Genomic DNA, 230,686 nt, shown 5'->3' on the forward strand with positions numbered 1-230,686 from the left:
TATGCCAGGTGTGTTCCTGCTGGATGGTAGGCTGGACGAAGCACGGTTCACCCGTGCATGGCAGGCTTTAGTAGAGCGGCATGAAAGCTTGCGCACTTCTTTCGAAATTGTAGACGGGCAATTCGTGCAAAAGGTGCACCCGCACGTTCCAGTTGTTATCGAACCACTGCCAGATGCCGCGGATCAAATCGTCCAGACGGCGCGTTCGTTCATTCGACCTTTCGAGATTGGCAAGGCTCCGCTGCTTCGTGTAGGTCTCAGCCGGATCTCTGAGCATCGGCATCTGCTGCTGCTGGACATCCACCATATCGTATCGGACGGCGCGTCGATTCGAAATATCGCTGTGGAGTGGATTGCACTGTATGAAGGAACCACGCTGCCCGCGCTCCCTGTTCAATATAAGGACTATGCAGTGTGGCAGAGAGACCGCCTGGAAAGCGAAACGATGCGCAAGCAGGAGGTGTACTGGCTGAATCAATTGGCTGAGTATAATTCGGCAAAGGCGCTGCCCACCGATTACGCACGAACCGAATATATCAGCACGGAAGGCAGACGAATTGTTCGGTCAATGGATTCCCGCCCGCTCTACGATCTAATGCGTCATACGGGAACGACGCTCTATATGATACTTGCTGCGGCCTACCAGCTCACGCTTGCTGAGTATGCATCGCAGACGGATATCGCCATCGGCTCTCATGTGGCGGGGAGATCGCATCCGGATACAGAGGGACTGATAGGGATGTTCGTCAACACGGTTGTGATAAGGTCCCAAATTCGCGAGGAAATAACGATTGCCGAATATTTGGCCGGATATAAGCTCACGGTTATTGAAGCCTTCGAGCATCAGGAATATCCGTTTGATCGGTTAGCCGAGAAATTGCCGCTACCGCGCGACAGGACAAGGAATCCTGTCTTCGATGCCTTGTTTATTTTGCAAAATGTGAATATGAAACAGATCAACTCTGATGAAATTACCCTTACAGCGTATCCCTTTGACCATCCTTGTGCCAAATTCGATATCACGCTGGAGGCGCTGGAACTTCCTGACGCAATTGAATTCACGTTGGAATACCGCACCGCCTTGTTCACAGACCACACCATCGTGAACCTGTTCGACCGTTACCAAGAGATTCTGGCCATGATGGTCCAAGACTCGAACGCGAAACTCAGCGAATTGCTTCCGGGAATAGGCGCTAACGCAAATGCGTGCAGCCCGCTTGAGGATATTCAATTTCATTTTGAACTATAGGGAGAGACACTGAACATGAGTATTTATTTACCAAAAGAGGGGTCAACCCCATTTTCCTCGGAGCCCATGGCATTAAGCCGTACGATTCTATCGAATGAAGTGTATGGGATAGATTTGCCGGAACAACTCGTAAGTAGGCTCTTTGCAGTAAGCAGGGAATCGGATGCAGCTTTGTTCATGATGATGCTGGCTGGCACGATGTATCTTCAGACCAGGTATTCGGGAGAGCCTTCGGCGACCGCAGGAATACCGGAATTTACTTCTCCCGAGCAGATCCAGCGGTACAAGCAGCAGGCGATCCTGGTATCCGCAAGCTTGCAGGGAGAGGTGGCCTTCAAAGATTGGCTGCAGCTTGTCAGAGGACAGGCTGCTGAAGGGGCCGCTGCGCTGGCATTCACTCCCCAAGGCGAGACGCTGAAGCAGGCACTTGTATATATGAATACGCTGCATGGCGATAACGTAGGCGACTTCGCCTACTCCGACCTGGCATTCGGACTCTACCGTGATTCCGGCCGGCTTAAGCTGCGGATTCACTACAGTCAGGACGTATATGTGGAGCAGAGAATAGCTCAAATGGCCGAACATTGGCTGCTTTTCATGCAGCAGGCTCTACAAGAGCCGGGACGGTCCATGCGGGAATTCGATATCGTCACCGAAGACGCGAAGCTTCGTATGCTTGGGGCCTATAACGATACACGTCGGGATTTCAATGAGGAGGGGCTGCTTCATAAGTATCTGGAGCAGCAGGCCCTCCGGCATCCGGAGCGCACCGCTTTATACTACGGAGAAGAGAAGCTATCCTATGAATCTCTTAACCAAAAGGCGAACCAGTTGGCCAGACATTTGGTGGCATGCGGAGTGAAGCCTGATCAGCCTGTAGCCATTGTGACGCAGCGTTCCTTCAGGATGATCATTGGGATTATGGCAATCTTGAAAGCGGGCGGCGCCTATCTGCCGATCGACCCGGCGCATCCGAAGGAGCGTATCCGCCATCTGCTGGAAGACAGCGGTGCTGCATGGGTATTGGCGGCCCAGGATAGCCTGGAATCGATCAGCGGACTGTGCGCAGATCGAATCGTTCTCGATCTTGAAGACCCTGCGCTCTATCAAAATGATCATTCCGACTTGAATATTGAGGTGACTTCCGCCAACCTGGCTTACTTGATCTATACATCAGGATCTACAGGCAAGCCGAAAGGGGTTATGGTGGAGCATCGATCCGTTATCAATCGGCTGCAGTGGATGCAGAGACAATACCCGCTTAGCGAAGATGACGTGATTCTGCACAAGACGCCGATTACCTTCGACGTATCCGTGTGGGAGTTGTTCTGGTGGTGTATGGCTGGAGCCTCGGTCTGCCTGCTTGAACCGGGAGGGGAGAAGGACCCCGAGGAAATACTGCAGGCCATTGATGAATATCAGGTCACGACGATGCATTTCGTTCCGTCGATGCTGTCATTATTTCTGGATCATATGGAGCGAAGTGAACCCGTGCAGGCCGCCGCTTCACTTCGAAGAGTGTTCGCAAGCGGAGAAGCTCTGCAGGTTCAGCAGGTTCAGCGTTTTGAACGCCTTATACACCGCAGCTCCGGAGCAGATCTGGTTAATCTCTATGGTCCTACGGAAGCTACGGTTGATGTGTCGTACTTTGATTGCCTCAGCGCCCCTCTAACATCTACCGTGCCGATTGGACGTCCTATTGACAACATTCGCTTGTACGTCCTTGATGCGGATAACCGGCTGCAGCCTGAAGGTGTAATCGGGGAATTATGTATTTCCGGGGAAGGGGTAGCCCGTGGGTATTGGAACCAGCCGGAGCTGACCGGACAAAAGTTCGTACCGAACCCGTTTGAGCCTGGTAAGCTCATGTATCGTACAGGCGACCTGGCCTGCTGGCTGCCGGATGGCACCCTGGAATACGCAGGTCGTATCGACCATCAAGTGAAAATCAGAGGGCAGCGAATGGAATGTGGGGAGGTTGAGCATCATCTCCTGAACCACCCGGATATTCGGGAAGCGATTGTCACGGCACACCGGGATAACGCCGGGGACAGCTATCTATGTGCCTATGTCGTCAGCGATCAGGATATAACATCAGATCAAGTTCAGCTGTTCTTGTCTGATCAGCTCCCTGCATATATGATCCCTGCATTTACGGTTCGTCTGGAGCGCATCCCGCTTACACCAAATGGCAAAGCAGATCGCTCCGCTCTGCCTAAGCCGGACAAGGTTCAGCCGGCACATACAGAACATTCGATTCCTGCAGATGAGACAGAACGCACGATCGAGAGAATATGGTCATCTGAACTGGCGCTGGCTTCTTCAAGCGTAGAGGATTCCTTCTTCACGCTGGGCGGCGATTCCATCAAGGTGATCCGGTTGATTAGTCAAGTCAATCGGGAATTCCAGGTCCATGTGAAGTCGAGAGACTTCTATGCGGATCCGACGATACGCGGTTTGGCCCAGTTGGTGCGGAATGGACATGCAGCCCCTGGAGCGGAGGAGCGGCTGGCTGGAATGGCTTCTATCCAGCGTCTGCAAGCTTCGATTATCGCTGATCCTGTTCAAGCCAAAGCGCTTCCGAGAGATTGGACCGATCTATATCCATTAAGCAACATTCAGCAGAGTATGGTCTTTTACTCCAGAATGCGGCCGGACGAACCCATCTATCATGACCAATTTTGTTACCAGTTCTCCTCCCGATCCTTTGACCTGCAGCGATTTGGGCACGCGCTGGAAATGATGGTGAGCAAGCATGCCATCTTGCGGACGACCATTCATTTGTCTGCGTTCCCGGAAGCGGTGCAAATCGTGCATCAAGATATGGATCCAGAGCTTGTATATGAGGATATTTCCGCGAGCTCCAAGCAGGAGCAGGAGCGTTGTCTTCATGCTTATCTGGAGGAAGACTTGAAGCTCAAATATAAGTTTGAGAATGAGCGGCTGTGGCGTATCCATCTGTACCGCGTGGATGAATCCGATTATTGCTTGGTGATCTCATTCCATCATGCCATCCTGGACGGTTGGAGCGTTGCCTCTTTGATCGCCGAACTGGTAGATACGTATTCCCGCTTGACGGGAGGAGAAGCGGCGCTGCCGGAGCCTTTGCAGGCGAGTTACAAGGATTATGTCGCTATACAGATGAGCCGGGTCGCATCCGAGGAATCACGGGATTTTTGGAAGAACAGGCTGGCTGACTATTCACGCAACAAGCTTCCTTTCAATTTCACCTCCCGAAAAATGGGGGATGAAGCAGCCGGAAGACTCATCAGGGAACGTCTTGATTCATCCTTGCTGCAGGCGCTGGAGCTCAGGGCCAAGGAGCTGGGCTGCACGCTCATGGAAGTGTGCTTTGCCGCTCACTTATACCTGCTCAGCCTGTTATCGACAGAACAGGATATTATGACCGGCTTAGTGACGCATGACCGGCCGGATGTGATCGATAGCGAGAAGGTACTTGGATGCTTCTTGAATACAGTTCCTTTCAGAATGCAGGTTGATAAGAAGCTGGATAAGGGTGCATTTATCGCCCAAATTCACCGATTGCTAGGTGAAGCGAAGCCGCATGAAATGTTCTTGTCCGATATTGCCGCAGCGGTAGGAGAGAGCGGGCAGCGGGAGAATCCGTTCTTTGATACGCTGTTTAATTTCATCGATATGCATGTGCTTGAGAAGGTAGAAATTTCGGAGGATCGGCCTATTGGTCCAAGCAGTCAAGAGTTGAAGCTGAACGCCAATGAAATGACGAATACCTTATTCGATCTGGAAGTCTCCCGAACACTGCACCAACTGCATATTCAGCTTAAATATTCGCCGAATTATTTTCATGAGAATGAGATTCGTACAGCCTTTGAGATGTACGTAAAGATCCTGGAGAGATTTGCTGATCAGGGGGATACGATTCAGGCCGCGGACTGTCTTCTTGCCTCCCAAATCGACAAGACGGTTGTAGCTTTCAATCAGACACAAGCTGATTATCCTGAAGCCAAAACGCTGCATCAGTTGTTCACTGAGCAGGCAAAGCGCAGGCCAGACCATGTGGCGCTTCGATTCGAAGAGCAGCAGATGACTTACAGCGAGCTTGACCGGGCCTCGAATCGGATCGCGCGGCTGCTGCTGTCGAGTGGAGTCAAGTCCGGTGATCATGTGGGTCTGCTGGTGCGCCGCGGCTTCGGGATGGTCGTATCGATGCTGGGCATTCTCAAGTGCGGGGCGGCTTATGTTCCGATCGACCCTGAATTTCCGCAGAACCGGATCACTTACATTATCGAGAATGCGCACATCTCGGTCGTGCTCGCGGATCAGCCGCTTGAAGGCATCCAGCAGGTCCAGTGTATTATGCTGCAGGAGCTCGGTGAATCCGAAGAATTCTCCTCCGAAGCGATTGACATTACTCTGGACTCTTCCGAGCTCGCCTATATTATTTACACTTCGGGATCTACGGGGATGCCCAAAGGGGTCATGATTGAGCATCATGCCGCTGTGAATCTCATTCATTGGGTCAACGAGACTTTCCATGTCTCCGATCAGGACCGTCTGCTGTTTATCACTTCCATGTGCTTTGACCTGTCCGTCTATGATGTGTTCGGGATGCTTGCGGCTGGCGGACAGATTGTCATTGCGAAGAAGGAGCAGGTACAGAGTCCTGCTCAGCTCAGAAGGTTAATCGCCGAGGAGGGGATTACCTTCTGGGACTCTGTTCCGAGCACGATGAATCATCTGATCCAGCATGCGGAGCAAATGGACTCAGCGCTGCGAAGTGAGACGCTGCGGTTGGTCTTTATGAGCGGTGATTGGATTCCGGTTCAATTGCCGGAGCGGATTCGCGCTATTTTCCCAAATGCCCAAGTGATCAGCTTAGGCGGCGCCACGGAGGCGACGATATGGTCCAATTATTATCCCGTGGAGCACGTCAGCGCTTATCAAGCCAGCATTCCTTATGGCAGACCGTTAGCTAACAATTACTTCTATATGCTTGACGAGGATGGCAATCCGGTTCCGGAAGGTGTCGCGGGAGAATTGTACATTGGAGGCGTCGGAGTAGCTAGAGGTTACATGAATGATCCGCAGCGGACGGAGCGTTCCTTTGTGCCTGATCCATTCGTGCCTGATGGGACAGGGAGGATGTACAGAACCGGCGATCTGGGCCGGCTGCTGCCGGATGGGAACATGGGATTTTTGGGGAGAAAAGATTACCAGGTGAAGATTCGCGGCTATCGCGTCGAGCTCGGCGAAGTGGAGAGCCAATTGTGCAAATTGCCATCCATTCAGGAAGCCTGCGTTCTTGATTTCACGGATCAGGACGGGAACAAGTTCCTTTGCGCTTATTACGCTGCTGCGCAGGAAATTCCGGTTAGCGAGATCAAGAATCAGCTAGCGGAGGTACTTCCGGGCTACATGGTTCCAAGTATGTTCATGCAAATTCCGCAACTGCCTCTTACGCCTAACGGGAAAATCAACCGTAAAGGTCTTCCGGAACCGAAGGCGGTGTCCACGGTGAGCGAGCGAACTTATTTGCCTCCACGTCATGAACTGGATGAGAAATTACTTGCCATGTGGAAGTCGGTACTGAGTGTGGCGGATGTAGGGATTCAGGATAATTTCTTCGAGATTGGCGGGCATTCCCTGCTTGCGGTCAAGCTGGAGCTAGAGGTAGAGAAATACGCCAAAGCTCCGATGGATATGTTTGTATACAACTATCAGACAATTGAGGAGCAGGCGGATTTCCTGATTGCCAACGGGGGAGTGATCTAACGTGACCACATTCAAATTGTTCTGTTTTGCCCATGCCGGAGGATCGGCGGCCGGATACAGCAGGTGGCGCAGGCAGCTCGAGCCCTGGATTGAGCTGTGCCCTATCGAATTGAACGGACGCGGGGCGAAAGCGAATCTTCCGTTCTATGACAGTATCCACGAAGCTGTCACGGATCTATTCGAGCAGCTTCGGCAGCAGGCAGGCGATCATCCCTACGCTCTGCTCGGTCACAGCATGGGAACCCTGCTCGTGTATGAAATGTGTCTGCATATTCGCAAAATGGGGTTTCGTGACCCGGCCGCTGTATTCTTCTCCGGCCGGATTGCGCCTCATTTGAACGAAGGCGGTGAGGAACTGCACCAGCTTCCGGATGAGGCATTCACGGCGCAGATTAGACAGATGGGGCTCAGCAGCCCGGAATTATTTGATCATCCGGAACTGCTGAATTTCTTCCTTCCCATAGTTAGGTCGGATTACCGGCTCATTGAAACCTATGCATTTGCCGGTAATGAGCCGCCGCTGAACACTGAATTTTTTGTGTGGACAGGAAGAGAGGACCCTTGGACAAGAGAGAGCATCCATGAATGGAGCCCGCTCACGGCTAAGAGTTGTCAGTATCAAGAATTCGAAGGCGGTCACTTTTTTGTATATGAACAGACCCGAGAAATTATCGCTGCGCTCCATGATAGCTTAGGGCGTGTTAGAAACGGGATCGTAGTGTAACAAGCGTGTTTTTCGTTTGCAGACGAAGGAGGGGCCGATGAATAAGGTCTACGAAATCCAGAACGTTCGGAAGGTTTATAAGAAAGGGAAAAAAGTCGCCAATGAAGATATCACCTTTGATGTTCACGAAGGGGAGATTCTGGCGATACTCGGGCCCAATGGTGCAGGGAAATCGACTCTGATGAAACAGATGGTTGCACAATCGAAGCCGACTTCCGGCCATATTACCTTGTATGGGCGGGATGTCATTCGATATTCGAGTGAAGTTGCACAGCGAGTCGGTTATTATGCACAGGAAACCTGGCCGCTTGCCAACTTGACCGTGCAGGAGGCTATCTTCATTACAGCCAGACTAAGAGGAATCAACGGGATCGAGGCGGACCGCTTAACCAGACTGTGGATCGACAAATTCGATCTGCATAGTATTTCGGATAAAATGATCAAACGTATCTCGGGCGGCCAAAGAAGGCTTGCGGGACTTGCCGCGGTCATGGCCGGAGACCCTCCAGTCCTTATTCTGGATGAGCCGACGAATGAGCTCGATCCTGTGAAACGCAAGCTGGTATGGGATATGGTTCGCGAGAAAAACAGGGAACAAGGTACGACGGTGCTGCTGGTCACCCATAATGTGCTGGAAGCTGAGCAGGTAGTTGACCGTGTGGCAATTATTGACCACGGGAAATTGCAGGTCATCGATTCGATTACCAACCTGAAGAACCGGGTGGACCCGCGGCTAAAGGTAGAGTTCACTCTGCTTAGCGGTTACAGAGAACAGGCGGAACAGCTGTTAAGCCAGTGGGGGACAGTGGATACACTGAGCGAGAACCGGGTGCAAATGCTCGTGCAGCGAGATGAAGTCAGTCGTCTGGTGTCTAACATTACTGCGCATCTGGATCAGCTCTCCTGCGAAGCTTACAAAATTGTACCGCCCAGTCTGGAAGACGTATATATCAAGCTGGGAGGGGGAAATCGCGATGAGCATCAATAGTGAAGCCGCTATAGAGCCGCATGTGACTGCCGCAGCTGTAACAGCGCCTATGCCGCGGCCGGCAGCACGTAAAGGAATTCGGTCTTCATGTGCAGAGCTGTATTATCTGCTTAGAATTCAGTACGCCGAAGTTCGGGAGACCTGGATTTGGGTGATTGTCATGGCATCACTGTTCCCATTCTCGACCCTCTTGTTCATGAAATTTTTCCTCGAGTCCCCATCACCAGATGTGATGATGCGGATTGTCAGCGGAAATATTATATTTCCAATTATTATCATGAGTATAAATGGGCTGGGTAATCACATATCTTGGAGCAAGCAGCAGGGCCACTTTACCTTCTATGCCTCGCTGCCGATTTCCAAAATCAATTTTTTGCTGGCATTTATCATTCGCGGATTGCTGATGACACTGCCCTCTGTGATCATTATGACGGTTGTCGGACATTTCGTGTTTCATGTGGATATTCACTTGAATCTAGGACTCATTCCGATCGTACTGCTTGCGATCACGGGATCGGCGGGCTTTGGAACGCTCATCGGATTTCTTTCGCCGAATCAGGATATGACGACGATGATCACCAATTTGCTGATGGTATTTCTGAATTTTCTCACCCCTGTCATGATTGATATCCATCAGCTTCCTTCTGCACTGCAAGTTGTTTCTTATTTCTTTCCAACGACCTATGCTGCTGACGGTCTTAAGCAGCTGCTTCAGGGAATCTGGTCCACCTCTGTCACGATTGACATGTTGGCCTTGCTGGCATTTACCTGTCTGTCCGTATGGATTGTAGTCAAAAAAATGGATTGGAGACTCGAATAGCAGGCTAATGAATAGGAGGAAATTTTATGAAATTCATCTCAGCTTCCATATTGTCCATTGCGGTGCTGGTCGGTTGTACGGAAAATGCGGAGCAAGCCGCGCCCCCCGCAGCAACTCAAGCCGTCTCTAAAGCGGCGGTCTCTTCTACAATCATCGACACAGTAACCTTCTCAAGCCGCGCCTTACAACAGGAGATGAACGCGCAGATCTATTTACCGCCGGGATACAAAACGTCAGAACGCTATCCGGTTCTGTATATGCTGTATGGCTACGGAGGCAATGAAAGCTCATGGTTCTCTTATCTGGGCTTGAACAATGCAGCAGACCAACTGATTCAGGCAGGCACAATAAAGCCGGTGATCATTGTGAGTCCGGCTTATGGCAACAGCTTTGGCGTTAACACGAAGCCAGGGCAAGGGATCAACCCGGGCGGCGTGGATGAAGGCATGTACGAGGATTACTTGACGAAGGACCTCATTCATTATGTAGACCAGCATTATAGTACGGTTCCTTCAAAAAAAGGACGCTTTATCGGCGGAGCTTCAATGGGCGGCTACGCAGCGCTGTACTTGGCGTTTGGCCATCCGGATCTGTACAGTAAGGTCGGCGGGCACAGCGCCGCATTGTGGGACTACAGTCCGGCAGATCAGTTCACCGATCAGCGGGATTGGCTGTATGCTAACGAAAAGCTCAGACAGCAGAGGGATCCTCTCTTGCTTGCCGAAAGCAAGAAGTTGGCCGGGCTTAAGGTGTATTTGGATGCCGGTGAATCCGACCAGCTAACCGAAGAGGATCAAGCCTTGTACAGGATTCTCAAGTCCCGTAAGGTATCTGCCGAGTGGCATTCAAGTCCAGGGGGCCACGAGCTCAATTACTGGAAGAGCCAGCTGGACAATTATCTAAAGTTTTACGTCGGCAGCTAGAGAGTAAGTTAAATATTCCTGAATAATAACATGAAGTGGAGGCTGCCTAATGATCGCTTTGGATGTGGAAATTGTTCGGCAAGGTGTAAATTGTCTAGATGATGTGATTGCGACGGTGTGCAGCTGGCATAATCGCCGCTATGAGCTGATGTATGCACGCTCGTTAAACTTTCAATTCGAATCAGAGCCCGCTGACAAAGAGTACGGCGAACGAATTTTGGCTGAATATAGCAATGATTATTTACATTTACTCGAGAAGTATCATGGGTTTCACTGTGAAATTCATTTGAATCAGCCCATAAGTGAGGGGATTAGGATGATTACCGAGCAGCTCCAAGCCGGTAATCCACTGCTTATTTTACTCGATTGCTTTTGGATTCCTTGGGTTGATAAATTTCAGATCATGCATGACTTTGGTCATACCATGGTCGGTGTCGGCTTCGATACGGAAACCAATGAATTATTCGTGACAGATCCATTTTTCGAAAAGAAATCGGCTCGTATTTCATATGAGCAGCTAGAACATGGATATTACGGGTGTGTAACGGTTACACCGAGTAATAACCACCTTGCTACTTATGAAGAAATTTTGAAGGAGCTCAGCATGACTTTAGAGGAGTGGCTGCAAACGGGGGAAACTTCGCAGGCTATCGCCGCTTTTGCCCGTGAGACAGGCTCTGTTCCTTTTCAACCTGATGCCGAAGCGGAAGCCATTCTGTCTTCATCGCCCTTATTCATGAATCTGGGGAGAGTCTCGAGCGCAAGAAATAACTATGGCAAATTACTGAGTTATTTGCATGAATGCTATGGAGATGAGAGATTTGAAAAGGTGGAAGAGGAGTTAAAGGCTCTCTCATTCCAGTGGTCCTCCGTTCGAGGCTTTTTGATGAAGATGGCGATGGTCGACGATGCCTCCATGCATACTTACTTAAAGGAAAATACGGTCAAAAAACTGACCGATATTGCTAGTAAAGAATTAGAAGTTATGGAGCGGCTTATAACGTTGTATAGTATGCAGCCAGATCAAGCTAGTCTATTAGAAGCGGAAGCTTACAGCGCCGCGACTTTGGAGCTGGAAGAGGATACTATTGCGGTGAACCATCATGTGGATTTGAGCCGTTATCTCAACCATAGAGGATTCGGCAGTGAAGAGCATCCAGCCGACTTTGATTCGAGCGGGTATTATTTCCCTTCGTCATTGATCCCGCTGGAGACCACTCTTCACTTGGACGACATGTCTTTTAACATGAATGTAGCCCGTGGGCATAACGAATATGATAACATTTCCTGTTATGGTCAAGAAGTAGAACTGGAAGGGGAGAAAGCGGACTTCCTAACAATTCTTGGTTGTAGTGAAATGGGTAATTTTCTGGACCAGCTTACAGTGAAGTATCAAGATGGCTCGAAGGACACGCTGGTTTTCGGCTTTAGCGATTGGTGGAACTTTCATGCGGTCAATAACGAGCGAGTGGCCTGGAATGAACAGGTTGCCCACAACGAGCAGGGATGGATTAACCATAAAGTGCATCTATATGCCGCGAAGCTGAGGCTGAAGTCCGGCCGCCCGCTGGAGTCCCTGGTGCTTCCGATGATGCCCAATATTCATATATTTGCGATCTCTGTAGGAAGCCATTAGGACATATTACTAGCAGAGCGATTAACAAATGATCTAAGACCCGGATACCATGATGGAATGGTGTCCGGGTCTTATTTAATAACTATATGAAAAATGCCCGTTATATTGTGTGAGCAGAAGTAGATACGGTCATAAAGAAATTTGCTATAATAATTATAGTAAAATGGGTATGCGCTTACATAGGAATCCGCTTGATTTGAGGTAACCTACATTTCACGGAAGGAAGCGGTGTTGTGTTGGAGACGGAACGAATGCGTAACGATACCCTATCTGCCGGTCGTCGTCATTCCGTAGGTCTTAAAGGTGACGGTACGGTAACGGCAGTGGGTGATAATAGATACGGTCAATGCCAAGTAAGCGATTGGTGCCATATTGTTGCGGTTGCTGCTGGTAATGTTCATATGGCGACGAACACGGGTAATGCTCATACCGTTGGCCTTAAATCTGACGGTACGGTGGTGGCTGCGGGCTGGAACAGGCATAACCAATGCGATGTGGGTGACTGGCAAGATATTGTGGCTATTGCAGCAGGTTGGTGCCGTACCATCGGGGTTAAATCGGATGGCACGGTGGTGGCTGCGGGGCGAAATCATGAAGGGGAATGTGATGTAAGCGGCTGGCTGGATATTGCAGCTGTATCGGCGGGTGACTGGCATACAGTCGGTCTAAAATTAGACGGATCCGTAAGAGCAGTCGGGAACAATAAGTACCGCCAATGCATGGTAAGCGACTGGAGTGACATGACAGCTGTATCGGCGGGTTATCTACATACTGTTGGACTTAAAATGGATGGCAGGGTAACGGCTGCGGGCTCGAATAAGCATGACCAATGCGAGGTAAGCGATTGGCAAGATATTGTTGCAGTTGCAGCGGGTAGTTATCATACCGTGGGTCTTAAATCGGATGGTACGGTAGTAGCTGCGGGGATGAATAAGCATGGTCAATGCGATGTAAGCAGTTGGCATAACATTAGAGCTATTGCAGCGGGATGTGCCCATACTCTCGGACTTAAATCTGATGGTACGGTGGTAGCTGTAGGTGAGAATGATTATGGACAATGTGATGTAAGCGGATGGAGCAGCATCCTAAGTTAAGAATTAACATAGCGATAACATAAAAAAAATGTCGGTACGGTCGATAAAGGAAGTAACATGTTAAATTCGGTTTGTAATTTCACACGTTCATATATACGGGGGCATTGACAATATGCTAGGTTCAAAACTTCGTCTGCAAGCCAGACTTCCACTTGCTATACTGCTGCTGTTATTTAGCTTGCTAGGCGATTTCCTCTCCATGCCTATGCTATATGGAATGAGGTTCCACTTCTCAACCCTGTTTCTTATCTTGGCATTTATACTGATCGGAAGTCCGGCGGCGATCATTATGGCATTCATTACTGCCTGCAGTAATTATATATGGCTTCAAATGTCCGTATGGGATAGCCTAATCGTCTTCGCCGAAATCTTATTTTTGGCTTTGGTTTGCAGGATCCGTAAAGGTTCTGTATTCCTGTACGATCTGCTCTTCTGGTTCATAACCAGTGTTTTCTTGCTCATCTCAACACTGTATATGAACCTGTTCCCTTCACTTACACAGCTGCTGCTACTCCTTGCCAAATCAAGCGTGAATGGCTCCTCGAACGCTCTAATGGCGGAGGTGCTGACAACCTATCTACCTTTTATACGTCGTTTGAACATGAAGAAGCTGACCCGGAAAATATCTCTTCAGCAGATTCTCGTTCATCTATCTATCAGCGGCCTGATTCTTCCTTTTGTCTGCTTCATGATTATGACGGGAATCTCACAGAATCACGTTATTAATCAGCGTGCCCTGCAGCTGACCCAATCTGCGGCAACCAGTATCCAGGAGCAGATCAACAGCTGGAGCGAAGCGGACTATCGTGCACTGAAGCTGCGGGATGTTATCCAGCTGGGTCAAATGCAAAGGGTTGTTAACAATGCGGCTTCGGGAGGGACTCAAATCCTTATATCCAATGCGGCGGGTGAAGTACTGGCAAGCTCTTTGCATACGTCTTCTACCTCTTCATCGGGTGGTCTGCCTGAAGGCAGACTCTATCAATACAATTCCAACCTGTATTTATCACTGCCGGAAGGCCGACATTTTACAGAGCTGTCTGCATGGAGCGGCGGGGTATATTGGTATCGGATGGTTCTACATTCAAGTGTAGACTACAACATTAATATTAGTGTTCCGGCATCCCACTTTCTAAATGAGGTATACGGAATTTATGCGATAGAGTTTGGGCTGGTCATAGCGTTTATTTTGCTCGTTCTAATGGTTGTATACGGGCTCAGTAAGCTAATTGTCCAAATTCTGGTTAAACTCACGCAAGAAACGACAGGTCTGCCGGATAAAATAGCAGCTGATTTCGAAATGTCCAGAACCGAAAGTCATATTGTTGAGTTCGACAAGCTGAATTTGAACTTCCAGCAGATGGCTATCAGGCTTAAGGAAATGTTCACCGAAGCAACACGTATGAACCGGGTACTCACCGAGCAGGCGGAGCAGATCAGACAGTCTGAACAGGAATTCCAGCAGCTTGCCTTTACCGATGCCTTGACTAGAATTCCAAATCGACTTTATTTCCATAAGCAGCTTAAGCAGTTAATAGAGGAACGAACAGCAGCTGTTACAGTCATGTTCATGGACTTGAATAAATTCAAGTATATTAATGACACCTACGGACATGAGATAGGTGACAGGATGCTGCAGCATGCTGCCGGTTTATTGACCACTGCGGCAGGCACCGGTAGTGTATTCCGCCTTGGGGGAGACGAATTCGTGGTCGTTCTCCCGACAGCTGACCGAGCCCCTGTGATACAGACCGCAGAGCAGATTCTGGAGCTGTTCAAGACACCGCTGCAGATTGAGGGTCTTACGCTTCAGCCTCGAACAAGCATCGGTATTGCGTGCTACCCTAAGGACACGGTCAATCCGGACGAATTGTTAAAGCTTGCGGATCAGGCGATGTACCTGGCCAAACAGTCGGGTTCCCCGGTTGTCTGGTACAGCAATGAACAAGGAGATGCTTAAGTGTGATGAGACTCTGGAAGCTGACCATTATAATAATGCTCTTGATAACGACGGCATGCAGCAGTTATGTGACAGAGATGACACCAATCTCGCCCGGCACGGAAGCCATGAAGGAGGCTCAGCCTGATGCTGGGGCGAAGAATGAACTAGTAGTATGGAGCTTCTATGATACAGCGGAGACAGATCGGCTATTTATGCTCCTTCATCCTCAAATCAAGGTAAAAACCGTTCGTTTTAAATACGAAGAAATCGCAAATGCCTTTATCAAGGCCTATGGCACTCCTGAGTCGCCTGATGTGGTCTTTCTTGACAGTTCCATGACGGGTCAGCTGAATGGTCTGGATATTCTGAGCAACCTTAGGGAGCAGGGGGAACAGATCAAGGCGATTGAAAAGAAATTGCCGGTCGATATGCTTCCTCAGTATTCGAACGTGAAGCTGAACAAACTAATTACGCTGCCTATTGCCTTGCCGACTGCTTTCACCTATTATCGTTCTGATCTGCTTGAAGAGAATGGGTTCCCTGCAGATCCTGATAAACTGACTGAGTTTCTGAGCACCCCGCAGAATTGGATTGATATGGCCAAAAAGCTTAAGAATAAAGGGATCTACCTGTTCCAGCATTATACCGATCCTATTGATGTGGCGGCGATGTCCTCGAGTATTCTGAATCGCAATATGGAGTTCGCTTGGGACAGTAAGGTCTTTCAGGATGCAATCTATGTAGCTCGTGAGATTCGCCGAAATGGCCTAGCTCTTCGGAGCTCCATTTGGGATCCATCTGGTGAGCAGGCGCTACGCGATGGACAGCTTGCCATGTTATACGGAGGTCCTTGGATAACGGATTCGTTAAAAAGCTGGGCACCGGAGCAGGCTGGTTCATGGCGGGTATCTCAGCTGCCGCTTCATTTATATGGCTATCGGGATGGGGCGATGATTGGGGTTGCCAAAGACAGCCCGCATATATCGGAAGCTTGGAAGTACGTGCAAAATGTTGTATCGTTCACGAAGCCGGATGAAGGTTCAGGGCAGGTTAGTTACCTGGGTGGACAAGATACGTCGGCTATGGCTGTAAGTTATGCAGAGCATAATAAGGGGATATACCCGACACCGCTGGATGCGGAGTTGAAGGCTCTATGGGACAAAAATATTCCTGGGATTATTGAATCCGATCAGCCGATCGCCGATCAGCTTGCACTGCTAAAGGAGCAAATGGAGCAGGTTACAAAAGAGGAAAGATCCATTATCAAGGAGGCCATTCAATCGGAAGATTAGGCGTGACCTTTGCAAGATGGGGAATGATCTATAGACCTATGATCTATATGGGCAACCTTTGATTCGGTACTGATTACCGGAGAAAGGTTGCTTTTTTGCGTTTGTGTGCCCAAGCAGAAAACAATAAATTATATTTATCGATTAGCTTATAAAGTACACTCTTAAAGTAATATATACTAGTTATTAGTTGTTTTTACCTAAAATCAAGCGGGATTCATTGTTTGAATAGAGATGAAGACCTAATAATAGCATTTTTGTAAATATATGTTGACATGTAAACGCTTTATATTTATAGTGAATTGTAGTTTATCGATTAGTTAATTATGGCAGGTGAATTTGGTTTAAGATATTTTCAATATGAATTGAAAATATTTTAAATATACACTTAAGCACCAACACCTGGAATGCATGATACGAGATGAAGTAAATCGGTGCTTATGGCTGTAAATGAACTAAAAAGGAGGGAAATGAGATCAAATAATTTTGCAGCTAACTGTTAATTCCAGACTACTCAGCCACACAACCTTCTAGAGCGTATTTCATCCGTAACTCTCCCAAAATGTAATTCACCCCATCAACTTCCTTGTTCAATAACTCCATGAACTGTACTCGAAGACTCTCTTCTCATCTGTTGGTACATCAGAATAATGCAATCCGTATTAGTAGCCTTTTAAGAGTTGTTCACTTCTCAAATTACGGAGGTTAAATAATGAAGAGATTGTTGTCCTGCTTAGTTATACTGGGCCTATTCGTTAATTTGTTACCGCTTACAAACGTGAGTGCAGCAGCAAAAGTGAATGTCGCGCTTAACAAGACCGCCACAGCAAGCTCGGTGGAAGATTCATCGAAAACACCTTCAATGGCGTTTGATGGAAACTCTTCAACTAGGTGGTCATCCAGCTATTCCGATCAGCAGTGGATCAGCGTTGATCTGGGTGCTGTTGCAGATGTGAACGGCGTGAAGCTGAACTGGGAGACGGCTTATGCGAAATCCTACAAGATTGAGACTTCAAAGGATAACAATAATTGGACTACCGTGTATTCTACAACAACAGGTCAGGGGGGAATTAACGAAATTTCTTTTGCAGCCAGCAGTGCAAGATATGTGAGAATGTATGGGATTCAAAGAGCGACGAATTATGGGTTTTCTCTTTGGGACTTCGAGGTATATGCTGCTGACGGTAGCACGACGGATCCTGGCCAAACCGGAATTGTCTCTGGTGGAATTTACAAATTAACGGCACAACATAGCGGGAAAAACCTTGAGGTAGCTGGTGGTTCGACCGCAGATGGAGCCAATGTGCAGCAGTGGACGGATAACGGCAAACCTCAGCAGCAATGGAAGGCCATTGATGTTGGCGGTGGATATTATAAGCTGATCTCAGGGTCCAGCGGGAAAGCTTTGGATGTGGCTGGCAGTTCGACCGCAGACGGTGCCAATGTGCAGCAATGGGCAGACAATGGCCAGGCGAATCAAAAATGGAAGATCGTTGACGTTGGAGGCGGATACTACAAGCTGATTTCCGGATCAAGCGGCAAAGCCTTGGACGTGGCTGGTGGTTCAACGGCAGATGGAGCCAATGTACAGCAATGGACGGATAATGGAAATGCGCAGCAAAAGTGGAAGTTTACCCAAGTCACAACACAGCAGGATACCACAGCCCCTACAGTACCAACCAACCTCACGAGCACATCCAAGACAGACACAACCGTAACGCTCAACTGGACAGCATCAACGGACAATGTTGGCGTGACGGGATATGACATTTACAGAGGGACTACGCTCGTAGGAACAAGCACGACAACTAACTATACCGTTACAGGCTTGACTGCAGGAACAGCCTACAGCTTCACTGTGAAGGCCAAGGATGCAGCAGGTAATGTGTCTACAGCAAGCAGTGTGTTAAATGTTACTACTTCCAGCTCAACACAGCAGGATACGACAGCTCCTACAGCACCAACCAATCTCACAAGCACATCCAAGACAGACACAACCGTAACGCTCAACTGGACCGCATCAACGGATAATGTTGGCGTGACGGGATATGACATTTACAGAGGGACTACGCCCGTAGGGACAAGCACGACAACTAACTATACCGTTACAGGCTTGACTGCAGGAACAGCCTACAGCTTCACTGTGAAGGCCAAGGACGCAGCAGGTAATGTGTCTACAGCAAGCAGTGTGCTAAATGTTACTACGAATACAACTACTAACAACGCTGGATTCTACATTAATGGCACTACGCTTTATGATGCGAACGGTAATCCTTTTGTGATGAGAGGAATTAACCACGCTTACACTTGGTATAAAGGCCAAGAGGCTGTTGCAATACCTGCAATTGCCAAGACAGGTGCAAATACTGTAAGAATCGTGCTCTCCGACGGCCAACAGTGGACCAAGGACAGCTTGTCTACGTTACAAAGCCTGATCACCTTGTGTGAACAGAATAAACTGGTCGCTATTGTTGAGGTGCATGACGGTACGGGTTCGGATAGTGCTGCCGTACTCGATAATATTGCGAATTATTGGATTGAGATGAAGAGCGCCTTAATCGGGAAAGAGAAGACAGTAATCCTCAATATCGCAAATGAATGGTACGGTACATGGAATGGGGCAGACTGGGCTAAAGGATACACATCGGTGATTCCTAAGCTTCGGAACGCAGGGATTAAGAACACATTAATGGTTGACGGCGCTGGATGGGGACAATATCCGCAATCGATCTTTGATTATGGAACACAGGTATTTAATTCCGACCCTCTCAAGAACACAATGTTCTCCATCCATATGTACGAATATGCAGGTGCAAATGCTTCAACGGTAAAAAGCAACATTGACAATGTTCTGAACAAGAACTTGGCTCTTGTAATCGGTGAGTTCGGTATAAAACATACGAATGGCGATGTAGATGAGGCAACGATTATGAGCTATAGCCAGCAGAAGGGAGTAGGCTATCTCGGATGGTCCTGGAAAGGAAATGGCTCAGGACTTGAATATCTGGATATGGCTAACGACTGGGCTGGAACCAGCCTTACAGAGCAGGGGAATGCGATCATAAATGGTCCGAATGGGATCAAGGCAACTTCTAAGCTGAGCACCGTGTATAGTGGAAGTTCCGACAATCAAGCACCTTCTTCTCCTTCTAATCTTACGGGCACTTCACCCTCCTACTCTTCAGCGTCACTGACTTGGACACAATCTACCGACAATGTAGGGGTCGTAGGCTACAATGTGTACAAGGATGGAACTTTGGTAGATATCAGTACATCCACAAGCTTTACCGCAACTGGATTGAAAGCTAATACCACCTATGTATTTACCGTGAAAGCTATTGATGCTGCAGGCAATATTTCAGCTGCCAGTAATGCGGTAAGTGTTAAAACAAAGGATAGCAATGACACAACAGCTCCTACTGCACCATCAGGTCTGACAGCGGTAGCAGCTATTACAACAGCCAATCTTAAGTGGTCTGCATCGACAGATAATATCGGGGTTGCGGGATACAATGTATACAAGAATGGCGAAAAAATAGGTTCAAGCACTACGACTAGTTACACAGCAGCAAGCTTGGCAGGCAAAACTTCCTATACTTTCACAGTAAAAGCCGTAGATGATGCTGGAAATGAGTCGGCCGCAAGTAATGCCGTAACCGTGACTACAGGTGATCCGAGCAATATCCAGGTCATCGATCCAGGCATTATTGATGACTATACTACCTGGTATGTTGGCATCAACGGTGCCAATAAGCCAGCGACTCCAACAGTTGCTGCCCTTTCACCACTGGATAATGGAGGACTTAATATGACCTTCGATCTCAAACAAGAGAATTATCCTTCTTTCCAAGTCGATCCGGCAAAGGCAGCAGATTGGAGTTCTTATACGAATATGAACCTGATTGTAACGAATCCCAATGACGTTGAAGTGCAGCTTCAACCTATTGTGAAAGATGGGGATTGGGAGTGGACGGAGCTTGGTCAGTATATCAAAGTACCCGCGAAGACGACTATTAAGGCTTCTGTGCCTTTAACAGCATTGAAGAACAAAAATGTAAATCGAATTATTCTCAGAGTTCAGAGCGGAAGCGGGGGAGCGGCTGGAAGTCTTCAACTGCACACCATCAGTTTCGATTTGGCAGCCGATACCTACGCTGCTACAATTGCTGAGATGAACCGTCCCAAATCAGCTAGCTATTATCCATGGAGCTTTGTAGAGTCTTCCTTCACAGGGAATGTATCTAAAAGTCTGGATGGAGATACGCTCGTTGTGAATTATGCTTCTACGGTTAGCGATACAGTATCTGCAGGAATTGGTACTGAGACTAAGCCAGGACTTGGCACTGGAGATGATTGGTCCAAGTACGCGAGTGTCTCGTCCACTTTGACAAATACCGGCAGTACACCTATCCATGTATCATTGGTACTCAGAGTCGGCGGGGGCTGGCTTTGGGAGGAGACAGGAGGGAAGACCGCAACTGATGCTAAGGTTGAAAGGATTATCGCTCCAGGAGACTCTGTTGATGTAGTATATCCACTGAGTTCGCCAATTTGGAAATCCGCTAAGACAGCTTGGGCTAATAATGCCGCCATATCCGATTTATCTGATATTAGAGGCATCCTGTTCAAGGTATACGCGGGAGCAGGCGAGACGGTTAAGGCTGGAACTTTGAAAATAACGAACTTTCAACTGAATTTCTAAACTTTAGGCTAATGGCAAATTGAAGCTAAGAACGAGAAGCCCGGGAGACTCTCCCGGGCTTTTTGCTTGCCGACAGACATAAGTGTATCCGTAAAATGATTCAGCGAATAGTTCATCATAAGAAAACAAAACATTTCCGGATTAAAACCAAATTTCCGAAAGCAGATCAGTGAATTTCTCAAAGATATCCTAAACAAATGCGTATTGAATTCCATTTAGACACTGGCAGATTGCTTATAGAATCAAGTTAACACCTGATCAAATGGTGAAAACAAGGAGGGGTAGTCAAATGAAGAACATCTTTAAGTCTAGTGCCGTACTTCTGTTGACAGTAACAATGATTCTAATCTCAGCTTGCGGGAACACGGAGAGTCCGTCTAGCTCGGCTAATGCTACAGGGACTGACGGCTCAACGAAGACGGATAAGAAGATTACACTCGGCTTTGCTCAAGTTGGCGCAGAAAGCGGATGGAGAACGGCCAATACGAAATCCATTCAGGACTCAGCCAAGGCTGCAGGCATTGATCTTAAATTCTCGGATGCACAGCAAAAGCAAGAAAATCAAATTAAGGCAATCCGCAGCTTTATTGCCCAAAAGGTAGATGTCATCGCTTTCTCGCCAGTTGTTGAATCCGGTTGGGATACCGTGCTTAAGGAAGCAAAGGACGCCGGGATTCCTGTAATCCTAACTGACCGGGCGGTTGATTCCAGTGACACCTCTTTGTATAAATCTTTCCTAGGTTCGGACTTTGTAGAAGAGGGCCGCCGTGCAGGCAAATGGCTTCTGGAGGAAATGAAGGATCATCAGGGACCGGTAAATATCGTAGAACTGCAAGGTACAACGGGCTCCGCACCGGCTATTGATCGTAAGAAAGGGTTTGAGGAAATAATTAAGGACAACCCTAACCTGAAGATTATAAAGTCCCAAACAGGTGACTTCACCCGCGCTAAAGGCAAGGAAGTTATGGAAGCGTTTATCAAATCCGCCAAGGCGGAGAACACCAAGATGGATGTTCTGTATGCTCATAATGACGATATGGCGCTGGGTGCTATTCAAGCTTTAGAAGAGGCGGGGATCAAGCCTGGGAAAGACATTCTGATTATTTCGATGGACGGCATCAAGGATGCATTCCAGGCCATGAAGGACGGCAAGATTAACCTGATTGTAGAATGCAACCCTCTAATGGGACCGCAGCTGATGCAAATCGCACAGGACGTCGTAGCGGGTAAAGAGGTGCAAAAACGCATCCTGACAAATGAAGGCGTTTTCCCTCAAGACACAGCAGAGAAAGAACTGCCAAACCGTCAATATTAAAGCGGAATTTGAAATCTGGAATTTATTCATCAAGAAGCCGTCTACGGCTTCTCTTTCTTCTTCAAAGGTGACAGGAGGGTACCCGAATGGATGAGAAGAAACCTCGATTACTCATGAACCGGATAAGCAAGCATTTTCCCGGTGTAAAGGCACTAACCAACGTAAGCTTTCGTATGTTTCCAGGTGAGATTCATGCGCTGATGGGCCAAAATGGGGCTGGTAAATCCACACTGATCAAGGTGTTAACCGGTGTCTATTCGATCGATAGCGGCGAAATTCGGCTGGACGACAAGGAGATTAGAGCGCAAAACCCGCTCGAAGCGCAGGAGCTCGGGATCAGCACGGTGTATCAAGAGGTTAATCTATGTACGAACTTAACGGTATCGGAGAATATCTTCATTGGGCGGGAGCCGATGAAGAGGGGCAGGATCGATTGGAAGGAAATGCATGCTGAGGCCCAAGTGCTCTTGAAGCGGCTGAATGTAGATATTGATCCTACCAAACAGCTTGGGGAGTATTCGGTAGCGATTCAACAGATGGTAGCGATCGCAAGAGCATTAAATATATCAGCCAAAATCCTGATTCTCGATGAACCGACCTCCAGCCTTGATTCGAACGAGGTGAATGAGCTGTTCAAAGTCATGCGCAAATTGAAATCGGAAGGATTGGCCATATTGTTCGTGACTCACTTCCTTGATCAGGTGTATGAGATGAGCGACCGGATTACCATTTTACGTAATGGGGAATTTGTCGGGGAGTATAAGGCCGAGGCACTCTCCCGCATGGAACTGATATCGAAAATGATCGGCAAGGAGATGGACGAAATGGAGCAGGTGCAGGAGATGGTGGAATCCCATTCAAGCACTGGCCATCAATCCCCTTTCCTGGAGACCAAGCAGCTTGCCCGTAAGGGTTCTATTGAACGCTTTGATCTCAAATTGTACCCCGGAGAAATTCTGAGTCTTGCTGGCTTGTTGGGCTCAGGCCGGACCGAGATTGCCCGGATCTTGTTCGGGGCAGATCGTGCCGATCAGGGGGAGCTTAAGATCAAAGGCAGATCCGTGAACTTGAAATCACCGCGGATAGCGATAGACAACGGTATTGCATTCTGTCCGGAGAATCGTAAGAGTGAAGCCATTATTGACGAACTTACCATCCGTGAGAATATTATTCTGGCTATGCAAGCCTCGCTGGGGATATTCAAGTATTTGCCGAAGAAGAAGCAGACCGAATATGCAGATGAGTATATCAAGCTGCTGAATATCAAGGCTCCGGGTCCGGAGACACTGATCAAAAATTTAAGCGGCGGTAACCAGCAAAAGGTTATTCTAGGCAGATGGCTGCTTACCCAGCCGGACTTGCTGATTCTCGATGAGCCCACAAGAGGGATTGATGTTGGTGCTAAAGCGGAGATCATGAAGCAGATGGGCTTATTGTGCCGGAAGGGAATGTCGATTCTCTTTATCTCCTCTGAGCTTGAAGAGGTTGTACGTACCAGTCACCGAATCGCGATTCTTCGTGACCGTCATAAAATTGCTGAAATGGATAACCACAATGTCAGTCAACAGGATATCATGCAGGCTATTGCAGGAGGCGTCCCAAATGAAAAATAAGCTGTTCTGGCCTCTAGTTACTCTGGCCGTCTTGCTATTGGCCAATTTGATTCATAACCATGACTTTTTCTCCATCACTATCCAGGATGGTCATCTATTTGGCAGCTTGATCGATATTCTGAACCGTGCCGCCCCTCTTGTACTGATCTCGATCGGAATGACTTTTGTCATCGCAACAAAAGGGATTGATCTATCTGTAGGTTCGGTAGTCTCCATTACCGGAGCCATGGCCTGCTTGATCATTAGCAAGGGAGACGGATCGAGCACGAGTGTCTTGTTCACTGCTCTCGGTATCTCACTCCTGCTGGCTCTCGCCGCAGGTGCCTGGAACGGACTGCTTGTCAGTCTATTGGGCATACAGCCGATCGTTGCAACCTTAATTCTGATGGTAGCGGGACGCGGGGTAGCCCAGTTAATAACAGATGGCCAAATTTTGACGATCTCCTCGAAGCCTTATTCCTTCATAGGAGCTGGCTATTTGTTCGGATTGCCTTTCTCCATCTATATTATTGCTTTCTTCTTCATCATAGCATCCATATTGACGCGCAAGACGGCGGTAGGCCTGTTCATTGAATCGGTTGGAACGAATCCGACGGCAAGCCGTCTCGCCGGTATCCGCTCCGGGCTGATCATCTTCATCGTGTATCTGCTGTGTTCTTTTTTGAGCGGGATTTCGGGCTTTATATTGAGCTCCAACGTATCCAGTGCAGATGGCAACAATGCCGGGCTGTGGTATGAGCTTGATGCTATACTGGCTGTTGTCATTGGAGGGAATTCCCTGAACGGCGGCCGCTTTTATCTGTCGGGCACCATTGTTGGCGCACTGATCATTCAGACATTGACCACTTCAATATATTCAATGGGCGTTCCCCCGGAAGTGACGCTGGTTGTGAAATCCGTCGTGGTGTTAGTTGTCTGTCTAATTCAGTCTGAAGCCTTCGGAAGTGTATTCGCCGCAAGGCGCAGGAAGAGAGATCAAGCTGCCAAACAGGGGGTATCGGCATGAATTTATTTAAGCTGGATAGACGTTACTTTCCAATCTTGGTCACCGTTGGTTTATTCATTGTTATGTTTGCGGCAGGCTCTATGGAATATCGGGGCTTCTTCTCGCTCCAGGTGTTCTTGAATTTATTAATTGATAATGCCTTTCTGCTGATTACGGCGGTAGGCATGACCTTCGTCATTATTACGGGTGGTATTGATCTATCCGTGGGTTCCATGATCGCCTTCACGACGATGCTGTCGGCCACACTCGTCCAGAACCATCATTGGTCACCTTGGGTGGTTATTCCGTTCGTTCTGCTTGTCGGTAGTTTCTTCGGCTGGTCGATGGGCTGCTTGATTCAGTATTTTAAGCTTCAGCCGTTTATCGTTACGCTTGCCGGTATGTTCCTGGCCAGAGGGCTTTGCTACCTCATCAGTATCGAAAGCATAACTATTGATAACGAATGGTATGGTTATGTCTCACAGACTAAAGTCTATCTATTCGGCAAAAATTATATCTCCATCAGCGTCATTATTGCGCTGGTCGTTGTCGCAGCTGCTATTTACATCGCGCATTTCACCAAGTTCGGCCGCAATGTGTATGCACTCGGCGGCAGCGAGCAATCCTCCCTGCTGATGGGTCTTCCTGTTGCGAGAACCAAGGTGCTTGTGTACACACTGAGCGGCTTCTGCTCTTCGCTCGCCGGGGTTGTCTTCACATTCTATATGCTGTCCGGATACGGGCTTCATGCCGTGGGGATGGAGCTGGATACGATCGCTGCCGTTGTAATCGGTGGAACTCTGCTGACCGGAGGGACCGGTTACGTAGTCGGAACGATCTTTGGTGTCCTGATTCAGGGAATTATCCAAACTTTGATTATGTTCCAGGGTACACTTAGCTCCTGGTGGACCAAGATTGCCATTGGACTGTTATTGTTCCTGTTCATAGTGCTTCAGAAAGTGTTGATTTCACGCAAGAAGAAGAGCAGTGCGCAAGCTTAATCTCATGATCGCATGATTCTTTGATGACTACTTAAGGAGGCAGAGAAGGATGCACAATACAACTGAAATCGGCTGGGAAATCTCCAAGACCGCCAATAGATTCAAATCCTCTTGTGTTCTGAAATTCGGTAAAATCATCATTGATGCCAAAAGTATTCTGGGCGTATTTGTCACATTAACAGAGCACCATAACTATGAGCTGTATGTGATGGGTCCAGATGAAGACGAAGCAAAGAGGGCTTTGTCCGATTTGTTTGCCCGTTATGATCTGTCTTATATCATCAAATAACTAGTCTTATATGAACGACAAGACGCAGCCTAATACCTCCAGCCGGTGACACTTGCAGGTCATGTCACCGGACCGGATATTTGGCTTTAAATCGAATAAGGAGAGCTAAATTCTTCTTGTTGATTTTATGAAAGCGCTTTATAATTTAAAATGGAATAATATCCAATTTATTTGTAAAAATTTACGTGTTCCTGCAGCAATCCCTGTCGTGAATTCCAGCAGAAGCGAGGCTCTCACCGGTATGAAACTGTATAGTTGGATTACTTCTAGTCTGCGCGCGAAGATGTTAACGATGTTCGTCCTGCTGACGGCATTTCCATTGATTCTCGTTGGTATGATTACCTATCGCATGTCTTACGAGACCGTGTCGAAACATAGTGTTGCAGCGATACAGTTAACCGCAGAGCATTTGAAAAATGATATTGATAGCTTATTTTCAGATAATCGCAAGTTTCTCGATATTAGTAAGAACCCGAATGTTTTGAGATTTCTGCTCATACAGAATGAAACGTATCAGGAAGCAAAGGAAATTCTCAATACCTTTAGTCTGTACCGCGATACGTACAGGTTGTCCGACCGTATCAGCAATATGATGCTGTTTAATCTATACGGCAAGGGAATCAGTGAGAAAAAAGGCATCTTTGACCTCGATCAGGATCTATCCACTTATCCGGTATTTGTCGATCTTATGAAGCACCCGGACAAGGTCATGATCATTTCCCCCCTCTCTTCACAAAGACCGGACTATTTCGATCATTCCAGCGATGAAGGTCAGTTTGCTGTCTCCATTGTGTCCACAGTCAGACAGGAGATTACCGATGAAGTGATAGGATATATGGTCATCACGCTTGACGCGTCGGTGATCTCTAATTTTTGCAATAACATGCAAATTGGGCAGAATGGATACTTTTATGTAGTCAACGAGAAGGGTCAGCCCATTATCATGCCGGAGAGATCTGGCAGATTTGCTAACTTTGATGGTGCAGAGTCAAAGCTTCTGAATGGGGACTTGGGCAATTTCAATCGTTCTGTGAATGGGGTGGAACACTTTGTCGTCTATACCTCATCTGAACAGACGGGCTGGAAGATTGTTGGAGAAGTGCCGCTTAAGGAAGTGCTTCAGGATGCCGATCGTATTGAAAGATTGATTGGGGTAATTGTAATATTCACCATCATCTTCACGATATCGTTGTATTTCTTCATTTCATCTAAATTAATTCATCCGATCCGCTTTCTGAAGAAGAAAATGCGTCAGGCTGCCTCCGGTTATCTTGATGCCAAGGTACATCAGATGGGGAGAGATGAAATCGCCGATCTGGGCTTAAGCTTCAATACGATGCTGGACAAAATCAAGATCTTGATTGAGACAAGTATAAAAGAACAGGAGCTGATTAAAATCGCCGAGCTTCGCACTCTGCAGGCACAGATTAATCCACACTTTTTATATAACACGCTGGATTCGATCATTTGGTTGGCTGAGAACAGGAAGAGTGAAGAAGTGATCGAGATCGTACGCGCACTTACCACGTTCTTCCGAATCAGCCTCAGTAGAGGACGCGACTTGATTACAATCAGGGATGAAATCGAGCATATTGGCAACTACTTAATGATTCAGAAAATGCGCTACCGGGATATTCTCGATTATGAGATACAGATCGACGAGGACATCCTGGACTGCCAGATCCTGAAGATGACACTTCAACCTCTCGTGGAGAATGCTTTGTATCATGGGATAAAGAACAAAAGAGGCAAAGGCATGATTCGAATTAGCGGTTCTTTTGTATCCAATGAGACAATCCGGATCTACATTCACGATAATGGAGCGGGTATGACGCAGGAGAGACTGCAACAGCTGCAGGCTAGCCTGGAGCAGGAAGTTAAGGATGAGCCTAAGCAAGACGGTGGATTTGGATTCAGCAATGTACATCAAAGGCTGTGTCTTTATCACGGTGAGCTCTATGGACTTCAGCTGGAAAGCGAGTTGGGCATTGGCACCACGGTCACTGTGAATATACCTGTAAGGAGGGAATTTGATGAAAAAAGTTTTCCTGGTGGACGATGAAATCCTTGTCAGAGAAGGAATAAGAGACCGTATAGACTGGGAAAGCGAAGGTTTTGTATTCAGCGGGGATGCTCCCGACGGGGAATTGGCCTTACCCCTGATTGAACGAATTGCTCCGGATATTGTCGTGACGGATATTAGAATGCCCTTTATGGATGGTATACAGCTGAGCAAAATTGTGAAAGAACGGATGCCTGGCGTCAAAATTATTATTCTTAGCGGCCATGATGAATTTACATATGCGCGGGAAGCCTTGAGAATCGGCGTAGAGGAATATTGTCTGAAGCCGCTAAGTTCTACCGAGCTGCTCCATAGTCTGCATAAGGTATCAGATAAGATCGATAGCGAACGAAGAGAGAAGCGGAAGCTGGAAGAGCTTCAAGAGAGAGCCAGCGTCAACATGGATTTCATGCGGGAGCAAATGCTCATTGATCTGTGTACGGGTTCGATTCCGACAGCAGATGCAATTCAGAGGTCTGAGGAATTGGGGGTAGCTTTAATATCCGATTACTACCTTGTGGCCCTTGTGGAATTTGAAGCAAAGAACGGGGACGACGGCACCCCAATTATCAATATAGAAGACGACTCGCTATATCAAAGCCTTAGTTGCGGGTATTCGGATCATCTGCACGTAAAGCGGAATAAGAAACAGCATGCATGGCTTCTTAAAGGCAAAGATCCTAAACAGCTTGAAGAACTGGCCGAGAAGCTTGTCAAGGATATGAAGCAAATGGAGGAGAAGCTGAACTGTACAGTATATACAGGAATCGGCTCCGTGAAGAGCCGTGTTCAGGAGATCTCCATTTCGTTCTCGGAAGCTGATCAGAAGAAAAGCTACCAGTATTTTTTACGAAAACGGCCATTGATCGGAAAAGAATTGCAGGGAACTATAGCCTATAAGCGCAGCAAGCTGAATGACTTCCTTGAACAAGGGGACGTTTCCAGGATCGAAGCTTTTGTACTTAGCTATATCCAAGATGAGGGGAAAGATCACAATACCTTATACTCTCATTATCTCATCATGGATATGATCATATCTGCTACCCAATTCATTCATGAATCACGCGGGGATGTGGGTGCATTCATATTGGAGCTGGAATCGGTGGAGGAGCGACTGCAGGCGATCTTCAGTCTTGATGAACTGCGCAGCACGGCTTCCATTATTCTTGGGCTTGTGTTTCAGTATCGAGATCAGATTAAGAATAAATACAGCGATATCATAAGCAAAGCAAAGGAATATATTGATCGTCACTTTGATAATCCGGACATCTCCCTTCAAACTGTTGCCGCCTATGTCAATGTAAGTCCGAACCATTTTAGCAGCGTTTTCTCGAATGCTATTGGGCAGACTTTCATCGATTATTTAATTAAGACGAGAATTAAGAGAGCCATGAAGCTGCTGAAGACTACAAATGCCAAATCCTATGAAATCGCGGGCTTGGTGGGGTATAACGATCCGCATTATTTTAACTCCGTATTCAAAAAAATTACAGGCGTAACTACCAAGGTATACCGCAACCAGGAGAGTCAAATCTGCCTTTAGGAAGGATGTTGTAAGCATGCGCCCGGTTAATAGCCGAATAAGTTACTTCATCGTATTCATTATTCTCTGTTCTCTGGGTTTAACGTACTGCGACAATGCGGATGTCCCGGGCGCACAGCCTGTTCAGCAGATCTCCAAAATGCAAGCCGAGCCCACCGATCCAACTGCAAAGGTGCTGACCATAGCTATTATTTTTGCAACCGCAGATCCCGTGTATAAGCAGGTGACGAAAAGCGCGAAAGCTGCAGCAAGTAAGGCGGGGATTCAACTTATAGTGAAAGCGCCAAATGAAGCGAATCTGGAACAGCAGATCAGAATCATGGAGAATTTGATTAAACAGAAGGTGGACGGAATTGCGATCAGTCCGGTGGACTCTGAGGCCATGACACCTTACATTAACAAGGCCGTAGAGGCGGGGATCAAAGTTATCTGTTTCGATAATGATGCGCCGCACAGCAAGCGGCTAACCTATCTTGGAATTGACAATTATGATGCCGGAAGACGGATTGCCGAGTATGTGGATCACCTGCTTGCCGGTCAAGGTATGGTCATAGCAGAAACCGGAATGATCGGTTTCAATAACATTCGGCAGCGGGTTGCCGGGTTTAAAGATTATTTGGCCAATTCACCGGGAGTGCAATTGCTGGAACTCCGCACAGACGGGGACCATGCTGACAAGGCTACTTCCAATATAGAAGATATGATCGAAGATCATCCCCATTTCGATGTGTTTGTGGGTTTCGATTCCCAGGCTAGCTCCTCAGCCATTCTAGTATGGAAGGCCAAGGGATTACGTCAATTTGCGGTTACCTTTAATAATACGCCTTCTATACTAAGCAGTATCCGGAATGATCAAATCACCGCAACGATTGACCAATCGGAGGATAGCTGGGGATATCTTATTCTCCAGCAACTGACCGCGGCATGTTCGGGGCAACCTCTCCCAGATAACAACCGGTTAAATGTAAAGATCCTGAACAGAGACAATTGGAATACATCGGGAGAGATAAAATAATACGGAGCATGTCGGGAGGTGAGTAGAGAAGATGAGACGGATCATCGTGCTGGTTATCATCTTGATGTTCATTAGCGGGTGCCGCTCGGAACAGGGGGCTGAGGTAGCGACTCAAGAGGCGACGGTTCTGCCCGCACTAAATGAGCAGGAGACAATCGACCTTCCGCAGGATACAGGGCGTCCGCTAGTGATCGGCTTCTCACAAGTGGGTTCAGAGAGCGCATGGCGTGCCGCCAATACGAAGTCGATTAAGGAAGCAGCCAAGCAGGCGAATGTGGAATTGTTATTTGAAGATGCCCAGCAGAAGCAGGAGAATCAGATCCGGGCGATTCGTTCTTTTATCTCCCGTAAAGTGGACGTGATTGGCTTCTCCCCCGTTGTCGAGAGCGGCTGGGGTGAAGTTCTTAAGGAAGCGAAAGATGCGGGGATACCCGTCATTATTACAGACCGCTCCGTAGATGTTGCTGACTCTTCGCTCTACATCACTCTTATTGGCTCGAACTTCAAGGAGGAAGGCCGCAAGGCAGGCAAATACGTACTCGATAAGATGCGATTGGTTCGCGGGCCGATTCATATAGCTGAAATCCAGGGAACGCTGAATTCGGCACCCGCCATTGATCGGAAGAAAGGCTTTGAAGAATTGATACGGGGAAATCGTGCCATGAACATTGTCGCTTCAGACACCGGGGATTTCACTCGTGAATCCGGAAAGGCCATCATGACGAGGTATTTACAGAGATATGGAAGAGACATACAAGTGCTGTATTCTCACAATGATGACATGGCCTTTGGAGCTATTGAAGCTATTGAGGAAGCCGGCCTCAGACCAGGCAAGGACATAGTAATTGTATCCGTGGATGGCGGAAGGGAAGCTTTCCAAGCTATGCTCTTAGGGAAGTTAAACTGCACTGTGGAATGTAATCCGCTGTTAGGGCCCCAGTTGATTCAAGCAGCGAAGGAGGTCGTGGCAGGTCATACGCTTCCCAAACGGATTGTAACCCGAGAGGGTGTATTTACGAAGGGGACCGCTGCGAGGGAAATCGAAAAACGTAAATATTAGGAAGAAGCAAATTGGGGTTAACTAAGTTGATTAAAGAGCGTTAAACGGCCTTGGTCCTGCATTCAGGACCAAGGCTGTTTAGCTTTGTCTGCTTCCGCTTAAAGTGCCTTCTCCCAAGTACCTATCTCATTTTTATTAGATAACTAAGATCGTAAATAAACGCAATTTTCAGAGAAGATATTGCATCGTGATTTTCAAATTTCACTTCTATAATTAAGGCAAATCTGATGAATAGAGAGAGCAGATAACCTAGTCCAATAAGGAGAATGAACATGAGAAAAGGGAAAATCACGATGGTAATGTGTCTGATTGCACTGATCCTAATTACCTGGAATCCTGGTTCAGGATATGCGGAAGGGGAAATGGGCTTCACTCTAATTGGCAATTTAGAAAGCGCTTCCGTTGACAAACCGTTGGAGGTGGCAGTGAACGGAAGCAACTTGAAAGACCTTTATGCCTATGAAGCTTTAATTGCTTTTAACCCGGATATTGTTGAGCTAGATAAGGCGGAATCGAAATTGAAGGGATATTTCATACCCCCGCAGGTGAAGGAGGGGAAGGTGACCATAGCATTTACAAAAGTTGGGGAGGTGAAAGGAGAGACTGGTGACACGGCTCTAAGTACGATTACCTTCAAGGTAAAGGGTAAGGGAAATGCCAATATCAAGCTGGTATCTGTGAAGGCGCTAGATGCGAGACTCGCGGCAACTATCTACAACTACGGAACATTCTTCAACGATCTTGCAGGTTATGACTGGGCCAAAACGGAAATAGAAGCTCTTGCTTCTGTGGGAATTATTAAAGGTACGTCAGCTACTAGCTTCAGTCCTGGAGCTAATGTCAGCAGGGCTGATTTTGTAAGCTTGCTGGTCAGGGCATTACAACTTAGTGCAGAAGCAGACGGCAATTTCAAAGATGTGGGGCCGTCTGATTATTTCTACAAAGAGGTAGCAATAGCCAAAAAGCTTGGCATCGCTCAGGGTAATGGCGACAACCGGTTTGACCCTAAGAAAAGCATTTCCAGACAGGATATGATGGTGATCGCCGCCAGAGCCATGAAGATTGCCGGCAAAATGCTGGATGAATCAGATTCAGACTTAAGCCGCTTCAGTGACGCCAGTGAAGTAGCAGCTTATGCCGTGAACCCATTGGCTCAGCTGATCAAGAAGGAGATCCTTCTTGGCGATAATGGCAAGATCAATCCTAAAGATACCGCGGTAAGAGCTCAAGCGGCTGTTATTATATACAGAATTTTATACAAGTAGAGTCATGGTTGTGTCTTTGCTAGATGAGTAGTGAAGGGTGGTGATCTCTCAAGACGAGTCAAGTTCAACTATAAATTATTCTTGAAAGGTGGAGGTATTAATAGTGAAGAAGTGGAAAAAGCTTTTGACGATTTCGATGACGATGGCTTTAGTTCTTGCTTGTGCATTCACACCAGGTCCGCTTACAAATAAGGCAGATGCTGGAGCAGCTGAGCTCACTCCAGCACTGGCTAAAACGCCTGGCAAAGGCAACCCGCTGTTCACACAGAAGTTCGGTGCTGATCCCTATGCAATGGTCTATAATGGCAGAGTTTATGTGTACATGACCAATGATATATTTGAGTATAATGCTGACGGGACTATTAAGGATAACGGATATAGCAAAATCAACAAAATTACGGTTGTTTCGTCCGATGATATGGTGAACTGGACAGACCATGGAGAAATCCCTGTAGCCGGACCAAATGGCGCAGCGAAATGGGCAAACAATTCCTGGGCGCCGGCAGCTGCTCATAAAACGATAGATGGCAAGGAGAAATTCTTCCTATATTTTGCAGATAGTGCTAGCGGCATTGGCGTGCTTACGGCGGACAGCCCGATCGGGCCGTTTACGGATCCGATTGGAAAAGCTCTGGTTAGTAGAAATACTCCAGGAGTAGCCGATGTTACGTGGCTTTTTGACCCTGCTGTTCTGGTTGACGATGACGGAAGCGGCTATTTATATTTTGGCGGCGGTGTTCCGGCAGGTAAAGACGCTGATCCGGGTACAGCGCGTGTCGCAAAGCTTGGAGCGGATATGATTAGTCTCGATCTGGACGCTAGCGGCGGAAAGGCTAAGCCTATCAATCCACCATTCCTGTTCGAGGATTCAGGAATCAACAAATACAACGGGAAATACTATTATTCCTATTGTACGAACTTCTCTGGTCAGCATCCGGCCGACATACCTACTGGAACGATTGCCTACATGGTAAGCGACAACCCGATGGGTCCCTTCACCTATGTCAAGACCATCCTGCCTAACCCTGCTACTTTCTTCGGCGTTGGAGGCAATAACCACCATGCCATGTTCGAGTTCAATGGGGAATGGTATGTGACATACCACGCCCAGACCCTGGCAAAAGCCATGGCAGAGAGCGGAGCGGTTCCACAATTGAAAGGGCAGCCGCATGGCTACCGTAACGCACACATCAATAAAGTAAGCTTTGATGCAAGCGGAGTCATTCAGGATATTACGGGCGATTATGCTGGAATTACGCAGTTGAAGAACTTTAATCCCTATACGAGGGTTGAGGCGGAAACCATTGGCTGGAACGGAGGAATCAACACGGAAAGCAGTACTGAGCCGGGAGCTATGGTAAGCAGCTTAAATCTGAATCTCAGCAGCATTAATAATGGAGACTGGACAGCCGTATCCAAGGTTGACTTTGGCGATCCAGGCGCCGGAACGTTCTCTGCCAATGTGGCAAGCGGTTCAAGCGGCGGAAAGATAGAGCTTCATCTGGACAGCGCTGACGGAGCCTTAATAGGGACGCTTCCCATCTCCAATACTGGTGGAGACGATAGCTGGAAGCTGAAAACTACAAACATCTCCGGTGCTACTGGAGTCCATGACCTATACATGGTCTACAGAGGAGCATCAACTGGTAATCTCTTCAAGATGGATTATTGGCAGTTCGAGCCCAAGGGTGAGGCTCAAGAGCTCGCTGCAATTAACGCTTCTATCGATAAACAAAAGATTGATAAGGTGAGTGGAAGTAACACGGCCAACATCAAGGTTACGGCTATTTACGCGGATGGAACAAGCAAGGATGTTACGGATCAAGCCGTAGCAACACCAGCACAGAGCGGAATTGTCACTGTAGATAACGGGGTTGTCACCGGAGTGGGCTTCGGGACTACAAGCATTGACATTAGCTATGGGGGAAAGACAGATTCTCTGAATATTCTGGTAAAAGACTTGAACAGTGAACTAACGGTGAAGCAGCTCACCGTAGACACGCCTTCCGTTGCCCTTGATGCGGGGAAAACGGCAGCATTTAAGGTTACAGCGGAGTTTCTTGACGGACATACCGAAGATGTAACCAAAACAGCTACCTACAGCAATTCGAATCCGAATGTTGCTGAGGTAGTGAACGGTACGATAACTGCTAAAGCCAGTGGAACAACCAATGTAACGGTAAGTTTTAAGGGAGGCTCTGGTGACGCGGTAACTACGCAAATCACTGTAAAAGTTAATACCCCTGTCTCTGTAGCCATTGAAGCGGAGACCGCAGCAGAGAACACAAGCAGCGCCTACGTACGTGGAACCGCGAACGGCCATGTATGGTCACTTGTTGACGGAGAGAAGACGAAAGCGATGCAGTTCCTGCCGGATGACGGTACTGCCGTTACACCGGGTACGGATGCAGCGAGCCTTGCCGCCGGCTCCAGTCTGAATTACAAAATTAACTTTAAAACGGCAGGAGCTTACTATGTTTGGGTTCTGGCCAAAAGCCATAGCTTCCAAACGGATTCGGTTCACGTGGGATTGGATAGTCAGTATCAATTCACGTCCAACGGGATTGAGGGCGTCAGCGGCGGTCAGTTCAAATGGGTGAACCTCAGCAATGGCGGTCCGGCTGTGCCAGGAGGCGAACCATTAAATTTTACGGTGGGCGAACATGAACTGAACTTCTGGGGAAGAGAATCCGGACTTATCATAGACCGGATTTACTTAACCACCAGCAGCTCCACGACAGATCCAGTATGGCCGTCCGCTGAACCTAAAGGACCCGCGGCGGTGCTGTCAGCGGACAGCAGCGTGAAGCCTGGAGCCAGCTTTACGGTGAATGTCAACCTGAACAACCTGGAACAAAGTGTGTACGCCCAGGATCTGACCTTGTCTTATGATTCTAACGTATTTGACTATGTGAGCGCAGCAGGCGCGGACAACAACATCCAGATCGTCAAGGAGGATGTAGAGTCGGCCGGGAAGGTGAGGTTGATCACCGCGGATATCGGAGGGGTATCGGGAGCCAGCACGCCGGTATTAAAGCTGACATTCAAGGTCAAGGCTGGTGTACGGAATACGACCGGAACGATTGCAGTCACCGAGGCGAAGCTGGGCGTGGCTCCGGAGGGAACTGTCATTCAGGCGTCGGTTGACAGCAAGAGCATATCGGTAGGCGATATTGACCAACCGGTTGTAGACAAGACGGCACTGACAGCCGCGATAACCAATGCACAGAGCCTGTATGATGCAGCAGTTGTGGGCACATTGCCAGGTCAGTATCCGCAGAAGGCGAAGGATGCACTCGGTGTTGCTATCAATGCAGCCAAAGCCGTTCAGGGCAAAGGAAGCGCGGCGCAGTCTGAGGTGGATAGTGCCACAGCCGCACTAGGCAGTGCAGTAGATACCTTCAAGGCAGCGGTAATTAAGGAAGTATCCGCAGACCTGAACAAGGATGGAAGCATCAACGTAGGCGATCTTGCGATTGTGGCATACCACTATGGCAAGGATTCCGCCGGCGCAGACTGGGCAGCCGCCAAGATGGCGGATATGAATAGCGATAACAAGATTGATATCACAGATCTAGCGTATATCGCATCCAAGATAGTTGATAAGTGACCCGCAGTTACGCGTAAATATGGTAAAGCCCTATCCCCTAATGGGATAGGGCTTTTTATAAGTATGGACGGTAAGAAGCTGAAAATGCAGACCCTCGCAAACAGCCAGTTGTCTATTTTTTCCTCGTGAAAAAGGTAACAAATCTGGCCCTCTCTGTCGATATATATACTCTGTCGGTGTAAATACGAGAAGAGTTTTTGCTTTTACAAGTTCTAAAGGATGTCAATATTTTAACAGCGGGGGTCATGAGGGTGGCAATTAAACTTCGAACCAGACTATTACTCAGTTTTTTCTCCATAATCGTATTGTTCTTAATAACGGTAACGGTAACGACGATTATGAATCAACGTATCGGGGGACTTAATGATCAGATTTTCGAGTCCCAGAAACGTATGGAGGTCATTCAGCGCCTGAACCTGTTCGCCAGAACAGCTAATGATAATGGTGCGCATTACCTGCTTGCTCCTGATCATTTGATGGGCAGCTTCAAAAGCCGTTTCGATGAGACCGTAAAGTTTGTGGATCTGGAGCTGTCTGATCTTAAGGGAATGACCAAGGATCCGGAGAGCCTGAAGCAGATCGAACAATTCAGCACATTGTGGTCCCAGAACATCAAGTATAAGACTAAGCTTATGGATAAAAAAGCAGCCGGGGAAGCCTTGACAGCTCAAGAGAAGTATACGAAGGATTCCTTCGACCCGATTGCCTTTTCTCTTCTCTCCTTCATGAAGGATGAGCAGGCCAAGATTGAAACGTTCAAAAGTGATATTTCCAGCATGAACGAGCGGGTCAAGCTGGTTAACTACTCTCTGGTAGGCATAGCTATTCTGCTATCCGTCGGGATCGCTTTTCTCCTTTCACGTTACTTGATCAACCGTACCCGAAAGCTGATTCAATCTGCAGGTGCGGTAGCCGAGGGGAACCTTCAGGTAGAGTCTTTGAAATTCAAGGGCAAGGATGAACTCACCGAGCTGGCTTCGGCATTTAATGTCATGACGGAGTCGCTTCGTACGGTTATTGGAAGTGCAGAATCGGTGTCCCTGCAAGTCGCAGCCTCTTCAGCACAGCTGCAGGCCAGTGCCGAACAGACAAGCCATGCTACCTCGCATATCGCTTCGATTATGCAGGAAATTACGGAAGGTACAGACAATCAGTCCGGTCAGGTTGCCCAGAACCTGCGTACTATTACAAGTCTATCGGAGAAGGTTCATCATATTGCCAATAACGGACAAGCGGTCCTACAGACCGTGACCCATACATCGAACACGGCGATGCAAGGAAAGAACGATCTGATTAGTGTTGTTCAGCAGATTCGTATTATTGAGAGCAGCAATGGCAAGCTCTCCGAAGTTATTGCCGATCTGGAGCAGCAAGCCATCCAAATTGGCAAAGCTACGCAGCTTATCATGGATATTTCCACTCAGACGAATTTGCTGGCCTTGAATGCAGGTATTGAGGCGGCGAGAGCGGGTGAACAGGGCCGCGGATTCTCGGTTGTGGCCCAAGAAGTGCGTAAGCTTGCAGAGCAGTCTCGCGTCTCGGCCGATCAGATTCGCAGCCTCATTACAGGGATTCAGAATGAAGCGAGCATGGCGGCAGCTGAGATGGAGCAAGGAACCCTTGAAGTTCAGAAGGGCATCGAGCTTATTGAAGTCGCAGGTGAATCCTTTGAAGGAATTATGGAGCTTATTCGCCAGGTCGAACATGACGTGCAGGGGGTTACCGAATCCACCGCTGATATTATGACGGATACAGAGTCTGTTGTCTCCGGATTCTCCCTGATCTCACAGATCGCAGCTGAGAACTCGTCAGGTACACAGAGTGTTGCGGCATCTACAGAGGAACAGCTGGCCTCGATGGAGGAGATTTCTGCTTCGTCAAGCGCACTGGCAGACTCGGCGGATGAACTCAAGACGCTTATCGGCAAATTCCGATTATAATTCCTAAAGTTAAGGGTGATACAGCATGTTAAAACGAATTTTGGCTATTCTAATGGCTTCTTCCTTATTGGTGATCAGTGCTTGTTCCACTTCCTCAAGTACCGCACAGCCGGTAACTATCACTTTTGTAAGCACATATGACGGCAAGGAAGCCGAGTTCTTCAAGAGCCGTGTTAAAGATTTCGAGAAAGAGAATCCTGGCATCAAGGTGAAAGTAGTGGACGTTGCCTTTGGCTCGGCATCCAATTACGTCAAGACGGCGCTGCTGGGGGATCAGACACTTGACGGGTTCCGGTCTGACAACTCCTGGGTACCCGAGTTCGTGCAGCTCGGACTGCTGCAGCCTTTGGATTCCATGATTACTAAGGAGGATGAGGCTGATTTCAACCGGACGGCACTCGACTCCGTTAAAATTAACAATAAGCTGTATGGACTGCCGACGGTAATGGAGGCTCCTGCTTTACTGTATAACAAGCGGATTCTCAAGGAGCTTGGTTATTCCAATCCACCGCAGACGATGGATGAAATGATGTCCATTGCGAAGAAAGCGACCGAGACCCAGGGACATTATGGTATCTTTGTCTCGGATGACTCCTACTTTGCGCTGCCTTATATTTGGGCTTTTGGCGGAGAGACAATGACGGATGACCGCAAGGTCCATATCGCTTCCCCCGATTCGATTAAAGGGTTGGAGTTCATGCAGGAGCTCCGCCGTGCAGGGGTGACACAGCCTTATCCTGATTTTAGCGATAGCTATAACAATATGATGAACGATTTCAAAGAAGGCAGATCTGCCATGATTCTGAATGGTCCTTGGGCCGTAGGCGATCTTCTGAGTGGAAGTGAGTTCAAGGATCCGGGCAACCTGGGGATTGCGGCCGTGCCGAAAGGGCCAAAGGGACAAGGCTCTCCTGCCGGTGGCCACAGTCTGGTTATCTCCAAGTACAGCAAGCATCCACAGGAGACCTACAAGCTGATTCAATACCTGACCAGTTCCAAAGTTCAGGCCAAGCAGGTGAAGGAAGTCAAGACTCTGCCAAGCCGCATCAGCGTATACAAGGACCCAAGCTTTGCATCCGATCAGATTGTTCAAAGCTTCAAGCTGGTTCTTGATGCAGCCAAGCCGCGTCCGCGTATTCCAGAAGGGGCTGAAATGTTTGGCGATTTCACAGCCAATCTGGGACAAATGCTGATGGACAAAATGACACCGCAGCAAGCCGCGGCCAATATTGAAGTTGCATGGCGGGAGCTCCTTAAGCTGGATCGATGAGAGAAGGCCTTCTGCCAAGCGAATAGGATGAATAATATTTCATAGTGAAGCAGCCAGGATCCATTTGGGTCGGGCTGCTTTTTTTGTGAAAAAAAAGTTTCAGCAAGGTCGGCAACAAGCCGCAAAAAGGTACAAATTAATCAGTTTCAAAGGACTAAAGACTTACCTATTTACGATAAAATCTATGCTCATGTAAGTAGAGCGGACATAAAGTAGTTAGAAAGCCGCATTGACCGGAAAAAACTAGCAGAATATACTCGAGGAATAGGAAGATAATCCCTGGACTTAAGCTTAGAGGTATTATTGAAAACGCATACATAATTCAGGTTGATATATGAAAGGAGGTGAGAGCGGAGAGATTTTAACGCTGCCTTGTCTGGCGTCCTGAGGGATAGTGATTACGGCATCCATTTGTGGTAGCGCTTACTATCTTATTTTAGACATCGGGAGGAGGTAAATAATAATTTTATTTAGTCCACGATAAAATGCTGTCTTTTGCGCAAACGTTTGCTTTATTTATGCCAATATAATTTTAGATCGGGAGGTTGTTTATTTGATAAGGACAAGGTCCAATCGGTTTGTTGCTGTACTGCTGGTATTTGCCATTTTAGTTAGCTTGTTTGGTCTGACTGATCGAGCATTGGTCAGCACGACAAATGCTGCCGCTAGCATACAGAAGTTTGAGGGTGAGAGCGCCTCGCTGTCCGGGGGAGCAAAGGTAAATACCGATCATAAAGGCTATTCCGGAACTGGATTTGTTGACGGATATTTAGCGGTCGGCGCAGCGGCTACATTCAGCGTACCGACTTCAGTTACTGGCAATTATAATGCAACACTACATTATGCGAATGCAACGGGCAGCGCCAAGAAGGTCTCCATTTATGTAAATGGGGCATTGGTCAAGCAGACCACGCTGGCTAACCTGGCGAATTGGGACACTTGGGCAGACCAGACGGAGACACTCTCCCTGCCTCAAGGGAACAATACGATTACCTACAAATATAACTCCGGCGACAGCGGAAATATCAATATCGACTATATGTCAGTTGTATCGTCTGATACGACGGTTGATCCCGTCACGGATGGCTTAACCGTACATGTTAAGAAACCGGCAAATTGGAATTCAGCACTCCGCATCCATTATTGGAATCTGGCTCCCTCCTCTGTTCCAAACAGCGGGGCATGGCCGGGTATTCTGATGAAGTCCGACGGGAATGACTGGTACAGCTACACGATTGCCGGGGCGACAAGTGCAAGTCTGATCTTCAATGACAGCAATGGCAAGCAGACCGCGGATTTGTCCCGCAGCACCAAAGAAAGTTGGTATTACACGGACAACAAGTGGTACGATACCAATCCCGAAACTCCAAAAATTCCAGTAATTTCAGCTTCTCCTGCGCCAAAAACTTATGATACGGCCCAGACTGTAACTCTCTCCAGCACGAATTCGGACGACAAGATTTACTATACTACAGACGGCTCAGCCCCAACGGCTTCTTCGAAGCTGTATACTACCGGAATTAAGGTAGATGCTTCTATGACCATCAAGGCCATGGGTGTTAACTCAGCGGGTCAAGCTGGAAGCGCAGCCTCCTTCGCCTATGTTATTGACCAGAATACAGATACTCAGCCGCCTACAATTACGCCGAATCTGCCTGTGGGGAATTCGAGTACAGCAGTTACGGTATCTTTTATAGTAAAAGACAACAAATCTGCTGCCACAACAGCTTACTATACTGAAGATGGGTCGGAACCGACTACAAGCTCCAAGGTCTATATCACCGGAAATGCTTCGGCCGGTATGACCGGACCGGGTATTGTGGTCTCCAAGACAACCACATTGAAATTCTTGGTTGTTGACGGAGCTGGACTCAAGACCACCCAGAGCTTTGTCTATAACATCGGGAAAAGCGGAGATTTCCGTGAAGACAGCATCTACTTCGTTATTACTTCAAGGTTCTATGATGGCGATAAGAGCAACAATGTGCATGCATGGGATGACGCCAAGGCAGGCAATCCGGATTCAGATCCGGCCTGGCGCGGTGACTTTAAAGGATTGATCGACAAGCTTGATTATATCAAGGCCCTGGGCTTTAGTGCGGTGTGGATTACACCTGTAGTTCAAAATGCCAGCGGTTACGATTATCATGGCTATCATGCGATTAACTTTGCCAAAGTAGATCCGCGGTATGAATCTGCCGGAGCATCTTACCAGGATCTCATTAATGCGGCCCATGCCAAAGGGCTGAAGATCATTCAGGATATTGTGGTCAATCACACAGGGAACTTCGGGGAGGAGAACTTATTCCCGATGTTCAAGAAAGATCCGACCAAGCCGGATACTGTGAGTAACATGCTCAAGATTACTGACAAATTGCCTGCCAACTATGATTCCATGACACCGGATCAGCAGTATCAGGCAAGACTCGCGTTAATGAAGACAGAAGGAGTCAACAACAATATCTACCACACCGAGAAGAGCCTTTCCTGGGAATCTTACACGGTTCAGACAGGGCAAATTGCAGGCGATTGTGTGGACCTCAATACAGAGGAACCTGCGGTAGATCATTATCTGATTGATACGTACAACAAATATATTGATATGGGTGTAGATGCTTTCCGTATCGATACCGTGAAGCATGTGAACAGATATATTTTCAACAAGTATTTCGTACCGGCGTGGAAGCAGAGAGGCGGTTCGAATTTCTATCTCTTTGGCGAAGTGGCCACCCGGTATAGAGATGTCTGGAACAGCGGTATCCCGTCCATTTCCACCCCGTTCTATACCTGGAAAGAGTCGAAAGCCTACCCGGGTGACGGCAAGGATGATTACGCTTCCAATAAGGCTTCGGTTGAACAGAACTGGGCAGACAACTCTACCACGACAGGACAGCCTACTTCGAACAATGCACTGCTGAACGGGAATAGTTATCATGCGCCGGACTACTCGATGAAATCGGGTCTGGATGTCATCGACTTCCCTATGCACTGGGCATTTAAGACGGCACAGGAAGCATTCAGTATGCGGAGCGGAGACAAATTCTATAACGATGCGACCTGGAATGTAACGTATGTGGATTCCCATGACTATGCTCCTGACCAGGCCCCTGAGAATCAAAGATTCGCAGGCACACAAGACACATGGGCAGAGAATCTGGATCTCTTGTTCACTTTCCGCGGAATCCCGGCGATCTTCTATGGATCGGAAATCGAGTTCCAAAAGGGCAAGGTTATCGACCCAGGCCCGAATGCTCCACTTAGCACAACGGGAAGAGCTTATTTTGGAGATCATATTGAAGGCAGCGTAACAACCCAGGACTATGGTAAATACACGAATGCCACAGGTACACTGGCAGATTCCCTTAACTATCCTCTGGCGAAGCATATCCGTCAGCTGAATCTGATCCGCAGAGCCGTGCCTGCCCTGCAAAAAGGCCAATATTCAACTGAGAATGTAAGCGGGGATTTGGCATTCAAGAGAAGATATACAGATACGGCTAAAGGTATCGACAGCTTTGTACTGGTAACTATTTCGGGGAATGCAACCTTTACTGGAATCCCGAACGGAACCTATGTAGATGCAGTAACTGGCGACACCAAGAGTGTTACCAATGGAAGCATCACCTTGTCCTGCTCAGGCAAAGGAAATGCTAGAATCTACGTGCTGAATGGACCTGGTAAAATTGCAGAGTCCGGCAATACTTATCTGAAATAGTAAGATACACAATGGATTTATAAAGGCTGCTGATCTTCGATCAGCGGCCTTTTGGCCATTTAACACATAAATTTTGGTTATTGGTTAAAGCTATAGGAACTGAACTGATGACGGCATTTCGAGTCATAAGTTCAATCCCAGCAGCAAGTCAACATACAAAGGAGCGGAAGTAGGATGGAGAATAAATCACACAGCGGGAATTATAGAGGAACCACCAACATGCACGCGAAGAATCAGGATATGGGCTTTGTGAATGATACGTTAGAGAATGCCAAGAATACGACGCCAGTCAATATTATGAAGGATGACATTAACGAAGGGAACGAAGAGGAGCCGCTTGAGCTTAACGGGAAATAACCTGTTCTTTTCCGGAGTTTAGCTTGGTTCTATAAGGTTCGGCAGATCAGCCCGCCCTCCTAATTGGTCAGTGGACTTAAGCTTAGTTAGCGCAGCTCGGCTGTGTTGACTAAGCTTTTTGTTTATTTTGCCCGATAAATAACAGATTTATATAAACTTCATTAGGACAGCTGTCCTGTCCCTACGCTATTGACAGCGCTTTCTATTGTATTTATGATAGTATTCCAGCTACATTTCTTGAGAATAAAATAGGATCACGGCGTTAACTCATCATACCATTTTACACAATGAGAGGATGTTATCAGCTATGGCAGGTTTGCTTGGAAACAACGTGATTACCCAAATTGGAATCCTTGTGCATGATATTGACTCCGTAAGCCAGGCTTATGCTGATTTCTTCGGTGTACCCAAACCGGAGGCTATAATTACCGATACTGTTGAGGTAGCCCAGACGGAATATAACGGAAGGCCAAGCCCGGCTCGGGCCAAGCTGGCTTTTTTTGACATGGGTTCGCTGCAGGTGGAGCTGATCGAGCCGGATGAGCATCCAAGTACCTGGCGGGATTATTTGAACGAGCATGGTGAAGGACCTCACCACATTGCCTTTGTTATTGATGGAATGAAGGAGAAGATTACGCTTCTGGAAAGCAAGGGCTTCCCTCTCCAGCAGAAGGGGGAGTATACCGGCGGCCGATATGCATATATGGATACATTTAAGGAACTCAAAGTCCTTGTTGAATTACTGGAGAACGATAAAAAGTAACGGATACAGGGTTCCAGGGTTATTCGATATTGGAAGGAGCAACAATGATGAACCTGCTAATCACAGGCGGGGGCCGAGGCCTTGGCTATGAAATGGCCGCTGAAGCACTGGAGCGCGGGCATTCGGTGATCGCCGGAATGCGGTCTTCGGGTGAAGGGGGCGGTAAGCTCAGTGCACTTGAGGACAAGTATGGTCCCAGGCTTACCCTCGTGCCTCTGGATGTCACTTATGAAGAGGGGCTTGCATCGCTCGCAAGCCTCCTGACCCAGGAGGGTCGGAAGCTTGGCGCGATTGTTAATAACGCCGGTATCCTGACTGCCCGGAATACACCCATAGAGGAACTGGATATGCAGGAAGTGGCTCGGACGTTCGAGGTCAATTTATATGGGCCGATGCGGGTGGTGAAGCATTTTCTTCCGCTTCTCACAGAGCCGGATGCGTCAATCATTAATATCTCTTCGGAGGCAGGCAGTCTGTCGAATGCTTATCCGGGCGACTATCCTTATGCAATCTCCAAGAGTGCGCTGAATATGTTCACCGAGCAGCTGCGTAGTCTGCTTAAAGATCGGGACATTCAGGTGCTGAGTGTTCATCCCGGCTGGATGAAGACCGACATGGGAGGAGCGGATGCTCCAACAACGCCAAGGCAAAGTGCATCCGGCATACTCGATCTCATCGAGCGCAAGGTAGTTCCGAACGCAAAAATTAATTTTGTGGATTATAACGGCAGGGAAATGCCGATCTAAGAGTGATTTCAAGAACTAATCGAAGGTCTTACCCAAACCCCAAAAAGGTCTGCTTCTCTAGCAAACCTTTTTGGGGTTTTATACACACGCAGTTTGGAGTTATTCAAGTCTCAAGTCATAGAGATTGATCATTTCCACATATCGATCAATTCTAACCTTAAAATCCGGGGAAGGTGCTCATTGAATATTAGAGGTATCCTCGATTTTTCGAGTCTTTAGCTCCGACCGTAGAATCGTAAACTTGCTTGCGACCCTCAAATGGGCCTCCGTGAAGCTTTTGTTCCATTCTCTCTTTATGTTCTCGAATTGCCGAAAGTGATAACGGTTCAGATTTTCGCCAAAACCGAAAATATCAACGCCGAAGTCTTTTTTCACCCGTTCGATTACGGTTTTCACCTGTTCATTTACATGTTCAGATTCTTTTCGTTCGAGCTCCCGGTAACCGGCCGCCTTATCGATCGGTAATTCCGTATCGATTTGAGATAGGCGGCCTACTCCTTTAATGTTCAGCTTGATGTCCGGACGGCCTGCTCGAAAGGTTACGTTCATGGCGGCATGTATGGGCGTCATCCGTATCATGGCGTGGGCCCCTTTGGAACCCAGCGGAACCGCTACCGAAGTCGCTTTAAGTTTGTCTCGAACAAGATTCAGCACTCGCGTCTCGGACGTATTGAGAAAACCGATAAGCTTATCTTCACGGAAGACTGCGGCGCCTGCGCAATGCACGACTGCCTTGGGTAGTGTCGACTTGGAGCTGTCGCTGCTTGCACTCTCTTTCACCTTCCCCTGTACAGAGATTGCGCCAAGAACAGGTTCCCGTCCGTCCGCTAGAATCGCTTCCGTGTACTCGTCCAGCGTGCTCCTCGGGATGCCGCCCCAATTATCGTAAAAATGAGTGGCCTGCATCCGCAGCTTCCAGCTTGCGTACAGTCCGCTTGGATACGTAATCTTTAAAAAGTCCGAAGCAGGACTGTCCTTTGCCACCAATAGGAGCACGTCCTCTCGAACAAAGCGAGACCGTTGCAAGCCGTCAATAATCTCGTCAAGGCCTTTATGCGCGACGCCCTCATCCACGATAATTGTATGAATATGGGATAATATGATCGTTCTCTCTACCAGTTCATTCATACGCGCAGCGACGTCAGCAAGCGTCTTTCCCTCCAATGTGTAGAGCTGGGTAGAAGGGCCGCCGGTACCGCTCTGTACCCGTTGTGCCTCGGCTGGATTCAGCACTTCCAAGGTGAATTTATACCGGTCGCTTTCCCCGAGTTCAACGGCAACTCCAGTCAAGAGTGAGGACCGATTGATTTCGACCAGATCCCAGCACCCGCTTTGAAGCATACAAATGACAATGGCCGCTAGAAGCAGTAAACATTTGCGCTTCATTGCCCTTCATCCTTTCCACTGGCAGCGGGCATTCTTGACGACAAATAGGGTGTGCCAAACATGTCGATACGCGACAATTGGATGAGGAGAAAGGCGACCCCGACCAAAAGACCGAACAGTCCAAGCAGGGAACCGAGCAAGTTGAGTACATAACGCAGCAGCCGAACGCGGGCACCAAAGGTGTAAACAGGCGATACGAAGCCCGATATGACGGAAAGCGCAACAACAATAACGCTGATGTTTGATACGAATCCTGCCAACACGGCCGCTTGTCCAAGTACAAGCGCGCCAGCAATGGAAATGGACTGCCCAACGATTCGTGGCATTCGGGTCCCGGCTTCACGTACAATTTCAAACGCGAACTCCAATAAAAAAATCTCGAGGACGGCCGGAAAGGGAATACCTTCCCGCTGTGCGGCTATGCTCGTGAGCAATATCGTCGGAACAAGCTCCTGATGATAGCTCGTTATCGCCACATATAGCGCCGGCATGCAAAGCGAGATTAGAAAAGCAAAATAACGAAGATATCGGACAAAAACCCCAAAGATATACCACTGGTAATAATCTTCCGACGATTTGAAATAATCCCAAAACAGTGAAGGAACTATAATTACAAACGGACTTCCGTTGACAATGACGGCTGCCCGGTTCTGAATCAAGCTCTGGCAGACCGCGTCAGGTCGTTCGCTGCTAATCACTGTGGGAAACAGCAGAAACATCTTGGGCCGGAATAAGAACTCCAATCCGCTTGAATCATACAATTCCTTTAACCTGCACTCCCGCAGGCGCTCCCGGATTTTCTCTAGAACGGCAGGTGCGATATGGCCCTCGAGATAAGCAAGATGTACCGCCGTTCCGGTCTGCTCTCCGATTTCAAAATTTTCGAAACGAAGCTTATCATTCTGAAGTCTTCTCCGAATGAGACTAATATTGGTATCGGAGGATTCCGTAAAACCTTCTTTCGGTCCCTTGGCTACGCTCTGGGCAGTTGGTTCGGCGATGGCACGCGTGTCGAGCTTCTTGACATTGATCATTAAAATCTCTGTTAAGCCTGAAATAAACAGCCCGGCATAACCTTTCGATATAAGCCCGGCAAGTACATTTGGATCCTGTGTCGTCTCGGTGCTCATGCCCACAAAATATAACGCCCGAATACGGTCAAGCCAGTTCTCTTTGTCCGGTTTATCCGCCGGATTCTCGGCAAGTAATAGCGGTTTGACGACGGTTTCCGTTAGGAACGAGGGATTGGTCATGGAGGTCAAATACATTAAAACGCCACTTTCTCCATAAATCCGGATTGGAAAAGATGCCAAGTCAGACGAGTCACCGAACCGTCGCCGGATCTCGTCTTGTACAGAAGCAGGGTCTGTAACGACGATTCGCTTTTTGTTTTCTGTCGTTGTCATCGTACTTCTCCTCTCGAACGACGCATCCATATCAAAAGCAGAGTCGCTGCCGGAACTACGAGCTGCATCGGCATGTGTATCCAAAAAATGGCGTAGTTTAAACCTTCTTCTGCATGTTCAGCATAATTTTCCGTAACCAGGATGGAAAGGGCGCCAATAAGAAGAGCGCAGGGGATCATGAACGTAGAGCAGTTCCTTCCGAATACATATTCAGCTCCCTTCGTGCCTGCGTACATAAAAATAGCGCTTTTTACCAAAACGCCAAAGAAAATAATGAACGCTACGAGTGCGTCCATACGGGTGATGAAATCCGAAATATTGATTTGCCTCGCCGCATCAAGCAGGGCAAATGCCGAAAATGTAATGTTTTCCTTACCAAGTGTACAGATCTGCAGAAGGTTAGAGAACGTCAGCACGATACAAGCGCACACAATCCCAGCGACCCCTAGTTTCCGGAATTGACGCGGCTTCGCCAGATTTTTAATAAAAATAAGGAACACAATGACTTCTCCGTAAGGGAACCAAATGGAGCTTCGCCATGTTGCCCCAATAATCGGATGAATTCCTTTAGACAAAAATGGAAGGAGATGCTGTACATCAACGGAGCCGCTAAATATGAGCAGGATTGCCAACAACGCAAAGAATAGGACGATGCCCGTTGTAACCCGCATGGCCAAGCGGCTGATCGTCGTAAGGCCCCCTAGTGAAGCGTACGCAATTAGCAGTACAAACAGGAGAATGACCACTTCCTTTGGAGTGTTCAAGAGAAGTGTAGTCTTGATCAGTTCCAACATGTCGCGGACATTCCGTGACGCAATATATAAGAAATAAACGGCGTATCCTACAACAAGAACATGACCGGGGAACCGGCCCCAAGCTTTGTACAGTATTTCGTACAAATTCCCATAATTCCCTTTCGTCACCAAATAGGTATACAGTAAAAATAAAATGCTGGCTGGCAGAAGTGCGAAGAGATCGACAAGCCAGGAGTCCGGCACCAATCTTGGTGTACCGAAGATCAGCGAAGTCCCGAGTAGAAAGACGAAAATCAGGTTAAACGCTTGAAAGGGCTGAACGCGGGCTTGAGTCATGGCGTGCTGATCCTCCTCAAGTCCGAAAGCTTATTTTGCAGCCGTCTGAAGAGAGCGTGTGTCCTCATGTCAGTCCAAGCCGCCGTCAATAATGCCCCTGCAATGAACCAGACAGATGAAGGATGGGAAGGCGTGGCGAACATCTGAATGAGCGCCTGAAGGAACGGCTTTTGGTATACTAACGTGTCCATGAATGCCAACAAGAGCGTGCTTGCAACACTGAGTACAATTACACCAGCAGTAACCATCTATGTCTCTCCTTTCGTTAAATCCATGTTTTGTTAATGTGTTCATGTCGTCCCACTATTATGTAAGTGAGGAGCGAGATCGATCCTAGTAACCATGGCCTAGTTTTTTCATATATTTAAGACAACTAATCAATCAATAATTAGTACTTCGGCGAGCTAATGTACCAATGAGATCAAGAAAATGGATATCTCAATTGATGTATCGGTTTTATTAACAAGAAGCTAAAAAGGCCTGGTATGAAGAATTGTTGCTGAATAGCATGAGGATTTTTTAGGTTATTATCTGCTGGTCTGTGAAGGAGTGAAGAGGAATTATGAAAAGATTGTCGAATAATCACTAGAGATATTCTCTCAATATAACAAATGAACGGCTAAGGGTGGAAAATTACACCCTTTTTTTCTTTGAACATGCTAAACTTTAACTATTAATCTCAGTAATATTTAACTTTTAAGTTGTTTTGATAAATTAGCAAATAAAAGTGTCATAAAAAGAAGAAATTTGTCGATAGATATAGATAATAAGAGTGATGTGAGTGTAGAAAGGAACCTTCCAAAGATGATTGGATTTAGAAGATTAATGATTGTATACATACTCGTGATGAGTCTTTTATTGTTTTTCCTGAACGGAATCTACTATTACACCATGAGAAGCACGCTTCTTGACGGACAGAAGCAAAGCATTGAAATGATGACTTCCCACATTAAGTCCTCCCTGGAGATTACGCAGAAAGGGGAGATGCTGTTCGAAGAGGCTTTGGCGGATAAGCTGCGCCTGGCATCCATAGCGGCCCAGAATATGCTGCCTCACAAGCTTGATGAGGTTACCAACGAACAGCTCGTTCAAATTCGGGACAAGCTGGGTATTGAAGATTTGACCTTGTTCAAGTATTTGAGGAAAGAGAACAATTTCATCGGAATGAAGTCCAGTGATGTCAAGGAAATCGGGATGACTACAGAGACTTGGGGCGGTGGGAAATGGAATAAGGTATTTAAAGAGCTGATGGAGAAGCATAATGCCGAGCCAATTCCGAACTTCGGTGAGAACCTGCCCAGCTTCTGGGCCGGCCCGTTCGATACCTCGTCCTCTGACCCTACCAAGATCAGCAAGTGGGGATATTATAACGACGGGACCACGGATTATTTGATCGATCCTTACATTTCAGAGAGCATCATTAACCGGTTCAGAGACAAGGCCGGCGTGGAGTTCAACATTGAAGAACAGGAGAAGAGTAATCCGTTAATTCTTGAAATTGGCATCCTGAACGACAAGATTTTGCAGGGAGAATGGAAGACACCCAAGGACAAGCCTGAATGGCATTCCGAACGTAAGCTTCTCTACGGTAAATATAATTATACTTCAGCTGAGGATTCAGCATTGGCCAAGGAAGCCTTCTCCCAGATGGAAAAGGTGCACAAGGTGATGGAGATTAACGGAAGGAAGGTTCTAAGAACCTACTCTCCGATCAGTCTGGAGGATAATGTGAATAAAGGGTTCGACCGCATGCTGATCATCGTTACCTCCGATATGGATCAGATGACCTCGGATTTGATTCACAAAGAGGTGCGAATCTCGATTGTAGCCTTGATTATTCTGGCTATCGGGGCCCTCATGATTAGTGCTGTCGTAAGATATATTAAGAGACAGGGCAGAATTGTCAATGATGTACAGAGCATGTATCTTCAGAATATTGACAGCCTGTTCAAGACCATTAAGGAATACCGGCATGATTTCGTGAATCATATCTTTGCTCTGACGGGGCTTGCGAGAATCAAGAAATATGATGAGCTTGAAGAATACCTTCATAGTCTCTCCCATATTAACAAAACGTTCAACGAAATTGTTGATGTTCAGGTTCCCGCCTTTAACGGACTGATTCAAGCTAAAGCCGCGCAGGCACTGGAGCGGAAGATTCAGTTCGAGTACTATTTTACCGGGTTCGAGCTCCTCAATCTCGATATATTAAAAGTGACTAACCTGGTCCGTATCACCGGGAATCTGATCGATAATGCCTTCTATGCCGTGCAGGAGAAGGATGAAGATGACCGGAAAGTAGAGGTCATGGCCCGGGTGGAGCAGAAGAAGCTGACCATTCAAGTGCTCAATAACGGGGAGCCTATTCCAGAAGAGCTGAGAGACCGGATCTTTGAGCACGGATTCACGACAAAGCCGAAGACCCGAAACAGCGGCCTTGGTCTTGCGATTGTCAGAAAGCTGGTTGAGAGCTATAGTGGACGGATTGAGCTTAAGACCTCCAGCGAATACACCTGCTTCAAAATCGAAATCCCGCTCGGCCCCAAAGAGCTTCAGGGGAATGCTTGACGCAAGTAAGAGAGAAGGGGTCCCTAGCCGCCATTCATGGCGGCCAGGGACCCCTTTCTGTTCTATCTAAGAATCGTAGTTGCCTGATTACCGGCGTAATCCTCGATCACCAGCTTAAGTGAGCTGGTGGTGGAGTCAGGCGTAAAGGTAAGCGCACTGAGCTTCGTACGTCCCCGTAATATATAAGGGAACTTCTTAGTTACATAAGTGACTCCGAACTCTTTGGGCACATTATCCTCATATACATATAAATAATGCCAATCCTTCAAAGTTGGTAAGGCGAGCGTATACGTATTACCATTAACCGTCACATTCTCCTTGGCGTAAGGCTCAATGGAGTTGTCTGCGAGACGCCCGCTGTAGGTAGAGAGAGCTCCGCCTTCCGTGACGATATCCAGTGAGTAGCGGTCACCGTTCGTTGGAAGCCCGGTCAACACGGCAGAATCATCTTGAATCTGCGCTGTGAATGTCTTGGTGAACGGCGTATCTGTATACGCTGTCGTCAATTTGATGGTTACGGGACCTGCTGCCTGATCGGGATGAGTCCAAGTGACCTCAGCATTCCCGTTAGCTTGCGGCTGAACAGCTATATTCGTAACCGCACCATTCAGGTCATAGGTTAACGTGGCGGGTTCGCTTTCCGTTCCATCCGGTCCAACGGCGGTAAGGGACAGCTTGCCCGATTTCTTGCCCAGGGATTTGATATAATACACCGAATCATAGATTCCCCCAACATAGGAACCGTTCTCGTACAGATTGTACTGTTTCACTTTGGAATAATCCTCGATATTCCAGGCTACATCAAGCTCCCCGGTATTGGTGAGGCTCTTGGTCAGCCTAAAGCCTGTTGGCGCTGCCGGTTTAACAGCGGAACCGTCAGAGATCTTGATCTGACCGATGTTGATCTGGTAATCATTAATGGGTTTGTTCCCTTGGTCAACATATAGTCCTACTGCGGCAATAGTTCGGTTCTTGTAGGTTTTCAGATCCAGGGTACGGGTCACCCAGCCATCAGTCTGCTTGCCCGAGCCCGGAATCTTCACTTTGACTACTTTATCCGGGTGATCCTTGAATATGAGTCCTACACTGAGGTTCGACTTGTCACTTGCCGAGGGCTTGTTATAAGAGATGGACAGGGTCGAATTCTTTTGGACGTCCAATTCGGTCTTGTACAAGTGAAGGAAGTTATCCGCATCCAGCTTGCCATTTAGAACAAGTGAGCTGCCTCCATTGAAGCCGCCTACAGGCTGGTAAGTATAGCGCGTTCCCTTATTATAATTCGGTCCAAAGTCGAAATCGGCTGACAGCTTGCTGCCTTTGGATTCCATCCACCACTGCCAGGTCACAGGGATATCCTGAATATTGATATTGGACCATTCTTTCGGATTGGATACCTTTCCGTTCATATAATAGGCAAGGCCGTGTCCTGTATTGAAGCTGGTTGCAAAATTAGTGCCCTTGATAACCGAACGTTCAGCGATATAGGCAGCCATACCGTCCCAGTTCGCCCCGGAAGCTTTGACATCGGACAGATCCGCGGCCGCATTTCTTCTGGCATTTGAAGGATCCAGGTTCGGTCCGGACCACCATGCACGGTCGCGGACAAAGGTCATCCACTGATAATCGTCGTTCGCACGGCGGTTCGTATCAGCTCCACCGAGCTCTTCATCCAGCGCATTTTGGGTGAAGTCAGCTCCCAGTGTGGCGATGCTGTTCATTGGCTGACCCTGATCATCAAGATTCAGGCGCAGGTCATACTTCTGCTTCCATCTCCCGAAGTCGCCATTTCCTCCTTCAACACCCGCAAAGACGGTCTTCAGCGGGTCCAGCCCCAAGCTTTTTGCATGCTCACTGGAGCTCTTCAGCTTGTCTTTGTTCCACCAGTAGTTCAGGAAGATCGAATCCGAGACCTGGCCAAGCTCCTTGTCTTTCACAAAGGGACTGTTCTCCGCGTTGAACTCGTTCTGATAAGAAATCTGGCCGTTCGAATTCAAGGTGGAATCATACCACTGTACGTAAATCCCCTGATCTCTGAGGTACTTCATAAACTGCTTGTAGCGGGGGATATCCTCGGTGGCCACGCCTTTCGAAGCTTCCTCCTGATTGATGAAGTAACCGTCATAGCCATAGTACTTGGCCATCTCGATGAGTTTTTTGGCTACAGGAAAGTCTCCGTTCTCATCCTGAACCAGCATTTGCTTGTAGGTCTGCGGTCCACGGTCGTTATCCGAGAAGAAGATGCAGGCAATCGAGAGGACGCCGTTCTTGTGAGCTGCGTTCGTGTAGGCTGGGTTGGGAAGGTTCAAGATCCCGAACTCGAACCATTTCTCGGTCCAGTCCTTATTCGGATCATAGAGCTCTTCGGGAACCTCCGCCGTAGGCATGCCGTGCCAGGAGCCGTAATAATCCGTGTACTGCCAATAATTGAAGAGATACTGGCTGAATTCGTTCGTATAGGAGTAGCTGTCAAAGAAAGCATTGCCATAATCACCGCTGAGGGTGAAATTCTGCGTCTTGGGGCTCAGCTTGGGATAAGCTTGGGTGGCTGAAAAGGAGCCGATCCTTTTTTGCAGCGGAACTCGTGCCCGGAGCATATCCCCATAGACGTCACTTTCAGGGGTCCAATCGATAATATTAGAGCTGGTATAGCCATGCTGGTAGGGCTGATTCGGCCCCTTGGCACTTTCCCCCTGATAAGGGAGAGTGTCTCCAGCTTGGGCAATTGAGGCAAACGAAGAGATAAGCATAGCAGAAGTAAGAGCAATAGCTGTGGATTTGGATGAGATTACTTTACGTATAGTGCTTCGGTTCATAGTTTGTCCCCTTTCTAATCGCTTGAATTTGACCTTTCCCCTGAACCCCCTCCCGGGAATTGGAATCTGCCGGACAGCAGCTGCAGCCGAACAGTTAAGAATAAAGATAATTTATGAAAGCATTTTCAAATAGGGCGAAATTAAAGATATGCTGTTTAAACTATAGAAAAATCTTTCCATCTCCCACACAAGCCCTTGGGAAGGAGTACAATGATAGGTAGTTTTGATCCGGTCTCGGGGGGCATCAGCATGAGAATTGATAACGTTTACAGAGCCTATTTCAAAAATAATATGTTTATGAGAATGTTCCTGTTATTTTCATTTATCGCCATCCTCACCATCATTACTCTCTCTTATTTCATCTACGCCTCCATTGCCGAGGCTACCATCCGAAGAGAGCTGGACATCCAGAAGACCGCGATGGAGAGTGTGGATCGTTACATCCACCAGCGTCATCAGTCGGTTCAGGATCTGGTTAGGGACTTGTACGCGAATGAAGCCCTATCGGCAAATGTCTCCTTCTTCATGAACCATGCCTATGCGGAATATGTACAGCATCGGATGGACCAATTCTATGGGCAGAGCAACGATTATTCTACGGATGTGCTTAAGTATTTTCAGAGCTGGATTGATCAGAACGGGGATATCCGAAATGTGATGCTGTACAGCTCCAATCGGCAGTATCTGTCTACCTTCAACCAATACAAGCAGTTCAAGCAGCTGTCCGCCAATGTGGCACATTCCTATATCCCGGACGTCATGGCGCTCGAGAGCAAGAATATTTCTGCCCCGAATTCCTGGATCCGGAAGGCGGTTGACCAGATGGACCCTGCCTTGTACGCCATACGTGTTCCTATCAACAACAAGCAGTCATTAAAGAATGATGGTCAGCTGCTTGTATATTTAGATTCCCGGAGTATTGCAAATGCGACTTCCAGCGATATGAACAATCTGAAGGGGGAAATTGTGGTCCTGTCCTCGGAAGGAACGGTCTTGTTCGATTCAAAGGATCACTATTATGGCAAAAAATACCCATATCTGAATGAGAGCAAGACCGTATATGATGGTTCTGGATTGTTTAATATGGGCCAGCAGATGTATATCAACAAGCTGATCTCCACGGACGAGGGGTATGTCATTATTGGCGCAGCTCCAAGCGGGGAGATCGCAGAGTCGTACCGCGGAATCCGCAATACGATTATGACGATCTCAGCGGTCTGCATCCTGTTCGCTGTCTTGTTCCCGGCGCTTTTTGTCATTAACTTCGCCAAACGGACGAATCGTATAATCAAGTTCACCCGCAAAGTAAGAAGTGGTGATTTCGGCGCACGGATTCAGGATCAGCGGGACGATGAACTCGGTCAGATCTCCAGGAGCTTTAACGATATGCTGGATGAGCTGAATCAGTATATTGAGCGGGTCTACAAGGCGGAGATCAAGCAGAAGCAGACTGAGCTGGTCGCGCTGCAGGCGCGAATAAGTCCTCATTTTCTATACAATACGCTTGAGGTTATCCGCATGAGGGCCGTCTCTCAAGGAGCCAGAGATGTAGGAGAGATGATCTACAGTCTGTCGGTGCTGTTCAAGAGCCTTGTTCAGCAGAAGAAGAATTACACGATGAAGGATGAGCTTGAGGCCTGCCGGCTGTATCTGGAACTGTTCCGGATAAGGTACAAAGAGAAGTTCAATTACGTCATTACGGCCAGTCCCGAATTCATGAGCCGTGCCGCCATGAAGCTCTCGCTACAGCCAATAGTGGAGAACTATATTGTTCATGGACTGCGGACCGACCGTACCGATAATTTGTTGACCATTGAAGTAAGAGATCTGGGGGAAGCTCTCGAAGTTGAAGTGAAGGACAACGGGAAAGGGATCGACCCGCAGCGGCTAGGTGAAATTGTTGCGGAGCTGAATCTGCCGGAGGAGACGGGCCAGATGTTCGGACTGCGAAGTGTGCACAGCAGGCTGAGGTTTCTATACGGATCTGACTTTGGCATCCGGATCGATAGCAGGCCGGGTGAGGGAACAAGCATTAAGGTCCGCTATCCGAATCAGGAAGGAGCTGAGGAGTAAGTATGTATAAAGTATTCCTTGTGGATGATGAGCCTTTCATTCTGGAAGGACTGTACGACCTGCTTGATTGGTCGCTGTTCGGGTTGGAGATTGTCGGTCAGGCCGAGAACGGGCAAATGGCACTCGATGCTCTGGCAGACAAGCCGGTCGATGTGCTGATTACGGACATTTCCATGCCCGTAATGAACGGACTCAGCCTGATCCGGGAGGCAAGGAAGCTGCACCCCGACTTGAAGGTCATTATCCTCAGCGGCTTCAATGAATTTGATTATCTCAAGGAAGGCATGCAGCTCGGGATCGAGAACTATCTTCTCAAGCCGATTAACGTGGAGGAGCTGGAGTCCACGCTGCGGAATACCGTGACCAAGCTGGATAGTTCAAAGTCAGAGCAATTATATGACGATTACAGTGTACAGATCCTGAGGGACAATACACTCTATCGCTGGCTTACTAATCAGATTGCTGAATCTGAACTGGCTCAAAGAGCAGAGCTGTTAGGGATTTCACTCAGCCGGCCCTATTTCTGCACGGCGGTTATTCAGGCTGAAGAGGAGTCTTCTGATACCTTCCGGCAGGTTCAGCAGCACTTCCGTCATGAAGACCAGGTTACAGTGTTTCGGGATGTAGACGGTGATATTATCATTGCGGCTGCTCTTGCGAAGGAAGCCGAGGATAGGACGAGGCTGCTTCATCTGCTGAAGGAGCTTGCCGGCTGTCTACGGGATCAGGGAATGACACCGCGGATTGGTGTCAGCAGGGTAGGCAGGCTTTCCGATGAGGCGTCCATTTGCTACAGCGAGGCGAAGAAGTCGATGGAATACTTCATGATCTTCCCGGATCGTGATCTGATTGATTATGCCTCCCTGGAATCGGCAGAAGAGCGGACAGACTCCGGATTCCCCATTCACTGGAGAGACTATGCCAAGCTGATTATGGCAAGGGACCCCGGAACTTTAGCGGCCCGGATTAGGAGTGATTTCGAGCAGCTTCAGCTTCAAGGCGGCATTCAGCCCTTTGAGCTGCAGCATGCGGCTTTGGAGCTGATTATCCGGTTCAAGATGGAGCTTGAGGGCATCAAGCATACGGACGAGTCCGAGCTGTATCAGGAGGAGCTTCGCCGTGTGAGAGCGTGCAGTTCATTTGAAGAGCTGGTTCGTGCCTTGCAGGATGCCGCGCAGGTGACAATAAGTTCTCTTTTGCAGGATATGAAGAATCCGGTTGTGAATCAGGTGCTTGGATATATCGCGGTTCATTATGCGGATGAGCTGTCACTTAAGACCCTTGGAGCGCAGTATCATCTTCATCCTGTATATTTGGGACAGCTCTTTCATAAGGAAACCGGGGAGACTTTTGCGGAATATATCAATAGATATCGTATTGAAAGGGCCAAGGAGCAGCTGAAGAATACGAACCTCAAGGTACACGAAATCGCAAGAAACGTAGGGTACTGGGAGACGGGGTACTTTTACAAGCAGTTCCGCAAATTCGTCGGGATATCCCCCACCGATTACAAGGGGCTTAGTTAACTAACTGAAGCATTCCAGGCAGAAGGCCAGATGTTCCCCAAGAACGTGGACCTGCCGGGATGCTTTTTTATGGAATCGATGTAAGCGCATTACTTTCCTTTAATTTATATCTCAATATCTTAGGTTTATCTTCTTTTTGAAAATGCTTTCATTCAATAAGATGATTGTAGCTGATACGGGCTGGCCGATAAGGAACAAGAGACGTCAGCTCCGCTGTACCAGCGTCATTGTAAGCTTGGGGAGTCATAGTTGAATTCGAGGAGGATACGTTCATGAGCAAGATGAAGACAAGATTTTCTTTCGTTCTAGCCACGTTGTTGTCCCTTACGCTTGTTCTGAGTGCCTGTGGAGGCAGCAAGGAAAGTGCTGACGGAGGCGGTGCCAAAGAAGGCGATAAACCGGTTGAGCTAATCTGGTATACGATCGGGACTCCGCAGAAGGATGTTGACAAGGTCATGACCGAGGTCAGCAAATACACCAAAGAGAAGATCAACGCAACAATCAAGATGAAGATGATCGACTGGGGAGATTACTCCCAAAAAATGCAGGTAAACGTAGCATCCGGTGAACCGATGGATATTATATTCACTTCCTCCGGCGGCTTTGATTATGTACAGAATGCGAGAAAAGGCGCCTTTTACAAACTGGATGATCTGTTAGACAAATATGGTCAGGACCTGAAAAAGACGATTGACCCGGCTTTCCTCAGCGGCTCCAAGGTCGATGGCCATAACTACGGAATCCCGGCCAACAAAGAGCTTCCACAGCAGGAGGTATGGCGCTTCAACAAGAACCTCTTGGACAAGTATAAGCTGGATACCACCAATATCCGTTCCCTTGACAGCCTGGAGCCTCTCCTCAAGACGATCAAGGAGAAGGAGACTGGCGTAACGGCATTCGCCATGGATAAGAACTATGTCCCTTATGTTCCTTATGATTATATTATTCAGAATCTTCCGATGGCGGTGAAGCTGGATACCACGGACTACAAGATCGTGAATATTCTTGAGACGCCCGAGATGAAGGAAGCGCTGACTACCATGCACAAGTATTACAAAGCGGGGTATGTATCCCCTGAAGCTGCAACAACCGGATCGACCAGTGATTTGATGACTTCAGGCAACTGGTTCCTGGACCGTGCACAGACTCAGCCGCTAGCGGATAATCAGTGGTCGGCGAGTTATGGATATCCAGTAGTCTCAACTCCGGCCAGTGACGCGATTATTACGAACACCTCTGTACAAGGTTCGATTATGGCCATTTCAGCCAACTCTGAGCACCCTGAGAAAGCCATGGAATTCTTGAACCTGCTCAATACGGATCAGAAGCTTCGCAACATGGTCGATTCAGGCCTTGAAGGAACGCATTACAAGAAGGTGGATGACAAGCATATTGAGAATCTGCCGGAGTCCAAGAACTACGACATGCCTTCTTATTCCCTGGGCAATAACATGCTGCTCTATCTCAACCCGAATGACCCCGACAATAAGTGGGATGAGTTCAAGAAATTCAATGCAGCAGGCAAGAATTCTCCAATCCTGAGCTTTAACTTTGACGGAACCAAGGTGTCCTCCGAGCTTGCAGCCGTTCAGAACGTGAAGGAGCAGTTCTGGGCCGCACTGATGACCGGTACACTTGATCCGGAGACGAACCTTCCTAAAGCGATTGAGAAATTCAATCAGGCGGGTCTGGACAAAGTCATCGCAGAAGCGCAGAAGCAGCTGGATGCCTGGAGAGCCAGCGGCGGCAAGTAATTGTTAATACGATGATAACTTTAGTGAGGATCGGGCGGGTGACTAATTCGCCCGGTCCTTTTCAGTATAACTTCAAAGGAGGGATAACCTATGGTTCAGTTCTTCAGAAATCTGGCCAAAAACAAAGTCATGCTCTTCATGGTGCTGCCAGGCGCCATCTGGTTCTTCTTCTTCTCCTATCTGCCGCTGGTCGGTACGATTGCTGCCTTCAAGCAGTACCGGTTCAGCCGGGAAGGCTTCTGGGCCAGTCTTGCCAAGAGTGATTGGGTGGGCTGGGATAATTTCAAATTTCTGTTCAGCACGGATGATGCTTATGTAATTACACGGAATACGCTTATGTACAATATAGCTTTTATCCTTCTAGGGCTTGTTCTCTCTGTAGCGATGGCGATTCTTCTCTCGGAGCTGGTTAACAAGCGGCTGGCCAAAATCTATCAAACCGGTATGTTCCTGCCGTATTTCCTCTCCTGGGTTATTGTAGGCTACTTCGCTTTCAGCTTCTTGAGCCTGGATCGCGGGATGCTGAACCAGATTCTGGGGTGGTTCGGTATGGATCCAATCCAGTGGTACTCGGAATCCAAGTACTGGCCCTACATTCTGGTTATCGTTAACCTATGGAAGGCGATCGGCTACAGCAGTGTCGTGTATCTGGCTTCCATCATGGGAATCGATAAGTCGCTGTACGAAGCGGCCATGATCGATGGTGCAAGCAAGTGGCAGCAGATTCGCAGGATCACCATACCGATGCTGTCGCCCATTATTATCATCATGACGCTCCTGGCCGTCGGCCGTATCTTTTATGCCGATTTCGGCTTGTTCTATCAGGTGCCTAGAGACTCAGGTACGCTCTATTCGGTAACGAATGTCATTGATACTTACGTATATCGTGGCCTAAAGACTACCGGGGAGATCGGAATGAGCACCGCGGCCGGTCTGTATCAGTCCGTTGTCGGATTTGTTCTAGTTATCGTATCGAATTATATTGTCCGCAAGATGGATAAAGACAGTGCATTATTCTAGAACGCGTTACGAAAGGAGTGCCGAACCATGGCTGACATAGTATTTAGAAAAAAACGTGATTTCCACCATATCTCTCGCGGCTGGAACTGGGTTCTGAATTTGATAGCGGCTGTATTCGCTTTCCTGTGTGTATTCCCATTTCTGTTCGTGGTCATCATCTCCCTAACCGATGAGAAGACGCTTGCCCGCGATGGATACCGGCTGATTCCGGCCAAGTGGAGTCTTGAAGCCTACCGGTTCATCTTCCAGACCGGGGATACGCTGCTGCGTTCCTATGGAGTGACCATTCTTGTAACTGTTCTGGGGACGCTGATCAGTCTGATCCTGATCTCGCTCTATGCCTATGCCATCTCGAGAAAAAGCTTCCGTTACCGCAGATTCTTCTCCATCTTCGCCATTCTGACCATGCTGTTCAACGGCGGTATGATACCGACCTATATGGTTGTAACCCAGCTGCTCAGCATGAAGGATACGATCTGGGCCATGATTCTTCCGCTGGCTATGAATGCCTTCTATATCATGATTCTGCGCACGTTCTACAGCACCAGTGTACCGGATGCCATCATCGAGTCAGGCAAAATCGACGGTGCAGGCGACTTCTACATTTTTCTCAAAATTGTGCTACCTCTGTCTCTCCCGGGCCTCGCAACGATCGGCCTGTTCAGTACTTTGGGGTACTGGAATGATTGGTTCAATGCGCTTCTCTATATTGAGAATCCCAATCTTGTACCGCTGCAGTCCATGTTGATGCGGATTGAATCCAGCATCCAGTTCATTCAGCAGAACTCAGCCAACAGCTCGCTTAGTATGGCTGCGCTGCAGTCGATTCCGCAGGATACATCCCGGATGGCAATGGTAGTTCTAGCTACACTTCCGATTGTATTTGCTTATCCGTTCTTCCAGCGTTACTTCGTACAGGGCCTCACCGTAGGGGCGGTCAAGGAATAAAGAGAACATCATTCTATCGCGTGGGAGGACTCCAGGAGATGTTGACTTACCAAGATAAGAAATATCCGATTACAGAGCGGGTAGAGCATCTGCTCGGACTAATGACAACGGAAGAAAAGGTAGGCCAGCTGCTTCAGCCTTTCGGCTGGCACACCTATGAGAATAGAGATGGGAAGATCACGCTGAACGAGTCGTTCAAGCAGCAGGTTCAGCAGGGTGGAATCGGTTCGCTGTACGGAGTTCTTCGGGCTGACCCCTGGACCGGGGTCACGCTGGACAATGGACTGTCTGCCAGAGAGGGGGCAGAGGCTGTCAACCTTATCCAGCGCTTTGCCGTGGAGGAGTCCCGTCTGGGGATTCCCATTCTGATTGGCGAGGAATGCTCGCATGGACATATGGCGATCGATGGCACGGTGTTCCCGGTTCCCTTATCCGTAGGCAGTACCTGGAATGTGGATTTGTACCGGGAAATGTGCCGGGCAGTTGCAAGAGAAACCCGGGCGCAGGGAGGCGCTGTTACGTACTCGCCCGTGCTGGATGTGGTCCGGGATCCGCGCTGGGGAAGGACGGAGGAGTGCTTCGGAGAGGATCCCTTCCTGATCGGCGAGTATGCCGCTGCTTCGGTGCAGGGGCTTCAGGGTGAGGGACTGGAGTGTGAGGACAGTGTGGCTGCCACACTTAAGCATTTTGCAGGTTATGGCAGCTCGGAGGGCGGCCGAAATGCAGGTCCTGTACATATGGGCTGGCGAGAGCTGCTGGAGGTGGATCTATATCCGTTCAGGAAAGGCGTAGAGGCCGGCGCTGCTTCCATCATGCCGGCTTATAACGAGATTGACGGAGTCCCCTGTACCGTAAATACAGAGCTGCTGAACGGGATTCTTCGTCAGAATTGGGGATTTGACGGTCTGGTCATTACCGACTGCGGTGCGATCGATATGCTCGCAAGTGGACATGACGTGGCTGAAGATGGTCTTGATGCAGCGGCTCAAGCAATACGTGCTGGGATTGATATGGAGATGTCCGGCGAGATGTTCGGCAGTCATCTGGCCGATGCCGTTCACCAAGGCCATCTTGAGATGGACGTGCTGGATCTCGCGGTCCGCCGGGTGCTTACCCTGAAGTTCAAGCTCGGACTGTTCGAGAATCCCTATGTAGATCCGGAGCGGGCGGAGAAGGTGATCGGAAGCCCCGAGCATGTGAAGCTGGCCCGCCAGCTGGCTGCAGAAGGGGTCATCCTGCTGAAGAACGAAGCAGGAGCACTTCCGCTGTCCAAGGAAGCGGGAGGTATTGCGGTCATTGGGCCGAATGCGGATCAAGGCTATAACCAGCTTGGTGATTATACGTCTCCGCAGGAGAGAGCCAAGGTCATCACCGTGCTGCAGGGCATTCGCAGCAAGCTGAACGCTGAGCAGGACCGCGTGCTCTATGCTCCGGGATGCCGGATCCGAGGCGATGCCAAGGAAGGCTTCGAGCATGCCCTGAACTGTGCCGCTCAGGCCGATACCGTTATTATGGTGGTCGGTGGGTCGAGCGCCAGAGACTTTGGTGAGGGCACAATTGACCTGAAGACCGGGGCGTCCAAGGTATCCGGGAACGCTTGGAGCGATATGGACTGCGGGGAAGGGATCGACCGGATGACCCTTGGACTCTCAGGAGTACAGCTTGAATTGCTCAAGGAGATTCAGAAGCTTGGCAGACGGCTGATTGTCGTCTATATCAATGGCCGGCCGATTGTAGAGCCTTGGGTGGATGAGCATGCGGATGCTATCCTCGAGGCTTGGTATCCGGGGCAGGAAGGCGGACACGCGCTTGCGGACATCCTGTTCGGGGATGTTAACCCTTCCGGTCGCCTGACCATCTCGGTACCGAAGCATGCCGGGCAGCTTCCGGTCTACTATAATGGCAAGCGCACGCGCGGGAAGCGGTATCTGGAAGAGGATTCGAAGGCCCGTTATCCCTTTGGTTACGGATTGAGTTATACGACCTTCACATACGACGCTCTGAAGCTGAGTGCTGCACGAATCACAGCCGGGGAGTCCGTAACCGCCAGTGTAGAGGTTACAAATACGGGCAGCTGCGCCGGCTCTGAGGTGGTTCAGCTGTATATTACGGATGCCGTAAGCACGGTGACACGGCCAGCGAAGGAATTAAAGGGCTTTGCCAAGATTGCACTAGAGGCGGGCGAGACCAAGACGGTGTCTTTCAACATAGGAGCCGAGCAGCTCCAGTATATCGGCAGAGATTTGAAGCCGGTCGCAGAGCCTGGCCTGTTCCGGATCGGAGTAGGCAGGCACTCGGAGGATATCAAGTTCACGGATCTGATTCTGGAGGAGAGTAAGTGATGGAGCGCATTAGAAGATTTATTCGCGAATTGTCGGAGTCCCAGTGGCTGGAAGTTCAAGACATTCGCAGCTGGGATATAACCCGCTCGTACTATAAAGAGCCTGGTGTGTATGAGAATGCGGCTTCATATCCGGAAGGACAGCAGCTGCAGCCTTTTCCAAGCAAGCAGGGTACTACCTATTTCTTCAAGACGAGGCTGCATATTCCCGCACACTGGATGGCAGCCCCCTTCGGCCTAGTGTTCGAATCCGGCGGAGAGGGACTGCTGCGGGTGAATGGCAGGTCTTATCAGGGGCTGGACCGCAATCATACGTATGTAACGCTGGATCCGGCCGCAGTGGGAACTGCTCCGGAGCTTGAGATCGAGCTGTTCGATCCTGTTCCCGAGCCGGTGGATCCGCTGAATCGTCAGGCTGTCATTCAGCCGCCGATTACCTCGGTGACTAGTCTAATGGTACGCCCCAATCATCAGGTGCGCAGCCTTCTATATACCGTCACGGTGGTCAGGGATACGGCGACTCTCCTGCCGGAAGGAGATTTCAGGCGTACCCGTCTCGTTGAATTACTGTATCGTGCAATGGATCAATTCATGAATCTGGAACCTGGGGATGTTCATCAGGGGAAAGCCATGGCTACGATCGAAGAGGCCTTGAAGCGCGGGGTGAGAGAGGTTGGGGGCAATACTGAGGGGCTGGAGCATATGGTTGGCCAGTCGCATATTGATATCGCCTGGCTGTGGCCTGTCCGCGAGACGGTTCGGAAGACGAGCAGAACCTTCTCTACTGTAGACCGGCTGATGGAGGAATATTCGGATTATCGATACGCTCAGAGCCAGCCGCTTCTATTCGCCTTCTTGAAGCAGCACGATCCTGAACTGTATGGGCGGGTCAAGGCAAGAGTTGCCGAAGGGCGCTGGGAGCTGGTTGGCGGGATGTGGGTGGAGCCGGATCTGAATATCCCAAGCGGCGAATCCCTGATGCGGCAGATGTTATACGGCCAGCGGTTCTACCGCGAGGAGTTCGGCAGAACCTCCCGTATTGAGTGGCTGCCGGATACGTTCGGCTACTGCGCTTCACTTCCGCAGATTCTGAAGCACGGCGGAGTGGAGTATTTCATGACGACCAAGCTGGGCTGGAATGACACGAATGTATTTCCCCATGATTTGTTCCACTGGATCGGCATTGATGGCACTTCCATATTATCCTATTTGAATCACGGGGTTAATGAGCATACGCACCCTAAGGATATTCAGGAGCACTGGCAGTCTTATCGTCAGAAGGCAGCACATCCTGAGCAGATGCTCCTCTATGGACATGGGGACGGAGGCGGCGGAGTTACCCGGGAAATGCTGGAATATATCGACCGTGCCGATCTTATGGTAGGACAGCCCGCCAGCAGATACAGCACGGCCTCCGAATTCTTCGCCGGAATCAGTAAGGCACAGCCGAAGCTGCCCAAGTGGCATGGCGATTTATACCTGGAGCTTCATCGGGGCACATACACCACCCACGCGCGCAATAAGCTGAAGAACCGCAAAGCGGAGGTGCTGTACCGTGAAGCGGAGCTGTGGAATACGCTGGCACTGCCAGCCGCAGGCAAAGCCATGGACAAAGCAGTGGACAAATCCTCGGATAAATCCGCGAGCAAACCCATGGACAAGACTAATGAGGCTGAAATCCGTTCAGCCCTGCATGAAGGCTGGAAGCTGATACTGCTCAATCAGTTCCATGATATTATTCCAGGGTCCGCTATTACGGAAGCCTATGTAACCTCGGACAAGGAATATACGCAGATCTTTAAGAATGGGAATATGAGTCTAAGACGTAGTCTTGAGATTCTTGCCGATCAGATTAAGACGGATGAATATAGCGAAGGAACCCCGTATGTCCTGTTCAACAGTCTGGGCTGGAGCCGAAGTGCGGTGATTCACATTAGAACCGGGGCAGAGCAATCTCAGGCCCTAAGTGTCTGGGATTCGGAAGGCAGGACGCTTCAAATAGACAGGGAAGAAGACGGGGTATCGATTCTTATACCGGAAATTCCGGCTCTGGGTTATACGACCATTTGGCTGAGATCCGGCCCGGGAGAAGCCTCGGATGCAAGGAGCCCCGGTGAATGGAATCACGCCTGGGAGACTGGATTTTACAAGGTTCATTTCAATGAACGGGGCGAGATCGTAAGCTTGTATGATAAGGCCGCAGGGCGCGAGCTTGTGAAGCAGGGGGAGTGTGCGAACCGGTTCCATTTCTTCCATGATCGTCCCACTCTGTGGGATGCCTGGGATCTTGATGACCGTTATGAAGAGCAGGTGGCGGGTGAGGCGCGGCTCCTGGAGCCTCCAACTGTGCACCCTGGCCATGTTAGAGATGTGCTGAGGTTCCGCTGGCGGATTCATCAGTCAGAGATCAGACAGGACCTCATCTTCTATCATCATGATCGCCGAATTGACTTCAGGACCCAGGTAAGCTGGAATGAAGCGCATAAACTGCTTAAGGTAGGTTTTCCAGTTGATGTGGTTACGGATACAGCAACGTACGAAATTCCTTTCGGCGCCTTAGAGCGCCCCACACACCGGAACACCAGCTGGGAGCAGGCCCAATATGAGGTATGCGGCCACCGGTTCGCGGATGTCTCTGAGCATGGGTACGGCGTAAGTCTCTTGAATGACTGCAAGTACGGCTATGACATCCAGGGATCCACGATTCGATTGTCTCTGCTGCGCGCACCGAAGTGGCCGGATGCGGAGGCCGATCTGGGGGAGCATGAATTCACCTATTCCCTGTATCCGCATGAAGGTGACTGGCGGGCTGCGCATACGCTAAGACGGGCTGCTGAGCTGAATCATGAAGTGCCGGTACAGCAGACAATCAGCCATGCGGGTACGCTTCCAGCCGCTGGTTCTCTCATCGGACTAGAGAACAGGCATGTCGTTCTCGATACGGTGAAGCCTGCGGAGGACGGACAGGGGACCATTCTCAGATTGTATGAGTCTTCCGGTGGCCGTGAGAAGGTAAGGCTGAACTGGCCCTATGCGTACCAATCCGTATTTCTTACCAACGCGCTCGAAGATCCAGGGGATGAATTAATTCCGGAAAAGGGGCAGATCGAGCTATCCTTTGCTCCCTATGAAATCGTCACGATTCTTATTCAATAATCATCATTCGCTCAACATCTATATCATTACAGGGAGACACCCGTATTGGGTGTCTTTTTGTATTGTTAATCTTCACCTGGACCAAGTAGAGACATACAAAGGAATATAACCTGAGTCGTCGAATTTTAAATTGGTAGATAAAATAGGCTAACGCGATCTGGTACGTGGGTTAGCCGGATTGATGCATGCACATTCCAGTTCAATTTTATTAGAAATTTAATTCATTAACAGTGGGAGTGATCAGGGTGAAGCTGTTTTTTAGGTATAATTGGCAGGTAAGGGATGAATGGTTCGATTGGTGCGGACAAGTTGCCGCAGAGGAGCTTGTTCGTGAACGGACCGGTGGCGTGGGCAGTATTCTTCGTACCCTGCTGCACATTGTAGATGTCGAGCAGGCCTGGATCAGGGGCCTGATGGGAGCACCTGAATTCCATTACTATAATGAGGACTATCCTACCCTTGAGTCGGTAAGGGAGTTGTCTGACAAATGCAGACTGGAGATTAAAGATTACATTGAACATTGGTCGGAGGATGAGGAGAGACGTAAGCTGGACTCGTTTACCTATGGAGAGGTGATCCGTCATGTCATCGCCCATGAAATTCATCACATCGGCCAGCTGTCCATTTGGTCCAGAGAGCTGGGGCTTGCGCCTATCTCGGCTAATTTTATCAGAAGAGGTTTGGGGCAGGCAGAAGAGTGAAAATGCTCTCATCCGGAACAAAATTTAGTAATTCGCATAATTGCAAAGATGGTTAGCTGCTTAGGTCATATGTCCGGGGCCGTTAATTGGCTTGAAACTGACAGGGCTGTGAAATGCATCAAACCTCATAGACAGATTGAGCTTGGCGTACCTGTTGAACGCGGACAACGATCCTGCACAATGAGATCAGTTCTTTATTCATATAAAGGAGTGATGCAATCTCATGCCAGCTGTCCGAAATTATGTGAGAATGTTCTTAGTCGTCTGTCTTGGATTGGGTCTGACGCTGAGCGAACCCGTCACAGGTAACGCAGCAAGTACCCCCGTACTTGAGAAAGAGTGGACGGGGTTATATGGAGATCCCCAGAATTTCAATGAGCCCCGCGATGCGGAACCAACGAGAGATGGGGGGATGGTAATCCTGGCTGACAAGACCGGACGAGCGGACTATATTACGAAGCTGAATGTGATCAAGACTGATAAGAATGGAGCTGCGGAGTGGAGCAAGGAATTTTTTGATCAACAATACGACACAGATGCGCTTCATGGTTATACGATTGCACAGACCAGTGATGGCGGTTATATTATTGGGGCAGCTGTTAAGGATAACAGTGATGGGAGGCCCGTCTACCGTGCTTACCTTCTCAAGCTTTCCCCTTTAGGCACGAAGGAATGGGGCCGATTATACGCCATAGCTGTCGATAACCCGGTCAACAGCGTAAGGGAAACCGCGGATGGCGGTTTCATTGTGACCTCTTCGACTTATAACAGGTCAGATACGGCTCCAGCTTATATTCTTAAGACAGATCGAGATGGACAGAAAGAATGGGAGCACTCCTTTCAGAATTCCACCCAAAGCTTCGCTGATGGACAAGCGTTTCGGGATGCCATTCCGGCATCAGACGGCGGATATTGGGCCATCGGGGATACCCAAAGTATAAATGCATCCCTGAGCTATCCGCTGCTAGTGAAATATGACGCCACAGGTAAGGTGGTATTCAAACGAACTAAAGAAACAGCGGACTGGGGAAGATTAAGTTATAAGCAGGTCGAATCTGCGCCAGAAGGCGACGGGTATACGATGCTGAATGCCGAAGGCCTGTGGAAGGTTGGTAGTGAAGGGCAGACTCTATGGAGCAAGAGGCTCACAGATTCCTCGCCGGAGCTGTCCGGTACAAGTTATGACTATCTGAAGCCTGTGGATAATGGCTATTTAGTCCTCGGCAGCACTAGAGATCGTAGTGATCTTGTTACCGTGAAGGTCAATTTGAATGGAAATGTAACTACCACAACGCATCAAGAGATTCCGGAATCTGCTTCTACCGGCGTAATCCGAGCCTATCTGCCTGATGGAGGTCTCGCCTTATTGGGCAAGACTGAGAATGCGGAACAGTTGAAGCTTACCCGATTCAAGTCGGTAACACCTGACGAAGTACCCGGAGAGACGGGTGGGGTATACAAGCTTGACTCGGATGAGTATTCCTTAACCGTCAACCATACTATTGACTTGATCGCCCTGTTCAGGAAACCAGACGGAAGCATCATCCCTGTGACGGCAGAATCGAAATTATCTATAGAGCGCCCCGAAATTGCCTCCGTCGATAAGGATGGGAATATAACGGGCATTTCACCGGGCCTTACTCAAATTACCGCAGAATACCAAGGATATAAGGCTACCGCCACACTCCTTGTAGTCCGGCCATATGTACCGAATTAATGTCATGCACTGAGGAAGAAAGGTATCACGGTGTCTTGATTTCTATCCAAATAGCCCTGGCCTTCCAGGAAAGGAGAACCAGCATAACTTGAAACCTACATCCAAAACCGGATTCTCCATTGAAATCCTGTATATTCTGGGGATAGTCGCTATTTCGTTTGCGGCCATTTTCGTAAAATGGTCGCAGGCTGAAGTATCTGTTATTGCCATGTACCGTCTGTTCATCACAGACCTTTTGTTAATTCCATTATTATGGAAATACAGACTTGAAATCTCCAAGCTGACCCTAAGGCAGCTTGGACTGCTGTTCGTATCGGGAACAGCGCTGGGACTGCATTTTCTCCTGTGGATGGCCTCGCTTCGATATACGACAGTGGCCAGTTCAACAGTCATACTGACCTTAGAGCCGATTATCGTTATGCTCGGCTCTTTCTTCTTGTTCCGGCTGCGCGCAAATTGGGCAATGGGAATTGGCATGGGCGTGGCTCTTGCCGGGTCGCTGGCGATCAGCCTGGGGGATTTCACTTTATCCGGCTCTGCTCTAATGGGGGATATCCTGTCCTTCCTAAGTGTAATTGCGGTGTCTGCTCATCTTCTGATCGGTAAGAGGATGCGGGAGAGAACAAGTGCCTATGTCTATAATTTCGGCGTATTTGCTTTTGCAGGTGCATTTCTGGCTGTCTATAATCTGTTCAATCATATTCCATTCGGAGGTTATTCGGAGAGAGAGTGGGAATTGTTCCTGCTGCTAGCCTTGATCCCAACCTTGTTTGGCCATTATTTATTTAATTGGCTGCTGAGGTACATGAACGCTTCTGCCGTCTCCATGGCTGTGCTGGGTGAACCAGTAGTTGCTTCCATTCTGGCCTGGCAGCTGCTGAATGAGAGACTGACTGGGCTGCAGCTGGTGTCCGGGGTGTTCATTATTGCGGGGGTATGGGTGTTCATCCGTTACGGCCGGGAGGCCGACAGGGACTGAGGAGCTGCCCGGAGGCATACTCCTTAGCTTGATCTCTCAACAGAAACACGCATCTTATCGAAAAATTGAGTTAATGCGAGTGAGGCAGCCCCAATCACGGTCGCTCCCATATTCAGATGGGAGAATTCAATTTGCACTTTATCTTTATGATAAGGCAGTGCACGTCTTGCTACAGTCTCCCGGATTTCGTCCGCTATCCATGCTTCAGCCAAGGCAATCCGGTTCCCGATAATGATCAGCTCAGGATTAAATATATTAATAATGTTGGCTATCCCTATTCCAAGAAATCGGCCATTGTTCTTCAAGAGTAGACGTGCTTCTTCATTTCCGCTTTCCGCAAGCTGTACCAAGTGCTCCAGTCTTAGATCATCACCATCAAGAAGGTGGGCCTGGGCTGATGCTTTGAGGCTATCGGATTGACGCGCTTCTTCAAGAAGTGCGCGCTCGGATGCATACAGCTCCCAGCACCCATAATTACCGCAGCTGCACTGCTTGCCGTCCGCTTCAATGGTCGTATGTCCAGCTTCTCCAGAGTACCCGGAAGCACCTTTATAAATATCTTTATTAATCACGATCCCCGTGCCGATGCCATGGCTGACGCTAAGATAGATTAAATGGTCACGATCTGTCCCCGCTCCAAATGCCTTTTCACCCTGTGCACCCGCGTTAGCCTCGTTATCAATCACAACAGGGATCTGGAACTCCGCTCTAAGCTGATCTCCTAGAGTCACGTTATTCCAGTGCAGATTGGGGGCAAATAACACATTGCCGCTGTCATCAACGATACCGGGAACCCCAACCCCAATGCCCACAACCCCATAATGACTTTCAGGCGCTGATGCGATTAATTCTAGAATCATTCTGGAAAGGGAGGTATAGACCGACTTCGGTTCAATCGATTCAAGTATCGACTCAACCTGATGAACAATGCTCCCTTGAAGATCGGTAAGCACGGCAGAAGCCATATCAATTCGTAGATCCACCCCAATGGCATACCCGGCGCGCTGATTGAAGCTCAGCATGACGGGCTTTCTTCCGCCGCTTGACTTGCCTATTCCCATTTCTTCAACTAATCCGTTCTCGATAAGCTGGTTGACCAGATTGGAGACCGTGCCTTTGTTCAGCCCGGATTTAACGGATACGGCTGCGCGCGAGATGGGGGAATGAGTTCGTATTAGATCAAGTACGATAGAGCTGTTAATCTGTTTGACCAGGAACTGGTCGCCCGTAAGCTGCCGCATAATTGCACCTCAATATTTAAAAGTAGAAGTCACGTTAATTCATTCACTTTGTTAAGTGTAGAACGTAAATAAAAAATAATCAACAACTTAGTTTATGCAATAGACAAACTAAGTGTTGCGGTGTAAGATAGGGGCAGAACAACTATCCTACTGTCTGGGAGGGCATTTACATGAGTTATTTTTCAAATGTTAATGAAATCGCTTACGAAGGCGAATCATCCACTAATCCACTTGCTTTCAAGTACTACAATGCACAGGAAAAGGTTGGCGGCAAGACGATGGAAGAACACCTTCGCTTCGCAGTTGCCTATTGGCACACTTTCACAGCAGATGGTACGGACCCATTCGGCGTGGGTACTGCGGTACGCGGCTGGAATAAGTATACCGGTCTGGATTTGGCCAAAGCTCGTGTTGAGGCCTCTTTTGAATTTTACAGCAAGCTGAATGCGCCTTTCTTCTGCTTCCACGACCGGGATATTGCCCCAGAGGGTGAGACTCTTCAGGAGACGAACAAGAACCTGGATGTCATTGTAGATATGATAAAAGAATACATGAAGACCAGCGGCACCAAGCTGCTGTGGAATACCGCGAATATGTTCACGAATCCCCGCTTCACACATGGTGCGGGTACAACAAGCAATGCAGAGGTCTATGCCTATGCGGCAGCCCAAGTGAAGAAAGGCCTTGAAGTCGGCAAGGAGCTTGGCGCCGAGAACTATGTGTTCTGGGGCGGCCGTGAGGGTTATGAGACTCTACTCAATACGGATATGGAGTTTGAACTTGATAATCTTGCCCGTCTCTATCAAATGGCGATTGATTATGCCAAGGAGATTGGCTTTGACGCCCAGTTCCTGATAGAGCCCAAACCGAAAGAGCCGACCAAGCACCAATATGATTTCGATGCTGCTACTACACTTGCTTTCCTGCACAGATATGGTCTTAAGGATCACTTCAAGCTGAATTTGGAAGCTAACCATGCGACGCTTGCCGGTCACACCTTCGAGCACGAGCTTCGCGTTGCCCGAATCAATGGCGTGCTGGGTTCGCTGGATGCGAACCAGGGAGATATGCTGCTGGGCTGGGATACCGATGAATTCCCGCAGGATCTCTATACGACGACACTGACGATGTATGAAGTCCTGAAGAACGGTGGGATCGGCCGCGGTGGCGTGAACTTTGATGCGAAGGTTCGCCGCGGTTCCTTTGAACCGGAAGATTTGTTCTACGCTCACATTGCCGGTATGGACGCGTATGCCAAAGGCCTTAAAGTGGCAGCAAAAATGATCGAGGATCGTGTGTTTGAGAATGTGATTGAAGAGCGATATGCTACTTTTAAAGAAGGCATTGGACAAGAAATCGTATCCGGTAAGGCAACGCTCCAATCCCTGGAGGCCTATGCACTTCAGAACAATCCTGTTAACAACAAATCAGGACGTCTGGAACTAATTCGCTCTGTATTCAACCAATATATCCTGGGCGATCTGTAAATGATCTGTAATCGATCAGATCTGTTGGGTATACACCCCCGTCTGCGATAAGGAGAGTAGTCTATGAAATATGTAATCGGAATTGATCTGGGCACCAGCTCCGTCAAGGCTCTGCTGGTAGACCAGGAGGGCAGCATCCGAGGCGAAGCCTCGGAGCCCTATCCCTTGATTCATCTGAAGTCGGGCTATAGCGAGCAGGATCCCGAGCTGTGGGTAACTCAGACAGCCAAGGCGCTTAACCGACTCGTCTCCGAGACAAAGGTGCCGCGTGAAGATATTGAGGGAATCAGCTTCTCGGGACAGATGCATGGACTGGTCCTGCTGGATCAGGAGCATCATGTGCTCCGGCATGCCATTCTATGGAATGACACCCGGACGACGAAGCAGTGCCGTGACATTGAGCAGAAGCTGGGGGAGAACCTTCTCAAATATGCGAAGAATCCAGCCCTTGAAGGGTTCACGCTGCCCAAGCTGCTGTGGGTAAGGGAGCATGAGCCGGAAATCTACAGCCAGACTGCGGTCTTCCTGCTCCCCAAAGATTATCTTAGGTACCGGCTAACCGGAAGAATCTCTATGGAATATTCGGATGCGGCAGGCACACTCATGCTGGATGTGTCTTCCATACACTGGAGTAAGGAGATTCTGGAGGCGTTCGACATTCCGGAGCAGATGTGTCCTGAGCTTACAGGCTCAGACGCGATGGTGGGAACACTCCTTCCGGAGATGACTGGCATCACGGGGCTTGGTGAAGATGTTCAAGTATTTGCCGGAGGGGCTGATAATGCGTGCGGAGCTATCGGGGCAGGCATACTGCGTCCAGGTGAGACACTCTGCAGCATTGGAACGTCAGGTGTAATTCTCTCCTATGAGGAGAATCCAGCTGCCGATTATCAGGGCCGGCTGCATTTCTTCAATCATGGAAAGCCTGGTGCCTTCTACGCCATGGGTGTGACGCTTGCCGCAGGCAACAGCTTGACCTGGTTCAAGGATACGTTCGCAGAAAGTCTGTCCTTTGATGAGCTGCTTCGTAACCTGGACCAAATACCCGCTGGCGCAGGCGGGCTCATGTTCACGCCCTATCTGTCAGGTGAGCGGACGCCTCATGCCGATGCCGGGATCCGCGGAAGCTTTATAGGGATGGATGCCGGACACAGCCGGGATCACTTTGTGAGGGCGGTAGTGGAGGGCATCACATACTCGCTGGCCGAATCCATTCGCATTCTCAGGGATTCAGGTCAGCAGATTGGGTCCATTGTCTCGATTGGCGGCGGAGCAAGGAATGAGACCTGGCTGCAAATCCAAGCGGATGTCTTCGGTACGGAGATTGTACGCCTTGAAAGTGAGCAGGGGCCTGCTCTCGGCGCAGCTATGCTGGCTGCGTTCGGTCTGAAGTGGTACGAATCACTTGAAGACTGCGCTGCGGCTTGTATCCGGCATTCCAGAACCTATAAGCCGGATGCGGAGCGTGTTCAGGTCTATGCAGACCTGTTCGAGATTTATCAGCGCGTCTATGCTGATACGAAGCAGCTGAACAAGAGCCTGGAAGCCTACCGGGCATAGAGATTATTCCAGGAATATATCCAATCCTAATCCTATCCTTAATAGAGCCATATCATAAATCAGGGTCCACGAAGCCATTATTATGGCGATGTGGACCCTTTTGCATGCTGAGCTTATTGAACGATTTAACTGGGTGCCGCCTTCTTATCAAAGCATTGTTATCCTAAGCTAAGGGTCTGCCCAGTCTCCACAAGGGTCTTAATATTGCTGAGAATCATGGGCCAGGCATTTTGACTTCCTTGGTATGAAGGATCATCTGGGTGCCATTCATCATGAATTAAAGTCAACTTGGTCGTACCCCCAGCAGGTTCAAGCAGCCAGGAGATGCGTGATTCATGGTTCTCCGCATTCGGTTCCTTAAGATAAGAAGGTCCCACCTTGTGTGTGAACCGGAAGGCCTTCTGCGGCGTGAACTCCAGGATTCTGCCGAATACGTGAACCGTATTCTCTCCTTCTTGTCCTGGGCCAATATACTCCAGAAGATCCCCTTCCTTGAAGGTAGAGTGAATTACACTGCCATAGTAAATTTGCTGCACCTGGTGGGGGGCTACCAAAGCCTCCCATACCTTTTCCGGAGAACCCCCGATATAAAACTCGTATTTCAACTCCTGCATGTCAACTACCTCCATTTTTCGCAATGAGAATTAGATACATACACTACGTATCTTCGCCTAGTATACAGGGGGATTACTGCCAGCTGCTGTCAGTCATGTATAGGCTGATCATAATGATGGAGCATTCCGGTAAGGACCTCAATCATTCTTCGTTGAAGACTTTCCGGTTCAAGTATGCGGATCGCTCTGCCGTAGGATAATAAGAAATAAGGAGCAAAGGTCTGGATGGATTCCTCTGTCAGTCGGAACAGGATTTCCCCGTTCTCACTTTTGACAAGTGTATGGGAGAACAGCCAGTGTCTGCCCAGCTCATTCAGTGCTTGCTCCTGCCCGGTTATCCTTACATTTATCAAGTGAGGTTCTTCCTTCGAGCCGGGAAGCAGGGAAGTCATGAAGAACCGGCTGGCAGAGAAGGACTCCGGGTGAGCAAAAGTCTGCTCCGTCGCTGATATCGTCTGGATCCGGTCCACACGGAAGCTCCGGATTTTTGCGCGCTGGTGACAGTAGCCGACTATGTACCAGTTCCCTTTCCATTGAACGAGCCCATACGGATCGAGCAGACGCTCTGCAGCTGCCCCCTGATGACTCTTGGCATAAGTCATGATAAGGGTTAGACCTTCCGCTGCACATTGGCTTAGTAGTTGCAGAGTATCTTCGAACCTCTTGGATGAAGGAGTGATGACCCCGATCCGGTTCTCATGGAGCTGTACGTGCTGAAGCTGATCGGGACCGATATAGGTTTTGAGCTTGGAGATAGCCCGGTTAAGAGTATCTGCAAAGGGATATCCGGCATCCTGTGCGAATTGTGCAGCCTGCACGAGGCTTTTTTGCTCATCTGGATCGAATAGCAGCGGGGCAGACTGGAAATGCTCCATCAGGCGGTAACCGCCGCGATGACCGGTTTCCGCAATTATAGGCACTCCGCTGGCACATAGCGAATCGATATACCTGTATACTGAACGCACACTGATCTCCAGTTCCTCGGCGAGCTCGCGTGCTGTAGTTCTCTGCCGGGTCTGGAGAATCCATAATATAGACATCATGTAATCCGACTTAGCCATAGGGAATGCACCTTCTTTATTTGATCATGGGGGGTGTCATTGATCTTCCATCTCCCATATTCCACAGCCTGAAGGAGAAGTCCTTTGCGGATCAGGAATAATGGCTAAGGAGTGTTGGGGCATTCTGAGTGAAGGTCACCTGTGATGCAATGCACACGCTTACTTTTAGGGTATATAATATAATAGAACTGTAACTCCATAGATAGGGGGAGTAGATATGAAGGTCAGAGATTTCATGATTACAAATCCTGTGACTGTAAGCAGCACAACAACCCTGCGGGAACTGCTTCAAAGGCTGGTAGATAAGCGAATAGGCGGTGCTCCTGTCGTGAATGACAAGGGCAAGCTGCTTGGCATGATCAGTGACGGCGATGTAATTCGCTATCTTAAACCAAGCACGGGCAGGGTCTATGATTTCTTCAGTTATGTAATCCAGACGGAGACGGAATCCTTGGACAGCTCTGTAATGAATAAGCTTGAGACTTCTGTCGGCCACGTTATGGTCAGCAAAAATTTATATACTGTATCACCAGATGACCCTCTGGAAAGAGCCATTGAAATACTGGGCAAGCATCATTTCAAGAAAATTCCTGTCGTGGATGCCGAGGGAACCATCGTGGGTGTGATCAGCCGGGGAGATGTGATTCGCCAGCTGGTGAATTCATTTGTTCTTAACCCTGAATCGATATAACACACAATAGACCTAAACGCCGAACTGGCGCTTAGGTCTTTTTTGTATTTAATCTGTTGTACTTACGTAAGTTATCCGAGGTTAGCCAGACTCATCTAGCTCCGCTCCAAAATGGTGTTCAACGTCGTGCGGTCTAGGCCGCGTACGAGCTTGATTAACAGCTCTTTGGCTGCGGCATAATCGTCCGTGTGGAGAATGGAGGACGAAGTGTGAATATAGCGCGAACATACCCCAATGACTGTCGAGGGAACACCAATGCCGCTTAAATGTACCTGGCCAGCATCCGTACCGCCCGGAGATACGAAGTATTGGTACTTAATCTTGTGGGTGTCGGCTGTATCCTGTACATACTCAACCAAGCCCCGGTGTGTCAGCATAGTCGGGTCCAGAATCCGGAGCAGCGCCCCTTCACCTAATTGGCCGAACTGCCGTTTGTCTCCTGTCATATCATTCGCCGCGCTGGCATCAAGCCCAAAGAAGATGTCCGGCTGAATCAGATTCGCCGCGGTACGTGCACCTCGAAGCCCAAGCTCTTCCTGAACGGTGGCTCCGGCATACAGAGTATTTGGAAGCTTCTCTTGATGAAGAGCCTCCATCAGTTCGATGGCGAGACCCACACCATAGCGGTTATCCCAGGCTTTGGCCATAATTTTCTTCGGATTGGCCAGAGGAGTGAATTCACAGATCGGTACAATCTGCAGTCCCGGGCGAACCCCGAAGCTTTCCGCCTCTTCCTTGCTGTCTGCTCCAATGTCCAGATACATGGTTTTGAGGTCGACAGGCTTGCTTCTCAGCGCATCATCCAGCAGGTGAGTTGGAATCGAACCGACAACTCCGACTATACGTCTCTCGGGGGTAATAATTTGGAGACGCTGGGCAAGAACAGCTTGGCTCCACCATCCGCCGAGGGGCTGAAAGGAGACCATTCCATTGGCACTTATACCTGTAACCATAAAGCCGACTTCATCCATATGTCCCGCAACCATCACCTTAGGACCCTGTTCATCTCCCCGAAGGACACCGAATAAGCTTCCAAGGCGATCCTGTACAAATTCATCGGTATAGGCAGAGAGCCGCTCCTTCACGAAGCCGCGAAGCTCCCTCTCAAAGCCCGGTGCAGAAGGGAATTCGGTTAATGTCCGAAATAGCTCAAGTGTGTGTTCATTCATTATTATGTACTCCCCTTTCATTCAATATTTCCAGTATGAACTACGAGATGGGCCTTGTCGAGTTTGTCGAGTTCACGGGGTATACGTCATTAGACATGCACATAAGCCTGTCGCAGGCATACGATGTGGTAGGTCCTGCTTGGGGGGAATCTAATGACCACTTCACAGCTCAAAAAACTTCTAGTGATCTGCCTGCTGTTCATTTTGCTTGTTGTTGTGCTTTATTTTTTTGAGAGACAGTCCCGTCTGCTGCTGATGTACTAAACAGCCTCTTTCCGGAGGCTGTTTTTTCTTAAGATCAGCCTTTGGGATATGGATGATTTACCAATCATAACAATCTACACATCTACAGATAATGATGGGGACGAGATGCTGCGAACAACAAGGGATGAACAGGAGGGAGCAAAGTTGGCTGAGCAGACTCATAACGTAAATGACCCCTCATCCGCATCGGTTAAAGACTCGATGACCCCGGAAGAGTATAAGAAAATCGCCAAGAAGCATGAGCCTCCAAGGAAAATTGCAGCGAACTGTGTGAGGGCCTTCCTGGTCGGCGGATTGATATGTCTGATTGGACAAGGGGTAGAGCAGTTTTTCATTTCCGTATTTCATATGAATATAAGACAGGCCAGCAATCCGACCGTGGCTGTCATGATTCTGATCTCCGTCATCCTCACGAGTCTGGGGGTTTATGACAAAATCGCACAGTGGGCCGGAGCCGGGTCGGCTGTCCCCGTGACCGGATTTGCCAACTCGATGTCCTCTGCTGCTCTGGAGCATCGATCCGAGGGACTGGTGCTTGGCGTGGGCGCGAATATGTTCAAGCTGGCCGGCTCAGTCATCGTATTCGGGGTAGTAGCCGCCTTTGTGATTGGGCTGGTTCATGTCATTTTCGGGATTGATGGTGTGCATTGACAATTAATGAAGGAGAGGTAAGACGATGATATTTCTCTGGGCATTTATTATTGGAGGTTTATTTTGTGTAGTTGGACAGCTTATGTTCGACCTGTTCAAGCTTACACCAGCCCATACGATGAGCACACTGGTGGTCATCGGGGCGCTTATGGATGCATTTGGCTGGTATGAGCCCTTGATCAAATTTGCCGGAGCCGGAGCCTCTGTACCGATTACCAGCTTCGGGAACGCACTTGTTCACGGAGCTATGACCGAGCTCAAGAAGGACGGCTGGATCGGGATAGTTACGGGGATATTTGAAGTGACGAGCGCGGGGATTTCCTCTGCCATAATATTCTCGTTCCTTGCTGCGTTAATCGTTCGCCCCAGAGGATAAGATATCTCTGGCTCGGAGCCTTCCTTAAATAGATGGTGCGCCAAGAAACCCTCTTGAGTAATGGAGTTAAGTAATTCCATTGACCAAAGAGAGGTTTCTTTTTTATGTCTTTAATAGATGCGGACAGAGTTTTGTAATTTGATCCAAATAGTTTTGGAAAGCGATGGAACTATACGCAGGCCTATTTCATCATGTACAATAGGAAGATATATACAGGCTTAAGGTATATTGTAATTTTGTGGGCCAACCTATGGTGAATGAGGAGGAAGTCAGGCATGACGTCGATGAGAGAATCCGTACAAATCGTTACAGCCATCAAATCAAATCTGGAATCATGTATATTAGGTAAATCCTTTGAGATAAAGCTCTTGTTAACCGCGCTTCTTGCCGGAGGGCATGTCTTGATTGAAGATGTGCCGGGGACGGGGAAGACCCAGCTGATCAAGGCGCTGGCCAGATCCATGAACGGGGAATACCGGAGAATTCAGTGTAATCCCGATATTCTGCCAAGTGATATTACCGGGGTCTCCGTATTTCATCCCCATGAGGAACGCTTCGTATTTCGGCCGGGTCCTGTAATGACCCATATTCTTCTTGCCGATGAGATTAACCGGGCAACGACGAAGACGCAGTCAGCCCTGCTTGAGGTAATGGAAGAGCGTAATGTGACGGTGGATGGGGTGACTTACGCGCTGCCCAATCCTTTTATGCTGTGTGCTACCCAGAATCCAATTGATTTTGAAGGAACCTATATGCTTCCCGAGGCCCAGCTCGACCGCTTCATGATGAAGCTGCGTATGGGATACCCGGATGAGAATACCGAGAGAACGATGCTGCATTCCCACCAAAAGGGACAACCTGTTGATCAGCTTGAGCCTGTGACCCAGATGGACGAAATTACCCGCATCCAGGAAGAAGTGCGGCAAGTCCATATGGATGATGCGGTGCTGAATTATTTGCTTGAGATCGTTCGTCGTACCCGCGAACATGAAGGTGTGCTGCTTGGTGCCAGCCCACGGGCTTCCCTCGCATTTCTTAATGCAGTGAAAGCGTACGCATTCCTGAATGAACGGAACTACGTACTTCCTGATGATGTTAAGACGCTGGCACCGTTTGTGCTGGGTCACCGGATTCTGCTTCGTCCGGAAGCAAGGCTGGACAGCTTGAACGCGGATACTGTCCTGCAGAATATTCTTAGACAAGTCTACGTCCCGGTTTCTGTGGAGCGATAAGCCTGTGGATCGAAGCTTATCGGCTCTAAAGGGAGGATCAGGGATGAAGCGATTATGGAGACCAGGATTAATATGGCTGGTATGTCTGATGTACACCGTGTTTCAAGGCGGCAAGACCTCCATCATGCTGCTGATGATGGTATCGATTCTGATGGTCTACTGGATTCTGTGCAGCTGGATTGGTCTGAAGAAGATGAGCGGAACGCGGTCCCTATCCATGGAGGGCGGATTGGGAGGCCAGATGCAGGCGGGCGATCAGGTTCATGTGAAGCTGAATATGGAGCACCGCGGATGGGCGCCGCATCCATTTATTATTGTCCGTGAAATGTTAAAGAGGCACAGCGGCGGTTCATGGGCTTTCGAAGAGAGTGTAATCCCGAGGTTTCGTTCAGGGGCAGAGATCTCATTTCAGACCCCGCCGCTTGAGCGGGGCAGATATTCATTTGCCGAGACCGAATGCCGTGCGGAGGATATTTTTGGGCTCATCAAGCATACACGCACCTTTGATTTCAAAGGGGAATTCTATGTGCTGCCGAGGACCGTATTCATTCCTTATTGGCACTTAACCGACCGTAACTCAAGGTTTGCAGGCCCGGAGAATGCCCAGTCGCTGTCCCGGCGTGAGACGACCCAGATTAACGGAGTCAGGGAATACGTCTATGGAGACCGGTTGTCCAGAATTCACTGGAATGCTACAGCGAAGACGGGAAGCTGGAAATCCAAGGAGTTCGAGCATGAGTCCCTTCCTAAGACCGTACTGGTGCTGGACGCCAGTCAGAGCAGTTATCTGGACCTCGCAGAATTCGAGCTTGCCGTATCTACGGCAGCCTCCCTGCTGGATTACAGTGCGAGAGAGCGCATGAGCATTGGGCTGTGCACTTTGGGGAGCAGCTTCAAAGGTTATCTTCCGATGAACAATGCCGCAGAGCGGCAGCGGATGGTGCAGCATTTGGTTGACATCAAGCCGGATGGACAGGGAAGTCTGAAGGATAGACTGGCAGGCAAGAAGGATCTGTTTGCACCGGGTACATTCTTTGTGCTTATTTCTTCCCGGACGGATAAAGAGGTGCTGGAGACCCTGCAGTGGGCAAAATCGGGCCAAATGTCCCCTTATCATATCTTTATCGGCCCAGAACCTCAGGACGGCCGCTTCTCGGCTTCCTTGCGTCAGCAAGGGCTGCGAGGGATTGTTGTCCCTTCTCTACAGGAGCTTCCTGTATCCATGAGAGGAGGCCGCTATGATTAACAGATTCAGAAGAGTACAGTATTCATGGTATTTCATTTTATGTATGCTTTGGGTCATGATCATGGCTGTCCAGTGGATTAACTTCGTCAAGCCAATCTGGTATGATGAGACCTCAGTTCTGGTACTGGATGTGTTGATTGCATCGGCCGCAGCGGAGGCCCTGCTGCCTTTTAACAGATGGCTGAAGTGGATCGCGAAAATTGCCGTTATGGCCATTATTCATTATTCTGTGTTATCTTCCTACGATGTTTTTGTTACAGATGGGCCATTATTGCCAATTGGTATTATTCAGTTCATGAAAAGCCTGGATCCTTATATCTGGTTCAGTCTCCCGGCATGGGGATTATTCGAGCTTGCGATTCGCCTTGCGGATTATCGCGGTTTTATTCTTCTGTTCACAGGGATGAACATAGTGACCTTCGCCATTCTGGACTCGTTCACCAGCTATTATTTGTGGACAGAGGTGGCTTGGACGGTCTTCGCCGGACTCGGATGGCTGGTCAGCTTTCATTTTCGCAGGTATCAGACTAAATATCCTCAGGGCTGGTACCACCTAAGGCTGTCTCCTTTCAAAGTGCTCGTAAATATTGTCGTAGTGTTCTCGTGTGTACTGCTGCTCGGGGTAAGTATGCCTGAGGTGGCTCCTCTGCTGACAGATCCTTACTCGGCTTGGCAGAACCTTCAGGGGAACAAATATGAGAAGTCGAAGGAGACAGAGAAGAAGTCTTCTCCGTCCGCCTCAGGGTACAGCCGGGACGATTCGAAGCTTGGAGGCGGATTTAATTTCGATTACAGCACCGTCATGACGGTAACTTCTCCCAAGGCGTCTTATTGGCGGGGGGAGACCCGAGATTTCTACACGGGAACAGGCTGGGGAGGACTCCAGGAACGTGACCGGGATGGAACGGTTGATATTCTGGACCAATCTATGAATTTCAACAGAGTGGGCAGTAAAGTGAAGACCGAGAAGGTCGAGCAGACGATTGTGATGAACAGTAAGCGGAGTTATCCCGTGCTGTTCGGCGCTTATTCCATCTCTCACATCAGCCTGCTTAGTGATGAGGAGAAGACTAAGGATCCATTAGCGAGATGGTATCCTGAAGATAGATCCGTGAAGTGGGATGGCTTTGACAGGAATCCCAAGAATGGCGGGTATCCCTCCGTCTACAAAGTGGTATCCGAAATGCCGGTTATACCGCTGGAAGAGCTGCAAGGCGCCAGTTATAATACACTTTACCCTAATGGAATGGAGAGTAAGTATGTTCAGCTGGATCCGGACTTCCCGGACAGCGTGAAGCAGCTTGCAGAGCAGGTCACCGCAAAGGGGAAGACCCCTTATGATAAAATGGTGCTGCTGCAGGATTATCTCAAAAATAACTACACGTACACCAACACGCCGGACCTGTCCCGCAAAGTCCATAAGGATCTTGTGGAAGGCTTTTTATTCGATATCAAAGAGGGTTATTGCGACTACTTCTCCACCTCGATGGTGACGATGGCCCGTTCGATCGGGATGCCTGCCAGATGGGTCAAAGGCTTCTCTACGGGACATCAGGAGTTCCAGGGTCCTGAGAATTTGACCAATGAACCCACTGGTCCTTATGTAGTAACCAATGCGGATGCCCATTCCTGGGCTGAAGTGTATTTTGGCGAAGAATATGGCTGGGTTACCTTTGAGGCGACTCCGGGATTTGACGCACCAATAAATGTGACGGATGACGAGGTGAACAAAACGCCAGCGGAGCCGGCCTCGGCTGAGCCTGAAGATGTTGAACCGGAAGTGGATTCTGCACCGCAGAGTAACACGGCTTTCCTTCGGTGGTTCTTATCCATCACGGCAGGTATTCTGCTGGTTCTCGGTGGTTATCTCCTGTGGAGATACCGCAGCGCCCTGTACTACGCCTATCTTCGTGTGAGAAAAGGCCGTGAACTGACCTCCGGAGAGAAGGTTGTTGTGGAGACAGGCCGCTGGATTCACTTCATGAAGAGACGAGGCTTCACAAGAGAAGACCATGAGACCCTTCGTGAGGCGGTTACCCGTTGGAAGGATGATGCTCCGTCCATGGCCTCGTCATTTGATGAGCTGCTGCTGCAATTTGAGAAGGCCAAGTATAGTCCGCATACCGTCTCAGAGCAGGATTGGAGAGCTCTTCAGATCAAGCTGCAGAATTTAAGCAGAGCTTTGAAAAAGACTTATTCGCACTAATGCAATCGTGCAATTATAAAGCCTTGGGAAGCCGCATTCCCGGGGCGTTTCTTTTTTACTATAAAGAAAGATTATGGTATAGTTTGTCGTAGAAACTGAGGTGACGACATTTGTTTGAGAAGTTGATGCCCAAACTGCGGGTGAACACGGTGTTTGATATTGATCTAGAAGGACTTTACGCATCAGGCTACCGGGCCATCATTACAGACCTGGATAATACGCTTGTAGGCGCCAAAGAACCCTCAGCAACACCCATCCTTGTAGAATGGTTTGAAAAAGTGAAACAGCATGGTTTTAAACTTGTGATCGTGTCAAACAATAATTTGGGAAGGGTGTCTTCATTTGCCACCCCTTTAAATATTGAATTCATTCACAAAGCCAGGAAGCCATCTAATATTCCCTTTCATAAGGCCCTGGGTCTGCTCGGATACAAGCCGAGTGAAACGGTTGTGGTCGGCGATCAGCTGCTAACCGATGTCTATGGAGGGAATCGTATGGGCCTGTTCACGGTGCTGGTTCAGCCGATAGCCATTGAAGATGAAGGCTTCGTCACCCGGTTCAACCGCCGGGTAGAGCGTATTGTTCAAAGGCGTTTGCGTAAAGTTGGAGTATGGACCGAGGAGGACAAGAACTAATGACAGAAGGACCGCTTATCCCTGAAGGGAGAAAGTGCAGCGGATGCGGCGTGAAGCTGCAGAATGAAGATGTGAACAAGCCCGGTTACCTTCCAGTGCAGGCATTGGAACGTGAACCGGTCATTTGCCAGCGCTGCTTCAGAATCAAGAACTACAATGAATCCTCATCCGTAACTGTGGAGCAGGATGAATTCCTGCGTCTGCTCAGTCAGATTGGAGAGAAGGATGCGCTTGTCATCCACATCGTAGATATTTTTGATTTTGAGGGAAGTGTAATTGGAGGTCTGCAGCGGTTTGTTGGCACAAATCCCGTGCTGCTTGCCGTGAACAAGATCGACCTGCTTCCGAAGGTAACGAACTGGAACAAGCTGCTGAACTGGGTTCAGAAGCAGGCGAAAGAGCTTGGGCTTAGAACTCAGGATATTATATTCTGCAGTGCCAAGCAGAACAAGGGATTTGACCGCCTGCTTGAGGCTGTGGAGCAGTATCGTGGAGACCGGGATGTGTATGTCGTCGGCGCTACCAATGTAGGCAAATCCACGCTGATCAATCGTTTGATCCGCGACTATAGTGATCTGGATCAGGAACTGACCACTTCACGTTATCCGGGTACAACCCTGGATATGGTTAATATCCCGCTGGACGATGGACAGTACATCATTGATACGCCTGGGATTATGTATCCTTCGCGTTACAGTGAGCTTATCGGACCAAGCGATTTGTCCGTAATTATGGCAGACAAGCCGCTTAAGCCGATCGTATATCAGCTCAATGAGGGGCAGACGCTCTATTTCGGCGGGTTTGGCCGTTTTGACTTCATACAAGGCGAGCATCAGTCCTTTACCTGCTTTGTCAGCGGCAAGATGCCGATTCACCGGACCAAGCTGGAGAGAGCGGATGAGCTCTTCGAGAAGCATGCTGGGGAGATGTTATCCCCACCGAACCGGGATGAGATCAGCAAGCTGCCGGCATGGACAAGACATGAATTCCGGATTCCGCGGGGAAGCCGGAGCGACATCTTCATCTCCGGACTTGGCTGGATCAAGGTCAATGGAGAGTCGGGCGCGGTAGTGGCCATTCACGTTCCGAAAGGGATTAAAGTGCTGCTTCGTCCATCCTTGATCTAGGATAAGCAATGCTATATGGACTGTACTTCAGTCCAGTCCATTAAAGTGGGGAGGTTGCCTAATGGGCAAGGAGATGAGCCATTCTTCAACAGGACCGCTATTGTTAGGTGTCATGGGGGATCCCATTGCGCATTCCAAGTCTCCTGTTATGCATGAGGCGGCCCTGCATGCCGTCTCTGTGCCGGGGAGCTACGTACCTCTTCATGTGAAGTCTGACCGGTTGGCTCAGGCAGTTGAGGGAATACGAGCGCTTGGATTTCGGGGTGTGAATGTCACAGTCCCGCATAAAGTGAACGTGATGGACCTGGTGGATGAACTGGATGAAGGAGCGCGCCTGATCGGTGCGGTAAATACAATCGTTAACAATAATGGTGTGCTTACCGGCTACAATACGGACGGAATTGGTTATGTTCGGTCATTGAAGGAAGAAGCTGTGCCTGACTTGAAGGGGAAGACGATTCTTGTCCTTGGAGCGGGAGGCGCCGCCAGAGGGATTATCTATGCTCTTCTTCTGGAGTCACCAGCTCAGATCATCGTAGCGAACCGGACTCCGGACAAAGCCAGGCAGCTTGCCGCGGAATGGTCGGGCCTTGGGCATTTGACGGGATGCGGGAATGAGGACATTGCTGCATCGGTTAAGGATGTAGATGTACTGATCAATACAACCTCGGTCGGCATGCACCCGGCCGTTAGCGATATTCCGATGAATCCGGAATGGATTCCTGAGGGGATTGTCGTGAGTGATCTCATTTACAATCCGCTTAAGACCGAACTGCTTCGCCAGGCTGAGATCAAAGGCTGCCGCACACATAGCGGACTTGGCATGTTCATCTATCAAGGAGCGTATGCTTTTGAATATTGGACAGGTCTGAAAGCTCCGGTGGACAGAATGCGTGAAGCGGTACTTGAGAGCTTACAGGGTATACTTTAAATACAGAATATGAATATGGCCCACAGGTAACGGCCATTTAAGGAGTTAGAACAACACATGCTTACAGGCAAACAAAAACGTTTTCTGCGCAGTCAAGCGCACCACTTGCAGCCCATTTTCCAAGTAGGAAAAGGCGGTACCAATGAACAGATTATCCGCCACATTACCGATGCCATTGAGACTCGGGAGCTGATTAAGTTATCCGTTCTTAACAATTGTCTGGATGACCCTAAGCAGATCGGGGAAGAGCTGGCCGCAGATTCAGGTTCTGAGCTGGTCCAGGTGATCGGCAGAACTATCGTTCTCTACAAGGAATCCAAGGAAAATAAGCAAATCGAGCTTCCCAAGAATTAATCCGGAAGGGATGGTTGGATCATGAGAAAAATCGGGATCATGGGCGGAGCGTTCGATCCGATTCATGTCGGCCATCTGCTCGTTGCCGAAGCAGCCAGAGACCAGTTCGGACTCGAAGAGGTCTGGTTCATGCCCTCTCATCTGCCGCCCCATAAGCGGCAGGCCGGGGTGAGCGGCCAGATGAGGCTTGAGATGGTTGCCGAAGCGATTGCAGGCAATCCGGCTTTCAAGCCGCTGGATATTGAGCTTGTGCGCGGCGGGATATCCTATACGATCGACACGATGAAGGAACTGAAGGGAATGCATCCGGATATCGAGTTTTATTTCATCATCGGTGCGGATATGATTAACTATCTCCCGAAATGGGAAGGCATTGAAGATCTGGTGAACATGGTCAAATTCATCGGCCTGCAAAGACCGGGAAGTATGCTTGATCTGGATACGCTGCCTCAATTTATTGAAGACGCCGTTCTTCTTGCCGAGATGCCGCTTGTGGATATTTCCTCCAGTCTGATCCGTAGACGAATGGCCAAAGGACAGTCGGTTCGCTATATGGTACCCGAGAGTGTATACGAATACATGATAAGGAGCGGGATCTATGCGGTACAGCCGGGATGAATTGATCAAGGCGGTATCCGGACAAATGCCGGAGAAGCGCTGGAAGCACACGGAAGGTGTCATGAAGTCAGCCGTAGAACTTGCTGAGCGGTATGGAGCAGATCCGCAGAAGGCGGATCTGGCTGCGCTTATGCATGATGTGGCCAAGTTCTGGCCTATTGATCAGCAGGAGCAGGTGATTCGCGAGAATCATTTGAACCAAGACCTGCTTGGAAATGACAAGCAGCTGTGGCATGCTGAGGTAGGCGCATTTGTTGCTAAGCGGGACTATGGGATTGAAGATGAAGAAATTCTGGATGCGATTCGTTATCATACATCTGGCCGAATTGGCATGACAATGCTGGACAAGGTGATTTGTCTGGCTGATTATATTGAACCCGGTAGGGATTTTCCGGGTGTGAATAATATAAGGAAACTGGCGAATCATAGCCTTGAAGAAGGGCTGATCGCCGGGCTGGATTCCACGATTCAATTTCTGCTTGAGAAGAGGAAAGTGATCTATCCGCTTACTGTTCTCTCGCGTAACGATCTGATTCGGCAAATCAAGTGAAGATTAGATACTAAGCTCACTTTTACTATTAGGAGGTAAATGAATGACAGTAAGTCCAAAAGAACTGCTTAACCTAACTATAGAGGCCGCTGATGACAAGAAGGCAGCCAACATCGTAGCGCTGGATCTGAAGGGAATCTCCATGATCGCAGACTATTTCGTCATTTGTCACGGGAATTCGGATACTCAGGTTCAGTCTATCGCAACCGAGATTCGCAAACGCGCTCAAGAAGCGGGGACAACGATTCGTGGAATTGAAGGCATGGATTCAGCTCGCTGGGTGCTAATGGACCTTGGTGATGTGGTCGTACACATCTTCCACCGTGATGAACGGGAATACTATAATATCGAGCGTCTGTGGTCAGATGCCAAAGTGGTGGAGACGGTATGAGTCTGATAGCGGGTACGATAGTCTCTCTGATGATTGACAGGGAGGTCTCGCCCTACGGTTTCTTTTTGAGTTACGGTTCTGAAGACGTTTTGCTGCACTATACAGAGCTGACCCGCAAGGTTGAGCCCGGGGATACCGTTGAGGTATTCCTGTTCTTTGATACGGAGGATCGGCTTGCTGCTACCATGAAGACGCCTTATCTGACACTTGGAGAATTGGCTCTGCTTGAAGTTGCCGATTTTCATCCAAGACTGGGATGCTTCCTGGAAATGGGACTAGGCCGGCAACTGCTGCTTCCGATTCGGGAACTGCCGGAGCTTAAGGAGCTTCATCCTCAAGTTGGAGACCAGGTATATGTAATCATGGAGCACGACAAACAAGGCAGACTCAAGGCGAAGCTGGCCGGTGAGCAGGAGCTTGCTCCGCTGGCTTTCCACGCTCCTACGACTTGGAACAATCAATGGCTCGAAGCCGTAGTCTACAAGCCGCTGCAAATGGGAACTTTCGTCGTTGTTCAGGGCGGTGTTCTTGGATTCGGCGCGATCGGGATGATTCACTCTTCCGAACGCAGCAGGCTGCTGCGTCTTGGTGAGCGTGTGAACGTGCGTGTGGCCCATATTCGTGAAGATGGACGGGTGAACCTGTCCATGGCGCCGCGCAAAGAAATCGGCCGCAATGAGGATGCCGAACGGATACTCGAATATCTGGAGAGCCGGCCAGGCGGGGGCATGCCTTACTCGGATGCAACCCCACCGGATGTTATCAAGCAGCGGTTCGGGATTAGCAAGTCTGCCTTCAAACGCGCCATGGGCAAGCTGATGAAAGATGGAAAGATCCGTCAGGAAGAGAACTGGACTTATCTCAACAAGGATACTGCAGCTAATGACACTAGTGATGGGGACGGACTGGCCTAAGCTTCTATGGAAAGCGGTGTTGACAGATGGCTTCATATCGCAAATTCGCATATGTGTACGATGAACTGATGGAAGATATGCCTTACCCCGACTGGATTCGGTTCGCTAGAACCGCCTGGGACAAGCTTGGGATGCCCAAGACAGTGGTTGAGCTGGGATGCGGAACCGGCAGCATAACCATTCCGCTGGTTAACTCAGGCTTTGAAGTGACGGGGATGGATTTATCTCCGGATATGCTGGCGGTAGCCCGCCGTAAGATGGAGCAGACCCCGCGCGGAAGCAGACTGTTCCGGGATGGATCCGTTCGCTGGGTTCAGCAGGACATGAGAGAGTGGGAGATGCCGGAGCCCGTGGATTCCGTAATCTCATTCTGTGACTGTATCAATTATCTGCTGGAGCCCGAGGATCTCACACGGACATTTAGACGTACGTTTGAAGGGCTCAAACCGGGAGGGACGTTTCTCTTTGATGTGCATCACCCGAATACTTTGAAGCGGTATGAGGAAGATCAGCCTTTCATTTGGGATGAGAAATCTGTCTCGTATATATGGACGTGCGAGAGAGATGCGTACCGGAATGAGATTGAGCATCATCTGACGATATTTGCGCGAGAATCGGAACAGGGTACTGACATGTACCGCAGATTTGAAGAAACGCATGTTCAGCGGGCCTATGATCCCAACTGGATTAAGGTGGAGCTTACGAAATGCGGTTTTTCTCAAGTGAACTGTTATGCCGATTTCGAGTGGATTGAAGCTTCCGATGATGCAGCCAGACTTTTTTTTGTAGCGGTAAAATAATCATAATAGAAGAACAGCCGGTCATCTTCGGGATGACCGGCTGTTTGCTTAGAGCTCCTTTCCAATATATTCAGCTAAGTGTTGGATAGTCTCTTCATTCCTGCGGTAATACGTCCATTGGCCTATGCGTCTGGCTTCGAGCAGACCTGAACGTTGAAGCAGGGATAAGTACTGGGACGTGGTAGACTGGGACATGCCCGCTTTCTCCTGAATCTTGCCAACGCAGATCGCATCTTTGAAACCGTGCTCGTCTGCAAGAGGAACCGCATTCGGGAAATTAACCTCGGGTTCTTTAAGCCACAGTAAAATCTGCAGCCGGGTTTCGTTCGCTAGAGCTTTGAAAATAGTCAAGTAATCCATGGCTTCATTATATTTGTTCTTCCCGACTTGTCAAAGTATTTCCTGTAAGCATTTATTCATAAATTAACAAAACTCTTAGTAACTCATCACACAAAGTTTGATTCTGGGATAAATTAACTAGGAAGTATAGGTAAATGGATATATACTTTTTTTTAGAGGAACTCATGGTTTTGACGAACAAGCTGTTCGAGAAGACGAAGGTATTTAAAGTCTAGAAGAGATACCCGGCATTGACTATAAGGGAAGATATGAATATAATAATTGTTAATTAAATTGGATATTTAAGCTATGATGAGGACCAGTAATTCAGATCTAATCACACAGAGAGCCGGTGGGGGTGCGAACCGGTTGATCAGGCTGTAATGAACTCGCCTCGGAGTTATGATGCAAGCTGGAGGCCGGATAGATATCAGTGCCGGTATTCTGGTGAACATACATCGTTACACCCGCGTTAAGGGTGCTAAAGTGAGCGCAGAACAAAGCATGTTGACGCGCTAACTAGGGTGGTACCACGGGAATAATCCTCTCGTCCCTAGCGGTGATAACGCTATGGACTGAGAGGTTTTTTTGTGAGGATTTAACTAACCGATGAATTAATTCAGATGTACAAATGTACAGATGCGCTATCCAAGGAGGAGCTTATTTCATGACAGAGAAGAACGTTAATAATCATGTCTATCACCCGCAGGCCATAGAGCCAAAGTGGCAGGCCTATTGGGATGAACACCAGACATTCAAGACAAGAGAGGATGCCGGCAAGCCCAAGTTCTATGCGCTGGATATGTTCCCTTATCCTTCAGGCGCAGGCCTACACGTAGGCCACCCGGAGGGTTACACAGCCACGGACATCGTCTCCCGTTACAAACGGATGCGCGGATATAACGTGCTTCATCCGATGGGCTGGGATGCCTTCGGTCTTCCTGCTGAGCAGCATGCGCTGGATACGGGTGAACATCCCCGTCATATCACAGTGAAGAACATCAACAACTTCCGCCGCCAGATTAAGTCACTGGGCTTCTCCTATGATTGGGATCGGGAGATCAGCACGACAGACCCGGAATATTATAAATGGACACAGTGGATCTTCATCCAGCTGTATAACAAAGGACTTGCTTACGTCGCAGAAGTACCGGTCAACTGGTGCCCTGCACTTGGAACTGTACTTGCTAATGAAGAAGTTATCGATGGACTGAGTGAGCGCGGAGGACATCCGGTTATCCGCAAGCCGATGCGTCAATGGGTTCTTAAGATTACTGAATATGCTGAGCGTTTGCTTGAAGATCTGGAGGAGCTTGACTGGTCGGAAAGCATTAAAGACATGCAGCGCAACTGGATCGGCAAATCCGAAGGTGCGGAAGTCGACTTCGCCATTGAAGGCCAGACCGAGTCACTGACCGTGTTCACGACGCGCCCGGACACCTTGTTTGGAGCCAGTTATGCAGTTCTTGCACCTGAGCATGCGCTGGTCGAAGTTATTACGACGGAAGACCGTCGCGAGGCTGTGAAGGCTTATCAGGAGCAGGCGGCCCGGAAGAGTGATCTGGAACGTACAGATCTTGCAAAAGAGAAGTCAGGTGTGTTCACAGGGGCCTATGCAATTAACCCGATAAATGGTGCCAAGCTGCCAATCTGGATTGCCGATTATGTACTTGCCGGCTACGGTACAGGTGCCATTATGGCTGTTCCGGCTCATGACGAGCGCGATTATGAGTTTGCGAAGCAATTTGATCTGCCTATTCTTGAAGTCGTATCTGGCGGGGATGTCAGCAAGGAAGCCTATGCGGGTGACGGAGAGCATGTTAATTCTGATTTCCTGAATGGTCTGAATAACGAAGAAGCGATTAAGAAAGCCATCTCTTGGCTGGAAGAGCAGGGGAAAGGTAAAGGGAAAGTCACATACCGTCTGCGTGACTGGCTGTTCAGCCGTCAGCGCTACTGGGGTGAGCCTATCCCAATTCTGCATCTCGAAGACGGAACCATGAAGCCGGTTCCTGTGGATCAGCTTCCGCTTGTCCTGCCTGATGTCGATCAGATCAAGCCGTCCGGAACAGGAGAATCACCGCTTGCCAATGTAACGGAATGGGTGAATACGACAGATCCGGAGACAGGGCTGCCTGCCCGCCGGGAGACCAATACTATGCCGCAATGGGCAGGAAGCTGCTGGTACTATCTGCGCTTCATAGATCCGCACAATGATCAAGAACTGTGCTCCCCAGAGAAGCAGAAGGAATGGCTGCCGGTTGATCTTTACATTGGAGGAGCGGAGCACGCTGTGCTGCACCTGCTGTATGCCCGGTTCTGGCACAAGGTGCTCTATGACCTGGGAGTTGTCTCAACGAAGGAACCATTCCACAAGCTGGTTAACCAGGGAATGATTCTTGGAACCAACAACGAGAAGATGAGTAAATCCCGCGGTAACGTCATTAACCCGGATGTAATTGTTAATGAATACGGGGCAGACACCCTTCGTATTTACGAAATGTTTATGGGACCTCTTGAGGCTACCAAGCCTTGGAACTCCAATGGGGTTGAGGGAACTTACCGGTTCTTGTCCCGTGTATGGCGACTGTTCATCGGAGAGGACGGCGCTCTGAATTCAAAGATCGTGGATGGAGAAGGCAGCGAGGAGTTCAAACGTACATGGCATAAGACCATCAAGAAAGTAACAGAAGACCTGGATGGACTCCGCTTTAATACCGCCATCAGCCAGCTGATGATCTTCATCAATGAAGCCTATAAGATAGATGTTGTTCCTAGAGAAGCGGCAGCGAATTTCGTGCAGCTGCTGTCACCGCTTGCTCCGCATATTGCCGAGGAATTGTGGCAACGTCTAGGCCACGAAGAGAGTGTGACCTACGTGGCATGGCCATCCTATGACGAGGCATGGACTGTGGATGCAGAAGTGGAGATTGTGGTTCAGGTTAACGGCAAGATTGTGGACCGTGCCAAAATTGCCAAGGATCTGGATCAAGCCGCCATGCAGGAGTTCACGATGGAGCTTCCTAACGTTAAGCGGGCGATCGAAGGCAAGTCTGTGCGTAAAGTGATTGCTGTACCCGGCAAGCTTGTAAATATTGTGGTAGGTTAGTCACTATGATTCTTTAACTGGTCAAAGCTCGTATCGAGTTTTGCCAGATCATGTTCATGCTTGCGGGTAGTGGCCTGGATTAACTCTGGGAATACCGAAATTAAATGCTGCTTGAGTACGGAAAGGCCTTCCGCAGTTACTCCACCGGGGACGGCTACTCGCTGCCTTAGCTGTTCCAGTGAGAAGCCACCCTCGGTGAGAAGGCGTCCTGTACCAAGCAGCATTTCTGCGCCTAAACGTACGGCGGTTGTCCGCTGAAGTCCAGTTAATTCTGCGGTAGAATCTGCCCATAGTCCAAGAATATAAGCCAAAAAGGCAGGTCCGCAGCTAGAGATATCTGAGGCACCACGGACATGGGCTTCTTCGATCAGTACCGGGGTGCCCACGGAAGAGATCAGCTGTTCAAGCAGCAGCCTGTCTTCTGGAAGTATACGCTGACCATACATGCATAGAGAAGCGCCGCTTAGAACGGCATGGGTGATACTCGGCACAACTTTGGCTACTTTGCATGGAAGAATACATTCGATAAGGCTGATCTGAACCGGGCTTGTTATCGATACAACGATTTGTTCAGGATTCAAGACTCCCTGAATTTCACTGAGTACCTGGGGGAACTCCAGTGGCTTCACGCAGATAAATATAATATCGCTCTGGAGCGCTGTGTGGACATTACTGTCCACGGCCTTCAGACCCGAATACTTGGCAGACAGACGTTCAGTCCGGGCAAGAGTACGGCTGCTTGCCGTAATCTGCCGTGGCTGCAGTGCTCCGGAACGTAAGAATGATTCAATTAGCAGACTTCCCATACTCCCTGTTCCGATAAATCCTATTTTCATCACGGAGATCTCTCCTTCTGCGCGAAGGCGCGGCTTCGTCGTTACAATGTATGCAGCTCAGATAGATATTCATGACCATGAATTTATAGATTTGAGATTGGAGCTGGGTAAATGTATAGAAAGTTAATTGGAACAGCGGTGGTATCGGCGGTAATAGGAGCTGGTCTCATGCTGCTTGCGGTAGGAGCAAGGCCGCCTGCGGGTCTTGAAGGATGGGTTCCGGTAAATACGCAGGTGGCTAAGGCCATGGAGTCGCAAGAGACCCCCCGCTTGAACCCCGGGAATCCGGCTTCAGACAAAGCCATGAAGAGCGGAAGCAATGACGGACATTCAGGGGAAGCCAAGGCAGAGAAGGTTCTAAGCCAGTCCCCTCTAACTAAGAGCAGCCATTCGGTCTCTAATCCTTCTTCAGAGACCGCGCAGCTCATCAACATCAATACCGCTGGGCTTGAGGAGCTCCAGAATATCCCGGGTATCGGAGCCAAGAAGGCGGCTGCCATTGTGGACTATCGTAATCAGCACGGTGCCTTCGGTAAGGTCGCCGATCTAACCAATGTCAAAGGCATTGGTCCAAAAATGCTTGAGAAAATGAAGCCCTTTATCGGGCTTTAGATAGGAGTAGGGAAGATGAGTCTGGATAACCGGAAAGACTGGGATACTTATTTCATGGATATCGCCTATATGGTATCCACCCGTTCGCGCTGCAGCAGACGTCATGTAGGTTCAGTTCTTGTGCAAGGCAAGAAGCTGCTGGGCACAGCTTATAACGGGGCTCCTTCAGGAGTCCCTGATTGTTCTGAAGCGGGCTGCATGATTGCCGAGGAATATGAACTGGTTAAGGAGCATGGCCAAGAGGAACGAATGATCAAGAAACAGCGCTGTGTAAGGACGATTCATGCCGAGCAGAATCTGCTGCTTTTCACAGACCGGATCGACCGGGAAGGGTCCAGTGTATATGTGACGGATGAGCCTTGCTGGACATGTGCCAATATGCTTGCAAATAGCGGTATAACTCTGATTGTATATCACCGTCCATACCCGAAAGATTCAGCTAAAGTTAAAGCCATGATGGATCAGAAGGGGATCATGTTCAGGCAGCTGGAAGATTATTCTCCGCCACCGGAGACGGTCCAGAAGGTGCAGGATTAATGGAAAGGGTACTCGGCTCAGTAGCGGGTACTTTTAAATAGACGGTAGATTAATAGCATTTACTCTGAGGAAGAACCTCATCTTGCGAATATAGCAGGATGGGGTTCTTTTTGATTTTTAAGTATAAGACGGATGAAAGGGGTGGGATGATGACACGCAGACCACTGTTGACAGCGGCTTACTTGTGGATCGCGGGAAGCGTAGTCGCAAGTCAATATGAAGGATGGACTTTCTGGTGTTTATGGACGGGTGCGACATTGGCATTTCCTCTCTTAGGCTTCTTGGGCAGGTGCAGCTGGAAGCGGACTCTTATCTACTGGCTTATCTTCTCGGCTTCGTCCCAGTACTGGAATTATAATGAGATTCGGAATGTAAGCTCGATAACGACTCTATTGGACACACATTCTATAACAGCAGAGGAATCTGTAATCAGCAGAGCAGAGGGGGTTATTATCTCTGCACCGGAGACGGATGGGGACAGAACGGATTTTAGGATCAGGCTTAACCGTCTCTCTGTAGAAGCACCAGGTCAGAAATCACTGAACGAGAACGATCTGCGTAGTGAAATGGTAATCGTGCAGGTTCGCCTGCTAAGTGAGAAGGAACTTGAAATTTCCCGGAAATGGACGCGGGGACAGAACGTGATTCTTACAAATGTGAGCCTGATTGCTCCTGCTCCGGCCCGGAATTTCGGAGGATTTGATTACGGGAGGTATTTGCACCGGGAACACATTCACTGGTTGTTTAAGGTTAAGGGAACGGCAAATGTCCAGACATCAGCCGCGGGCTGGAGCTTCACGGCGATAATGGCCTGGACCGACCAGTTAAGAAGCCAATTGGGCAGCCGTATCAGCCTTTTATTTGAAGAGCCCAGTGCCGGGTTCATGAAAGGTTTATTAATCGGCGTAACCGAGGACCTCGACCCGGAGACCTACAGCAGCTTCTCCCAGCTCGGCTTGACTCACATTCTTGCTATTTCGGGAAGTCATGTCGCTATTAATATGAGTATCTTGTTCTGGATACTAAGACGATTCAGAGTAAGCCAGGAGAAGGCTTATCTTATTGTCCTGATATTTATTCCGCTATATGTATTATTAACAGGCTTGACCCCCTCCGTAGTCCGATCCGGGATCATGGCCATGCTTGGCATATACCTGCTCAGGCAGGGGCTTTTTAAGGATGCCTTGAATATTTTGGCGGCGACAGCCCTTCTGATGTTAATTTGGGAGCCCTACTATTTGTACAATGTTAGTTTTCAGCTGTCCTTTCTCGTTACCGCAGGATTGATTCTGCTTGTTCCCATGGTGAATCCGTTGTTAGGCTTTCTCCCGGGCAGAGTAAGGACGGCCGTCTCCATGACGATAGTGGCCCAATTGGTATCCTTCCCCTTAACGATCTACTACTTTAATCAGTTCTCGCTGCTCTCTCTTGCTGCTAATTTTCTTATTGTACCTATTGTAGGCGTGTTCTCTTTATCAGCCGGTACTGCCTCTCTTCTATTCAGTTTAATCTGGCTGCAATTAGGCAGGTGGACTGCCTACCCCATCCAGATGGTGAACGAGCTTACGTTTGCGGCAGCGCTGTGGATGAATAACCGGAGCGGATTCATGACGATTTGGAAATCGCCTTCGGCTGGCTGGATAGCTGCATACTATATAGTCATCAGCTGTCTTTTGTACTTATTTAGAAGGAGAGCAGAGTCTGAACATGCAGTTGTCAGCAATTTTACGTCTAATGAGACCCAGCCTCTTACACCTGAGTTGTCCCCTATATCAAGGTATGGGAATCCAAGCCGCCGCAGGCTTATGCTCTGGTCAGTGGGACAGCTGCTGTGCTGCTGCAGCCTGGCGGGACTTCTGTATAGCGGGTACCAGCCTGAGAATCCCTATAATACGGGAACTGTCCAATTCATCGATGTAGGTCAGGGAGACTGCGCGCTTATTACTACGCCTGAGGGCAGAAACATCCTGGTGGATGGAGGAGGAACCGTGACATTCGGGAAGCCGAAGGAGGTTTGGAAGAACAGGAAAGATCCCTATGAGGTCGGTGCGAAGGTGGTGGTTCCGCTGCTTAAGAAAAGAGGCATTCATCAGCTCGACGCCATCATTCTAACGCATGGGGATCAGGACCACGCTGGGGGAATTCAGGCCGTGCTGGATTCTATCCCGGTACAGGCGGTATTCATAAACGGTACTCTGACCGGCACGAAGACAATCAAGGACATTATACATACCGCTCTTAACAAAAAGATTAAGCTGTACACCATTTCCGGTGGACTGCAAATTAAGCCGGACAGCCGCACGATGCTGACTTTTCTGGCACCTGTTAAGCCTAAGGACCATAGCGCGGGGGACATCCCTTTTATCAAGGAGCAGAATCATGTATCGATTGCATTTCTTATGGAAATGGACGATGCCCGCTTCTTGTTCACAGGGGATATGGACACGGCCTCTGAGCAGGCGGTGCTTGAGAAGCTGGGTTCCTCTAGCAGCCTCGGCTTCCCAGACGTTCTGAAAGTTGCCCATCACGGAAGCCATACATCGACTTCGGAGGAATGGCTGGACTTTTGGAAGCCCAGGGCAGCCGTCATTTCTGTTGGGGTGTCCAACAGCTATGGTCATCCACATCCCGATACTTTAGACAAGTTGAAGAAGCGGGGGATCATTATCCATCGCACAGATGAGATGGGTGAGATTCAAATGCAGGTCCGAGAAGGGGAGATTGTCACACGACATAGACTCCAATAGAAGGACTAAAGTCTCCTTGAGAAACCAATCTCAGGCGTCACCTGAGGGCCGGATGACTCCGTGTCAGATTTCTGTTATTCTTAGGTGAGACTTATGGCACAAAGAACCAGTGTTTTTCCATAATATATCTGCGTTAAAATGTAAAAAAGACTAGATGTCATTGCAACATATTACCGAAATGTAACGTCTGTATAGTTGCAAGGAAGGGGGATCCTTTGTGGTCGAGCAGGGACTCATCAGAGCCGCTCAATCAGGCGATCGCGACGCTCTAATTACCCTATTGCGAGAGATAGAACAACAGGTGTATCGCACAGCCTATTATATTCTTAATAATGAGCAGGATGCCCACGATGCCGCCCAGGAAGCACTCATTCGTGTATATACCAAGATTGATTCCTATGAAGAGAAGGCTCAGTTTAAGACCTGGGTCCAGCGGATTGTAACCAATATATGTATCGACAAATTCCGTCGCAGCAAGCCTACCGTATCCATCGATGAACATGAGATGGTATTTCAGGGTAAGGAGAACGTGGAGCGGCAGGTGATGTCGACGTATTTGGCACAAGATATTCAAGAGGCGATCAATCAGCTTCCGGATCATCATCGCTCGGTTGTCGTCCTTAGATACGTACAGGACTTATCCTATAGTGAAATTGCCGATTGTCTAGACCTCCCGCTTAATACTGTCAAATCCTATTTATTTCGAGCAAGACAACAACTGCAAAACTTACTACAAGATTATCAGAAAGGTGGTGTATCAGGATGAAATGCCCGGAAGCGATGGAATGGATGCATCGTTATTTGGACGGGGATCTGAGTGTAGAAGAGAGTGATCTGTTGATCGCGCATCTTCGCAGCTGTGATGATTGTGCTGAAGCGTTCGGGTTACTGAAACATTTGTCGGACAATCTCTATCAGCTTCCGGATGTAACTCCGAAGTATAGTATTGTCGATTCCATACTCCCAAGACTTCAGGAGATTGACAGGGCGCGTGCGGAAGAAGGAAGCGCTCTTGAGATGACTGAGCCACAGGTTCCATTGATGAGAACCGTTCAAAGCCGGACCAAGAAGCCGAAGCGGAGTTCTTTTTGGCAGAGAAGTTCTTCAAGAACGTGGGTCGGCGGAGTGGCTGCTGCAGCCGCGATATTAGGTCTCTTTATCTATCAACACGAGCCTACTACAGTGCCTAATGCTGAAATTGCCTCAACGGCGACTTCCTCCTCTCATATGGAGAAATCAATTACCGATGAGAATTCAGCAGGATCTGCTGCTTCAGATATGGTGGCTCCTTCGGTCACACAAGAGCAGACTGCGAAGTCTACGGATGGAGGAGCCTCCCGAGCGGATAGCGTGAACGGGGATGCGAAGACCGAGTTGAAGGCAGAGATATCGAGTAATGACAACGGAAAGTCTAATGATTCAGCTGCAGCTCCGAAGCAGGAAGGCAGTAAGGATCCTTCGTCTGTAGCCGAGAAGAAGACTCAGCAGAGTCAGAAGAAGGAATCGTCTGCTATTCCTAACAAGAATAAAGCTACTACGAGCCCAGACTCTTCCTCGGTGAATGAATCGACTTCTTCCTCAGACAAAGTAGATGCGAAGAAACCGGCAGATACACAGGGGAGCCAGGAGAATCAGGTAGCTGAAGCTCCTGACAAAAAGGTCACAGCAACTGGACCTGTTACGAAGCCCGGCGGCTCCTTCATGGGAATAACCAGCTTCCCGCCAGTCAAAGTGTCCCCGAACGGGAAATATACGGCGGAAGTGGAACAGAGTCACCTGAAAGTATATGTCAATGATGGACAGAATCGGACGCTTTTGTCAGACATACCGCTTAATGGAGATTGGGTAAAAGGGGAATGGTCAGAGGACAGCAAAGTCTTCAATTATCAGACCTCCAAAGAGGATGCTGTTAAAGATTATTCCTTCAATACTGAGGATGCGGATAAGGGAAATTCCACCAATTCGTCACAATAGGAACCTTTTCACACCTGGCTGAATAGGTTATATAATAAGTAACGAGCAATGAGTTTCCTGATCGTCTATGACCGCCGGGCAGTAAGTTTCTAGAGCTTTCTTGCCTGACGTTTATATAGATGTTCCGGGACAAAGAGACCTTAGTGCCTTATGGTGCGGGTCTCTTTGTTGTTTTATCGTAAGGGTACAAGCTTGCTGCTCATGGGCCGAGCATAGACTTTGAAACCAGTTTTACATACAATATAGAGGTGATGGCAGGAGGGGTAGTACTTTGGACATTAAGGCAGCAATCAAAGAAATCAAGAGGGGACAAGTCTCTCCTTTATATTTGTGTTATGGCTCAGAGAAATATCAGATTCGGGAATTTATTCAGCAGATTCAAGATCAGATTGTCGACCCGGAGAACCGTGATTTCGCGGTGGCTCATTATGATCTGGTGGATACTCCGATTGAGACGGTAGTGGAGGAAGCGGAGACGCTGCCTTTCCTTGTGGAGCGCAAGCTCGTTCTTGTTCGTGACAGCTCCTTATTCTCGGCGGCTAAGGAAGACGGGAAGATTGAACACAAAATTGATCGCTTGCTCGCCTACCTGGATAATCCGGCCGAACATAGTGTCGTCGTATTTACGGTGAATGGGGAGAAGCTGGACGAACGCAAGAAGACCGTCAAAGCGATGAAGGCGAAAGGGCAGGTGCTCTCGTTCATGCCTCTTGGAGGCAATGAGCTGATTCAGTGGGTGATCAAACAGGCTTCGAGCCGGAACTGTACTATGGATGAGACGGCGGCTGGGGCGTTATTGGCCAGTGCGGGGGTGCAGATGGCTGCGCTGTCTGCCGAAGTGAACAAGCTGTGTCTGTATGCTGGCGCTGGAGGTACTATAACGGCTGATGCGATTAACCAGCTCGTTGCGCGGACGACAGAGCAGAATGTGTTCGTCATGGTTGAAGATATTGCCAATCTCAAGCTGGAGCGAGCTCTGTCCACGTTCTACGAGCTGCTTAAGCAGCGTGAGGAGCCGATCAAGATCGCGGCTCTGATTGCAAGGCAGTTCCGGATCATGCTTCAGGTAAAGGAGCTTGGCGGACAGAGTTATTCCCAGCAGCAGATTGCTTCCCAGCTGGGACTTCACCCGTATGCGGTTAAAATTGCAGGCGAGCAGGCCAGAAAGTTCGAAGCCAGCCGGCTCAGACGTTCGTTGTCGGATCTGGCTGAGCTGGATTTCCGGATGAAGAGTGGCCGGATTGATAAGGTTCTGGGGCTTGAAATGTTTCTGCTCGGACTCGGAGCATAATAGACAGACAGAGGGCTTTGGCGGAAATGCCAAAGCCCTCTTCTGTGATCCGCAGCGCAGCCAATCAAAAAACGGGCGCTTCCCAAAGGGAAGCACCCGTTTCATGCATTTGACATATAATAGCGCCTTACGCTTGCTTTGTAAGAGCGTTCAATTTTTTTGCCAAGCGAGATTTCTTACGAGCAGCTGCATTTTTATGGATCAAACCTTTCGTTACGGCTTTGTCCAATTTCTTGGAAGCTGCGGCGAAAGCGGCTTTAGCTGTGTCCACTTCGTTGTTAGCCAGTGCGGAATCAGCGGCTTTAACAACCGTACGAAGAGCAGACTTTTGAGAAGCGTTCAGCGCGCGGCGTTTGTCATTAGTTTTCACACGTTTAATGGCGGATTTAATGTTAGGCATTGCATTCACCTCCTGTAAAGCATCTATCGAAAATTCACAACTTAAAATATTTTAGCATGTGCCCCTATAAAAAGCAATAAATTCATCATAAAACATCTATAGTATAATCTGCACGCCTCTCCCGCACAATAAAGGAAACAGTCACTAAGGAGGTTGCAGAATGACGCTCGATCTAAGTCAGTATATGGTACGAACGGATTTAGCCGTAGAGGCAAAGGAATTGGCTGAACGTGTGCACGGCGGCCCTATCCCTGGTTTGAACGAGGACATTACGGAGGATGACGGGATCAAGGTGACCCGGCTTGATGTGCTTAATGAGTCGGCCTCCATGCAGATTGGAAGAGTACAAGGTCATTATGTAACGATAGAGGTTCCAGCCTTAAGGAATCAGGATACCGGACTGCAGGAAAGAGTGGCAGCCACATTTATAACGGAATTTACAGGATTCATGAACAAGATAGGGATTACGGATGACAAAAAGGTACTGATTGTCGGGCTGGGCAACTGGAACGTCACGCCGGATGCTCTGGGTCCGCTTGTCGTTGAGAATGCCTTGGTTACCCGCCATTTCTACCAGCTTGCCCCCGATCAGGTTGCTCCAGGTTACCGTGAGGTAAGCGCCATAGCTCCCGGGGTGCTTGGAACGACGGGGATCGAATCCAGCGAGATTGTACAGAGCATAGTTGAGCGAACCAAGCCGGATGTTGTTATTGCAATAGATGCTCTGGCCTCGAAATCCCTGGATCGTCTGAACACAACGATACAGATTGCCGATATCGGCATCCACCCTGGCTCAGGAATAGGGAATAAGCGGCGCGGGCTGACCAAGGAAATACTTGGGGTCCCTTGTATCGCGATCGGTGTTCCAACGGTATGTTATGCCTCCACAATTGTCAATCATACGTTTGATCTTCTTCTCCAGCATTTTGATCAGGAGAATGGCGGGCCAGGCAACAATCAGACGAAGCAGATTATGGGACTGATTACGGATCTAAGCGAACAAGAGAGATTGGGGCTGGTAAAAGAAGTTCTGCAGCCGCTCGGTCACGATGTCATCGTAACCCCCAAGGAAATTGACGAATTCATTGAAGATATCGCCAATATTATTGCCAGCGGGTTAAATGCTTCGCTGCATAAGGCGGTTAATGCTGACAATGTCGGCTCATACACCCACTAGGAAATGAAAGTCGAAACTATGAAGTTCGCAATCTAGCGGACTTCTTTTTTTTATGAGATTGAGGTTCTACCTTTTTAGCCCGGTTCATAGATTTGAAATATAAGAGTTAACACTCAACCGGCTATGAGGAGGACAAGCGACAATGAAATCATTCAGAACGTGGAATGTTGCGAAATGGAGACAGAAGCTGATGCAGGTGCTCGCAATGGGCCGTACTTTTGTACTGCTCATGGTGTTGTCGATAGTGTTTTTTATTCTACTGGGCATAGGCGGGCTGGCTGAACGAAGCCTCAATACGTCTCCGGTCTCTTCCATGAAAGGGCTCGCGGCCTCGCTGTCCAGCCGCTTCTTCGTAGATATGGTAGGCATGGAGGTTCCGCATCTTGGTAACGGACAAGGCCCTTCGGCACTCTCGGGTAAGAGCATGACTAATTTCGTATTCCAGCTGTTGACCAATGTGAACCCTTCTGATCCCAAGACTCTGCTGGCTCGCGAAGTTCCAGGTCTTGGTGCGAACAGCCCCGTCCTTCTGCGAACAGGCTCAGGCAACAAGGCGGTCGATGCTCCAGAGGATTACAATCCCGCTGCGGATAAGCCAGCTTCAGATAAGCCGAAGCAAGCGGATGCGTCTAAGCGCGGCCAGGATAAGGGACGGGACACCGCAGATCAGGGCGGCCAGACAGATAAAAGTCAGAATGTGAAGCCAGGCTCCAAGAAAGTCGTCATGATCTATCATTCTCATCCTCAAGAATCCTATAATCCACTGCTGGGGTCATCGGGTGACAATCCAAGCTCGGCGAATTTCTCCAAAAATGTTGGTGTAGTCGGAAGCATGGTAACCAAGGAGCTCGAGCGGAAAGGGCTGTCCACGCTCCATACGCTTGCGGACTATGCTTCCTCTGTCAAGAACTACAACTATAACTACTCGTACAAGTACTCAAGAGCTACCGTGAAAGAGGCACTGAGCCAGAACCAGGATCTGTCGTACTTTATTGATATTCACAGGGATTCCCAGCGCTATAAAAAAACAACAACGACATTAAACGGAGTGACTTATGCCCAAGTCTACTTTATTATCGGCCACGCCAATCCGAATTGGCGGAAGAATGAAGCATTTGCAAGCCGGATCCACAGCCGTCTGGAAAAGGCTTACCCCGGTATCTCCCGCGGGATTTGGGGGAAAACCTCTGCTCAGGGCAACGGAGAATACAACCAATCTTTTTCTGCTAACAGTGTGCTGATTGAGGTTGGCGGAATTGACAATACTAAAGAAGAGCTGGAGCGAACGTCCAAAATTCTGGCCGATATGATTGCTGAAGTCTATTGGAGTGATCAAAAAGCTAAGAAGGTAGATGAACCGAAGGAGAATAAGCCGAAGAATACGGCTCAAACGGATAAGGCCACGCCCCCGCATGCTTAATGACAGGGGACGGCTGAAGCAGTAAAGGAGGTAGAGATGATGAAGAGGACGTTCAGGAAAACGTTACTGTATGGTCTAGTGCTTGTGGCAGGAGCCACCATAGGCATTCAGCTTGCAGATACAGCCCCGGCAAATATGGCCGCAGGTGCAGGCATGTATCCTGCCCAGCAGTATGTTCAGCAAGGAGGTACTGCCCTGCCTGCTAATTCGCTGCAGGCCAATTCAGTGCAGGGAAGTACAATACAAGGAAGTGTAGTACAGGGTAATCCGCAGCAGCTTGTGCAGGGAGGAGGCGTGGGCAATTCGAATAATCCGGGCGCCTCTGCCTATCAGGCACAGAATGGGCAGTATGTTCAGCAAGGCCAACCCCAGCAGTTCATTCAGCAGCTTGTTCAGCAGACACAGGATACAACCGGAGCGCTTCAAACCCCAGGGAACATCCTGCTTCCCGCACCTCCGAAGACGCCGATTGACCATTTTGCCGACCGCACGGGAGAGCTGCTGCAGCAAGCCTCACAGAACGGAATCAAGTGGGTAGTATCCCTGTTTGGCTCCTTAACCAACTAGGTTCGCAAGCAGACCCAATCCTCATTCCTGAAACGCAGTCTTTAATTCATCGTGCGTAGCTGATATAATGAGTTGATTGTACTTCAGGTTCATTGGTGGGGGTAAGGCATGACGGATATTAGAGCAAGACAGAAGAAAATCAGAAACTTCAGTATTATTGCACATATAGACCATGGTAAATCAACGCTCGCAGACCGTATTCTTGAATATACGGGAGCGTTATCTTCCCGTGAGATGCAGGAGCAGGTTCTGGACCAGATGGATCTGGAGCGTGAGCGCGGGATCACGATCAAGCTGCAGGCCGTGCGATTAACGTACAAGGCCGATGATGGCGAAGAGTATCTGCTGAACTTGATCGATACGCCAGGACACGTCGATTTCACGTATGAAGTATCCCGAAGCCTTGCGGCTTGTGAGGGTGCGCTGCTGGTTGTCGATGCTGCCCAGGGGATTGAGGCCCAGACTTTGGCGAATGTCTACTTGGCGCTTGATAACAACCTTGAAATTCTGCCGGTCATCAACAAGATCGACCTTCCGAGTGCGGATCCAGACCGGGTTAAGCAGGAGATTGAAGACGTGATTGGACTGGATGCCAGCGAGGCTGTGCATGCTTCAGCCAAAGCAGGAATCGGGATTAAAGAGATCCTCGAGCAAGTGGTAAGCAAGGTGCCGGCTCCAACAGGAGATCCGGATCAGCCGCTGAAGGCCCTGATCTTTGACTCTCACTATGATCCATACAAAGGGATCATCGTGTATGTCCGTGTTATTGACGGGAAGATCAAAGCAGGCTCCAAGATTAAAATGATGGCTACTGAAAAGACGTTTGAAGTGATTGAAGTCGGCGCCTTCATGCCGCGAATGAGCATTGTGGACGAGCTTAATGTCGGGGATGTAGGCTTCATTGTTGCCGGAATCAAATCCGTAGGGGATACCCGCGTGGGTGATACCGTAACGGATGCGAAGAACCCGACACCGGAGCCGCTACCTGGCTACCGCAAAATTAACCCCATGGTCTACTGCGGTCTGTATCCGATCGAGACCTCGGATTATAACGATCTGCGTGAGGCGCTCGAGAAGCTCCAGCTGAACGATGCGTCACTGAGCTTTGAGCCGGAGACATCCAGTGCGCTTGGATTCGGCTTCCGGTGCGGATTCCTCGGACTTCTGCATATGGATGTTATCCAGGAGCGTATCGAACGTGAATTCAATATACCTTTGATTACAACGGCACCAAGCGTTATCTACAAAGTTACACTGACCAACGGCGAGGTTGTTACCATTGACAACCCTTCACACTATCCGGAAGTAGGAAAGATCGATAAGGTAGAAGAGCCTTACGTTAAGGCAAGCATCATCGTGCCTAACGATTATGTAGGTACGGTCATGGAGCTGTGTCAGAACAAACGCGGTGAATTCGGTAACATGGAGTATCTGGATACAACACGTGTAACGATTACCTATAACATTCCTTTGTCCGAAATTGTGTACGATTTCTTTGATCAATTGAAATCCGGTACCAAAGGATATGCTTCATTTGACTACGAGCTGACAGGCTATCGTCCTTCGAACCTCGTTAAGATGGAGATCCTGCTGAACGGAGAGCAGGTCGATGCGTTCTCCTTCATCGTTCACCGGGACAGAGCGTTCCACAGGGGACGGTTGATCTGCCAGAAGCTGCAAAAGCTCATCCCTCGGCAAATGTTCGAGGTGCCAATCCAGGCATCCATCGGTACCAAGGTTGTTGCGCGTGAGACGGTCAAAGCCATGCGTAAGAACGTACTTGCCAAATGTTACGGTGGAGATATCTCCCGTAAGCGGAAGCTGCTTGAGAAGCAGAAGGAAGGGAAGAAGCGCATGAAGCAGGTCGGCAGCGTTGAGGTGCCGCAGGAAGCGTTCATGGCTGTTCTTAAGATCGACGAGGAATAAGCGAAATTACGGAGAAAAGGAAAGCTGCGGCATATTCAGAGATGACAGACAAAGTTCATAGTAGAAGTAACCCAAGGTGTGTGTGAAGAGGATGTCCATCTCCAGCCGCTTCTTGTCCGCCCTTTGCCCGATTAGACCAAGTGGTGGCAAAGGGCTCCCAAAGGCGGACGTAAACTCTTACGATTGGACATCCCCTTCCTGTGAGCTTGTGAGAACTTCATAACGACTTTGTCAGAACGCTGAAGGAAAGCCGCGAGGCTTTCCTTTTTCCGTAAGAGGAGAGGGCAGGAAGAAAGAACAATCGGTGTGGATTCGGCCGATGATTGAATCAGGAAGATCAGGAAGTAGCAGCAGTAGAAGTATAAGTACCAACAAGCAGGATGCTTAGTGGTAGGGAGGGTAACAGCATGCACAACACAGCTAACTTAAAGGCAAGTGGGGCGGACAATCTGCGAACATCAGACGGGGCGCCCAAAGCCATTTATATACACATTCCATTTTGCACAAATAAATGTTTCTATTGTGATTTCAATTCCTATGTCCTAAAGGACCAGCCGGTTATGGAATATTTGAAGGCCCTGGATCATGAGATGGAGCTCACCGCTCAGCAGACGCCACCAGATGTAATTCATACGATTTTTGTTGGTGGCGGAACGCCTACGGTACTTACACCTAAGGAGATGGAGTTCTTCCTTTCATCTGTCCGCCGGCATTTTCCTAACTGGGCTGAAGATATTGAATTTACAATGGAAGCGAATCCGGGTACAACGGATTTGGAGAAGCTTGCTGTCATGAAGGCTGGCGGTGTCAACCGGGTCAGCTTTGGCGTGCAGGCATTCCAGAACGAACTTCTTGGGCGCATTGGACGCATTCATAATACGGATGACGTCTATCGCAGTCTGGAGAACGCCCAGAAGGCGGGAATCAGCAATATGTCCATAGATTTGATGTTCGGTCTGCCCAATCAGACTGTAGAAATGCTGGATCAGAGCATTACCAAGGCGCTGGCCCTTGGTCTGCCGCATTACTCTATCTATAGCCTTAAGGTAGAAGAGAATACGCTCTTCCATACGATGTATCAGAAGAATGAACTTCCTCTGCCGGATGAGGAGGATGAGCTGCAAATGTATCTGCTGCTCATGTCCCGAATGAAAGAGGCCGGATATAAGCAGTATGAGATTAGCAATTTTGCTAAACCTGGCTACGAAAGCAGACATAACATGACCTACTGGCGTAATGAGGATTATTATGGACTTGGTGCCGGAGCTCACGGGTACGTTGGAGGGCAGCGTCATATTAACATCAAAGGCGTAACTCCTTATAATGAGGCTGCTTCAGTCGGTCTGCCCCGTCTTGATCAATTCGAAGTTACTACAGATGAGGCGATGGAAGATTTCGTGATGGTGGGCCTGCGTGTTCTGGACGGGATCCAGAGCAGGCATTTCCTTGAGCAGTTTGGAATCTCTATAGAAGAGAAGTTTAAAGCGCCTCTAGATAAAATGCTTCAAGCTGGTCTGTTAGAGAGAACAACTGTAGTTGAAGGATATAAGCTTAGCGAGAAGGGAATTCTTTTCGGGAATGAAGTTTTTGCTGAATTTATTGGCTATCTGACCGGAAACAATGACTCAAATTAGCTTAAAGTAATTTGTCTCAAGCCGTATGGCTGTAACCGCAGCAGGGTGTCTGCATACCCTGAATAATATGTTATTTTTATATTGAAACCTTATACGACTTAGTGTATATTTATTCATATTATATACAACTCAGGGGGCAGTATAATGGCTGTGGTATGCAGACAGGCGGTATTATCAGATGTTGAACCGCTTTTTGAAATGATAGAAGAATATGCACGCCGGGGGATTATGCTGCCACGCTCACGCAAGGTTCTGGAACAGCAGATCAATGATTTTGTTGTTGCGGAAGTAGACGGAGTCGTCGTTGGATGCGGTTCCCTTTGCCTTCTGGGACAAGATCTGGTAGAGGTTCGCTCGCTTGGGATCTCCGAAGGTTATCAAGGAATGGGAATCGGTTCTAAGATTATTGACGAGCTGATCAAACAGGCAAGAGAGCGGAAAATTCCAAAGATAATGGCGCTGACCTATGAGGTCTCTTTCTTTAAGAAGAACGGTTTTACCGTTGTGGATAAAGAGATTTTCCCGGAGAAAGTTTGGACGGATTGTGTAGTCTGCCCGAAGCAGCATGCATGTGATGAAATAGCTGTTCTGAAGATTCTGAACTAATGTGACTCATTAACTTATACATTCTTAATAACCACGTAATAGACCACGAACCTTATTAGCGTATTCATTTAGCTAATATGCGGGAGTGGTTTATTTTCATAAGAGGGAACTCTCGTAAATTTAGCGAAAAAAGATCTATGTTTATTGAACTAGTTAAGAAAAAACATTCCCTTTATTGGTACTTTTATCCTATAATTAACTGAGGGTAAAACTATCTAGTAGACAGAATGGGGAAAAAAGATGAAGAAAGTAGTAGTGTTGGTTTTGTTTTTATCACTTATATTACCTGCTACGGTATTTGGAGCTGATCAGGGGATCAACGTCTATATAGACGGAGTAAAGCTGCAATTTACCAGCAAACCGATTCAAGAGAATGGAACTACACTCGTTCCCTTGAGGACAATTTTTGAAGGTCTGGGCGCTAATGTAAAGTGGGATGCAAAGACTCAGACTGTAAAAGCTTCAAAAAACGGCGTGAACATTGAGATCAAACTAGGACAGAATTTCGCCATTCGAAATGGCAAGAAAATCTCATTAACTACAAAGCCGCGTACTATTAACGGAGTGACTTATGTCCCTTTGCGTTTTATCGGTGAATCGTTCGGGAACACGATCGAGGTAAAGGGTAAAGTGATCAATATCATTTCTCCGCAGCCTCCTTCATTTGAATATGATGCGGGTTCGAATAAGCCAGCCCAGCCTAGTTCCAATCTATCCGTACAGGAAATTGGCAAGCTGTCAAATCGTGTAGTCTACATCGAAACCTATGACGGCTCCAACAAGCCGATCGCTACGGGCAGCGGAATTATTGTAAGTAGTGATGGCAAAATACTGACGAACTACCACGTGATCGACGGGGCTTCTTCAGTAAAAATAGAATTTAATGATCAGCGCTCTTTCACAACTTCAACCTTGCTGGTCAAAGATGAGAATATTGATCTTGCTCTATTAAAAATTCCTGCTACTAATCTGCAGTTCGTTAGTATAGGTGATTCTACTAGTCTTCAATTAGGAGAAGAAGTTGTTGCGATAGGCTCCCCTCTGGGTTACAAGAACACTTTGACGAGCGGGGTAGTTAGTCAAACTTCAAGGAATGTGGGCGGACACAACTTCATTCAAATTTCTACACCTATTGATCATGGAAGCAGTGGAGGAGCTTTGTTCAACATGAAGGGGGAACTGGTAGGGGTGACCTCTGCGGGCATTCAAAGTTCAGCCAATATTAACCTGGCTATCCCGTCCAGCGATGTAAAAACATTTCTGGCGAAGCCTCAAGCCGAACAGAGTTTGGGTGCGTTGGTGCAATCAAAGCCAAATACTAGCATTACTGCTGTTAATAGTGAAGGTGCCAAGACTCTTGAAAAATATTTGAATGACAATTACGGCGGTCTAACCTACGATGGCGTGGATTTGGACTTCGAGTGGTTCGTCATTCCTTCCGAGGATCGAACGATGTATCTTATCGGTGGGACCATGGAGGATGGTGACCAGTGGGCGGATTGGGTTGATAAACAGGATGCTAATGAAGACGCCATGCCAAGTATGATTTTATACCTGTCCAATGAATTGCGTAATAATTTGAAGATATCGGATACGATGGTTTCTTTGTACCTGGATGTTTATGTGAATGAATATCCAAGCAGCTTTCCAGCTGGGTCTATTACCAAAGAGGGAAGTCGCTATCACCTAGTCTACAATTTCATATTGGGCTCGGTGGACTATGACTCAGGTTACTTATATTACGTCATAGATCCTGCCAATAACAAAAATTATGTGAAAGTAAAAATTAATTAATTCCACAGCAAAACAACCCACCATTTTTATTGGCCTACTGCTGATAAAATAGTGGTACGAAGATACCGAACTGACTTGACAATGTCCAGGTTGGTTTGGTATTTTTGTATTAACGATTAGCACTCGTTAGAAGTGAGTGCTAACGATGAAGCGGTGGCTGAATAGAATGTACGATAAAGTCCGCTAGGAGGGATATCATGTTAACGGAACGGCAAAGAATGATTTTGACTGCTATTGTAGATGACTATATCCGTTCGGCTGAGCCTGTAGGCTCACGGAGCATTTCCAAGCGTGGCGATGTCGGTTACAGTCCGGCTACAATCCGAAATGAAATGTCCGATTTAGAGGAGCTTGGGTTCCTGGAACAGCCCCACACCTCTGCGGGGCGGATACCTTCACATAAAGGCTACAGATATTACGTGGATCATCTTGTTCCACCGGAAGCTATTGCGTCTGAGGAATTAATGCAGCTTAAGACATTCTATGCTGAGAAGCTGAATGTGGTTGAGCAGGTCATTCAACATGCGGGCACGATTCTCTCACATATGACGAACTATACTTCCATCCTACTGGGACCGGAGGTTTTTCATACTTCACTCCGCCACTTCCAGCTGCTTCCGCTTAATGAGGATACGGCCGTTGCGATAGTGGTCACGAATACGGGACAGGTAGAGAATAAGACAGTGTCTATTCCTGCCGGGGTGTCTGTATCGGAGATGGAGAAGGTAGTTAATCTTCTGAACAGGAAGCTGGCCGGTGTGCCCATCTTCAAGCTGAAATCTGCCCTTTACACCGAACTCGGTCAAGAGCTCCAGCGTCATGTCTCTCACGTCGAGGAAGTGATGACGGTTCTAGATCAAGCTCTGGATAGTGGTAATGAAGGTCAGCGAGTATTCCTGAGCGGGACAACAAATATGTTAACCCAGCCGGAATTCCGCGACGTCGACAAAGTGAAGAGCATCCTTGATTTGCTTGAAGAGACGCCTACTTTAATGAAAATGATGGTTTCGGCTTCTTCAGGCTCGGGTATTCAGGTTCGTATAGGTACCGAAAATGACCACGCCGCCTTTGCCAATTGCAGCTTGATTACGGCTACTTATGCCGTCGAAGGTGAAGCACTCGGAACTATAGGTATATTAGGCCCGACCCGAATGGAATATGCCCGAGTCATCGGCATACTCAATATTTTGTCGAAAGATATGACGAAATTTTTGTCCAAACATTAAATTGAATGAATAACTGCAATTTTCGTATTTTAAGGAGGTGAAGACATCTTGAAGGAACAACATCCTATTCAAGAAGAACTCAACAATGAGGTAAAGGAAGATAACATGAACCCTTCTAATGATAATGTAAATGTACCAAATGAAGAGAGTCTGGAAACGGAAGAAGTTACCCCTGCAGGTGTTGATGATCGTGCAGAATCCGCCGGATCTGAAGAGTCAGCTGAACTGGAACAGCTTCGCAACGAGGTACAGGAGCATCAGCAGCGGTTCCTGCGTTCTCAAGCTGATTTTGACAACTTCCGCAGACGTACGCTGAAAGAGAAAGAGGAGCTTGCGAAGTATGCTTCCGCCAAGCTGATTACCGAGCTTTTGCCGGTAGTAGATAACCTGGATCGCGCTCTTGCAGCTGTGCAGGAGATTGCAGAAGCTGAGTCGTTCTCCAAGGGAGTAGACATGATTTTCCGTCAATTGGAGGGTATTCTGTCCGCAGAAGGACTTGCTCCGATGAATTCAGTAGGCCAGCCATTTAACCCGGAATACCATCAGGCGATTATGCAGGTGGAATCGGATGAATATGAAGAAGGCATCGTTGTAGAAGAAGTGCAGAAAGGTTATCTGCTCAAAGATAAAGTTCTGCGTCCTGCAATGGTTAAAGTAAGCGGCTAACTTACACATAAGCAAGATGAACATTACATCCTTAAGGAGGAAATATACTAATGAGTAAAGTTATCGGTATCGACCTTGGAACAACGAACTCCTGCGTAGCAGTTATGGAAGGCGGCGAAGCCGTTGTTATTCCTAACCCGGAGGGTGCGCGCACAACTCCTTCCGTAGTTGGTTTTAAGAAAGATGGAGAGCGTGTTGTAGGTGAAACGGCCAAGCGTCAAGCAATCACTAACCCGGACCGTACCATCATCTCAATCAAGAGACATATTGGTACGAATCACAAAGAATCGATCGACGGTAAAGACTTCACACCGCAAGAAATTTCTGCAATTATTTTGCAAAAATTGAAAGCTGACGCTGAAGCCTATCTTGGACAACCGGTAACCCAAGCGGTTATCACGGTTCCTGCTTACTTCAATGACAGCCAGCGTCAAGCAACCAAGGATGCGGGTAAGATCGCGGGCCTTGAAGTTCTGCGTATTGTGAACGAGCCAACGGCAGCAGCACTTGCCTACGGTCTTGAGAAGTCCGAAGATCAGACAATCCTGGTCTATGACCTTGGCGGCGGTACATTTGACGTATCCATCCTTGAACTGGGTGATGGATTCTTCGAAGTTAAAGCGACAAGCGGGGACAACCGTCTTGGCGGGGACGACTTTGACCAAGTTATCATTGATTACCTCGTTGCTGAATTCAAGAAAGATCAAGGTATTGATCTGAGCAAGGATAAAGCGGCTGTACAACGTCTGAAAGATGCAGCTGAGAAAGCGAAGAAGGAATTGTCCGGTGTACTTACAACAACAATCTCTTTGCCGTTCATCACTGTAGCAGACGGAGTGCCTCAGCACTTGGAAGTGAACTTGACTCGTGCGAAGTTCGAAGAGCTGTCTGCTGATTTGGTAGAGAGAACTCTCGGACCAACTCGCCGTGCGCTTAGCGATGCAGGTATGACTCCTGCAGATATCGACAAAATCGTTCTTGTCGGCGGATCTACTCGTATTCCTGCCGTTCAGGAAGCGATCAAGAAACTGACTGGCAAAGAACCTCATAAAGGTGTTAACCCGGATGAAGTAGTTGCCCTTGGTGCTGCCGTGCAAGCTGGCGTACTTACTGGTGACGTTAAAGACGTAGTTCTTCTCGACGTAACTCCGCTTTCCCTGGGTATCGAGACTGCAGGCGGCGTATTTACGAAGATGATCGAGCGCAACACTACGATCCCTACAAGTAAATCTCAAGTGTTCTCCACTTATGCGGATAACCAGCCTAGCGTAGAAATCCACGTGCTTCAAGGCGAGCGCGAAATGGCTGCAGGCAACAAAACACTTGGTCGCTTTATGCTTGGAGATATTCCTCCAGCACCGCGCGGTGTGCCTCAGATCGAGGTTACTTTCGACATCGATGCCAACGGTATCGTTAACGTATCTGCTACAGATAAAGGAACGAACAAGAGCCAGAAGATCACGATCACTTCTTCCAGCGGTCTGAGCGATGCTGAAGTTGAAAAAATGATGAAGGATGCAGAACTGCACGCTGAGGAAGACAAGAAGCGTAAAGAGCTGGTTGAAGCGAAAAATGCTGGAGACCAACTTGTATATTCTGTTGACAAAACCATCAAAGACCTTGGTGAAAAAGCAGATGCTGGTGAAGTTGAAAAGGCAAATGCAGCCAAAGACGAGCTGAAAAAAGCGCTGGAAGGCGACAACCTGGAAGAAATCAAAGCGGCTACCGAGAAATTGACCGAGATTGTTCAGCAGCTTTCTGTTAAACTGTATGAGCAGGCTGCACAGGCTCAGCAAGCTGAGGGCGCTGAAGGTGCTACTGCAGGCGGAGCAGCAGGTAAAGATAACATCGTTGACGCTGATTATGAAGTGGTTGACGAAGATAAAAAGAACTAATCACCAGGATTGGTGTTATAGCTTATTTAGGTAACAGGGAAGGTCAAAGCGCATAGGCATCCCGCGCTTTGGCTTTCCTTTTGCCTAGCTAAGTCACTTTGCAGTGCTAGCCTTTAAAGATATGGGGGGTGGAACAATTGGCAGAGAAACGCGATTACTATGAGGTCCTGGGCCTCGGTAAAAGTGCTTCTGACGAAGAGATTAAGAAGGCTTATCGAAAGCTTGCACGTCAATATCATCCAGACGTCAATAAAGCTGAGGATGCGGAGTCAAAGTTTAAAGAAGTTAAGGAAGCTTATGATGTCCTCAGTGATTCTCAGCAGCGTGCCCGCTATGATCAATATGGACATATTGATCCGAACCAAGGCATGGGCGGAGGGTTCTCCGGTGACTTTGGCAGCGGTGGTCTAGGTGATATCTTTGATATGTTTTTTGGCGGCGGCGGGGGTAGAAGAGATCCGAATGCCCCGCAGCGCGGAAATGACCTGCAGTACACGATGACAGTAGAATTTAAAGAAGCTGTGTTCGGTAAAGAGTCTGACATTACGATTCCGCGTACCGAATCCTGCGATACCTGCTTCGGGTCAGGCGCCAAGCCTGGAACGAAGCCGGAGACATGTTCTGTCTGTCATGGTTCCGGACAACAGGAAGTGGTTCAGAATACGCCATTTGGCCGTATGGTGAATCGCCGTCCGTGCAGCAATTGCGGCGGTGCAGGCAAGATTATCAAAGAGAAGTGCCCAACGTGCCATGGTAATGGCCAAGTGAAGAAGCAGCGCAAGATTCATGTTCGTATTCCTGCAGGAGTCGATGATGGCGCACAGCTTCGCATGTCCGGAGAAGGGGAAGGCGGGCTCCGCGGAGGTCCGGCTGGCGATCTCTATATCGTGATTCGTGTGAAGCCGCATGACTTCTTCGAACGTGAAGGAGACGATATATACTGTGAAATTCCGCTTACTTTCGCCCAGGCCGCTTTGGGAGATGAAATCGAAATCCCGACCCTTACGGAGAAAGTCAAGCTCAAAATCCCGGCGGGTACCCAGACCGGTACTTACTTCCGTTTGAAAGGAAAAGGAGTACCCCGGCTGCGCGGAATCGGACAGGGCGATCAGCATGTTAAGGTCGTCGTAGTTACGCCAAGCAAGCTTACTGAGGATCAGAAGGATCTGCTTCGTCAGTTCTCGGCACTTGAGGGCGAGCATACGCATGAGAACGAGCAATCGTTCTTTGATCGTATGAAGCGCGCCTTCCGCGGAGATTAATACGATCATGTAACCCTCTGGAACGAACCTTTTAATATTCAGTCCTTACCCAAAAAGCTGTTCTATAAGTCGCCAGACTGTAGGACGGCTTTTTTATTTGGCACCCGAACAAGTACAGGCATATAGAAAGCCCACTGCCATAGGCAGTGGGCTTGTCTAATGTGTATTTAGTTGGCGATTCTGGCTGTGATCTCTTCATCCAGATCCAATGTAACATCTTCCCGGAATACCCGAAGACCATATTCCGTGTGAGCGTACAGCAATATAGCTTCAATAATGTTGGCTTCCACGAGATACTGACTTCTGCTATGAACCCATACCTCAGCCGTGTATCCCGTATCTTCATCCCAGGCTAGTTCAACCTGAACTTCGGTAGGACGAACGTCTTTGCGCTGAGCCATATGGAGACAAATCGCGTTGATGATTTCATCCATACTGAGAACCATATTTAGTATCTTCCTCCGCGGTGATCGTTATATCTCGGCTTCTTGAATCTTCGGAACAGGGCAATTCCGATCATAACCACTACATAAATGGCGAGCAGGTTAATCATCAAACCGATAATGCTTCCGAAAGCACCCATATTAGAGAACATTCCACCGAAGAGCATTCCTGCAAGGCCGCCGATCATAAGGCCCTTCATAAATCCTCCACCGCTGAAAAATCCGCGGTTAGCTGATTGTCCGGTATTTGTAGTTGAAGATTTCTTAGTCGAATCATAGTCATTGGATTTCTTAGGCGTGTTGGTGTAAGAACGCGTGCCGGATTTAAATCCTCCGCCCGAACGTTTAGCATCGACTGCATGAGGTGCTGTGAATGCAAAGAACAATGTAAACGCCATAACGACAAGCATTAATTTCTTCATCATGTGTGTCTTGAAGCCTCCTATAAAGATATATTGTTGTTTGTCTATAACATTTAATACGGAAGCAGCAGGAATCGGTTTCATTTTTATATGGCAAAATAGTCTTCCCTTAACAAATGATATTATTTGCCGAATAAATCAGCCCCATGCGCCGCATCCTAAATCTCCAAGAAGCTTGTGAATCTTAATTTAACGACTGCCCTGAATAAATCATTAGCACCAATGACGAGAAAGGTGGACGATAATATGACCGAGAAAAATATTCTGGCCTACTTCAAAAGCCCGGAAGAGGCCGAGGGAGTCCAGCGTAAGCTTCAGGCCCTTCGGGTGGTGGATATGTCCATCACCCGGTTCAGCCGGTATCCAGGCGAAGGCTATGATCCTGTTAATATGTTCTCGGGCGAGTGGAGTTCCCTTGCCTCCCTTACCCAGGATGCTGAGATTACGAATCACTCCGCAGGAATACTTGCTGCTGCAGACCCGGCGGCAAGCGGGATGAGCGACGGAGGTCAAGGCGGGCCATCGGGGAGAGACATTCTGCTTACAGTTGTAGTCGATGAGAGCTCTCACCATCAGGCACTGCGAATTATTGAAGAAGCAGGTGGCATGCTATAGTGGCAGCCTCAAATGATAAAGGAGTGAATGAAATGACCAAGAAGCCTGCATATATCAAGCGCTTTACAGGCAAGGTGCCTCATAATCTTAAGGGCAGCTACCTTGATGTGGAGTTCTCCGAAGAGCGTGCGGACCAGGAAGACTGGGAAGCCCTGCAGCGGAGTGAGCGGGCGGATGCTCGTCAGCACGGCAATCGATCCGTGTAAAAGGAAACTACTCGCTGTAAGTTCAACACCCGCCGATATTTTTACCGGCGGTTTTTTTATGCGGGAATTTTGTCTCTCTTCAATTTGTATAGTACAATGAGAGTTATGCAATTAGGAAAGAGGAGGCATTTAACTCATGAATTGGAGAGAGTTAACTATACATACAACAGAAGAAGCGGTGGAGATGATCACTAATTTTATGCATGAAGCAGGTGCAGGCGGTGTATCCATCGAGGAGTCTATACAGAGCAGCAAGCTGCAGGATTTATCCTATGGACAATGGTATGAGCTGGAGCCTAACGATATTGCTGAAGGGAAAGCAAGAGTGAAGGGCTATTTCCCGGAGACAAGTAATGTAGAAGAAGTGTTACAGGAAATCAAGCCTCGAATCGAAGAGCTGAAGGATTTTGGCATTGATGCGGGTGAGCTTAAATATGACATCAAGGATGTCCATGAGGATGACTGGGCGAATAACTGGAAGCAGTATTTCAAGCCGCTGCGTGTATCGGATCGCTTGACCATCAAGCCGACCTGGGAGCAGTACGAACCGGAGACTCCCGAGGAGCGCATTATTGAACTGGACCCCGGGATGGCGTTCGGTACAGGAACTCACCCTACGACAGCTCTATGCCTTAGAACACTGGAAGGCGTGATCCGCGAAGGGGACGAGGTTGTGGACGTGGGGACTGGCTCGGGAATATTGGCGATTGGGGCCGTGAAGCTTGGTGCCAAGCATGTGCTGGCCATTGACCTTGACCCTGTAGCGGTTGTAAGCGCCAGAGAGAATACGCTGCTTAACGGGCTGAGCGAGCAGATTACTGTGCATGAAAGCGATCTGCTTTCAGTATTGAAGCAGGGAACTGATGGATTAGGCATTAACTTGCCTGTACGCGTTGTGGTAGCTAATATCTTGGCTGAAATTATTCTGCTGTTCATTGATGATGTATATCAGGCCCTTGAACCAGGCGGATACTATATTGCTTCAGGGATTTATAAGAACAAAGAGCAGCTGGTAGAAGACGCTTTGATCAAGGCGGGCTTTGAAATAACGGAAACGGCACGTGAAGAAGATTGGTTGGCTTTCGTGGCCAGGAAGAGGTAAGGTATGGAATTCCTGAATAGACTATTTCGATTTCCTCTGGATCAGCTCCCATTCTTTCTTACGGCGCTGATTATCGCCTTTACAGTACATGAATTTGCGCATGCCTATTTTGCGAATAAGTTCGGTGATCCAACCGCCAAGCTGCTCGGCCGGGTAACTCTTAACCCGGCTGTTCATTTCGATTTTCTCGGTGTGTTGATGCTGCTGATCGCAGGGTTCGGTTGGGCAAGACCCGTCCCTGTTAATCGGGACAACTTCAGTAATCCTCGTTTGATGGGAATTATTGTCTCCGCGGCGGGTCCAATCAGTAACTTGCTGCTCGGGATTTTAGGAACTGTGGTCTATGCGGCGCTATTTCATTTTGGCGTCATGAATTCGTTATGGTTAGATAGTGAGCCTACCAAGCTGGCCGAGGCGATCTCGTCCTTTTTCTACTACTTTAACTTGATGAATTTCTTCCTGTTCTTATTCAACTTAATTCCTCTGCCTCCACTGGATGGATATCGTATTATCGAGGATTTAGCACCTCGCTCCATGCTGGGCAGACTGCAACAATTTGAACGTTGGGCCATATTTATCTTCCTGCTTATTCTGTTCATACCGGAGCTGCAGCGTTATACCATTACGCCGCTGTATAATACAGCAAGTTCAATGTATCTAAATCTGTTTCATCTTGTATCAGGATAAGCAGATAGGAAGACACTGGGAGAGTGTTTTTCACACTGGTCAGCCTACGCCAAAAGTTGTATGATGTACTTTGATGATTTTGGACAAGGATGGTTGAGACATGCAGCGTTATTTCATTTCGTCTGAACAGTTCGGAGAAGCTTCAGTAACGATTACAGGCGAAGATGCCAGGCATATTGCCCGGGTAATGCGGGGTAAGCCGAAGGATAAAGTTATTGTAAGTGACGGCGTCTCCAAAGAGGCGATCGTCGAGCTTCAGACCATTGAACCGCTGGAGGTTCAGGCGGTAATTGTTGAACATCTCACATTGTCCCAGGAGCCTTGGCTCCAGGTGACTGTGGCTCAGAGCCTGCCTAAAGGCGATAAAATGGAAATCGTTATCCAGAAATGCACCGAGATCGGTGCTGTTTCTTTTGTTCCTTTTTTGTCAGAGAGGACGATTGTCCAGTATGATGCGAAGAAGGAAGAGAAGCGGATAACCCGCTGGCGCAAGATTGCCAAGGAAGCTGCTGAACAAGCTCACCGCAGCATGATTCCTGAGGTTGAACAGGCTTTATCCTGGAAACAGCTGAAAGCAGGGTTCACAGCCTATGATCTCGTCTGCGTATGTTACGAGAAGGAGAATGGCAAACATCTGCGTGACGTGCTGCAGCCTTGGTCGAAGCAGCTGAACAGGGACCAACAATATCGGATTTTGATTATGGTCGGCCCTGAAGGTGGATTCACCGAGAAAGAAATTGAAGAAGCCGAGTCGGCAGGTGCTGTATCTGTCGGGCTAGGCAGGCGTATTCTTAGGACGGAGACGGCTGGAATGGCCGCCCTGACATGTATGCTTTATGAAACCGGAGAAATGGGGGGAGCATGACATCATGCCATCCGTAGCATTTTACACTTTGGGCTGCAAAGTGAACTTTTATGACACAGAAGCCATTTGGCAGCTGTTCAAGAATGAGGGCTATGATCAGGTCGATTTCGAACAGACAGCTGACGTATATCTAATTAACACCTGTACCGTAACCAATACAGGAGACAAGAAGAGCCGGCAGATTATCCGCCGTGCGGTCCGCCGCAATCCGGATGCTATTATAGCGGTAACGGGTTGTTATGCCCAGACTTCACCTGCTGAAATTTTGGATATTCCTGGCGTAGATCTTGTTATCGGTACACAGGACCGGGATAAAATCATGCCTTTTATCCAGCAAATTCAGGCGGAGCGTCAGCCGATTAATGCGGTTCGCAACATTATGAAGACCCGGGAATTTGAGGAGCTGGATGTGCCTGATTTTGCCGATCGTACCAGAGCGTTCCTCAAAATTCAGGAGGGCTGCAACAACTTCTGCACCTTCTGCATTATCCCTTGGTCCCGTGGACTGTCACGCAGCCGTGATCCGCAAAGTGTGATCAAGCAGGCACATTCCCTGGTTGCCGCCGGTTTCAAGGAGATTGTTCTGACCGGGATTCATACCGGTGGATATGGCGACGATTTGGAGAATTACCGCCTGTCCGATCTGCTCTGGGACCTCGACAAAGTCGAAGGACTTGAGCGTATTCGGATCAGCTCGATTGAAGCAAGCCAAATTGATGAGAAGATGCTTGATGTACTGAAGAATTCGAGCAAAATGTCCCGTCACTTCCATATTCCTCTTCAAGCGGGCAGTGATGAAGTGCTGAAGCGTATGCGCCGCAAATATACAATTGCCGAGTTCGAAGAGAAAATTCGGTTAATCCGTGACTTTATGCCGGATGTAGCCATTACGACAGATATTATCGTAGGCTTCCCTGGTGAGACCGATGAATTGTTCCAGGAAGGTTTTGAAGCGATCAAGAGAATCGGATTCTCGGAAATGCATGTCTTCCCTTATTCCAAACGTACAGGTACTCCAGCAGCCAGAATGGAAGATCAGGTCGATGAGGAGATTAAGCATGCCCGTGTTCATGATTTGATTGATATGTCAGAACAGATGCAGCTCGCTTATGCAGAGAAATTTGTGGGTCAGGTTCTGGATGTCATTCCTGAACGTGATGAGAAGGGCCTCTGCGGCCCGGGCAAGTTGATGGGCTACAGTGACAACTATCTGCAAATTCTGTTCGATGGTCCTGAAGAGCTCCGGGGCGAGGTATGCCGGGTTAAAGTAACTAAGGCGGGTGTAAATACTTGTGAGGGGCAGCTCGTTCGTGTGCTTGACTCTACGCCTGAAGCGATCGCTTAATCCAAGTAGACCGGAGACTTAGGGTACATCCGTGGAACCGGGTTAACCCATATAATAAGTGGTGGAATAAATAACAACAAGGATTTCAACCCGCTTCGGGCTGGAATCCTTGTTGTTCAAATACAAATGTACAGCTTTACAAGAAGGAGGCCTGACAGCATGTCATTCAAAGAAATATCCGCGGGCGGAATTGTGTACCGCCGTGTTCAGGACCAGCTGCAAATCCAGCTGATTACGGACCGTTATGGCAAAATCTCTTTTGCCAAAGGAAAGAGAGAACCCGGTGAGACGATTGAGGAGACTGCTCTTCGGGAAATTGTAGAAGAGACGGGTGTAACCGGGCGCATAGTGCAGCCAATCGATATTATTGCATATACTTATCACCATCCCCAGCACGGCAATGTAGACAAAGAAGTGCACTACTATTTGGTTGAATGTGTGAGCGGTGATCTGCGTCCGCAGGTGGAAGAGATTCGCGGTGTAGCCTGGTATGAACCGACAGAAGCTTGGGAAAAGCAGCAGAAGTCCGGCTATGACAATAATGATTTTATATTGGAGAAAGGCCTTAAACTGCTGGGCCTTGAGCTGTAATCGTAGCTTTAAGCCGCTTTGCCAGCTGGAGGAAGGTTTTTGCCTGATGACCATATTGGCAGATAGCAGATCGGAAGGGCAAGCACGGAACAGACCACATTGAACAGGGTCTGGCTGTGGGCAATTTGAGAAGCTGGATCATCCGTTAGCCATGCAGAGACGGCCTGCAGACTATGTACAAAGGGAAGGAACAGGACGGCTCCTCCCAGATTGAGGAGGATGTGTGACCAGGCAACAAAGCTGCCTGAGCGGGTACCGCCGATGGAAGCGATCAGTGCAGTTACACAGGTCCCCACATTAGAACCAATTACCATAGCAATACCTAGTTCTACAGGCAGAGCGCCCGATCCAACCAGGGTCATTGTCATCCCAATCACCGCTGCACTGCTATGGACCATAGCTGTCAAAATAGCGCCTGCGGCGGCTCCCCACAGCAGGCTGTCGGACGCCTTTCTGACGAGCCAGTCCAGAATTCCTGCTGCCTCAAGTGCCGGACTAACCGATTGCATCCATTTTATAGCAATCATAATCATGCTGAAGCCGGCTGCAGCCAGAGCTCCATATTGAACAGCTCTCAGCTTAGCAGTAAAGTTTCCGTCTAGGCCTAGGATTTCCTCCATCAAGATCGAGGCCGCCCAGAAGACGGAAGAGATAATAAGCATGGGGATACCGATTTGGGTGAAATTAAAGGCGATGAGTTCCGTAGTCAGACACGTGCCGATATTCCCCCCGAGGATGATTCCAAGCGTGCGTGCATAAGTAAGGAGGCCCGCGTTCACCAGCCCGATTGTCATTACCGTGACAGCGGTACTGCTCTGAAGCACGGCGGTGACCAAGGTGCTGAACATCATCCCCTTCAAGGGCGTTGTTGTGGATGCGTTCAGCAGCTTGGTCAGCAGAGGGCCAGCCCATGCCTGAAGGGCGGACTCCATAATTTTCATACCGAACATAAAGAGGGAGAGTCCGAGTGTTAGTGGAATCATAATTTCACGAAGCAGCAGGATGAATCCCTCCTTCTGTTGTTGTGAGCGTCTAATGTTAAGCTATGCGAAGAGTAATACAAGCATGCCAAGCCTTTGGTTGGCTATATTGATATTTAATACGAAGAAATTGGAGTGATATTTGGTGGCATCTGTAATCTTGTCGCGCAGCCGGAGAAAAAGGCTGGAACAGGGACATCCTTGGATCTATAACAATGAAATTGAGACTATAGAAGGGGAAGCTCAGCCTGGTGAACTTGTTGAGATTCTGAATCATCAGCGCAAATATCTGGCTACGGGATATTACAATCCCAAGTCCCAGATCACGGTCAGAGTGGTGTCTTATCGTCCTGTGGAAGAAATGGACGAGGCATTTTTTATCAGAAGATTCAAGGACTGTCTACAGATGCGGGAACGCTTTGTGGAGGAGAATGCATACCGCCTTGTGTATGGCGAAGCTGATTTCCTGCCGGGGTTGGTGGTGGACCGCTTTGGCGATGTGCTCGTCATCCAGGTGTTAACTCTTGGGATGGACCTTCGGCGGGAGCAGATCGTGAAGGCGCTGGTTCAGGTTGTACAGCCCACCGGGATTTATGAACGCAGCGATGTCAGCGTCCGCGAGATGGAAGGGCTGGAACAGATCAAGGGGCCGCTGTACGGCACCTGCCCGCGTCACGTGACGGTGATGGAGAATGGCCTGATTATTTCTGTAGATATTGAAGAAGGCCAGAAGACAGGTTATTTCTTCGATCAGCGTGAGAATCGCGCTTCCATTGAACCGCTCATGACGGGCTGGGGAGCCCGCAGCGGAATAACGGTTCAGGAGGTTGCCGGAGATGCTAGCGAGACTAGACGGGTACCGCTCAACAGTAAGGGCAAAGAAGTTACATTCCCCTACTGGGATGGGGCTACAGTGCTGGAATGCTTCTCCCATACCGGAAGCTTCACCCTTCATGCCTGCAAATATGGGGCGAAGAAAGTCACCTGTCTGGATATTTCGGCCCATGCCATTGAGAGTGCCAAAGCCAATGTGGAACTGAACGGCTTCGGAGAACGGGTGGAGTTTGTTGTTGCCGATGCTTTCGATTATCTTCGTGAACATGTCAAAGGCGTAGACGAACGTAAAGTTCGTGCCCAGGCTTCGGACAGCAAGGCCGATACTTCGGTGCCAATGACTGCGGGCGGTGGACGTACCTGGGATGTGGTGATTCTGGATCCACCCGCTTTTGCCAAGACGAAAAGTGCGGTTAAAGGAGCTACCCGGGGATATAAGGATATTAACCTGCACGGGATGAAGCTAGTGAATGAAGGCGGTTATTTGGTGACCGCAAGCTGCTCCTATCATATGCGACCAGAGCTCTTTCTGGAGACGATCCTGGACGCGGCAGCTGATGCCGGCAAGGTACTCCGTCTGGTGGAGTGGCGCGCAGCTGGCAAGGATCACCCACAGATTCTAGGCGTTGAGGAAGGTCATTATTTGAAGTTTGCCGTCTTCGAGGTGCGGAGCAAGACGAGTCTATAATTTAGGCCGCTTAAGTACGATAGTTCCATAAGTCACATAATTAGAAAGCACCCAATCAAGGGTGCTTTTTTTGTTGTGAAGTAGAACGGGAGAGGTAGCTAAAGGCAAATTTTACAAACATACGTTCTCTGCTTGGGCCACTCTATGTGATATAATAGGAATCATATTTTGTCCGTACAAAAAGCGTATATAGACGGATCATGGGGCGGGAGGCCTGTAGCATGTCACTTCAATTTATTATTGGCCGGTCGGGCAGCGGGAAGAGCAGTCTGGTGCTCGAACAGGTTCGAACAACACTGCGCGAGGACCCTTCAGGGCCTCCGATCATTATACTGGTTCCTGAACAAGGAACATTTCAGATTGAACGGGCTTTGGTAGGGACTGAAGAGCTCAAAGGTACGATTCGGGCTCAGGTACTCGGCTTTCGAAGGCTGGCGCTTCGGGTTATGCAGGAGACGGGAGGCTCAGCTCTGATACCGATTAGTGATGAAGGTAAAAGAATGCTGCTGTACAAAATCATGCGGCGCCGCAGAAGCGAGCTTAAATTATACAAGAATGCGGGCGATCAGCTGGGGCTGATTGACCGTTTGAATATTTTATATACCGAAATGAAGAAGTATACGGGCGATGCGTCAGCACTTGAGCATTATTATTCTCAGCTGCGGGAGGAGGAAGGGGAATCCCCGCTGCTGAGGGACAAGCTGCATGATCTATCACTGCTCTATAAGGAGTTCGAAGAAGAGCTTTCCCACCACTACGTGGACGCAGAGGATCATGTGACCAAGCTGGCTGAGGGTGCGGAGAAGTCTGAGTTCTTGAGAAATTGCGAAATTTGGATTGACGGCTTCTATACGTTCACACCCAAAGAATATGAAGCGATTGGACAGCTCATGAAGACAGCATCCAAGGTCCGAATTTCCCTTACGTTGGACAAGCCCTATGATCAAGGCACGCCGCCTCATGATCTGGATTTGTTCCATCCTACAGCACTGGCTTACATAAAGCTCAGAGCCCTGGCAGAGTCCCTATATGTTGATATCGAAGATACATTGGTGTTAGACGCCAAGCTCTACCCGCGGTTCGTGCAGAGCAGGACGCTGGCCCACTTGGAGTCTGCCTATGAACGGCGTATCAGGTGGCAAGGTGAGCTTCCCCAAGACTTTCATAGCAGTCTGAGCCTGCATCCAGCGCCTGACCGCAGAGCGGAAGTTGAAGAGGCTGCCCGTGCCATCCAGAGCCTTGTGAGAGATAAAGGGGCACGCTGGAGGGATATAGCCGTATTTGTGAGGAACTTAAGTGATTATGAGCATATCACCGCATCGGTGTTTGAAGATTACGAGATCCCCTACTTTCTCGATCAGAAACGTTCGGTGCTGCATCATCCACTTATTGAGTATCTTCGTGCTGCCCTTGATGTGGTGCAGAAATACTGGAAATATGATGATGTGTTCCGCTGCGTCAAAACGGATTTCGTCCTGCCGCTAGATGGGTCAATGACTAGAAACGATATGGACGCGCTCGAGAATTATGTTCTGGCAAGCGGGGTTCATGGGTCGAGATGGACCGATCAGCGTCCTTGGAAAGGGAGACCGAGCCTGTCGCTCGAGAACTCTGCAGATGAGACTTCTGCCAACAGGGGTATGGAAAGGATCGAGCTTTGCCGCCAAGCGATTGCCATCCCTTTAGGGGCTTTCGAGAAGCGGCTCAAGAAAGGGAAGACCATTCGCGAGAAATGTGAAGCTATATATCGGCTTCTCGAGGATATCGAAGCTCCTCAGCGGCTGGATCTGCTTGCCCATCAGGCCTTGACGAAGGGGCATCCGCAAGAAGCAATGGAGCATAGACAGCTGTGGGGAGCTATCTTGGATCTGCTGGATCAAATGGTTGAAATGATGGGCCAGGAGACGTTAAGCAGTGAGATTTTTGCTGGGATTCTGGAGACGGGTCTGGAGAGCTTGAAGCTGGCCTTGGTTCCGCCCTCTCTGGATCAGGTTCTGATCGGTTCTACCGACAGAACTCGAACCAGTCATGTAAAGCATGTGTTCCTGCTGGGAGTAAATGAAGGGATTATGCCGGCGCTGATTCAGGAAGAAGGCATCCTGACGGACCAGGAGAGGACCCTTCTCGCTAAGACAGGAATGCAGCTCTCACCCGGCATCACGCGTCAGCTGCTTGATGAGAGGTTCCTGATCTATCACGCGCTGTCCGCTGCAAGCTGCTCGCTTTGGGTGAGTTATCCGTGCGCAGATGAAGATGGGAAGCCGTTGCTGCCTTCCGAGGTGATTCGGCATATTTACACGATATTTCCGGCGCTGCGCGGAGAGACTCAGGACTCATTATCTCCGGCCCTGGAAGCCGCTGATATGGCGAAAGTAACGCATCCTTCCCCGACACTAACCGAGTTAATCGGTCAGCTGCGTCTATGGAAGACCGGAACGGAAATTGCTCCGGTCTGGTGGGATGTGCTGGAATGGTACCGGTCCAGACCGGAGTGGAGCGCGAAGCTGAACCAGCTGCTCGGTTCACTCGGTTATCGCAATCGAACCCATGCCCTTACTCCGGCTACAAGCCGCAAGTTATACGGCAAAAGACTGCGGACCAGCGTCTCCCGGATGGAGCGGTTCGCGTCCTGCCCATTCTCGCATTTTGCATCCCATGGATTGAAGCTTAGAGAGAGGCAGCTCTACCGGCTTAAAGCTCCCGATATAGGTCAGCTCTTCCATGCCGCCTTAAGCTCCATGGCAGTGACCTTCAAAGAGCAGAACCGAAGCTGGGGCAGTCTGTCCGCTGAGGAATGTGTCAGAGAAGCCGAAGCGGCTGTGGACAAGCTGGCTCCCAAGCTGCAGGGCGAGATTCTGTTAAGCTCGAAGCGCTACGGGTACATTTCACGAAAGCTGAAGAATATCGTGGGCCGGGCTTCTGTCATTCTCGGGGAACAGTCCCGCCGGGGAAGCTTTGAGCCGATTGGGCTGGAGCTTGACTTTGGACCAGGACGAACGCTTCCCCCGCTTACTTTCGAACTGCCGAACGGCTGTGTCATGGAGATCGTCGGCCGCATTGACCGCGTCGATATGGCTGAAGGCGAGCAGGGAATTCTTCTGCGCGTTATTGATTATAAATCGAGCCAGACCGATCTGAAGCTTCACGAGGTGTATTACGGCCTCTCGCTCCAGATGCTTACTTATCTGGACGTTATCATCAGCTCGGCGGAAGAGTGGCTTGGAACTTCGGCTGTACCGGCCGGCGCCTTGTATTTCCATGTGCATAATCCTCTTCTCCAATCTGCCAACGGGCTTGACCCGCAGCAGGCAGGCGCGGAAATGCTCAAACGGTTCAAGATGAAAGGCCTGCTGATGGCGGACAAGGAAGTCATTTCCCGCATGGATGGATTGCTTGAGAAAGGCTATTCGGAGATTCTTCCTGTTGCGTTAAAAACAGACGGGACCTTCTACAGCAGCGCTTCTGTAGCTACTCCGGACCAGTGGGATACGCTGCTTCAATCGGTCAGAAATACAATTAAGGGAATCGGAACACGGATTACCGGAGGAGACGTAGCGATTGAGCCCTACCGGATTGGGCAGGAGACGGCATGCACGCACTGTTCTTACAGACCCGTGTGCCAATTTGATGAGACGATGGAAGACAATAAATACAATATGCTGGTGAAGCCGGGCAAAGAGCAGACGTGGGATCTGCTGGAGAAACGCAGCCGTCAGACGGATGCTGCATGGCTGCCTTCGGGAGAAGCCCGGATTAGAGAGGAGGGACTGGAATGAGCATGCCCAAACCGCTTGGAAGTAAATGGAGTGATGATCAGTGGAACGCCATTTCCCAGTCCGGAGGTAATATGCTGATTGCAGCAGCAGCGGGATCAGGCAAGACGGCGGTGCTGGTAGAGCGGATTATCCGCAAAATATCAAATGTGGAGACGCCGCTTAGTGTGGACCGACTGCTGGTGGCCACATTCACCAAAGCTGCAGCCTCGGAAATGCGCGAGCGGATTCGCTCGGCCCTGGAGGCACTGCTGGAAGAGGACCCGTCGAATGAGCATTTGAGTCGTCAGCTGGCTATGCTCGGGCGGGCTTCAATTACGACGCTGCACTCTTTCTGTCTGGAAGTGATCCAGCGGTATTATACTCTGATTCCGCTAGATCCCGGCTTCAGAATCGCCTCAGAGAGCGATGTGAAGCTGCTCCGTCAGGAGGTACTTGAGGAGCTGTTCGAGGAGAAGTACGGAACTGAGACAGAAGGAGGAGCCTTCCTGTCTCTGGTGGATTGGTTCAGCGGGGAGCGCAGTGATGATGCGATGTTCCTGCTAGTCCAGCGGTTATATGACTTCTCCCGAAGCCATTCCTGGCCGGATCACTGGCTGCGCTCGACGGCAGCACTGTTCGAAATGGCGGAGTTAGAGCAGATGTCGGAGAGCCCATGGGTGAAGTCTGTACTTGCCGATACCATGCTGACTTTGAATGGGGTGTGCGATCTGCTGAAGCAGGCGAAGGACATTGCGTTATCCCCCGGCGGTCCCGCTCCCTATGCGCTCTCTCTGGACGAGGATCTTGAAGTGGTTGAAGGACTTCTCGAAGCCGTTTCCTTTCAGCCATGGGAGAACCTGTATCATGTGTTCCAGTATTCAGGCTTCGGCAAGCTGAAGCCCTGCAAGAAGGACCAGACCGATCCCGTTCTTCAGGAGCGTGTAAAAGGCCTGCGCGAAGAGGCCAAGAAGACGATATTGGAGCTGCGCGGCCAGCTGTTCGGGCGCCCGGCGGAAGACTTTGTGGCTGAACTGCATAAGGCTGCTCCGCTAATGCATGAGCTGGCAGAGCTGATTATTGCTTTTGCTAAGAGATACCAGGAGGAGAAGCGGGCCAAAGGCTGGCTGGACTTCTCGGACCTTGAGCATTATTGTCTGCAGATCCTGAGACACCCGGACTCAACCCCGGAGAATATCATTCCCTCCGATGCCGCTTTAGAGTATCAGATGCAGTATGAGGAGGTTCTGCTGGATGAATATCAGGACACGAACACAGTTCAGGAGGACATTGTACGTCTGATATCGACGACGAATCCCGGCAACAGATTCATGGTGGGTGATGTGAAGCAGAGTATCTACCGCTTTAGACTGGCGGAGCCCGGCTTATTTCTGGATAAATACCGGGTCTACGGCCCGGATTTCTCGGGAGAGGGACTCCGAATTGATCTGGCACGCAATTTCCGGAGCCGGAGAGAGGTCGTGGGCGCAGTCAATTATTTATTCAGACAGATGATGAATGAAGGCGTGGCGGAAATCGCCTATGACACCCGTGCAGAGCTTGTCTATGGGGAGGGATTTCCGGAGAACTCCCCGGATAGCTCCGGTTATCTTCCCGAGCTGCTGCTAGTTGACCGAAGCAAGACGGACACGTCGGCAGAAGAGAGCGCAGCGGAACTGAATCCGGAAGATGAAGGCAGCGCGGAAGACGCGGCGGAGCTGGAAGCAGTTAGGCTGGAAGCGCGTCTGATTGCTGCCCGCATCCATGAAATGATGGGGGAGAACGGGAAGCCCCTCCATATCTATGACAAGACAGCGCAAGAATATCGTCCCGTTCAGTACCGGGATATGGTAATCCTGCTTCGGTCTACACTTTCCTGGGCCCCGGCCATGATTCAGGAGTTGCGGCTTGAAGGCATTCCGGCTTACGGAGAACTAAGTCAGGGTTATTTTCAGGCGTCCGAAGTGGAGATTATGCTGTCCATGCTTCAGGTTATCGACAATCCCCAGCAGGATATCCCGCTCGCTTCTGTTCTTAGATCTCCGATCTACGGATTGACGGAGGAGGAACTGGCTGGAATCCGCTTGGCAGCCCCGAATGGCGGCTTTTATGAGGCGGTTCAGGCCGCTTCAGCGGACGAATCGTCCGGCGAGGAGCTGTCTCGCAAGCTTGGAGGATTCCTCACCCAACTTGAAGGCTGGAGGACTGAAGCCAGACAGGGCGAACTTGGACGATTGATCTGGACTATATACAGAGAGACAGGGTACCTGGACTGGGTTGGAGGCCTGCCGGGCGGAGCGCAGCGTCAGGCTAACTTAAGAGCGCTCTATGACAGAGCGCGGACTTATGAGCAATCCACCTCTTCAAGGGGGCTGTTCCGCTTTCTTCGATTTGTCTCCAGGCTGAAGGAGAATGGCGGAGACTTTGGTGCTCCGGGTACGGGCAGTGATCAGAATGAAGGTATCCGAATTATGACGATTCATAAGAGTAAGGGATTGGAATTTCCTGTTGTGTTCGTTGCAGGACTGTCCAAAATGTTCAACCGACAGGATATGAATGCTCCCTTCCTGATGCATAAGGAGCTTGGATTTGGTCCGAAATTTGTTGATGGTGATACACGGGTAAGCTACCCTACCCTGCCCAACCTGGCTATTCGCAGACGTGCGAATATGGAATTGCTGGCTGAGGAAATGCGGGTACTCTATGTGGCCCTAACCCGTCCTAAGGATAAGTTAGTGCTGGTGTCTGCTGTTAAAGATCTTCCCAAGGCTGCAGCGGTCTGGAGTCAAGCGCTTCAGAATGAAGATGAAATGCTTCCTGACTATATGCTCGCCCGGGGCCGGAGCTATCTGGACTGGATCGGTCCTGCCTTGATCCGTCACCCGGCAGCCTCTCTGCTTAGAGAGCTTGCCGGTGTGGGTGAAGAGGCGGGCGCTAGGCTCGGGGCACCGTCTTTGGAATGGCGATTTGGAGTCCTGTCATCCCAAGATATACAGCGTCAGGCTGCGGTTGCATCTGAAGATGCGGGAGAGACAGGCGAAGCCGGGGACAAAGCCGCACTTCAGGCCTTGATATCCGGCCGCCCGGTTCTTGTCAAGAAAGAGACGGACCCGGACCTATCTAGAGCTGTCGCATCCAGGCTGGGCTGGTCGTATCCCTATGAAGCGGCCAGTCAGATTTCGGCCAAGACCACCGTCACCGAGATGAAGACCATGCTTGCCATACAGGATGATCCACCAGTTAATATTCTGGAAGGCAAGGCAATGCAGGAGGAGGCCAGCCAGCCAGCTGAGCCTGCTACCTTCAAGCTTCATCTCCGCAGGCCGAGATTTATGGAGCAGCGCAGAATGACACCGACAGAGCGGGGAACTGCTTATCATACGGTCATGCAGCATGTTTCTTTTGATGCTGAACCTGTAGATCTTGCTGCGGAGGAGACTATCCGCTGGCTTGTACAGCAGCAGATTATGGCTGCCGATCAGGCTGAAGAGCTTGAACAGGACAAGATAACCGAGTTCCTGAAGAGCCCGCTAGGGCTCAGGCTCCGCCAAGCGGACTGGATTAAGCGTGAGCTTGCCTTCAGTTACGGCATTTCGGCCATCGAAGTCCATCCTATGCTTACAGGAGATGACGATGATGTCCCTGTTGAAGATCGGCTTAAGTATCAAATCCAGCAAGAGCTGGATCACGAAACTGTGCTTGTCCAAGGGATTGTGGACTGTCTGTTCTGTATCGATGGCAGGTGGATTCTGCTTGATTATAAGAGTGACCGTGTGCTGGAGCATCAGGGCGGGCTTACCGCTCTTGCCGAGAAGTATCGATTCCAGTTAGAACTTTATGGGAGAGCTATAGAGGAAATCACAGGAGCTCCCGTGTATGAGAAATGGTTGTATTTCTTTGATACGGGACAGGCCGTGAAATTATAGATATAGGCGAGGTTAATTCTTAGTCAAAGTAGAGGGGGGAAAACATGCGGATTCTGCATACAGGAGACTGGCATCTGGGAAGAACGCTTGAGGGGCGAAGCCGGCTCAGTGAGCAGGAGATGTTCCTGGATGAGCTGGTACAGCTCGCGAAGGATACTAAGGCGGACCTGATTATGATGGCGGGGGATGTCTATGATAGTGTGAATCCTCCGGCAGCAGCGGAAATGATGTTCTACGACGCTGCTGCAAGGTTAACAGAGGATGGCAGACAACTGGTTGCCATTGCAGGCAACCATGATCAGCCCGAGCGGGTAGCCTCTGTGACGCCGCTGGTATCCCGCAGCGGGATTACCCTGGTAGGGCTTCCTTCGTCCGAACCCGTTCGGCTGAATATAGCCCGTACCGGAGAGTCAGCGGTAATCGCAGCACTGCCTTATCCATCTGAAGCAAGACTCGGCGAGCTTCTCGCAGGCCAGGTGGATGAAGGGGAGCTTAGATTAGCCTACAGCGAAAGGGTAGGGCGTTTAATGCGCCTTCTGGGACAGTCCTTTAGCAAGAACACAGTCAATCTGGCGATGAGTCACATCTATGTCCTGGGAGGCGTCGAGTGCGATTCCGAACGTCCCATTCAAATTGGCGGTGCCTATACCGTGGATCCTACGGCTCTGGATATCGGAGCCCAGTATACGGCGCTTGGCCATCTCCACCGTGCCCAGAGCGTGAAAGGGAACGGCCTGATCCGGTACAGCGGCTCACCGCTGGCCTACAGCTTCTCGGAAGCAGGGCAAGCTAAATCGGTCATGCTAATTGATGTGGAGCCGGGGGGCACACCGGTAATCGAAGAGATTTACTTAAGGAGCGGAAGACCTCTGGTCCGGTGGAACTGTACCGGCGGAATCGAAGAGGTTCACCGCTGGCTGGATGACGGACGAGATATCGATGCATTCATAGATTTGGAGATTCGTCTTACTGAGGCGATGTCACTTGGGGATATTCAGACCTTGCGTAAATCCCGCGAAGGAATTATTCATATCCGGCCGGTGTATCCGGGCCGTGAACTTGAACAGACGGCAGCGGGACGCTCACAAATGCCGGTGCATGAGCTGTTCCGCAAGTTCTACCAGCGCCAGAGCGGGGGAGCAGAGCCGGAAGAGGAGCTGGTTGAGCTGTTCATGCAGCTTGTAGCGGAGGATGAGCACTCAGCAGGCTTGGAGGGAGATCAGACATGAAGCCAATTTCTCTTAAACTCTCAGGTCTGCAAAGCTACCGAGAGCCTCAGGAAGTAGACTTCACGAAGCTGTGCGAGACCGGATTGTTCGGCATCTTTGGTCCTACCGGCAGCGGTAAATCGACACTGCTGGATGCCATTACACTAGCTTTGTACGGTAAGGTGGAGCGTGCGGTTAATGGGACACAGGGTATTATGAATCATTCGGAAGACAGTCTCTTTGTCGCATTTACTTTTGAGCTGATGTCTGCAGAAGGGGCAGAATGTTACCGGGTGGAGCGCAGATTCAAGCGAACCGGCGATGTCTCGGTCAGCAATACGATCAGCCGGTTTATCCAGGTTCTGCCGGAAGGGGATCAGGTTCATGCGGACAAGCTGGCCGAGGTTACCCGCTGCGTAGAGGAGAAGATCGGACTTAAGATGGATGACTTCACCCGGGCTGTCGTGCTTCCGCAGGGGAAATTCGCGGAGTTCCTATCCCTGAAGGGCAGTGAACGCCGGCAGATGCTTCAGCGCTTGTTCCATCTGGAGAAGTACGGCGACCACCTCGGGATGAAGCTCAGCCGCAAGGTCAAAGAGACCGACAGCCGGCTCAAGGAGCTGGCCGCGGAGCAGCAGGGGCTCGGACAGGCTTCAGAGGAAGCCCTTCAGGAAGCGGCTGCGGGCCTGAAGGCAGCTTCCGCGGAAGCGGAGCAGCGCAGGCGCGAGCTGCAGGAGGCCGAGCGCCTGTACGAGCAGCTCTCCAAGCTGCGCGAGCTTAGCCTTGAGCTGCGGCAGCGCAAGCAGTCGCTTCTGCAGCTGCAGGAGCAGAGCGGCGAGATCGCGCAGCTTGAGGCGCGGCTCGCGAAGGCCGCTGCCGCCGAGCAGCTGCGCCCGGCGCTCAGCGCCTGGCATGACGCGAGGCGTCTGGCCGCGGAGCGCCGTGTGCACGCGCAGCAGGCGATGGAGGCTTCCGCACAGGCGGAAGCCTCGGCGGAGCAAGCTGCTGCTGCGGCCGAGTCCGCCCGGCAGGCGCTCTTGTCCGAAGAGCCGGGTCTGCTGGTCCGGCTCGAGCAGCTTGAACAGGCAAGGCGGCTTCAGGCCGACCGGGATAAGCTCAAGCTGGAGTCTGCAGAGCTGGAATCCAGGCTTGCTGAGGCCGTCCGCTCGCTTCAAGTCCATAAGGAGCAGATCACGAAGGAAGAGCTGCTCCTCGCCAAAGCGGTTCAGCGCCGTCAAGAGCTGGAGCAGCGGCTCAAGGAATTGGAAGTCCCTGCTGTTCTAAGACGTAAGGTTCAGGCGGCAGCTTCGCTCAAGGAGAAGTTCACTCAGATTATTGTCCGGAGAACCAAAGCGGATAAGACTGACTCTGAGCTCAAAGACCGCTTGGACAAAGTCCGTAGTGAACGGAATGAAGCCCAGCAGAATGAAAGATCAGCGATTGGAGTTCGTGGGCAGGCAGCGGAGCAGGCAGCAGCATTAACAGCAGCCTTTATCAGTCTGATGCAGGAATGCCAGAATGTGCATGATGGACTGGAGCAGCGGGAGAATACACTTCGTCTGACTGTAAAGTCGCAGGAAATGCATTTGTGGTCTGTCCGGCTGGCAGAGCAATTAAATGACGGGGAATCCTGTCCTGTCTGCGGTTCAGATCACCACCCCTCTCCTGCGGTACACATTCTGGATGACGCAGAGCAGCTTGAGGCTGAATTGGAGCAGATAGGAGCAAGTCTTCCTCCACTTAGAGACATGAAGTACAGCCTGTCCAGAGCATTGGACACCTGCCGGTCCATAATGGAGTCCCTGTTCCCTGAGGCAGACGGCGCTGAAGAACCTGCCCTGCTGCAGGCTGCCCCGTCGCTCCAAGCAGCCGCATCGCTGCAGGCGGCAGAACCGGAACATGAATCCCGAACACCAAAGACTTTTGGCGAGTGGGAAGCGCAGATGATAAGAGCTCAGAAGGATATGCAGGAAGCTGAAGTCCAACTTGAAGAGCTTCAGCGGGAAGCGAAGGGGATCCTGGCCAGCCATGCAGCCCTTCAGCCCCGGATTGCGGGTCTGAATGCAGAGCTTGGCTCTCTTCAGAGTCAATACGACCAGTCTCTTCACCTCCTGGAAGAGCTTGAGCATGAGCACAAGGAACTTATGGAAGAGTGGAGCAGGGAACTGCCCGATTATTCACTCACGGATACAGAACGGCTGATCGAAGATATCCATGAGAAAGATGCCGTATCTGAGGATGTGAAGAAGCGGCTTGATCTCAGCGGCCCATTCATAGAGGAGAAGACGGTCCTGCTTGGCAAATTGAATCAGGAAGCGTCCGAGCTTGATAAGCAGCAGGTTCAGTGGCAGGCCCAGCTTGCCGGCAAAAACGACGTATTGTCAGAGAAAGAAGAGCGCCTGAGAGCGATAGCGGGAGATGAAGCGGTCGACAAGCTGTACCAGGACACAGCGAACCGTCTGGAGCTTCTGCGAAAAGAAGCTGCTGCTCTTCAGGAGCAGCACAGGGCAGCGGATCAAGTGAAGCAGGAAACGGCCAAGACAGGAGCCGCAGCGCAGCAGACTGCGATCTCAGCAGCTGAACAAGAAGAGCTGCTTCGAAGCCGATTTGAGCAGCAGCTCGAGCAGAGTCCTTTTGCCAGGGAAGAAGAGACGGAGGAGGCCCTTCTAGATGCTAGTACAAGAGAGCAGCTTGGGCAACAGATTACCGTTCACCGCGACCTTGAACGTGAGCTTGCTATTCAGACGCGTGAGCTGGAATCGAAGCTTGGGGGCAGACAGATCGGGGAGGAAGATTGGGAGAATAGTAAGTCTAGTCTTACTGTATGCAAAGAAGCTGATGAAAAGGCAGTACAAGCCAAAGCAAGAGCCGAGCGGGACCTCGAGGATATCGAGGTGCGTCACATCCGCTGGAAAGAGCTCGAAACCGATCGGATCAAGCTTGATCACTCTGCTAATCTTCTGAGCAAGCTGCAGTCCAGCCTGAGAGGGAATGCTTTCGTAGAGTATATAGCTGAAGAACAGCTTATGAACGTCAGCCAGGCCGCTTCACAGAGGCTGAGAGACTTGACCAAGCAGCGCTACTCTCTGGAGACCGATTCGGGAGGCGGGTTCATTATATGTGATGATGCGAATGGCGGGATCAAGCGTCCGGTATCTACTTTATCCGGGGGCGAGACTTTCCTCACTTCCCTTGCCCTGGCACTTGCCCTGTCGGCGCAAATTCAGCTCAGAGGACAGTATCCTCTGCAGTTCTTCTTCCTGGACGAAGGATTTGGTACGCTGGATCCGGAGCTGCTTGATACGGTTATCACATCCCTGGAGCAGCTTCATCATGATCACCTTGCGGTAGGCGTCATCAGCCATGTAGCTGAGCTAAGAGCGCGTCTTCCGCGTAAGCTGGTGGTTCATCCGGCAGAGAATGCGGGTATGGGTTCGCGTATTATGATAGAGAATTTGTAAGCTGGCTTAGGAATGACGGGCACATGAAGCGCAGGACACAGTTCTAGCGAAGCATGTGCTTCTTTTTTGCAGATATTTTCGGTATGATAGGAATAGCTCAAGAACTGACGGTCTCGTCCTGCTCTTCAGGCGAAATCAAGAAAAGGAGGATACGACTACGATGGATTGTTTGTTTTGTAAAATTGCCTCAGGCCAGATCCCTTCCAACAAAGTGTATGAGGATGACCAATTTCTGGTATTTCATGATATCCAGCCTGCGGCGCCTACCCATGTTCTGATTATACCGAAGAAGCATATTGCGACCATGAACGATGTGGCTGCCGAGGATCTGGCTCTGATTGGTGAGATGCATAAGGTAGCTCAGAATGCAGCCAAGAAGCTGGGGATTTCGGAGAGCGGCTATCGTCTGATTAATAACTGTGGCCCGGATAGCGGACAGGCTGTGTATCATATTCATTACCATCTGCTTGGTGGAGCGAAGCTGGGAGCACTGACCGGAATTTCCGAGTCACACGCCTGATATTGGAACATAAATTTAACTGGATATAAAAAAGAAAGTCACTCACGGTTGACACCCTATTTCCTTTTCACCTATAATGAAAGTTGATGAACCGTGTTGTGCTCTTGGACGGTCTGGTCGGAGGGAGGGAAAACTGGTGTCTGAAACTAAAGTTCGCAAAAACGAGACTATTGATGCTGCACTTCGTCGCTTCAAGCGTTCCATTGCAAAAGATGGAGTCTTGGCTGAGGTGAAGAAACGCAAGCATTATGAGAAGCCAAGCGTGAAGCGCAAGAAAAAGTCCGAGGCTGCTCGTAAGAGAAAGTTTTAGGAGGATCTGAACTACCATGAATCTTAGCGAGCGATTGAACGAAGATATGAAGCAAGCGATGAGGAGTAAAGACAAGTTCAAGCTCTCCACCATTCGAATGGTTCGTGCAACGATTAAGAATCTTGAAATAGATTTGAAAAGAACTCTGGACGACAACGAAGTGCTTGATATCCTAAGTCGTGAGATCAAACAGCGCAAAGATGCCCTCCAAGAATTTCAAAAAGCAGGCCGTGATGATCTAACTGCTCCTTTGGCAGAAGAGATCAAGATAATTGCCGAGTATCTTCCCGAACAACTTTCTGAAGAAGAAATTAAAGTCATTGTACAGCAGACCATCCAGGAAACCGGTGCTTCTTCTAAAGCGGATATCGGGAAAGTAATGAGTGCCCTCATGCCTAAGGTCAAAGGCCTTGCTGATGGCAAACTTGTTAACCAGGCAGTTCAACAGCTATTGCAATAACAAGTACGAAACACCCTCTAGCGATAGAGGGTGTTTTTTCTTAATATGAAACGTAGTATGAAATAAATCGTAGAACATAGTTAGATCAGGATATTAATATTTACATAAGGGAGGGACACAAGTGAACCGCAATCTGAGACTAAGCATGTATTTCATGATAGCGATGGTGATTGTGCTCTTGTCGGGATTTGCCCCGGTAAACCTGTCTAATGCTGAAGCTGCTTCTGCACCAGCTCAACTAAAGTCAGGAACGGTCTACGTTATACCGCTGGATCAGAAGATTGAGTCTGGACTGGAGAAATTTCTGGAGCGGGGATTTAGGGAAGCGAAGGATCAGGGAGCGGCCCTTATTGTCCTAGAAGTGAATACGCCTGGAGGCCGGGTGGATAATGCGGAGAATATCGGGCAGATGATCGCTGGCAGCTCTATTCCCACAGTAGCTTTTATCCAGGGAAATGCGGCTTCGGCAGGCAGTTATATTGCTCTGCATGCCGATAAGATTGCCATGAGGCCGGATAGTGCAATTGGAGCGGCTTCGCTCGTCGATGCTTCAGGTGAGTTGGTGAGCAGCCCTAAGGAGATTGCTTATTGGAAGAGCAAAATGAGCGCAGCCGCGGATCTCCAGCATCGCAACCCTCGAATTGCGGAGGGAATGGTCGACCCTTCCATTACGGTGGAAATGCCGGAGATTAACCGGACCAAAGAGAAGGGGCAAATTATCTCATTAAGCAGCAGCGAGGCAGTTAAAGTTGGCTATGCTGATACCCTGGCGAGCAGCATGGAAGAGGTTATCCACTGGATGGGGTACAGCGGTGAAGATACAATTCGGGTGGAGCGGACGTTAGCAGAGAATATCGCCATGTTCCTTACGAACCCGCTTGTAATGATGATTCTACTCTTTGTCGGGATTGCAGGAGTAGTCATCGAGCTTCTTGTGCCCGGCTTCGGGGTACCTGGAATACTGGGGATAACAGCTTTTGGACTGTATTTCTTCGGTAATTACATCGCTGGATTCGCGGGTCTTGAGACAGGCGCGTTATTCGTAATCGGCCTGGTGTTAATGGCACTGGAGCTGTTTGTACCGAGCTTCGGCATACTTGGAATTCTGGGGTCGGTCTGTCTGATAGCAGGTGTGATCCGCGCGGCTTACGACACTCAGCATGCTCTGAAGACCTTGGGAATTGCCTCTCTTGCGGCCTTGATCGTTATTATCATTGTGGTATGGATATTCAAAGAACGCGGAATCTGGAACCGGTTCATTCTTCGTGATGAGCTGACCAGGGATAAAGGGTATAGCTCTGTAACGGAACGGCCAGATCTGCTAGGACTCGAAGGAACCAGCCTGACTCCGCTTCGTCCTGCAGGCACTGCGGTAATTGGAACCGAACGCATTGATGTTGTAACCGAAGGAGGATTCATTAAGGCAGATACGCAGGTAAAAGTAATTAAGGTAGAAGGAACGAGAATAGTGGTAGCAGAAGTCTGATACTTTGGGAATTGGGAATGAGCCTGACTCATTCCCATGACTATAAATAATACACATTAGGAGCTGATACACTGTATGTTGGATTCATCATTTATTGGAATACTGCTCATCGTAGTGATCGCGGTTATTGTGCTGAGCGTCTTCCTAAGCTTCTTCCCGGTGATGCTGTGGATATCTGCACTGGCGTCGGGAGTCAAGATCAGTATATTAACCTTGGTGGCCATGAGACTGCGCCGGGTTACACCGGCTCGAATCGTTAATCCGCTCATTAAGGCACACAAAGCGGGTCTGGGTCTTTCAATTAACCAGCTTGAGAGCCATTACCTGGCAGGCGGTAACGTGGACCGGGTAGTAAATGCCCTGATTGCTGCTCAGCGGGCCAATATTCCACTGGAATTTGAACGGGCCGCTGCGATTGATCTTGCCGGCCGTGACGTGCTTCAAGCTGTTCAGATGAGCGTTAATCCGAGAGTCATTGAGACTCCAGTAGTAGCTGCCGTTGCCAAAGACGGGATTGAGGTTAAGGTTAAAGCACGTGTTACTGTGCGTGCGAACATTGACCGGCTTGTCGGGGGTGCGGGTGAAGAGACGATTATTGCCCGTGTAGGTGAAGGTATCGTTACCACGGTAGGTTCGAGTAACTCCCATAAAGATGTGTTGGAGAACCCGGATATGATTTCACGTACCGTCTTGAACAAAGGCCTCGACGCAGGTACTGCATTTGAGATTCTCTCGATCGATATTGCGGACGTGGATGTAGGTAAGAATATTGGCGCCTTCCTGCAGACGGAACAGGCTGAAGCAGACAAGCGAATTGCCCAGGCGAAAGCTGAGGAGCGCAGAGCCATGGCGGTAGCTCAAGAGCAGGAAATGAAGGCGCGTGTTGTTGAGATGCGTGCCCGAGTAGTGGAGTCGGAATCCGAGGTTCCTCTGGCCATGGCTGAGGCTCTCCGGGGCGGTCAGATTGGTGTGCTTGATTACATGAATCTAAAGAACATCGAAGCAGATACCAATATGCGCAGTTCCATTAGCAAGCCGGGTGAATCTTCTTCAACCAAGGATGACGAATAGGCGGTGCTCTAAATGAATGATCTGCTGGAATGGGTGATGAGTCATCTGTATCTGGTCATCGTGATCGGATTTGCGGTCTTGTCTATGCTGGGCAAGAAGGGCAAGTCAAAGGGCGGGAATCCATCTAACCGGATGCCAACCTTTGGAGGGGGCCCAGGGAAAGAGCCTAATCCTATCCAGCAGCCCCATCAGGCTGACACACGTACTCTTCAGCCTACTGGGCGGACTGAGGGAACGGGACGATCATCAGATCAGACCATGGAGGAATGGGGAAGAAATATTTTGTCTCCTTCCGCTGCAAGCAGCTGGACACAGCATGAAGAGAATTCTATCGGTCAAAAGTCTGCGGACATTGAGGAGGGCCGGGAAGCAGCTGAAATTCTCAGCCTACAGCGCAAGCTTGAACAGCTTGAACGCACCAACCGCTCTCTTGTCCGTGAAGTGAAGCGTAAGCACGGCCAAAGTTCCCAAGCTTCTGATACCTCTCCCAAGGACATATCTTCCCTGACATCAAGTCAGCTGGCGAATGGAGTTGTCTGGGCAGAGATTCTAGGGAAGCCGCGTGCGAAGCGTCCGTACATGTATAGAAAATAATACTTGAGGGCTGATCCATTTGGATCAGTCCTTTTTTTGATTCACAGCATAATTCTGTTCAGCTCCCCTAGCCGAAAAAAGATTTCAGATTTTCATAAATCCGCCATCTCCCGCATATTTTGTACAGTATGGGAAGGAGGACTGCCGATGAGCCGTTTTACCCGCAAACTACGCAAATGGTCGGTCGATATTCTCGACCTCCCTCAGGACCTCGTCTTTGACCTGCCAAGGCTCACGATGGTTGGCAACAAACAGTTGTTGATTGAGAATCATCGCGGTGTCCTGCATTTCTCACCAGATCAATTGAGACTGGCACTTCCGGAGGGGGCTCTTACGGTATCTGGAAGCCGTCTTGTAATCAAAGCGATCATGCCTGAAGAGGTCCTTATTGAAGGTGATATAGCAGCAATCCAGTATGTAGGAACGGGGGAGAGACATTGAAGACACCGGGACTTACGAAATTACGCGGTTCGGTAAGGGTGACGGTTCGCGGCGGGCACATCGAAGCTTTTGTCAATGAGCTGGCCAGAGAACGGGTTGAAGTCTGGAATCTCAAATCGCTGGGTCCTAACCGGCTCGAGATGGAAGTTGTTATAGCCGATTATTACCGGCTTCGCCCGCTCCTCAAGAAGACAAGCTGCCGAGTACACGTGGATCAGAGAGAGGGGCTGCCCTTTTTCTGGAACAAGGTGTTCAGACGCAAGTGGTTTATTGCCGGTTTTATCCTGTTTTTCCTCATGATCTATGGGTATTCATCGATGGTATGGGACATAGAAGTGAAGGGCAATGTGAAAATTCCAACCGAAGATATTCTGCTTGCCGCCAAGGAAGAGGGGATTTACCCCTTCCAGTGGATCAACCGGCTGCCTGAACAGGACAAGCTTTCCAAGGATCTGACAAGAAAACTCAGCGGAACCTCCTGGGTCGGGGTTTCCAAGACAGGGACCAAAATTACAATTGAAGTGGTAGAGGCGGCGCAGCCCAAGAACTCGGAGCTGTTCAGCCCGAGAAGTCTGGTCAGTAAGACGGATGCGGTGGTTACCCATATTTTCGCGGAACGAGGACAGCCTGAGGTATCGAAGAATGATCGTGTGACGAAGGGCAGCGTTCTCATCTCAGGAATCCAGGGTGAACAAGCTGTAGTGGCAAAAGGAGATGTTCGGGGTCTGGTCTGGCATGAATACAAGATAGAGGCACCGCTTGTACGCAAGCAGAAGGTTTATACAGGGGAGAAGAAAGAGAAGGGGTATCTTTATTTCGGAAGTACAGCGATTCAGATCTGGGGCTATGGCAAGGTGGGGTATGAGCAATCCCAGACCCTTACCCAGATGGATCCGTTGACCTGGAGGCACTGGAAGCTGCCTATCGGATGGATGTCCGAGGACGTGATGGAGGTTGCGGAGCTTGAGACCAAACAATCTGTGGAGCAGACGGTGATCCGTGGACTGGAGAGAGCGAAGCTTGATATCCTGGCGAAAAACGGCGCAGATGCTCAAATTGTACAGCAAAAAATTTTGCATGAGAAGACAGACAATGGTAAAGTTTATATGAAAGTGCTTTTTGAAGTGGAACAGAATATAGCGGAAGAACTTCCGATAGTTCACCATCAAGGAGAATGAGGCTATTTGTCAGAACAAACCGTAAGCACCAAGATACCGCTGCAGAGCGCAGCAGAAGGGCTGTCTTTATTTGGCCCTCAGGATACCTTCCTTAAGCTGGTTGAGGAGAAAGTAGAAGTACAAGTGGTTTCGCGGGAATCCGAGATTACGATTCGCGGCGAGAGAAGGAACGTGGATGTGGTTCAGCAGCTGTTCGAAGTCCTGCTGCAGCTCATTCGCAATGGATATGTTCTCACTGAGCGTGATGTACTGTATGCGATAGATCTTGCTCTCGATTTGCGCGCCGACCAACTGCTTGATTTATATAAAGGTGAGGTTGCGACCACTTACAGAGGCAAGCCGATCCGTGTGAAGACGATTGGTCAGAAGCATTATGTCACAACAATCAAGAAGCGGGACGTTGTCTTCGGAGTAGGTCCAGCCGGTACAGGTAAGACGTATCTGGCAGTAGTTCTTGCTATTACAGCACTGAAGGAAGGCTCCGTCAAGCGGATCGTGCTCACACGGCCTGCCGTCGAGGCTGGGGAGAGCCTGGGCTTCCTTCCCGGTGATCTGCAGGAGAAGGTAGATCCGTATCTGCGTCCCTTGTATGATGCGCTGTATGATGTGATGGGACCTGAACAGACAGCTAAAGCGCTGGAGAGAGGACTCATTGAGATTGCTCCGCTCGCTTATATGCGCGGCCGGACGCTGGATGACGCTTTTGTTATTCTGGATGAGGCCCAGAACACCACTCCTGAACAGATGAAGATGTTCCTTACACGTCTTGGCTTTGGCTCTAAGATGGTTATAACCGGTGACGTAACTCAGATTGATCTGCCCAGAGGTAAGAAGTCCGGGTTAGTGGAAGCCAAATCCATTCTCAAAAATATTGAGGAAATCGGCTTTGTCTACTTCGATGAGTCGGATGTAGTACGTCACTCCCTTGTTCAAAAAATCATTATCGCTTACGACCGGGCTGCAGAGAATCAGGAATAGCAGCACTAGGAGAGCAACCGTCAATCTAAAGAGAGAATTCCCACAAATAATCAGGTACTTTCAGAAGATAGAGAGGGCTGTTCTATGACCTCGAAGGAAAAGTCGAAAAGCAGTACATTTCAATCCAAAACGGCAGGATGGAAACATAGCGTACCTGTACGCTATGTTCTGTTTTTGCTGTTTGTTGTTTTATTTTATGTCAGTCTGGCTCCAAAGCTATTGCCTGAGCGATATAACATTGTAATTGGACAGCCCAGTGATAAGGAGATACTTGCACCGGTCCAGATTCCCAACAACAAAGCGACGCTCAAGGCCCAAGAGCAGGCAGCCGAGAAACAAAAGGATATATACAAGATCGTGCCGCTTCGCAATGAAGTGCTGGTAACCCAGATTCTGGACCGGATTCTGCGTCTGAATCAGGATGATCAAGTTTCGAGAGAGGACAAGATCTCGATTTACCGGCAGGAGCTTCCAAGCAAGGTACAGGAATATACGCAAAATTTTATTTTGAACAACAAGCTGTCCGCTATCTATTCCGAATCTCTGCTGGAAGAGATGAAGAAGCGGATCAATGAGCAGGCGTATCATATTTCAGAAGAGACTTTTATCAAGATTCCCCGTCTTACGCCTGAGGATATCAGTGAAATGAAGCCTGTTGCAAAGGATATTGTTGCCCGGTTGACCGGCGATCAGGTTACGGAGGCTCCAGCAGTACGCGCCAAAGTAGCGGAACAGGTCAGTTCCAGCATGCTGAGTAAACGAATCTCCCGCGAGGTAGTTCAGGAGCTTATACGTCTGGTGATTACACCGAACAATTTCAGGGACGATGAGGCGACCAAGGAAGCCAAGGTACTGGCTAGAGAGAGCACCGAACCCGTGTATATCAAGCAGGGTGATGTGCTTGTTGCCAAGGGTGAGCGGATTACCGAGGAAATGTACAACCTGCTCGATCAGAACGGGCTCCTGAAAGATGAAGTCAACTACTGGCCTCAGCTGGGCCTGCTGCTGATGTCACTGCTCCTGGGATTTGGCCTTGTTATGTATATGCGCCAATCGGAGGGAGCTGCCAGGTTCAAATATAATAATGTACAGCTGGTTATGCTGCTGTTAATCTTTGCGATTACCATTCTGTCGATTCACGTGGTTAATATACTGCAGAGTCCTCAGCGCCCTTACATTGGGTATCTGGCTCCGATCGCTACAGGAGCTATGCTTATTACTTTGTTGATTGATATCCCGCTGGCTTATATCAGTTCCATCGTGCTTGGAATTTTGGCAAGTATCATACTGAACAGCCATCAGGGGCAGATTTTCGATTTTTATTTTGGTTTCTTCGCGGTCATAATCTCGTTCGTATCCATATTCTCGATTCATCGTGCTAGTCAGCGTTCCACGATTTTGAAAGCAGGCATTATGGTATGCTTGTTCGGATCGTTATCCGTGTTCACCCTGGTTCTGCTTAATGAGAACGGCTGGACACAATCCAATACATTATATGCGATTGGGTTTGCTTTTGCTGGAGGGCTCCTTACCACGATTCTGGTTATTGGTCTGATGCCATTCTTCGAGGTGTCGTTCGGGATCCTGTCCGCTCTTAAGTTAGTTGAGCTGTCTAACCCTAATCACCCGCTTCTTAGAAAGCTGCTGACGGAGACGCCGGGTACCTATCATCATAGTGTAATGGTCGGCAATCTATCCGAAGCGGCCGCTGAGGCTATTGGGGCAAACGGGTTACTGTGCAGGGTAGGATCGTATTATCACGACATTGGCAAGACCAAGCGGCCAAGTTATTTTATCGAGAACCAGAATAATATGGAGAACCCGCATGATTTCATCGATCCCAAGCTGAGTAAGTCGATCATTGTGGCCCATGCAAGGGACGGGGTAGAAATGCTTAAGGAGTACAAGCTTCCCAAGCCGATTCGGGATATCGCCGAGCAGCATCACGGAACAACTTTTCTGCATTTCTTTTATCACAAAGCGCTTAAGCTTGCAGAGGAGCAGGGGGGAGAACCGGACTTTACGGAGAAGGACTTCCGTTATCCGGGTCCGAAGGCACAGTCGAAGGAGGCTGCTGTTGTCGGGATTGCAGATAGTGTAGAGGCTGCTGTAAGATCGCTTCGCAAGCCTACGGTTGAGCAGGTCGAGTCCATGATCCAGAAGATCATAAAAAGCCGTCTTGATGACCATCAGTTCAACGAATGTGATCTTACGATGCGTGAGCTCGATGTGATCGCCAAGACATTAATGGAAACCGTAATGGGCATCTTCCATTCCCGGATCGAGTATCCGGAGGATATTAAGAAGCCAAAGGGAAATGATGAGATAGACAAGGGGCGTGAAGCGAGTGGGTCTGAAGCTGGCTTGGAACAATGAGCAGGAAGATTATGTAATCAGTCCGGAATTGATAGAATTGCTTGAAAAAGCACTAGAGATCGCAGGTGAAGCGGAAGGGATTGCCGAAGGAGAGGTTGATCTCACGTTCGTTAACAACGAAGCTATCCATGAGCTGAACAAGGAGTACCGGGGCATTGACCGCCCTACGGATGTTTTGTCTTTTGCCATGAATGAGTCCGTGGATGAGGAGCCGGAAATTCTGTACGAGCTTGAGGAAGGTCAGAACCTGGATGATATTCCAGACGTGCTCGGAGATATTATTATCTCTGTGGAACGGGCCAAAGAGCAAAGTGAGGAATACGGACATTCGCTGGAGCGGGAGATCGGCTTTTTATTCGTGCATGGTTTCCTGCACCTGCTGGGCTACGATCATCAGGATGAAGCCAGCGAAGCGGAAATGATGGCCAAGCAGGAAGCCGCCCTCTCCCAGGTCGGCCTTGTACGCTAATGAAGCGAAGTCATACATGGAGTTCCACATTCCGTTATGCATTTGAAGGCATAGGGTACGGGCTCAAAACACAGCGCAATTTACGCGTTCATGTCATTTGCGCGGTGCTGGCGGCCGGTGCGGCCGCCTTTTTTCATTTAACTCCGGTCAAGTGGGCTATTCTGCTGCTTATGATCGCACTGGTTATTGCTTTGGAGCTTATCAACACCGCTATCGAGTCGGTGGTCGACCTGGCAAGCCCGGATCTTCATCCTCTGGCCAAAGCCGCCAAGGACACCGCCGCCGGCGCCGTTCTCGTCGCAGCGATCTTTGCTGTGATCATCGGTGTTGTCCTGTTCTACGCTCCCGTGCTCGAGTGGCTCACAGGGAAGTAACCGAATATATAAGCGCGTTGTGAAGCTTTAACAGATCTGAGGTTGCAACTACGGGAATGCTTGGACTTTCGGCCGCTGCCCGCCTCCCGATTTCTTGATCTAAACCGCATAGCGGATGAAATCCGGAGACAACGCTTATGCTTCCGATGTAGCTTTCTTCAGAAAGCTTGTAGGCGGCATCCCGCAGGGACAGCGTCACCGCGCACGCACAACCGCAACCCCGCACGGGTTTATGCGGCGATCAAGAGCGCATCCCGCAGGGACAGCGCCCCCGCGCACGCACAACCGCAATCCCGCACGGGTTTATGCGGCGATCAAGAGCGCATCCCGCAGGGACAGCGTCACCGCGCACGCACAACCGCAACCCCGCACGGGTTTATGCGCCGATCAAGAGCGCATCCCGCAGGGACAGCGTCACCGCGCACGCACAACCGCAACCCCGCACGGGTCTATGCGCCGAACGATAGCGCATCCCGCAGGGACAGCGCCGCCGTGCACGTACAACCGCAATCCCGCACGGGTCTGAGCACCGAACAAAAGCGCATCCCGCAGGGACAGCGCCGCCGTGCACGCATAACCGCAATCCCGCACGGGTCTATGCGCCGAACGATAGCGCATCCCGCAGGGACAGCGCCCCCGCGCTCGCACAAGCGCTCAACCGCTCCCGCCGGTGCTCCGCAAGTAAAGCGTGCCCCGCAGGGGCGACAAGCGGCTCATCGCACGCATTTCCAAGGCACCGGCAGGAGCACTATAAGTAAAGCGTGCCCCGCAGGGGTGACAAGCGGCTCATCGCACCACATCCCACCCGGGTGCACCAGCCCCTCTCAATCCGCCAAATCACAGGGTGTCCAGAGGGCAGAGCCCTTGGGGCCCTCCCTAAGCAGGGAGGGTTTGGGTGGGTATGAAAATACAAAAGGAGTCACTACAAATGAAATCTAAATTCAAATCCGGCTTCGTAGCCATCGTCGGACGTCCCAATGTGGGCAAATCGACATTAATGAACCAGGTCATTGGGCAGAAAATTGCCATTATGTCAGACAAACCTCAGACGACCCGCAACAAAATTCATGGGGTCTATACTACTCCCGAGATGCAGATCGTGTTCTTGGACACGCCTGGAATTCATAAACGCCAGTCTAAGCTGGGTGACTTTATGAACCAGACAGCTCTTAACACCCTGGGTGAGGTGGAAGCCGTGTTATTTCTGGCCGATGCTTCTGAAGGATTTGGAGGCGGTGACCGGTTCATTATCGAGCGCCTCAAAGGTATCCGTACACCTGTCATTCTAATCCTCAATAAAATTGACAAAATAGAGCCCGAGCAGCTTCTTCCTCTGATCGAGGAATACCGTAAGCTGAATGATTTTGCGGAGATTATTCCAATCTCTGCGATGCACGGCAACAACGTAAATACCATGCTGGAGCAGATTGCTAAATATTTGCCGGAAGGTCCCCAGTATTACCCTGAGGATCAGATCACGGATCACCCCGAGCAATTCGTATGCGCCGAGCTGATCCGTGAGAAGATTCTTCTGAATACTCGTGAGGAGGTTCCGCATTCTATTGCAGTCACGATTGAGGATATGAAAGTCGAGGAAAATGGTGTCGTTCACATCTCGGCCGTGATTTTCGTTGAACGTGATTCCCAAAAAGGCATTATTATCGGCAAGCAGGGAGCCTTGCTTAAGGAAGTCGGGCGCTTGGCCCGGAAGGACATTGAGAATCTTCTAGGCTCCAAGATCTTCTTGGAACTATGGGTTAAGGTGAAGAAGGATTGGCGTAACCAAGACAGGGTCCTGAAAGACCTTGGATTCCACAAAAATTCATAGGGTAATTATATTGGGAGTTATTGCATCACATAGTTAGTCTTACGCAGCACATCCTAATCTCGTAAATGCAGCGTCATTTTCGAGGAGAGGATGAGTACGTATGCGTGATTTTTCGTGGAATTATTTTTCGAACAGTGGAGATGTAGATGCTTACCTGCTTTACAAAGCGGCCACGGTTCATGCAGAGCAAGAGCCGGAGGACGTGGATGAATTGATCCTTGAAGAGGAAGCGAATTAATCGCTTGTGACGTCAGGGAGAGCTTGGGGGAGGATACATGCTATACAGGGTGGAGGGGATTGTCATCCGCAGCATGGATTACGGTGAGGGGAATAAGATTATTACGCTCTGCACAGCCACTCATGGCAAGATTGGGGTGCTTGTACGGGGAGCGAAGAAGTCGAAAAGCCGCCACGCTGCGCTGACTCAGCCTTTTACGAATGGGGAATATTTGTTTTTCCGCACGGGCAACGGACTTGGCACTTTAAATCAAGGTGAGATTCTGGAATCTCACCATCTTTTACGCGAAGAACTTATCTTGACCTCATACGCTTCCTATGCCTGCGAACTGCTCGATCGAACCCTGCAGGATGAGGAGGTAGGCGCATTCTGGTTCAACCAGCTCAAGGCTTGTCTGGAGGCTCTAACTTCGGGGAAAGATCCACAGGTCACCGTGCATTTGTTCGAAATGAAAATACTTCAGGCCGCAGGCTACGGGCCTGTTCTGGATCACTGCGTATCCTGCGGAAGCGAGGCTGAGCCGGCTGTAGTCAGCCCCAGGCTTGGCGGTGTGTTATGCCGGAGATGCAAGCACCATGACCCTTCGGCGATGACGGTTACACCGGGGACGCTCAAGCTGCTAAGGCTGTTTGCCAAGCTGGATCTTAGACGCCTTGGAAATATTGATGTCAAAGACAGCACGAAAGCGGAGATGAAAGTGGTCATGCGTGCTTTTATGGATGCTCAGCTTAGTCTTAACCTGAAATCTCAGCGATTCTTAGACCAGCTGGATAAATATGACCAGTTTGACTAACGTCATGAAATCATTTATTATGGATTAGAAATTCTCTAACAGAGAACATGCGTTGAACGGGAAAGTAGTGAGTTGCAGTTCTTGAACTAAGCGATTCGGGGATGGTGAAAGCCCGGAAGGACGAATTCATGAAAAGGCACCCTGGAGCATGAAATGAACGGAAAAGTGGATACAGCGAATTACTGCGGACTAACCTGTAGTGCAGCTGTATCAAGTAGGGTGGAACCGCGGGATCAGCTCTCGTCCCTATGTCTGTACAGCAGGCGTAGGGACGGGAGCTTTTTGCTGTGCTTAGCGAGGCTTAAGTCATCTCTTGCCCCCTGCGTCCAATAGAAATGTAAAGGAGAATGGTGTTCATGAATTTTCAGCAAATGATCCTCACACTGCAGCAGTTCTGGGCCGAACATAACTGCATTCTTGTGCAGCCTTATGACACGGAGAAAGGTGCGGGTACAATGAACCCAATGACTTTCCTTCGTTCACTGGGTCCGGAACCGTGGAAAGTAGCTTATGTAGAGCCATCCCGGAGACCGTCGGATGGACGTTATGGGGAGAACCCGAACCGTTTGTACCAGCATCACCAGTTCCAGGTCATCATTAAGCCGTCCCCGGACAATATCCAGGAGATTTATTTGGACAGTCTGAAGGCACTAGGGGTAGATGCTCTGCAGCATGACATCAGATTCGTGGAAGATAACTGGGAGAATCCTTCCCTGGGCTGTGCGGGCCTTGGCTGGGAAGTATGGTTGGACGGTATGGAAATTACCCAGTTCACCTACTTCCAGCAGGTTGGCGGTATTGAGACAAGCCCTGTAGCGGTGGAAATCACCTATGGAATGGAGCGCCTGGCCTCCTATATTCAAGAGAAAGAGAACGTATTCGATCTGGAATGGGTGGATGGAATTACTTACGGGGATGTATTCAAGCATCCGGAGTTTGAGCATTCCAAATACACGTTCGAGGTGTCCGATACCAAGATGCTGTTCACGCTGTTCAATATGTATGAGCAGGAAGCCAATAAGGCGATGGAAGAGCATTTGGTATTCCCGGCTTATGATTATGTACTGAAATGCTCCCATACCTTTAACCTGCTGGATGCGCGCGGAGCCATCAGTGTAACAGAGAGAACGGGTTACATTACCCGTGTACGTAACCTTGCCCGTCAAGTGGCAGCCACCTATATGGAGGAACGCGAGAAGCTGGGCTTCCCGCTGCTTAAGAAAGGGGGAGTAAACCGTGGCTAAAGATTTATTGTTTGAAATTGGACTAGAGGAAGTACCTGCCCGGTTCATCCGCGCGGCGATGGATCAGCTCAAAGATCGTATGGTGAAATGGCTGTCTGATTCTGTGATTACTCACGGGGAAGTCCAGGCTTTTGCAACGCCAAGACGTCTTGCGGTTCTCGTACATGACGTGGCCGAGAAGCAGGAAGATGTTCACGAAGAAGTGAAAGGACCTTCCCGCAAGATCGCTCTGGATGAGAACGGCCAGTGGAGCAAAGCAGCGCTTGGCTTCGCCCGCAGTCAAGGCGTAGATCCGGAACAGTTCACGTTCAAGGATTTGGGCGGCACCGAATATATCTATGTGAGCAAGAGTACAACGGGTGTTGAGACGTCAGCTGTATTGGCTGAAGGACTTCTGGGTATTCTTCAATCGATGACTTTCCCCAAAAATATGCGCTGGGGCACCCATGATTTCAAATTCGTGCGTCCGATCCGCTGGCTGGTAGCTCTGTTCGGCAAAGAGATCATTGATATTGAAATTACTGATGTGAAATCCGGCAATGTGACCCGTGGACACCGCTTCCTGGGTACAGACACGGTCATTTCAGAACCTTCAGCCTACATTGAAGCGCTGCGCGCCCAACATGTAATTGTGGATGTGAAGGAGCGGGAACAGCTGATTTCTTCTCAAATTGAAGAGCTTGCGGCGTCCAAGGGATGGAATATCGCTGTCAAGGACGATTTGCTTGAAGAGGTGCTGTTCCTGGTAGAAGTCCCTACCGTGCTGTTCGGAACCTTCGAGGAATCATTCCTGAACATCCCGCAGGATGTGCTTATTACATCTATGCGCGAGCATCAGCGGTACTTCCCTGTACTTGATAGTCAAGGTGCCCTGCTTCCCTACTTCGTAACGGTTAGAAACGGCGGTTCGAACGCTCTGGATACCATTGCGAAGGGTAACGAGAAGGTGCTTCGTGCCCGCCTGTCTGATGCCAAGTTCTTCTACGAGGAAGATCAGAAGATGCCGATTAAGGATGCCCTTTCCAAGCTGGAGAGCATTGTATTCCACGAAGAGCTTGGAACTGTCGGGGACAAGGTCCGCCGTATCCGGAAGATTGCGGACAGCCTATCCGAGAAGCTTAATCTTGAGACCGGAGCAGCGGAAGAGGTTAGCCGCACGGCTGAAATCTGCAAATTCGATCTGGTTACCCAAATGGTATACGAATTCCCTGAGCTTCAAGGGGTAATGGGAGAAGACTATGCCCGCAAAGCCGGCGAACCTGAAGCGGTAGCCAAGGGAATCTTCGAGCATTATCAGCCAAGATTTGCCGGAGATGCAGTACCTGCTTCGATCGTAGGAGCCATTGTAAGCATTGCTGATAAAATGGATACGATTGCCGGCTGCTTCTCGATCGGCATCATCCCTACAGGATCCCAAGATCCATACGCACTTCGCCGCCAGGCTGCGGGGATTGTGCAGATTGTTCTGGAGCATAAGCTGCCGCTGCTGCTGTCGGATATCTTCACTACTGCCCTGGACGTTCATGAGAACATGGGCACTTTGAAACGCTCAGCTCTCGAAATCCGCAAGGATCTACTGGATTTCTTCGGACTTCGTGTTAAGAAGACCTTGTCGGACAGCATGCGTTATGATGTAGTCGATGCTGTAATTGCAGCTGGTTATGACGATGTAGTCTCAGTTGTTGCCCGCGGAGCGGCATTAATGGATACGGTGAACACCGATACCGACTTCAAGAGTACGGTTGAATCTTTCAGCCGGGTTAGCAACCTTGCATCCAAGGCTTCTGCCGAGAAAGTCAGATCCGATCTGCTCCAGGAAGAAGCTGAGAAGAATCTGTATTCTGCGTGGCAGAACGTATCGGGTGAATACCGCGAGCAGTTGTCGAATCGTAATTCAGCTGGGGCGCTTGAACAGCTCAGCAGCTTGAAGCCAAGCATTACAGGCTTCTTCGATTCCGTAATGGTTATGGCCGAGGATGAGCAGATCAGAAGCAATCGTCTGGCACTTCTTGCAGCGATTGACGAGGATTTGAAGACATTTGCCGACTTCAGCAAGCTGGTCTGGGCTTAACATAAGTTCTGCTTCAGGGCAGCAGGAGAATCACCTGAATTCGCGTATATATAAATAAGCAGGAACCACATAATAAATTGGAATACACCTGATAAAATGGCGGGAGCGAAGACAATGAGAATTGTGGTGGATGGCGATTCCTGCCCTGTAAAAGATGAGATCAGCCGAGTCGGCCGCCGTTTGAATGTGCCTGTCCTTATGGTCTCATCCTACGATCACGTTCTTCGTGCCGAAGAAGGGGTCTCCGTGATCCAGGTGGACCGGAGTTCCCAAAGTGCCGATTTGTTCATCGCCAATCATATTGCTTCAGGAGATGTTGTCATTACGCAGGACTATGGTCTGGCTGCTCTAGCGCTGGCCAAGTCCTGCGCTGTGCTTTCACCCCGCGGGGAGAGCTATCACAGCGGCAATATTGATTATCTTCTTGAGCGGAGGCATTATCATGCCAAGGCAAGAAGAGGCGGCAAATATGCCAAGGGACCCAAGCCTTTTTCCGATGAGGACCGGCAGGTATTCCAGCATGAACTGACAAAAGTTTTACTTGATTTGCAGGAGAACGTTGAATTTTAGCGAATTATAACTTACGAGTTATATGGAATGTGCAGGTGCAAACCAGCCTTTCCATATAACCATTTCTCTTGAGAATGAGCAAACAGGTCTTTCGAAGTCATGAGTTCATTCCATTTAGAAGAGATGAAGGTGGTAAAGATGAGTACCGGACGGGGGACAATTCCGGAAGAGATCATTGAATCGGTGCTTAGACAGCATGATATCGTCGATACGGTTAGCAAGCATGTCCATTTGACCAAGCAGGGGAAATATCTGAAAGGTCTTTGTCCGTTTCACTCAGAGAAGACACCGTCTTTTACGGTAACGCCAGAGCGGCAGATTTTTCACTGTTACGGCTGTGGAATGGGCGGAAATGCCATTAAGTTCAGGATGGAAATTGAAGGTTTAACTTTTCCTGAAGCGGTTAGAATTATGGCAGAAGATGCGAACATTCCTTTCAAGGATGCTGCCGGAACCGACCATACCCCGCGTAATCCCGAGCTGGATGCGCTGCTGCAAGCCCATGAATGGAGTGCCAAGCTGTATCATTTCCTGTTGAAGAATACGGAGCACGGCAAGCCGGCCATGGAGTATTTGAAAGCCAGAGGCTTCACGGACAAGGCAATAGACCAATTTCAGATTGGTTATGCCCCCGCACGGTGGGATACCCTGGTTCAGTTTCTGGATAAAAGATCCTTTGATCTCGGCGCGATGGAGCGAGGCGGACTGCTGGCATCAAGGCAAGACGGCTCCGGATATGTGGATCGATTCAGGGATCGTGTGATTTTTCCGATTCATAACCGGACAGGGAAGGTAATAGCTTTTGCAGGACGAATATTGGGTGAGGGACAACCAAAATATCTGAATTCGCCAGAGAGCAAGCTTTTTATTAAGAGCCGAACTCTTTACAATCTTCATCAGGCTAAATCGGCGATCCGGAAGTCGGGGCAAATTGTTCTGTTTGAAGGTTATGGTGATGTGATTAGTGCGAGTGAAGCTGGAGTTCATAATGGTGTGGCTACAATGGGAACGGCACTGACAGAAAGTCATGCGGCCATTCTTAGAAACCTGGCTGACGAGGTTATCGTCTGTTATGACGGAGATAACGCCGGACAAGCTGCGGCACTCAAGAGCATTCCTATACTGGAAGCTGCGGGATTTCATGTCAAGATATCTGTTCTCAGCGAAGGGCTGGACCCGGATGAATTCATTCAGAAGTATGGAGCCGACCGTTTCATACGGCAGATCATTGAAGGCAGTGTATCCTCAACAAAATTTAAGCTTATAAACCTCAAAAAAAACCATATAATGCTAGGAGCAGGCGAGGACGCCAAGGTACCTTACATTAAGGAAGCCATGGAAGTCATTGCGCCCATTGAATCTCCAACGGAGAGAGAAATATATCTCAAGGAATTATCAGCCGATCTTAAGGTCTCTTTCGAGAGCTTGAAGCAGGAATGCAATCAGTTCCGTACCGATCTGCAAAAAAAGCAGCAGGACGGGGATAATAACCCCAAAAGGTGGAATAATGGTAGGCATAAAAAAGGGCAGGTAGAGGCTCCAGTATTACTCCCTGCTTATCATGCCGCCGAGCGGAGGCTTCTGTCCTTTATGCTCCAGGATGAAGAGGTTGCGGCTTACGTGAACCAGCATCTTGGGGACAGTTTCAATATTGAAGATTATGCAGCCGTTGCTGCTTATCTATACGCATATTACGCACAAGGTAAAAGCCCGGATGCGAGCCGGTTCATCTCTTCCTTACACGATGACAGGCTTGAGAAAACCGTAAGCTCGATCGCGATGATGGAAACACCGCAGGAATGGACGGTTCAGGAGTTGGATGACTGTATACGTGAAATCCGCAAGTATCCAATTCGGCAAGAAATTGAACATAAGAAGGAACAGATGATCTCTGCGGAACGTGCAGGTGACTTCATGGGTGCTGCACAAATAGCAAGTGAGATTATAGCCCTAGAGAGACAGATGAATGAGAAATAGCACGGATGTTTCTAGGGAGGAGGGAGTCGAGGAATGGCAAATGATCAGCATGCTGAACTAGAAACAGAACTTACACTCGATCAGGTAAAGGATCAGCTAATTGAGAAGGGCAAGAAGAAATCATCACTATCCTATAAGGAAATTGTTGAGAAGTTATCCCCCTTCGACCAGGATCCTGAACAAATGGATGAGTTCTTTGAACAATTAGGTGACCTTGGAATTGATGTATCCAACGAAAGTGATGAGGAGCTTATTTCTCGTCCGGGTGACGATGATCGTGAACGGGAAGACAAGGATGACTTCAACTTTGACGATGATCTGTCTCTGCCTCCGGGCATCAAGATCAATGACCCGGTTCGGATGTACCTGAAGGAAATAGGACGGGTTCCCCTATTATCGGGGGATGATGAAATTGAGCTGGCCAAGCGGATTGAGGAAGGCGATGAAGAAGCCAAACGCCGGCTCGCTGAGGCCAATCTTCGTCTTGTGGTAAGTATAGCCAAACGTTATGTAGGACGTGGAATGCTGTTCCTGGACCTGATTCAGGAAGGGAATATGGGACTTATCAAAGCGGTGGAGAAGTTCGACTTCAAGAAGGGCTTCAAGTTCAGTACTTATGCCACTTGGTGGATTCGACAAGCGATTACCCGCGCGATTGCGGATCAGGCCAGAACCATTCGGATTCCGGTTCATATGGTAGAGACGATTAATAAGCTGATTCGGGTATCGCGCCAGCTGCTGCAGGAATTAGGCCGCGAGCCTGCTCCTGAAGAGATCGCCGCAGAGATGGAGCTCAGTGTGGAGAAGGTTCGGGAGATCATGAAGATTGCCCAGGAGCCCGTGTCATTAGAGACGCCGATCGGGGAAGAGGATGATTCGCATCTAGGTGATTTCATTGAAGATCAGGAAGCACTTGCGCCTGCTGATGCGGCAGCTTACGAGCTGCTCAAGGAACAGCTGGAGGATGTCCTGGACACTTTGACCGAGCGGGAAGAGAACGTGCTTCGTCTACGCTTTGGCCTGGATGATGGCCGGACCCGTACTCTTGAAGAAGTGGGTAAAGTGTTTGGCGTTACACGAGAAAGAATTCGTCAAATCGAGGCCAAAGCGCTGCGTAAGCTTCGTCATCCGAGCCGCAGTAAGCGCCTTAAGGATTTCCTCGAATAGACTTACCAAGGTACTCAAGACCTTTCTGCTAGTGCAGTCAGGTCTTTTTTTCTGAATCAGGGTCATCTATAATTATTGCAGTAGCTCATTCGCTTTAGCATGTGGGGGTTAGGGACATTTGAATGCTGAAAGACGCGAAGTTATTCTAACAGAGATTGATTATTGGCGTACCAATCGACTTCTTCCTGAACAGTACTGTGACTTCCTCGAGAATCTGTATCATGAAGAAGAGATACAGGCATCCAAGAGAACTTTCTCGGTGGGTGCAATCCAGCAGGGAAGCATGCGAACCTGGCTGTTAGGTTTTGGAATTATATCCTTGATTTTCTTTATCGGATTTTATTTTAGCCTTTTTCCATGGCCATTGCAAATGGCTATCGCCCTGCTGGTGACGTCCATCTGCTACACCTTTGCTGCTGTAATCAGACCGAAGAACAAGGTGGGAGCGCTGCTTCTTGCTTCGGTTGGAAGCGTTGTTTTACTTGGCCTTGGCGGCTGGATCTTATGGCTCCAGGACTGGCTTACCGCTGGAGGCGTCGCGGGACTGATCGGAATATGCGGACTCATATGGTGGCTCGCAGGTTATTTTCTGGACCTTGGCATTCTCAATTACTGTGGATTTGTATGCTTCATCCTGCTGTATGGTGTGATGTTTGAAAGAATCCATCCGGATGCTTCCTGGCTCATGATGCAGGTGTTCTGGCTTCCGCTCAGTGTAGTGATGGTCTGGCTCTGCTGGCTGGCCCATCATAAGGTCAAGCGGATGGCTCCCGTATTTTTTGCGGTTGGAATTACGGTTTGGTTCATGCCTGAAGCGGACATGCTTTTACTGAGTGAGAAGGTTCCCAGCGGAATGGTATTATTATGTCTGCTCAAAATTATGTCAGCATTTATTATTTTATATTTCCTTCGAAAAAAATGGATTGTGTGGGTGTCTAAATGAAACTATCGGCAAGATTACAACAAATATGCGATCAGCTGCCACCGGGCTGCCGGTTCGCAGATATTGGTTCGGATCACGCTCTGCTGCCTGTAGCTGCTGTCCTAAGTGGACAAGCGGCTTCTGCGGTAGCGGGAGAGGTTAACGATGGTCCATATGAAGCTGCGCAGCGACAGGTTGCGCAGTCGGGTCTGAACAGCAAGATCTCCGTTCGTAAAGGTAACGGGCTTGAAGTAATTGACCCAGGCGAGGCCCAGGTCATTACCATAGCCGGCATGGGCGGAGCACTGATGGTCACCATTTTGAGTCAGGGCATTGCGAAGCTGAGCGGAGTTCAGCGGCTTATTTTGCAGCCCAATGTCGGTGAGGATCTGGTTCGTCGGTGGCTGCTGGATGAGGGCTGGTACTTGTCTGCTGAACATATTCTTGAAGAAGATGGCAAGATCTATGAGATCCTTACGGCAGATAGGCTGGACGGGGCAGAAGCGGAATCGCTTAATCGGGAGCTGTACCGGGATCGAGTGATCCCGGGATGCAGCCAGCTGCTGACCCAGGAACGGCTGCTCTTAATGGGACCGTGGCTTACCAAATCTCCTGCTCCTGTTTTTTTTGACAAATGGGATTCGGAAATTTCAAAGCTGATGAAGGTTCGTAGTCAAATCGCCAAATCGGAACTTGAGGCTTCACGTGTGAAAGAAGAAGAGATGAGAGTGCAGATCGAAGAGTGGAAGGAGGTTCTAGCATGTTTGCAAAAGGACAGACCGTCATAGGGTTGATGGAGCAGCTCGCTCCCAAGCATGTAGCCGTTCCTGAGGACAAGATCGGTCTGCAGCTGGGAAGTCTGCAGAAGGAGATTAAAAACGTCCTGGTGACCCTGGATGTAACGGATGCGGTAGTAGAGGAAGCCATAGCCCTTAAAGCTGATCTAATTATCGCTCACCATGCGATTATCTTCCGTCCGCTTGCCCAGCTCCAGACCGATACGCCTGCCGGGCGCTTGTATGAGAAGCTGATCAAGAACGATATCGCCGTCTATATCAGCCATACGAATCTGGATGTAACTGAAGGCGGGATTAACGACTGGATGGCAGAGGCACTCGGGATTGAGGCTTCTGATTCACTGGAGAATGTGCATACGGACAAATTATTCAAGCTGGTCGTCTTTGTTCCGAAGTCGCATCATAAGAAGGTGCTGGATGCGGTGTTGAATGCCGGGGCGGGTGCAATCGGCAACTACAGCCACTGCAGCTTCAATATCGAGGGGTATGGCACGTTTGTTCCGCAGGAAGGGACCAACCCTTTTATCGGAGAACAAGGCAAGATGGAGCATGCTGAAGAGATTCGAATCGAGACGATTGTGCCCAGTAGTATAAGAAGCAAGGTTATTGGGGCCATGCTGAAGAGTCACCCTTATGAAGAGGTTGCCTACGATCTATATGCGATGGACTTGAAGGGAAGAACGCTGGGGCTGGGTAGAACGGGTAAGCTTCCTGAACCGGTTATCTTAAAAGATTTCGTAGACCGGGTGAAGTCGGGACTGAAGGTTGATCATGTTCGGGTCGTGGGCGATTTGAACAGGCAGATCAAGAAGGCGGCCGTACTGGGCGGCTCCGGCGGCCGATACTGGAAGCAGGCACAATTCCGCGGTGCTGATGTGCTGGTAACAGGTGATGTGGATTTCCACACCGCTCAGGATGCTCTCGCAGCCGGAATGGCCATTATTGATCCGGGGCATCATGCGGAGAAGATCATGAAGGACAAGGTGGCGGACTGGCTGAGGGAGAAGCTTGGAGATTCCAAGTACAATACGGAGGTTCACGCCTCCAGAGTTGACACCGAACCTTTCCGGTTCATGTAAATTTAGTATTGGACAAAATGCCATTTTGCACTAATGGAACCTGTTATTTAGGGTTGTGCGGGTAGCCAATTGCCTGTATACTAGATCAAGTCATGGGAAGTTTGACAGACAATCGCCGGCAAGCTCGTCTTGCGGGAGGAAAGTCCGGGCTCCACAGGGCAGGATGCTGGATAACGTCCAGTCGGCGCGAGCCGAAGGATAGTGCCACAGAAATGGACCGCCGATGGCCGTTCCTCAGGGAACGGATCAGGCAAGGATGGAACCGAGGTGTAAGAGACCCCGAGGAGCGTTGGTGACTTCGTTCCTGGTAAACCCCATCTGGAGCAAGACCTAATGGGACGCAGCCTCCTTCTAAGAGGGAGACAGCCTTTGCCCGAGGCGCGTCTAGGTTGGTCGCTTGAGCTGTGCAGCAATGTATGGCCTAGATAGATGATTGTCGCTTGTAGTGGGAGGGTAGTTCCCGTATGAACCACCAAAGAGCACAGAACCCGGCTTACGTCTAACTTTCCTCAACTAACAAAAAGCCCCGATCCATTAGCAGATCAAGATTGATTTGCTCGCGGATCGGGGCTTTTTCGTATTATGGCTGGACTCGCTTGTTCTTGAGATTATTGATCTCATTCTGAATGTGCTGAGGCCACAGCTGAAGCGGAGACATGCCATTCCCGGCTGCCTGAAGGGCAGCCAGAACATCAATCTGGCCGAATCCGTAATATTTATCCCGGCCGGTCTGCCCGAGATCAATCACGTTCTTGCGAATAATATCCATAACCTCGGTATTATGAAGGTCGGGATTAATCGAACGGATCAACGCAGCCAGGGCAGCGACATGCGGGCTCGCCATGGATGTACCGGACAGTGCCGCATATTGATTATGCGGATAGGTGCTCGCGATACTCTCGCCCGGCGCCATTACATCAATATAATTTCCGTAATTGGAGAAGGAAGCTTTGTTCAGCTTCGCATCGGTCGCGGATACCGAGAGAACCTCTGGATAAGCAGCAGGATATCCTGGTCTTTCCGTATTGTCATTTCCGGTTGCGGCGATAATTACGGCATCCTTGTTATAGGCGTACTTAATAGCTTCATGCAGGAACTGGGCATCGGCATAGTTGCCAAGACTCAGATTAATGACCTTTGCGCCATGATCAGCCGCCCAGATGATTCCTTGGGCAACCGAATAAGTTGTACCGGAACCTGAGGAATCCAGTGCTTTGACAGGCAAAACCTTATTTCCCCATGTCATTCCGGCAATCCCTTCGTTGTTATTCACCTGTGCGGAAATGATACCGGCTACATGCGTACCATGACCCACATCATCCATTGGCTTGTTGCTTGGAGATATCACATTATAACCAGGGAGAAGACGGCCCTTCAGATCCGGGTGGGTAAGATCAACCCCGGTATCCACTACAGCAACGATCACATCGCTCTTGCCCTTCGTCAGCTTCCAGCCTCTGGTCGTCTCTATAATAGGTAGGTTCCACTGATACTCGGAGTAGAGCAGATCATTTGGAGCTTCAGTGGTGTCCCCCATGGTTCCGGTCTGCGGAGTAACTTCATTCGTTAAATACAAATAATGCGGCTCCACGAATTTAGGGTTCCACTTTGAGATGAAATAAGCCTGCAGCTCGCTCATACTCTTCCCACTGGCATGGAAGATGTACGTATTGTTTATTTTCTGATAAGGGATGATGCTGTTCAGGTCCCTGCGTATCCGCTTCAAATCAGTTTGACTAGGAGGCTTGTGAAAGGTAACAACTACCTCGTTCTCATAATAATGGCTTGCATTTTCGTTGTCCTCTCCGGTCTTTACGGTCGTGTCCATAAGTGTATCCGGATGGAAGGATTCCATTTTGTATCGTCCTTCTTTGGGATAGGGGATCAGCCTCAAATTTTTGTGTTGATGATTCTTCACCTTCCCTAGAATATCGAGACTATAGAGAGCAATGACTCCGTGTTCTCCATTCCTGGCGGGTTCTCCGGCTACGAAGTACTTTGGATCACCGGCTGGGAAGCCGGGGGATTCATAGGACTGATTACGGCTAAGCGATTTCTTGGCTAGCTGAATATACGATTTGGCCTGCTGATCCTCCTTGCTTCCCGGAGTGAATGAAGGATGCCTGAATTCCTGCTCGTGCTTGCTGTCAATCCATATCAGGGACAATAGATGCTGATGATCGTCCTGAAGCTTGCGGATATAGGCACTGTTCACCTGCTGAGGCGAAAGTGTAAGCTTTTGACTCAGTTCCTTAAGATGCTGCCTTGCGTCGTGGCGAACCAGCCGGTCAGTAGCCGTCATGTCTCTTTGAAGCAGAAGCTGCTTCAGATGCTGTTCCTGACGAGGGCTTGCGACTTCAGAGGGCCTGCCCTCATGGTGAACAGGGGTCCTCGTTGGATACATGGAAATGACTAGGATCGCTGCAGCTCCTGTTAAGCCGGCAGCAATCCATTTACGTTTTGACATAACAGAAAGCCTCCTTAAAATTTCCACCTGATATCTATGTAACTATAGCGTTAGAAACGGCAAGGTTTTTTATTCCTTGCGCGTCTCTCTCCACCTGGGCAAATGATGGCAGCCCAAGAATATTTAAGCGTTTGGGGACAAGAAAGGATATCGTTTTGAGTTGTTTTGTGATACTATGATTTAGAACACAGTGACTTTGGCTGTGTTTGCTGTACCTATTGCTCTTGCTTGACAGAACGGAAGGAGAACAGTTTTATGCCTGAAACCAATGTCCAACAATTATGCGAAACCGCCAAAGAGAAACTTAAGATTGCCATTCCCAAGCTGGAACAGTTTCTGAACGAAAATTCACTTACGCAGCTCGCTCCCGAACAAGATGAGGAATCCATTCGGTTCTCGAAAGGCTTTTTGACGGACCTGCGTCATCTTCTGGTTAATTCAGAAGTTGTGTATGAGAAATTGGGTGTTGTACTTCGCCGGGCTAGCTTCGATAAAGAAGCCGCAGAGAAAGTGCTCTACAACGTATATCACGATTGCGTGAACAGTTTCTTCTATCCTAAAAATGAAAGTTACTCTGAAGATGGACGTTATGCCTACACGGGACAAGATGCAATTCGTTTCCGCAAAAAGCCAGTTCGCGCTGCACGTGACATCATTTTGGACGTAACCAAAGTATATGAAGACCTCCGTGATGAGCTCACGTATTATGAAAGTGATTATCTGACCCAACGCCGTATGCAGAAAGCGAACGCATAAGGGACAGAATTATAAATAAACAAGTAATCCGAGAAGATACCTGTGAAGGTATCTTTTTTTTTGCTGTGAATTGACAGCATGGCTTCTGCATAGGGGGCATGGCCTGGGGAGAAAATGTACCTGAGGTGATAAACATGCCAAATGGCGAGAAGCCCATAGTGAAGTGCAGTGTCTCTAACTGTCATTATTGGGGTGAAAAAAACGTCTGCAAAGCTGATTTAATCATGATTGACATTGATCAGCATGCGACTGCAAGCTACCGCGAGGAGTATGCAGGGGAGACGTTTGACACAGACCATCAAGACGCCGCTCGTTCTGCTGCGTCAACCTGCTGTCACACGTTCGAACCGAAGTCGAAGTCATCCTAAATTGACCATTTTCGGAGGTGTGCACCATGAGTGATTATCCAAAAGAAGTCAAAGATGATCAATCGTCAACACAATTGACAACAACATCGTCAAGCCATTCAACAACACCGTCAACCCATTCAACAACATCATCAACACCATCAAAGTATTCACCAGAATCAACCTCATCTACAACATCAACGCCGTCAACGTATTCAGCGAACTCTACATTAACAACACCGTCAACGTATTCGGGGCACTCGACATCATCAACGCCTTCAACGCATTCGACGCAATCCATACCTTCAACATCATCAACCTATTCAGCGTATTCGGCATCCTCAACAAAGGAAAGCTCCAGCCAATACGATAACCGGGTAGATTATCCCCGCAGAACGCATCAAGAGGAGTATGCTGCTGAGGTAACGCCAAGAGCGGGTTATACCGGAGCTCGGACTGAGCGAAGCGATACCACATCCCAGACCTCATCCGAATCCACTTCCGGCCGTACAGCCGGCTATGTAGGTGTAGCCCTGGGAATCGCCTCCTTGTTCATGTGGTCTATTATTCTTGGACCCATTGCCGCTATCCTCGGCTTCTACGCATACAGCCAAGGAAAAAGAACTTCGGGTGCATGGGCCGCAGGCCTCGGCATTATCGCGACATTGAGTTATTTCGTTCTGATTCCATTTACACGCTAAAGAAATCTTAGAGAATCTCTCAATATTTAACAGGCCTTGTCCGATATATAGGACAGGGCCTGTTTTTTTGCCAAAATACTGGTTATCCGTCTAACAGGCATGTACAATGAAAGAGAACGACTTGGAAAACAGAGGAGCTGCATTACATGCAAATAGATCCGCGTACCGCTAAGCAGTTGATTGACCTTCAGCTCATGAGCGGAATCGATTTACAGGGTACTGCCCTTCAGAATACTTCATCTACAGGCGGGAGCGATTCCGCTTTTAACTTGGTGCTGCAGCAGCTTATGCAGTCCGATTCGTCAGCAGCTTCGGAGAATGAATACTCCTCCGCTTTAAGCCTGGGACAGACTATTAACGTGAATGGTCAGCTATGGCAGTTAATGAAAGCAAATACCGAAGGAACCACTTCAGCAGCTTTAGACTCCGGCGCTGCCGTACAGACCGATCCTAATCTGACTTTGCATCACAGCAATAATCCTGGCTCCAAGCCGACGGATTATAATGATCTGATCAGCAAAGCCAGCCGCGACTACGGTGTGCCCGAATCCTTGATTAAGGCCGTTATTGATACCGAATCCTCTTTTAACCCGAATTCTTTGTCCTCTGCAGGGGCTAAGGGATTAATGCAATTGATGGATGGCACGGCTCAAGGTTTGGGGGTCAGCAATTCCTTCGATCCCGCACAGAATATAGACGGTGGTACCAAATATATATCGTATCAGCTCAAACGTTATGACGGGAACATAAGCACCGCCATGGCTGCATACAATGCCGGACCCGGCACGTTGAAGAAGCTTGGAATTTCCAATGATAAGGAACTGATGGAGAAGCTTCACCTACTCCCTGTGGAGACACAGAAATATGTAACCAAAATCGACCGGGCTCGTGCCAAGTACGAGGTATAAGGACTAATATAGGAGGCGTTCTACTTTTGTAGAACGCTTTTTTGCTGCTATTTTAAGCGTTGCCGGGAAATCTGTTACAATGGAACAAGGGGGGAGATACAGATGTATTATTTTGATCATGCCGCAGCTACCCCGCCAAGCGAAGAAGTCCTCCGTACAGTGAATGAAGTTATGGCCCGGCATTATGGGAACCCGTCATCGCTCCATCGACTTGGAGAGGATAGTGACAAATTACTCAGAAGAGCGCGGGAAGTATGTGCAGCTTCACTTGGCGTGCAGAGCACCGAGATTATTTTCACCTCGGGGGCCACAGAGAGCAACAATCTGGCTCTCAAGGGAGCGGCGTTACAATATAGAAACAGGGGCAATCATATTATTACGACGGAAATTGAGCATCCTTCAGTATATGAATGTGCCAAGCAGCTTGAGCTCTTGGGCTTTGAAGTCACATTTCTGCCTGTAAACGTGGAGGGTACGGTAACGGCCGAGCAGGTCAAGAATGCGATCCGACCAGAGACGATACTGGTCTCGATCATGCACGTTAATAATGAGACAGGCAGGATTCAGCCGGTTCATGAAATAGGCGCTTGTCTTAAAGCAACACAGCCCAAGGTATTGTTCCATGTCGATGGTGTACAAGGTTACGGGAAGGTTCCTATCTCTCTTGAGGAGAGCGGAATTGACTTGTATAGCTTGTCTGCGCACAAGATCAGAGGGCCTAAGGGAACAGGTCTTCTTTATGTAAAAGAATGCGTGTCCTTATTCCCGCTGATGGCAGGCGGCGGCCAGGAGAGAGGGCTGCGCTCGGGTACTGAGAATGTACCGAGCGTAGTGGGGATGGCAAAGGCGGTTCGCCTTGCCAGTGTTGGGGTACAAGCCAGGTCGGCTAAGCTGTATGCGCTTCGCAAGCAGTTCATTGAAGGCTTATCCGAAATTCCGAATGCGACCCTCCATTCATCCATAGAAGGCGGGGCCCCACATATCATCAGCTTTTCACTTCCGGGTATGAAAGCCGAAGCGGTGCTCCATATGCTGGAGGAGGAGGGCTTTATGGTCTCCACGAAGTCCGCCTGCTCCTCCAAAGCTGCTGAACCAAGCCGTGTTCTACTGGCCATGGGAGCAGGTGAAGCCGCTGCTTCAAGCGGGATTCGGGTTAGCCTGGGTGAAGAACATACAGAGCAGCATATTGAGCTTCTGCTTGCCTCGCTGAATAAAGCGGTAAGCAGGCTCCGTTATTTGAAAGGTGGAAGTTAATTATTAATGATGACTTATGATTTACTACTCATGCGTTTCGGCGAAATGGCCATCAAAGGCAAGAACCGCAAGCGGTTCGAGAAAGCGGCTATGGCCCATGTGCTCACAATTCTTGAAGCTTTTCCCCTCGCTTCGGTCCGCAAGGAATATGGGAGATTCTATATCATGCTTGGAGGAGAATCTGCTCCGGCGCTGATCAATGAGCTGAAGAAGGTATTTGGCATAGCCTCGATCAGCCCTGTAATCGCAGTGGCTTCGGAACTTGAAGCCATACTGCACACCGCAGTCTCTTTTATGCAAAGTCAGACACTGCCTGAAGGAACGACATTCAAAGTGAATGTCCGCAGAGTATGGAAAGACTTCCCGCACTCCTCGCATGAGATGAATAGACTGGTAAGCGGCCCGATACTTCGGGAGCTTGCTACACTGAAGGTTGATGTCCATAACCCGCAAATTGAGCTCAGGGTAGAGATTCGGGAGGATCAGACCTATCTCTATAGCGAGGTCATTCCGGGTGCCGGAGGATACCCGCTTGGCACGAATGGGAAAGCCATGCTCTTATTATCCGGAGGAATCGACAGCCCGGTCGCGGGCTGGTCTGCGATGCGAAGAGGGCTTGAAATTGAATGTATCCACTTCCACAGCTATCCGTTCACAAGCAAGAAGGCTGAAGAGAAGGTTATAAGATTGGCGCATGTTCTCTCCACCTATTCTGGGGAGGTCAAGCTGCACCTGGTTCCTTTTACCGAGGTACAGACCTTGCTGACCAAGGCCAAGCAGGACAGTCTTATGATTACATTAATGCGTCGAGCGATGCTGAAGATCGCTTCCGCACTGGCGGAACAGAACGGAGCCCTGGCTCTCGTTACAGGTGACAGTCTTGGACAGGTAGCGAGTCAGACACTGCCCAGTATGAACGTTATTGGGCGGGCTACAGAGCTCCCTCTATTGAGGCCCCTAATCATGATGGATAAGCCCGATATTATCCAGCTGTCTCAGGAGATCGGCACTTATGATTTATCCATTCTGCCTTATGAAGATTGCTGTAGTCTGTTCGTACCTAAGTCGCCTTCGACGAATCCGAACCTGAGGATTATCCAAAAGATTGAAGCCACCTCACCTGAGCTTGCCCAGAAGATTGAAGCTGCGATCGCAGGCACAAGAACGATCGTACTACGGCCGGGTGTACAGCCCGTAAGCAACGAGGCTGAGGATGTAATACAAGAAGATTGGTTCTAGTCGATCAGAGGGTGCTTCCCGACGTAGGACTAGGAAGCTTTCAACTTTCTTAAACAAGCAGCTTACCCAACAACAAAAAGGAGCTTTCCATAGCGGAAGCTCCTTTTTGTTCGTGCCGTGAACCTTAAGAGTGAGTAGCCGGGTGAGTCTTATTCCCGCCCGAACGCTGATTCTGCTTCTTCTTGAGATGTCCCAGAAGAAGTACACCGGCCACAATGATAATGATAAAGGGAATGCTCACCATAGGCTTGTCCTTAAATAGGGAGGCGAGCTTCGGCTCAGTTGTAATCATGTGAGCGGCGGTATAAGCAAGAACAGCTGCACCTACATAGGCGATCCAAGGGAATGAATTCAGCAGCTTGATGAACAGCGTACTGCCCCATACAACAATCGGCACGCTGATCAGAAGTCCGATGACTACCAGAATCATGTGCTGGCCCGAAGCTCCGGCTACCGCAATGACATTGTCGAGTCCCATAGCTGCATCGGCAATTACTATAGTGCGGACAGCAGGCCACAGCGAACTTTCAGCAGCGATGGAATCGTGGTCTCCATTATCCGTCAGTACTTTGTAGGAGATGAAGATCAGCAGGGCCCCGCCAACAGCCAGAAGCCAAGGGATATTCAGAAGCCACACCACCACGAGGGTTGCCAGGATCCGAAGCAGTACCGCTCCGCCTGTACCGTATAGAATTGCTTTCTTCTGTACCTTCTGCGGAAGCTTTCTTGCTGCCATACCAATAACAATGGCATTATCCCCTGCCAGAATTAGATCGATAAAAATAATGTTAATCAAAGAAACAAAGAATGCTGCACTGAATAATTCCAAGTTAGGTCACTTCCTTCGGTGTTATATACGTATTTATTAACCAAAACGTTTCATTTGTCTAGTCCCAGATGGATGGATTAACGAAATTAACGCCTAATCCCGTGGAAAGCCTAAAGGAATAGCTTGGCAGCTCCATGCATAAATAAGTATGGGAGGGGATATGCGTGGAACCGCTGGTGCTGCTTGGAGAAATTCTTATGGTTAACCTTGTATTAAGTGGTGATAATGCTGTTGTCATTGCACTTGCAAGCAAGAACCTGCCTCTCAAACAAAGGAAACAAGCTGTGTGGCTTGGAGCGTTGGGAGCGGTACTGCTAAGAATTATATTGACCTGGATTGCTGTTATCCTGCTTCAAATTCCACTGATTCAAGGGATAGGCGGCATCATGCTGCTCTATATTGCTTTCAAGCTACTGCTTGAGCATGAAGATGGCTCTTCCGTCAGGGGAGGAACGACAATCTGGAAATCAATCCAGACTATTCTGGCGGCCGATTTCATTATGAGTCTGGATAATGTTCTTGCTATTGCAGCCCTTGCGAACGGCGATCTGGCTATCCTCGTGATTGGAATCGCGATCAGCATCCCGATTGTGGTGTGGGGAAGCAATTTGATTGCCGATTGGCTGCACAGGTATCCGCTGCTGGTCTATTTGGGGGCAGGGATTCTTGCCTATACGGCTGGTAAAATGCTGCTGCATGATCCGAAAGTGGGACCGCTGCTTGAGTCCGTCATTCCGGTGGTAATCAACTTCGTTCCGCTCTTCCTTGCAGGGATGGTGGTCATGATCGGCTGGTTCAAGAAATTCAGGTCAGAATAAAGCTTAATATTTCTTGAATTCGAGGCCGGCATCCGCCGGTCTTTTGCCTTTTATTTACAGAAAGACAAGCGTCAAAGAGTGGAATTTTTTGTGTCATTCCTTTACACTAAGAGTAGGAGAATGTCGCTTATTGCAGCGGCTTGTCTTCACAAGGACTTTTTTGGAAGGTGAGTGATGGAATGTCGGAGAACAATAAGCTGGTTACCGGGATATTCATTCTAGCAGCGGGTATTGTTATTCTTCTTGGGAAATGGGGAGTATTCAGCTTTCTTGGCTTCACGCTCTGGCCGTTAATCTTTCTTGTCCCAGGCATTCTGCTTCATCTGCTGTTCTTCACGAGAAGAGGCTCAGCCGTTTTGCTTGTTCCAGGCGGGATTCTCACGGTGTACGGGATTTTATTTTTTATCCTCAATTTTTCGGGTTCAGGAACGATCGCGTATATCTGGCCTTTGTTCATTCTCGGCATCGCGATTGGATTATTCGAATATGACATGCTGGCATTTCCAAGACCAGCAGGCGTATTCCTGATTGCAGTTATTCTTACAGCGGTTACAGCCGTGATCTATGGAATAACCATCTTGTCCATCTCCATCATATATTTAATTGCTCTTCTGCTCATTGCCGGCGGAGTCTGGTTAATCTTCGCACGTGGAAGAAGCAGACGCGGATGGTGACTGAATGGAAGTTCTTGAATTATCCGCGATATAGCGTATAATATAAGGGATATGTCAAGCGTCGGCCTTAATAGATCCGGCGCTTCTTTTGTGATGATTAACTTTTTCCACAGGAGAAAGAACATTAAATAGAACCAGAAGGGATATGGAGAACAACCATGCATTCTAGAGATCAGATTCGTAATATCGCAATTATTGCCCACGTCGACCACGGCAAAACTACGCTAGTCGACAAGCTGCTTCAACAATCCGGTATTTTCCGGGAGCATGAATCCGTACAAGAACGCGCCATGGATTCCAACGATTTGGAGAGAGAGCGTGGAATTACCATTTTGGCGAAGAATACGGCCATCACTTACAAGGACTATCTGATTAACATTGTGGATACTCCGGGTCACGCCGACTTTGGTGGTGAGGTTGAACGGATCATGAAAATGGTTGACGGCGTTCTGCTCGTCGTTGACGCTTATGAAGGCTGTATGCCGCAGACCAAATTCGTACTGCGTAAAGCCCTTGAGTCGAACTTGACTCCAATCGTTGTTGTGAACAAGATTGACCGCCCAGCGGCACGTCCGGCTGAAGTTATTGATGAAGTTCTTGACTTGTTCATTGAGCTTGGAGCCAATGATGATCAGCTTGAATTCCCTGTCGTGTACGCTTCGGCACTGAACGGTACTTCAAGTTTGGATGCCGAGAAGCAGGATGATAACATGCTTGCCCTGTACGAGACTATTATTGAACACATTCCGTCACCAACCGAGAACGTTGAGCAACCTCTTCAATTCCTGGTTACTTTGATGGATTATAACGAATACCTGGGACGTATCGCGATTGGCCGTGTGAACCGCGGAATTATCCGTGCAGGTCAACAGGTAGCAGTCATGACTCGTGATGGAAGTAAGAAATCTGCTCGCATCGAGAAGTTGTTCGGTTTCCAAGGTCTGCGCCGCGTTGAGACTGAAGAAGCGGGTGCCGGTGATATCGTAGCGATCGCAGGTATCAAGGATATCAACATTGGGGAGACCATTGCAGATCCGAACAATCCGGAAGCTCTTCCAGTTCTTAAGATCGATGAGCCAACCCTGCAAATGACATTCCTGGTTAACAACAGTCCTTTTGCCGGTCGTGAAGGTAAATGGGTTACATCCCGTAAAATTCGTGAGCGTCTTATGAAGGAACTTGAGACTGACGTATCTTTGCGCGTAGATGAAACAGACAGCCCCGATGCATTTATCGTATCTGGACGCGGTGAGCTTCACCTGGGTATCTTGATCGAGAATATGCGCCGTGAAGGATATGAGCTTCAAGTATCCAAGCCGGAAGTTATCGTTAGGGAAATCGATGGTGCGAAGATGGAGCCGATTGAGCGCCTGATGATCGATGTGCCTGAAGAGAGCATGGGCGCAGTAATGGAGAGCCTTGGTTCACGCAAAGCCGAGATGGTCAATATGATCAATAACGGAAGCGGACAAGTTCGCCTTGAGTTCCTGATCCCAGCCCGGGGTCTAATCGGATACCGTACACACTTCCTGACGCTGACTCGCGGTTATGGAATTATGAACCATGCCTTTGACAGCTATGGACCGCTTCATGGCGGCCAAGTGGGCGGACGTCACGAAGGCGTACTCGTATCGAGCGAGAACGGTGTATCCACACTTTACGGAATTCTGTCTATTGAGGATCGCGGTATTCTTTTCGTTGAACCTGGTGCAGAAATTTATGAAGGTATGATCGTCGGAGAACATACCCGGGATAACGACATTGTCGTGAACATCTGTAAAGAAAAAGCCGTTAACAACATTCGTTCTGCGAATAAAGAAGAGACGGTCAAGATGAAGACTCCACGTCTAATGTCGCTGGAGCAGGCTTTGGAGTATCTGAACGATGATGAGTATTGTGAAATCACTCCAAAGTCGATCCGTATCCGCAAGAAAATCCTGAATAAGAGCGAACGTGAACGTGCGGAGAAACACCGCAAGAATGCGCAAGCTAGCTTGTAATACCCAGCCGTTTGGGCTTAGTGAGGAGGGCGTTCCATGCAGGACTGGTTGTCACATCACCCGTACATTGCTTATGTGATTATCTTTGTACTGGTGGCCTATGTGTATAATAAGGTGTTCCGTGCGCAGCAGAAGCTGCCGCTCTGGAAAGAAGCGATACTGTACGTATTAATGGCGATCGGCTCATTCCTGCTGCTGATCTTTCAGATCGACAAGCTTCCGATTATCCAGTGCCTGCTGGTCGCCGTCGGCTTAATGCTTATGGTGCGGATTCGATACTTTGTTGAAGCGCGCCAGAAGAAGAAGCAGAACAAAGTCCCACCTGCTGAAAAAGCAGGAAGACTATAACTGATAGGAAAAAGGTGTAAAGATTCATGAATCCTAGAACCAGTGGTCTTCCTCCCCGAGAGGGAGGCCAAAGAAAGAAATCAGGTCGCCCTCAGGGCGGCAAGAAGAAGGCGCGTAAAGGCAGGTCTTTCCTAAAGTTCCTGCTTACGCTTGTCATTCTTGCAGTGCTTGTCGTTGGTGGATATTTGGGCTTTCTGTACTGGAAAGTCAATCAGGTAATCGATACAACCGGAACTTCTAAGTCGGTTCCAGCTGAGAGATCTGCCAAGGTGAAGCCTTTGTCCGTCCTGCTTATGGGAACGGATTATAGACCGGAGACGGGAACCCATTTGACCGACGTCATGATGGTGATTGCCTTCAATCCGGACACCAAGTCCGCAACGATTGTCTCTCTACCGAGGGATACCCGATTCAAGGCTAAAGGATATGGAACCGGTAAGATCAATTCTTTCTACCCGGAAATTCTGGCTGAGACGAAGGACCCGATCAAGGCAGGGGATACCATGAAGAAGCTGATGGGGGATTACTTCGATCTGGAGCTTGATTACGTGACCGTTCTTAATTTCCAAGGCTTCCGCGATGTTGTTGATGCGCTTAAGGGTGTCGACGTGAACGTGGATATGAACATGTGCTACCGGGATAAGGCAGATGGCACGGATATCAATCTGAAGAAGGGTCCGGCACACTTGAATGGTAAGGATGCACTGGACTATGTCCGCTACCGGAAGTCTAACTGTAAGCCAAAGACTAAGGGATCGGATGACTTCGACCGCAACCGCCGTCAGAATGAAGTGCTGCATGCTCTAATTGATCAGGCGAAGTCCTTCAATGGAGTCGTGGGCGCGGCAGGAGTAATTGAAGCTGTGGGTAAGAACATGGATACGGACTTTGAATCTGAACAGCTTAAGGATATGATCGCCACTTACTGGAACATATCCAAGGAGAATGTGCATTTCATGCCGGTTACAGGTGAGTGGAAGAGCCCTTATGTATACATTAATGATGATGAGCTCACCAAAGCCAAGAAGGCCCTTCAGGATGAAATGGCGGGCAAGGATACACAGGCAGTTACCAATTGAATGCAAGTTTTGGCTCGTGTTATAATATAAATTAATTAGAAGTAGATCGATTCAACTGTACGGGAGGTCTGGCCGAATGGGAGAAGCAGTGTTGTTGAATCGAATCGAAGTCATGACGGATATGAATACTCCGTTTGATGCTTATGGCCGTGCGCTTTGTCTTGCACAGCCGGCTTCTAATGCCGTACGCTTGATTGAATCTAATATTAGTGCTGCAGACTTGCCCGAAGGACAAGTGTGCAGTCATGAAGAAAAGCCCAGTGAGTTCTCTCACCGGGCTTTTCTGTTCATTTGGGACAATCTATTTCGATTGTGATGATGGAGCTTGCTGCGTTTTTTTCTGAGGGTGAACCGGTTTGTTGTGGTTCTGTAATTGTGAAGGTTCGCCTGTGCCTCTGGTCCCCGGTCCGGGTGTGGCATTAGCGGGCGGCCTTACATCTCTCGGCATTTGGGGAATAATGCGGCCGATGATATCGGAAAGTTCATTGCCGAATCCAGATAAAGGATGTCCTTGGCGGATACTTTGACTGATATCTGAAATCCGGTGAGACAAATCGATATCCGCGGTTACAATTGCATTCTTCCCGTGGGGATCCTTACGGAGGGCTTCGGCTGCAGAATACTTAATTGTTCCCACCCGGGAACGATCCAGGTTCGCATCCACATCAAGTCCCACAACGGCTGTATCTCCGATCAGGACACAGGATGCATTTTTGACTCCCGGAACTCTTTTGGCAATCGACTCCAAGTGAGCCTGAAGTGACTGCTGACCCGGTTGGCCCGGCTGATTACTTTGGTTATGCTGAACCTGAGCCTGTCCCGCCGAATTCATCTGGGTTCTTCCCGTTTGATCATGGCTAAGTATGCGCGGATTACTTCCCTTTTGACTCTGAGGAGAGGGTGATGCATGTTTATTAGCTGCAGTTCCACAGCTTGATAGCAGTAATGCCGTTAATATTAGACACAGCCATGTTCGCATGAATGTTCCTTCCTTTCGGGTAATCTTTGTTCTTGGATATTAGGCTACCCGGGCCGGAGCAAAATATGTATGTGAATGAAAAGGCTGCAAAGACCGCGGTGGAGGGGATATCTATGAAGAAAATATTTGTCCTGGATACGAATGTGTTGCTGCACGACCCCAATGCGATTTTTGCTTTTGAAGAACATGAGGTAGTTATTCCTGCCGTTGTGCTGGAGGAAATTGATTCCAAGAAACGCAATCCGGAAGAGATTGGCAGAAATGCCCGCGTAGTCTCCCGGCTGCTTGATGGACTTCGGGAGAAGGGACATCTGCACAACGGCATTGAACTTGACCATGGCGGAAGGCTTAAGGTTGAACTTAACCATAGAAGCTTCATCAAGGTTCAGGAAATGTTCGGCGAAGTGACCAATGATAATCGTATTTTGGCGGTTGCGTTGAATTACCATTTGGAGGAACTGGAGACAGCGAGCCCAAGATCTGTGGTTCTGGTAAGTAAAGATGTGCTTGTGCGAATTAAAGCGGATGTGCTTGGACTAACTACACAAGATTATTTATCTGACCGGACCGCAGGTCCTGGAGATCTCTATTCAGGCTATTCAAATATCAAAGTTCATCCTTCTATCATAGATGAGTTCTATACCTATCGTTCTTTACAGATTAAGACGCTCGGCCTTAATTTCTCTCTGTATCCGCATGAGTTCGTGATTCTCAAGGATGAGATGGGAAGCGGTAAATCGGCACTGCTTAAAGTAAATGAGGATGTTACCCGCCTGGAGCCTTTGTATATGAGCAATGAACCGGTCTGGGGGATCAGCGCTCGAAATGCCCAGCAGCGGATGGCCCTGGAGCTTCTGCTGAATGATGACATTCCACTGGTAACCATCACCGGGAAGGCAGGTACCGGAAAGACGCTGCTGGCCTTGGCAGCAGGGCTTCTCAAGACAGAAGATGATCACAAGTATAAGAAGCTGTTAATTGCGCGGCCTGTGGTTCCTATGGGCAAGGATATCGGTTACCTTCCGGGAGAGAAGGAGGAGAAGCTGCGGCCTTGGATGCAGCCCATCTATGATAATCTGGAGTATCTTTTTGATACCAAGAAATCAGGCGATATTGATAAAATATTAATGGGTCTAGGAAGCATCCAGGTCGAAGCGCTCACCTATATTCGGGGCAGATCCATTCCCGGACAATTCATCATTATAGATGAAGCGCAGAATTTGTCCCGCCATGAAGTGAAGACTATTGTCTCCCGGGTAGGAGAGGGCAGCAAAATTGTTCTCATGGGTGACCCTGAACAAATTGATCATCCTTATCTGGATTCGGTCAGCAATGGGCTCTCTTATTTGGTCGAACGCTTCCAGAAGGAAGGGATAAGCGGACACATTACGCTGGAAAAAGGGGAACGTTCCAAATTGGCACAGGTTGCTGCTGACCTGCTGTAGTTAAGAAGACCGCCGCTGATTAGCTCAGCGGCGGTCTGTTTACATATACCTGAAGAAGCAGTTTGCGAGTAAATAGGGACAAAGACGCAGGGAATTTGTTACAATATTCTTGAAGATTACTCTAAGGCATGAGAGGGAGTTCGGGTTGTGAAGCAAAAAAACCAATGGGTGCTTTTTGCCGTACTGCTGTTAGCCTTAATAAGCTTGTCTCCCGGTGAGGATGCGGCACTAACCCAGCCTGATCGGCAGACAGGGGTCAGCGTTGTCCCCGAGCCGAAGCAAAGGGCGGAGAAAGAGGCCGGCAACATTAAAGTTGCCGTATCGATGACACCCGAAGAGTTTGAATGGCTGAATCACATCAATCAAACGTTCATGGAAGAGCATCATGTACAGGTGGAGCTTGCGAATACTGCGGAGAAGGATGCATATCACACTTTTAAGAATAATATAGATTTGGGCGAAGCTCCTGATGTCCTACTGATGGACAATGCGTGGATTCGTGAGTTCGCGTCTTCCGGCTTCCTGCTGCCGGTTGAGGCCTATTACTCGGGGCAGGCTGGGGCCGATTCATTAAGTACTTCAGTTACTCAGAATACGTGGAACGGTTATGTATGGGGCGTACCCAAGGACTATGATCCCTATGTCATCGTCTATCATCCGGCAAGGTTGCAGGAGTTGGGTTATACCCGGCTTCCCAAGACATCTGGAGAATGGTCAGCGCTGGTTGCAAGCTATAAGAAGAACAATTCTATACCGTATCTTGCTGCTCTTGACCCGAAAGATGCCTATGCAGCCATCTCGCTGTTATGGAGAATGGGCGGGGCATCAGATGAGGGAAAGGAGAATAACTTTAGCTTGACGACCGATATGAAAGCGGCTTTCCAGCAGCTGCAAGAAATGAAATCCAAGATCTATGCAGCTTCCGGGGATTTGGCGGGGGAACAGCAGATCTGGAAGCGGTTGGAGCGGGGAGAGATCCTTTTCTATGTAACAAAAGCCTCGGACTTCGACGCGAAGCTCAGGCCTTCGCTCAAAATGGAGCAGCCCTCAGCCCAGCATGAAGTGCCTATGCTTTGGCTAAAAGGCAGAAGCTTCTGCCTAACCGCGCAGAGCAAGAATGCGAAGACCGCGAATGCCTGGATCTCCGAGGTCACCTCCTCCAGGCAGCAGGCCTCCGCATACGTGGAGGAGGGCAAGCTTCCAGCACTGAAGACCTTGTACAATCAGGCCGAGTTAAAAGGATTGCCTCAGTGGATCTCAGCCATTCAAGCGAGAGGCGGCAACGGCTTTGTACCGGTAGACGCCAAGCTGCCGGAATATCTTAACCGGCTTTCTACGGAGGCTTCGGCATTTATGACCGCTGAAGGCAGCCTGAAATTATTTATGGCCTCATTTGAACATCTCGGACAACTGGCTCGCCCTTAGAGGGCGAGCTTTAATTTTATAATGAGTAGTCCCTTTTGCAGCGTTACTTCACTGGCTTCCACCAGCGGAATGATCAATTTTGGATAGAATCCTAAGTCGAAGTCATTCTCCAGATCCCGGCAGGTAGTATCAGGCAGCTCGAGCCCGTTGAATACTAATTTATCCACATGGAATTGAATGGAGTTCTGCGGCTCATTCTCAATCGTATAATGACCCTCAACCCTTAGCTGTAAGGAACCCTGCTTCCCCTCGGCAATGATCTTGCCGTCTTCGAATGTAAAGGCGAAATTGATGAAGATCTCATTCTCCGATCTAAGGAAAGCGTTCAAATCCTCCTGCTTGATCGAGATTGTATAGTTCGTTCCGGAAGCAGTAATGCTGTTCCCGTTATTTTTCAGGAAATCCGGCAGATCCACCATGGCATCAGCCAGCGCTTTGAAGTGACGTCTAACCTCGAACAGCCCGACATTGTTCCAATAAGCATTCATCTCTTCCATCAGCGCTTTAAGCCTCTCTGCATCAGAACTTCCCTGCAGCGAGCTGTTGACACTGGCCTGAAGCTCACTTACACGCTCCCGCTGGAGCAGAAGGTTGCTCTTAAGTTCTGTAAGCTCAGCAAGCAGCTGATTCTGCTTGTCTCTGGTATCCACAAGACTCCGATAGGCTTTCTGGTAGTCATCCAGAATATCGTGGTCCCTCTCAAAAATCATATCAATGATATCCAGCACGGAAATGAAATCACTTATGCTCTCGGTAGACAAGAGGGCACCGAGTAAGTCTTCTCTTTCACCCATATAATATGCCCGAATACGCTCATCGGTCTGGGATTGGCTGGCAGAGATTTGGGCCTGCTTGGCTTCTAGCTCCTCGGAGAGCATGTCCATTTTGGATTGGGCCTGTAATTGCAGCTCTTCCGTCTTTTTGATTTCACGGTCTATTTCAACAATAGACAGACTCTTCTCTAGAAGCTTCCGAGTCTCTTCGGATAGAGGCTCTGCTGCGTAGGCACGAAAGGGGAAGAGAATAGGAACGGTACAGACCATCAGCAGGCAGCAGCTTAAATAAAGACGGCGTAGCAATGAAATCCTCTCCTTAATAAACTTACATATGTAATAGCTTCGTGCTGTATATATGATTATATGTTTACCTCGATCATAATAGATGATTTTTAACGAAAAAAAAATGATCCGGCAGCAGCCGAATCACCTTTAGTTGGTTCGAGACCTAGCCGATTAAAGCGGCAAGCCCATTTTGAATACCGTCCAGTAGCTAAAGCCGGTAAATGTGACGATCATGTACCCCCAGAAGAGCAAGATATAGGTTCGTTCTGTGAATTTCAGATAGCCAAAAATAACAAAAAAGGCAGTTTGCAAGAAGAACAGCAGGGCCATTTCAATCAAGTTGCCGGCATAAGCCATCAGCCCGATGGCCAATGTGAAGAAACCAAGCACCCGGAACATGCGTGCCATGATTTATCCCCCTCTCGTATGTATGTAAGCGACCTCATTTATAATAACTACATTATACCCGGAATGTATTAGTGTGTAAACGAGAAGTATGATTAATTAAGAGTTTGTGTTATTAGGCGTGCAGGTATGACAAGCTAGATTTTTGGAAATACATTTTAGTATCAAATAGATTCTATGAACTCTACGAGAGGCATAGAAATGGATTAAGCAGCTTTTTTACCTTATTCAGGTCGCCGGGCAATCCGGTTTATGAAGACGGTTATATCAGGATGTCGTTAGGAGGGTTTGTATCGCATGACAGCAGTAAGACAGGATGCATGGAGCGCAGAGGATGACTTGATATTGGCCGAGGTCACCCTGCGCCATATTCGCGAGGGCAGTACACAGTTAACCGCGTTTGAAGAGGTTGGGGAGAAGATAGCACGAACCCCTGCCGCCTGCGGATTTAGATGGAACAGCTGTGTCCGTAAAAAATATGAAGCCGCTATTCAGATTGCCAAAGCGCAGCGCCAAAAAAGAAATTATTTGAAAAAGCAGTCTCCTTTAATGAGTGGAAGCAGTATGGCATCTCTGGCATCCATAGATTTGGAAGAAGGATTGTACAAGAGCGAAGGTGTAACCGAAGAGACTATATCTATTGATGCGGTCATCCGCTTCTTGAGACAGTGGAAGAACACGGTTCAAGAGAGCAGCCGCCATATGAGATCTCTAGAGAAGAAGATTCGGGAGAAGGAAGAGGAGATTGCAGCGTTAAGAGAAGAGAATCGCAGATTATCGCTGCAGGTCAATGAAGTACAGACCGACTACCGGGTAGTCAATGATGATTATAAAGCTTTGATTCAGATCATGGACCGGGCTCGCCGGCTTGCCTTTCTCAATGAGGAGGATGAGGAATCGAAATCTCGTTTCAAGATGGATGCGAATGGAAACCTGGAGCGTATTGAATAGTAAATGTGCTTTTTAGAATAGAACTAATCCCCGGCCTGTAAGGTCGGGGATTTTTTATGGTATAAATGAATAGATTGATTGAACGCCTTCCGAGTATATTAATTGTTAAACTTATATAGATACTTGTTCAAAGCGAGGGATAAGGATGAAAATCGAGATCATGGGCGCAGGAGCCTTGGGCTTGATGTTCGGGGCAGCACTATCTGCAGCGGGGGAAGAAGTGCGCCTCTGGACACGCACATCAGAGCAAGCTGAGGAACTGAACAGGAAAGGAATCCGGCTGGTTATGGACAGCGGACAAGAAGTCACTATCGCAGCTAATCGCCTCCAGGCGGAAAGCACCGCTAATATGGAGAAAGCTTGCGGTTCCAAGAGTAACGCAGATTGGATTCTCGTGACAACCAAGCAGCGCCATCTGACTGAAAGTCTGTACGCTCATTTGCAAGCGCTCCGCGGAGAGAAGACCGAGATCATTTGCTTTCAGAATGGGGTAGGGCATATTGAACGGCTTAGCGAAGCTTTGGGAGGGCAAGTGGTTATTGCGGCATTGACTACCGAGGGAGCAAGGAAAGAGGGGCATTTTACCGTCTATCGCTCGGGGATAGGGCAGACTCGATTAGGTCTGACGGGGAGTTATGACAAGGCGGAGCAGTTTATGGATAAAGCTGAAAATTTAGCCTCCCGCCTGTCAATGGCAGGATTTCCCTCGGAATTGTCGAATGACATCGATAAGGAAATTTATCGCAAGCTCTTAATTAATGCAGCCATTAATCCGCTGACGGCTATTTGGAGAGTCCGCAATGGGGAACTGCTCGCTTCCGAAGATCGAAGAGCCCTCCTGACTGACCTGATTGAGGAAGCTCTAGAAATTTATAATCATTATGGAATTGCTTATGACCCAGATATCAAAGCTCAGGTGTTGCAGGTATGCCGCTCCACCGCGAATAACATGTCTTCCATGCTGAAGGATATTCTGGCTGGTGAGCCAACCGAAGTGAACAGCATCAATGGTCATCTGGTGAGGATGGCCTGGGAGAGGAATATCTCGGTGCCCGCACATGAGATGGTCTGGCGGTTGGTGGCGTCCATGACAACTGAACTGGGTGATACAAGGCTCTAACCTGAGCAAGTACAATTTAGTGGAGGTGGATGAGGTGAATATACTGCTCGCTCCGTTTGTCTTTTTAAGTGCCGTACCTATTATACCGTTCCTGCTCGTATATATGATTCATTATATCTGGAATGGGAGACGGAATCGAAGACAGTCCTTGCTGCTGGCTGTAGACGTGACCACGGTCTTTCTCATTCTATCGGTCTCTGCCTTATTCAATCACATCTTTGCATCAGGATTTGGCTTTTATCTAATCATGCTGCTGCTTCTGATCGTTGGAGGCTTGATTGGGGGAGCGCAGAACCGTATGAAAGGGCAGGTGGATGTCAAAAGACTGGTTCGTGCGGTGTGGCGTTTGGCCTTTCTGGGATCCGGTCTGGCTTACATTGTTTTTGTAATAATTGGTTTCTTTCCATACATATTAGGAGTGTAACAGAGGCATACTTAATTTAGTAACACACACATAAGCTGTAATTGAAAACCAATCATTACATTTCAGAATGAACTTTCATTAAAATATTATTTAGTGCGCATTCTTCACTAAAAACCAATAGCCATAAGCATATTTCATTATAAATATGCTTTTTGTTTTATTTAAATCAAACAATTGAGGTAGGAATTCCCATTGTGATTTTTTGACCAATGGTTGTATAATCGACTACACACATACCAACATTGTAAGGGAGACAGCTAGATGAACAGAAAGAAATTATTGGTTCTTGTAACACTATTGCTTGCCCTCAGCACCGTTCTAGCCGCCTGTGGTCAGAATAATGGTAATGCTGGGTCAGCTAACCAGGGCAGTACAGGAACCCAAAGCGACAAGCTCGCAGCGGATCAAACGTTCCATATCAACCTGGCTTCCGAGCCGCCAACGCTGGATCCCGCCCAATCGCAGGATAACGTATCCAGTGCGGTGCTTAGAACCTTGTTCGAAGGCTTGACGCTTAAGGATAAAGACGGCAACATCGTTCCGGGTGTGGCTGAGAAATGGGAACAAAATGGCAAGGAATATACCTTCCACCTTCGTTCCGATGCGAAATGGAGTAACGGTGATCCTGTAACTGCAAAAGATTTCGAGTTCGCATGGAAACGGGTTCTTGATCCGGCAACGGTTCCAGCTCCTCCATATGCATACCAGCTGTATTACATCAAGAATGCGCAGGCCTACAATGAGAAGAAGATCACTGACGCTAGTCAAGTAGGTGTGAAAGCGGTTGATGATAAGACACTAAAGGTGACGCTTGAGAATGAGACTCCTTATTTCCTGGGTCTAACTTCCTTCACAACCTACTATCCAGTGCATCAATCGGTGAAGAACAATCCGAAATGGGCTGCTGACCCAAGCACCCTGATCTCCAACGGACCGTTCAAGCTAACAACCTGGACTACTGGACAAGCTCTTGAAGTTGAGAAGAGTGATAAATATTGGGACGCTAAGAACATTACTTTAAATAAAATCACGGCTTCTATCGTAGACCAAGCAGCTACAGAAGTCAGCAGCTATAAGAGCGGTCAGCTTGATCTGGCAGGACAGCCTATCGGTGAGATTCCTACCGATCAGATCGCTTCCCTCAAATCTGAAATTCCAAATGAATTGACGATCAAGGGTATTGCATCCACTTATTACTACCTGTTTAATACAACAACTAAGCCTTTTGATAATGTGAAAATTCGTCAGGCGTTCACGAAGGCGATCAACCGTAAAGCGTTGATTGACAACGTAACTCTGGGGAATCAGCTTCCGGCCTTCGGTCTTGTACCTCCGGGTATCAAAGGTGTAGACAAGGAATACCGTGAAGAGAATCCGGATACCGCTTATGGCAAGGAAGATGCTAATGAAGCGAAGACGCTTCTTGCAGACGGACTGAAAGAATCCGGCCTTACGAAGCTTCCTAAGATTACTTTGATCTATAACACGAACGACAACCACAAAAAGCTGGCTTTGGCCATTGCGGATATGTGGAAACAAACCCTTGGCGCTGAGGTTACTGTTCAGAACCAAGAGTGGGGCGTGTTCCTTCAGAACCGCCGCAACCTGAACTACCAAGTTGCGCGTGCCGGCTTCGGTGCTGACTATGACGATCCGATGACTTTCATTGATATGTTCACTTCCACAAGCGGTAACAATGATACTGGCTTCAAGAATGCTGAATATGACAAGCTCGTCAAAGAAGCATACTCAAGCAACGATAACAAAGCACGTAATGCCGCTATGAAGAAGGCGGAGGATATTCTGATCAAAGACAATCAGGTTATTCTTCCGATCTACTACTACACGAACATTCAGCTGGTTAAGCCTTACGTGAAAGACGTGATTGTAGACTATGCAGGTCAGCTTGATATTACACGCGTTAAGCTGATGGAACATTAATAGTAATCTTCTGTAACTGGATGATTGCTTCGGGGTGTATATGTGAGGACGATGTTCCTCCATATATATCCCGATTTTTTGTGTAGAGGGGCTTTTTCCATATCTTGTTTCCTTTGGAGAAGTTATAGAGGGAACGGACAACACAGACAGATTGGGGTGAAGGCTGTATGGTTCGGTATATTGCCAGTAAATTTCTATATATGTTAGTTTCGCTGCTCATTCTTATTACGGCGACCTTTTTCTTGATGAAGGCTATTCCCGGTAACCCGTTCATGTCAGAGAAGCAGGTACCTCCTCAGATCAGGGAACGTTTGATGGAGCAATACGGCCTTGATAAGCCGGTTATTGTCCAATACGGACAGTATTTGAAGAATATCGCCCAGGGTAATTTCGGGATTTCGATGAAAATGCAGAACAAAGAGGTAACTGGTCTGATCACCGATACGTTTGGTGCTTCCCTGAAGCTCGGTCTGATTGCCATTGTGGTCTCTTTGATTGTAGGTGTGCTGCTGGGTCTGCTTGCAGCTCTCTATCACCGGAGACTGATTGATAATGTCGCCATGGTGCTTGCCGTGCTGGGGATCGCGGTTCCAAGCTTCGTCGTAGCGTCCATGCTGCAGTTCGTTCTAGCCCAGAAGGCTGGGATCTTCCACGTCATGGGCTTTAATGGCCCACTGGACTACGTTCTGCCTGTTGCCGCCCTTGCAGCACAGCCAATTGCCTTTATTGCGAGGCTGACCCGCTCGAGCATGCTTGAAGTGCTCCACGCGGATTATATCAAGACAGCCAGAGCCAAGGGGCTTAACTGGATGACGATTCTGTTCAGACACGTAGTGAGAAACGGTATCCTGCCGGTGATCACCTATCTTGGCCCAATGACTGCCAACATCATTACTGGTTCAGTCGTAATTGAACAGATCTTCGGGATCGGCGGTCTCGGGAAAGTCTTTGTCTCCAGTATAAGCAACCGTGACTATACCCTGATTATGGGCGTAACGATCTTTTATGGCGTCATTCTGATGCTTGCCCGTTTCTTGACTGATATTGCTTACGTGTTCGTGGATCCTCGAATTAAACTGACGAACAGAAAGGAGGGCTAACCTTGAGCGTGAAAAATGAATTGATTCCTCAGGCTTCAGCGGCCAACCTGACCCCGGAAGACTTCCGGCAAATCGGTGTGGACGAGAAGCAGTCCGAAGTCATTCAGCGTGAAAGTCTCTCCGCTTGGCGGGATTCCTGGGAGCGGCTTCGTTCCAATAAGCTGGCAATGGCTGGCCTGATTGTTATGGCTCTTGTGGTCATCATGGCATTCGTCGGACCAATGATATCTAAGTTTGACTACCAGACGAATGACCTGATGAATACCAACAAGCCGCCGAACTCGGTACACTGGTTCGGCACGGATGATCTGGGACGCGATATGTTCGTCCGTACCTGGATGGGGGCACGGATCTCTCTGACTGTAGGCCTTGCCGCAGCTTTAATTGACCTTATGATTGGTGTTATCTATGGCGGTATTATGGGATATTTCGGCGGACGAGTGGATGAGATCATGAACAAATTCGCTGAAATTTTGTACTCCATTCCTTATCTGCTGGTAACGATTCTGCTTCTGGTTGTATTTGAGCCAAGTCTGGGCACGATTATTCTGGCCCTGACCATCACAGGCTGGATCAATATGTCCTGGATTGTGCGCGGTGAGATTATGCAGCTCAAGAGCAGAGAATACGTACTTGCTTCGCGTTCAATGGGAGCAAGCTCAGGAAGGCTGTTGTTCCGTCATCTGCTTCCGAATGCAATGGGACCGATTATTGTCACCTTGACGCTGTCGGTACCGAATGCAATCTTCTCTGAGGCGTTCCTGAGCTATCTGGGACTTGGCGTACAGGAACCTGTAGCCTCTCTGGGCTCGATGATCAGCTCCTCCCTGTCAGGCTGGATGCTGTATCCTTGGCGGATGCTGTTCCCCGCTCTCTTAATCAGTTTAACAATGCTAGCGTTTAACATATTTGGTGACGGTCTGCGTGACGCGCTTGACCCCAAACTCAAGAAATAGGAGGTGGGACTAGTATGGAATCCATTTTAGAAGTCAAAGATCTTCACGTGTCGTTCTCCGTCCGGGGCGGTGAAGTCAAAGCCGTTCGGGGCGTGAATTTCACAGTAGGCAAAGGGGAGACTGTAGCGATCGTAGGGGAGTCGGGCAGCGGTAAGAGTGTTACCGCTCAGACAATCATGCGACTGATACCTTCTCCTCCGTCCAAGATCAAGCAGGGCCAGGTGATTTTTAACGGAGAAGATTTGCTTAGCAAGACGAACAAACAGATGGAAGCCATTCGCGGAAAAGATATCGGAATGATCTTCCAGGATCCCATGACCTCCCTGAATCCGACGATCAAAGTAGGCAAGCAGATTACCGAAGGGTTGATCAAGCACCAGAACTTGTCCTTCTCTGAGGCGAAGACACGTGGAGTGGAAATGCTGAAGCTGGTGGGTATCAAAAATGCCGAAGCCCGGTTCAATCAGTATCCGCACGAGTTCTCAGGAGGCATGCGCCAGCGGGTAATGATCGCCATTGCTCTGGCCTGCCGCCCTTCTCTATTGATTGCGGATGAGCCTACGACAGCACTGGACGTTACCATACAGGCTCAAATCATAAATGTAATGAAAGACATGCAGGAGAGATTCGGCACTTCCATTATTATGATTACCCATGACCTTGGAGTCGTAGCCGGGATGGCAGACCGGGTTATCGTGATGTATGCAGGGGAAGTCGTTGAGACGGGAACCAGCACAGAGATCTTCAAGAATCCACAGCATCCCTATACACGGGGTCTGCTGCGCTCGCTCCCAAGAATTGATCAGCGTAAGGACGAGCCGCTTGTCCCGATCATCGGTACACCGCCGGATCTGATCAAGCCTCCGGTTGGATGTCCATTTGCGGCCCGCTGTGATCATGCTATGAAGGTATGTGAGCGTATTGATCCAGCTCCCACCCATTTGAGTGACACGCATATGTCCCGCTGCTGGCTGCAGCATCCGATGGCACAGGAGGTGCAATCTTCATGAGCAAGCCGTTAATTGAAGTAGAAGGTCTCAAGAAATATTTCAATCTGGGCAAAGGGAACGTCCTGAAGGCCGTGAATGACATCAGCTTCTCCATTAATGAAGGCGAGACGCTGGGCGTTGTCGGGGAGTCGGGCTGCGGCAAGTCCGCCGCAGGCCGCACAATTCTTAGATTGTACGAGCCTACGGCAGGAAGCGTCCGTTTTAACGGAACTGATATTTACAAGCTGTCCCCAGGGAAAATGAAGGCCATGCGCCGCGATATGCAGATGATCTTTCAGGATCCTTACGCCTCATTGAACCCGCGCTTTACGGTAACGGATATCATTGGCGAGGCTCTGGATATCCACAACATGGCCGGAAGCCGGAAGGAACGCAAGAAGAGGGTCGAAGAGCTTCTGGACATGGTCGGATTGAATCCAGACCATGCTACGCGTTATCCGCACGAATTCTCGGGCGGCCAGCGTCAGCGTATCGGGATTGCCCGTGCCCTTGCTGTGAATCCCAAGTTCATTATTTGTGATGAACCGATATCGGCACTGGATGTCTCCATTCAGGCACAGGTGGTTAATCTGCTGCAGGATCTTCAGAAGAAGCTTGGGCTGACTTATCTGTTCATCGCCCATGACTTGTCCATGGTGAAGCATATCAGCAACCGGGTAGCTGTTATGTATTTGGGCAAAGTGGTTGAGCTAGCGGAAAGTGAAGAGCTCTATGCGAATCCGATGCATCCGTATACGAAAACGCTGCTGTCCGCCATTCCGGTACCTGATCCGGAAGTTGAAGCGAACAAGCCGCGTATTCTGCTGAATGACACGGGCTCAGGCCCGATTCACTCCGCCAAGGATGGAGCTGTGTCCGGCGACATATACAACTTGGACAATTCTACTCTCGTGGAAGTAACCAAGGGACACTGGGTTGCCATGCCTAATTCATAGGTTAGACCGCCGAAGGGTCATTCCACTGTGTGCAAGACAGTGGTATGATCATAGTCGGCGGTTTTTCTGTTTTCTTTTGACGGAGAAGCTTTAGACCAAGTACAATCAAATAAGGCTAGTTGGGCTACAGAGACAGGAGGATCACACTCTATGAATATCATATCTGAGCCGCTTCCATCGCAGCAGCCGCTGGCTGAAGCGTTGGTCTCGGACTATGCTGCTGTGCAGCAGTTATATACAGGTGATGCAAGACTGGATTCAAGCTGGATGAACCGGGCAGAATGGCTGAGCCGTTCGGAACATACCCGCGTGGATCGGAAGGCGGTTGTAGAGCGTCTTCGCCGCTACAACTCCTTGCATAATGCTTCTCCAGAAGTGTTTGCTGCTCTAGATCTTCTGGAACAGCCGGATACGTATGTAGTTACGGGAGGTCAGCAATCCGGGCTTTTTACAGGGCCTGCGCTTGTCGTCTATAAAGCTATTACGATCATCCAGGCAGCGGCTCATGCATCCAGGAAGCTGAACAGACCCGTGGTTCCCGTGTTCTGGATCGCGGGGGAAGATCATGACTGGGAAGAAGCCAATCATGCGTATGTTCTGACCCGTGAGCTGGAGGTTACCCGGATCCGCGTCCATAAGAATGATGACCGCAGGACTCAGGTCGGCCAGACAGAGGTGAGTCAGGAATCTTGGAATACGGTCATTCAGAAGCTTTCGGAGACTCTGCAGGATAGCGAGCATAAGGCGGAGCTTCTTGCGAATTTAAGAACAGACGCCTCCGAGTCCAGTACATTGACGGAGTTTTTTGCCAAGCAGCTCGGCAGGTGGTTCGGGCAGTATGGTCTGATTCTGCTGGATTCCTCGGATAACGAGCTCCGCGAAGTTGAACAGCCTGTCTTTAGACAGATCATTCTTAATAACGATCAATTAGGCCAAGCCTACCGGGAAGCCGCTGATCAGCTGGAGAGCCTTGGCTTTGAGGCCCAGGCGGAAGTAGCTCCGGATGGAGCCAATCTGTTCTACATACATGAAGGGGAACGGCTGCTTCTATTCAAGCGAGAAGGCAGATTCGAGGACCGTAAAGGCCTCGTATCCTTCAGCCGCGATGAGCTGCTTGAGCAGGCTGCTCTTCATCCTGAGCGCTTCAGCAATAACGTGCTCACCCGGCCGCTGATGCAGGATTCACTACTGCCGGTTCTGGGAACTGTGCTTGGAGCAGGCGAGATCGCGTACTGGGGACTTACGGGAAGAGCTTTTACAGCTATGGGGCTACAGATGCCAATTCTGCTGCCAAGGATGTCATTTACAATGACGGATGCAGCTGTACAGAAGTACATGACTAAATACGAGCTTACTTTCGAGGATGTCAAAGAAAGATTGGCTGAGAAAAGAGATGCCTGGCTTGCGGGACAGGTGGAAATGGATGTAGATCAGCGTTTTAATGAGGTGATTCAATCCTTCGAAGCCTTGTACGAACCTTTGATTGAAGAGATTGGTACGGTTAGACGCGGGCTGCTGAAGATGGGTGCTGCCAACAAGGAGAAGATCAAGGAACAGATTGAATTTCTGCATCAGCGAACCCAGGGAGCACTGGAGGAAGCTCATGAGACGGCCTTGAAGCAGTGGGAGTGTATAGGGCTTACTCTCTTCCCTCAGGAGAAGCTGCAGGAACGGGTTCTAAATGCTTACTATTACTTGAACAATTACGGACAAGAGTGGATTCATGATCTGCTGCAAATTCCTTATGATATTACAGGTGGACACCGGATTGTAGAGCTGTAGCTCACAGATAGAAAAATGGAGGTTTTAGACAAAATGACGACAAAAGCAGTACAGAACAGTATTATTACGGATCTTTCGCTAGCCCCTGAAGGGCACCTAAAGATTGATTGGGTAGAAGCGCATATGCCGGTCCTCAACCGGGTGCGCAAGCAGTTTGAAGCAGAACAGCCATTTAAAGGACTGAAAGTTTCGATTTGTCTGCATTTGGAGGCAAAAACCGCTTATCTGGCCAAAGTTGTCCAGGCGGGAGGAGCGGAAGTCACCATTACGGGCAGCAATCCGCTATCTACGCAGGATGACGTGTGTGCGGCTTTGGTGGAAGACGGAATTACCGTGTTCGCCAAATACAATCCTGAGCCAGCGGAATTCAAGCAGCTTATTGTCAAAGCACTGGAGACCAAGCCGGATCTGATTATCGATGACGGAAGTGATTTCGCATCAGTCCTGCATGGAGAGCGTCCGGATCTGCTGGATACGATCCGCGGCGGTGCGGAAGAGACTACGACGGGGATTATCCGTCTAAAGGCGCTGGAGAAAGAGGGAACCCTGAAGTTCCCGATGGTTGCGGTGAACGATGCTTACTGTAAGTATTTGTTCGACAATCGCTATGGTACGGGCCAATCGGCGTGGGATGGCCTGATTCGTACGACCAACCTTGTCGTTGCAGGCAAGACGGTCGTTGTTGTTGGATACGGCTGGTGCGGCAAAGGTGTGGCGATGCGGGCCAAGGGCCTCGGGGCCAAGGTAGTCGTTACCGAGGTGGATGCAATTCGTGCGGTTGAAGCCCATATGGATGGGTTCGACGTTCTTCCAATGATGGAGGCGGCTAAAATCGGCGACTTCTTCATCACAGTCACTGGTAACAACTCGGTTATCCGCGGTGAACATTATGATGTCATCAAGGATGGAGCAATTCTGTCCAATGCGGGTCATTTCGATGTGGAAGTCAACAAGCCCGAGCTGGCTGAACGGGCGGTCTCTATCCGCACAGTCCGCAAGAACATTGAAGAATACAAGTTCAAGGATGGGCGCAAAGTGTATTTGATCGCAGAAGGAAGACTGGTTAATCTTGGGGCGGCGGATGGTCACCCGGCCGAGATTATGGATACCACTTTTGCTCTGCAGGCCCTGTCATTGAAATATGTTAACGATCATTATAAAGAAATCGGCAGTGCAGTTGTCAATGTTCCATATGAGCTTGATGAACAGGTTGCCAGATATAAGCTGGACAGCCTGGGTATTCAGATCGACACCTTGAGTGAAGAGCAGAAGGCCTATCTCGATAGCTGGAAATAAATGAATTTGATCATACAGAACTCCCTTCCTGTTAGTTCAGGAGGGGAGTTCTGTATTTTGAGGGAGAGATACCGCAATTTACCATTAAATTTTTATACAGGAAGAGAAGGAGTTTACAATAGTGCGGAGAATAAGTATTATTTATAAGTGGTGGAAAGTGGTGCAAAGTGGGGGAAAGAGGTAAGGAGTGAGCGCATCCAATGTTTATGGGAGAATATCAGCATAGCATTGATGATAAGGGCCGAATTATCATCCCGGCTAAATTCCGCGAACTTCTGGGTACTTCTTTTGTTGTTACCCGCGGACTGGACCAGTGTCTGTTCGTATACCCCCAGGACGAATGGGGAGTTATGGAGCAGAAGCTTAAAGCACTGCCACTGATGAAGTCAGATGCACGCGCTTTTACCCGCTTTTTTTTCTCCGGGGCTACTGAATGTGAATGGGACAAGCAGGGAAGGGTAAATTTACCGGCTACTCTCCGGCAGTATGCAAAGCTTGAGAAGGATTGTGTCGTGATTGGGGTATCCAATCGGGTAGAAATTTGGAGCCGCGATACTTGGGAACAGTATTTCCAGCAATCGGAGGATACGTTCAATGAAATTGCGGAGAAGCTGGTTGATTTTAATTTCGAACTATAAAGTGAATCGATTACTAATATTCTAGAGTCTGGGGGGCGGCAGCTTGTTTCATCACATCACGGTACTCAAGGAAGAGGCGACAGAAGGGCTGCGCATCAAGCCGGACGGCATTTATGTGGACTGCACCTTAGGTGGCGGAGGGCATAGCTCGGTGATTTTATCGAAGCTGGGGCCAAGCGGCAGACTGATTGCCTTTGATCAGGACGACTGGGCCCACGAGAATGCCAAAGAGAAGCTATCCGAATATGGGGACCAACTTACCTTGGTGAAGAGTAATTTTCGTTATTTGGAAGAGAAGCTAAGAGAAATAGACTGGGTTCCACAGCGGGATGGAATTCCCCAGGTTGATGGTATTCTGTATGATCTGGGCGTATCCTCTCCACAATTCGATGAGGGCGAACGTGGTTTTAGCTACAATGCTGATGCACCGCTCGATATGCGGATGGACCGGTCCTCGGATTTGACTGCAAGAGAAATTATCAATGAATGGCCGGAGAAGGAAATTGCCCGGATTCTTTTTCAATACGGGGAAGAGAAATTCTCAAGGCGTATCGCCAAGGTCATAGTCGACAGCAGACAGGAAGCGCCTGTTGAGACCACCGGCCAGCTAGTTGAACTGATTAAGATGGGGATACCGGCTGCGGCCCGCAGAACCGGAGGGCACCCCGCGAAGCGGAGCTTTCAAGCCCTTCGGATAGCTGTAAATGATGAGCTGGGAGCTTTCGAAGACGGGCTCCATCAAGCCGTTCGCTGTACAGCGGATGGCGGCCGGATTTCGGTGATTACGTTTCACTCACTGGAAGACCGGATCTGTAAGCAAATATTTGCCGGATATCTAGAGAAATGTACCTGTCCTACGGACTTCCCGATGTGCGTATGCGGAGGGAAGGGAACGCTCAAACTGATTAACCGGAAACCGCTGGTTCCTTCAGAAGAGGAATTGGCTCATAATCCCCGGGCGCGCTCAGCCAAACTGCGCGTAGCGGAGAAATTGCAATCTATAGCGGAGGAAATCTGATATGGCCTACACACGGGGAAACCTGGCAGTTAAAGAGAAAACGTCCGGACGGGGACAAGCTCAATCTCAAGCTTTACCTAAATACAAAGAAACGACTAAGGTCGTTACAAGACGTGCACCGCTGCCGGTTAGTGAGAAGCTGCTGTATATTTGTACGGTAGTCTTCTGTGTGGCAGTGGCCAGTCTGTTGATTTGGCAGAATGCCAAAGTCTATGACCTGAAATACCAGGTCCATAAAACGGATTATGATATCTCCCAAGTGAAGCAAAAGATGTCGGCACTCGAAGTGAAGAAGCAGCAACTGGAGCAGGCAGTGATGAGTACCGCAATGCAAATGGGATACGAGCAGCCTGGTGATAACGAGAATGAGCCGAGTGGAAGCGCTTCTGGTGCCGGGAAGGATATATCCGGGACGAAGACTGCCCGGAATTAACCGATAAAGATGAGGTTTGAGAAATGGACAAGAGAATAAAACTTCGGACACTACTAATAGGGGGACTCGTTACCCTCTTTTTTCTTGTAATTATAGGTAAAGTCTTTTGGCTTCAAATTGTCCAAGGTTCCTTCTGGGAGGCATACGGTAAAGACAACTATTGGTCCCGGAATCAGGTCATTCCGGCTGTGCGCGGTGAGATTACTGACCGGAACGGAGACGCTTTGGCTATTAATGCCCCTGCTTATACCGTAGCTATTCAGCCAAAGATAATTCTGAAGTACGGGCTGGAAGATCAGGTTGCCGGAGGGCTGAGCAAGCTGCTGGATAAGCCAGAAAGTGAGATTAAGAGCCTGATTCACAGCAAGAGCAAAAAGGGAGAGACTCTAGATCAGGTTGAAGTGCGTAATGAAGGCTGGAAGATCGATCAGGAGCTGAAGGACAAGGTTGCTGCTCTTTCGGAACAGATTAAGAAGGAACACAATCCTAAGAAGCTTGCAGAGTCCGGCATTACTTTCATTGAACAGCAGAAACGTTATTATCCAAAGGAAACTCTTGCAGCTCATATCCTGGGTTACACAGACCGCGAAGGTACGGCTATAACTGGCCTGGAGAAGAAGTATGATAATCTTCTGCACGGGATTGACGGATCGATTAAATATGAGAGTGATCGTAAGGGCGTCAAGCTGACTAAAGCCGAGGAAGTCTACAAGGCACCCCAAGATGGAAGTAATATCAAGCTGACGATTGATGATACCATACAGTATTATATTGAAAATGCGATGAAAGAAGCTTTTGCCAAGCTGAAGCCTATCAGTATGACGGTGATTGCGGCTGATCCGAATACCATGGAGATTCTGGGAATGGCCAATATGCCTACTTTCGATCCCAACGAGTACTGGAAGGAAGAATACAAGAATAACTTCAGGAATCATGCGCTTGCTTCTACCTATGAGCCCGGATCGACCTTTAAGATTGTGACATTGGCAGGTGCCGTGCAGGAGGGGTTGTTCAACCCTAACGCTACCTACATGTCAGGACATATCAAGATCCCGGGTTACAAGACTCCTCTCTATGACGTGAAGCATGAGGGATGGGGGCCACTCACCTATCTTCAAGGGGTTAAGCATTCGAGTAACGTAGCCTTTGTTAAGCTGGGTTATGAAATGCTGGGCAAGGAAAGACTGCTAAGTTACATCAAGAATTTCGGATTCGGTCAAAAGACAGGGATTGAGCTGTCGGGTGAGGCGAAAGGTGTCGTCAACCCTCAGCGTGACATCGAGTATGCTACTACGACTTACGGCCACGGTATTACCGTGACCCCGATCCAGCAGGTTGCTGCGGTTGCCGCGGTGGCCAATGGGGGCAAGCTGCTTGAGCCGCATATTATCAAAGAGGTTGATCCACCTGGAGGTACGCCTGTAATGACCCAGCCGAAAGTCGTCCGGCAGGTGATCTCGCCAGAGAAGGCCAAGGAAGTGGGAAGTTACCTGGAGCAGGTGGTCTCTGACCAGAAGATCGGTACAGGGCGGCATGCATATATTCCAGGGTACCGAGTGGCAGGAAAGACGGGGACGGCGGTCAAGCCAAAGACCAATGGTGAAGCCGGGTATGACTATACGAAGCAGGTAGTCTCTTTTATCGGATATGCACCGGTTAACGATCCAAAGATCCTTGTTCTGGTAGTTATTGATGAACCTCAAGATTCAGATCTGGGAGGCGGAACGGCCGCTGCACCAGTGTTCAAGAAGATTGTTAGTCAGACCTTGGAGTATATGGGTGTACCGAAGTCGAACGTAGCGGCTGATGAGCCAAGTGAGACGACGACAGCTGCACCAGACCTGAAGGGAATGCCGATTAGTAATGCCAAGAGCAGTCTGACGAAGAAAGGGATTTCCTTCGAAACTCTGGGTAAAGGCAGCAAGGTGGTCAGTCAATATCCGAAGGCAGGAACGATGATGTCCTCTGCGCAGCGGGTATTCCTTCTTACTGAAGAGAGCAAGACGATGGAGGTGCCGAATCTAACCGGGGTGTCCTTGCGTGACGCCATGGAGATTCTAACTCTGATGCAGGTGTCCGTCTCAGTTGAAGGAGAGGGGTATGTAGCAAGTCAGAAAGTGACGAAGTCAGGCGGGAAGCGAAGTGTCCTGCTTACCCTTCAGCCGCCGGAGGTTCCGGTCAAGAATACGGATAGCAGTACCCCGAGTAAATCAGATAAGAAGTCTGAAGGGGATTGACGGATAGCTTGTTCTAACCCCTGTTTGTCCTGAATATTCATGATATCAAAGCCATCATGGACAAGAGGATGAACAGGAGGAACACTCATGAAGATTTCTGCGATAACGAGAAGACGCAGGCTTTTCTCGCTTCTCTTGATACTTTGCTTGCTGTTTGGCGCCTTGGTGATCAGGCTGGCCTACGTTCAGCTTAGTAAGGGCGGTGAGCTGTCAGCCGAAGCTGAGGACTTGTGGCGCCGCAACATTCCGTTCTCTGCCAAGCGCGGTGAAATATTGGACCGTAATGGCGTATCGCTAGCTTATAATATTACGACGCCAACGATTATGGCGATTCCCGCCCAGATCAAGGATCCGGAGACAACCGCCCATAAGGTGGCTCCCATACTCGGTATGAGCGAGGAAGCGGTGTTGAAAGCGATCAAGACCAGACAGCTAATTGTCAAACTACGACCCGGCGGGCGCAAAATTACGATGGAGAAGGCTCAGAAAATTCGTGATTTGGGCCTTCCGGGTATTGTCATTGCCGAGGACAACAAAAGGTATTATCCTTATGAAGGACTTGCAGCGCACATTCTAGGCTTTACGGGGATTGATAACCAAGGGCTGACGGGAGTAGAGAAGAAGTACGATGAGAAGCTGAACGGCATGAACGGAAGTATTTCATTTCTGTCCGATGCAGGGGGCCGCATTATGCCGGGCTCCTCTGAGAAATATGTCGAGCCGAAGGATGGCCTTAATCTCGAATTGACCATTGACAAGAATATCCAGAGTATTATGGAAAGAGAGCTGGACCAGGCGATGGCGAAATTCAAGGCGAATGGCGCCTGGTCGATTGCAATGAATCCCAAGAATGGTGAGATTCTGGCTATGGCCAGCCGGCCGGGATATGAGCCCGGGCAGTACCAGGAGTACCCCTCACAGGTGTACAACCGGAATCTGCCGATCTGGATGACCTATGAACCCGGCTCGACATTCAAGATCATTACTCTCGCTGCGGCTCTGGAGGAGAAGAAGGTGGATCTCGTCAATGATCGCTTTTTTGATTCCGGTTATGTGAAGGTGGGCGGAGCAAGACTCCGCTGCTGGAAGAAAGGCGGGCATGGCAGCCAGACCTTTCTGCAGGTAGTAGAGAATTCCTGCAACCCGGGCTTTGTAGCCTTGGGCCAGCGGCTGGGCAAGGACTCATTATTTAGCTATATCCGTAACTTCGGCTTCGGAAGCAAGACCGGGATTGACCTTGGCGGTGAAGAGAACGGGATCCTGTTCAAGCTGCCGCAGGTAGGTCCGGTTGAGCTTGCCACTACGGCATTTGGCCAAGGGGTATCGGTAACCCCGATTCAGCAGGTGGCGGCTGTCTCTGCAGCCATTAACGGAGGTAAGCTGTTCAAGCCTCACGTGGGCAAGGCGTGGGTTAATCCGGATACGGGACAGGTTGTAGAGAAGATAGAGCCGGAATTTGTCAGACAGGTAGTCTCGGAGAATACCTCCAAGCAGGTTCGCAGTGCGCTGGAGAGCGTGGTTGCCCTCGGAACGGGCCGGCCGGCTTTTATTGATGGTTACCGGGTCGGGGGAAAGACAGGAACTGCGCAGAAGGTCATTAATGGACGATATTCATCCAGCGAGCACATTGTATCTTTTATAGGATTTGCTCCTGCAGATGATCCTCAGATTGTAGTCTATACAGCTGTGGATAATCCTCAGGGAATTCAGTTCGGGGGCGTAGTAGCAGCTCCTATTGTCAAGAACATCATGGAGGATTCTCTTCATTATCTGAAGGTTCCTCCGCGCAAAGACCAGTTGGCCAAGAATTATAAGCTTGGCGAGCAGCCTATTGTGGAAGTGCCTGATCTGGTGGGTGCATCCGTGCAGGATTTGTATGAGGATTTGAACATGAACTTCAATTTAGCACGCTCGGGCTCTGGCAGCTATGTGATCAACCAAGCTCCCAAACCCGGAGCTCGGGTAGAGAGAGGGTCTACCATTCGCATATATATGGGTAATGATCCAGAGGCAGATCATAATCATCAAGAGTGAGGTGCCTGAGCAGCTGTTATTTTGACGATACTATATGAAATGAATTAACAAGCAATACAGATGGAGGTATAACTATGTTTCTTAACCAACTAGCTGCCAATCTGGCAGCTTCCAGTATACACGGAGATGGCGAGACCCCGATTACGGGCATTCAGATCGACTCGCGCAAGGTAAGTTCAGGAGACCTGTTCATCTGTCTGCCGGGACACACCGTAGACGGGCATGATTACGCGGGTCAGGCCGCCGAGAAGGGGGCAGCCGCACTGGTTGTTGAGCGTATACTTGAAGATGTGAAGCTGCCCCAGCTGAAGGTGAAGGACTGCCGTCTCGCGATGGCGGTTCTTGGCAATGCCTTTTACCAAAAGCCGAGTTCACGTCTTCGCGTTATCGGTGTCACGGGTACCAACGGCAAGACGACAACCACCTATCTGATTGAGCAGATTCTCAAGGATCAGGGCAATAAGCCAGGACTGATCGGTACGATTCAGCGCAGATATGATGGGCAGAGCTATCCGATGTCAGGCACGACCCCCGAGTCGCTTGATCTGCAAAGTTACTTGAACGACATGGCGAATGCCGGCTGCGATTATTGTGTAATGGAAGTGTCCTCGCATGCTCTTGAGCAAGGGCGTGTTAAGGGAACACAGTTCCGTACAGCTATTTTCACGAATTTAACCCAGGATCATCTGGATTATCATAACACCATGGAAGAATACCGAGCAGCCAAAGGGCTCTTCTTCTCGCGTCTGGGTAATCAATATGATGAGAATCCCCAGGAACGCAGCTATGCGGTTCTTAATGTGGACGATGAAGCATCAGCCTATTACGCGGCCCAGACTGCCGTGGAAGTCATTACATATGGCGTGGAGAACGAGGCAGATGTTCGGGCTTCAGGCATATCCATTACCTCGCGCGGAACGTCCTTCCATGTGGACACTTTCAAGGGAAGCGCGGATATTAATCTCCGGATGGTCGGCAAATTCAATGTGTACAATGCTTTAGCTGCGATCACCGCGGCCCTGCTGGAAGACATTCCATTGGAGAAGATCAAGTCCAGCCTGGAGTCGCTACAGGGTGTGGAAGGCCGTGTTGAGGCGGTGGATGAAGGACAGGAATTCGCGGTTATTGTGGATTATGCCCATACGCCTGACGGACTTGAGAATGTGCTTCGTACCGTTAAGGAATTCGCCGAAGGCCGCGTTATTTGTGTATTTGGCTGCGGGGGAGACCGCGATAAGACGAAGCGTCCGATTATGGGTCAAATTGCTGCCAAGTATTCGGAATATGTATTTGTCACCTCGGATAATCCGAGAACCGAGAATCCGGAAGCGATACTTTCGGATATTGAACGAGGTCTGTCCGACCACGGCGTGACACGTGACCGTTATGAGCTCGTGGTGGATCGCAAGGAAGCCATTGAAAAGGCTATTGAAATGGCAAGCTCTAAAGATGTAGTATTGATTGCGGGGAAAGGCCATGAGACCTATCAGCTTATTGGGTCCCAGGTACTTGACTTTGATGATCGTATTGTTGCTAAAGAAGCCATAAGGGGTCCTCGAAAGTGATAAAAAGAAACCTAGTTCAGATTGCAGAAATGTGTGGAGGGACTCTTGTAAATGCCGGGCATGGTGCAATTGAGGCGGCCGGTGTCATTACAGATTCCCGCAAAATAACTCCAGGCTGCCTGTTCATCCCCTTGGTAGGAGAGCAGTTCGACGGCCATTCTTTTGCGGCTGAGGCTATCAGTCAAAGGGCTGCAGGTATTCTCTGGCAGAAGGATCACGGCACTCCGCCGGAAGGCCCGGTAATTCTCGTTGAGAATACCCTGGAGGCCCTGCAGCATCTCTCCAAAGCCTACCTTACCGAGACGAAAGCGCGTGTGATTGGGATCACGGGCAGCAACGGGAAGACGACGACCAAGGATATTGTTGCCTCCCTGCTGGCTACAACCTTCAAAGTTCATAAGACGAACGGGAACTTTAATAATCATATCGGGCTTCCCCTTACCGTTCTATCGATGCCTGAAGATTGTGAAATGGTCATTTTGGAAATGGGCATGAGTGCCCGCTATGAAATAGAATTGCTTTCAAAGCTTGCTGAACCTGAGACGGCCATGATCACGAATATCGGAGAGTCCCACCTGCTTCAATTAGGCTCAAGGGAAGAAATCGCCCGGGCCAAGGTGGAAATTCTTGCCGGAATGAAGCCCGGCGGGCTGCTTGTCTACAATGGGGATGAGCCTTTGATTCCTATGGTGCTGCAGGAGCCGGAGACCCAAAGACCGGAGAATTTACAGCTGTTCACTTACGGAATGAATTCCAGTAATGATGATTATCCAACCGGCATGATGTTTCAAAGTGGAGGAACTGTGTTTACCTCTTACTCAGGCCTCTCGGATACAGCCTACCGTATTCCTCTGCTCGGTGAGCATAATGTGATTAATTCACTTGGCGGCATAGCGGTGGCGAGACATTATGGAGTGACTGAAGAGAATATCTTGAAGGGTCTGGAGCAGCTTGAACTTACGAGCATGCGGATTGAAATGATCGAGGGGGTTAGCGGGATCTCTATCCTGAACGATGCGTACAACGCAAGTCCTACCTCAGTCAAGGCGGCAATCGGGGTGCTTGAGAAGATGAAAGGCTACCGGAGAAAAATTGCTGTGCTTGGTGACATGCTCGAGCTGGGTGAGCTGGAAGAGCAATACCATGAGCAAATCGGACGGTTCATTACTCTGGACAAAGTGGATCTTCTCTATACCTACGGGCCGCTCGGGTCCAAGATTGCTCAAGGCGCCACAGCGAATCTTCCGGATACGCATATCCATGCATATACTGACAAGAATGAGCTTATTCGTGCCCTTATACAAGAATTAACCCCCAAAGATGTGGTGTTGATCAAAGCCTCCCGGGGAATGAAACTGGAAGAAGTGGCACAAGCCATTACCATAGATAAGCTTCAATCCTAATAAATGATAGCGAAAGGAGGGAGATCCGTGGATTTCTCACTTGTACTTCTCACCATAGGCGTTTCCTTCATCCTCGCCGTCATTGCGGCTCCCTTATGCATACCCCTTCTGCGCAGGCTCAAATTCGGACAACAAATTAGGGGCGAGGGGCCCCAGTCCCATTTGAAAAAAGCAGGTACGCCTACGATGGGCGGCATTATTATCATGGTTGCTTTTACACTGGCCTTTATGAAATTTTCTGTGATCAATACGGACTTTTACGTCATGCTGGTAGCTACACTGGGGTTCGGTCTGGTAGGATTCCTGGATGACTATATCAAGATCGTCTTCAAGCGCTCGTTAGGGCTTACGGCAAAGCAGAAGCTGGTTGGACAGCTGCTGTTCGCGGCGATCGTATGTATCCTTCTGATCTCAAAAGGCCACAGCACAGCAATCGGGATACCGGGAACGGATTATTCCTTTGACTGGGGCGGGTTCTTCTACTATCCATTCATTGTGATTATGATGCTGGCTATTACCAATGCGGTTAACTTTACAGATGGTCTTGATGGACTGCTCTCCGGCGTTAGTGCTATTGCACTCGGGGCATATGCCGTTGTTGCCATGCAGGCGACTTCCCTGCCCGCAGCAGTATGTGCCGGAGCCATGATTGGTGCCGTACTCGGCTTCCTCGTATTCAATGCTCATCCGGCAAGGGTGTTCATGGGAGACACGGGATCGCTCGGGATTGGCGGAGCCATTTCAGCCATTGCCATCGTCACGAAGAGTGAACTGTTATTTCTGGTCATCGGCGGAATTTTTGTAATCGAAATCTTGTCCGTAGTTCTTCAGGTCGCTTCATTCAAGACCCGGGGCAAGCGTATATTCAAAATGAGTCCGATTCACCACCACTTTGAATTGTCCGGCTGGTCCGAGTGGCGTGTTGTTATTACGTTCTGGGCGGTTGGACTTGTGCTCGCAGGTATTGGACTTTATCTCAACAAGGGGTTGTAATTGCGATGAATCATCCGGAAATGTACAAAGGCCAGGAAGTTGTAGTCCTGGGTCTTGCCAAAAGTGGAGTTCAAGTAGCTAAGACCCTGCATCAAGCAGGGGCGAATGTGATTGTAAATGATAAAAAGGATAGAGAACAGTGTCCCGAGGCATCCGAACTGGAGGCTTTGGGAATTTCTGTTCTATGCGGGAGCCACCCGGAAGGACTTATCCATCCGGGTGTCTCTCTGCTGATTAAGAATCCGGGAATTCCTTATACGGTGCCTCCTGTACAGAAGGCGCTTGAGCTTGGGATTGAGGTCGTGACCGAGGTGGAAGTAGCTTATCATATTTGCGAAGCACCCATCATTGGCATTACCGGTTCGAACGGGAAGACCACGACCACTACTTGGGTAGGCAAGCTGCTAGAGGCAGCGGGTCTGCATCCGATTGTTGCCGGCAATATCGGAACTCCGCTTTGCGAGGCCGCAGCGGCTGCCAGTCCGGAAGACTGGATGGTCGTGGAGCTTAGCAGCTTCCAACTGAAAGGAACGCAGGATTTCCGTCCGGCCGTGGGCTGCCTGCTGAATGTGGCGGAGACTCATCTGGACTATCATGGCGACATGGAGGACTATGTGAACTCCAAAGCTAAGCTGTTCGCCAATCAGCTAGAGAGCGATACGGCAGTGCTTAACTTCGATGATCCGGTCTGCCGAAAGCTGGTTCCTTACGTCAAATCAAAACTTCTGCCCTTCTCGGTCACGGAGACGCTTGTAGAAGGCGTCTATCTTGATCCGCCCTATGCCGCAGATGTCCAGGACAACGAGACCAGAACGGTGATGTACCGGGATACAGAGGGGAATATTCTTGAAATTGTGAAGGTGGACGAAATTGGCCTGCCTGGCCGTTTCAATGTGGAGAATGCCCTTGCTGCCATTGCCATCTCCATTGCTGCCGGCGCGAACCCTGAGGCTCTCGCCGAACCGCTGAAATCGTTCCGCGGAGTTGAACACCGACTGGAGTATGTAGAAGTGAAGAATGGGGTTACTTATTACAATAATTCCAAGGCGACAAATTCCAAAGCTACTATAATGGCGTTGGGAGCACTGGATGCACCTATTATTCTGATTGCAGGCGGTCTTGACCGGGGCTCGGATTATATGGAATTGATTCCTTCTTTCAAAGACAAGGTTAAAGCGGTGGTCGCGATTGGCGAGACCCGGGAGAAAATTGGCCGGGTAGCCGAGCTTGCCGGATTAACCCGGATCGTGCTCGTCGATACTGGGGAAGACGCGGCCTCTGTGCTCCGCAAGGCGATTCATGAAGCTGCCGGGCTTGCCCAGGCAGGGGATATTGTACTTTTGTCTCCGGCTTGCGCAAGCTGGGACATGTTTGCTTCCTATGAAGAGCGTGGACGCATTTTTAAAGAGGCCGTGCATAACCTTTAGTAGAGGGGTGGATAAGCCCCTACTACTATTATAGTTAGAGGTGGCTTCCGCTATGAGCAAGACGCGCCATGCGCCTGATATTTGGTTGTTAGTTTGCATTCTGGCACTGCTGGCGATCGGCATGGTCATGGTATACAGTGCGGGCTCGGTACTTGCTTTTCACGATTATGGAGATTCCTTTTATTTTGTGAAAAGACAGCTGCTGTTCGCGGGACTCGGACTGATTGCCATGTTCTTCACCATGAATCTGGATTATCGCAATTTACGCAAATATTCTAAAACGATACTTATCGTATGCTTTATCCTGCTGGTCATTGTACTGATTCCGGGTGTGGGTGTCGTTCGCGGCGGAGCAAGAAGCTGGCTGGGTATCAGCTCTTTCGGTATTCAGCCCTCGGAATTTATGAAGCTTGGAATGATTCTATTCCTATCCGATTGGCTTAGCCGTGAGACGATGGACATTACTAGGTTTACGAAAGGTCTGCTCCCCCCGCTGGGATTGATTGGACTTGCGTTCGGACTGATTATGCTGCAGCCTGATCTCGGGACAGGAACCGTCATGCTGGGGGCTTCACTGCTGATTGTTTTTGCGGCCGGAGCCAGACTGAAGCATCTGTTCACACTTGCCTTGGCAGGGGCTGCAGGATTTGTCGGTCTGATCCTTGCTGCACCTTATCGTCTAAAGAGAATCACCGCTTTTCTTGATCCTTGGTCGGATCCCCTGGGAGCCGGCTATCAAATTATTCAATCTTTATATGCGATCGGTCCGGGCGGACTAGCCGGACTGGGTCTGGGTATGAGCCGTCAGAAGTATAGTTATGTGCCTGAGCCGCAGACGGATTTCATATTTTCAATACTGGCAGAGGAGCTCGGCTTTATCGGTGGTCTCCTCGTGCTGCTGCTCTTTATGATTCTGGTATGGAGAGGCATGAGAGTCGCGATGACGGTTCCCGATGCTTTCGGAAGTCTGCTGGCTGTTGGTATTATTGGAATGGTCGCAGTTCAGGTTGTAATCAATATTGGCGTTGTCATTGGTCTAATGCCAGTTACCGGCATTACGCTGCCGCTCATCAGCTACGGCGGGTCTTCGCTCACGCTGATGCTGACGGCACTAGGAATTTTGCTTAACTTATCCCGTCATTCGAGGTGAACATCATGCGAGTTGTATTAAGCGGAGGAGGCACAGGAGGACATATCTATCCTGCGCTCGCCGTCGCGAAGCAATGTGCTTCTGAGTATCCGGAAACGGAGTTCCTATATATAGGTGGACAAAAAGGGTTAGAGAGTTCCCTGGTTCCCAAAGCAGGCATTACTTTCGAAGCTATTAACATTACCGGGTTCCGCAGAAAGCTGTCTCCTGAGAATATCAAGACCGTGGTAAGGTTCCTGCGGGGTGTCAGCACATCCAAGAAACTGCTTAGAAAGTTCAAGCCCGATGTGGTCATTGGAACAGGGGGGTACGTATGCGGACCTGTCGTATATGCCGCCTCCAAGCTGGGAATCCCAAGCATCATTCATGAGCAGAATGCCATTCCGGGTCTTACGAATCGCTTCCTGAGCAAGTATGTGGATACGGTTGCGCTGAGCTTTGAAGGCATGGAGAGTGCTTTTCCCGGCGCGAAAAATATTATTTATACCGGAAATCCGCGGGCTACTACGGTCTATGAGGCAGATAAAACAAAAGGTTATTCTACTTTAGGCCTTATACCGGGAACTCCCATTGTTCTTGTAGTGGGTGGCAGCCGGGGAGCGAAGGCGATCAATGATGCCATGATTGAGATGGCACCGATGCTGAGTGGGCTGGAGCATGTCCGCTTTGTCTATGTAACCGGAGAGAGTTATTATGAGCCTACGCTGCAAGCGATCAAGGCTAAGACAGGGAACCTACCCCGTGGGCTTCAGGTTCTTCCTTATGTGCATAACATGCCGGAGGTGCTGGCCTGTACTTCACTGATTGTGAACCGTGCCGGCGCTTCCTTCCTTGCGGAGATTACCTCACTTGGCATTCCGTCCATTTTGATTCCTTCTCCCAACGTGACCAATAATCACCAGGAGAAGAATGCCAGAACGCTGGAGAGTGCCGGAGCAGCTGAAGTTATCCTGGAACAAGGATTAACCGGAGCGGCTTTGTTCACTTCGATCAAGGGGATCATGGAGGATGTCTCGAGGCAGGTATCTATGTCCACGGCTTCCCGCAGGATGGGTAAGCCGGACTCTGCTCACCTGCTGGTTGAAGAGATGCACCGGCTTACCCAGCAGCGGAGATAAAACCTCGGTCTGGGCGGGTGTCACACTCTATGTAGGGCTGACATAAGATACTCTATAATCGCGTGACAATCTACCCAGGGTGCCGAGGGATTGCTCCAGACATCTATCTTCACTTGGCTTGATCATCAATTGGCTGTGAGGGTAACGAACCAGGGAGGGAAATTAAGATGCAGCAGTGGATTTCTAAATTATCCGAGGCAGAGGTCGGCAGTATTCTGCTGAACGAGCCGATGGCCAAATATACAACATGGAAAATCGGAGGTCCCGCTGATGCGGTGATCGTGCCCGAGACGGTGCAGCAGCTTCAGCATCTTATCCGTATCCTTCATGAAGAGAAAGTTCCTTGGATGCTTGTTGGCAAAGGATCTAATATGCTCGTGTCCGATCTTGGAATCCGCGGTGCGGTGATCAAGTTCGGCAAAGGGCTTGAAGGTTCTGAGTTCCGGGGAACTGAAGTAGAAGCCGATGGGGGCACAAGCTTTGTAAGCCTAAGCATCATGGCTGGCAAAAAGGGCCTCACAGGCATGGAGTTCGCTTCAGGTATACCCGGCACGGTTGGTGGCGCGGTGTACATGAATGCCGGTGCGCACGGGTCTGATGTGTCACGCATATTCAAATCCGCTGAGATTGTACTGGAAACAGGGGAATTGGTTAGCTATAACGCGCAGCAGATGGCATTCGCTTATCGTCATTCGATTCTGCATGAGCGCAGCGGAATCGTGGTCAAAGCGGTCTTCGAGCTTACGGAGGGCGATCGCGCAGCGATTTCATCCTCAATGGCGGCCTATAAAGACCGGAGAAGACAGACACAACCGCTGCAGCAGCCGTGCGCCGGAAGCGTGTTCCGCAACCCGCCGGGAGATCACGCCGCAAGGCTGATTGAAGCAGCTGGTCTGAAAGGTTACCGGTCAGGCGGTGCCGAGGTCTCCGAAATGCATGCCAATTTCATTGTTAATACCGGGCAAGCGACAGCAGAGGACGTACTCACCCTCATGCATCATATTCAAACTGTGGTCGCCTCTAAATTCGGGGTGAACTTGGTTCCGGAAGTGTTCTGCGTGGGTGAGCGGTAAACTCGGAGGTGATACATTGGACAAATTGGTGATTGAAGGCGGGAAACCCCTATCAGGAACCATTCGTATCCATGGAGCGAAAAATGCCGCATTGCCAATCCTGGCGGCAAGCCTGCTGTCCGGAGGGAAGGTTCAGCTACGCAATGTGCCGCGTTTGCTTGACATTGATGTCATGCTGCGCATTCTGAACCGCCTGGGCTGCAGTACGATTCACAGAGGGGACACCGTGGTTGTCGATTCAAGTGGGGCGGATTCTTGTCAAGTACCGGAAGATTTAATGAAGCTGATGAGGTCTTCAATATTCCTTATGGGGCCGTTACTGGCCAAGTTTGGCGAGGTATGTGTATATCAGCCAGGCGGATGTGCGATCGGTGAACGCAAAATTGATCTTCATTTGAATGGGCTTAAAGCGCTTGGGGCCGAGATCGAAGAGAATGACGAGCAGATCTGGTGCCGGGCCAAAAAGCTGGTTGGTACGGATATTCATTTGGATTTCCCAAGCGTTGGGGCAACCGAGAACCTTATGATGGCTGCAGTACTGGCTGAAGGTACGACCATGATTACCAATGCAGCTCGTGAACCTGAAATTCAGGATCTGCAGAATTTCCTGAATCAGATGGGCGCAAGCATAATGGGGGCAGGAACGGATACCATCACGATTCGGGGAGTCCAGCAGCTTCACCCGTGCGAGTACGAGATTATTCCCGACCGCATAGTAGCTGGAACTGCGTTGATTGCCGCAGCTGCTACCCGGGGATCCGTAACCTTAACCCATTGCAATCCGGCGCACTTAATCTCACTGCTTCATGTGCTGAGGCGTGCTGGTGTTCAAATAGGGGCCTGCAATGATATAATCAATGTTAGTAGTCTGGGAAGACCTAAGGCGGTAGAGAGCATTGTAACCTCACCTTATCCTGCATTTCCTACCGATCTCCAGTCCCAGGTCATGGTACTGCTGTCCCTGGCGGACGGTAGTAGTATGATGAGGGAGACGGTGTTCGAGGGCAGGTTCAAACATGTGGATGAACTTCTGCGTATGGGCGCGGATATCTCGGTGAATTATACTTCTGCGTACATTCGGGGGGTTCCGAGATTATATGGAGCGACCGTGGAAGCTACCGACTTAAGGGCCGGCGCTGCGCTCGTTATTGCAGGGCTGTCGGCTCACGGCAAGACCATTGTCGAGCAGGTTCATCACATTGACCGGGGATATGATCGCATAGAGAATATGTTTCAGCGGCTGGGAGCCCATATGCATAGACAGACTCCCGTGCTCAAACAGCTTGATTTTGCCTGATTAATGCCAAGGTTGTCCCCTCCATCCGGAGGGGCTATCAGGCTTTATGGAGAAGTGAATATGCCAAAAGCAAATGTACCGGTCCTTAAGAAGGCCAAGCCAAAAATGAAGACAAGCCGTAAAGTTATCGCCATTTTGATTCTGCTGTTTGCTGTCTTGATGGGTGTGCTGTTCTTTCGGTCACAGATCAGTAAAATTTCTGAAATCCGCTTCACAGGAAACAGGTATACTACGGATGCCGACCTTTTGAAACAGATGGGGGTTGGCGTAGGGTCGCCATTCTTTGGCAGTAGTGAGAATGCGATACGTGATCGGCTTGCCGCCATCCCATCGATCGAGAAGGTCACTGTGGACAAGCAGTTTCCAGGCTTAATCAGCATCAAGATCAAAGAATACCGGGCAGTAGCTTATTCACTTAATAAGGATGGAAGTCTTGAGGCGTATCTGGCTAATGGAACGATTGTTCCTGCCCAGAACGGCGGAATTGCTGCCGGTAAACCGCTGCTGTCCAAATGGAAGAAGGATGATCCGAATCTGGCCAAGCTCTGTAAAGTTCTCGGGCAGATAACAGACAGTCTGACGGCAGATATATCGGAAATTATCCCGTCACCGACAGTGTCGTATCCGGATCGGATCAAGATGTATACGAGCTCGCATTTTGAGGTGATTACTGCGATTTCGCTTCTGCCTGAGAAGATCGAGGATTTGAATTCGGTTATCGATACGCAGCAGCCGGGCACGCTTACCATGCTCGAAGCGAATTCCTATTCATCCTTTGCGCCAGCAGAGGACAACACGGAGCCTCAAAAAGAGACTACTAATCAGTGACGAACAATGATAAAATATATTTTATGAGCTTGTTAGCATTCTCCCTCTTTTTTCTTATTATTTTTGTGACAGCATTATTTCGGGTCTTTGAGGCAAAACGCTGACAGGACGCGGTTCCAAGTAAATCTTGGTAATTAAAAAATTTGTAGAAAAAAGAGGGAAAGTATTAATCACGTTGAATTAAGATAGAGAGTTGATCTTAGCTCTCGTAAATAATTTTTATGATAACAGGAGGTGCCAGGGGCTTGAGCAACAATGACATCATTGTTAGTTTGGACATCGGTACATCCAAAGTTCGTGCTATTATTGGGGAAATCTCGAATGGAACCTTTAATATTATTGGGGTTGGATCTGCCGATTCGGAAGGAATCCGTAAAGGCGCGATTGTAGATATTGACCAGACTGTACAGTCTATCAAGAGTGCTGTGGATCATGCGGAACGCATGGTGGGTATTCAAATATCGGAAGTGTATGTCGGTATTTCGGGAAATCATATCGGACTCCAATCCAGCCACGGTGTAGTGGCTGTGTCGAACGAGGACCGTGAAATAGGGGAAGAAGACATTGAGCGCGTCATGAAGGCGGCTGAAGTGATAGCACTTCCTCCTGAACGGGAGATTATCGATGTAGTAGCCAAGCAGTATGTGGTAGATGGATTGGAAGGAATTCAAGATCCTCGCGGAATGATCGGAGTAAGACTCGAAGTCGAAGCTACCATTATTACCGGTGCAAAGACGGCAATACATAATCTTCTTCGCTGCGTAGAGAAAGCAGGTCTGAAAGTCACGGATCTTGTTCTTTTGTCGCTTGGTTCAGGTCAACTGGCTTTATCCAAAGATGAGAAGACTATGGGTTCTGTGCTCGTTGATATTGGTGCCGGAGCTACAACGATCGCCGTGTTTGAGAATGGGACCATCTCAGCAACATCTACGCTGCCTATTGGCGGGGAATTTATTACGAATGATATAGCTTATGGGCTTCGAACTTTAACAGATCAAGCCGAGAAAGTTAAGCTCAAATACGGCTGCGCACTTATTGAGGATGCGGCTCCTGATGTTACTTTCAAAGTAACCCGTATCGGAAGCAATGTGGATAAGGAATTTACCCAAGAGGATCTGGCTTCCATTTCGGAGCCGCGGGTACAGGAAATCTTCCACTTGATCCGTCAGGAAGTGAAACGGCTCGGTTACACTGAGCTTCCCGGGGGTTATATACTAACGGGGGGAACGGTATCCATGCCTGGGCTGCTGCAGGTGGCTCAGAACGAACTAGCCGCTTCTGTGCGGATTGCTGTTCCGGATTACATCGGAGTCAGGGACCCGGGTTTCACAAGCGGAGTTGGAATCCTGTATAATGTGATTCGTAACATTCGTATCCGCAGTACCGGGAACAAGAAGACAGTCAAGAATCCGAAGTCTGCTCCTGCTGTTCAGGAGACCGCTCCCAAGGCGGGAATTTGGGGTAGTATCAAGAATATCTTTAAAGAATTTATATAACTGGACCATTGATGGACGGGCCATCCACGCACACTGAGGGGGAGATGGAAGAGTATGTTGGAATTTGATTTTGAAATGGAGAGCATGGCTAAAATAAAAGTCATCGGAGTTGGCGGCGGAGGAAGCAACGCCGTGAACCGTATGATCGAGAACGGAGTGCAGGGTGTGGAGTTCATCACGGTGAACACCGACGCTCAGGCACTGCATCTGGCTAAGTCCGAACACAGACTTCAGATTGGGGACAAGCTGACCCGCGGTCTTGGGGCGGGCGCTAATCCGGAAGTCGGTAAGAAAGCTGCTGAAGAATCCCGTGATCTGATTGCGAACACGCTTAAAGGCGCTGATATGGTCTTCGTTACCGCTGGTATGGGCGGAGGTACAGGCACAGGTGCTGCTCCTGTGATTGCCGAGATTGCAAGAGAATGCGGAGCATTGACTGTAGGCGTGGTAACCCGCCCATTCACTTTTGAAGGACGTAAGCGTTCTTCTCATGCCGAGCTTGGAATTGAAGGACTCAAAGAGAAGGTTGATACCCTGATCGTGATTCCGAATGACCGCCTGCTTGAAATGGTGGACAAGAAGACTCCGATGCTGGAAGCATTCCGTGAAGCTGATAATGTGCTTCGCCAAGCCGTACAAGGTATCTCCGATTTGATTGCGGTTCCGGGTCTGATCAACCTCGACTTTGCCGATGTGAAGACCATTATGACAGAACGCGGTTCTGCCCTTATGGGAATTGGCCTCGCTACCGGAGAGAATCGCGCGGCTGAAGCAGCGCGCAAGGCTATTATGAGCCCACTGCTTGAGACGACAATTGAAGGAGCGAGAGGCGTGATTATGAATATCACCGGCGGTTCCAACCTCTCCCTTTATGAAGTCAATGAAGCTGCAGAAATTGTCATTTCAGCATCTGATCCTGAAGTGAACATGATCTTCGGTGCGATTATTGACGAAGATATGAAAGAAGAGATCAAAGTAACTGTAATTGCCACAGGTTTTGAGCACAAGCCTGCTCCTGCACAGCAGCCGCAGCGTAAGCCTTCGGTAGGTGCCTCGGAGCCACAGGATAACCGCACGAATAATTTGAGACCATTTGGGAATCAACCAAGTGGAGATCAACTTGATATTCCAACATTCCTGCGCAATCGCCGTAACAACGATTAGTTTAGGATAGATTTCCCCCATACATGAAGCTCGTTTGTCGCCTGGTGCGATGAACGAGCTTTTTGATTTTTATGGCCAGATAATCCCTGGAAGGTCGACAAAAAAAGTTGAACTCTGCATTCAATATTAGACAGACTTCATACATCGATCTACTTATACTGAGAACATCGATCTGCTTTAAGAGAATGGACAATTTGACCGAACGGGGGAAATCACATTTCATAATGGTAATCTCTTAAGTGTGTTGTTAGCTTTTCCATGAATGCTAGCAAATGAAGAGCTGCTCCCATGGAAATAGGCAGGTGAAGCCATGGTTGTCTATATTGATCTCATATTTCTGATGAATCTGGTCATTGACGGATGTCTCCTATGGGTGACGGCGTGGATGAGGAAGCTGAAGGTGAAGAAATGGCGTACAGCAGCCGCAGCGGCTATTGGCGCTTTATATGTGCTTATGATGTTTTTGCCCGAGCTGTCCTTCTTGTATACGTTCCTGACGAAGTTCTTAATCTCGGTTATTATGCTGTGGGTAGCGTTTGGGTTTGGAAGTCTGCAAAACTATCTCCGGAATATGGGTGCCTTTTATATCGTCAACTTCGTGGCCGCAGGGGGAATACTGGGCATTCATTATCTGCTGCAAAGCTCTGGCGAAGTATGGAGCGGCATCTGGTATACGACCACAGGGGGAGCGGGCTTTGAAATCAAGATAGGGGCCTTGTTCATTCTTGTTGTCTTTGTGATTGTTCTTCTGTGGTTCAAGTCCGTTCATTCTTCCCGGCAAAGGCAGCTTCGCTTAAATGACTATATGGGAGAAGTAACCGTTCATATTGGAGAAGTAGAGATTAGCTGTACGGGACTTGTTGATACAGGGAACCAGCTTACAGATCCGTTAACCAGGATGCCGGTTATGGTCATGGAGGCCTCCCTATGGGAGGAGTACCTTCCAGATAGCTGGGCAGGCCAGCTTTGCAGCGGTGGAGCGGACAACCTCATTATGCAGTTGAGTGAGGACAGCGGATTTCCCTGGCGTGAGAGGCTGCGCCTGGTTCCCTACAGGGGCATTAATAAGGGATCCCAATTCATGATTGCATTGAAGCCGGATAAGGTAACCGTTATAGCCGGAGATAAGAGAACATCGACCAGCAGAGTGCTTGTAGGGCTGGATGGAGGAAGACTGTCATCTGAAGGAGCCTACAAGGCTATTATTCATCCGGCACTGCTGGAGGCGACAGGAGACAGTAATGAGGCCAGTGCAGCTGCTAACGTAATATAGGAGGTTTGAGCCATGCTTGTAAAATGGAAATTGACACTTCAAATTCAGTACTATAGGCTGCTATTCCTACTCGGAATGAAAAGTGAGGAAATTTATTATATTGGCGGGAGTGAGGCGCTTCCGCCTCCTCTGACGCGCGAGGAAGAAGAATTTCTGCTGCAGAAGCTCTCCAGCGGAGATGCAGCGATCCGTGCGATGCTGATTGAGCGCAATCTGCGTCTGGTTGTATACATTGCCCGTAAATTTGAGAACACGGGAATCAATATAGAAGATCTGGTCTCTATTGGCGCCATTGGATTAATCAAAGCCGTTAATACCTTTGACCCCGAGAAAAAAATTAAGCTTGCAACCTACGCCTCGCGGTGTATCGAGAATGAGATCTTGATGTATCTGCGCCGGAACAGCAAGATCCGCTCTGAGGTATCTTTTGACGAGCCGCTTAATATCGACTGGGATGGAAATGAACTGCTGCTATCGGATGTGCTGGGTACCGAGAATGATACCATTTACCGCAATATTGAGGAGCAGGTGGATCGCAAGCTGCTGCATAAGGCGCTCGATAAGCTGAGTGACCGGGAACGCATGATTATGGAGCTTCGCTTTGGTCTGACGGATGGGGAAGAGAAGACGCAGAAGGATGTGGCCGACCTGCTTGGGATCTCACAATCTTACATTTCCCGCCTCGAAAAAAGGATCATTAAACGGCTTCGAAAAGAGTTCAATAAAATGGTGTGACCCAAAATAAAGGAATAAAAAGACATCCCTCGGAGATAATGAACATTAGTTTCACCGCAGATTAGGTAAGGCCCCTGAAAGCCTTACAGGTTTGATCTGTATCCTTGGGAGGTAAGACACGATGACACGAAACAAAGTCGAGATTTGCGGTGTAGACACTGCAAAGCTGCCTGTTCTAACGAATGCGGAAATGCGTGAATTATTCCACTCTTTACAACAAGACCACGTGCGAGCAGCAAGAGAAAAGTTAGTAAATGGGAATCTGAGACTCGTGCTCAGCGTAATCCAGCGGTTCAACAATCGGGGAGAGTACGTAGACGACTTGTTCCAGGTCGGTTGTATCGGACTAATGAAGGCTATTGATAATTTTGATTTATCGCAAAATGTAAAGTTCTCCACCTATGCGGTTCCGATGATTATCGGTGAGATCCGGCGGTATCTAAGGGATAATAATCCGATTCGGGTCTCCAGGTCCCTGCGCGACATTGCCTACAAGGCCCTTCAAATGAGGGACAGCCTAACAAACCGGAACTCACGTGAACCGACCGTACTGGAAATTTCGGAGGCTCTGAATATACCAAAAGAAGACGTTGTGTTCGCACTTGATGCGATCCAGGATCCGGTATCCTTATTTGAGCCCATCTATCATGATGGCGGGGATCCGATTTATGTCATGGATCAGATCAGCGATGATAAGAACAAGGACGTATCCTGGATCGAGGAAATCGCGCTGCGCGAAGCGATGCACAAGCTGAACCGCAGAGAGAAGATGATCCTGTCCATGCGGTTTTTTGAAGGTAAGACCCAAATGGAGGTTGCGGATGAGATTGGCATCTCACAGGCACAGGTATCCAGATTGGAGAAATCCGCTATTTTACAAATGCAAAAGCATGTGAAATCCTGACGGCCCGAAAGGGACCGTCTTTTTTTGTGCTTGATCTTATTTTTTGGAGAGGTAACTCATATATTTAACAGACAAGGGCGCAAGAATCCCTGACGGTAACTGGGGTGTATGATGTGTACAAAGGGGGAGAGGTTGCTCGTGAAAATCTCCGATTTCCAGACAAAGGATGTTATCAATGTGGTGGACGGGAAAAGGCTCGGCCAAATTAGTGATCTGGAGCTTGACCTGCGGCAGGGGCTGATTGAAGCTATCGTGGTACCAGGCTACAGTAAATTTATGGGGCTGTTCGGCGGCGGAAATGATATGGTCATTCCCTGGAGAAATATTGTCAAGATTGGCTCAGATGTTGTGCTTGTGAAGCTGGATGAAAGCCGGATACGAACACCGGAAAATGAAAATACGATCTATATTGAACGCGACAGGCATGAGGGACGCCGGAGTCTGTAGAGTGCTGCATGGGCGCCTTATATACAAATCTGATGGAAACAGGGTTAGTAAAGTTCAGAGCGTATGTTACACTGTAATCAGGAGTTATTAGGAGGATATGGGATATGGAACCGTTTGTTAGGGTAAATATAAAGGACGGAGAGCCAGAACGTCTAAGCATCCGTTCCTGGGAGGACGCTTTCGCAGAGCTGAGTGTTGGCTTTACAGGCAGAGGCGGCGGAACCGGCACCTCACCGTATGAAAGTCTTAATCTAGCTTTGCATGTAGGCGATAATCCGGATGTTGTGATTGCGAATAGGGCAAGGTTAGCGGATGCAGTTGGATTCTCCTTCGATGCATGGACCTGCGGGGAACAGGTCCATGATACCCGCGTAGGTATTGTAAAGGCGGAACACCGTGGACGGGGAAGACTGGATAGAGCCAGCAGCTTTGAGAATACAGACGGATTGGTCACCAATGTGCCGGGTGTTCTGCTTACGTCTTTTTATGCGGATTGTGTGCCGCTGTATTTCTATGATCCGGAGCATCATGCCGTAGGCCTCGCCCATGCAGGATGGAAAGGCACCGTTCAGCAGATTGCGCTGCAGATGGTCCTGAAGATGGAGTCGGAATACGGCAGCTGCCGGGATCAGATCCTGGCAGCAATCGGTCCGTCCATAGGCAGCTGCTGTTACGAAGTTGACGAGCATGTGATGGCCAAGGTTAGGGACATTGTTCCCTTACATGAACAGCTTGAGCTGGAAGCGAAGGTAACATCAGCGTCAATTAATCCTGGAAAAAGCATGCTGAACTTGAAAGAACTGAATCGAATCATTATGATAAAAGCAGGAATTTTGCCGAGTCATATCGAATGTACATCATGGTGTACAAGCTGCGCCGCCGATATATTCTTCTCTTATCGCAAGGAGAATGGGATAACCGGTCGTATGGCCAGCTGGATCGGCATGAAGGAGAGGTGATCCTTCACTTGAGTTTGAAGGAACGGATTGAATTGGTGAACACACGAATCAGACAAGCCTGTAAACGAAGTGGAAGGCAGCCTGAAGAGATTAACATAGTAGCAGTGACGAAATATGTCTCCACAGAAGCGACCCAGGCGGTGCTGGATCATGGACTGACACATATTGGCGAGAACCGCTTGCAGGTGGCAGGACCGAAATGGGAACAGCTCGGGGGCAAAGGTACGTGGCACTTCATTGGACACCTGCAGACCAACAAGGTCAAGGATGTGATCGGGAAGTTCGAATATATCCATTCCCTGGATCGTCTGTCGCTGGCGAAAGAGCTTGAGAAGAAGGCTGCGGCGGAGAACATGGTTATTAAGGCGTTTGTTCAGGTTAATATATCTGGTGAGGAGACCAAGCACGGCCTTACACCAGATGAAGTGCCTGGCTTTCTTGAAGAGATTCGAAATCTGTCACATCTTAAGGTAATCGGGCTGATGACCATGGCCCCTTTTGAAGGTGATCCGGAGGATACCAGACCTATTTTCAGAGGGCTAAGGGAGCTAAGAGATCAGCTGAATGATAAGTCGTTAACGGACGAGCCCATGGAGCATCTCTCAATGGGGATGTCGAATGATTTTGAGGTGGCGGTTGAAGAAGGGGCGACATGGCTTCGCCTCGGAACTCTATTAGTGGGGAAAGAGGAGGAGAATGAATGGGAGTCATGAATAAATTTATGAATTTCTTTGGTCTTCAGGAAGAAGAGGAAGTTGTGGAACGAGAGAAATTTCAGGAGACGGATGAACCCGAGCTTGAAACTCCAAGCTTCGACGCACGTAGAAACCAAAGGGGAGCCAATGTGGTAAGTATTCATTCCCAGAAGAATGTGAAGCTGATCTTGAATGAGCCTCGTTCCTATGATGAAGCGCAGGAGATTGCAGATCATCTGCGCTCGCACCGCGCGGTCGTGGTTAACCTGCAGCGTGTCCGTAACGATCAGGCCCTGCGTATTATCGACTTTCTGAGTGGTACGGTATATGCTCTGAGCGGTAGTATTTCCAAGATTGGCGGGAACATCTTTCTGTGCACCCCGGATACGGTTGAAATTCAGGGCTCTATTACTGAAATTCTAGCCGACGAACAAGAATATAACAGAATGAGGTGACCGGAGTTTGAGCAGCATCGATACGATTATTTATACTTTGTTTCAAATTTATACGTATATGATCATCATTTACATTCTGATGTCATGGATTCCTAATGTTAGGGAGAGCTTTGTGGGTGACCTGTTAGGGAAGCTGGTGGAGCCAGTACTTGCTCCCTTCCGCCGGTTCATTCCGCCAATTATGGGCATGATTGATATTTCTCCAATCGTAGCCTTATTTGTACTGAGGCTTGCCGTGATTGGCTTAGTCAGCGTGATTCACTATCTAACAGGAACCAGATAATGAAGAATGACATATATGAGCATTTCCGCCCGGAAGAACGGATGTTTGTGGACCGGGCTTGGGAGTGGATTGTCGGAGCCGGGGAGTATCATGAAGTGAAGTTAACCGATTTCCTCGACCCTCGTCAGTGCTTTATCCTGGAGTCTCTGGCCAGAAGGAATCTGGATGTAATCGTCAGGCAGGATGGTGGGTATGAGGGGGCTGAACGAGTTCGTTCTCTTATAGCCCCAAGCTATAGGGATTTGTCCTTTGAACCGATGAAGCTTAAGGTGCTGGCCATCTCATCGCTTGACCAAAGTCTGGAGAGCCTGGAGCACGGGGACTATATGGGTGCTCTGCTGTCTTTGGGGCTGAAACGTGACAAGATTGGAGACATTCATGTTCTTGAGGATGGCTGTAATGTCATCGTGGCCGAAGAGACTGCGGATTACCTTCGGGCGAACCTGCGCCAGGTTCACAGGGTCAATGTATATACTGAGATCAAAGAACTGAATGAACTTCGTATATCCATTCCCAATCTGGATTCCATGGTGCTAACCGTGGCTTCCTTGAGGCTTGACGGGATTGTAAGCGATGTATATCGGCTCAGCCGAAGCAAGGTCCTGATTCCCATTAAAGCTGGCCGCTGCCGAATTAATTGGAGGACAGAGGAAGACCCCTCCAAGAATCTGAAAGAAGGAGATATCGTCTCCTTGCAGGGATTCGGACGGTTCAAAGTGCTTGAACTTGACGGCGTGACGAAAAAAGGGAGATTCCGCGTGAAAATCGGGAAATTTGTGTAGAAGACAGCAGGAAATCTGCTTAACCTGTCGAATTGGAATACAGTGAATAGAGCGACAACCTGATCTTCTGCCTTTGTTGTTCAAATTTTTAGGAGGTGCACAGCATGCCATTAACGCCGCTGGATATACATAATAAGGAGTTCTCTAGGCGTCTTCGCGGTTACGATGAAGATGAAGTGAATGAATTTCTCGATCAGATCATTAAGGATTACGAGAGTGTCATTCGGGAGAACAAGGATCTTCAGAACCAGCTGCTGACGGTGCAGGAGAAGCTCGACCATTTTGCTACGATTGAAGAATCGCTGAGCAAGACGATCATCGTTGCCCAGGAAGCGGCTGACGAGGTTAGGAACAATGCGAAGAAGGAAGCTCAGCTTATTTTAAAGGAAGCAGAGAAGAATGCAGATCGCATTATTAACGAATCCCTGAGCAAATCCCGCAAGGTTGCCCTTGAAGTAGAAGAGCTTAAGAAGCAGGCTTCTGTGTACCGTGCCCGCTTTAGAGTATTGGTTGAAGCTCAGCTTGAACTATTAAGTCAAGATGGATGGGAATCTCTTGAAGAAGATAACAAGCGCGGCGAGCGTGAAGTGAGAGAGATTTACTAGGCCTTATCCCGGTTGACATTATGACCTAAAACAGGTATAAATAAAAACATATCATTTGAACCGCATAGCGATCTTTTTGATGATGGGAACCAGTACGCTGAACCCTTGATCCCCAGAGAGTTGGCATCCAGCTGAAAGCCGACGTTCAAGAGACAGACGGAATATCCTCCCGGAGAAGTTAAGCCTAAATTTTCAGATATGCACCCTAAGCAGGATGCTCTGAAGACGTTAAGCTATACCGGTTGCCGGCCGTTATACCGGACCCATATGAGTGTATGGGACTAAGTTGTCAGTCTATCCTCTGCCTAGGCAGAAGATACGATTGGAACAAGGGTGGTAACGCGAGCATAAGCCTCGTCCCTTTAGGGACGGGCTTTTTTTGTTGTTTTCCGATTATGACATGAAGTTGAAGAAAGGAAGGCTGTTAGAGATGCAAAAGGTAGACGTGAAAGAAAAAGCCCGTGCACGGGAGAAGCGGATTTTGGCCAAGTGGAATAGTGAGGATACGTTCCGCAAAAGTATTGAGAATCGTGCTGGAAGACCGAACTACGTGTTCTACGAAGGTCCTCCTACGGCGAATGGACGACCCCACATCGGGCATGTACTTGGCCGTGTAATCAAGGACTTTATTGGACGATACCAGACCATGAACGGTTACCGTGTTGTTCGTAAAGCAGGCTGGGATACCCATGGTCTGCCGGTAGAGCTCGGCGTAGAGAAGCAGCTTGGTATTTCCGGCAAGCAGGAAATCGAGAATTACGGGGTAGAGGAATTTATCAAGAAGTGTAAAGACAGCGTCTTTGAATATGAGAAGCAGTGGAGAGAGCTTACGGAAGCGATCGGCTACTGGACGGATCTGGATGATCCTTATATTACGCTTAAGAATAGCTATATTGAGAGTGTGTGGAACATTTTGTCCACTATTCACAAAAAGGGACTTCTGTATCGTGGTCACCGCGTAAGTCCTTACTGCCCATGCTGTCAGACTACACTCAGCTCGCATGAAGTGGCTCAGGGCTATGAAGATGTGAAGGATCTTAGTGCAACAGCAAAGTTCAAGCTGGCTGACAGCGAGGAGTATATTCTTGCCTGGACAACAACGCCTTGGACGCTGCCAGCGAATACGGCACTTGCTGTGAACCCGGCCATCACCTATGCGCGTGTTAAGCAGGGCGAAGAAGTGTATATCCTGGCAGAAAGTCTGGCCAAGGATGTGCTTAAAGGCGAGTATGAAGTTCTCTCCACCCTTAAAGGAGCGGAACTGGTCGGTAAGAGCTATAAAGCTCCATTTGATTACATCCATCCTAAGAAGGGGCTCGTTGTAGTAGGGGCAGAATTTGTAACGGATTCGAGTGGTACAGGGATTGTTCATATAGCTCCGGCGCATGGTGAAGACGACTATAGAACCTGCCGTGAGAATGACATTGAGTTCGTGAGCGTGGTTAACCTTCAAGGGAAGTACAGCGACGTAGTTACCGACTTTGCCGGACGCTTTGTGAAGGACTGCGACCTTGATATCGTCAAATTGCTATCCGAGCGCGGACTTTTGTACAGCAAAGAGAAGTATGAGCACAGCTATCCATTCTGCTGGCGCTGCAAATCACCGCTTCTGTACTATGCAATGGACAGCTGGTTCATTAAGACAACCGCTGTGAAGGATCAGCTGATTGCGAACAACAACAGTGTGGACTGGTATCCGGGACACGTGCGTGAAGGACGCTTTGGTAAGTTCCTTGAGGATTTGGTGGACTGGAATATCAGCCGGAACCGCTATTGGGGAACACCGCTAAATGTATGGGTCTGTGACAAGACAGGTAAGGAATTCGCGCCTGCAAGCATTGCCGAACTAAGAGAGCATGCCATCGGAGAGGTGCCGGAGGATATTGAGCTGCATAAGCCTTATGTGGATGAGATCAAGCTTAAATCTCCATTCCATGAAGAGGGGATTATGACCCGTACTTCCGAAGTTATCGACGTATGGTTCGACAGCGGCTCCATGCCTTTTGCCCAGCAGCACTATCCATTTGAAAATGAGAAGGAATTCAGCGAGCAGTATCCGGCTGATATGATCTGTGAAGGAATTGACCAGACGCGCGGCTGGTTCTACAGTCTGCTTGCAGTCTCTACGCTCTTCACAGGCAAGGCACCGTATAAAGCTGTAATTGCAACCGGTCATATTCTTGATGAAAATGGACAGAAGATGTCCAAATCCAAAGGCAACGTAATCGATCCTTGGGATATTATCGAAGAGTACGGCACCGATGCATTCCGCTGGGCGCTTCTGTCCGACAGTGCGCCATGGAACAGCAAACGTTTCTCTAAAGGGATTGTGGCTGAAGCGAAGTCGAAGGTCGTTGACACGCTGGTTAATACCCATGCTTTCCTGACTTTGTACGCCAATATTGATGGTTATAAGCCAGAAGAGCATACTTACCGTCCTTCTGAGAGCAAGCTGGACCGCTGGGTGCTGTCTCGCCTGAACAGTCTGATTCTAACTGTGGATAAAGGCCTGTCGGTGAACGACTTCCTTAATCCGGCGAAAGCGATTGAGCAGTTCGTTGACGAACTGAGCAACTGGTATATCCGCCGTTCCCGCGACCGCTTCTGGGGCAGCGGACTCAGTGAAGATAAGCTGTCTGCTTATCAGACACTGACCAGCGTTCTGGTTACTCTGGCCAAGCTGACTGCACCATACACTCCTCTGCTGGCAGAAGATATCTACAGCAATTTGGCTGGAGAGCTGGAAAGTGTCCATTTTGCAGACTATCCAAAAGCAGATCTGGCTCTGATCGACAAAGAGCTTGAACAGGACATGGAGACAGCAAGACAAATTGTAGAACTAGCCCGTAATGTCCGGAACGAGACAGGAATTAAGACACGCCAGCCGCTCTCCGAGCTGATTATCTCCATTGATCGCAGCTTTACCGTTGCTGATTATGAAGAGATTATCAAGGATGAGATTAATATCAAGCGCATCGAAGTGGAGCAAAGCGACAGTGGATTTGTTGATTTCACTTTGAAGATGAACCTTAAGGTAGCCGGCAAGAAATATGGCAAAAATATCGGCTTCCTGCAAGGTTACCTGAAAGGTCTCGCTGCTGACGAAACCCGCCGGATTGTTAACAGCGGTGTACTTCATATCACTTCTCCTGAAGGTGAGGAGCTAGAGATTACAGCGGAGGAGCTGCTGGTTGAGAAGCAGGCGAAGCCTGGATTTGCTTCAGCTTCCGGATACGGGATTACAGTTGCCCTGAACACGGAAATTACCCCTGCTCTTGAACAAGAGGGCTTGGTTCGCGAGGTCGTTCGTGCGGTTCAGGATACACGGAAGAAGCTGGACCTGCCGATTGAGAAAAGGGTCCACCTAACGCTTGAGGTGGATGAGGAGCTGAAAGCGGCGATTACGGCTTTCGATCACGTGCTTCGTGAGAATGTGCTAGTTACGGAGGTCACCTTCGGTGAGAAGGAAGGATCCGAGCAGATTGATTTGGGAACCAAGTCGATCAAAATTCATATTGGCGAATAATTAAACAGCATGGTTCCCTGAATTAGGGCCATACTAAATAGCAAAAATAACTAACGAGCTTTAGCCAGAATTTCCTCCTTGGGAAATCTGGCGGGCTCGTTTGTATTTTGGATGAAGAAGCTTGAAGTCCACCTACGGAAGGATGGAACAGGTCAAATGATACACCGCAAGCCGGCTAATTCACCTAAAGCAGCTGAAGAACCCATCCTGGATGGGACGCTTGAGGAGAAGATGGGAACAGTATATAAAGTGACTCTTCATTGGTCACATGAACTTGAGAAGTCACGAATCTTGGAGTACACCCAGCTTATGGTCAGACCCTGGAAGCTGATCTGGCTGAACCTGATATTCGGAGCTTCCCGCGGAGTGGGTATAGCGATCGGCTTTACTTTTTTTGCGGCAACCATTATTTACTTCCTTCAAGTTCTGGGAGCACTTAATTTGCCGATTGTCGGGGATTACATTGCCGATATTGTCCGCATAGTCCAGCGTCAGTTGGAGCTTAATACTCGTTAGAGCCTGTGCCCAGTGAATCTTCGGATTCCAGATGCTTGGTGCTGCTCATATGCTTGCGGTACTGGCCATTCCGGTAAAAGAACACTTCGGTACCCGTGATGTCCGTGGCGACAAAGCTCTCATAGGGCTCAACGAATCCGTCAAGCTCACTGCCCGACTCAATCTCCATATCGTTGTAATTGTCGATCTCGTTGTCCTCAGCCATAGCAGGTGAATTGGAAGTGCCATAGCTTTCGAGAATCTGCCAGGCATCCTCGCCATCGAAGCCGTTCTGATCATCGTGTTCGTCCATACTGGTTCGTCCGAACGGAGGGTACAGAAATTCTTCCTCAATCGGACGCTTGCTGGAGACTTCTCTTTGCGGCGTATGTTCCTTGCAGTAAGTGGTCTCGGGGATGGCGCTTAGCCGATCATAACTGATAGGCTGGCCGCAGGTGATGCATACTCCATAGCTGCCTTCGCTCATGCGCTGCAAAGCGTCATCGATCCGGTCTAAATGAAGCTCATCATGCTCGGCTAGTGCTAGATCTTTGCCCCGTTCAAACATTTCGGTACCTAGGTCTGCCGGATGGTTGTCATTGGTTGATAATTCACTAATGTTCTCGCGGGTAGTTGCCGCCATGCCGTAATGCTCATTGTAGGCCAGACGGCCAGCAATATCCTCTCGTTGTTCCCGCAGCCTATGTTCGAGTTCGGCAAGCTGCTCTTTGCTTAGATGAGACATAAGGGATCTCCTTTCAAGATGACAGAATGTAAAAGTTCTTGCCTTTAGGTTGTGCAGAGGGGGATGGTTTTAGAGGAGGTAAATCCTATCGCACATGGACGTTTTCTTTCCTGCTGTGCTACAATATACAAGGCTAAATTGTGGTTAAATCTGCCGGTTTGTACGGTGGGTGATATCAAAAAGACGAGGTGACAATTTGCAGTGATCTATTACTTAATCGCATTCATTGTATTTCTGATTGACCAGGGAACCAAATATATTATTGCTACAAAATTGCAGCTGCACGAACAAATCCCTGTCATCGGTGATTTCTTCGTCATTACGTCTCATCGGAACACAGGAGCGGCTTTCGGAATACTGGAAAACCAGCGTTGGTTCTTTATTGTGATCACGGTGATTGTCGTCTTGGCCATCGTATGGTATCTGCAAAGAATCAAAAACAGCAGTAATAAGCTTCTTCCCACGGCTCTGGCATTGGTGCTCGGCGGTGCAATTGGTAATTTCCTGGATCGTGCGTTAAATGGAGAGGTTGTGGACTTCTTGATGCTTAATTTCGGAAGTTATACGTTCCCGATCTTTAATATCGCTGATTCATGTATCGTTGTAGGTGTTGCGCTAATTGTTCTGGATTCGTTCCTGGATATGGGCAGACAGAAGAAAAAACAGGCAGAGGCAGGGAGCGAACAGACTTCATGAATGAAACCCTTGAGTGGACGGTTACAGCCGACACGGTTAAAGAGCGTATTGATAAATATGTAAAGGAATGCCTGACTGAAGATTATTCCCGGAGTCAGATCCAGTTATGGATTGAGGAGGGGCATGTCACAGTTAACGGGAACCCGGTCAAGTCGAATTATAAGCTTGCTGAAGGTGACTTGGTCAGTGTTACCATACCGGAACCCAATTCCGTCGAAATTGTGCCTGAGAACATTACCCTTGATGTGTATTACGAAGATTCAGACATGATTGTAGTTAACAAGCAGAGAGGTATGGTTGTCCATCCCGCGCCGGGTCATTCCTCGGGAACCTTGGTCAATGCTTTGATGTATCACTGCAAGGATCTTTCGGGCATCAATGGCGAGCTGCGCCCGGGAATTGTGCACCGAATCGACAAGGATACGTCCGGTCTGCTGATGGCGGCCAAGAATGATAAGGCGCATGCTTCACTGGCGGCCCAGCTGAAGGATCATTCCGTGACACGTAAATACTACGCGCTTGTGCACGGAAATGTCACCCATGACCAGGGAACGATAGATGCTCCGATCGGCCGCGATACCTATGACCGCAAGATGTTCACGGTAACCGAGAAGAACAGCAAGACAGCAGTTACTCATTTCCATGTAGCGGAGAGATTTGGGGATTACACCCTGCTTGAGCTGAAGCTGGAGACCGGTCGGACCCATCAAATCCGGGTACATATGAAGTTCATTGAGCATCCGCTGGTGGGAGATCCGTTATACGGCAGAAGCAAAGGGACCAAGATGAATGGACAGGCTCTTCATGCAGCAGTACTTGGATTTATCCATCCCTCCACAGGTGAATATCTTGAGTTCTCGGCTCCGATTCCGGAGGATATGGAAGACCTCTTGATCTCTCTTCGAAATCGCTAACTCATCTATAAGACATTTCTAGAAGCAGATCACTTGCTCCGGTAAGAAGCAGTGATTTGATCCAGGGTGTCTTTTTTGAATGGAGGAGACGTGAAAATGGCCTTGTTTGAGCTTCGAAAAGTTAGATATCGGGAAGTGCTTCATGTACAAGAGCTTAATATTGAAGAGCACAAAGTTACCTGTATATTAGGAGAAAGCGGCAGCGGGAAGACAACACTGCTTCAGCTGTTGAATGAGATGATTACGCCTGATGAAGGGACCATTCTGTATAATGGACAGAATATCGCCCATATGGATCCTGTCCTGCTTCGTAGAGAGTGTATTATGGTCCCGCAAAGTCCGGTGATCTTCTGGGGATCAATCCGGGATAATCTTGGTATAGGTCTGAAGATGTCGGGGAGAGCGCCGGCGACAGACGATGAAATGCGCGAGTCACTCCGGGCTGTCTGCCTATCCAAAGAGCTGGAGGAAGCAGCGGACCGGCTGTCGGGCGGGGAGAAGCAGCGCCTGTCTCTGGCTAGAGCTCTTCTTATGTCACCTAGGGTTCTGCTTCTGGATGAGCCGACTGCGGCATTAGATGAAGCAACCTCCTTGGAGGTGTTGACTTCAATAACCCGAAGAGCTCGGGACGCTGGGACTTCTCTCATCATCGTTACTCACTCTCGTTCAGCCGCCGATCTTTTTGGAGACAATATCATATATGTTCATCATGGTGAAATCGTCTCCCAGGAGGTGGTCTCATCTTGAATGGGGTTATTAACCTGGAAGTATACAGACTTGCAGCTGCGTATTTGTTCGTAATTATTCTTATCATCATGGTTCGTATTAAGAAGATACCCAGGGAACGGGAAATTCTGCTGTCTACGATTCGAATGACCATTCAGCTAATAATTGTAGGTTATGTTCTGCAATACCTGTTTACACAGGCTAATGCTTGGCTGACCGGACTGATTGTTCTGCTGATGCTTACCTTTGCGATCTATACATTATTCCAAAGATCCAAGCATCCACTGAACCGCCAGTTGAAGAAATTGATTGCCATTTCAATGACTTCTGGTATTTTAGCAAGCCTGCTGTTCTTCTTACTGGTTGTCATTCATAAGACCCCGTGGTATGAGCCAAGTTATGTGATCCCGGTTGCGGGTATGCTGATTGGGAATTCAATGACAGGGATTGCGCTGGGAGTTAATACACTGGCTAAGGGGATGAGCTCGCGTAGAAGCTGGATAGAAGGGTCACTAATGCTTGGAGCCGCTCCAAAAGAAGCTTGCAGAGAGATTATCAATCAGGCTTTTGATGCTGCCCTGCTGCCGACGATTAACTCCATGGTAGGTATGGGGATTGTATTTCTCCCTGGAATGATGACTGGACAAATTCTTGGGGGAGCATCCCCGATTGTAGCGGTGGAGTATCAGATCGCGATTATGCTGGGCATCCTGGGTAGTGTTTCTTTATCCGTTATTGTATTTGTGCAGTTTGCCTACAAGGCTTATTTCAATGACCGTCAGCAGTTAGTTCTAGTGGAGGAGCCTCCGCAGATGGTCAAATAGTACAAACGATCTGACGGATAATCCATTGTGAAAAGGTGTTAATTCCAGCATATTAGACATTAGATTTATTTAAGGAGATGGACTGGCATGAGTATTGAACAATATCAACAAACTTATATTCAGAACAATTTTGCTGACCGCATTGGCGGCGCGAATTACGGGAAAGATACCGCAATCTATAAATTCGAGAAGATCAAACGTGCTAAGGCGGCTGCGAAGAAGGACTTCCCGGATGTGGAACTCATTGATATGGGTGTCGGAGAACCCGATGAAATGGCGGATGCAGGCATTGTGGCTAAGCTTGCTGAAGAAGCTGCCAAGCCTGAAAACCGTGGCTATGCCGATAACGGAATCGTAGAATTCAAAGAGGCGGCTGCGAAATATTTGAAGGAAGTATTCCGCGTGGAAGGGATCGATCCGGTTACGGAAATCGTTCACTCCATCGGTTCCAAGCCTGCCTTGGCCATGCTGCCTTCCTGCTTCATTAACCCAGGTGATGTGACAATCATGACCGTTCCTGGTTATCCTGTTCTCGGAACACATACGAAATATTTGGGCGGAGAAGTGTATAACGTCCAGCTTACGGAAGAGAACAACTTCCTGCCTGATCTATCTTCCATTCCGGAAGAGATCTGCGCTCGCGCGAAGCTTCTATATCTGAACTATCCGAACAATCCTACAGGTGCCAGCGCAACTCCTGAGTTCTTCGCTGAAGTGGTGGCATGGGCCAAGAAGCATAACGTTGTTGTCGTTCATGACGCTCCATATGCAGCTTTGACCTATGATGGTCTCAAGCCGCTTAGCTTCCTGTCTGTTCCGGGTGCCAAGGATGTAGGGGTTGAGCTTCACTCCCTGTCCAAGTCCTATAACATGACCGGCTGGAGAATCGGGTTCGTAGCGGGTAATCCGCTTGTAGTCAAAGCCTTCAGTGATGTGAAGGACAATAATGATTCGGGTCAATTCATCGCCATTCAGAAAGCAGCGGCGTATGGACTTGCAAATCCTGTAATTACCGAGAAGATTGCGGATAAATACTCCCGCCGTCATGACATGCTCGTAGAAGCACTTAATGAGCTTGGCTTTAAAGCCAAGAAGCCAAAAGGTTCATTCTTCCTTTATGTGGCTGCGCCTAAGGGCGTAGTGGGAGGTCCAAGCTTTGAGAGCGGTGAAGCTTTCTCGCAGTACCTAATTCGTGAGAAGTTGATCTCTACTGTGCCTTGGGATGATGCAGGTTCCTTCGTCCGTTTCTCTGTTACCTTTATCGCTAAAGGTGAAGAAGAGGAGAAGCGTGTCATTTCCGAGATCAAACGTCGTCTTGGTGACGTCAAGTTTGAATTTTAATTGAATATATAATTAGAAGCTGCCGTGCGATAAGCCGGTAGCTTCTTTATTTTAGTGGTGTTTTCTAAAAATGCCATGATATAATTGCGTGTTTAATGTGGATAAATATACAGTTATGTTGTATAATTATTAAGTGAGGTAAATGGATTAAGATATATGGTTTGATTCATCCTTTAAGTAAAATGACATTAATCGACACAATCTAGGTACACCCACCTTGACAGGTTCCCGGTGTTCTGTCATAATTCATGTAAATCAATAGCACCTTTAAATCAGTCCCGTGAGGCTGGCAAGGTAACGTGAATGAGGTTAGTACGAAATGATTCTACACCGCGCGCTGCGCAGGTGCCCATTTCGTATAGCCTACGACAGTCATAGTCTAATCTGTGACTTGAGAACTCCTTGCCTGGAACCTGGGCAAGGAGTTTTTTTTGCAGCCCTTCACGGAACCTGATGAACTTATCATTGGGAGGCGTACACTGTGAGCATTGGAGATCAGCATGTCATTATGGACGAAACGGCAGTTAGACGGGCGCTGACTAGAATTGCACATGAAATTTTAGAGAAGAACAAAGGCATTGAGGGTTGTGTCCTGGTTGGAATTCGGACTCGCGGGGTTTTTCTGGCCAAGCGAATTGCTGAAAGACTTGAAGAGATTGAAGGTACCAAGGTGCCTTGGGGTGAGATTGATGTGACCTCTTACCGGGATGACCGCTCTGCTGCAAGCACGAAGGAGCCTTTGGGTCAACCGCTTGGAGATCAGACGATCCAGGGCAAAAAAGTTATCCTTTGTGATGATGTTCTTTATACAGGCAGAACGATACGGGCGGCCATGGATGCTTTGATGGATTGCGGCAGACCGGAATCGATTCAGCTGGCAGTTCTGGCTGATCGGGGTCACAGGGAACTTCCGATAAGAGCAGATTATATCGGCAAGAATGTGCCTACCTCCAAGGCTGAGGAAATTGAAGTGCTCCTGCAGGAGTTTGACGGTGTGGATCAGGTTAGAATCATACAGCAGCGGGAGGGCGACAGATCATGACCATATCCATGTCAGCAGTAAGGGAGCGCAGTCTGCTTGGTCTTAAGGAGATCAGCCGGGAAGAGATTTCTTCGATTCTTGATCGGGCGGCTTATTGGGAAGGCCAGAGAGAGAAAATGAATCCGGTTCTGGAGAATCGGTTTGTAGCCAATATGTTTTTTGAGAACAGCACGCGTACCCGCTTCTCTTTCGAAATGGCGCAGAAGCGTCTGGGTGCACAGGTTCTGAATTTTGCAGCGGCAGCCTCCAGTGTGGAGAAGGGCGAGTCTATCTATGATACGGTTCGTACCCTGGAATCCATGGGCATCGACGCCGGAGTCATTCGCCTTAAGCCAATTGGGCTGCTGGCCGAGCTGGCCGAGAAGGTATCGGTTCCGCTGGTGAATGCAGGGGATGGTAATAATGAGCACCCAACCCAGGCACTGCTGGATCTGTACACGATGAAGAAGCAGTTCGGGGAACTGAAAGGTCTGCGGGTCTCCATCATTGGAGATATCCTGCACAGCCGGGTGGCAAGATCGAATCTGTGGGCGCTTAAGAAATTTGGAGCTCACGTTAAATTCTGTGCACCACCAAGTATGCAGGCCCCAGAGCTTGCTGAGCATGCACCCTATGTATCTATGGAAGAGGCCTTGAAGGCCGATGTAGTCATGATGCTTCGGGTTCAACTGGAGAGACATGCTGTAGGGGTGCTAAAGTCAGCTGAACAGTATCGTCTGCACTACGGCCTTACCGAGGAGCGGGCTGCACAGCTTGAGCCAGGGGCGATTATTATGCACCCAGCCCCAGTTAATCGAAATGTAGAGATCGATGACAGCCTGGTAGAAAGCGATAAATCGCGAATTTTTACTCAAATGTCAAATGGGGTTCCAATCCGGATGGCGGTTATGGAACGCGCCATGAAATTGTAACGGCGAATGCCCACTCAGGATATGATATTAACAGGGGAATAAGGGAGCGAAGGTAATCATGAAGCTAATCATTAAAAATGCTAACATTCTTGGTTCAGAAGGCCAACTTGAGCTTAAAACCATTGTTGCAGGGAACGGAGTCATTGAAAGTATTTCCGAGCCTGACGGCAAAGACATCGCAGAATCCGCAGACACGAAGGTTATTGATGCTGGAGGGAAGCTCGTTGCACCAGGATTTATCGATATGCACGTTCATTTGCGGGAGCCTGGATTTGAATATAAAGAGACGATTGAGACAGGAGCGCGTTCGGCAGCGAAGGGCGGTTTCACTACGATCGCATGTATGCCTAATACGCGTCCGGTTACAGACAATCCGGATACAGTGAAGCTGGTGCTGGAACGGGCCAAGGAAGCCGATCTGGTGAATGTACTTCCTTATGCTGCAATTACCAAGAGTGAGCTGGGACGTGAGCTTACCGACTTCGTTGCACTCAAAGAATCCGGCGCGATTGGATTTACGGATGATGGTGTAGGCGTACAGAGTGCGCAAATGATGAAGGATGCGATGAAATGGGCTGCCGAGCTGGGTATGCCGGTCATCGCTCACTGTGAGGACAACACGCTGGTTGAAGGAGCTCCGGTTGCTGAAGGCGAGTTCGCCAAGAAGCATGGCCTTAAAGGGATTCCGAACGAATCTGAAGCGATTCATGTCGGTCGGGACATTCTGCTGGCTGAGGCTACAGGTGTTCATTACCATGTGTGCCATGTCAGCACAGAGCAGTCCATCCGGCTGATTCGCCAGGCGAAGGAGATCGGTATCAAGGTGACCGCAGAGGTATGCCCGCACCACT

Annotated in this window: 191 protein-coding genes, 1 other RNA gene and 1 other annotated feature (2 of these 193 only partly in view); of the genes, 170 read left to right on the plus strand and 22 right to left on the minus strand. The window is 49.2% G+C overall.

What is annotated here, in order from left to right:
* The 28 genes from ACEN86_RS06690 to ACEN86_RS06825 form a co-directional block, all read left to right on the plus strand.
* A protein-coding gene (locus ACEN86_RS06690; protein WP_495633537.1) for an amino acid adenylation domain-containing protein crosses the window boundary here: on the plus strand, window positions 1-1,249 show its end. It extends 8,879 nt beyond the left edge of the window; only the last 1,249 of its 10,128 coding nucleotides appear in the window; its start codon lies beyond the left edge, outside the window; the stop codon is at window positions 1,247-1,249.
* A gap of 15 nt (window positions 1,250-1,264) precedes the next feature.
* Window positions 1,265-7,003, plus strand: a complete 5,739-nt coding sequence (locus ACEN86_RS06695; protein ID WP_495633538.1) for an amino acid adenylation domain-containing protein — start codon at window positions 1,265-1,267, stop codon at window positions 7,001-7,003.
* Window position 7,004: 1 nt separating this feature from the next.
* Window positions 7,005-7,727: a thioesterase II family protein gene (locus tag ACEN86_RS06700; protein WP_495633539.1), complete on the plus strand. Its 723-nt coding sequence runs from the start codon at window positions 7,005-7,007 to the stop codon at window positions 7,725-7,727.
* Between the two features lie 37 nt (window positions 7,728-7,764).
* The gene (locus ACEN86_RS06705) at window positions 7,765-8,715 is read left to right on the plus strand and encodes an ABC transporter ATP-binding protein (protein WP_495633540.1); all 951 of its coding nucleotides are present in this window, start codon (window positions 7,765-7,767) and stop codon (window positions 8,713-8,715) included.
* The gene (locus tag ACEN86_RS06710) at window positions 8,702-9,535 is read left to right on the plus strand and encodes an ABC transporter permease (RefSeq protein WP_495633541.1); all 834 of its coding nucleotides are present in this window, start codon (window positions 8,702-8,704) and stop codon (window positions 9,533-9,535) included. The genes ACEN86_RS06705 and ACEN86_RS06710 overlap by 14 nt, the downstream gene beginning before the upstream one ends.
* 26 nt (window positions 9,536-9,561) lie before the next feature.
* Window positions 9,562-10,458 (plus strand): alpha/beta hydrolase, encoded by an 897-nt coding sequence (locus ACEN86_RS06715; RefSeq protein WP_495633542.1) that lies wholly within the window; start codon window positions 9,562-9,564, stop codon window positions 10,456-10,458.
* A 49-nt stretch (window positions 10,459-10,507) separates the two neighbouring features.
* Window positions 10,508-12,094 (plus strand): beta-sandwich domain-containing protein, encoded by a 1,587-nt coding sequence (locus ACEN86_RS06720; protein WP_495633543.1) that lies wholly within the window; start codon window positions 10,508-10,510, stop codon window positions 12,092-12,094.
* A gap of 251 nt (window positions 12,095-12,345) precedes the next feature.
* On the plus strand, window positions 12,346-13,188 hold the full coding sequence (locus tag ACEN86_RS06725; protein WP_495634234.1) for an RCC1 domain-containing protein: 843 nt from the start codon (window positions 12,346-12,348) through the stop codon (window positions 13,186-13,188).
* A 112-nt stretch (window positions 13,189-13,300) separates the two neighbouring features.
* On the plus strand, window positions 13,301-15,148 hold the full coding sequence (locus tag ACEN86_RS06730; RefSeq protein ID WP_495633544.1) for a diguanylate cyclase domain-containing protein: 1,848 nt from the start codon (window positions 13,301-13,303) through the stop codon (window positions 15,146-15,148).
* Between the two features lie 5 nt (window positions 15,149-15,153).
* The gene (locus tag ACEN86_RS06735; protein WP_495634235.1) at window positions 15,154-16,422 is read left to right on the plus strand and encodes an ABC transporter substrate-binding protein; all 1,269 of its coding nucleotides are present in this window, start codon (window positions 15,154-15,156) and stop codon (window positions 16,420-16,422) included.
* 709 nt (window positions 16,423-17,131) lie between these two features.
* Window positions 17,132-21,121 carry a fibronectin type III domain-containing protein gene (locus ACEN86_RS06740; protein WP_495633545.1) on the plus strand — a complete coding sequence of 1,330 codons (3,990 nt, stop codon included), beginning with the start codon at window positions 17,132-17,134 and terminating at the stop codon, window positions 21,119-21,121.
* 289 nt (window positions 21,122-21,410) lie between these two features.
* On the plus strand, window positions 21,411-22,436 hold the full coding sequence (locus tag ACEN86_RS06745; RefSeq protein ID WP_495633546.1) for an ABC transporter substrate-binding protein: 1,026 nt from the start codon (window positions 21,411-21,413) through the stop codon (window positions 22,434-22,436).
* Window positions 22,437-22,522: 86 nt separating this feature from the next.
* Entirely contained in the window at window positions 22,523-24,049 is a 1,527-nt protein-coding gene (locus ACEN86_RS06750) for a sugar ABC transporter ATP-binding protein (protein WP_495633547.1), read from the plus strand.
* Window positions 24,039-25,055 carry an ABC transporter permease gene (locus ACEN86_RS06755; protein WP_495633548.1) on the plus strand — a complete coding sequence of 339 codons (1,017 nt, stop codon included), beginning with the start codon at window positions 24,039-24,041 and terminating at the stop codon, window positions 25,053-25,055. The genes ACEN86_RS06750 and ACEN86_RS06755 overlap by 11 nt, the downstream gene beginning before the upstream one ends.
* Window positions 25,052-26,035 (plus strand): galactofuranose ABC transporter, permease protein YjfF, encoded by a 984-nt coding sequence (gene yjfF / locus ACEN86_RS06760; protein ID WP_495633549.1) that lies wholly within the window; start codon window positions 25,052-25,054, stop codon window positions 26,033-26,035. The genes ACEN86_RS06755 and yjfF overlap by 4 nt, the downstream gene beginning before the upstream one ends.
* A 49-nt stretch (window positions 26,036-26,084) precedes the next feature.
* On the plus strand, window positions 26,085-26,324 hold the full coding sequence (locus tag ACEN86_RS06765; protein WP_495633550.1) for an HPr family phosphocarrier protein: 240 nt from the start codon (window positions 26,085-26,087) through the stop codon (window positions 26,322-26,324).
* A 241-nt stretch (window positions 26,325-26,565) separates the two neighbouring features.
* Window positions 26,566-28,386, plus strand: a complete 1,821-nt coding sequence (locus ACEN86_RS06770; protein ID WP_495633551.1) for a sensor histidine kinase — start codon at window positions 26,566-26,568, stop codon at window positions 28,384-28,386.
* Entirely contained in the window at window positions 28,358-29,929 is a 1,572-nt protein-coding gene (locus ACEN86_RS06775; RefSeq protein WP_495633552.1) for a response regulator, read from the plus strand. The genes ACEN86_RS06770 and ACEN86_RS06775 overlap by 29 nt, the downstream gene beginning before the upstream one ends.
* 16 nt (window positions 29,930-29,945) lie before the next feature.
* Complete coding sequence (locus tag ACEN86_RS06780; RefSeq protein ID WP_495633553.1) at window positions 29,946-30,944, plus strand: sugar ABC transporter substrate-binding protein; 999 nt, start codon at window positions 29,946-29,948, stop codon at window positions 30,942-30,944.
* A 31-nt stretch (window positions 30,945-30,975) separates the two neighbouring features.
* The gene (locus ACEN86_RS06785) at window positions 30,976-32,004 is read left to right on the plus strand and encodes an ABC transporter substrate-binding protein (RefSeq protein ID WP_495633554.1); all 1,029 of its coding nucleotides are present in this window, start codon (window positions 30,976-30,978) and stop codon (window positions 32,002-32,004) included.
* 272 nt (window positions 32,005-32,276) lie between these two features.
* The gene (locus ACEN86_RS06790; protein ID WP_495633555.1) at window positions 32,277-33,269 is read left to right on the plus strand and encodes an S-layer homology domain-containing protein; all 993 of its coding nucleotides are present in this window, start codon (window positions 32,277-32,279) and stop codon (window positions 33,267-33,269) included.
* Window positions 33,270-33,405: 136 nt separating this feature from the next.
* On the plus strand, window positions 33,406-36,879 hold the full coding sequence (locus ACEN86_RS06795; RefSeq protein ID WP_495634236.1) for a carbohydrate-binding protein: 3,474 nt from the start codon (window positions 33,406-33,408) through the stop codon (window positions 36,877-36,879).
* 245 nt (window positions 36,880-37,124) lie between these two features.
* Window positions 37,125-38,819, plus strand: coding sequence for a methyl-accepting chemotaxis protein (locus tag ACEN86_RS06800; RefSeq protein WP_495633556.1), 1,695 nt, complete (start codon window positions 37,125-37,127; stop codon window positions 38,817-38,819).
* 25 nt (window positions 38,820-38,844) lie between these two features.
* Window positions 38,845-40,089, plus strand: a complete 1,245-nt coding sequence (locus ACEN86_RS06805; RefSeq protein WP_495633557.1) for an extracellular solute-binding protein — start codon at window positions 38,845-38,847, stop codon at window positions 40,087-40,089.
* 553 nt (window positions 40,090-40,642) lie between these two features.
* Window positions 40,643-43,804 carry an alpha-amylase family glycosyl hydrolase gene (locus ACEN86_RS06810; RefSeq protein ID WP_495633558.1) on the plus strand — a complete coding sequence of 1,054 codons (3,162 nt, stop codon included), beginning with the start codon at window positions 40,643-40,645 and terminating at the stop codon, window positions 43,802-43,804.
* A gap of 174 nt (window positions 43,805-43,978) precedes the next feature.
* On the plus strand, window positions 43,979-44,161 hold the full coding sequence (locus ACEN86_RS06815) for a hypothetical protein (RefSeq protein ID WP_495633559.1): 183 nt from the start codon (window positions 43,979-43,981) through the stop codon (window positions 44,159-44,161).
* A 307-nt stretch (window positions 44,162-44,468) separates the two neighbouring features.
* On the plus strand, window positions 44,469-44,924 hold the full coding sequence (locus tag ACEN86_RS06820) for a VOC family protein (protein ID WP_495633560.1): 456 nt from the start codon (window positions 44,469-44,471) through the stop codon (window positions 44,922-44,924).
* A 44-nt stretch (window positions 44,925-44,968) separates the two neighbouring features.
* Window positions 44,969-45,670: an SDR family oxidoreductase gene (locus ACEN86_RS06825; RefSeq protein ID WP_495633561.1), complete on the plus strand. Its 702-nt coding sequence runs from the start codon at window positions 44,969-44,971 to the stop codon at window positions 45,668-45,670.
* A 177-nt stretch (window positions 45,671-45,847) separates the two neighbouring features.
* On the opposite strand, the gene ACEN86_RS06830 is transcribed toward ACEN86_RS06825, so the two are convergent.
* Genes ACEN86_RS06830 through ACEN86_RS06845 form a run of 4 tightly spaced genes read right to left on the minus strand, consistent with a single transcriptional unit; the run spans window position 45,848 to window position 49,801 of the window.
* Entirely contained in the window at window positions 45,848-47,056 is a 1,209-nt protein-coding gene (locus ACEN86_RS06830) for a Ger(x)C family spore germination protein (RefSeq protein ID WP_495633562.1), read from the minus strand.
* A complete protein-coding gene (locus tag ACEN86_RS06835; protein WP_495633563.1) occupies window positions 47,053-48,462 on the minus strand; it encodes a spore germination protein in 1,410 nt (469 codons plus the stop codon). Before ACEN86_RS06835 ends, ACEN86_RS06830 begins: the two co-directional genes overlap by 4 nt.
* Window positions 48,459-49,553 carry a GerAB/ArcD/ProY family transporter gene (locus ACEN86_RS06840; protein WP_495633564.1) on the minus strand — a complete coding sequence of 365 codons (1,095 nt, stop codon included), beginning with the start codon at window positions 49,551-49,553 and terminating at the stop codon, window positions 48,459-48,461. Before ACEN86_RS06840 ends, ACEN86_RS06835 begins: the two co-directional genes overlap by 4 nt.
* Window positions 49,550-49,801, minus strand: a complete 252-nt coding sequence (locus tag ACEN86_RS06845) for a hypothetical protein (protein WP_495633565.1) — start codon at window positions 49,799-49,801, stop codon at window positions 49,550-49,552. The genes ACEN86_RS06840 and ACEN86_RS06845 overlap by 4 nt, the downstream gene beginning before the upstream one ends.
* Window positions 49,802-50,357: 556 nt before the next feature.
* Between ACEN86_RS06845 and ACEN86_RS06850 the strand changes: the two genes are divergently transcribed.
* Window positions 50,358-52,121 carry a sensor histidine kinase gene (locus tag ACEN86_RS06850; RefSeq protein ID WP_495633566.1) on the plus strand — a complete coding sequence of 588 codons (1,764 nt, stop codon included), beginning with the start codon at window positions 50,358-50,360 and terminating at the stop codon, window positions 52,119-52,121.
* A 62-nt stretch (window positions 52,122-52,183) separates the two neighbouring features.
* Here ACEN86_RS06850 and ACEN86_RS06855 read toward each other — a convergent pair whose 3' ends face one another.
* Entirely contained in the window at window positions 52,184-54,934 is a 2,751-nt protein-coding gene (locus ACEN86_RS06855) for an endo-beta-N-acetylglucosaminidase (protein ID WP_495633567.1), read from the minus strand.
* Window positions 54,935-55,183: 249 nt separating this feature from the next.
* Between ACEN86_RS06855 and ACEN86_RS06860 the strand changes: the two genes are divergently transcribed.
* From ACEN86_RS06860 to ACEN86_RS06905, 10 genes are all read left to right on the plus strand, one after another.
* A complete protein-coding gene (locus ACEN86_RS06860; RefSeq protein ID WP_495633568.1) occupies window positions 55,184-57,007 on the plus strand; it encodes a sensor histidine kinase in 1,824 nt (607 codons plus the stop codon).
* A 2-nt stretch (window positions 57,008-57,009) separates the two neighbouring features.
* Window positions 57,010-58,533, plus strand: a complete 1,524-nt coding sequence (locus ACEN86_RS06865; RefSeq protein WP_495633569.1) for a response regulator — start codon at window positions 57,010-57,012, stop codon at window positions 58,531-58,533.
* Between the two features lie 272 nt (window positions 58,534-58,805).
* Window positions 58,806-60,287 carry an ABC transporter substrate-binding protein gene (locus tag ACEN86_RS06870; RefSeq protein WP_495633570.1) on the plus strand — a complete coding sequence of 494 codons (1,482 nt, stop codon included), beginning with the start codon at window positions 58,806-58,808 and terminating at the stop codon, window positions 60,285-60,287.
* Between the two features lie 90 nt (window positions 60,288-60,377).
* Window positions 60,378-61,307 (plus strand): ABC transporter permease, encoded by a 930-nt coding sequence (locus ACEN86_RS06875; RefSeq protein WP_495633571.1) that lies wholly within the window; start codon window positions 60,378-60,380, stop codon window positions 61,305-61,307.
* Between the two features lie 27 nt (window positions 61,308-61,334).
* Entirely contained in the window at window positions 61,335-62,255 is a 921-nt protein-coding gene (locus tag ACEN86_RS06880) for a carbohydrate ABC transporter permease (RefSeq protein ID WP_495633572.1), read from the plus strand.
* Between the two features lie 38 nt (window positions 62,256-62,293).
* Window positions 62,294-64,597 carry a glycoside hydrolase family 3 N-terminal domain-containing protein gene (locus ACEN86_RS06885; protein WP_495633573.1) on the plus strand — a complete coding sequence of 768 codons (2,304 nt, stop codon included), beginning with the start codon at window positions 62,294-62,296 and terminating at the stop codon, window positions 64,595-64,597.
* Entirely contained in the window at window positions 64,597-67,752 is a 3,156-nt protein-coding gene (locus tag ACEN86_RS06890) for an alpha-mannosidase (protein WP_495633574.1), read from the plus strand. Before ACEN86_RS06885 ends, ACEN86_RS06890 begins: the two co-directional genes overlap by 1 nt.
* A gap of 245 nt (window positions 67,753-67,997) precedes the next feature.
* Window positions 67,998-68,453 (plus strand): DinB family protein, encoded by a 456-nt coding sequence (locus ACEN86_RS06895; protein WP_495633575.1) that lies wholly within the window; start codon window positions 67,998-68,000, stop codon window positions 68,451-68,453.
* 223 nt (window positions 68,454-68,676) lie between these two features.
* Window positions 68,677-70,170 (plus strand): hypothetical protein, encoded by a 1,494-nt coding sequence (locus ACEN86_RS06900; protein WP_495633576.1) that lies wholly within the window; start codon window positions 68,677-68,679, stop codon window positions 70,168-70,170.
* An 88-nt stretch (window positions 70,171-70,258) separates the two neighbouring features.
* Window positions 70,259-71,149 carry a DMT family transporter gene (locus tag ACEN86_RS06905; protein ID WP_495633577.1) on the plus strand — a complete coding sequence of 297 codons (891 nt, stop codon included), beginning with the start codon at window positions 70,259-70,261 and terminating at the stop codon, window positions 71,147-71,149.
* 23 nt (window positions 71,150-71,172) lie between these two features.
* Here the strand turns inward: ACEN86_RS06905 and ACEN86_RS06910 are convergent, their stop codons facing one another.
* Entirely contained in the window at window positions 71,173-72,390 is a 1,218-nt protein-coding gene (locus ACEN86_RS06910) for an ROK family protein (protein ID WP_495633578.1), read from the minus strand.
* Between the two features lie 170 nt (window positions 72,391-72,560).
* On the opposite strand from ACEN86_RS06910, the gene xylA reads away from it, so the two are divergent.
* Together xylA and xylB are read left to right on the plus strand one after the other, a co-directional pair.
* A complete protein-coding gene (gene xylA / locus ACEN86_RS06915; RefSeq protein WP_495633579.1) occupies window positions 72,561-73,877 on the plus strand; it encodes a xylose isomerase in 1,317 nt (438 codons plus the stop codon).
* A gap of 63 nt (window positions 73,878-73,940) precedes the next feature.
* Window positions 73,941-75,437, plus strand: coding sequence for a xylulokinase (gene xylB, locus ACEN86_RS06920; RefSeq protein ID WP_495633580.1), 1,497 nt, complete (start codon window positions 73,941-73,943; stop codon window positions 75,435-75,437).
* Between the two features lie 158 nt (window positions 75,438-75,595).
* On the opposite strand, the gene ACEN86_RS06925 is transcribed toward xylB, so the two are convergent.
* Both ACEN86_RS06925 and ACEN86_RS06930 read right to left on the minus strand, forming a co-directional pair.
* Window positions 75,596-76,051 (minus strand): SRPBCC domain-containing protein, encoded by a 456-nt coding sequence (locus ACEN86_RS06925; RefSeq protein WP_495633581.1) that lies wholly within the window; start codon window positions 76,049-76,051, stop codon window positions 75,596-75,598.
* An 89-nt stretch (window positions 76,052-76,140) separates the two neighbouring features.
* Window positions 76,141-77,112 carry a helix-turn-helix transcriptional regulator gene (locus ACEN86_RS06930; RefSeq protein ID WP_495633582.1) on the minus strand — a complete coding sequence of 324 codons (972 nt, stop codon included), beginning with the start codon at window positions 77,110-77,112 and terminating at the stop codon, window positions 76,141-76,143.
* Window positions 77,113-77,329: 217 nt separating this feature from the next.
* On the opposite strand from ACEN86_RS06930, the gene ACEN86_RS06935 reads away from it, so the two are divergent.
* Window positions 77,330-77,803 (plus strand): CBS domain-containing protein, encoded by a 474-nt coding sequence (locus ACEN86_RS06935; protein WP_495633583.1) that lies wholly within the window; start codon window positions 77,330-77,332, stop codon window positions 77,801-77,803.
* Between the two features lie 95 nt (window positions 77,804-77,898).
* Here the strand turns inward: ACEN86_RS06935 and ACEN86_RS06940 are convergent, their stop codons facing one another.
* Window positions 77,899-78,972 carry a M42 family metallopeptidase gene (locus tag ACEN86_RS06940; RefSeq protein WP_495633584.1) on the minus strand — a complete coding sequence of 358 codons (1,074 nt, stop codon included), beginning with the start codon at window positions 78,970-78,972 and terminating at the stop codon, window positions 77,899-77,901.
* A 465-nt stretch (window positions 78,973-79,437) separates the two neighbouring features.
* Here ACEN86_RS06940 and spoVAC point away from each other — a divergent pair, with 465 nt between their 5' ends.
* The 14 genes from spoVAC (at window position 79,438) to ACEN86_RS07010 (ending at window position 91,267) form a co-directional block, all read left to right on the plus strand.
* Window positions 79,438-79,887, plus strand: coding sequence for a stage V sporulation protein AC (gene spoVAC / locus ACEN86_RS06945; protein WP_495634237.1), 450 nt, complete (start codon window positions 79,438-79,440; stop codon window positions 79,885-79,887).
* Between the two features lie 25 nt (window positions 79,888-79,912).
* A complete protein-coding gene (spoVAE, locus tag ACEN86_RS06950) occupies window positions 79,913-80,263 on the plus strand; it encodes a stage V sporulation protein AE (protein ID WP_495633585.1) in 351 nt (116 codons plus the stop codon).
* A gap of 275 nt (window positions 80,264-80,538) precedes the next feature.
* Window positions 80,539-81,495, plus strand: a complete 957-nt coding sequence (locus ACEN86_RS06955) for an AAA family ATPase (RefSeq protein ID WP_495633586.1) — start codon at window positions 80,539-80,541, stop codon at window positions 81,493-81,495.
* 43 nt (window positions 81,496-81,538) lie between these two features.
* Window positions 81,539-82,741, plus strand: a complete 1,203-nt coding sequence (locus ACEN86_RS06960; protein WP_495633587.1) for a DUF58 domain-containing protein — start codon at window positions 81,539-81,541, stop codon at window positions 82,739-82,741.
* Window positions 82,734-84,947 carry a DUF4129 domain-containing transglutaminase family protein gene (locus tag ACEN86_RS06965; protein ID WP_495633588.1) on the plus strand — a complete coding sequence of 738 codons (2,214 nt, stop codon included), beginning with the start codon at window positions 82,734-82,736 and terminating at the stop codon, window positions 84,945-84,947. The genes ACEN86_RS06960 and ACEN86_RS06965 overlap by 8 nt, the downstream gene beginning before the upstream one ends.
* A gap of 110 nt (window positions 84,948-85,057) precedes the next feature.
* The gene (locus ACEN86_RS06970) at window positions 85,058-85,582 is read left to right on the plus strand and encodes a YqeG family HAD IIIA-type phosphatase (RefSeq protein WP_495633589.1); all 525 of its coding nucleotides are present in this window, start codon (window positions 85,058-85,060) and stop codon (window positions 85,580-85,582) included.
* Complete coding sequence (gene yqeH, locus ACEN86_RS06975; RefSeq protein ID WP_495633590.1) at window positions 85,582-86,709, plus strand: ribosome biogenesis GTPase YqeH; 1,128 nt, start codon at window positions 85,582-85,584, stop codon at window positions 86,707-86,709. Before ACEN86_RS06970 ends, yqeH begins: the two co-directional genes overlap by 1 nt.
* A 61-nt stretch (window positions 86,710-86,770) precedes the next feature.
* The gene (gene aroE / locus ACEN86_RS06980) at window positions 86,771-87,640 is read left to right on the plus strand and encodes a shikimate dehydrogenase (RefSeq protein ID WP_495633591.1); all 870 of its coding nucleotides are present in this window, start codon (window positions 86,771-86,773) and stop codon (window positions 87,638-87,640) included.
* 57 nt (window positions 87,641-87,697) lie between these two features.
* Window positions 87,698-87,994 (plus strand): ribosome assembly RNA-binding protein YhbY, encoded by a 297-nt coding sequence (gene yhbY, locus ACEN86_RS06985; protein WP_495633592.1) that lies wholly within the window; start codon window positions 87,698-87,700, stop codon window positions 87,992-87,994.
* A gap of 21 nt (window positions 87,995-88,015) precedes the next feature.
* Window positions 88,016-88,612, plus strand: a complete 597-nt coding sequence (locus tag ACEN86_RS06990; RefSeq protein WP_495633593.1) for a nicotinate-nucleotide adenylyltransferase — start codon at window positions 88,016-88,018, stop codon at window positions 88,610-88,612.
* Window positions 88,593-89,162, plus strand: coding sequence for a bis(5'-nucleosyl)-tetraphosphatase (symmetrical) YqeK (yqeK, locus tag ACEN86_RS06995; protein ID WP_495633594.1), 570 nt, complete (start codon window positions 88,593-88,595; stop codon window positions 89,160-89,162). The genes ACEN86_RS06990 and yqeK overlap by 20 nt, the downstream gene beginning before the upstream one ends.
* Before the next feature lie 43 nt (window positions 89,163-89,205).
* A complete protein-coding gene (gene rsfS, locus ACEN86_RS07000) occupies window positions 89,206-89,553 on the plus strand; it encodes a ribosome silencing factor (protein WP_495633595.1) in 348 nt (115 codons plus the stop codon).
* On the plus strand, window positions 89,550-90,467 hold the full coding sequence (locus tag ACEN86_RS07005) for a CvfB family protein (protein ID WP_495633596.1): 918 nt from the start codon (window positions 89,550-89,552) through the stop codon (window positions 90,465-90,467). Before rsfS ends, ACEN86_RS07005 begins: the two co-directional genes overlap by 4 nt.
* 26 nt (window positions 90,468-90,493) lie before the next feature.
* On the plus strand, window positions 90,494-91,267 hold the full coding sequence (locus ACEN86_RS07010) for a class I SAM-dependent DNA methyltransferase (RefSeq protein WP_495633597.1): 774 nt from the start codon (window positions 90,494-90,496) through the stop codon (window positions 91,265-91,267).
* Between the two features lie 48 nt (window positions 91,268-91,315).
* Here the strand turns inward: ACEN86_RS07010 and ACEN86_RS07015 are convergent, their stop codons facing one another.
* The gene (locus ACEN86_RS07015) at window positions 91,316-91,627 is read right to left on the minus strand and encodes an ArsR/SmtB family transcription factor (protein WP_495633598.1); all 312 of its coding nucleotides are present in this window, start codon (window positions 91,625-91,627) and stop codon (window positions 91,316-91,318) included.
* Window positions 91,628-91,906: 279 nt separating this feature from the next.
* Window positions 91,907-92,164 (plus strand) — a binding site (T-box leader).
* Window positions 92,165-92,273: 109 nt separating this feature from the next.
* On the opposite strand from ACEN86_RS07015, the gene leuS reads away from it, so the two are divergent.
* Window positions 92,274-94,715 carry a leucine--tRNA ligase gene (leuS, locus tag ACEN86_RS07020; RefSeq protein ID WP_495633599.1) on the plus strand — a complete coding sequence of 814 codons (2,442 nt, stop codon included), beginning with the start codon at window positions 92,274-92,276 and terminating at the stop codon, window positions 94,713-94,715.
* Here the strand turns inward: leuS and comER are convergent.
* Window positions 94,712-95,551: a late competence protein ComER gene (gene comER / locus ACEN86_RS07025; RefSeq protein WP_495634238.1), complete on the minus strand. Its 840-nt coding sequence runs from the start codon at window positions 95,549-95,551 to the stop codon at window positions 94,712-94,714. The genes leuS and comER overlap by 4 nt on opposite strands.
* Before the next feature lie 111 nt (window positions 95,552-95,662).
* On the opposite strand from comER, the gene ACEN86_RS07030 reads away from it, so the two are divergent.
* The 6 genes from ACEN86_RS07030 (at window position 95,663) to holA (ending at window position 102,712) form a co-directional block, all read left to right on the plus strand.
* Window positions 95,663-96,163 carry a ComEA family DNA-binding protein gene (locus ACEN86_RS07030; protein WP_495633600.1) on the plus strand — a complete coding sequence of 167 codons (501 nt, stop codon included), beginning with the start codon at window positions 95,663-95,665 and terminating at the stop codon, window positions 96,161-96,163.
* Window positions 96,164-96,178: 15 nt separating this feature from the next.
* Window positions 96,179-96,700 carry a deoxycytidylate deaminase gene (locus ACEN86_RS07035; protein WP_495633601.1) on the plus strand — a complete coding sequence of 174 codons (522 nt, stop codon included), beginning with the start codon at window positions 96,179-96,181 and terminating at the stop codon, window positions 96,698-96,700.
* Between the two features lie 110 nt (window positions 96,701-96,810).
* Window positions 96,811-99,447 (plus strand): DNA internalization-related competence protein ComEC/Rec2, encoded by a 2,637-nt coding sequence (locus ACEN86_RS07040; protein ID WP_495633602.1) that lies wholly within the window; start codon window positions 96,811-96,813, stop codon window positions 99,445-99,447.
* Between the two features lie 217 nt (window positions 99,448-99,664).
* Window positions 99,665-100,213, plus strand: coding sequence for an RNA polymerase sigma factor (locus tag ACEN86_RS07045; protein WP_127198151.1), 549 nt, complete (start codon window positions 99,665-99,667; stop codon window positions 100,211-100,213).
* Complete coding sequence (locus tag ACEN86_RS07050) at window positions 100,210-101,421, plus strand: anti-sigma factor family protein (RefSeq protein ID WP_495633603.1); 1,212 nt, start codon at window positions 100,210-100,212, stop codon at window positions 101,419-101,421. The genes ACEN86_RS07045 and ACEN86_RS07050 overlap by 4 nt, the downstream gene beginning before the upstream one ends.
* 271 nt (window positions 101,422-101,692) lie before the next feature.
* On the plus strand, window positions 101,693-102,712 hold the full coding sequence (gene holA, locus ACEN86_RS07055) for a DNA polymerase III subunit delta (RefSeq protein ID WP_495633604.1): 1,020 nt from the start codon (window positions 101,693-101,695) through the stop codon (window positions 102,710-102,712).
* Window positions 102,713-102,839: 127 nt separating this feature from the next.
* Here holA and rpsT read toward each other — a convergent pair whose 3' ends face one another.
* On the minus strand, window positions 102,840-103,112 hold the full coding sequence (rpsT, locus tag ACEN86_RS07060; RefSeq protein WP_068616180.1) for a 30S ribosomal protein S20: 273 nt from the start codon (window positions 103,110-103,112) through the stop codon (window positions 102,840-102,842).
* Between the two features lie 160 nt (window positions 103,113-103,272).
* Between rpsT and gpr the strand changes: the two genes are divergently transcribed.
* The 11 genes from gpr (at window position 103,273) to dnaJ (ending at window position 117,285) form a co-directional block, all read left to right on the plus strand.
* Complete coding sequence (gene gpr / locus ACEN86_RS07065) at window positions 103,273-104,289, plus strand: GPR endopeptidase (protein ID WP_495633605.1); 1,017 nt, start codon at window positions 103,273-103,275, stop codon at window positions 104,287-104,289.
* Between the two features lie 142 nt (window positions 104,290-104,431).
* On the plus strand, window positions 104,432-105,709 hold the full coding sequence (locus tag ACEN86_RS07070) for a stage II sporulation protein P (RefSeq protein WP_495633606.1): 1,278 nt from the start codon (window positions 104,432-104,434) through the stop codon (window positions 105,707-105,709).
* A 36-nt stretch (window positions 105,710-105,745) separates the two neighbouring features.
* On the plus strand, window positions 105,746-106,276 hold the full coding sequence (locus ACEN86_RS07075; protein ID WP_495633607.1) for a hypothetical protein: 531 nt from the start codon (window positions 105,746-105,748) through the stop codon (window positions 106,274-106,276).
* 108 nt (window positions 106,277-106,384) lie between these two features.
* The gene (gene lepA / locus ACEN86_RS07080) at window positions 106,385-108,202 is read left to right on the plus strand and encodes a translation elongation factor 4 (protein WP_495633608.1); all 1,818 of its coding nucleotides are present in this window, start codon (window positions 106,385-106,387) and stop codon (window positions 108,200-108,202) included.
* 407 nt (window positions 108,203-108,609) lie between these two features.
* A complete protein-coding gene (hemW, locus tag ACEN86_RS07085) occupies window positions 108,610-109,836 on the plus strand; it encodes a radical SAM family heme chaperone HemW (RefSeq protein WP_495633609.1) in 1,227 nt (408 codons plus the stop codon).
* Between the two features lie 144 nt (window positions 109,837-109,980).
* A complete protein-coding gene (locus ACEN86_RS07090) occupies window positions 109,981-110,442 on the plus strand; it encodes an N-acetyltransferase (RefSeq protein WP_495633610.1) in 462 nt (153 codons plus the stop codon).
* A gap of 240 nt (window positions 110,443-110,682) precedes the next feature.
* Window positions 110,683-112,236: a stalk domain-containing protein gene (locus tag ACEN86_RS07095; protein WP_495633611.1), complete on the plus strand. Its 1,554-nt coding sequence runs from the start codon at window positions 110,683-110,685 to the stop codon at window positions 112,234-112,236.
* A 197-nt stretch (window positions 112,237-112,433) separates the two neighbouring features.
* On the plus strand, window positions 112,434-113,462 hold the full coding sequence (hrcA, locus tag ACEN86_RS07100) for a heat-inducible transcriptional repressor HrcA (protein WP_495633612.1): 1,029 nt from the start codon (window positions 112,434-112,436) through the stop codon (window positions 113,460-113,462).
* 48 nt (window positions 113,463-113,510) lie between these two features.
* Window positions 113,511-114,128: a nucleotide exchange factor GrpE gene (gene grpE / locus ACEN86_RS07105; RefSeq protein WP_495633613.1), complete on the plus strand. Its 618-nt coding sequence runs from the start codon at window positions 113,511-113,513 to the stop codon at window positions 114,126-114,128.
* Between the two features lie 50 nt (window positions 114,129-114,178).
* Complete coding sequence (gene dnaK, locus ACEN86_RS07110; protein WP_495633614.1) at window positions 114,179-116,023, plus strand: molecular chaperone DnaK; 1,845 nt, start codon at window positions 114,179-114,181, stop codon at window positions 116,021-116,023.
* A gap of 137 nt (window positions 116,024-116,160) precedes the next feature.
* Entirely contained in the window at window positions 116,161-117,285 is a 1,125-nt protein-coding gene (gene dnaJ, locus ACEN86_RS07115) for a molecular chaperone DnaJ (protein ID WP_495633615.1), read from the plus strand.
* 167 nt (window positions 117,286-117,452) lie between these two features.
* On the opposite strand, the gene ACEN86_RS07120 is transcribed toward dnaJ, so the two are convergent.
* Together ACEN86_RS07120 and ACEN86_RS07125 are read right to left on the minus strand one after the other, a co-directional pair.
* On the minus strand, window positions 117,453-117,731 hold the full coding sequence (locus ACEN86_RS07120) for a YxcD family protein (protein WP_495633616.1): 279 nt from the start codon (window positions 117,729-117,731) through the stop codon (window positions 117,453-117,455).
* Between the two features lie 2 nt (window positions 117,732-117,733).
* A complete protein-coding gene (locus ACEN86_RS07125; protein WP_495634239.1) occupies window positions 117,734-118,150 on the minus strand; it encodes a hypothetical protein in 417 nt (138 codons plus the stop codon).
* Between the two features lie 246 nt (window positions 118,151-118,396).
* On the opposite strand from ACEN86_RS07125, the gene ACEN86_RS07130 reads away from it, so the two are divergent.
* From ACEN86_RS07130 to ACEN86_RS07160, 7 genes are all read left to right on the plus strand, one after another.
* Window positions 118,397-118,765 carry a hypothetical protein gene (locus ACEN86_RS07130; protein WP_495633617.1) on the plus strand — a complete coding sequence of 123 codons (369 nt, stop codon included), beginning with the start codon at window positions 118,397-118,399 and terminating at the stop codon, window positions 118,763-118,765.
* A gap of 32 nt (window positions 118,766-118,797) precedes the next feature.
* Entirely contained in the window at window positions 118,798-118,971 is a 174-nt protein-coding gene (locus ACEN86_RS07135; protein ID WP_495633618.1) for a YfhD family protein, read from the plus strand.
* A gap of 136 nt (window positions 118,972-119,107) precedes the next feature.
* The gene (gene prmA, locus ACEN86_RS07140; protein ID WP_495633619.1) at window positions 119,108-120,073 is read left to right on the plus strand and encodes a 50S ribosomal protein L11 methyltransferase; all 966 of its coding nucleotides are present in this window, start codon (window positions 119,108-119,110) and stop codon (window positions 120,071-120,073) included.
* A gap of 3 nt (window positions 120,074-120,076) precedes the next feature.
* Window positions 120,077-120,760, plus strand: a complete 684-nt coding sequence (locus tag ACEN86_RS07145) for a site-2 protease family protein (RefSeq protein ID WP_495633620.1) — start codon at window positions 120,077-120,079, stop codon at window positions 120,758-120,760.
* A 100-nt stretch (window positions 120,761-120,860) separates the two neighbouring features.
* Window positions 120,861-121,625, plus strand: a complete 765-nt coding sequence (locus ACEN86_RS07150; RefSeq protein WP_495633621.1) for an RsmE family RNA methyltransferase — start codon at window positions 120,861-120,863, stop codon at window positions 121,623-121,625.
* A gap of 4 nt (window positions 121,626-121,629) precedes the next feature.
* Window positions 121,630-122,970, plus strand: coding sequence for a tRNA (N(6)-L-threonylcarbamoyladenosine(37)-C(2))-methylthiotransferase MtaB (gene mtaB / locus ACEN86_RS07155; protein ID WP_495633622.1), 1,341 nt, complete (start codon window positions 121,630-121,632; stop codon window positions 122,968-122,970).
* Between the two features lie 159 nt (window positions 122,971-123,129).
* Entirely contained in the window at window positions 123,130-123,561 is a 432-nt protein-coding gene (locus ACEN86_RS07160) for an NUDIX hydrolase (protein WP_495633623.1), read from the plus strand.
* A gap of 8 nt (window positions 123,562-123,569) precedes the next feature.
* On the opposite strand, the gene ACEN86_RS07165 is transcribed toward ACEN86_RS07160, so the two are convergent.
* On the minus strand, window positions 123,570-124,559 hold the full coding sequence (locus ACEN86_RS07165) for a Na/Pi cotransporter family protein (protein ID WP_495634240.1): 990 nt from the start codon (window positions 124,557-124,559) through the stop codon (window positions 123,570-123,572).
* A 127-nt stretch (window positions 124,560-124,686) separates the two neighbouring features.
* Between ACEN86_RS07165 and ACEN86_RS07170 the strand changes: the two genes are divergently transcribed.
* From ACEN86_RS07170 to rnpB, 29 genes are all read left to right on the plus strand, one after another.
* The gene (locus ACEN86_RS07170; protein ID WP_495633624.1) at window positions 124,687-126,063 is read left to right on the plus strand and encodes a class I SAM-dependent rRNA methyltransferase; all 1,377 of its coding nucleotides are present in this window, start codon (window positions 124,687-124,689) and stop codon (window positions 126,061-126,063) included.
* Between the two features lie 221 nt (window positions 126,064-126,284).
* The gene (gene addB, locus ACEN86_RS07175) at window positions 126,285-129,839 is read left to right on the plus strand and encodes a helicase-exonuclease AddAB subunit AddB (RefSeq protein ID WP_495633625.1); all 3,555 of its coding nucleotides are present in this window, start codon (window positions 126,285-126,287) and stop codon (window positions 129,837-129,839) included.
* Complete coding sequence (gene addA, locus ACEN86_RS07180) at window positions 129,836-133,741, plus strand: helicase-exonuclease AddAB subunit AddA (RefSeq protein ID WP_495633626.1); 3,906 nt, start codon at window positions 129,836-129,838, stop codon at window positions 133,739-133,741. Before addB ends, addA begins: the two co-directional genes overlap by 4 nt.
* A gap of 44 nt (window positions 133,742-133,785) precedes the next feature.
* The gene (locus tag ACEN86_RS07185) at window positions 133,786-134,970 is read left to right on the plus strand and encodes an exonuclease SbcCD subunit D (RefSeq protein ID WP_495633627.1); all 1,185 of its coding nucleotides are present in this window, start codon (window positions 133,786-133,788) and stop codon (window positions 134,968-134,970) included.
* Window positions 134,967-138,410, plus strand: a complete 3,444-nt coding sequence (locus ACEN86_RS07190; protein WP_495633628.1) for an AAA family ATPase — start codon at window positions 134,967-134,969, stop codon at window positions 138,408-138,410. The genes ACEN86_RS07185 and ACEN86_RS07190 overlap by 4 nt, the downstream gene beginning before the upstream one ends.
* A 160-nt stretch (window positions 138,411-138,570) precedes the next feature.
* Window positions 138,571-138,930 (plus strand): histidine triad nucleotide-binding protein, encoded by a 360-nt coding sequence (locus ACEN86_RS07195; RefSeq protein ID WP_495633629.1) that lies wholly within the window; start codon window positions 138,571-138,573, stop codon window positions 138,928-138,930.
* 136 nt (window positions 138,931-139,066) lie between these two features.
* The gene (rpsU, locus tag ACEN86_RS07200) at window positions 139,067-139,240 is read left to right on the plus strand and encodes a 30S ribosomal protein S21 (RefSeq protein WP_005547957.1); all 174 of its coding nucleotides are present in this window, start codon (window positions 139,067-139,069) and stop codon (window positions 139,238-139,240) included.
* Window positions 139,241-139,256: 16 nt separating this feature from the next.
* Window positions 139,257-139,700 carry a GatB/YqeY domain-containing protein gene (locus tag ACEN86_RS07205; protein WP_127198122.1) on the plus strand — a complete coding sequence of 148 codons (444 nt, stop codon included), beginning with the start codon at window positions 139,257-139,259 and terminating at the stop codon, window positions 139,698-139,700.
* Between the two features lie 163 nt (window positions 139,701-139,863).
* Window positions 139,864-141,186, plus strand: coding sequence for an NfeD family protein (locus tag ACEN86_RS07210; protein ID WP_495634241.1), 1,323 nt, complete (start codon window positions 139,864-139,866; stop codon window positions 141,184-141,186).
* A gap of 75 nt (window positions 141,187-141,261) precedes the next feature.
* Complete coding sequence (floA, locus tag ACEN86_RS07215) at window positions 141,262-142,257, plus strand: flotillin-like protein FloA (RefSeq protein ID WP_495633630.1); 996 nt, start codon at window positions 141,262-141,264, stop codon at window positions 142,255-142,257.
* A gap of 12 nt (window positions 142,258-142,269) precedes the next feature.
* A complete protein-coding gene (locus ACEN86_RS07220) occupies window positions 142,270-142,851 on the plus strand; it encodes a YqfB family membrane protein (protein ID WP_495633631.1) in 582 nt (193 codons plus the stop codon).
* Window positions 142,852-142,998: 147 nt separating this feature from the next.
* Window positions 142,999-143,292 (plus strand): sporulation protein YqfC, encoded by a 294-nt coding sequence (gene yqfC, locus ACEN86_RS07225; protein WP_495633632.1) that lies wholly within the window; start codon window positions 142,999-143,001, stop codon window positions 143,290-143,292.
* A complete protein-coding gene (yqfD, locus tag ACEN86_RS07230; RefSeq protein WP_495633633.1) occupies window positions 143,289-144,470 on the plus strand; it encodes a sporulation protein YqfD in 1,182 nt (393 codons plus the stop codon). Before yqfC ends, yqfD begins: the two co-directional genes overlap by 4 nt.
* A 6-nt stretch (window positions 144,471-144,476) precedes the next feature.
* Window positions 144,477-145,448 (plus strand): PhoH family protein, encoded by a 972-nt coding sequence (locus ACEN86_RS07235; RefSeq protein ID WP_495633634.1) that lies wholly within the window; start codon window positions 144,477-144,479, stop codon window positions 145,446-145,448.
* A gap of 84 nt (window positions 145,449-145,532) precedes the next feature.
* The gene (locus ACEN86_RS07240; RefSeq protein WP_495633635.1) at window positions 145,533-147,824 is read left to right on the plus strand and encodes an HD family phosphohydrolase; all 2,292 of its coding nucleotides are present in this window, start codon (window positions 145,533-145,535) and stop codon (window positions 147,822-147,824) included.
* A complete protein-coding gene (gene ybeY / locus ACEN86_RS07245; protein ID WP_495633636.1) occupies window positions 147,796-148,293 on the plus strand; it encodes an rRNA maturation RNase YbeY in 498 nt (165 codons plus the stop codon). The genes ACEN86_RS07240 and ybeY overlap by 29 nt, the downstream gene beginning before the upstream one ends.
* On the plus strand, window positions 148,293-148,667 hold the full coding sequence (locus tag ACEN86_RS07250; protein WP_495633637.1) for a diacylglycerol kinase family protein: 375 nt from the start codon (window positions 148,293-148,295) through the stop codon (window positions 148,665-148,667). Before ybeY ends, ACEN86_RS07250 begins: the two co-directional genes overlap by 1 nt.
* A gap of 928 nt (window positions 148,668-149,595) precedes the next feature.
* Window positions 149,596-150,495: a GTPase Era gene (gene era, locus ACEN86_RS07255; RefSeq protein ID WP_495633638.1), complete on the plus strand. Its 900-nt coding sequence runs from the start codon at window positions 149,596-149,598 to the stop codon at window positions 150,493-150,495.
* Between the two features lie 100 nt (window positions 150,496-150,595).
* Complete coding sequence (locus ACEN86_RS07260; RefSeq protein WP_495633639.1) at window positions 150,596-150,733, plus strand: YqzL family protein; 138 nt, start codon at window positions 150,596-150,598, stop codon at window positions 150,731-150,733.
* A 37-nt stretch (window positions 150,734-150,770) separates the two neighbouring features.
* Complete coding sequence (gene recO, locus ACEN86_RS07265) at window positions 150,771-151,526, plus strand: DNA repair protein RecO (protein WP_495633640.1); 756 nt, start codon at window positions 150,771-150,773, stop codon at window positions 151,524-151,526.
* 356 nt (window positions 151,527-151,882) lie between these two features.
* Window positions 151,883-152,770 (plus strand): glycine--tRNA ligase subunit alpha, encoded by an 888-nt coding sequence (glyQ, locus tag ACEN86_RS07270; protein WP_495633641.1) that lies wholly within the window; start codon window positions 151,883-151,885, stop codon window positions 152,768-152,770.
* Complete coding sequence (gene glyS / locus ACEN86_RS07275; RefSeq protein WP_495633642.1) at window positions 152,763-154,841, plus strand: glycine--tRNA ligase subunit beta; 2,079 nt, start codon at window positions 152,763-152,765, stop codon at window positions 154,839-154,841. The genes glyQ and glyS overlap by 8 nt, the downstream gene beginning before the upstream one ends.
* A gap of 114 nt (window positions 154,842-154,955) precedes the next feature.
* Window positions 154,956-155,411: a YaiI/YqxD family protein gene (locus ACEN86_RS07280; RefSeq protein WP_495633643.1), complete on the plus strand. Its 456-nt coding sequence runs from the start codon at window positions 154,956-154,958 to the stop codon at window positions 155,409-155,411.
* 138 nt (window positions 155,412-155,549) lie between these two features.
* Window positions 155,550-157,388 (plus strand): DNA primase, encoded by a 1,839-nt coding sequence (gene dnaG, locus ACEN86_RS07285; RefSeq protein ID WP_495633644.1) that lies wholly within the window; start codon window positions 155,550-155,552, stop codon window positions 157,386-157,388.
* A gap of 33 nt (window positions 157,389-157,421) precedes the next feature.
* Entirely contained in the window at window positions 157,422-158,555 is a 1,134-nt protein-coding gene (gene rpoD / locus ACEN86_RS07290) for an RNA polymerase sigma factor RpoD (RefSeq protein WP_127198107.1), read from the plus strand.
* 118 nt (window positions 158,556-158,673) lie between these two features.
* The gene (locus ACEN86_RS07295; protein ID WP_495633645.1) at window positions 158,674-159,498 is read left to right on the plus strand and encodes a hypothetical protein; all 825 of its coding nucleotides are present in this window, start codon (window positions 158,674-158,676) and stop codon (window positions 159,496-159,498) included.
* Window positions 159,495-160,265: a tRNA (adenine(22)-N(1))-methyltransferase gene (locus tag ACEN86_RS07300; protein WP_495633646.1), complete on the plus strand. Its 771-nt coding sequence runs from the start codon at window positions 159,495-159,497 to the stop codon at window positions 160,263-160,265. The genes ACEN86_RS07295 and ACEN86_RS07300 overlap by 4 nt, the downstream gene beginning before the upstream one ends.
* Window positions 160,238-161,353 (plus strand): Nif3-like dinuclear metal center hexameric protein, encoded by a 1,116-nt coding sequence (locus ACEN86_RS07305; protein WP_495633647.1) that lies wholly within the window; start codon window positions 160,238-160,240, stop codon window positions 161,351-161,353. The genes ACEN86_RS07300 and ACEN86_RS07305 overlap by 28 nt, the downstream gene beginning before the upstream one ends.
* Before the next feature lie 96 nt (window positions 161,354-161,449).
* An RNA gene (gene rnpB, locus ACEN86_RS07310) (RNase P RNA component class A) lies at window positions 161,450-161,864 on the plus strand.
* Window positions 161,865-161,933: 69 nt separating this feature from the next.
* Here rnpB and ACEN86_RS07315 read toward each other — a convergent pair.
* Window positions 161,934-163,820, minus strand: a complete 1,887-nt coding sequence (locus ACEN86_RS07315) for a S8 family peptidase (protein WP_495633648.1) — start codon at window positions 163,818-163,820, stop codon at window positions 161,934-161,936.
* Window positions 163,821-164,075: 255 nt separating this feature from the next.
* Here ACEN86_RS07315 and ACEN86_RS07320 point away from each other — a divergent pair, with 255 nt between their 5' ends.
* Window positions 164,076-164,576, plus strand: coding sequence for a YpuI family protein (locus tag ACEN86_RS07320; protein WP_495633649.1), 501 nt, complete (start codon window positions 164,076-164,078; stop codon window positions 164,574-164,576).
* Window positions 164,577-164,710: 134 nt separating this feature from the next.
* Window positions 164,711-164,944 (plus strand): DUF1540 domain-containing protein, encoded by a 234-nt coding sequence (locus tag ACEN86_RS07325; protein ID WP_495633650.1) that lies wholly within the window; start codon window positions 164,711-164,713, stop codon window positions 164,942-164,944.
* A gap of 58 nt (window positions 164,945-165,002) precedes the next feature.
* Here ACEN86_RS07325 and ACEN86_RS07330 read toward each other — a convergent pair whose 3' ends face one another.
* Window positions 165,003-165,224, minus strand: coding sequence for a hypothetical protein (locus ACEN86_RS07330; RefSeq protein WP_495634370.1), 222 nt, complete (start codon window positions 165,222-165,224; stop codon window positions 165,003-165,005).
* On the opposite strand from ACEN86_RS07330, the gene ACEN86_RS07335 reads away from it, so the two are divergent.
* The 4 genes from ACEN86_RS07335 to thiI all read left to right on the plus strand — a co-directional run bounded on the left by ACEN86_RS07335 (window position 165,223) and on the right by thiI (window position 169,025).
* Entirely contained in the window at window positions 165,223-165,624 is a 402-nt protein-coding gene (locus tag ACEN86_RS07335; protein ID WP_495634242.1) for a hypothetical protein, read from the plus strand. The genes ACEN86_RS07330 and ACEN86_RS07335 overlap by 2 nt on opposite strands.
* Before the next feature lie 146 nt (window positions 165,625-165,770).
* Window positions 165,771-166,532 (plus strand): lytic transglycosylase domain-containing protein, encoded by a 762-nt coding sequence (locus ACEN86_RS07340; RefSeq protein WP_495633651.1) that lies wholly within the window; start codon window positions 165,771-165,773, stop codon window positions 166,530-166,532.
* Window positions 166,533-166,634: 102 nt separating this feature from the next.
* Entirely contained in the window at window positions 166,635-167,786 is a 1,152-nt protein-coding gene (locus tag ACEN86_RS07345) for a cysteine desulfurase family protein (protein ID WP_495633652.1), read from the plus strand.
* Window positions 167,787-167,795: 9 nt separating this feature from the next.
* Window positions 167,796-169,025 (plus strand): tRNA uracil 4-sulfurtransferase ThiI, encoded by a 1,230-nt coding sequence (thiI, locus tag ACEN86_RS07350; RefSeq protein ID WP_495634243.1) that lies wholly within the window; start codon window positions 167,796-167,798, stop codon window positions 169,023-169,025.
* 124 nt (window positions 169,026-169,149) lie between these two features.
* Here thiI and ACEN86_RS07355 read toward each other — a convergent pair whose 3' ends face one another.
* The gene (locus tag ACEN86_RS07355) at window positions 169,150-169,854 is read right to left on the minus strand and encodes a TerC family protein (RefSeq protein ID WP_495633653.1); all 705 of its coding nucleotides are present in this window, start codon (window positions 169,852-169,854) and stop codon (window positions 169,150-169,152) included.
* A gap of 164 nt (window positions 169,855-170,018) precedes the next feature.
* On the opposite strand from ACEN86_RS07355, the gene ACEN86_RS07360 reads away from it, so the two are divergent.
* The 6 genes from ACEN86_RS07360 to ACEN86_RS07385 all read left to right on the plus strand — a co-directional run bounded on the left by ACEN86_RS07360 (window position 170,019) and on the right by ACEN86_RS07385 (window position 175,089).
* Entirely contained in the window at window positions 170,019-170,672 is a 654-nt protein-coding gene (locus tag ACEN86_RS07360; protein WP_495633654.1) for a TerC family protein, read from the plus strand.
* Window positions 170,673-170,851: 179 nt separating this feature from the next.
* Complete coding sequence (locus tag ACEN86_RS07365; RefSeq protein WP_495633655.1) at window positions 170,852-171,346, plus strand: hypothetical protein; 495 nt, start codon at window positions 170,852-170,854, stop codon at window positions 171,344-171,346.
* 158 nt (window positions 171,347-171,504) lie between these two features.
* Window positions 171,505-173,346: a translational GTPase TypA gene (typA, locus tag ACEN86_RS07370; RefSeq protein WP_495633656.1), complete on the plus strand. Its 1,842-nt coding sequence runs from the start codon at window positions 171,505-171,507 to the stop codon at window positions 173,344-173,346.
* A 36-nt stretch (window positions 173,347-173,382) separates the two neighbouring features.
* Window positions 173,383-173,694 (plus strand): YlaH-like family protein, encoded by a 312-nt coding sequence (locus ACEN86_RS07375; RefSeq protein ID WP_495633657.1) that lies wholly within the window; start codon window positions 173,383-173,385, stop codon window positions 173,692-173,694.
* 26 nt (window positions 173,695-173,720) lie between these two features.
* Window positions 173,721-174,773 carry an LCP family protein gene (locus tag ACEN86_RS07380; RefSeq protein ID WP_495633658.1) on the plus strand — a complete coding sequence of 351 codons (1,053 nt, stop codon included), beginning with the start codon at window positions 173,721-173,723 and terminating at the stop codon, window positions 174,771-174,773.
* Between the two features lie 76 nt (window positions 174,774-174,849).
* A complete protein-coding gene (locus ACEN86_RS07385; RefSeq protein ID WP_495633659.1) occupies window positions 174,850-175,089 on the plus strand; it encodes a hypothetical protein in 240 nt (79 codons plus the stop codon).
* Here ACEN86_RS07385 and ACEN86_RS07390 read toward each other — a convergent pair.
* Complete coding sequence (locus ACEN86_RS07390) at window positions 175,075-175,752, minus strand: YhcN/YlaJ family sporulation lipoprotein (RefSeq protein ID WP_495633660.1); 678 nt, start codon at window positions 175,750-175,752, stop codon at window positions 175,075-175,077. The genes ACEN86_RS07385 and ACEN86_RS07390 overlap by 15 nt on opposite strands.
* A 113-nt stretch (window positions 175,753-175,865) precedes the next feature.
* Between ACEN86_RS07390 and ACEN86_RS07395 the strand changes: the two genes are divergently transcribed.
* Both ACEN86_RS07395 and ACEN86_RS07400 read left to right on the plus strand, forming a co-directional pair.
* A complete protein-coding gene (locus ACEN86_RS07395; RefSeq protein WP_495633661.1) occupies window positions 175,866-177,197 on the plus strand; it encodes a PhoH family protein in 1,332 nt (443 codons plus the stop codon).
* 147 nt (window positions 177,198-177,344) lie between these two features.
* Window positions 177,345-178,622: an extracellular solute-binding protein gene (locus ACEN86_RS07400; RefSeq protein ID WP_495633662.1), complete on the plus strand. Its 1,278-nt coding sequence runs from the start codon at window positions 177,345-177,347 to the stop codon at window positions 178,620-178,622.
* On the opposite strand, the gene ACEN86_RS07405 is transcribed toward ACEN86_RS07400, so the two are convergent.
* Window positions 178,619-179,701 carry a coiled-coil domain-containing protein gene (locus ACEN86_RS07405; protein WP_495633663.1) on the minus strand — a complete coding sequence of 361 codons (1,083 nt, stop codon included), beginning with the start codon at window positions 179,699-179,701 and terminating at the stop codon, window positions 178,619-178,621. The genes ACEN86_RS07400 and ACEN86_RS07405 overlap by 4 nt on opposite strands.
* 153 nt (window positions 179,702-179,854) lie before the next feature.
* Window positions 179,855-180,091: a DUF2626 family protein gene (locus tag ACEN86_RS07410; protein ID WP_068616319.1), complete on the minus strand. Its 237-nt coding sequence runs from the start codon at window positions 180,089-180,091 to the stop codon at window positions 179,855-179,857.
* Window positions 180,092-180,385: 294 nt separating this feature from the next.
* Here ACEN86_RS07410 and ACEN86_RS07415 point away from each other — a divergent pair, with 294 nt between their 5' ends.
* The 38 genes from ACEN86_RS07415 (at window position 180,386) to ACEN86_RS07600 (ending at window position 222,657) form a co-directional block, all read left to right on the plus strand.
* Entirely contained in the window at window positions 180,386-181,039 is a 654-nt protein-coding gene (locus ACEN86_RS07415) for an RsfA family transcriptional regulator (protein ID WP_495633664.1), read from the plus strand.
* A gap of 145 nt (window positions 181,040-181,184) precedes the next feature.
* Window positions 181,185-182,159: a ketopantoate reductase family protein gene (locus ACEN86_RS07420; RefSeq protein WP_495633665.1), complete on the plus strand. Its 975-nt coding sequence runs from the start codon at window positions 181,185-181,187 to the stop codon at window positions 182,157-182,159.
* Between the two features lie 34 nt (window positions 182,160-182,193).
* On the plus strand, window positions 182,194-182,583 hold the full coding sequence (locus ACEN86_RS07425) for a DUF3397 domain-containing protein (protein WP_495633666.1): 390 nt from the start codon (window positions 182,194-182,196) through the stop codon (window positions 182,581-182,583).
* Window positions 182,584-182,844: 261 nt separating this feature from the next.
* Window positions 182,845-184,524: a peptide ABC transporter substrate-binding protein gene (locus tag ACEN86_RS07430; RefSeq protein ID WP_495633667.1), complete on the plus strand. Its 1,680-nt coding sequence runs from the start codon at window positions 182,845-182,847 to the stop codon at window positions 184,522-184,524.
* Window positions 184,525-184,691: 167 nt separating this feature from the next.
* Window positions 184,692-185,624, plus strand: coding sequence for an ABC transporter permease (locus ACEN86_RS07435; RefSeq protein ID WP_495633668.1), 933 nt, complete (start codon window positions 184,692-184,694; stop codon window positions 185,622-185,624).
* An 8-nt stretch (window positions 185,625-185,632) separates the two neighbouring features.
* Window positions 185,633-186,580 (plus strand): ABC transporter permease, encoded by a 948-nt coding sequence (locus ACEN86_RS07440; protein ID WP_495634244.1) that lies wholly within the window; start codon window positions 185,633-185,635, stop codon window positions 186,578-186,580.
* Between the two features lie 14 nt (window positions 186,581-186,594).
* Entirely contained in the window at window positions 186,595-187,590 is a 996-nt protein-coding gene (locus tag ACEN86_RS07445; RefSeq protein WP_495633669.1) for an ABC transporter ATP-binding protein, read from the plus strand.
* A complete protein-coding gene (locus ACEN86_RS07450) occupies window positions 187,587-188,525 on the plus strand; it encodes an ABC transporter ATP-binding protein (protein ID WP_495633670.1) in 939 nt (312 codons plus the stop codon). The genes ACEN86_RS07445 and ACEN86_RS07450 overlap by 4 nt, the downstream gene beginning before the upstream one ends.
* Window positions 188,526-188,675: 150 nt before the next feature.
* Window positions 188,676-190,307 (plus strand): bacillithiol biosynthesis cysteine-adding enzyme BshC, encoded by a 1,632-nt coding sequence (gene bshC, locus ACEN86_RS07455; protein WP_495633671.1) that lies wholly within the window; start codon window positions 188,676-188,678, stop codon window positions 190,305-190,307.
* 33 nt (window positions 190,308-190,340) lie between these two features.
* A complete protein-coding gene (locus tag ACEN86_RS07460) occupies window positions 190,341-191,603 on the plus strand; it encodes an adenosylhomocysteinase (RefSeq protein WP_495633672.1) in 1,263 nt (420 codons plus the stop codon).
* 200 nt (window positions 191,604-191,803) lie between these two features.
* Window positions 191,804-192,241 (plus strand): division/cell wall cluster transcriptional repressor MraZ, encoded by a 438-nt coding sequence (gene mraZ / locus ACEN86_RS07465; RefSeq protein WP_127198079.1) that lies wholly within the window; start codon window positions 191,804-191,806, stop codon window positions 192,239-192,241.
* A gap of 43 nt (window positions 192,242-192,284) precedes the next feature.
* Window positions 192,285-193,259, plus strand: coding sequence for a 16S rRNA (cytosine(1402)-N(4))-methyltransferase RsmH (rsmH, locus tag ACEN86_RS07470; RefSeq protein ID WP_495633673.1), 975 nt, complete (start codon window positions 192,285-192,287; stop codon window positions 193,257-193,259).
* Between the two features lies 1 nt (window position 193,260).
* Complete coding sequence (locus tag ACEN86_RS07475; protein ID WP_495633674.1) at window positions 193,261-193,692, plus strand: hypothetical protein; 432 nt, start codon at window positions 193,261-193,263, stop codon at window positions 193,690-193,692.
* A gap of 23 nt (window positions 193,693-193,715) precedes the next feature.
* Window positions 193,716-195,929 (plus strand): penicillin-binding transpeptidase domain-containing protein, encoded by a 2,214-nt coding sequence (locus tag ACEN86_RS07480; protein ID WP_495633675.1) that lies wholly within the window; start codon window positions 193,716-193,718, stop codon window positions 195,927-195,929.
* An 87-nt stretch (window positions 195,930-196,016) separates the two neighbouring features.
* A complete protein-coding gene (locus ACEN86_RS07485) occupies window positions 196,017-197,963 on the plus strand; it encodes a stage V sporulation protein D (RefSeq protein WP_495633676.1) in 1,947 nt (648 codons plus the stop codon).
* A gap of 74 nt (window positions 197,964-198,037) precedes the next feature.
* Window positions 198,038-199,528 carry a UDP-N-acetylmuramoyl-L-alanyl-D-glutamate--2,6-diaminopimelate ligase gene (locus ACEN86_RS07490; RefSeq protein ID WP_495633677.1) on the plus strand — a complete coding sequence of 497 codons (1,491 nt, stop codon included), beginning with the start codon at window positions 198,038-198,040 and terminating at the stop codon, window positions 199,526-199,528.
* Complete coding sequence (locus ACEN86_RS07495) at window positions 199,528-200,931, plus strand: UDP-N-acetylmuramoyl-tripeptide--D-alanyl-D-alanine ligase (protein ID WP_495634245.1); 1,404 nt, start codon at window positions 199,528-199,530, stop codon at window positions 200,929-200,931. The genes ACEN86_RS07490 and ACEN86_RS07495 overlap by 1 nt, the downstream gene beginning before the upstream one ends.
* A gap of 27 nt (window positions 200,932-200,958) precedes the next feature.
* A complete protein-coding gene (gene mraY, locus ACEN86_RS07500; RefSeq protein ID WP_495633678.1) occupies window positions 200,959-201,924 on the plus strand; it encodes a phospho-N-acetylmuramoyl-pentapeptide-transferase in 966 nt (321 codons plus the stop codon).
* A gap of 5 nt (window positions 201,925-201,929) precedes the next feature.
* Window positions 201,930-203,351, plus strand: coding sequence for a UDP-N-acetylmuramoyl-L-alanine--D-glutamate ligase (gene murD / locus ACEN86_RS07505; protein WP_495633679.1), 1,422 nt, complete (start codon window positions 201,930-201,932; stop codon window positions 203,349-203,351).
* A gap of 52 nt (window positions 203,352-203,403) precedes the next feature.
* Window positions 203,404-204,501 (plus strand): stage V sporulation protein E, encoded by a 1,098-nt coding sequence (spoVE, locus tag ACEN86_RS07510; RefSeq protein WP_495633680.1) that lies wholly within the window; start codon window positions 203,404-203,406, stop codon window positions 204,499-204,501.
* A 5-nt stretch (window positions 204,502-204,506) separates the two neighbouring features.
* Window positions 204,507-205,619, plus strand: a complete 1,113-nt coding sequence (gene murG, locus ACEN86_RS07515; protein ID WP_495633681.1) for an undecaprenyldiphospho-muramoylpentapeptide beta-N-acetylglucosaminyltransferase — start codon at window positions 204,507-204,509, stop codon at window positions 205,617-205,619.
* A 167-nt stretch (window positions 205,620-205,786) separates the two neighbouring features.
* Complete coding sequence (murB, locus tag ACEN86_RS07520; protein WP_495633682.1) at window positions 205,787-206,692, plus strand: UDP-N-acetylmuramate dehydrogenase; 906 nt, start codon at window positions 205,787-205,789, stop codon at window positions 206,690-206,692.
* A 16-nt stretch (window positions 206,693-206,708) separates the two neighbouring features.
* On the plus strand, window positions 206,709-207,989 hold the full coding sequence (murA, locus tag ACEN86_RS07525; RefSeq protein ID WP_495633683.1) for a UDP-N-acetylglucosamine 1-carboxyvinyltransferase: 1,281 nt from the start codon (window positions 206,709-206,711) through the stop codon (window positions 207,987-207,989).
* Between the two features lie 60 nt (window positions 207,990-208,049).
* Window positions 208,050-208,817 carry a cell division protein FtsQ/DivIB gene (locus ACEN86_RS07530; RefSeq protein ID WP_495633684.1) on the plus strand — a complete coding sequence of 256 codons (768 nt, stop codon included), beginning with the start codon at window positions 208,050-208,052 and terminating at the stop codon, window positions 208,815-208,817.
* Between the two features lie 245 nt (window positions 208,818-209,062).
* A complete protein-coding gene (gene ftsA, locus ACEN86_RS07535; RefSeq protein WP_495633685.1) occupies window positions 209,063-210,313 on the plus strand; it encodes a cell division protein FtsA in 1,251 nt (416 codons plus the stop codon).
* A gap of 54 nt (window positions 210,314-210,367) precedes the next feature.
* Window positions 210,368-211,477 carry a cell division protein FtsZ gene (ftsZ, locus tag ACEN86_RS07540; protein WP_495633686.1) on the plus strand — a complete coding sequence of 370 codons (1,110 nt, stop codon included), beginning with the start codon at window positions 210,368-210,370 and terminating at the stop codon, window positions 211,475-211,477.
* Window positions 211,478-211,787: 310 nt separating this feature from the next.
* Window positions 211,788-212,750, plus strand: coding sequence for a sigma-E processing peptidase SpoIIGA (gene spoIIGA / locus ACEN86_RS07545; protein ID WP_495633687.1), 963 nt, complete (start codon window positions 211,788-211,790; stop codon window positions 212,748-212,750).
* Between the two features lie 12 nt (window positions 212,751-212,762).
* Entirely contained in the window at window positions 212,763-213,485 is a 723-nt protein-coding gene (gene sigE / locus ACEN86_RS07550; protein ID WP_495633688.1) for an RNA polymerase sporulation sigma factor SigE, read from the plus strand.
* A 121-nt stretch (window positions 213,486-213,606) separates the two neighbouring features.
* On the plus strand, window positions 213,607-214,389 hold the full coding sequence (gene sigG / locus ACEN86_RS07555; protein ID WP_068616382.1) for an RNA polymerase sporulation sigma factor SigG: 783 nt from the start codon (window positions 213,607-213,609) through the stop codon (window positions 214,387-214,389).
* A 111-nt stretch (window positions 214,390-214,500) separates the two neighbouring features.
* Window positions 214,501-214,836 (plus strand): YlmC/YmxH family sporulation protein, encoded by a 336-nt coding sequence (locus ACEN86_RS07560; protein WP_495634246.1) that lies wholly within the window; start codon window positions 214,501-214,503, stop codon window positions 214,834-214,836.
* 104 nt (window positions 214,837-214,940) lie between these two features.
* Window positions 214,941-215,795 (plus strand): peptidoglycan editing factor PgeF, encoded by an 855-nt coding sequence (gene pgeF, locus ACEN86_RS07565; protein ID WP_495633689.1) that lies wholly within the window; start codon window positions 214,941-214,943, stop codon window positions 215,793-215,795.
* Between the two features lie 8 nt (window positions 215,796-215,803).
* On the plus strand, window positions 215,804-216,508 hold the full coding sequence (locus ACEN86_RS07570) for a YggS family pyridoxal phosphate-dependent enzyme (protein ID WP_495633690.1): 705 nt from the start codon (window positions 215,804-215,806) through the stop codon (window positions 216,506-216,508).
* A complete protein-coding gene (locus ACEN86_RS07575; protein ID WP_495633691.1) occupies window positions 216,496-216,945 on the plus strand; it encodes a cell division protein SepF in 450 nt (149 codons plus the stop codon). Before ACEN86_RS07570 ends, ACEN86_RS07575 begins: the two co-directional genes overlap by 13 nt.
* Window positions 216,946-216,952: 7 nt before the next feature.
* Window positions 216,953-217,228 carry a YggT family protein gene (locus tag ACEN86_RS07580; RefSeq protein ID WP_495633692.1) on the plus strand — a complete coding sequence of 92 codons (276 nt, stop codon included), beginning with the start codon at window positions 216,953-216,955 and terminating at the stop codon, window positions 217,226-217,228.
* Entirely contained in the window at window positions 217,228-218,010 is a 783-nt protein-coding gene (locus ACEN86_RS07585; RefSeq protein WP_495633693.1) for a YlmH family RNA-binding protein, read from the plus strand. The genes ACEN86_RS07580 and ACEN86_RS07585 overlap by 1 nt, the downstream gene beginning before the upstream one ends.
* Before the next feature lie 104 nt (window positions 218,011-218,114).
* The gene (locus ACEN86_RS07590) at window positions 218,115-218,615 is read left to right on the plus strand and encodes a DivIVA domain-containing protein (protein ID WP_495633694.1); all 501 of its coding nucleotides are present in this window, start codon (window positions 218,115-218,117) and stop codon (window positions 218,613-218,615) included.
* 430 nt (window positions 218,616-219,045) lie between these two features.
* Window positions 219,046-222,141, plus strand: a complete 3,096-nt coding sequence (gene ileS, locus ACEN86_RS07595) for an isoleucine--tRNA ligase (RefSeq protein ID WP_495633695.1) — start codon at window positions 219,046-219,048, stop codon at window positions 222,139-222,141.
* Between the two features lie 156 nt (window positions 222,142-222,297).
* Entirely contained in the window at window positions 222,298-222,657 is a 360-nt protein-coding gene (locus ACEN86_RS07600; RefSeq protein WP_495633696.1) for a DUF5665 domain-containing protein, read from the plus strand.
* On the opposite strand, the gene ACEN86_RS07605 is transcribed toward ACEN86_RS07600, so the two are convergent.
* A complete protein-coding gene (locus ACEN86_RS07605; protein ID WP_495633697.1) occupies window positions 222,644-223,381 on the minus strand; it encodes a TraR/DksA C4-type zinc finger protein in 738 nt (245 codons plus the stop codon). The genes ACEN86_RS07600 and ACEN86_RS07605 overlap by 14 nt on opposite strands.
* A gap of 201 nt (window positions 223,382-223,582) precedes the next feature.
* Between ACEN86_RS07605 and lspA the strand changes: the two genes are divergently transcribed.
* The 8 genes from lspA to pyrC all read left to right on the plus strand — a co-directional run.
* Window positions 223,583-224,077 carry a signal peptidase II gene (gene lspA / locus ACEN86_RS07610; RefSeq protein ID WP_495633698.1) on the plus strand — a complete coding sequence of 165 codons (495 nt, stop codon included), beginning with the start codon at window positions 223,583-223,585 and terminating at the stop codon, window positions 224,075-224,077.
* Entirely contained in the window at window positions 224,074-224,991 is a 918-nt protein-coding gene (locus tag ACEN86_RS07615) for an RluA family pseudouridine synthase (protein WP_495633699.1), read from the plus strand. Before lspA ends, ACEN86_RS07615 begins: the two co-directional genes overlap by 4 nt.
* A gap of 96 nt (window positions 224,992-225,087) precedes the next feature.
* Window positions 225,088-225,738 (plus strand): ABC transporter ATP-binding protein, encoded by a 651-nt coding sequence (locus ACEN86_RS07620; protein WP_495633700.1) that lies wholly within the window; start codon window positions 225,088-225,090, stop codon window positions 225,736-225,738.
* On the plus strand, window positions 225,735-226,541 hold the full coding sequence (locus ACEN86_RS07625) for an ABC transporter permease (RefSeq protein ID WP_495633701.1): 807 nt from the start codon (window positions 225,735-225,737) through the stop codon (window positions 226,539-226,541). The genes ACEN86_RS07620 and ACEN86_RS07625 overlap by 4 nt, the downstream gene beginning before the upstream one ends.
* A gap of 87 nt (window positions 226,542-226,628) precedes the next feature.
* Window positions 226,629-227,882, plus strand: coding sequence for an LL-diaminopimelate aminotransferase (locus ACEN86_RS07630; RefSeq protein WP_495633702.1), 1,254 nt, complete (start codon window positions 226,629-226,631; stop codon window positions 227,880-227,882).
* 508 nt (window positions 227,883-228,390) lie between these two features.
* Entirely contained in the window at window positions 228,391-228,924 is a 534-nt protein-coding gene (pyrR, locus tag ACEN86_RS07635) for a bifunctional pyr operon transcriptional regulator/uracil phosphoribosyltransferase PyrR (protein WP_495634247.1), read from the plus strand.
* Window positions 228,921-229,835, plus strand: coding sequence for an aspartate carbamoyltransferase catalytic subunit (locus ACEN86_RS07640; protein ID WP_495633703.1), 915 nt, complete (start codon window positions 228,921-228,923; stop codon window positions 229,833-229,835). The genes pyrR and ACEN86_RS07640 overlap by 4 nt, the downstream gene beginning before the upstream one ends.
* Before the next feature lie 58 nt (window positions 229,836-229,893).
* Window positions 229,894-230,686 carry the 5' portion of a dihydroorotase gene (pyrC, locus tag ACEN86_RS07645; protein WP_495633704.1) on the plus strand. The gene runs 494 nt beyond the window's last position, so 793 of the gene's 1,287 nt are visible here — the first part of the coding sequence; the start codon lies at window positions 229,894-229,896; its stop codon lies beyond the right edge, outside the window.

This window comes from Paenibacillus sp. Paensp111, from assembly GCF_059492195.1.

Bases quoted from the DNA above. Each gene is read 5' to 3' on its own strand.
- ACEN86_RS06695 (WP_495633538.1), top strand. From the start codon at position 1,265: ATGAGTATTTATTTACCAAAAGAGGGGTCAACCCCATTTTCCTCGGAG.
- ACEN86_RS06705 (WP_495633540.1), top strand. From the start codon at position 7,765: ATGAATAAGGTCTACGAAATCCAGAACGTTCGGAAGGTTTATAAGAAA.
- ACEN86_RS06710 (WP_495633541.1), top strand. From the start codon at position 8,702: ATGAGCATCAATAGTGAAGCCGCTATAGAGCCGCATGTGACTGCCGCA.
- ACEN86_RS06715 (WP_495633542.1), top strand. From the start codon at position 9,562: ATGAAATTCATCTCAGCTTCCATATTGTCCATTGCGGTGCTGGTCGGT.
- ACEN86_RS06720 (WP_495633543.1), top strand. From the start codon at position 10,508: ATGATCGCTTTGGATGTGGAAATTGTTCGGCAAGGTGTAAATTGTCTA.
- ACEN86_RS06725 (WP_495634234.1), top strand. From the start codon at position 12,346: ATGCGTAACGATACCCTATCTGCCGGTCGTCGTCATTCCGTAGGTCTT.
- ACEN86_RS06730 (WP_495633544.1), top strand. From the start codon at position 13,301: ATGCTAGGTTCAAAACTTCGTCTGCAAGCCAGACTTCCACTTGCTATA.
- ACEN86_RS06735 (WP_495634235.1), top strand. From the start codon at position 15,154: ATGAGACTCTGGAAGCTGACCATTATAATAATGCTCTTGATAACGACG.
- ACEN86_RS06740 (WP_495633545.1), top strand. From the start codon at position 17,132: ATGAAGAGATTGTTGTCCTGCTTAGTTATACTGGGCCTATTCGTTAAT.
- ACEN86_RS06745 (WP_495633546.1), top strand. From the start codon at position 21,411: ATGAAGAACATCTTTAAGTCTAGTGCCGTACTTCTGTTGACAGTAACA.
- ACEN86_RS06750 (WP_495633547.1), top strand. From the start codon at position 22,523: ATGGATGAGAAGAAACCTCGATTACTCATGAACCGGATAAGCAAGCAT.
- ACEN86_RS06755 (WP_495633548.1), top strand. From the start codon at position 24,039: ATGAAAAATAAGCTGTTCTGGCCTCTAGTTACTCTGGCCGTCTTGCTA.
- yjfF (WP_495633549.1), top strand. From the start codon at position 25,052: ATGAATTTATTTAAGCTGGATAGACGTTACTTTCCAATCTTGGTCACC.
- ACEN86_RS06765 (WP_495633550.1), top strand. From the start codon at position 26,085: ATGCACAATACAACTGAAATCGGCTGGGAAATCTCCAAGACCGCCAAT.
- ACEN86_RS06770 (WP_495633551.1), top strand. From the start codon at position 26,566: ATGAAACTGTATAGTTGGATTACTTCTAGTCTGCGCGCGAAGATGTTA.
- ACEN86_RS06775 (WP_495633552.1), top strand. From the start codon at position 28,358: ATGAAAAAAGTTTTCCTGGTGGACGATGAAATCCTTGTCAGAGAAGGA.
- ACEN86_RS06780 (WP_495633553.1), top strand. From the start codon at position 29,946: ATGCGCCCGGTTAATAGCCGAATAAGTTACTTCATCGTATTCATTATT.
- ACEN86_RS06785 (WP_495633554.1), top strand. From the start codon at position 30,976: ATGAGACGGATCATCGTGCTGGTTATCATCTTGATGTTCATTAGCGGG.
- ACEN86_RS06790 (WP_495633555.1), top strand. From the start codon at position 32,277: ATGAGAAAAGGGAAAATCACGATGGTAATGTGTCTGATTGCACTGATC.
- ACEN86_RS06795 (WP_495634236.1), top strand. From the start codon at position 33,406: ATGACGATGGCTTTAGTTCTTGCTTGTGCATTCACACCAGGTCCGCTT.
- ACEN86_RS06800 (WP_495633556.1), top strand. From the start codon at position 37,125: ATGAGGGTGGCAATTAAACTTCGAACCAGACTATTACTCAGTTTTTTC.
- ACEN86_RS06805 (WP_495633557.1), top strand. From the start codon at position 38,845: ATGTTAAAACGAATTTTGGCTATTCTAATGGCTTCTTCCTTATTGGTG.
- ACEN86_RS06815 (WP_495633559.1), top strand. From the start codon at position 43,979: ATGGAGAATAAATCACACAGCGGGAATTATAGAGGAACCACCAACATG.
- ACEN86_RS06820 (WP_495633560.1), top strand. From the start codon at position 44,469: ATGGCAGGTTTGCTTGGAAACAACGTGATTACCCAAATTGGAATCCTT.
- ACEN86_RS06825 (WP_495633561.1), top strand. From the start codon at position 44,969: ATGATGAACCTGCTAATCACAGGCGGGGGCCGAGGCCTTGGCTATGAA.
- ACEN86_RS06830 (WP_495633562.1), bottom strand. From the start codon at position 47,056: ATGAAGCGCAAATGTTTACTGCTTCTAGCGGCCATTGTCATTTGTATG.
- ACEN86_RS06835 (WP_495633563.1), bottom strand. From the start codon at position 48,462: ATGACAACGACAGAAAACAAAAAGCGAATCGTCGTTACAGACCCTGCT.
- ACEN86_RS06840 (WP_495633564.1), bottom strand. From the start codon at position 49,553: ATGACTCAAGCCCGCGTTCAGCCCTTTCAAGCGTTTAACCTGATTTTC.
- ACEN86_RS06845 (WP_495633565.1), bottom strand. From the start codon at position 49,801: ATGGTTACTGCTGGTGTAATTGTACTCAGTGTTGCAAGCACGCTCTTG.
- ACEN86_RS06850 (WP_495633566.1), top strand. From the start codon at position 50,358: ATGATTGGATTTAGAAGATTAATGATTGTATACATACTCGTGATGAGT.
- ACEN86_RS06855 (WP_495633567.1), bottom strand. From the start codon at position 54,934: ATGAACCGAAGCACTATACGTAAAGTAATCTCATCCAAATCCACAGCT.
- ACEN86_RS06860 (WP_495633568.1), top strand. From the start codon at position 55,184: ATGAGAATTGATAACGTTTACAGAGCCTATTTCAAAAATAATATGTTT.
- ACEN86_RS06865 (WP_495633569.1), top strand. From the start codon at position 57,010: ATGTATAAAGTATTCCTTGTGGATGATGAGCCTTTCATTCTGGAAGGA.
- ACEN86_RS06870 (WP_495633570.1), top strand. From the start codon at position 58,806: ATGAGCAAGATGAAGACAAGATTTTCTTTCGTTCTAGCCACGTTGTTG.
- ACEN86_RS06875 (WP_495633571.1), top strand. From the start codon at position 60,378: ATGGTTCAGTTCTTCAGAAATCTGGCCAAAAACAAAGTCATGCTCTTC.
- ACEN86_RS06880 (WP_495633572.1), top strand. From the start codon at position 61,335: ATGGCTGACATAGTATTTAGAAAAAAACGTGATTTCCACCATATCTCT.
- ACEN86_RS06885 (WP_495633573.1), top strand. From the start codon at position 62,294: ATGTTGACTTACCAAGATAAGAAATATCCGATTACAGAGCGGGTAGAG.
- ACEN86_RS06890 (WP_495633574.1), top strand. From the start codon at position 64,597: ATGGAGCGCATTAGAAGATTTATTCGCGAATTGTCGGAGTCCCAGTGG.
- ACEN86_RS06900 (WP_495633576.1), top strand. From the start codon at position 68,677: ATGCCAGCTGTCCGAAATTATGTGAGAATGTTCTTAGTCGTCTGTCTT.
- ACEN86_RS06910 (WP_495633578.1), bottom strand. From the start codon at position 72,390: ATGCGGCAGCTTACGGGCGACCAGTTCCTGGTCAAACAGATTAACAGC.
- xylA (WP_495633579.1), top strand. From the start codon at position 72,561: ATGAGTTATTTTTCAAATGTTAATGAAATCGCTTACGAAGGCGAATCA.
- xylB (WP_495633580.1), top strand. From the start codon at position 73,941: ATGAAATATGTAATCGGAATTGATCTGGGCACCAGCTCCGTCAAGGCT.
- ACEN86_RS06925 (WP_495633581.1), bottom strand. From the start codon at position 76,051: ATGCAGGAGTTGAAATACGAGTTTTATATCGGGGGTTCTCCGGAAAAG.
- ACEN86_RS06930 (WP_495633582.1), bottom strand. From the start codon at position 77,112: ATGGCTAAGTCGGATTACATGATGTCTATATTATGGATTCTCCAGACC.
- ACEN86_RS06935 (WP_495633583.1), top strand. From the start codon at position 77,330: ATGAAGGTCAGAGATTTCATGATTACAAATCCTGTGACTGTAAGCAGC.
- ACEN86_RS06940 (WP_495633584.1), bottom strand. From the start codon at position 78,972: ATGAATGAACACACACTTGAGCTATTTCGGACATTAACCGAATTCCCT.
- spoVAC (WP_495634237.1), top strand. From the start codon at position 79,438: ATGACCCCGGAAGAGTATAAGAAAATCGCCAAGAAGCATGAGCCTCCA.
- spoVAE (WP_495633585.1), top strand. From the start codon at position 79,913: ATGATATTTCTCTGGGCATTTATTATTGGAGGTTTATTTTGTGTAGTT.
- ACEN86_RS06955 (WP_495633586.1), top strand. From the start codon at position 80,539: ATGACGTCGATGAGAGAATCCGTACAAATCGTTACAGCCATCAAATCA.
- ACEN86_RS06960 (WP_495633587.1), top strand. From the start codon at position 81,539: ATGAAGCGATTATGGAGACCAGGATTAATATGGCTGGTATGTCTGATG.
- ACEN86_RS06965 (WP_495633588.1), top strand. From the start codon at position 82,734: ATGATTAACAGATTCAGAAGAGTACAGTATTCATGGTATTTCATTTTA.
- yqeH (WP_495633590.1), top strand. From the start codon at position 85,582: ATGACAGAAGGACCGCTTATCCCTGAAGGGAGAAAGTGCAGCGGATGC.
- aroE (WP_495633591.1), top strand. From the start codon at position 86,771: ATGGGCAAGGAGATGAGCCATTCTTCAACAGGACCGCTATTGTTAGGT.
- yhbY (WP_495633592.1), top strand. From the start codon at position 87,698: ATGCTTACAGGCAAACAAAAACGTTTTCTGCGCAGTCAAGCGCACCAC.
- ACEN86_RS06990 (WP_495633593.1), top strand. From the start codon at position 88,016: ATGAGAAAAATCGGGATCATGGGCGGAGCGTTCGATCCGATTCATGTC.
- yqeK (WP_495633594.1), top strand. From the start codon at position 88,593: ATGCGGTACAGCCGGGATGAATTGATCAAGGCGGTATCCGGACAAATG.
- rsfS (WP_495633595.1), top strand. From the start codon at position 89,206: ATGACAGTAAGTCCAAAAGAACTGCTTAACCTAACTATAGAGGCCGCT.
- ACEN86_RS07005 (WP_495633596.1), top strand. From the start codon at position 89,550: ATGAGTCTGATAGCGGGTACGATAGTCTCTCTGATGATTGACAGGGAG.
- ACEN86_RS07010 (WP_495633597.1), top strand. From the start codon at position 90,494: ATGGCTTCATATCGCAAATTCGCATATGTGTACGATGAACTGATGGAA.
- ACEN86_RS07015 (WP_495633598.1), bottom strand. From the start codon at position 91,627: ATGGATTACTTGACTATTTTCAAAGCTCTAGCGAACGAAACCCGGCTG.
- leuS (WP_495633599.1), top strand. From the start codon at position 92,274: ATGACAGAGAAGAACGTTAATAATCATGTCTATCACCCGCAGGCCATA.
- comER (WP_495634238.1), bottom strand. From the start codon at position 95,551: ATGAAAATAGGATTTATCGGAACAGGGAGTATGGGAAGTCTGCTAATT.
- ACEN86_RS07030 (WP_495633600.1), top strand. From the start codon at position 95,663: ATGTATAGAAAGTTAATTGGAACAGCGGTGGTATCGGCGGTAATAGGA.
- ACEN86_RS07035 (WP_495633601.1), top strand. From the start codon at position 96,179: ATGAGTCTGGATAACCGGAAAGACTGGGATACTTATTTCATGGATATC.
- ACEN86_RS07050 (WP_495633603.1), top strand. From the start codon at position 100,210: ATGAAATGCCCGGAAGCGATGGAATGGATGCATCGTTATTTGGACGGG.
- rpsT (WP_068616180.1), bottom strand. From the start codon at position 103,112: ATGCCTAACATTAAATCCGCCATTAAACGTGTGAAAACTAATGACAAA.
- gpr (WP_495633605.1), top strand. From the start codon at position 103,273: ATGACGCTCGATCTAAGTCAGTATATGGTACGAACGGATTTAGCCGTA.
- ACEN86_RS07070 (WP_495633606.1), top strand. From the start codon at position 104,432: ATGAAATCATTCAGAACGTGGAATGTTGCGAAATGGAGACAGAAGCTG.
- ACEN86_RS07075 (WP_495633607.1), top strand. From the start codon at position 105,746: ATGATGAAGAGGACGTTCAGGAAAACGTTACTGTATGGTCTAGTGCTT.
- lepA (WP_495633608.1), top strand. From the start codon at position 106,385: ATGACGGATATTAGAGCAAGACAGAAGAAAATCAGAAACTTCAGTATT.
- hemW (WP_495633609.1), top strand. From the start codon at position 108,610: ATGCACAACACAGCTAACTTAAAGGCAAGTGGGGCGGACAATCTGCGA.
- ACEN86_RS07090 (WP_495633610.1), top strand. From the start codon at position 109,981: ATGGCTGTGGTATGCAGACAGGCGGTATTATCAGATGTTGAACCGCTT.
- ACEN86_RS07095 (WP_495633611.1), top strand. From the start codon at position 110,683: ATGAAGAAAGTAGTAGTGTTGGTTTTGTTTTTATCACTTATATTACCT.
- hrcA (WP_495633612.1), top strand. From the start codon at position 112,434: ATGTTAACGGAACGGCAAAGAATGATTTTGACTGCTATTGTAGATGAC.
- dnaK (WP_495633614.1), top strand. From the start codon at position 114,179: ATGAGTAAAGTTATCGGTATCGACCTTGGAACAACGAACTCCTGCGTA.
- ACEN86_RS07120 (WP_495633616.1), bottom strand. From the start codon at position 117,731: ATGGTTCTCAGTATGGATGAAATCATCAACGCGATTTGTCTCCATATG.
- ACEN86_RS07125 (WP_495634239.1), bottom strand. From the start codon at position 118,150: ATGAAGAAATTAATGCTTGTCGTTATGGCGTTTACATTGTTCTTTGCA.
- ACEN86_RS07130 (WP_495633617.1), top strand. From the start codon at position 118,397: ATGACCGAGAAAAATATTCTGGCCTACTTCAAAAGCCCGGAAGAGGCC.
- ACEN86_RS07135 (WP_495633618.1), top strand. From the start codon at position 118,798: ATGACCAAGAAGCCTGCATATATCAAGCGCTTTACAGGCAAGGTGCCT.
- prmA (WP_495633619.1), top strand. From the start codon at position 119,108: ATGAATTGGAGAGAGTTAACTATACATACAACAGAAGAAGCGGTGGAG.
- ACEN86_RS07145 (WP_495633620.1), top strand. From the start codon at position 120,077: ATGGAATTCCTGAATAGACTATTTCGATTTCCTCTGGATCAGCTCCCA.
- ACEN86_RS07150 (WP_495633621.1), top strand. From the start codon at position 120,861: ATGCAGCGTTATTTCATTTCGTCTGAACAGTTCGGAGAAGCTTCAGTA.
- mtaB (WP_495633622.1), top strand. From the start codon at position 121,630: ATGCCATCCGTAGCATTTTACACTTTGGGCTGCAAAGTGAACTTTTAT.
- ACEN86_RS07160 (WP_495633623.1), top strand. From the start codon at position 123,130: ATGTCATTCAAAGAAATATCCGCGGGCGGAATTGTGTACCGCCGTGTT.
- addB (WP_495633625.1), top strand. From the start codon at position 126,285: ATGTCACTTCAATTTATTATTGGCCGGTCGGGCAGCGGGAAGAGCAGT.
- addA (WP_495633626.1), top strand. From the start codon at position 129,836: ATGAGCATGCCCAAACCGCTTGGAAGTAAATGGAGTGATGATCAGTGG.
- ACEN86_RS07185 (WP_495633627.1), top strand. From the start codon at position 133,786: ATGCGGATTCTGCATACAGGAGACTGGCATCTGGGAAGAACGCTTGAG.
- ACEN86_RS07190 (WP_495633628.1), top strand. From the start codon at position 134,967: ATGAAGCCAATTTCTCTTAAACTCTCAGGTCTGCAAAGCTACCGAGAG.
- ACEN86_RS07195 (WP_495633629.1), top strand. From the start codon at position 138,571: ATGGATTGTTTGTTTTGTAAAATTGCCTCAGGCCAGATCCCTTCCAAC.
- ACEN86_RS07205 (WP_127198122.1), top strand. From the start codon at position 139,257: ATGAATCTTAGCGAGCGATTGAACGAAGATATGAAGCAAGCGATGAGG.
- ACEN86_RS07210 (WP_495634241.1), top strand. From the start codon at position 139,864: ATGGTGATTGTGCTCTTGTCGGGATTTGCCCCGGTAAACCTGTCTAAT.
- floA (WP_495633630.1), top strand. From the start codon at position 141,262: ATGTTGGATTCATCATTTATTGGAATACTGCTCATCGTAGTGATCGCG.
- ACEN86_RS07220 (WP_495633631.1), top strand. From the start codon at position 142,270: ATGAATGATCTGCTGGAATGGGTGATGAGTCATCTGTATCTGGTCATC.
- yqfC (WP_495633632.1), top strand. From the start codon at position 142,999: ATGAGCCGTTTTACCCGCAAACTACGCAAATGGTCGGTCGATATTCTC.
- ACEN86_RS07240 (WP_495633635.1), top strand. From the start codon at position 145,533: ATGACCTCGAAGGAAAAGTCGAAAAGCAGTACATTTCAATCCAAAACG.
- ACEN86_RS07250 (WP_495633637.1), top strand. From the start codon at position 148,293: ATGAAGCGAAGTCATACATGGAGTTCCACATTCCGTTATGCATTTGAA.
- era (WP_495633638.1), top strand. From the start codon at position 149,596: ATGAAATCTAAATTCAAATCCGGCTTCGTAGCCATCGTCGGACGTCCC.
- ACEN86_RS07260 (WP_495633639.1), top strand. From the start codon at position 150,596: ATGCGTGATTTTTCGTGGAATTATTTTTCGAACAGTGGAGATGTAGAT.
- recO (WP_495633640.1), top strand. From the start codon at position 150,771: ATGCTATACAGGGTGGAGGGGATTGTCATCCGCAGCATGGATTACGGT.
- glyQ (WP_495633641.1), top strand. From the start codon at position 151,883: ATGAATTTTCAGCAAATGATCCTCACACTGCAGCAGTTCTGGGCCGAA.
- ACEN86_RS07280 (WP_495633643.1), top strand. From the start codon at position 154,956: ATGAGAATTGTGGTGGATGGCGATTCCTGCCCTGTAAAAGATGAGATC.
- dnaG (WP_495633644.1), top strand. From the start codon at position 155,550: ATGAGTACCGGACGGGGGACAATTCCGGAAGAGATCATTGAATCGGTG.
- rpoD (WP_127198107.1), top strand. From the start codon at position 157,422: ATGGCAAATGATCAGCATGCTGAACTAGAAACAGAACTTACACTCGAT.
- ACEN86_RS07300 (WP_495633646.1), top strand. From the start codon at position 159,495: ATGAAACTATCGGCAAGATTACAACAAATATGCGATCAGCTGCCACCG.
- ACEN86_RS07305 (WP_495633647.1), top strand. From the start codon at position 160,238: ATGTTTGCAAAAGGACAGACCGTCATAGGGTTGATGGAGCAGCTCGCT.
- ACEN86_RS07315 (WP_495633648.1), bottom strand. From the start codon at position 163,820: ATGTCAAAACGTAAATGGATTGCTGCCGGCTTAACAGGAGCTGCAGCG.
- ACEN86_RS07320 (WP_495633649.1), top strand. From the start codon at position 164,076: ATGCCTGAAACCAATGTCCAACAATTATGCGAAACCGCCAAAGAGAAA.
- ACEN86_RS07325 (WP_495633650.1), top strand. From the start codon at position 164,711: ATGCCAAATGGCGAGAAGCCCATAGTGAAGTGCAGTGTCTCTAACTGT.
- ACEN86_RS07330 (WP_495634370.1), bottom strand. From the start codon at position 165,224: ATGGATTGCGTCGAATGCGTTGAAGGCGTTGATGATGTCGAGTGCCCC.
- ACEN86_RS07340 (WP_495633651.1), top strand. From the start codon at position 165,771: ATGCAAATAGATCCGCGTACCGCTAAGCAGTTGATTGACCTTCAGCTC.
- ACEN86_RS07345 (WP_495633652.1), top strand. From the start codon at position 166,635: ATGTATTATTTTGATCATGCCGCAGCTACCCCGCCAAGCGAAGAAGTC.
- thiI (WP_495634243.1), top strand. From the start codon at position 167,796: ATGACTTATGATTTACTACTCATGCGTTTCGGCGAAATGGCCATCAAA.
- ACEN86_RS07365 (WP_495633655.1), top strand. From the start codon at position 170,852: ATGTCGGAGAACAATAAGCTGGTTACCGGGATATTCATTCTAGCAGCG.
- typA (WP_495633656.1), top strand. From the start codon at position 171,505: ATGCATTCTAGAGATCAGATTCGTAATATCGCAATTATTGCCCACGTC.
- ACEN86_RS07375 (WP_495633657.1), top strand. From the start codon at position 173,383: ATGCAGGACTGGTTGTCACATCACCCGTACATTGCTTATGTGATTATC.
- ACEN86_RS07380 (WP_495633658.1), top strand. From the start codon at position 173,721: ATGAATCCTAGAACCAGTGGTCTTCCTCCCCGAGAGGGAGGCCAAAGA.
- ACEN86_RS07385 (WP_495633659.1), top strand. From the start codon at position 174,850: ATGGGAGAAGCAGTGTTGTTGAATCGAATCGAAGTCATGACGGATATG.
- ACEN86_RS07390 (WP_495633660.1), bottom strand. From the start codon at position 175,752: ATGCGAACATGGCTGTGTCTAATATTAACGGCATTACTGCTATCAAGC.
- ACEN86_RS07395 (WP_495633661.1), top strand. From the start codon at position 175,866: ATGAAGAAAATATTTGTCCTGGATACGAATGTGTTGCTGCACGACCCC.
- ACEN86_RS07410 (WP_068616319.1), bottom strand. From the start codon at position 180,091: ATGGCACGCATGTTCCGGGTGCTTGGTTTCTTCACATTGGCCATCGGG.
- ACEN86_RS07415 (WP_495633664.1), top strand. From the start codon at position 180,386: ATGACAGCAGTAAGACAGGATGCATGGAGCGCAGAGGATGACTTGATA.
- ACEN86_RS07420 (WP_495633665.1), top strand. From the start codon at position 181,185: ATGAAAATCGAGATCATGGGCGCAGGAGCCTTGGGCTTGATGTTCGGG.
- ACEN86_RS07430 (WP_495633667.1), top strand. From the start codon at position 182,845: ATGAACAGAAAGAAATTATTGGTTCTTGTAACACTATTGCTTGCCCTC.
- ACEN86_RS07435 (WP_495633668.1), top strand. From the start codon at position 184,692: ATGGTTCGGTATATTGCCAGTAAATTTCTATATATGTTAGTTTCGCTG.
- ACEN86_RS07445 (WP_495633669.1), top strand. From the start codon at position 186,595: ATGGAATCCATTTTAGAAGTCAAAGATCTTCACGTGTCGTTCTCCGTC.
- ACEN86_RS07450 (WP_495633670.1), top strand. From the start codon at position 187,587: ATGAGCAAGCCGTTAATTGAAGTAGAAGGTCTCAAGAAATATTTCAAT.
- bshC (WP_495633671.1), top strand. From the start codon at position 188,676: ATGAATATCATATCTGAGCCGCTTCCATCGCAGCAGCCGCTGGCTGAA.
- ACEN86_RS07460 (WP_495633672.1), top strand. From the start codon at position 190,341: ATGACGACAAAAGCAGTACAGAACAGTATTATTACGGATCTTTCGCTA.
- mraZ (WP_127198079.1), top strand. From the start codon at position 191,804: ATGTTTATGGGAGAATATCAGCATAGCATTGATGATAAGGGCCGAATT.
- ACEN86_RS07475 (WP_495633674.1), top strand. From the start codon at position 193,261: ATGGCCTACACACGGGGAAACCTGGCAGTTAAAGAGAAAACGTCCGGA.
- ACEN86_RS07480 (WP_495633675.1), top strand. From the start codon at position 193,716: ATGGACAAGAGAATAAAACTTCGGACACTACTAATAGGGGGACTCGTT.
- ACEN86_RS07485 (WP_495633676.1), top strand. From the start codon at position 196,017: ATGAAGATTTCTGCGATAACGAGAAGACGCAGGCTTTTCTCGCTTCTC.
- ACEN86_RS07490 (WP_495633677.1), top strand. From the start codon at position 198,038: ATGTTTCTTAACCAACTAGCTGCCAATCTGGCAGCTTCCAGTATACAC.
- murD (WP_495633679.1), top strand. From the start codon at position 201,930: ATGAATCATCCGGAAATGTACAAAGGCCAGGAAGTTGTAGTCCTGGGT.
- spoVE (WP_495633680.1), top strand. From the start codon at position 203,404: ATGAGCAAGACGCGCCATGCGCCTGATATTTGGTTGTTAGTTTGCATT.
- murG (WP_495633681.1), top strand. From the start codon at position 204,507: ATGCGAGTTGTATTAAGCGGAGGAGGCACAGGAGGACATATCTATCCT.
- murB (WP_495633682.1), top strand. From the start codon at position 205,787: ATGCAGCAGTGGATTTCTAAATTATCCGAGGCAGAGGTCGGCAGTATT.
- ACEN86_RS07530 (WP_495633684.1), top strand. From the start codon at position 208,050: ATGCCAAAAGCAAATGTACCGGTCCTTAAGAAGGCCAAGCCAAAAATG.
- ftsZ (WP_495633686.1), top strand. From the start codon at position 210,368: ATGTTGGAATTTGATTTTGAAATGGAGAGCATGGCTAAAATAAAAGTC.
- spoIIGA (WP_495633687.1), top strand. From the start codon at position 211,788: ATGGTTGTCTATATTGATCTCATATTTCTGATGAATCTGGTCATTGAC.
- sigE (WP_495633688.1), top strand. From the start codon at position 212,763: ATGCTTGTAAAATGGAAATTGACACTTCAAATTCAGTACTATAGGCTG.
- sigG (WP_068616382.1), top strand. From the start codon at position 213,607: ATGACACGAAACAAAGTCGAGATTTGCGGTGTAGACACTGCAAAGCTG.
- ACEN86_RS07560 (WP_495634246.1), top strand. From the start codon at position 214,501: ATGTGTACAAAGGGGGAGAGGTTGCTCGTGAAAATCTCCGATTTCCAG.
- pgeF (WP_495633689.1), top strand. From the start codon at position 214,941: ATGGAACCGTTTGTTAGGGTAAATATAAAGGACGGAGAGCCAGAACGT.
- ACEN86_RS07575 (WP_495633691.1), top strand. From the start codon at position 216,496: ATGGGAGTCATGAATAAATTTATGAATTTCTTTGGTCTTCAGGAAGAA.
- ACEN86_RS07585 (WP_495633693.1), top strand. From the start codon at position 217,228: ATGAAGAATGACATATATGAGCATTTCCGCCCGGAAGAACGGATGTTT.
- ACEN86_RS07590 (WP_495633694.1), top strand. From the start codon at position 218,115: ATGCCATTAACGCCGCTGGATATACATAATAAGGAGTTCTCTAGGCGT.
- ileS (WP_495633695.1), top strand. From the start codon at position 219,046: ATGCAAAAGGTAGACGTGAAAGAAAAAGCCCGTGCACGGGAGAAGCGG.
- ACEN86_RS07600 (WP_495633696.1), top strand. From the start codon at position 222,298: ATGATACACCGCAAGCCGGCTAATTCACCTAAAGCAGCTGAAGAACCC.
- ACEN86_RS07605 (WP_495633697.1), bottom strand. From the start codon at position 223,381: ATGTCTCATCTAAGCAAAGAGCAGCTTGCCGAACTCGAACATAGGCTG.
- ACEN86_RS07615 (WP_495633699.1), top strand. From the start codon at position 224,074: ATGAATGAAACCCTTGAGTGGACGGTTACAGCCGACACGGTTAAAGAG.
- ACEN86_RS07620 (WP_495633700.1), top strand. From the start codon at position 225,088: ATGGCCTTGTTTGAGCTTCGAAAAGTTAGATATCGGGAAGTGCTTCAT.
- ACEN86_RS07630 (WP_495633702.1), top strand. From the start codon at position 226,629: ATGAGTATTGAACAATATCAACAAACTTATATTCAGAACAATTTTGCT.
- pyrR (WP_495634247.1), top strand. From the start codon at position 228,391: ATGGACGAAACGGCAGTTAGACGGGCGCTGACTAGAATTGCACATGAA.
- ACEN86_RS07640 (WP_495633703.1), top strand. From the start codon at position 228,921: ATGACCATATCCATGTCAGCAGTAAGGGAGCGCAGTCTGCTTGGTCTT.